Origin of the sequence: Microbacterium sp. STF-2 (genome assembly GCF_034650155.1) — a bacterium.
GTDB lineage: Bacteria > Actinomycetota > Actinomycetes > Actinomycetales > Microbacteriaceae > Microbacterium > Microbacterium maritypicum_A.
Genome location: NZ_JARKMW010000001.1, coordinates 1,653,000 through 1,873,405, shown reverse-complemented (window position 1 = coordinate 1,873,405; position 220,406 = coordinate 1,653,000). Strand labels below are relative to the sequence as shown.

The window sequence follows — 220,406 nt, the reverse complement described above, 5'->3', positions numbered from 1 at the left end:
TGGTCCGCTACGCGAACGCCGTGGTGGCGGCATCCGCCCGTCCGCTCACGTGGCTGCACCTGCCGGTGCCGATCGACCACGACGACGAGGCCTACTTCGCCCCGCTCACAGGCCTCGCCCCGGTCGGCGAGCTCTACCTGGGCCTCGTGCACCGCGAGGACGGGGTGGAGGGCGCCGCCCGTCGCGTCGCCGCCGCGACTCCGTTCGCCACCGAGTTCGGGGTCGCGACCGAGTGCGGCATCGGGCGCGCGCCCGCCGGATCGACCGAGGGCATCCTGCGCACGCACGCCGAGGTCGCCGCCGCCTGGTGACGTGCGCGGCGGCGTGCGGGTGTCGATTCGCGTGCGGGCCCCGCGTCGCGTAAGCTATTCCGCGGTGACGTGTCCGAGCGGCCGAAGGTGCAACTCTCGAAAAGTTGTGTAGGGTAACCCCCTACCGTGGGTTCAAATCCCACCGTCACCGCCATGGAAGCCCCCTCCGAGTGAGGGGGTTTTTCCGTATCATCACGGGGCTCTCCGAGAGCGAGCGCTCTTGCCTGGAAGTTCGATGGCGCCGCACGCTCACATGTGTCTGACCTCAGGCCGCGACGTACTCCTGGCGGACTCGTCCCTCAGTCGCCATCTCTATGTACCCGAAATCCTGGTCCGAGTTCAGGATCACTGCGTCGTTGGCGACCGCGTATGCGGCGATGAGGCAGTCGAAGGCTGCGGCTGCTCTCATGAGCCCTGTGTCCCACAGCGCCTGCTGAAGGTCGAGGGCGTCACGCTCGTCGGGGTGTTCCCACGCGGGGAGCAGCCCCTCCATGTCCGCACGCAACTCTGCGTACTCCTTCGCATTGCGCGCGGAGTGGCAGTACTCGAGGACCTGCGGCGGGCACGTGATGATCAGGTGATTCGGCGACAGGGCCCGGAGCCTGTCGCCGATCGCCGTGCTCCTGCCTGCCTTCTGCCAGATGCTGTTGTCGACGAGGTAAGTGGTCACCGAACGGTGCTCTTCTCCCGGCGAGCGCCCGTGTCGGGATCCGGACCCGTGTCCGGAGCGATCGTCGGCGCGTCGATCTGGTCAGTGTCGAAGTGGCGGGCGATGATGCGCTCCACGGCGGCGGGCTGGCGGCGCACCGCGATGAGCGTGCGCAGCGCGAGATCCACCGTCTCGCGGTTGGAGGTCGTGCCGGCAAGCTTCTTGGCCTGCTGAAGCTCGTCGGGGTCGATGTCAATCGATGTGACGGCCATGGCTCCTCCTTCGCGGAAGTTCTGTATAAGCCATTGTATAAGGATCTTTGGCGGGGTGCACGATCTTTCGGTGCCCTGTGGAGGCGGAGCTCCTCTCCCCCCGGAGGCGTACCCCTCACCCGAGCAACTCCACCCCGAACTCGGAGACCACCGTGCGCAGTTCGGCGAGGTAGCGCTGTGCCTGCTCGGTGAGGGGGATCGCCGCATGCCCGATCCAGCCGATCTCGATGTTCTCATCGACGTCGAGCGGGATGGCGACGATCTCGGGGTCGAGGTCGTCGCTGATGATGCCCGTCGAGATGGTGTAGCCGTCGAGGCCGATCATCAGGTTGAAGATGGTCGCGCGGTCGGAGACGCGGATGTCCTGGGGGCTGGAGAGGGTGGAGAGGATCTCCTCGGCGAAGTAGAAGGAGTTGTTCGCACCCTGGTCGAAGGTGAGCCTCGGCACGTCGGCGAGATCGTCGAGGGTCACGCGATCTCGGGTGGCAAGGGGGTTCTTGCGGGAGATGAAGATGTGCGGCTGTGCGACGAAGAGCGGGTGGAAGGCGAGCCCGGAGTCGCGGAGCAGCTTGTCGATCACGTTGCGGTTGAAGTCGTTCCGGTAGAGGATCCCCAGCTCGCTGCGGAGCGTGCGGACGTCTTCGATAATGTCCCACGTCCGCGTCTCCCGCAGAGAGAACTCGTACTCGGCAGCCGAGGTCGCCTTCACCATCCGCACTAACGCGTCGACAGCGAACGAGTAGTGCTGGGTCGACACTCCGAGCAGGCGTCGCGACGGCGGACGACCGAGGTAGCGCTGTTCGAGGAGCGCGACCTGCTCGACGACCTGCCGGGCGTATCCGAGGAACTCCACACCGTCGGTCGTGAGCGTCACGCCGCGGGCGGAGCGGAGGAGGAGCACGCGCCCCACTCTGCTCTCCAGATCCTTCATCGCCGCCGACATGGTGGGCTGGGCGACGTAGAGCAGGTCGGCGGCGGCGCTGATCGATCCCTCCGCAGCGACCTCGATGTAGTAGGTGAGCTGTTGCAGGGTGATGCCGCTCGAACGCTTGGCCATAGATTCAGCCTATGTCACGGCATAGTTCGCGCGCATTACCCGATGGGCGCCCGCACTCGTCATCATGGAGAAACCCCCGATCGAGGCCGAGCCCGGCCGATCATCCCACCGATTGGCCGCTCATGGCATCCGAATTCACGTTCCGCATCACGACGACCCGTTTCGACGAGGACTACTCGCCCTCCGACGACTCCCGCATCACCACGAACTTCGCCAATCTGGCGCGCGGCGAGCACCGTCAGCAGAACCTCCGCAATGCCCTGACGATGATCGACCGGCGGTTCAACGATCTGGCGCACTGGGACAACCCGAGCCGTGACCGCTACACCCTCGAACTCGAGATCGTCTCGGTCGCGATCCAGTTCGCCACGGAGGGGGAGGATCGGGAGTTCCCTCTTCTCGAGGTGCTGGAGGTGACCATCGTCGACCGGTCGACGGGCACGCGCACCCAGGGGATCGTGGGCAACAACTTCTCGTCGTACATCCGCGACTTCGACTTCAGTGTGCGGTTGCCGGCGGCCAGCGAGGCCGCGGGGGGTTTCACCGTCCCCGACGACTTCGGCGATCTGCACGGCAAGCTCTTCCAGCACTTCCTCGATTCCGAGGCCTACCGGGAGCGCTTCTCGCTGTCGCCCGTCATCTGCATCAGCGTCTCGACGAGCAAGACGTACCGCCGCACCGAGAACCACCACCCCATCCTCGGTGTCGAGTACGAGCAGAAGGACGGCTCGCTGACCGACGAGTACTTCGGCAAGATGGGCCTCTCGGTCCGGTACTTCATGCCGCGAGGCAGCGTGGCCCCGCTGGCCTTCTACTTCCGCGGGGACCTGCTGAGCGACTACACCAACCTCCAGCTCATCGGCACGATCAGCACGATGGAGACGTTCCAGAAGATCTACCGTCCGGAGATCTACAATGCGAACTCCGAGGCCGCGAGCATCTACCGGCCGACTCTGGAACAGCAGGACTACTCGGTGACCAAGATCGCCTACGACCGCGAGGAGCGCAGCAGGCTCGCGGCCGAGCAGGGGCAGTACGCCGATGCGCACCTCATGACCCCGCACGGTGAGCTGCTCGAGCAGTGGGCGGCCGGCACCTCCGCCGCATCCCTGGTGGCCGTCGGATGACGAACCAGAGATCGCCGATCGTGCGCGAGCTGCTCCCCACCTCGATCGTCGGCAGTCTGCCGAAGCCCTCCTGGCTGGCCGAGCCGGAGACGCTCTGGTCTCCGTGGAAACTGCAGGGCGACGCCTTGATCGAGGGTACGCAGGATGCTCTGCGCATCGCCGTCCAAGAGCAGCGCGAGGCCGGCATCGACATCATCAGCGACGGGGAGCAGACCCGACAGCACTTCGTCACCACGTTCATCGAGCACCTCTCCGGCGTCGACTTCGACCAGCGCGAGACCGTGCGGATCCGCGACCGGTATGACGCCAGCGTGCCGACGGTGGTCGGGGCCGTGAGCCGCGAGAAGTCCGTGTTCGTGGAGGATGCGAAGTTCCTGCGTCAGCAGACCGATCAGCCGATCAAGTGGGCGCTGCCCGGCCCGATGACGATGATCGACACTCTCTACGATCGTCACTACAAGAGCCGCGAGAAGCTGGCGTGGGAGTTCGCGACCATCCTCAACCAGGAGGCGAAGGAGCTCGAAGCAGCCGGGGTCGACATCATCCAGTTCGACGAGCCGGCATTCAACGTCTTCTTCGACGATGTGCAGGACTGGGGCGTGGCGGTGCTCGAGCGAGCGGCGGAAGGACTGCGCGCGGAGACCGTGGTGCACATCTGCTACGGATACGGGATCAAGGCGAACACCGACTGGAAGGCGACCCTCGGCGCGGAATGGCGGCAGTACGAGAAGTCCTTCCCGCTTCTGCAGCGCTCGATCATCGACACCGTCTCACTGGAGAGCCACCACTCGCACGTTCCTCTGGACCTCATCGAGCTCATTCGAGGAAAGAACGTCATGCTCGGGGCCATCGACGTGGCCAGCCCGACCATCGAGACCCCGGACGAGGTCGCCGACACCCTCCGCAACGCCCTCCGATTCGTCGACGCCGACAAGCTCATCCCGAGCACGAACTGCGGCATGGCTCCGGTGTCGCGTGACGTCGCGCGTGGCAAGCTCCGAGCACTCAGCGCGGGAGCCGACATCCTTCGCGACGAGCTCGTGCCCGCAAGGGTCTGAGGCTCCGGCGAGGAGGCGGCTCCGGCCCGATCGGTCACCCCCCGGACGGGTTCTCGAGCGGCTTCCCGTTCTCGTCGGTCGTCTCCGCCTCGAGCACCTCTTCGGTGTCGGGCCCGTCGTCGGGAGCGCCGCCCGATGCGGTGTCAGCTTCTTCGTCGGGGCCCGGTGTGCCCTGCGTGTTCTTCGGGTCGCTCATATCCGTCTCCTTCGTTCGGTCTCGCGAAGCTACTCCTGACGGAGGGGGAACGTCAGGGGGTTGACCGCGGCGATGAATCGCTCTCGGATCGGTGAATCGTGATGGCGGACTCACCGTGTGAGGAGAGGCGGCGACGTCAGCTGGCGGTGGCGTCGCTGCCTCTGTCGACGAGCTCGTGCTCGGACAGCTCGTGCTCAGAGAGGCCGAGTATCCGGCTGACCGTTTCAGGTGTGTAACTGCCGGGGGCGATGCGTTGCATTCCGGCCAACGCGATGGCGAGAAGCGTCGAGCGGCGAGCCTCGTCGGGGTGCATGTCGGGTGCAGCCGCGAGGAGGGCTTCGACGACGATGTCCAGGCTCTGTGTGAAGGCGACGGCGAAAGCAGGTGTGCGCAGCGCGTGCGCCCAGGCATCAGCCCACAGCCCGAGCTCCGATGCGTGCTCGGCATCCACGTGGTTCGCGAAGAAGTCGTGGAGCGGGTCCGCACCGTGCGCGACGGCGTCGGCGAAGGTGGCCGCCTGCCCCGCCACGTACGACTCCCATGCTGCCGCCTGCAGGTCGGGCATGCTGGCGAAGTGCTGGTGGATGAGCCCCGGCGAGCCGGCGAGTTCGGAGGCGACGGTGCGTGCGGTGACGGCGGAGAGGCCTGACCGGCGCGCGACGCGCACTGCGGCGTCGATGATCGCCACGCGTCGTTGTTCTCGGGGCAGGTAGGCCATGGTGATCCATCCTATGACGAGAGATGCTAATCTGTACACGCGTACAAATTGGGTGACGGGCAGGAGACGCAGTATGCAGCCGAGGAGCGGCAGGGAGCTTCGCGCCGCCCTGCTGAACGTGAGCGAGAGTGTTCGTCGAACGGTGCGGGTGCCCAAGCGGCTCCCGCTCGGTTGGGGCGAGGCCGACTATCTCGGGTGGCGGGATCCGAGTGCCCCTCAGCGCGGGTACATCATCATCGAAGAGTCCGGCCGGCTGAAGGGGATCATGCTTACCCATGCCCGGCTGTCGGCGAGGCCGTCGCGCGCGGTGATGTGCGCACTCTGCCGCATTCCGCGACGCTTCGAGCAGGTCGTGCTCTTCACAGGAACGTCAGAAGGCGCGGATCGGAGCTTGTCCTCCCGTGGCAGCTACCTCTGCGCCGACCTGGACTGCAACGTCAGGGTGAACGCGTTGCGCCCGTCCAGTCCGCTGGAGCCGAGCCCCGAAGAACTCGTCGCGCAGCGCCGGGCGGAACTCCGCGAGCGCTCGCATGCGTTCGTGGCGGAGGTGTTGGCTCGCGCACCGATCACCGCGCGCAGATGATCGCCCGCCGAGAGCCGGTGATCGTGCGTGTCGTCCGGCGTGGATAGATTGAAACCCATTCATGGAAAGGACGTCGATGGCACCCCTGGTCACGGCACTCGATCACCTGCAGCTCCCGGTCAGGAGCTTGGACGAAGCGATCTCCTGGTACTCGGGCATCCTCGGTTTCCGCGTGCTCACGAACTACGGTACCTACGCCATGCTGCGGCTCGAGTCCGCACTCGACCTCATGCTCTGGGAGGCGGAGGAGTGCCATCCGATGCACGTGTCCGTGGATGGCGAGACCAAGCCGACCTTCTTCCTCAAGACCGATCGCTTCGACGACCTCGCCGCCCTTCTCGAGCGGGAGCGGGCACGGATCGCCAGTCTCGAGGATCTCGGCTTCGCCCGGTTCCTGAAGTTCTATGATCCGAGCGACAACCTCCTCGGCGCGATCGAGTTCCGGGATGAGGCGCGGTCGAACGCGTAGGGACGTCCACGAGCCCGTGACACCGACGAGCGGGCGGTAAGCGTCGCCCCGTCAGAAGCTCGACGCGACCGCTTCTTCGCGGATGATGTCGACGCCGCGACGGTAGCTCGTGACCTCGAACTCCGGGAATCGCCCGACGAACTTCGATGAGTCGAACCTGTTGTCGTGCTCGTACCGCGGCAGGAGCTCTCTGATCTCACGCGCCTGGCGAGACGCGAGACCGGCCGTGCTCAGCGCCCACTTCGGGACGACGGTGTACCCGGACCCGGCTGGTCGACCGAAAGCGGACTCTGCCATGGCGACGAACTGCCGATAGGTCGGACGGTCGGAGTCTGTGGGGAGGTGCCACGTCTGGTGAAAGGTATCGGCGGCGTTGCCCAGCGTCGCGAGGGCACGACTCGCGTCCGGCGTCCAGATCAGAGTGCGCTGCCGGTCGTCGCGCACCGGTACGAGCGGACGTTTGCCGCTCTTGATCCTGTCGATGACGAGCGCGTTCGTGAAGCTCTGCGTCCGCCCGGGGCCGTAGAACTCCGGCGCGCGGGCGATCAGCACGGGGATGTCGCCGCGCGCCATCTCGTCGAGCACCATCGACGCCATCGCTGCACGCACCCTGCCCTTCGGGCCGACCGGTTCGAAGGGCGTGTCCTCGGTCTGCAGCCGGTCATCCTGCGGGTACATGTAGGTGTTGTCGAAGTAGGCGAAACTCGCGCCGGCGGCGCGGGCCGCGTCGAGGGCGTTCCTCACCATCGTCGGGAACTGCCGTTCCCACAGCTCGGTGTCCGCGGGCAGGCCGGCGGTGAAGTAGACGACGTCGCTGCCGTCGACCGCGGCGGCGGTCTGTACGGCGTCGAGAAGATCGGCTCGTACGAGGGTGTCGGTGGCGTTGACCTTGCGGGGGTTGCGGCTGACGAGTCTGAGGTCGGACGTGTGGTTCCGGTTCAGCTCGCGTGCGAGTTCCACGGCGATCTGTCCGTTCGCGCCCAGTATGGTCTGCATTCCTCGACTCGACTTTCGATTGCGGCGTTTCGATTGCGATATCCGACACGGTATGTTTACACTGCTTACATGATCGTACGAGGGGATGTTATCGGTGTCAACTTCTGAGAAGACCTACCATCACGGCGATCTCCGTGCAGCTCTTCTGGATGCGGCGATACAGGCTCTCGAGGCCGGGGAGCCGTTTTCGCTTCGCGCCGTCGCGCGTCGGGCGGGGGTCTCGCCGGCCGCCCCGTATCGGCACTTCGCCGACCGGGAGGCCTTGGACTCCGCCGTCGCGGTCGAAGGTTTCAAGGACCTGCAGGCCGACCTCGCCGCCGCTCTGGACCGAGTCCCCGCCGCCTCGCCGGCGCCCGCCGTCATCACGCAGCTCGGAATCGCCTATGTGACCTTCGCCTTGCGTCGTCCCGCGGTCTTCCGGCTGATGTTCGGCAACGAATGCGACGAATCCGACAGCGACCGTGTGCGGGCGTCCCATGGGTTGCACGCCGTGTTGAACGACGCGATCGAAGAGCTGTTCCCCGGGGCTGACGTGCCGAGCCTGTCCACGGCGCTGTGGAGCATGGCCCACGGCCTCGCCTTCCTGCACCTCGACGGCAAGTTCCGTCCCGAACCCGCCGAAGCGGTGGCTGAGCGGGTGCGGTCGTCCGTTGCGGCGATCTTCGCGATCTCCACCCATGCGGCACCGCCATCGGCGGCCGATTCGATCCCCGGGAGACTCGCATGACCAGACGCATCCTGCACGTCGTCACCAACGTCGGACACTACGACGACCCCGACCACCCCACCGGGCTCTGGTTGTCGGAACTCACCCATGCATGGGAGGTTTTCGAGGAGCGAGGTTTCGAGCAGCGGATCGTCAGTCCGGCTGGCGGGCCCTCGCCGCTGGAGCCCCGGTCGCTGAAGTTCCCCAACTACGACAAGACAGCGAAGGCATGGCGCGCCGACCCCGCACGCATGGCGTTGCTGGAGACCACTCTGCGGCCCGACCACGTCGATTCCGCCGACTACGACGCGATCTTCTTCACCGGTGGTCACGCGGTGATGTACGACTTCCCGGAGAGTGAAGGCCTGCAGCGGATCACGCGAGAGATCTGGGAGCGGGGAGGGATCGTGTCCTCGGTCTGCCATGGCTACTGCGGTCTGCTCAACACGCGACTCTCGGACGGCTCTCTCCTGGTCGACGGTCGCAAGGTCACCGGCTTCGCCTGGCAGGAGGAGGTGCTGGCCCGTGTGGACAAGCTCGTGCCGTACAACGCGGAGGAGGAGATGAAGAAGCGCGGCGCCCTGTACGAGAAGGCGCTGCTGCCGTTCGTCTCCTATGCCGTCGTCGATGGGAATCTCGTCACGGGCCAGAACCCCGGCTCCGCGAAGGAGACGGCAGAGAAGGTCGCCGCACTGCTCTGAACGCGTCGGCGAGCGAGAGGGCGGCGAGAGGGAAGACCGTACCGACGTCTCGCTAGTGTGACGGCATGACCGACGAAAACGGCCCCGAAGTGATCGCCGATCTCTGCCGCCTCCCGAATCCCGAAGCGATCGATCGCACGACCTTCGTCGAGCTCGGCGGCGTCGAGCAGTTCGTCTCGATTCGAGGGCGCGATACCCGCAACCCTGTGCTCATCGTCTGCCATGGCGGCCCGGCCCTCCCTTCGCTGCCGTCATCGTGGATTTGGCAACGCGCGGTCGAGGACTACTTCACCGTCGTGAACTACGACCAGCGCGCCAGTGGGAGGTCTGCGGCGGGGGCGCACGACGGGATGGATCTGAGCGTCGAGCGGTACGTCGAAGACCTCGAGGAACTGATCGCCTGGCTCCGGCATGAACTCGGGGTGAGCACGGTCGGCGTGCTCGGGCACAGCTGGGGAACGATCATCGGCCTCACCCTGGCGGAGCGGCGGCCGGACCTGCTCTGGGCCTACATCGGGGTCGGGCAGGTGATCTCCGGTCCGGAGAACGAGACCGGGAGCTTCGGTTTCGCGATGCGCAGCGCACTCACGGACGGGAATGAGCAGGCCATCGCCGAACTGCAGTCGCTCGGCGAATATCCCGGCACGCAGCCTCTCACGATCGAGCGCATCGTGACGTGCCGGAGATGGGCGCAGCACTACGGCGGACTCTCCGCCTACCGCTCAGACTTCGCCTACTTCACGGACGCGGCCGGGCTGTCGCCGTATTACACGGCTGATGAGCGGGCATTGGTCGGCGTCGGACAACAGGTGACCATGCCCCACGTGCTTCCGGCGCTGCTGTCCTTCGACGCTCGTGCGAAGACCTCGTTCGCGGTGCCGATGCTGCAGTTCCTCGGACGCCATGACTGGACCACGCCGACGGCTCCGGTGGAGCGCTGGATCGACGAGGTGTCGGCGCCGTCGGTGGACGTCGTCTGGTTCGAGAACTCCGCACACCTGTGCATGTTCGAGGAGCCGGGGAAGTTCGTCGTGAGCCTCGTGGATCTGGCACTGCCCCATGCGCCTTCCGCCTGAACGGGCGGCGGGGTTCACGCGTGACGTCGACTCACAGGTCGGGCGTCTGCACCTCGGGGCTGTCGATGCCGTCGAACGTCGGAAGCAGGTAGCGCTCCGCGTCCTCCCGGCTCATCGGGTGCAGCGACGGGATCAGAGCGGCGATGTCCTCCGCGGTCGCAGCGTTCGATCCGCCGACACGTTCGGCGTCGTACCCGCCGAACGCCATGATCCACATCGTGGTGCCGGTGCCCGCGTCGTAGCTGTAGACGGCAGTACCGTCTGACCGCGACCACTGGTCGCCTGTGCGCACGCACCACGACGGCAGCTGGTCGGGACCCCGATCCCACTCCCGTCCGGGTCCGCCGATGAAGTTGCACGGCGCGAGGGGGTCGGGTTCGACCGCGTTCCACTGGATGATGATGCGTGCGACGGAGCCGGTGTCACTGCGCACCCAGGTGGCGGCATCCGTCCCGGTCGCTCTGACTTCGACGTTCGACCAATCGTCGAGGTCGGTCACGAGCGGGAACTTCCCCGACCTCATCCAGCTCGCCTTCACCTCGGCCGAACGGTCGGCCTCGGCATTCGCGCGATCGACGGCCGCGGTCTCGGTCGGTGTCGGGACGAGGGCCAGCACGGCCACCAGCGCCGCGGCGGACACCGCGCCTGCGACCCGCAGCGGCATCGGCCCGAGGAAGATTCCCAACGTGAGAGCCGCGAGAGCATACACCGCGACATGCAGCAGGGCATCGGTCTGAAGAGCCAGGGGACCGAGGATGCCGTGCACGAGGCCGAACGCCCCCGCGCACGTGAGCACCCCGGCAGCGACCACTCCACCGAGGATCGCCGGCCGTCCCGTGAACGCCGTGCTCAGGAGCGCGATACCGCCTGCGAGCACGGCGAACGCGATGAGGATCGCCGCTATCAGGACGAACGGCAGACCGCCGAAGAGCGCGACGACCGTTGCGTAGGACACCGCGTAGTCGATCAGAAGCATGAGCGGGATCGTCAGTCCGATCACCGCCAGCGAACGTCCGGCCGTGGTCCGCGGAGCAGGCCGGGCTTCGACGACCGCGCTATCGCTGGGGCTCACCATGCGTCGAGGCTACGACATCCGACATGGGCCCGCGGGGGATGGCTGATAATCTGCGGCGCATGCAGTTTTCCGACGACGGGCGCACCCACGACGAGGAGGTGGGGGTGGACACCGCGTCGATCAAGGAGCGGGTCTATGCCACGTTCACGGGGCTCGCCATCGTGCTCGTCCAGAACTCGAACGTCGCCCACACCGACGCCGGTCGCGCGACCATCACGCTCCTCGTCGGAATCGTCGCGATCGCCATCGCTGGATTCGTCGCGGAGCTGCTGGCGCACCTGGCCGTGCATGCGACCTTCCCTGACCGCCGCGAGTTCGGCCGACTCCTTCGTCTGACCGGGACGGCGATGGCGTCAGCGGCGGTGCCTCTCCTCGTCCTTCTCCTCGCTGTACTGGGGTGGATCGATCTGGGAACCGCTCTCACGATCGCATCGATCACCTACGTCGCGATCCTCGGACTGATCGGCTACGTGGCCGTACGCCGGACCGACGCTCCATGGTGGAAACAGGCCATCGCGCTCGGAATCCTCGTTGCGCTCGGCAGCGTTGTCGTTCTGATCCAACAGCTTGCGCACGGACACTGAGAGGCGGCTGCCTGGTGGTGGCCGTCCGGCCTCGATCACGCGTCGACATCGGGCTCGGAGACGCGCAGAGGCGCGTATTCTCGGAGCATGGGAACTCTCGAGTACAACAGTTCACGCCCTCCGATCGTGATCGACGATGCGACGTTGGCGCACCTGAAGATCGTGATCGGCACGAAGCTCCGTCGACACGAGAGCTTCATGATGACGTGGCTGCCGGAGGAGAAGAACCCTGCCGGTCGGCTCACCATCTGGATGCACCCCGCGATTCCGCTGGCGCTCGCTTTCGACGGCTCCAAGATGCCCGAGATCGACACCAAGCGCATCGAGCGGATGATGGAGAACCTCAACGCCCGCGGAGAACTCGTCCTCGATCAGCTCGGCTAAAAGTGATCGGCGAACAGTCGGAGATCGTTCCCGTCCCCGCCGTCCGCCATTCACTTCTCCGAGCCCGGCACCCATTTCCCCGAGCCCGAAGCCCGCGTCACCGTCCCTGGAGCGGGAGCATGCAACGGCGCTCCACTCCGGTCAGTCGCGTCGAGCATCCTCGGCGTGAACACCCTCGGAGCCACCGCCCGTGGGCGGCACCGTGGGAGGGGTGCCCTTGCCCTTCTCCGCACCGAGGTTGTCGTTCTCGTCCTCGTTCTCGTCGTCGTCCTCGTCTGTCTCGGGGCCGTCGTCGGTCGAGGGCATGTCGGGATCGATGCCTTGGGCTTCGACTGCGGGTGGGTCGTCCGTGTGGTCCTGCGGGTCTGACATCATGTTCTCCGTTCACCGAGGTGGATTGATCGCCCAGTCTTGCCCCTGTGAGGCGTGCACGTCTGCCCGTTGACAGGCGTGCGCGAGCGAGCGGAGAATCCCGCCTGCGTGAGCGTGATCGCCCGGTCAGGCGGTCGCGAGGGGCGGATGATGCGGGATCGGGATCGGTCGGCCGGCGCGGCGCGGCGCATGGAAACGCTGGACGTCTTCCCACACGTCGGCGGCAGTCATGTACGAACTCGCGAGCGGGAGGTCTCGCAGCCAGACGACCTCCACCTCCGCGGCATCGACCTCATAGATGCACGCGACCGTGCGTCGCGAGTCATTCTGGGCATAGCGGTGATCGAGGATCAGCCACTCGGTATCGGTGATCTTCCTCAGCTCGAATCGGGGATCGGGCATTGTGAACAACTCAACACTCCCATCGGTGGACCGGTATCGGCTGCCGAGGAGCGCACCACCCCGCGCGGCGCGGTGCATGCGTCCGCGCGGTCAACGGGCGCTCTTCAGCCCGCCAGAATTCACTGGAATTGTAATCCGAACCGATATATTGCTCAACCCGCGGTGCTCGCGGTGCACCGAGTGCACGGCTTGCGCGCGAGTGCACGGTCTGTCGACGCGAACACCCCGTGCACTCGGCGAGATCCCGTGCACTCGACGAGCAGGTAACACCGTGGGCGCCGATCAGCGGCGGACGCGGGCCCGCGTCTTCGCCACGCTCGCGAGCGTGGCACGCACCGGGGTGCCGAGATAGAGGCCGAGCGAGGCGCCGGAGGCCAGGCCGATGCCGATGACCGCCGCATCGATGAGCGATCCCCCGGCGAGCAGCATGCCCGTGGAGGTGCCGGCCGCGTGGACCATCTCGAGCAGCCCCTGGAACACCGCGACTCCGGGGACGAGCGGCACGATCGCGGCGGTGGTCACCGCGACCGAGGGCACGTGCAGGTTGCGTGCGATCAGCATCCCGAGGAAGCTCGCCAGCAGGGCACCGACCGCGCTCGCCGCCGCGGGGTGCAGGTTCAGCGCCACCGATGTCGAGTAGCCGGCGAGGGTGACAGCGCTGAGCAGCGCGCTGACGAGGATGATCCGGATGCCGGCACCGTTGAACACGGCTACGGCGACCGCGATGATGATTGCTCCGGCGAACTGGTTCACGAGCGGTCCGAACGGCGCGGGGTCGTCGGGGAGGTCCATGGTGAAGCCCAGGACGCCGCCGAGTTCCAGGCCGACGAGGATGCCGATCACCACGCCGAGGGTCTGCATGGTGAGATCGAGGATGCGTCCGCCGGCCGTGAGGGCGAAGCCGTCGATCGCGTCCTGCGCAGCGCCGACCACGGTCAGGCCGGCGAGCATCAGCACGATGCCGGAGGCGACGATGATCGACGGGCGGATGCCGACGAACGGTTCGATCCCGGCGGTACCGAGCGCGGAGACCACGACAGCCACGACCGTGGTCACGAATCCTCCGGCGATCTGGCTGAAGAACAGCGGCACCCGGAGTCGCGCGAGCCCCGCCTGTGTCAGTGCCGCGCACAGCGCCGCGACGAACGTGAGACCGACGATGATCGGGGCGGCGCCGAGCATGATGCTGACGCCGACGGCGAGCAGGGCGCGCGCGACGATCACGACCGGCTGCTGGTAGCGGAACGGCACCCGCCGGATGGCGCGGAACGTGGTGCGCGCGGATTCGAGGTCGAGGCCGCCGTCGATGTCGGCGACCAGGGCCTGCACGCGCTGCAGCTTCGCGTGATCGGGAGCGGTGACACGCACGACGCGCACGAGGGTCTCGGGCCAGACCTCGCCGCTCAGATGGAACGACACCGTGATCGAGTTGTAGGTGACGTCGACCTGCACGCCCCGCATCCCGTAGGCATCGCACACGCGGGTGATCGCGAGCGTGACCTCGTGTGCTGAGGCGCCGACGGCGAACATCGATTCACCGATGCGGGTCGCGAGATCGAGCACCCGGGGGACGGTGCGCTCGTCGATGACGGGCATCGCCTCGGTGTGCGCGACGGCCGAGGGATCGGTGTGCAGCAGACGGCGCACGGAGGAGAGCAGCGGCCGGCGGGATCTCGCGGACATATGCTCCATTCTCCCGCCCGGGCGCGTGATCGGGGGCAGGCTGTCCGGTCGTGGGTGCACTCGCTCGCGGTTAGCGCGTCGGACGTGGTCCGCACAACCCCCTTGGGGCCTGCCCCGCGTGATGGCACCGTCGAAGACATGAAACTCGTATCGTACGCAGGCCAACAGGTGGTCACGACGGACGACGTCGCCGAGGCGCTCGTCGCTCTCGCCGCCGCCCTCGCGAGTGAAGGGGAGTCGGCGGCTCTGCGGCTTCCCATCGTGGTGGACGGGAAGAAGGATTCCGCTGACCTGATCGTCGGCGTCGGCAACGATCTGCTCGTCGGTCCGCAGACCTCCGACGGCGATGACCCCGACTTCTCCGAAGACGCCGCCCAGATCCGCATGCACCCCCTGTTCCCGCAGCGGACCCCCGGCGACGACGAGGACGACGGCGGATTCGGGATTCCCGCGGTCGACATCGACATCGAGCACGGTACCCGCGCTTAGCGCACCCGCTGGGCCGCTGTAAAGGGGAGCGCGGTGAGCGCGCCGCACGCATATTCTGCTGGGGTGCCGCACTCTGCCCCACCTGATCATGACGTCCTCTGGGCGTGCGTCGAGGAGGGCTTCCACGTCGGCAGCCGCCGCGGCGACTTCCTCGGATATGTCGACAGGCAGGCGGGCGGCGCGTATCGCGCGTTCGACGCCCGGTCCCGTATGCTCGGCGACTTCGCGACGCTGGCAGCAGCCACGAACGCGGTGGAGCAGCTGACGGGGGAGCCCTCGCCGACGGTCCACGACGGTGAGCAGGGGGTGGCGCTGTGAACGGCGGCACGGCACCCGGGTTGATCTCCTTGGTGTACACGAGCACCGCGTCTCAGCCGCTTCGCGCGACGGCTCTCGAGCATCTGCTGACCGTGTGTCGACGTCTCAATCTTCGACGGGGCATCACCGGGATGCTCCTTCATCGGGAGGGGCGGTTCATTCAGGTGCTGGAAGGGAATCCGGACACCGTGGCGCGCGTGCTCGAGAGCATCCGAGGGGATTCCCGACACCATGATCTGCGGGTGCTCCTGGAGGAACCGATCCGCGAGCGTCGGTTCGCGGACTGGACCATGGGGTATCGGCCACTGCAGCGCCGCGCGAGTGCTCCCACCGGGTACCGGGACTCCTTCGCAGATCTGGATGCGGGATCGGATGTCGGCACAGCGGTGAGAGCGTTGACCGAGCTCACGCTCTGGTTCCGTGTGCGCGCGGATGATCGGTCCTCATCGCCGGTGGAGTCGGACCCGGATGAGGTCCTGGATGAGGACGGGGTGCCGCGGCACGACGACGCGATCGTCTGAGCGGTCTCGCGTCCGGGCCGGCCGGGCCGGGAACGGTACGGAACGGTCCCCTCGGCCCTGCTCCAGAGCCCCGCACTGCACGCAGATCTCGGTGTCGCAGATCTCGGTGTCGCAGATCTCGGTGTCGCAGCTCTCGGTGTCGCAGCTCTCGGTGTGGGACGCAGGGTTCAGTCCTGCGCGAAGACCTCGGGGTGCGCGGCGATGAGCTCGGCCTGCTCGGTCCACGAGAGGCCCACGATGCTCAGCACCACGCGGACGACGGTCGAATCCGCGTCGGTCGTGGTGAGCCGCAGTTCGCGCAGCGTTGCTCTGGCGGTCTCCTCGATGAGGAAGGCGAGCAGATCGGCCGGCATGTCTCCCCGGAACGCCCCCGAGTCCACTCCGACGCTGGTCAGATCGCGGATGCGGCGACGCAGCGGCGCCAGGGCGAGCACGGTATCGGCCAGATGCGCATCGTCGAGGGCGATGTTGGCCGAGGCGCGCACGGCGGAGGCCTCCCGCCACAGCCGCGTCGCCATCCGTGCCAGGGTCACCCGGGGGTCGGACTCGTCGGTCGTCTCGGCTATCGCGTTGAACCGCTGCGCACCGACCGCGATCACCTCGCGGAGCAGGCTGTCGCGGTCGGCGAAGTGTCCGTAGACGGCGCGGCGGGTGAGGCCTGCCGCCTGCGCGATGACATCGAGCGACGCCGTGGGGTTGGTCGCGAGCACCGACTGCGCCGCGCGCAGCAGGGCCTCCCGGTTGGCCAGGGCGTCGCGTCGACGCGGCGGGTTCGGTGCGGTCACTTCGGGTCCTTCGGGGGCGCGGGGATCAGGACATCAGCTTGGTCGACGCGAGCGCCTCGACCAGTTTGCGGTTGTAGGTCATCAACGGCCGCCGCAGCACGAGTCCGAGGAGCAGCGCCGGAACGATGAACAGCGCGAGTGCGCCGAGCGCCCACCAGAAGTCGGCCTGGTAGACGCCGGCGATCGCCGATCTCACCATGTTCACGGCATAGGTCGCGGGGAGGAAGGGACTGACGCTCTGGAACCAGTCCGGAAGCAGCTGCAGGGGGTACGCACCGCCCGACCCCGAGATCTGGATCACGAGCAGCAGCACGGCGAGCGCCTTGCCCGCGTTGCCGAACGCGACCACCGCCGTGTACACGATGAGCGTGAACACGGTCGAGATCGCCCACCCGGCCAGGATCAGCAGAAGCGGATGCGCGGGTTCGATCTGGACGAAGAGGATCAGGCCGAGCGTCAGCAACGTGCTCTGCGCGAGACCGACCAGACCGAAGATGCCGTAGCGGCCGAGGTACTTCTGCGTCGGCGTGAGTTCGGGGCGGTCGGGGAGCGTCTCGGCGTTCACATCGACGCGGATCGTCACCGTCATCAGAAGGGCACCGACCCACAGGGCGAGGATCATGTACAGCGGGGCCATGGCTGCACCGAACCCGGCCACGGGGAAGACCGCGGTGCGATCGAGGCGCACGGGCTCGGCGAGCGACGTGGCCAGCACACCCGGATCGGCGCCGATCAGCGCGCTGAGATCGCCGGTGTCCGCGGCCTTCGCGATCGACTGCTGCACGGTGTCGAACCTGTCGGCCAGGGCGTTCAACGATGCGGACAGCTGCGTCGTGGCCTCCTGCGCTCGCGACAGCGTCGACAGCACGGAGTCGGATGCTCCGGACAGCCCGGAGGTGATGCCGGACAGGTCGGAGCGGATCGCCGACACATCGGACCCGATCTGCGTGAGCGTGGACGACAGGGCGTTCAGCTGCGCCTTCAGCCCGTCGTCGTAGGTGCTCCGGGCGTCGGCGATCGCCTTCTTGGCCTCGGCGATCGCCGCCGTGATCTCCTGGTGCGAGCTCTGTGCCGAGTCGTTGCCGGCCGCGATCTCGGTCGCCGCAGTCTGCAGGCGCTGCTGCAGCGCCTGCTGCCGCGCGATCGCCTCGTCGAGTCGGCTGATCACGGCGTCGAAGTCGGGCTGGGCGGATTCGGGAAGGTTCGGTCCGACCTGCGTCACCAGCGTGTTCTTCACCGCGGCATACTGATCGATCTGCTGCTGCACGCGCTCCGCGAGCGTGGTGATCGCCTGCACCTGGCTGCCGCTGAGCGAGGCGGCACCTGCGTAGAGCTCGTCGATGCGCTGGCCCACCGCGTCGTAGCTGTTCGATGTGGCCGCGAGGGCGTCCGCCAGCGACTGCGCCGCCGTCTGCAGGGTCGATTTCAGCGTGCTCGCCGCATCCACTCCGCTGCCGAGAGCGCCCGAGGTGTCCGAGAACGCGTCGCCGGCCTCGTCGACCAGGGCCGACGCGCTGTCCAGCAGCGGTCGGCTCGTCTCGAGCAGGGCCGTGAACGTGTCGGCCGTGCGCGCGCCCGAGCGCAGCTGAGCGCCCACGCTTCCCAGTCGAGTCTCGATGCGCGTGAGCGTCGCCTGCGTGTCTTCATCGGTGAGGTAGTCCGACATCGACGAGACGAGGCCGAGCGCCACGTCGCCGAGTGTCTCGGCGAACGTGTCGCTGATCGCGGACGACACTCCCTCCGCGCCCTGGCCGGTGATCTTCGGCGCCAGGGCGTTCTTCTTCTCGTTCGTGTAGAGCGCGATGTGCGTGCGGTCGCCGCCGTCGGCGTAGAACGTCAGCATGTCGGCGCTGAACGTCTCGGGCAGCACGATGGCGGCGTAGTACTCGCCCGCCTTGGTCCCATCGATCGCGTCGTGCTCATCGGTGATCACCCAGTCGAGCTGGTCGTTCCCGCGGAGCTGGGAGAGGACCTGCTCGCCGACGTTCACCCGGATCGGGACCAGGTCGCTCTCGTACCCGGCGTCGGTGCTGGCGACGGCGATCTTCAGGTCTTTCGTGTTCGCGAACGGGTCCCAGCTGGCGATGACGTTGAACCAGGTGAACAGGGAGGGGATGACGACCAGGCCGAACAGAACGATGCACGCCATCACGTTCTGGGTCGCGTGACGCATGTCGCGGGCCGTCAGGTGCAGGATGTCCTTCACGCGCGGTCCTCCCCTTCTGTGGGCTCGTCGTCGGCGGGCTCGTCGTCTGCGGTGGGTGCTTCTTCCTCCGGGGGGAGCGGGTCGTCTGCCGCCTCGGTGGCGGTCGCTTCCTCCGTCGGCTCGGAAGCCGCGGGGTCGGCCTCCGGTTCCGCTTCCGTGTCGCCGGTGGTCTCCGACTGTGCTTCCGGATCGAACCACTCCGTGAGCAGTGCGTCGGCCGAGGCGCCGGCGAGCGGCGCCTCGGAGGTGTCCCGGTCATCCGCCTCAGCGGGTGCGACCGGGGCGACCGGTACGTGCGGGACGGTGGCGAACGACTCATCAGCCGTGGGTGGCAGAACCGCTGCAGGGCCGGCGGGGCCGGCGAGAGCGAGCTGGCGCAGTTCGGCATCGTCGAGAGCAGCGACCTCTGCGCCGTGCTCGAAGCTGTGCTTGATGTACTCGATGGCCACGAGGAACCCGATCACGAGCAGTATCCAGAGGGTCCACAGTCCCAGCAGCAGCGCTTTCGATCCGGGGAGCGCCCAGGTGAGGACGCCGAGAACGACGAGCCCCGCGACGCCCGTGAGCACTGTCGCCTTCAGCAGCGTCGGGTAGCGGCGTGTGAACGGCTCGGCCCGCCGAGCGAGGTCGTCGCGGTACTCGGCGCGGTTCGACAGCGCCCGGATGACGTCGGTGAGCCGGTATCCGCTGCCGACGACCTGCACCTTCTCGCCGATGAGGAGGTCGGTCGAGAGCACCTGCCGGTTGAAGAGCAGGGTGAAGTTCGCGAGGCGGCGACGCAGGACGAGTCCGAGGAGGAAGGCGAGGGCGACGAACACGGCGAGGGCGCCGAGGAAGCGCCAGTAGTGGCCGTCGTAGAAGCCCCCGATCGTCTCCCGCATGGCGTCGATGCCGTAGGAGAAGGGGAGGAGGGGATAGATCGCACGGAAGAATCCGGGCATCAGCTCGATCGGGTACAGGCCGGACGCACCGGGGATCTGCATGATCACCAGCAGGATGCACAGACCGCGGCCGACGTGCCCGAACGCGACGCAGAGGGCGTAGATGATGCTCACGTACGCGAGGGCGATGAGCACACCGGTGCCGACGAACGCGGCGGCGCTCACGGTCTGCACGCCGATGATGAGGTTTCCGATGCACACGATCAGCGCCTGGCCCACGGCGAGCGTCGCGAAGAGGAAGAAGCGGCCGAAGTAGGCCTCGCGCACCGTGACGCCCTCGACGCCTTCCGTGTCGACCTCGACGCGGAAGATCACCATCAGCACGAAGGAGCCGATCCACAGCGAGAGGTTCGTGAAGAGCGCGGCCATCGCCGACCCGTAGGTGTCGACCGGGAACACCAGGTGCTCGTCGACCTCGACCGGAGAGGAGATGAACTGGGCGATCTGCTCGGGTTCCAGATCGGTCAGGGTACCGAGCAGGCCCCATTCGGATGCAGCGTTGAGCGCGACGACGTCGGTGCGCGACGTCTGCAGACCCTGCTCGATGCCCGCGAGGTCGTTGTCGAAGCTCTCCAGTGCCGACGAGGTGGCGACGAGTTGCGAGTCCAACCCTGCCAGCAGTTGATCGGCCTGTGCGAGGACGCCCTTCTGCGCGTCCAGCGCCCCTGAGAACGATCCGACGCTCGCCGACAGCTGCGACATGGCGCTGTTCAGTGAGGGGACGGTGCGGGTGAGGATGTCGCGCATCGCCGATGAGGCGTCGCGGGTGTCCTGCATCGCCTGGTCGACCGCGTCGGCTGTCGCCTGAACGGAGCGCACCGTGTCGGACGCGGCGGTCTTGAGGTCCTTGAGGTCGGCGAGCAGCTGCTGGTCGGTGGCGTTGCGCTGCTGCAGCGAGGCGATGACCTCGGTCAGGCGCTGCTTCGTGTCCTCGCTGAGGTCGGTGTCGTCCAGGAGCGCCTGCAGCCGGGCGACCGCCGCCTCGTTCGCCTTCAGCACGTTCGAGACGTCGTCGATCCCGGCGTCGATGCGCACCCCCGCCTGCTCGAGGCTCTGGGTGAGACGGGTGATCGAGACGTTCGCCTTCGATGAGACGTCGGCGAGCAGCGTCGTGCCCCGCAGGAACGCGGTGGTGGCACTGTCGCTGAACGCGATCACCTCCTTCTGCGTCTCCGCGATGATCGACTGCGTCTGGGCGAGCGACTTCTGCACATCGCCGAGCGTCTTGTCGACGTCGCCGAGCGTGTTCCGTGCGGACGAGAGCGTGCCGCGCGAGGAGGCGAGCCCGTCCTGGGTCTCGGCGAGGTTCTCGCGGGCCGAGGCGAGTGTCTGCGTCGCCTGGTCGAACGCATCGAGGGTGTTGTCCCTGGCGTTCAGTAGCCGCAGCTCGGTGGAGTCGCCGACGTCCTTCAGCGCGTTCGTCGCCGCGAGTGCCACCTGCTCCTTGAACGCGCTCGTGACCTGCTTGTCGAGTTCGGAGGCGCCGACGTCGGTGATCTTCGGCGCGATCGCCCCGGCCTTCTCGTTGACGTAGTACTGCAGCGACGGTTGCGTGAAGTCGCCGCTGGTGATGCTGAGCAGGTCTTCGCTGAATGCGGTGGGGATGACGATGGCCGCGTAGACGTCGCCCTTCTTCACGGCCTCCTGGGCCTCGTCTTCGCCCATGAAGGTCCAGCCGAGCTGGTCGTCGTCCTCGAGCTGCTCCGTCACCTGCTCGCCGATGTCGATGTGGCCGGTGAGGTCGGAGGTGGCGCCCTCGTCGAGGTCGACGACCGCCACGCGGATGTTCGCGGTGTGGGCGTAGGGGTCCCAGAACGCGTTGATGTTGAACCACGCGTACAGGGCAGGGGTGATGAGCACCCCGATGATGATGATCCACGCTTTGGGGACGCGGGAGAGTCTCTTGACGTCGCGCTTGTAGACCCGCCAGCTCTGTTTCACAGGACGAGTTTACACATTACGTGCACATCAACGTGCAAGTTAGCTGGAAGCGGATGCATGCGTCAGTCCAGGGTCGTGACCGTCAGGGGATTCCGGACGGCGGGTCGTAGAGTCGCCTGATGAACGACATCGCACTGATCACCGGCACCTCGTCCGGAATGGGACTCCACGCCGCCGTCGAACTGGCACGACGAGGCCTGCACGTCGTCGCGACCATGCGCGACACCGGGAAGGCCGGGGCGTTGCGGGACGCTGCGGCCGAGGCGGGCGTCGAGGTCGACGTGCGCGCCCTCGATGTCGTGGATCATGCGGCCGCGGCCCGGCTGGTGGCCGAGATCGAGGCGGAGCTCGGCGGCATCCGCGTCCTGGTGAACAACGCCGGACAGGGGAACGTCGCCACCGCCGAGCAGTTGACGATGGAGCAGATCCAGGCGCAGCTCGACATCAACTACCTGGCGCCGGTCAACCTCGCCAAGCTCGTGCTGCCGGGGATGCGCGAGCGTGGCAACGGCCGCATCCTCACGGTGGCGAGTGTCGGCGGGGCGGTCGGCCAGCCGTTCGCCGACGCCTACTGCGGGGCGAAGTTCGCCGTGGAGGGCTTCATGCAGTCGCTCGCGGTGGTCGCCGAGCGCTTCGGTGTCCGGATCAGCGTGATCGAGCCAGCCGCGGTCGCCAGCGCCTTCGTCGAGAACGCGATCCGGCCGGAGAGCGGTGGTCCCTACGGTTCGCTCCTGGATGCGTACATCGCGCGCAGCACCGGGGCCTTCGCGAACGCGCAGTCCGCCGAATCCGCGGGGGCGGCGATCGCGGCGGCAGTCCTCTCCGACGAATACCGCTTCCGCTGGCAGAGCTCGGAGGCTGCGACGCGGTTCGTCGGCGTCTCCCTCGCCGACACCGACGGCAGCGGCGTGCTCGGCTTCACGCGATCGTGGATCGCGGCGGGCTGAGCACTCCGTCCGCACGCGCTCGTCGATCGCGCGCGGTCGCCGGTCGGGCCTCGTCTTGACCGCAGCCCGGCGCCGGCACCTCCGACCCGGCCCCGCCGGCCCTTCCGAAGGACCCGCGTCGGAGCAGCGGCGATCAGCGGTCGCTCTCCAGGGCGAACGTGTTGCCATCGGGGTCCGCGAACCACACGATCCGACCTCCGCCGGCCCTCGCCGTGATGCCCCGAGCGTCGTGGCTGAGTCCGTCGTAGCGCAGGAAATCGAGGTCGTTCGCCGCGAGCTCGTCGACGACCTGATCCAGGTCGTCGACGTGCCAGGTCGCGACGGTCGCCTGCGAGGTGCCTGCGGTCGTCGACTGATAGACGTGCAATGCCTCGTCGCCGCCCGAGCGATAGACGCGACTGCCACCCGAGATCCGCGCGCTCGGACCCGACCGTGCCAGGGGGAGCCGCAGAGTGCCCTCATAGAAGGTGACGGCGCGGTCGATGTCCGACACGGCGACGGACGCGTGCAATGGGAAGTCGCTCAGGTGCCTCGGAACCGCGGTTCTCTCGGGGCGATCCGCGATGTCAGCGGCTTCGGGAGCGGCGGGCCGCTCGTCGGTGCTCAAGACCGACATGAGGATCGAGTCGACCCACTCGCCGTCCCAGAACAGCGTGTCGCGTTGGCGGCCCTCGTACCGGAACCCTGCCTTCTCGTAGGAGCGCTGCGCGCGGGGGTTGAACGAGAAGACGTCGAGACTCACGCGGTGAAGCCCGATGCGGTCGAACGCGTGATCGAGAACGGCGCGGGTCGCCTCGGTGCCGAAGCCGCGCCCGAGCCGGCCGGGATTCAGCGCGATGCGGAAGTTCATCGACGCATCGTCCGGCTCCAGTTCGTTGAGGACGATCTCGCCGACGTACTCCTCGGAGCCGAGCTCGATGATCGCCCAGTCGGCGCGATCGTCGCGGTCGGCGAGGGAATCGAGGTGTCGCACCACCGCCTCGCGGGTGAACAACTGACGCGTGCCCGTGAGCCGCATGCTCTCGTCGTCGAGCAACCCTTCCCACACGCCGTCGAGGTGGGCGACGCCCAGGGGTTCGAGGCGAAGTCGCGGGGTCGACAGCGTGGCGACGTCCGTGAGCGCCGAGACGTCGACGGCGGGCGGGTTCATGCCTACACCCCCTCGAAGACCGGACTGAGGAAGCGGCGCTCATAGCGGCGGATGCACCGCGTCCTGCGCGCGAAGTCGAACGCCTCGACGCACTCCGGGTCGGTCTTCGAGGCCGTCCGGTAGACCTCGTACTCCGCGAGGGAAGGGAAGGTGAACAGGGCGAAGGCCTCGTCGCTGTCGCCTTCGCTCGGCAGGAAGTAGCCGTGGTGGGTGCCGCCGTGCTTCTCCACGAGCCGGATCCAGGTGCGCCCGTACTCGGTGAAGTCGTCCAGCTTGTCGGGGTCGATCTCGTAGCGCAGATGAACGGTGATCATGCGGATGATCTTTCCAGATCGGTCCGGATGTCGCAGAGCCCGGACACTACGCTGAGCACGTGACGAACGCGCGCGATATGGTCCACATCCCGGGCGGCACCTTCCTGATGGGGTCAGACGACTTCTATCCCGACGAGCGCCCGGCGCACCGGCGTGAGGTCGCTTCGTTCTTCATCGACCGCTACCAGGTGACGAACGCACAGTACGCCGAGTTCGTCGACGCCACCGGGTACGTCACCGTCGCCGAGCGCGAGCTCGATCCTGCCGCGTTCCCCGGCGCCGATCCCGCCGATCTCGTGCCGGGCGCGATGGTGTTCACACCGACCTCCGGGCCGACGAACCTGGGCGATTGGCGCAATTGGTGGCGCTGGCAGCCCGGCGCGTACTGGCGTCGTCCGTTCGGACCCGACTCGACGATCGACGATCGCCTGCAGCATCCGGTCGTGCATGTCGCGTTCGAAGACGCGGTCGCCTACGCCGACTGGGTGGGGATGCGGCTGCCCACCGAAGCCGAGCACGAGTACGCGGCACGCGGGGGAGTGGACGGCGCCCCCTTCGCCTGGGGCGACGAGGCCTACCCGGGCGGCATCGCCCAGGCGAACTCGTGGCTCGGACGTTTCCCCTACGACAACCAGGGCGTGGGAGGTACGGCGCCGGTCGGCTCGTACCCCCCGAACGGCTACGGCCTCTACGACATGATCGCGAACGTCTGGGAGTGGACGACCGACTTCTACACCCCTCGGCACATCCGCCTCTCCGACACCCCCGTCGACGCCGGCAAGCGCACCAACCTGCTCGCCGTCGCCAGCGCGCAGGAGGGTTTCCCCGACATCCCGCGCCGCGTGCTCAAGGGTGGGTCGCACCTCTGCTCACCGGACTACTGCCTGCGCTTCCGCCCGGCTGCGCGCTCGCCGCAGGCCGAGGACACCGGTATGTCGCACATCGGATTCCGTCTCACCCGCTCCGAGTGAGGCGCCCTGCGCGCAGCTGCGAGAAGGTGCTTGGCTTCGAGCGAGGGCGATCGCCCCGTCTCACGCGTCGAAGCAAGGAGTCGTCATGGCTGACAAGCCCAACATCCTCATCATCTGGGGCGATGACATCGGCATCAGCAACCTGAGCACGTACTCCGACGGCCTCATGGGCTATCGGACGCCGAACATCGACCGTATCGCCGACGAGGGTGTGAAATTCACCGACTACTACGGCGAGCAGAGCTGCACCGCGGGGCGCGCGGCCTTCATCACCGGCCAGAACCCGTATCGCACCGGACTCACCAAGGTCGGGATGCCGGGGGCGAAGCTGGGTCTGCAACCCGAAGACCCCACGATCGCCGACGCGCTCAAGCACCACGGCTACGCCACCGGGCAGTTCGGCAAGAACCACCTCGGTGACCGTGACGAGCATCTGCCGACCGCGCACGGCTTCGACGAGTTCTTCGGCAACCTGTACCACCTCAATGCCGAGGAGGAGCCGGAGCACCCCGACTATCCGACCGACGAGGAATTCCCGGGCTTCAGTGAGAAGTTCCGCCCGCGGGGTGTGCTCCACTCGTGGGCGAACGAGGACGGCACCCAGCGGATCGAGGACACCGGTCCGTTGACGAAGAAGCGCATGGAGACCGTCGACGAGGAGTTCCGCGATGCGGCCGCCGACTTCATCCGCGCCCAGGCCGAGGATGATACGCCCTTCTTCGTCTGGTTCAACTCGACGCACATGCACTTCCGCACCCACACCAAGGAGGAGAGCAAGGGGCGGGCCGGGCGTTGGCAGTCCAACTATCACGACACGATGCTCGACCATGATGACGTCGTGGGGAGTCTGCTCGACCTGCTCGACGAGCTCGGGCTCGCCGAGAACACGATCGTCATGTACTCCACCGACAACGGCCCGCACATGAACAGCTGGCCGGATGCGGGTATGACCCCGTTCCGCAATGAGAAGAACTCCAACTGGGAGGGCGCGTACCGCGTGCCCGCGATGGTCCGCTGGCCCGGACACATTCCCGCCGGTACGACGCTCAACGGCATCGTGAGCCACAACGACTGGTTCGTCACGCTGTTGGCCGCCGTCGGAGACACCGATATCGCCGAGCGGCTGAAGGCGGGAACCGAGCTGCACGGCACGGACTTCACGGTGCACCTGGACGGGAACAACCAGCTGGACTACATCACGGGTGCCGTCGAGCACAGCCCACGTCGACACTTCTTCTACGTCTCGGACGACGGCGACCTCACGGCGCTGCGCTTCGAGAACTGGAAGCTCGTGTTCCTCGAGCAGCGTGCCGTGGGGACGCTGCAGGTGTGGCAGGAGCCCTACATCGAGCTGCGCTTCCCGAAGCTGTTCAACCTCCGCACCGATCCATACGAGCGCGCCGACATCACATCGAACACCTATTGGGATTGGGTGCTCGACCACGTCTTCCTGTTCGTCCCGGCACAGGCGTACGTCGCGCGGATGCTGCAGACGCTCGTCGAGTTCCCGGCACGGCAGGAATCGGCGTCGTTCACGATCAACCAGGTGATGGCGAAGCTGGAGTCGACGGCCGGCAACTCCTGACGAATCTGGGCCGGTCGGCCCGAGCCGGTCGCGTGGGCCCGTCACTCTGAGGGTGGCGGGCTCCGTGCGGTGACGAGCTGTCCGGCGCGCGAGCGCACCCGCTCAGCCGCGGGGCGGGCCCGACGACTGACGGATGATGAGCTCGTGCGCGGTCTCGATCGTCCGCGCCTCGTCGCTCGCGGGGCGGAGGATGAGGGAGACGGCGTGCTGGCCCATCTCGAACATCGGGATCCGCGCGGTGGTGAGGGCGGGGGCCACGTCCGCGGCGACGGCGATGTCGTCGAAGCCCACGACCGACATCTCGTCGGGTACCCGGATGCCGTGCTGCCGCAGCTCGCTGAGGATGCCGATCGCCATCGCGTCGTTGAGCCCGACGATGGCGGTGACGTCGCGGTCGAGGAGCTCGCGGGCGCCTTCGATGCCGCCCTCGCGGGTGAATGCCTTGGACACCACCGTCAGCTCGACGCCGGTGCCGTCCGTGCCCTCACGCAGGCCCGCGATACGGTCGGCGACCGTGTTGAGGTCGAGTGGACCGGCGACGACGCCGATCCGGCGGTGTCCCCGTTCCGCGAGGTGTCGTCCGACGGAGACTCCGGCGCGCTGGTTGTCGGGCAGTACGGCATCGACCGGCAGATGGTGGCGGCCGATGACCGCGGCACGGCCGCCGGCCAGGGTGAAGTCCAGCAGCGCCTCGGACATCCCCTGCTCGCGATCCGGATCGGCGTATCCCGATCCGGCGATGATGATCGACCCCACGCGTTGGCGCAGCAGCGACTTCACCTGCGCGAGCTCGCTGTCGGGCGTGCGGTCGGCCTGGGCGATCTGCACCGAACGGTTCTCGAGGGCCGCGCTGCGGATCACACCGCTCGCGATGTCGGAGAAGTAGGGGTCGCCGATCTCGTGCACCACGAGGCCGATCGTCGGTACGAGCCCCCCGGCGAGGCCCCGTGCGTGCATGTTGGGCTCGTATCCCAGCTGCGTCGCGATCCCGCGTACATGCGCGGCCACCTCCGGAGAGATTCCGGAGCCGCCGGTCATGGCTCGTGACGCGCTCGCGAGCGAGACCCCGGCGGCTTCGGCCACATCGATGAGTCGTGGCGCCCCTTCACGCTTCACGAAACCTCCCCCATGGAGCAAGATCAACGCTGATTGCGCGGAAGGTTGCTCTTCGTTCTTCGGTCCCACTATAGTGGCGGAAGCGCTTACGAAAGCGCTTTCGCTACGATGACGTAGGAGACTCGGATGACTGCACCCAGATACGGTCGACGGATCGCTGCAGCGATCGGAACGCTGTCGATCGCCGCGCTCACGGTTTCGGCCTGCTCGGCGACCGGCGATCAAACCGAGGGGGGTGGCTCCGACGATCCGATCGTCATCGGCATCTCGCTGCCGCTCACGGGAGACTTCTCGGAGCCGGGGAAAGGCGTCGAGCGTGGTTACGAAGCCTGGCGCGACATCGTCAATGAGAACGGCGGCCTCCTGGGCCGACAGGTCGAACTGAAGATCCTCGACGACCAGTCCAACGCCGACCGGGTCGTCTCCGACTACGAATCGCTGATCGCGCAGGACGGGGTCGACCTCGTCTTCGGCCCGTTCTCCACACGTCTCGTCGTTCCCTCCGCCCGCGTCGCGCAGGAGTACGGGATGCTCTTCGTCGAGCCGGCCGGTGCCGCGGAGGAAGTCTTCGATCAGGGCTTCGACAACCTCTTCTACGCCGCTCCCGCCATCGCGAACGACCACTACAACAACCTCGCCGACTACCTGCTCGCGCTCCCGGAGGGCGAACGCCCGGAGACGGCAGCCGTCGCCTCGATGGACGACCCGTTCGCGCAGGGCACGGCCTACGGCCTCAGGGACAAGCTCGAGGATGCCGGCGTCGAGATCCTCGTGAACGAGGTGTACCCGCCGAACACCACCGACTTCTCCACCATCGCGGCGAAGATCGCGCAGTCGAACGCCGACATCGTGATCGGCGGTACGCAGTATCAGGACGCCGTCAACCTGATCATCGCGCTGCAGCAGCTCAACTATCAGCCGGAGCTCGCCGCATTCTCCACCGCTCCGACCAACCCCGAGTTCGCCGCCGCCATCGGCGGTGCGACCGAGGGCATCCTCGCCCCCACCGGGTACTCGCCGAAGTCGCAGTTCCCCAGCAACATCGAGTTCGTCGAGAAGTACACCGAGATGCACGGCAACCCGCCGTCGGAGGACGAGGCCAACGCCTACACGACCGGTCAGGTCGTCGCCGCTGCGGTGGAAGCCGTCGGCTGTGCCGAGCAGGGCGAGTGCCAGCAGGAGCTCATCGACTGGCTGCGCGACAACGAGGTCGAGACCGTCGTCGGTCCGCTCAGCTGGGATGAGACCGGCAAGCCCACCGGCGCCCACCTCATCCAGCAGTGGATCGACGGCGAGATCCTGATCGTCCTCCCCGAGGACGTCAAGGAAGCCGACTTCCTCTTCCCGAAGCCGACGTGGTGATCCACCCGTGAGTGGAGCACTGCTGCTGCAAAGCCTGATCCTCGGCGTCCTGCTGGGAGGGCTCTACGCCCTCCTGGCGGCCGGGCTCACGCTGTACTTCGGGATCATGCGCGTCGTCATGATCGCGCACTCGGCCTTCCTCATCCTGGCCGCCTACCTCGCGTGGTGGTTCAACCGGGAGACGGGCATCGATCCGCTCGTCTCGCTCATCGTCACCGTGCCCCTGTTCTTCGTGACCGGTGTCGTGATGCAGCGGCTGCTCGTCTCGCGACTCAAGCCGTTGACCCTGACCATGATGTCGGTGCTGCTCACCTTCGCCGTCGCGCTGATCATCGAGGGAGCTCTCGGGTTCTTCTTCACGGGGACCCAGCGCCGCATCCCGCTGCCGTACGCCAGCGCGAGCCTCGACTTCTTCGGCGCACAGGTGCCGGTGGTCAAGCTCATCGCGTTCGGCCTCGCGGCCGTGGCCCTCGCGCTCCTGTTCGTGCTGCTCAAATACACGAAGTTCGGTCAGGCGCTGCGGGCGACGATCCAGCATCCCGAGGCTGCGCGGCTCGTCGGCATCAACACCGATCGAGTCGCCGGGTACGGATTCGGACTCGGGCTCGCCACCGCGGCGATCGGCGGCACCGCGCTCTCGCTCGACGCCACGATCTACCCCTCCCTGCACTGGCACTGGATCGGACCGCTCATGGCGATCATCGTCGTGGGCGGACTCGGCAGCATCCCCGGTGCCGCCATCGCGGCTCTCATCCTCGGAGTCGCGCAGAGCCTGCTCCAGCTTCCGCTGGGGCCGACGTGGGCGCAGACGGTGTTCTACGTCGCGCTCTTCGCCACGCTCATGTTCCGTCCGCAAGGTTTCTTCGGAGGTCGTCTTGCCCAGCGTTTCTAGCAGAGAGCCGATCGCCACCGAGACGGTCGTGATCGCTCCACCCGCCCCTGTGCGTCGCCCTTCCACGAAGTGGGTGGGCATCGTCCTCCTGATCGTCGGGGCCGCGCTCGTGCTCTCCTTCCCGACCATCGCCCCGAACCCGTACATCCTCTCGGCGGGCGTCGTGATCCTCAACTACGCCGTGCTGTCGACGGGGTGGAACTTCATGGGCGGATTCACGGGCTACATCTCCCTCGGGCATGCCGCGTACTTCGGGCTCGGCGCCTACGGCACCGGACTGCTGATCAAGTTCCTCGACCTTCCCGGGTTCGTGGCCTGGATCCTCGCCGCCGTGCTCGTCGTGATCATCGCGATCCCGATCGGCATCGCCGCCCTCCGGGTGCGTGGCGCCTCGTTCGTGATCGTCTCCATCGCCTTCGTGCTGATCATGCTGCTGGTGTTCCAGAGCTGGCGTGACGTGACCGGCGGATCCGAGGGACTGAACGTGCCACGTCCGTTCGACGTGCTGCGGCCGGAGCACCACCGCATCTTCTACTATCTGTTCGCCGGGCTGCTGGCCGCAGCTCTCGTGGTGTGGTGGATCATCGACCGGTCCAAGTTCGGAACGGCGCTCAAGTCGATCCGCGAGGACGAGGACAAGGCCCAGGCGCTCGGGGTGCCGACCACGCGGTACAAGCTCATCGCCTACGTGCTCTCGGCGCTGTTCGTCGCGCTCGGCGGCGGACTCTACGCGCTGTGGTTCGGCGATCTCGACCCGATCTTCCAGTTCTCGATCCTGATCGGCTCGTACATGGTGCTGATGGCGTTGCTCGGCGGGGTGCGGAATCTCTTCGGCCCGCTGCTCGGGGCCGTCGTCGTCGGCATCGCGCTCGAGTACTTCAAGCTCGAGTTCGGCGACACCCAGTTCCACCTCATCGCCACCGGCATCCTGCTCGGCATCGTCGTGCTCTTCATGCCCGACGGCATCATCCCGGCCGTGAAGGGGCTCTTCACCCGGAAGTCCCACGCGGCGTCGATCCGTGAGGTGACGGTCGGCGAACTGCTCGAACAGAACAAGACCCGAACAGCGGATGTCCCGACGAAGGAGACCTCGTCATGAACGCCCCCACCGCACAGTCCACGACGCTCGAGAGCCTGAACACCGTCTCGATGACCAAGTCCTTCGGCGGCGTCACAGCGGTCGACGGTGCCACGGTCACGTTCCAGGAGGGCAAGGTCAACGGCCTGATCGGGCCGAACGGCTCGGGCAAGACCACCTTCTTCAACTGCGTGACCGGCATGATCAAGCCGGACTCGGGAGAGGTGCGCTACCGGGGGCAGGCGATCACCCGCAAGTCGCCTGACCGCATCGCCCGCGCCGGGATCGGACGCAGCTTCCAGTTGTGCCGGGTGTTCCCGCGCATGACGGTGATGGAGAACCTGCTCGTCGCGGTACGCAGTCCGAGCGTCTGGCATCAGCTCCGATCGGCAGCCGACCCGGACGAGGTGGAACGGGCGCGGGGATGGCTGCGACGCGTCGGCATCGACCACCTCGAGCACGCCGAGGCGCGCAACCTCAGCTACGGCCAGCAGAAGCTGCTGGAGCTCGCGGGGGTGCTCATGGCCGAACCCGACACGATCATGCTCGACGAGCCGGCGGGAGGCGTGAACCCCGCGCTCATCGGACGCATCGCCACCCTGGTGCGCGAGCTCAACGACGAGGGCAAGACGTTCATCATCGTCGAGCACAACATGGAGATGGTCATGAGCCTGTGCGACCACGTCGTGGTGTTCGACCGCGGGCGTCAGATCGCCGAGGGGACCCCGGCGATCATCCAGCAAGACCCCCGAGTCCTGGAGGCCTACCTTGGAGTCTGAAGCGAAGAATCTGCTCGAGCTGCGCGACATCGAGGCGGGCTACGGCCGTGCGGCGCTCGTGCTGCGCGGTCTCACCGTCGAAGTGCCGCCCGGGTCGGTGGTCTGCCTCGTGGGCCCCAACGGGGCCGGCAAGTCGACCGTGCTCAAGGTGGCCAGCGGCATGCTCAAGCCCCGGTCGGGGACGATCGAGGTCGACGGCCGAGACATCACGGGGGAGGGGCCGCAGTCGATGCTGCGTCACGGGCTCGCGCACGTGCTGCAGGGACACAGCGTGTTCCGCGAGATGACGGTCGGTGAGAACGTGATGCTCGGCGCCTTCACGCTCAAGGATCAGAAGGTCATCCAGGAGCGCGTCGAGTTCGTGCAGAACCTCTTCCCCATCGTGGGGGAGCGGTGGAAGCAGCTCGCCGGCCTGCTCTCGGGCGGCCAGCAGAAGCAGGTCGAGTTCGCACGGTCGCTCATGGTCAGCCCCAAGGTCGTGCTCCTCGACGAGCCGTCGATGGGTCTCGACCCCAAGACCACCGAGAAGGTGTTCGAGCAGATCGTGCGCATGCGCGATGCGGGCACCGCCGTGCTGCTCGTCGAGCAGAACGCCCGGCGCGCGCTCGAGACCGCCGACATCGGGTGCGTCCTCGACCTCGGCCGGGTGCACATCTCGGGTCCGGCATCCGAGCTCCTGGCCGATCCGACCCTCGCCGCGCTGTATCTCGGCGGCAAGCCCGCCGTCCCCGACGCGGGATGAAACCGGGCGGGAGGAGGCAGCGACGGCCTCCTTCCGCCTTTCCCGTCCATCCGGCGAAAGCGCTTCCGAAGGCGCTGATGCCCCGAACTGCAGTACCGCTCGAGCCTTCTCCGCTGCAGTGCCGGCCCGGAGAGGGGCACGACCATCGGCACGACACCACACGACGACGACGTTGAGAGGTTTCTGATGCACGAACGAATCATGCGAACCGCGAGCTCGAGTTCCCGATCGGTCGCACCTCCTCCTCGATCCTTCGGCATACGACGAACGGGTGCGGTCGTCGCCGCGGCCGCCGTGGTCGGAGCACTGCTGACCACGAGCCCTGCTGCCGCGGCGGAGCCGTTCACCGAACTCGTCGACTTCGAGGCCTACGAGCGCGTCGCACTGAACGGGCAGGACGGATGGACGTCGTCCGCGGCTCCCCGTGTGATCGCCGATCCGCTCAACGGGAACAACCAGGTCGTCGAGTCCGTCGGCGGCGGTCAGCAGTCGTATCGCGCGATCCCGGCCATCGCCGAGGGCACCACCGGCACGCTGTTCTTCCGCTTCCTGCGCACCGGCAGCGTCGACACCTCCTTCGGGGTGACCGATGTGGATGCGCCGAACGACTACGCGCACAGCCGCGCCTACGTGAACAACCAGAACGACGACGTGCTGCGCGTGCGCGACGGCGGGTCGTTCGCGCCGGCGGGCGTGTGGTCGAAGGACGCCTGGCAGTGCGTGTGGATCGTCGCCGACAACGCGGCCGACAAGGTCACCGTGTACAGCCAGGGCGGCGCATACGAGCAGCAGACCCGCCTCCCCGAGGGCGCCGAGCAGCAGTTCGGTTTCCGCCAGGCGGTGAACGGCGCGCTCGACCGATTCTTCTGGAAGAACGGCGCCACGAGCACGGGTCGCCTCCTGCTCGACGACGTGGCCGTCGACAACACGGGCGAGAACCTCGCGATCGCGACGGGCAACCCGGGCGACTGCGCACCGGGCGGCACGGCGAACGAGCCACTGCTGAACCCGCTGCCCGACCCGGGAATGGCCGACCTCGGCATCGAGGTGACCGAGCTCGCGCAGCTGCCCGCGTCGCAGACGACGCCGGCCACGCAGGACCCGCGCCTCGTGCGCCACAACCGCATCACGCACCTCGACGAGGTGCCGGACGACTCCGGCCGGCTGATGGTGCCCGACAACAACGACATCCTCTACCTGGTCGACAGGGAATCGGGCGAATACGTCCCATACCTCAACGTCCGGAACGAGTTCATCGACAACTTCCACAACAGTGCAGGGCTCGGGACGGGCCTCGGCTCCGCGGAGTTCCACCCCGACTTCGCCGAGAACGGGCTGTTCTACACCGTCCACACCGAGGGCGGCACGGCGCTGACCGAAGACACCCCGGACTTCCCGGCCTTCGGCACCACCGCGTTCCACAGCGTGATCACCGAGTGGAAGGCCGACGACCCGTCGGCGGAGATCTTCGCCGGAACGCACCGCGAAGTCATGCGCATCCCGTTCGCGGGTCGGGTGCACACCGTGCAGCAGATCGCGTTCAACCCGACGGTGTCGGAGGGCGATGCCGATTACGGCAACCTCTACATCCTGGTCGGAGACGGCGGCAACGGTGTCGGCAACGGCAACCCGCAGGATCTGGCCACACCGCAGGGCAAGATCCTGCGCGTGAACCCCACGGGCGACGACAGCGAGAACGGCGAGTACGGCGTCCCGTCCGACAACCCGTTCGTGGACGAGGCGGATGCCCTGCCGGAGATCTACGCGGTGGGCATGCGCGACCCGCACCGCATCAGCTGGGACACCGAGGGCGACCACACCATGTATCTCGCGCACATCGGCGAGTGGCAGGTCGAGTCGATCTACGCCGTCGAACCAGGAGACAACTTCGGCTGGTCGGTGCGGGAGGGTTCCTTCCTCGCCGAGAACCGGCAGATCTTCCCGCTGCCGACGGACGATGCCGAGAACGGCTTCACCTACCCGGTGGCCGCCTACGATCACAACCGCGACCCCGGCCAGACCGGTGATGCGGGAGTGGCCGTGAACGGCGGATTCGTCTATCGCGGTGAGATCCCCGAACTCCAGGGGCGCTACCTCTTCACCGATCTGGTGCGCGGTTGGGTGCTGTCCACGGATGCCGAGGAGATGGTGCGCAACGACGGCGACATCGACGACCTCGCCACGATCGAGGAACTGCGGGTCTTCGCCGACGGTGAGGAGACCACGTTCCAGAAGCTGGTCGGCGACACACGCGTCGACCTGCGGTTCGGCTCCGACGCCGACGGCGAGCTCTACCTCGTCTCCAAGGCGAACGGCAAGATCTGGAAGGTCACAGGGGCGCGGACGGTCGATGGGCCGACCAACCCGTTCGTCCTTCCGGCGCTCGCCCCGAACGTGGTCACGCACCATGACTTCGACCACCCGGACGCGGCGACGCCGACGATCGAGGTCGATCAGGGGCGCTCCGGCACCGATATCTCGCTGATCAACGGCGGGGTCGAGATGCGGGTCGCGGACCGCGCCTATCCCGGTGCGGGAGAGGCCCTGCAGACACAGCAGATGAGTCCGCGGACCGCGTCGAACGACGACTGGAAGGCGGGCATCTACGACGCGGACGGCGTCGATTCGCTCGGCGCGTTCGCCGACACCGACAAGGCCGCCGTCATGGGGTGGTTCAAGCCGACCGGCGATCACCCGGCCCCGAACTCGGGCACGGCGAACCCCGACGACGTGTACAACGCGATCGGTCTCGCGGGCGTGCTCACCGGTACCTCCGACGGTCACGCGGTGCGGGCGCTGCTCGAGGTCATCACGGTCGACGGCGAGCTCAAGCTCGTGGCGCTCGGGCGTCGAGTCGACGGCGCAGGTTCGTGGACGTTCGCGGCCGACCTGCCGTGGAACGAGATCCTCAAGAAGGGGCAGTGGGTTCACCTCGCGGCGACCTTCGACTTCGCGGCGGGCGAGATGAAGCTGTTCATGAACGGCGAGGAGCTCGCGGGGAAGTACACCGCGGCGAACCCGTGGGGTGGAGGAGCCACGTCCGACACCGCACCGGCCGGCATCAAGATCGGCGGCAGCTTCCCGCAGAACACGAAGGAGGCCAATCCGTTCAACGGGCGGATGGACGACATCATGCTGCTCGACACGGTGCCGACGGCCGAGCAGGTCGCGGCGCAGTATGCGCTGTACGCCGTGCCGCCGGTCGAACCGCCGACGCCGCCGACCTGCACACCGAACGGCGAGGTCATCACCGACGTGATGGAGGAGGGCGACTGGGCGCCGCGGACACCGGCCAAGTGGGACTTCCCCGGTGACCAGATCGTGCTCACCGAGGCGGGGACCAACCCGAACGACGGGATCCGCCGGCCGTTCGAGTACGCCGTGCTCACCGAGGGGCCGGAGCTCGGCTCGTTCGATCTCACCGGCGAGGTGCGCCTCGACGAGAAGGCCTCCGTGAACAACCGCGACGTGATCATCGTGTTCGGCTGGAAGTCGGACACGGAGTACTACTACGCACACCTCTCGCAGGACAACTCGATCTACCCGCACAACGGCATCTTCAAGGTGAACAAGGCGGATCGGGAGCGGATCGACGATCAGTGGGACGGCGCGGTCGGTGCTCCACCGGCGGTCACGGACGAGGAGTGGCACGACGTGCGTGTGGTCCGCTGTGCCGACAGCGGCGACATCGCCGTCTACGTGGACGGCCTCGACACCCCGTTGATGACCGCGAACGACACGACGTTCCCCGAGGGCCGGGTGGGCTTCGGCTCCTTCGACAACTTCGGGCGCCTGCGCGACCTCTCGATCACCGCGGCGGCCGTGGACACCACGGCGCCCGCGGTGACGGTCAAGAGCGGTGCGGAGTTCACGGTCGGACGGGACGGCGCCTACAGCAGGGCATCGTTCCAGCTCCAGGATGTCGGGATGATCGATCGGCTGACGCTGAACGGGGTGCCGAAGGACCTCACGGACGCGGTCTGGTCGGACCTCAACGGTGTCGTCCCCGGCGCGTTCGGGGCGGTCGAGGGGGAGAACACCCTGGTCGTGTACGACGTGGCCGGCAACGCCACCACCGTGCGATTCACCCTCGACGTCACCGGTCCCGCGGTCACCGTCAAAGACGGTGGAGCGTTCACCGTCGGTGCGGACGGCTCGTACGGCCTGGTGTCGTACAAGCTCAACGACGCGGGCAGGGTGGATCGGCTGGTCCTGAACGGGGTGGGGAAAGACCTGACGGACAACGTCTGGTCAGACCTCAACTTCGTGAAGCCGGGAGCGTTCGGAGCCGTCGCCGGGGCGAACACTCTGATCGTGTACGACGTGGCGGGCAATGCCACGACCGTCCCGTTCACCCTGACGGGTGGTTCGCCGTGACGAGCGCCGCAGGATAGTCCGCCCTCGCGGGGCGCGGGGCGAGGTCTCGCGCCCCGCGAGGGCGGTGCCGGGCGGTGCGTGGAGGAGGAGGCTGCCGGGGGCAGCGCTTCCACGGGGGAATCCCCGGGAGCTTCCCTCGATACGATTGCCGTTCCCCCTTTTCGCACGGCAGACGAGGACGGTTCCGCGTGGCGGCTCGGCAATCAGGAACCGCGGACCCATCGGGCAGCCCCGTTTCCGCCTCGCGCTACATCCTCCGCTCGAGGCTGTTGCGCGGCGTGTTCGTCAGCCTCGTCATCTCCGGAATCGGGATCTCGGTCACGATCCCGCAGATCACCCTGTTCCTCGTGGGGGAACTCCATCTCTCGACGGCGCAGGCCGGCCTCTACTTCCTGACCAACCTCACCGCTCCGATCGCCGGGTATCTCGTGGGCTCGCTGTCGGACCGCGCCGGCTCGCGACTGCTGGTCTTCCGCCTGTCCGCGCTCGCCGGATTCGTCGGCTGGGTCCTGATGGCGGTCGCGATGCAGGCATGGATGCCGTTCGCCATCAACATGCTCCTGCTGAGCACGGCCGGTGCCGGTGCTGCCCAGCTTCAGGCCGCGGTGAGAGATGAACTGAATCGGAGCCCCACACCGGCGGACAACGAAGTCGTCGCGGTGATGCGGATGGCCATGGCGTTCGGGTGGATCGTCGGCCCGGTCATCGGCGCCGTGCTCGGAGCGGTCATCGGACTGCGTCCTCTCCTTCTCGTCACCGGGCTCTGCGTGCTGCTCTCACTGGTCCCGCTGATCGGCGTGAAGACCGATACGGCGGCGGCGCGCAGGGCGCTGTCGACGCCGATCCGCGAGCCCGGTGCCGCCGCGCCGGCCTCGGCAGCGCCGTCGGCACCGCACCCGCGCTCCATGATGCCGCTGCTCGTCTTCACGGCGATCTACGTGCTCATCATGTGCGGCGAAACGGTCAAGCTCGCCTATCTGCCTCTGTACATGGACGGCGAGCTCGCGGTCGACGCCGGAGTTCGCGGCGCGATCATCGGCTTCCAACCTCTCGTCGAACTCCTTCTGATGCCGTTCGCCGCACGGCTGGCGACGCGATTCGGTCTCGCGCGCGTCCTGTTCGCGGGCGCCCTGATGGCGGTCGCCGCGCACGTCTCCTACGCTTCGGCCGGTCAGATCTTCCCCCACCTCGTCCCTCTCATCGTGGGACAGGTGCTCATGGCGGGTGTGATCGCAACATTCGGCGTGCTGGGCATCACGGTGGCGCAGCGACTGGTTCCGGCTCGCGTGGGGATGGCGACCAGCGTCTTCATGAGCTCCTATGCGATCAACGCCGCCGTCGGCGGTTTCGTGGGAAGCCTCGGTTCCCTGTGGCTGGGACTGCCGCAGCTCTTCTGGATTCCCGCCGTGATCTCGGCTGTCGGTGGCGTCGCCCTGATCGTCCTCAACAGGTGCGTGCCGCTGGATCCTCCTGACCGCAGTCCCTGACAGTGCGCGGAGCTACCCGGAGTACGGACGCACGCAGGTGTCCTGCGCCGCGCTCTGCCCGTCGACGTTCGCCGGCAGGCTCTCGGGCTGCGTCTCGGTGCCGGGCTGCGCCTCGGTTCCGGGCGTCGTCGTCGGTCCTTCGGACGGCGAGGCGACCGGCGGGGTGGCCAGCTCGCTGCCGCGGCCGGTGTGGTCGGCGCTGATGTTCACCGTCTCGCCCGAGGTCACCCGTTCCATCAGCGCGGCCGCGGCCTGCTCATCGGGGACGACACGATCGCCCGCCGGAAGGTGCGGATAGGAGACGAACGCGATGTTCTCGAGGGGGAGGTCGCTGAAGACCTTCGCCATCGACGCGAGGGTGCCGAGGTCGGCGAGCGGCGTGGACAGCGTCATGTTCCTGGTCGCCGCATCGGCGATCCCGTAGAGCTTCACCGGATCCGTCAAGGTGGACTGATCGCGGAGCGTGCGCACCAGAGAGGAGAGGAACACCTGCTGGGTCGAGATGCGGGCGAGATCGCTCCCGTCGCCGATGCCGTAGCGGGAGCGCAGGAGCGCCAGAGCCTGTTCTCCGCTGAGGTCGTAGGTCCCGGCTTCGGGGATCTCCAAGCCGGAGTGCCGATCGTGTACCGGACCTGCGAAGCAGATGGGCACGCCGCCGACCGCGTCGGAAGCGTCGATCACCCCGGTGAAGCTGATCTCCGCCGCGTAGGCGAGATCGATCCCGGTGAGTGCCGTGACCGTGGAGGCGACGCACCCCAGTCCGCCGCGGGCGAGGGACTCGTTGAACTGCACCCGGTGACCGGCATCCCAGGTCTTCCCGGAGTCGGGGTCGGTGCATGCGGGCATGTCGACGAGCAGATCGCGCGGGAAGGAGATCACGGTGGCCGCGTCGTGCGACTCGTTCACGTGCAGCAGCAGCGTCACGTCGTTCCTGCTGCCTTCGACGTCGCCGCCCTCACCGTACTGTGCCCCCTGCCCTGCGCGACCGTCGGAACCGACGAGCAGCACGTCGAACTCGCCGTCGAAATCCGCGACGACGGGTGGCTCGTCCGTGCGTGCGGGGTGCAGGTCGACCGTGGTGACGTTCTGCGACAACCGGATCGCCGCGACCGCGACCGTTCCTCCGCCGATGACCAGGACGGCGATTGCGGTCAGGGTGAGGAAGCGCTGCAGGCGTCTCCGGCGCTGTCCGCTCGGAGACGCCTGTCTGCGCGGAGAAGGGGACGGGGGAAGACTCATGGGCACGACCTCTCGACATCGGCGAACGGCCAGTGTCGAGGAGGAATGTCACACGAGTGTCACACGCGGGGCATGGTCACACGGAACGTCGCCCCGGGAGACCGGACCAGGAGTGCGAGGTCTCCGCCGAGGAGCCGTGCGTTGTCGCGGGCGATCGCGAGACCGAGCCCCGTTCCCACCCCGTCGGAGCGCGAACGGTCGGTGGTGACGAAGCGGTCGAACACCCGCTCCGCGTCGGCCTCGGCGATGCCGGGGCCCTGGTCGCCGACGTCGATGTGCACCGCGTCCCCGTCTTCGTGCACCCGGACGGTGAGGGGTGGTCGCCCGTGCCTGGAGGCGTTCGTGAGCAGGTTCGCCACCACGGTGTGCAGCCGGGCGGGGTCGGTGTGGATGCGGAGATCGGGGGAGATCGACACCTCGACGTGATCGACCCCTGTCGCGTCGATCACGTCGTCCAGCAGATCGGGGAGAGAGACGGTCGTGCGGTGCACGCGCGCGACCCCGCCGTCGAGGCGGGAGAGTTCGAGCAGGTGCTCGATCAGCGAGTGCAGGCGGCGGGTTCCGGTGCGTACCACCGCGGCGGCGACCGCCTGCTCCTCCGCCGTCGTCTGCTCGTCGTCGTCGAGGAGTTCGTCGACCGCCATCATCGACGTGAGGGGCGTGCGCAGCTCATGGGCGACGTCGCTGACGAGCCGTCGGGACTCCGCTTCCCGGCGCTGCAGCTGCGCGATGGTGGCCCCCAACTGTTCGGAGGAGAGACGAAGAGCGTCGGCCACCCGGTCGACGTCGTCGAACGACGGTTTCCACGCCGGTGGCCCCTCGCCGGACCCGACCGCCTGCGCGGTGTCGACCAGACGGCGGAGCGGGCGTGTCAACGCTCCGCCGAGCAGGCGTTCGAGCAGCACGACGAGCACCACCACGCCGCCGCTCAGGAGCGCCCCGGAGATGACGAGCTCCCGCACCTGCTCCCGCTGCGGCTCCATCGAGTACGCCGTGACCACGGCGAGTCGGGCGCTCGGGTCCTGGGGGAGATCGTCCCGCACCACGGAGACGAAGAAGACATCGCGCCCTTCGAGCGTGGTCATCAGCGACGTCAGGTCTCCGGAGCGCCGGGTGTCGTCGATGGCGAGCGGATCCGGCACCTGGTCCGGCCGGAGCTCGCCCGCGCTCCGGCCGCTGTCGAGGTCGATGATGACCGTCTCGCCGGGAAGGATCTCGGCGTAGTACTTCCAGGTGTCCTCGGGGGACCCGGTGGAGATGGACGTGAACAGGGCGTCCGCGGTGGTCGAGAACTCGTCGAGCAGCCCCTGTTGCCGGGATTCGTAGACGATCCGTCCCGCGGTGAGCACCACGACCCCGGTGACGAGGACCGACACCGCGATCGTGCTGCCCACGAGGGCGAGCGCGATCGCCGCACGGAGGGTGGGGCGACGACGACGTGCGGTCATCGCAGCCGGTACCCGATCCCGCGGATGGTCTCCAGCTGCGGCGTCGAGACGTTCGCTGCGGTCAGTTTGGCACGCAGCCGCTGGATGGCGGTGTCCACGACCCGCGGGGTGTCGGGCGGCGACTGCGCCCAGACCGCATCGATCAGTCGGGAGCGGCTCAGAGCGTGTCCGTCGTTCAGGGCCAGCTCATGGAGGAGCCGGAACTCGGTGGCGCTCAGCGGGAGGGGCTCGCCGTCGGCCAGCGCCTCGGCGGAGTCCTCGTGCAGTTCGAGCGACCCGACACGCAGGGGCTCCACGGTGAGGCGGGAGCTGCGACGCAGAACCGTCCGCAGGCGTGCTTCGAGCACGGCCACGCTGACGGGCTTGGCGATGTAGTCGTCGGCTCCGGCGTCGAGGCCGACGACGACGTCTGCATCCTCGTCTCGCGCGGTGAGCATCACGGTCGGGAAGCCCCATCGGGTGCGGATCTCTCGGCACAGCGAGAACCCGTCGCCGTCCGGGAGCATGACGTCGATGATCGCGACATCCGGGACGATGAGTTCGGCGAGCCGGCGGGCCGAGGCGACATCCTCGGCTGTATCGACGGTGTGGCCCCGGCGTCGCAGGGCGGTCGTGAAACCGAGGCGGATCTCCGCATCATCGTCCACGAGCATGACCTTCATCAGGCGCCCACCTCCTCGGCCATCGTGCGCTTGCGATGATAGACGGGGGCGCCCGTGCACATGCTCCATGCCCGCGGTCGCACGCGCCGCAGGAGATCGCACGCGGCGCAGGAGGCCGTCAGGCGGACCGGCTACCCTCGTGGCATGCGCCGAATCGTGGTCCTCCCCGTCGTTCTCGCTGCCGGACTCGCCGCCGGGCTCCTCGCCGGGTGCTCGCAGGTGACGCAGATGGCCGGCGACGCCGTGGGCATCGACGTGGAGGCGACCTGCACGACGATCGACGACGCCTACGGGCAGTACCAGTCGCTGCTCGACCAGGGTGAGGTCTCGGCGGAGCAGGCCGATGCCGCCCGCGATGAGCTCGTCTCATCGCTCGAGGGGCTCGCGGCGAATGTCGACGGCCAGCTGGGAGACCTCATCCGCTCGGGTGCCACGCAGATCGGCGGCATGACAGACCTGCAGGCTCCCGAGACGGTCGAGGCGATCGAGCAGCTCAAGGACTCGGCCTCGGCGTTCTGCGGCTGATCCTCCGGCCTGTGAGACGATGCCGGAGATGAGCACTGCGGCTGAAGACGAGCTCCGCGTCCTGCGGGCCCGCGCCTATGGTCCGACGGCGGACATCGAGAACGACCCGGCCGCGCTCCGGCGCCTCCAGCAGCTGGAAGCGATGCGGCAGCCGAAGCCCGCGGTGACCGATGCCGTCATGCCCGTTCCCGACGTCGAGCAGCTCGGGCGGGCCGCCCGAAACCGATCGGCCGACTCCGCTCGGCACGAGACATGGCCGGGAGAAGGCACGCCGGAGCCGGAGGGGGATGCGCTCGACGTGTTCGCCGACGCCCCCGCCGATGTTCCCGCCGATCCGTCGGATCCGGTCGCACCGAAGGAGGAACCGGCGGAGCGCATGGCGGCCTGGTTCTCGGAGCGCACGACCACGGTCCTCTGGTGGGTCGCGATCGTGGCTGCTGCCGCGATCTCGGCGGCCGTCACCTTCGCTCTCGTGAAGATCGCTCCCGTCGCCGTCTCCTCCGGAGCGCCGCAGATCGCCACCCTCGAACCCACGTCGGCCCTGCAGATCCCGGCAGGGTGGATGGGGGCCGGCCCGAGTTCCGCCGTGTTCGACTTCTATGGCCTGGCTCTGATGGAGACCACGGGAGGGTATGGCGGCGGGGGCATCGGAAGCGAGTGCTTCACCGTCGCCCGCGCCGACCAGGTTCCGAAAGCGGAGGAGTTCGACGCCTCCTCGAGCTGGAGCTATGACGGACCCATCTACACCGGCTGCGCCGTCGGCACGTTCCCCGCGACCGTCGAGGTCCCGTTCGACAGCAGCGCGCCGAAGGAACTCAGCGAACGGTTCCCCTCGGGAACGGCGCTGCAGTTCGTGTACGACGGCGAGCGCGTCGGGGTCTTCCTCGACAGCGAGGGAGCAGACCGCTAGCCGACGACCGGATCCCGGTCGTCGGACGTGCCGGCTGTCACCGAGGCGCGCTGCCGTTCGGCGTACTGCGTGCCCCACCGTGTCAGTTCGACGAGCAGCGGCGTCGCGGTCGTGCCGAGTTCGCTGAGGCGATACTCGACCTTCGGCGGCACCTGCCGGTACACCGTGCGGGTGATGAGTCCGTCCTCCTCCAGCTCGCGCAACTGGCGGGTGAGCACGCGCGCGGTGGGGTTCTCCAAGAGGCGCCCGAGTTCTCCGAACCGCAGCACCTCGTGCTCGCCGAGAAGCGTGAGGATGCTCGGCTTCCAGGCCCCGCCGAGGACCGCTATCGACACCTCGGCGTCGCATGACTCCGACCAGTCGCGCACGATCCGCTCGGTCTTCTCCCTCATCGCACCCTCCTCGTGCCGGTCGCCCATAGTATCCGTGGTGTCAGTACGTGACAGGATTCACAGTACTTGCAGCTTCTGTCCGTACTTTACAGACTGAATACGTGACTTCCACCCCCACCGTGACCGCTGCGCGTTCGACCCTTCGTCTCTGGTTCGCGATGGTGCCTCTGCTGCTCGGGATCCTGATCGGCGCGCTCGCCATCAGCAGCGTCTCCACGGCGCTTCCGGCCATCCGCGGCGAGCTCGCCCTCAGCGACACCGAGGGTCTCTGGCTCGCCGACGTCTACGCGCTCTCGCTCGCAGCGACGCTCATCCTCGCGGCGCGGATCGGCGACGCCTTCGGGCGGAAGCGGATCGTGCTGATCGGCCTCGCCGGATTCGCGGTGCTCAACGCGGTCGGCGGATTCGCGCAGAGCGGACTGCTGCTCATCGCGGTCCGGGCGCTCCTCGGCGTCGCCGAGGCGTTCGTCGTCGCCGGCGTGGTCGCCACGATCGGTGCGAAGTACCACGCCAGGGAACGGGTGCTGGCGTACGGGCTGTGGACGGCGACGTTCGGAGTGGGCAGTGCGCTGGGACCGGTTCTGGGTGGGCTCCTCGCGGAGGGGCCGGGATGGCGCTGGCTGCTGCTGGGGAGTGTGCCCCTGGCAGTGCTCGCCGGCGTGCTCGCCCTCTGGCTGGTGCCCGATTCCCGCAGCTCCCGGGCGCCGTCATGGGATCTTCCGAGCATCGCCACGTCGATCGTGGCTCTCGGCGCGCTCGCCTTCGCCCTGCACGAGGCGCTCGTCGCCCCCGTGCCGGCGGGGATCGCCGCAGTGGTCGCCGTCGGCAGTCTCGTGTTCTTCGTCCTTCGCCAGCGGAGGCTGTCCGAACCGCTCATCGACATGCGCCTGTTCGGGATCCCGGGATTCAGTCCCGCCATCACCCGCATCCTCGTCGCGAGCGGCGTCTCCTCGGCATCCGTGCTCCTGGTGAGCCTGCACCTGCAGGACACGAGAGGATGGAGCGCCGCCGAGGCCGGTCTCGCGATCCTCCCGCAGGCGGCAGCCATCGCGATCGGCGGAGTGATCGCCCCGATCGCGCTCCGCTGGGTGCGGGCCGAAGCGCTCACCGTCGGGGCGCTGCTGCTGCAGGCCGGCGGAATGGCGTGGCTCTTCACCGATCCCGAGGTCGTCGCCGCGCCGCTGGCTCTGGTCGGCTTCGGCTTCGGCATCGGGGCGACGCTCGCGGCCACCGCGCTCTTCGATGTCACCACCGAAGACGACGCCGGTCAGGTCGGCGCGATCCAGGAGGTCGGCTTCGCGCTGGGCGGCGGTCTCGGGATCGCGGTTCTGGGAACGATCGCCGCGGTGGTCGTCGGCGGCTTCACCACGGCGGTGCTCGTCGCCGCGATCGTCGTGGTCGCCGCTGCCGTGATGCCGCTCGTCCGTCGCCGGACCGTGGCTCCGCAGCAGTCGATCGGCTGACGGGGTCGGTCAGCGCCGGTCCTGCTCCAGAGCGGTGCGCGCCAGCTCTCGCGCCACCTGGAACGGCTCGGCGAAGGTCTCCATCCCGACCGTGACGATCGCACCTTCGTAGAGCAGCATCATGGCCTTCGACATCAGTGCGGGTTTCGAGAGGCGCGCTTCGCGGCACAGCTCGAAGAACAGCTCCAGCAGCCAGGCCTTCTGCCGCGACACCTCGGGAAAGACCGGGTGGCCGTCGTGGCCGTCGCCGATCTCCGCTCGGGCGTTGATGGCACTGCACCCTTTCGGGCTGTATTCGTCGGACCAGGTGATCGCCGCGTCGAACACGGCGAGGACCCGATCGATGCCGGGCTCGGGAGTGCGGTCGAGGTGCCGGGCGACGTGCGCGCGCCAGAGTGCGTCGCGGTGCTGGAGGTAGGAGACGACCAGGGCTTCCTTCGAGCCGAACCGATCGTAGAGCGTCTTCTTCGTGACCCCGGCCGCGTCGGCGATGGTGTCGACGCCGACCGCATGGATGCCGCGTTCATAGAAGAGTCGTGACGCCGCGTCGAGCACGCGGGTGGCGCCGGGGGTGAGCGGGGCGAGTTCGGGAACCGGGACGGCCATGTCTTCACTATACCGCTCTGACTACACCGACCTGTATAGTCATCGAGATGAGTAAACAGATCGGTGTACTTCGTCTCGTGGTGACGGTGCTGGCCTCCGCGGCGTTCGTCGTGACGTGGAGCTCCGGCTTCCTCGTTCCCGCGATCGCCGTCGAGGCCGTGGCGCCCCTGACCCTGCTCGTGTGGCGGTTCGTGCCGCTCGCGGTGATCCTGGTCGTCATCGTGGTGCTCACCGGGGCCTCCGAGGGCATCACTCGCGTCGATGTCGGGCGGCAGGCGCTCATCGGCCTCTTCGCGCAGTTCGGCTACTGCGCATCGGTCTATGCGGCGATCGCGGCGGGCGTCGCGACAGGGACGACCGCGCTGATCGACGCAGTGCAGCCGCTCATCGTTGCGGTCCTGGTCGGTCCGCTGCTGGGCCTGCACGTCCGCGGAGTGCAGTGGGCCGGACTCCTCGCCGGGGCGGCGGGTGTGCTCCTGGTCGTGCGGTCGCAGCTCGACGATTCGGAGGCGCACCCGTCCAGCTATGTGTGGCCGGCGCTGGCGATGGCCTGCCTGATCGTCGGCACGTTCCTCCAGCGCCGCTCGGCGCCGCGGACCGGCACCCTCGTCACGCTGGCCATCCACGTGACCGTGACGGCCGTGGCACTCGTGCCCATCGCCGCGGTCTTCGGAGCGCTCGCGCCCCCGGCATCCGTCTCGTTCTGGCTCGCCGCAGGATTCGCCGCCGCCTTCCCGACTCTCGCCGCCTACGGGCTGTACTGGTGGCTGCTGCGCCGGGTGGGCATCACAGCATTGAACGCGCTGCTCTTCCTGGTCGCTCCGACGACCGCAGCCGCGGGAGCGCTGCTGCTCGGGGAGCCGCTCACCGTCATCACGCTCCTCGGATTCGTCCTGTGTGCTGCCGGCGTCGCGGCCGTGCTCGTGAGCGAAGCACGTGCCGGGGGAGAGGGTGAGCGCGATGTTACGATGGCGACGGCAGCTGCGAGGGAGTGACGACCCTCGGCCTTCGGGCAGGCGGCTCCCGCGCGTCCGGCGTATCGACGAGAGGCCGATGAGCGATCGGCGAAGGTGTGGTGGCACCGCGATCTAGCCCCCGCCCGCACCTCCAGGGCTTTCGCCACCTGGAGGAATCATGTCGTCATCCGACCCCGCTCGCACTCTCGCCGCCCGGCTTCCGTTCACGCCCCCTGGCGCGCGCATCACCCTCATGGGACACGTGCATCGGCGCAGGGAACTCGCCACCGTGTCGTTCCTTATCCTGCGCGACCGCACCGGACTCGCGCAGATCGTGTTCCGGCCCGAACAGCTGCCGGAGGGCGGCCTGCCGGGTGAGGAGACGGTCGTGCGCATCGAAGGTACGGCCACGGCGAACGCGCATGCCCCCGGCGGCATCGAGGTGACCGCTCCCGACATCACCCTGCTCTCGGAGCCCGCGCGCACCCCGGTCGTCGAGCTGTGGCGTCCCACACTCGACGCCGCGCTTCCGACCGTGCTCGACCATGCGGCCGTGACCTGGCGGCATCCTGCCCAGCGTGCCAAGTGGGAGCTGGCGGCGGCGAGCATGCGCGCATTCCGTCACACGCTCGACGCCGAGGGATTCACCGAGATCCAGACGCCCAAGCTCGTCGACTCCGTCACGGAGTCGGGGGCCAACGTGTTCCCCGTCGACTACTTCGGCACCACCGCCTACCTCGCGCAGAGTCCGCAGTTCTTCAAGCAGCAGCTGGTCGGCGTCTTCGAGCGCGTCTACGAGACGGGGCCTGTGTTCCGAGCCGAGCCGCACGACACGGTGAGGCACCTCGCCGAATACGTGTCGCTCGACGCCGAGCTGGGCTTCATCCGCGACCATCGCGATGTGCTCGCGCTGCTGCATCGGGTCCTGCTCGGCATGATCGACGGCATCCGCACCGAGAGCGCGGAGGCCGTCGAGCGCCTCGGTCTCGCTCTTCCGACGATCCCCGACGAGATCCCGGTGATCCACTTCCAGGACGCGCTGCGGCGGGTCGGCGCCCCGGACGACGAGCCCGACCTGGCTCCCGCGCACGAGCGCGCTCTCGGCGAATGGGCGAAGGAGCGGTACGGCAGCGACGTGCTCGCCGTGGAGGGGTATCCGATGCGCAAGCGGCCCTTCTACACGCACCCCCAGCCGGACGACCCGCGGTGGAGCAACAGCTTCGACCTGATCTTCCGTGGCCTCGAGCTCGTGACCGGCGGGCAACGCCTGCACCGTCACTCCGAGTACGTCGCGGCCATCGAGGCGCGGGGTGAATCGCCCGACGCCTACTCCGCGTACCTCTCGGCCTTCGCCCACGGGATGCCGCCGCATGGCGGTTTCGCGATCGGGCTGGAGCGCTGGGTGTCGCGGCTCATCGAGGCGTCGAACATCCGTGAGGTGACGCTCTTCCCACGCGATCTGCACCGGCTCACCCCGTGAGCGGTCGGCGTCGGCATCCGTCGTGACTCCTTGGGTCGCGGTGCGCGATAGCATCTGTTCCATGAACTTCAACCTCTCCGCATGGTGGTGGCTGCGATAGCAGCCGGTTGAAGCATGATCACGGGCTGCGCGGCAGTTCGTGACAGCACCCGAGAACTCCGTGCGGCTCCCGACGCAGGGAGAGACAGATGGATTCGTTCACCGCGACCGCGCAGCGATCGACGGAGGTCGCCGACGCCGTGGCCCGGCACCCGGAAAGGTTCCGCGTGCTCACGGGGGAGCGCCCGACTGGGGCGCTCCACCTCGGACATTTCTTCGGCACCATCCGGGAGCGCGTGCGGCTGCAGGATGCCGGGGTCGAGACGTTCCTCGTGCTCGCCGACTACCAGGTCATCACCGATCGCGACACGACGGCGCACGTGCGCGACAACGTGTACGGTGCGGTCCTCGACTACCTCGCCGCGGGGATCGACCCGCAGCGGACGACGATCTTCACCCACTCGTCGGTTCCGGCGCTGAACCAGCTGCTGCTGCCGTTCCTCAGCCTCGTCACCGAGGCGGAGCTGCACCGGAACCCGACGGTCAAATCGGAGCTCGAGGCGTCGGGGCGGGCGCTCAGCGGGCTGCTGCTGACCTACCCGGTGCATCAGGCCGCCGACATCCTCTTCTGCAAGGGCAACCTCGTGCCGGTGGGGAAGGACAACCTGCCGCATGTGGAGATGACGCGGGTGATCGCTCGGCGGTTCAACGACCGGTACGGCGCGATCTTCCCGGTTCCGGAGGCGCTGATCACCGCGACCCCGGAGGTGCCGGGGCTCGACGGCCGGAAGATGTCGAAGAGCTACGGCAACGCGATCGCGCTGTCGATGACACCGGACGAGACCGTCGCGGCGATCCGTCGCACACGGACCGATCAGGATCGGCGGATCACCTTCGACCCGCAGCATCGCCCCGGCATCTCGGCGCTTCTGACGACGGCCGCTCTGTGCCTGGACGTCTCTCCCGAGGAGCTGGCGGATCGCATCGGCGACGGCGGCAGCAGCGCGTTGAAGTCGCTCGCCGCCACCGCTGTGAACGAGTTCCTCGCTCCCCTGCGGGAGCGCCGCCGAGCTTTCGCCGCTGATCCCGACCTCGTACGCTCCGTGCTCCGCCGGGGGAACGAGCGTGCCCGTGGCATCGCCGACGCGACCCTCGACGAGGTGCGGGAGGCGATGGGGACCGTGTACTGAGTGCGCATGCCTGCCGCGGCGGTGGCGCTCGCTAGGGGCGGCGCGCTTCGATGAGGTGACGGGTCGAGTGCGCGATGAACGGACCGTCCTGCTGGATCAGGTCGTGGAGGTCGCGCAGTCGGTCGCGGCTGTTCTCCACGGTGAATCCCGGCACCCACCAGATCACCTTGCGCAGGAGATAGACAGCGGCGGCGACGTCGTGGATCTCGATGCGCAGGCGCGCGGTGCGCAGGTCCACGATCTCGAGCCCGGCAGCCTCCGCGGCGGCGACCTCATCATCCTGGTGGCGTCCGCGGCGTGCCTCGGGCTGCGGGCCCAGGAAGAACTCGATCAGCTCGAACGCGCTCGCCGGCCCCACGTGCTGCGCGAAATAGGTGCCGTCGTGCGTCAGCACCCGTGCGATCTCCGACCACCAGATCGTCGCGGGGTGCCTGCTGGTCACCAGGTCGAAGGCCTCGTCGGCGAAGGGCAGTGGAGGCTCGTCGGGGTCGGCGACGACCACCACGCCGCGGGGGTGCAGCAGCTGCGTCGCGCGACGCACGTTCGGGGGCCACGACTCGGTCGCCACGGCCGCTGGCGGGAAAGACGCCGCTTCGGCGAGCACCTCGCCGCCCCCGGTCTGGATGTCGAGCGACGCCGAAGCGGTGCCGAGACGGTCGGACAGCAGGCGGGCGTAGCCCCACGGCGGCCTCTCCTCGGTCGCTCGGCCATCCAGCCAGGCGAAGTCCCACCCGGTGACGTCAGCGGTGTCGCCGGCCTCGATCAGCGCCTCGAAGGAATCCGTCATGGGTCGATTCTCCCAGCCCGGTCTACTACGGGTGAGATGCCCCGGCCCGCCTTCCGTTCCTCGCGCTCCTGCGGTCTACTGGACGCGAATCGACCGATGGGCGGGAAGGAAGATCGACATGTATCGGAGCAACGGAAACTACGAGGCCTTCGCGCGGCCCCGCAAACCCGAAGGGGCGGACGACAAGACCGTGTGGCTGGTCGGGGGCGGCCTCGCCGCGATGGCGGCGGCGATCTTCATGATCCGCGATGGCCAGATCGCCGGCGAGCGGATCACGATCCTCGAGGAGCTGGGTCTTCCCGGTGGAGCGCTCGACGGCATCAAGTATCCGGAGAAGGGATTCGTGATCCGCGGCGGGCGCGAGCTCGAGGACCACATGGAGTGTCTGTGGGATCTGTTCCGCTCGGTGCCATCGCTCGAGATCGACGGCGCCAGCGTGCTCGACGAGTTCTACTGGCTGAACAAGGACGACCCGAACTCGTCCCTGTGCCGGGTGACGGAGAAGCAGGGGCAGGACGCCCACACCAACAAGCTGTTCACGCTCTCCGACAAGGCGCAGAAGGACATCATCGATGTGATCCTCGCCACGCGGGAGCAGATGGAGGGCAAGCGCATCGATGAGGTGTTCGGCGAGGAGTTCCTCGCGAGCAACTTCTGGCTCTATTGGCGCACGATGTTCGCCTTCGAGGAGTGGCACTCCGCCCTGGAGATGAAGCTGTACCTCCACCGTTTCATGCACCACATCGGCGGTCTCCCCGACTTGTCGGCGCTCAAGTTCACGAAGTACAACCAGTACGAATCGCTCGTGCTGCCGATGCGGAAGTACCTCGACGACCACGGGGTGCGGTTCCGCTTCCATCACACCGTCACCGACGTGCACTTCGACCTCACGGACGGGCGCAAGCAGGCGACGCGCATCGACTGGATCGTGGATGGCGAGCCCGGTGGCGTGGACCTCGGACCGGACGATCTGTGCCTCATGACGATCGGGTCGCTGACGGAGAACTCCGACAACGGCGATCAGAACACGGCGCCCCGGCTCCTCGACGGTTCCGCCCCCGCGTGGGACTTCTGGAAGAAGGTCGCCGCGAAGTCGCCCGACTTCGGGCGCCCCGAGGTGTTCTGCAACGACATCGACAAGACGAAGTGGGAGTCGGCGACGGTCACCACGATCGACGAGCGCATCCCCGCGTACATCGAGAAGATCGCGCAGCGCGACCCCTTCTCGGGGAAGGTCGTCACCGGTGGCATCGTCACGGCGAAGGACTCGTCGTGGCTGATGAGCTGGACCGTGAACCGGCAGCCGCATTTCAAGGCGCAGAAGCCCAACGAGATCGTGGTGTGGGTGTACGGGCTGTTCGTCGAGACGCCGGGCGACTTCATCAAGAAGCCGATGCAGGACTGCACGGGCGAGGAGATCGCGCAGGAGTGGCTGTATCACCTCGGGGTTCCCGTCGCGGACATTCCCGAGCTCGCCGCATCCGCCGCGAAGACGGTGCCGGTGATGATGCCGTACGTCACGTCGTTCTTCCTGCCGCGCAAGGCCGGCGACCGCCCGCAGGTGGTGCCGGAGGGCAGCGTGAACTTCGCCTTCCTCGGTCAGTTCGCCGAGACCACCCGCGACACCATCTTCACGACCGAGTATTCGGTGCGCACCGCGATGGAGGCGACCTATCAGCTGCTCGACATCGAGCGCGGTGTGCCGGAGGTGTTCAACTCCACCTACGACATCCGCTACCTGCTGAAGGCGACCGCGCGGTTGCGCGACGGCGAGGCCGTGCACATCCCCGGGCCGAACTTCGTGAAGGGCAAGCTTCTCGACAAGCTCGACAACACCCAGATGGGCGAGCTCCTCACCGACTTCGGTCTGATCCCGGCGCACGGAAGCACGACCAGGCGCGAGCGAGCGGACGACGCCATCGAGTGACCGGCTGCGGGGGAGTGGGACGCGACCTCACTTCCCCGCCGCGGAGTAGCTTCTGCACGACGCAGTTTCGGGTGAGGGCGGGGCACACGGCCGAAACGGTCGGCTACGCGCACAATGGGGGGACGATGACGACCGCCTTCTCTCGTTCCGTCTCCGTGGTGATCCCGGTACGGAACGACGCCCGCCTGCTGGAGGTGTGTCTGCGGGCGCTCGAGCATCAGACCCGGATCGCCGATGAGATCGTCATCGTCGACAACGGCAGCAGCGACGACACGGTCGCCGTCGCCGAGGGGTTCGGGGCACGGGTCGTCACCGAGCCGGTCCCGGGCATCCCGCGCGCATCGGCGGCCGGTTACGACGCGGCGACGAGCGACATCATCGCCCGGCTCGACGCCGATTCCCGCCCGGGGCCGGATTGGGTGGAGCGGATCGAGCGCACCTTCCGCGACCGCCCCGACGTCGACTTCGTCACCGGCGAACCGCGCTTCTACGGTTCGACGCCTCTGGTGCGTTGGATGGGGACGCATCTGTACATCGGCGGCATGTACGCCTCGATGACTCCGGTCCTCGGGCACGCACCCCTCTATGGATCGAACATGGCGATGCGTGCCTCCGTCTGGCGGGTGCTGAGCGGAGAGGTGCATCGGGAGGCGACGAACATCCACGACGACTTCGACCTGTCGTTCCATGTGCGTCCGGAGATGACGGTGCTGCGCGATCGGGGCCTCGTGGTCGAGGTGTCGGCGCGACCGTTCCAGGACTGGGCGTCTCTGCGACGGCGGTTGAGCTACGTGCTGCCCACGGTGCGGTTGCATCTGTCGCCGGAGCCTCTGCATCAGCGGCGCCGGGCTCGGCGCGAGGCCGATAGGTCCGCAGCCGGTCGGTGACGCCGGAGGCGGGTCAGTCGCGAGCCCGCGTGTAGAGATCGAGCAGGTCGGCGGTCAGCTGGTGCGGTGTGGTCTCGCTCGGGCTGTGTCCCGTCGGGTACGCCCGGAACTCCGCGCCGATCTCGCGTGCATACCGTTCGTGGGCGGCGAGCGGCCACAGGTCGTGCGATCCCGCGACGACGAGCTTGGGCATCGGCAATCCCCGCACGCGGCTGCGCAGATCGGGAGCGGCCATCATCAGGCCGACGATCTCATCGACGCTGCGTCTGCTCGTGAGCGCGAACCGCGAGCGGACGAACTCGAGGCGCCGTGGGGGCACCCGGTTCTTGTTCGTCACGATCCCCCAGATCATGAGGCCGGCGCCGCGACGAGGACTCGCGATCGGGGCGAGGGGTCCCAGCCACTTCATGCTCGCGAACACGTTGCCGGAACCGGGAGGAGTGGTCAGGAGCGTGAGGGAGAGCACGAGGTCGGGGCGACGGACGGCGACCAGCTGTGCGACGGTGCCGGCGAACGAGTACCCGAGCAGATGCGCCGGCGCGCCCGCGTCGAGGAATGCGACCAGGTCGGCGATGAACAGCTCGTACGTGTAGGCGGAGTCTGCGCCGGCCGCGTGCGACTCGTACTGCCCGGCGAGGTCGAACGACTGCACGAAGTACCCCGCATCGGCCAGCAGCGGCAGCATCAGGGCGAAGTCCTCCTTGGAACCGGTGGCCCCGGGCACCAGGACCACGCGCGGACGCTCGGGTGCGCCCAGCGAGATCACGGACAACTCGCCGCTGGGGGCACGGAACCACGATCTCGTCGATCCGGCGGGAGGCACGGTCCAGTCGACGTCCCCGATGGCCGCGTCGAGAGAGGCCGGGGCGCCGGGCGCCCGTCCGCTCCTGGAATCAGTCGACACGCTGACACGGTACCGCTCGGTTCCGCCGAGCAGAAGCACGACGCGAGCACATACGCCTTTAGTTGCGCTTTGGCAACTAAAGGCGTATGGTTGACCTCGATCAACTTTCTACGCAGGAGCGTTACCCCGTGACACACACCCCATCCGCACCCCCCGAGACGACCCGGTCGGCTCGCGAGGTCTTCACCGCGATCTCCGGGCTCGTCGTCGGCATGTTCGTCGCCGTGCTCTCGGGCACCGTGGTGTCGACCTCGATGCCGGTCATCATCGCCGACCTCGGCGGCACGCAGTCCCAGTACACCTGGGTCATCACCGCGAGCCTTCTGGCCACCGCCGTCTCGACCCCGATCTGGGGCAAGCTCGCCGACCTCGTCGACCGCAAGGTGCTCGTCCAGATCTCCCTCATCCTCTTCACGGTCGGCACCGTGATCGCCGGCTTCTCGACCGACACGAACATGCTCATCGCGGTCCGCGTCATCCAGGGCATCGGCGTCGGCGGCCTGATGTCGCTCGTCATGATCGCCGTGGCCCTCATCATCTCCCCGCGTGAGCGCGGCAAGTACATGGGCGTCGTCGGCGGCATCATGGCCCTCGGCACCATCGGCGGCCCGCTGCTCGGCGGACTTCTCACCGACGTGTGGGGCTGGCGCTCCAACTTCTTCGTCGGCGTGCCGTTCGCGATCCTCGCCCTGGTGCTCCTGCAGTTCACCCTGCACCTGCCGAAGCCCCAGCGCGACACCAAGGTCTCGATCGACTACTTCGGCATCGTGCTCCTCGCGGTCGGCGTCTCGACCCTCCTGATCTGGGTCTCGATGGGCGGCAACCAGTTCGACTGGGACTCCTCGACGAGCATCATGCTGATCGTCACCGCCGCGGTCGCGATCGCCGCGTTCATCACGGTCGAGTTCTTCGTCAAGGAACCGATCGTCCCGATGTCGCTGTTCCGCAACCGCACCTTCACCCTGTCGGTCATCGCCTCGATCGCGATCGGCGTCTCGATGTTCGCGACGTCGGTGTTCCTCGCGCAGTACTTCCAGCTCGCCCGTGGCGCCACGCCCACCGAGTCCGGCCTCATGACCATCCCGATGATCATCGGCCAGATGGGGGCGTCGATCATCATCGGCCAGCTCGTGAGCCGCTTCGGCAAGTGGAAGGGCTGGATGCTGACCGGGTCGGTCCTCGCGACCGTCGGCGTCAGCCTGATGGCCACGCTCCGCTACGACACCCCGTTCCCGCTCGTCGCCGTCTACATGTTCGTGCTCGGCGCCGGCCTCGGCATGGTCATGCAGAACCTCACGCTGATCGTGCAGAACGACACTGCTCCGCAGCAGCTGGGCGCCGCCTCGTCGAACGTGAACTTCTTCCGCACGATCGCCGGCACCATCGGCGTCACCGTGATGGGCTCGCTGCTGTCCACCAGCGTCGCGAACTACATCACCGATGCGCTCGACGGCTTCGTCCCGTCGACACCCGCCGAGATCGACGCGCTCAAGCACCTCGCCTCGGGTGACGTCCCCAAGGTCGGTCAGCTGCCCGACACGATCCGCACGATCGTCGAAGGAGCTTACGGTCACGGCATCGCCGATTCCTTCATCATCGCCATCCCGCTCGCGGTGATCGCGATCATCGCGATCGCGTTCATCAAGAACAAGCCGCTGTCGACCAAGAACGCCGCCGAGCAGATGCTCGAGCAGGCTGAGGAATCGGTGATCGAGGTCTCCGAGGCCGAGGTCGGAGCCTCGCTCTCCACTGGAACCATCCGGATCGAGGGTGCCGGCAGCGCCCCCGCGACCGGTGCGGTCCGCGTTCTCGAGCGCGACGATCGTGCCCGTGATGACGTTGCCCGCGAAGACCGGGACGGGGAGCGCTGAGGTCATGGCCTCGGCAGCGGTCGCGGCGTCGGATGTCGACAGTGCGCTCGGTGACCTCCAGGCGCATCTGAACCTCATCTTCGCGAGGACCCGGTCGCTGTGGAAGGAATCCGCAGCCCGGGTCCACCCGGAGCTGCAGGTGGCCGGCTACAAACTGCTGACCTTCATCGACAGGGCGGGAACGGCCAACGCGCACGAGATCGCCGAGCGGTTCGAGATGGACAAGTCGGTCATCAGCCGTCAGGTGCGGATGCTGGAAGAGCTCGGTCTCCTCGAGTCCCGCCCCGACGAGCGCGACGGTCGGCTGCGGGTGCTGAGCGTGACCGCCACGGCCTGTGATGCGCTCGCCGCGGTCCGCCGCGACTACGGCACCCGTCTCCAGGCCGTGATCGATGAGCTGACTCCCGAAGAGATCCGGGCGGCGTCCAAGGCCTTCCGGCTGCTGGCCGAGGTCTGACCCGAAGCCCCGCCGTCACGATCGACGGCGGGGCTTCGCCGTACACTGGCGAGCATGAGCGCCTCCTCCGACGCCCCTGCCGATGATGCCGCCGATGATGCCGCCGATGATGCCGCCGATGATGCCGCGGGGGCCCCTGGCGAGACCCGTGCATCCGCTGCCGCGACCGACCTGCTGGGCGACGCCGACCTCGACCAGGCCGTCACCAGGGTCGAGCAGGAACTGGGTCGACTCTTCGCGCGGATCCGCATCGGCTGGCGTGAGGCCGCAGCGACCGTGCATCCCGATCTGCAGCCCCTCGGCTATCAGGTGCTGACCTCCATAGCGACGGGAAAGGCGACCTCGGCCGGAGCGATCATCGAACGGCTGCAGACCGACAAGTCGGCGGTGAGCCGCCAGGTGCGACAGCTCGAACAGCTCGGACTCGTGGAGAGTGTGCCGGACCCGGAAGACCGCAGGGCCCGTGTGCTCGTGGCGACCGACCTGGCGCAGGAGCGGGTGGCGCTCGCCCGTTCGCGCTATGAGGGGCGCATCGGCGAGCGGCTGCGCAACTGGACCGCGGCCGATCTCGACCACTTCGCCGATCTGCTCGCCGGCCTCGGCGGCTGAGGGAGACGACCGACCTCGTCCGGCGGAGCGAAACGCCGACCGGGAATATGCTGATCCCCTCGCGCCTTACCTCCCACTGTGAATCTCTACGAGCCCGCCGTCTTCGGCGCCCTGCAGCTGTCCAACCGCGTCGTCATGGCGCCTCTCACCCGCACCCGTGCGGATGACGACGGTGTCCCGACCGCGACGATGGAGGAGTACTACCGGCAGCGTGCGGGGCAGGGGCTCATCATCTCCGAGGGCACGTGGCCGGTCGCCGAAGGCAAGTCGTACCCCGGGCAGCCGGGCATCGTGACGCCCGGGCAGATCGAGGGGTGGAAGCCGATCACCGCAGCCGTCCATGACGCGGGGGGAACGATCGTCATGCAGCTCATGCACGGTGGCCGTGTGGGGCACCCCGCCATCTCGGGCGAGGCGCGAGTCGTCGGTCCGAGTGCGCTCGCGGCACCCGGACAGACGCGCACGCCCGAGGGCAAGGCCGATCTGCCGGTGGCTCATGCGCTCACCCTCGACGAGATCCCCGAGGTCGTCGAGCAGTTCGCGCAGGCCGCCCGCAACGCGATCGCCGCCGGCTTCGACGGTGTCGAGGTGCACGGCGCGAACGGGTACCTCGTGCACGAGTTCCTCTCGCCGGTGTCGAACATCCGCGAGGACTCGTACGGCGGATCGCCCGAGAACCGCGCGCGCTTCGCGATCGAGGTCACCGCGGCCGTCGCCGGTGCTGTCGGAGCCGACCGCACCGGCATCCGCCTGTCGCCGCAGCACAACATCCAGGGTGTGCTGGAGGAGGACGATGCGGATGTCCGCGCGACCTACACGGCCCTCGCCGAGGGTCTCGCGCCGCTCGGCCTCGCGTTCATCGACGTGCTCAACGCCGACCCCGCCGGAGAGCTCGTGCAGCACATCCGTCGCACGGCGGGTGCGCCCCTGATCGTCAACACCGGCTTCGCGGCGGAGACGACCAAGGATGAGGCCGAGTCGCTCGTCGCCGACGGACGGGCGGACGCCGTCGCCGCCGGTCGTCCCGTGATCGCGAATCCCGACCTGGTCGAGCGCTGGATCCAGGGAGCCGAGCTCAACGACCCGCGTCCCGAACTGTTCTACGGCCGGACCGCCGAGGGATACAGCGACTACCCGTCGCTGGAGTCGGTGCGCGCCGGAGTCTGAGGCGGCGTCGACAAGCGCGTGAGGGCGAGGTCGATGAGGGCGAGCGCGTCCCGCGGGATCACCGCGGTGCACACGACGTGCTCGTCGACCCGGAAGCCGATGCTGTAGACGAACGGGTCGGTGTCGACGCACAGCGCGGGACGCTCCTCGCCGTCGACCTCGACCGAGGCGTCCGATGCCGAGGCGGCGGGGGGCTTCCCGGTCCCGTCGGCGTCGGCACGGGGTCGGTCGAGAGGCCGAGCTCGCCGCGGAAGCGGTTGCGCAGGATGTGGTCGGTGTGCGCGGCGAGCTGCTCGGCGAGAGAGGCCCCCTCCCGGCCGGGCGATGCATGCCAGGTCGTCCGCACCGCCTCCCACAGCATCGGGTACCGGAAGGCCTGCACCTGCGCGATCAGCCAGGCCGGACGACCCCAGGGCGGCTCTTCCGTGAGGGAGCGCCGTGTGGGTTCGTCCAGCTCGATCTCGTTGCGGGGATCGGCATGGTCGTCGGGGTGCCGCCACAGCGTGTAGCTGAACGATGCCGAAACCTCGTCGCGGCCCGCTGCGCCGGAGATCTCCATGAAGCCGGCCACGGGGAGTCGCGTGAGAGCGCGCTGCGGCTTCAGCTCGAATACCGGGAAGGGGAGGCTCTGCAATCGGGCATCGGACTCGATGCTCGGGTCGGGGGCATCGGTCGGGACCACTCCGCTGTACTCCATCGGTCCAGTGTGGCGCGATCGCTCCCGGATCACAGCACGATGTCGCCCGCGGTGTCGAGCGTCCGCCATCCGGACTCCCGCGCTCCCTGTCGCGGGAGCGTGTCCGCCTCGACCAGTGCTCCGAGGTCGATGCCGGTGAGTGCGACGATGTCGGCGATCGGCACCTGGAACGTGCGGAAGGCGCCGAGCGGGGGGACGGCGAGCGTCTCATCCCGCATGTCGACGAGGTCGGACTGATCGAGCACGAAGCCCGCGGCGGCGAGGCCATCCGGTCCCTGCCACGCGGCGACCTTCCAGAAGCGGAGGGGCACGCGGATGCCTCGGTAGGGAGGATCGCTCTCGGCCAGTACCGGGGCGGTGAACACCGACAGGCGCTGATCGGTGCTCTCGGCATAAGCGAGCACGTGGTCTTCGAGGCCGAGCCACAGCTCCTTCGACTGGTTGAATCCCGCAGCCTGCGGCGCAGCGTTGGGATAGAAGAAGGTCGCCTCGCTGGCGGCGCGCGCGGTCTGCGTCGGTCCCCATCCCGGGTCTCGTCGCCGCACGAGGTGCCCGCGGTCGAGGTCGTTCCGCGTGTACACCTCGGGTCCCGTCTGCTCGTCGGCCGGGAGGCGGTCGTCGAGTCGCCAGTCGCCGGTGCGCGGCAGGTCCTGCAGCGTGGCGCCGTCGATGTTCACCGCCGTGACCGCCGCGAGACGCCGCTCGGGGTCGAGCAGCACCGTGAATCGCGGATACGGGAGCGAACGCATCTCGCGTTCGGGACAGGGGAGGGGGAGCCGTTTCCCGAGGAAGTCCGATTCGTAGCCGTCGGTCATGCCCCCATCGTGCCCGGTGCCTCCGACGTGCGCACCCCGAAGTCGAAGCAGACCGTGCGGATCTTTTGACATAGGTCAAAAGATCGCCTACGGTCGAACCATGGCCCAGGCACCCGATCGCGAAGACGTCGAAGATGGCATCGTCGGGTCGACCGCGGCGGAGATCTCCGAGAGCGTGCGCGACCTCGTCGAGCGGGGTGCATACGCTCCGGGAGACCAGCTGCCGTCGGTCAGATCACTCGCCGCTCGCCTCGGCGTGAACAGGAACACGGTGCTGGCGGCCTATCGTTCGCTGGTCACCGCGCGCATCGCCGCCACGGGTGGCCGCACCGGAACCACGGTGCTCGGGCCGGCGCAGAACCCCGACGAGGGATTCACCCCCGGCTCGGTGCTGCGTGATCTCGGCAGCGGCAATCCCGATCCCGCCCACCTTCCCGACCTCGCAGCCGCCTTCGCCGCTGTCACGCCCGGCCACGTGCTCTACGGTGAGTCCGTCATCGACGCCGACCTCGCCGAATGGGCGACCGAGTGGATCGCGGCCGACCATCCGCGTCCGTTCCGCCTGTCGATCACCTCCGGGGCGGTCGATGCCGTCGAGCGCCTCTTGGCCCAGACCCTGGTGCAGGGCGACCGCGTCGGGCTCGAAGACCCGTGCTTCCTCTCCAGCATCCACACCGCGCGTCTCGCCGGATACGTGCCGGTCGCCATCCCCGTCGATCGCGAAGGGATGACCGTCGCCGGCCTGCGTGCGGCCCTCGAGAGCGGCGCGCGCGCGATCGTCTGCACGCCGCGTGCCCACAACCCGACCGGTGTCGGCACCAGTCCTGCACGCGCACGAGAGCTCCGCGAGGTCCTCGCCGATCATCCGCACGTGCTCGTCATCGAAGACGACCATTTCTCGATGCTCGCACCCACGCCCTACGAGAGCATCATCGCCCCCACGCAGCAGCGGTGGGCGCTGGTCCGCTCGGTGTCGAAGTTCCTCGGGCCCGACATGCGCCTCGCGGTGACGGCATCCGATCGGGTGACCGCTCAGCGTCTGGCGCTGCGCCTGAGCCCCGGAACCATGTGGGTGAGCCATGTGATGCAGCGGCTCGCCGCCACGATGCTGCGCGATGACGAGACCCGGGAGCTCATCATCGAGGCGGGCGCGCACTATGCGGGGCGCAACCGCCTCTTCGTGTCGATGCTCGTCGAACAGGGGATGCATGCGCAGGCGGACAGCGGGCTCAACGTGTGGGTCGACGTCCGCGACGATGCGACGGAGATCAGCCGTCGCCTCGCTTCGCGCGGGTGGCTCGTGCGCCCCGGCTCCGAGTTCGCGCTCGATCCCGGCAGCTCGCAGGGCTCCACCCAGCTTCGCCTGACCGTGCACACGCTCGACGACGCGGAGATGCAGCGCCTCGTCGACGACCTCGTCGGGGTCGCCGGGGGCTCGAGCGCGGCGGGGGTGGAGGCGTGACCCCGTCCCGGCCGGAGAGGGCCGATCATCGGATCGGACGCTCCTCGCGGTTGGAAGGCGTCCTGTACGACCTGCGCGGACCGGTTGCCGAGCGCGCGGCCGAATTGGAGAAGCGCGGAGAGTCCATCCTCCGTCTCAACATCGGCAACCCCGCCCCGTTCGGCTTCGACGCCCCGCCGGCCATCGTCGAGGCTCTCCGCTCGGCGTTGCCTCAGGCGCACGGCTACTCCGAGTCGGCCGGTCTTCCCGAGACCCGCGAAGCGATCGGAGCGCATTACGCGCTGCGCCCCGGATTTCCCGCACTGGGGATCGACGACATCACCGTGGGGAACGGCGTCTCGGAGCTCGTGGGGCTGACGCTGCAGGCGCTGCTCGAGCCGGGCGACGAAGTGCTCATCCCGAGCCCTGACTACCCCTTATGGACGGCGTCGACCGTGCTGGCCGGAGGGCGAGCGGTGCACTATCCGTGCCTCGAGGCCGAAGGATGGACGCCCGACCTCGCCGCGATGGAGGCGTCGATCGGTCCGCGAACCGCGGCCATCGTGGTGATCAACCCGAACAATCCGACCGGTGCGGTCTACACGCGTACGGTCCTCGAGCGGATCGCCGAGCTCGCGCGGCGCCACGGCCTCCTGCTGCTCTCGGACGAGATCTACGACCGGGTCGTCTTTCCGGGATACGCGCATGTGTCCATGGCGCAGATCGCCCCCGACGTTCCGTGCGTCACGTTCGCCGGGCTGTCCAAGACCCACCGTGTCGCGGGCTACCGTGCGGCATGGATGACGACGACGGGGTTCCACCGCGACGATCCCTTCCTCTCCGGGGTGCGTCTGCTCGCCTCGATGCGCATGTGCGCGTCGGTGCCGGCCCAGCACGCGATCACCGCGGCCCTGACCCACGACGACTCGCTCGACGCTCTGGTGGCGCCCGGCGGCCGGCTGACGCGGCAACGGGATGCGGCCCTCGAAGCGCTCGAGGCGATTCCCGGGGTCGATACGCAGCCGGCGGGTGGGGGGCTCTACCTCTTCCCGCGACTGGATCCCGAGGTGCACGGCATCGAAGACGACGAGCAGCTGGTGCTCGACTTCCTCGACGCCGAGCGGATCCTCCTCGTACACGGCAGGGCCTTCAACCTGCAGACGCCCGACCACCTCCGGATCGCTTTCCTTCCGGAGGCCGAAGTGCTCACCGACGCGCTCCGTCGGCTCGGAACGTTCCTGAACGGGTACTCGCCGCCGGGACGCTGAGCACATCCGACCCGGTGGAGTGACCGAGTGGCCAGGTCGCGGTCCGCAAGACCGTGCACGCAGGTTCGATTCCTGCCTCCACCTCAACCGGGCTCATGCGAGCCGCCGCCGACGAAGGGCTTCCACGATGGACAGCGCATTCATTCCCGCCGCCAAGCCGATCATCGGCGATGACGAGGTCGCCGCCGTCGAACGCGTGCTCCGCAGCGGCATGCTCGCCCAGGGGGCGGAAGTCGCAGCCTTCGAAGCCGAGTTCTCCGCGCAGTTCCTCGACGGACGGACGGCGGTCGCCGTCAACTCCGGCACGAGCGGTCAGCTGCTCGGGCTCATCGCCGCAGGCGTGGGTCCGGGGGATGAGGTGATCGTCCCCTCCTTCACCTTCGCGGCCGTCGCCAACTCCGTCGTCCTCGCTGGGGCGACTCCGGTCTTCGCCGACATCGAGCCGGCGCACTTCACCCTCGACCCCGAACGGGTGCGGGCGGCGATCACCCCGAGGACGAAGGGGATCATGCCCGTGCACCTGTACGGGCACCCCTTCCTCGTCGATGGCATCGAAGCGCTGGCGGGAGAGCACGGACTCGCCATCTACGAGGATGCCGCGCAGGCGCACGGAGCCGCCTGGCGCGGACGTCCGGCGGGAACCATCGGTGCGTTCGGGATGTTCAGCCTGTACCCCACCAAGAACATGACCGCCATCGAGGGCGGCATCGTCTCGTGTGCCCGGGACGATCTCGCCAGGACCGTCCGCCTGCTGCGCAATCAGGGGATGGAGACGCAGTACGCGAACGAGATCGTCGGGTACAACAACCGCATGAGCGAGGTACATGCGGCAGTGGGGCGTGTGCAGTTGCGCAAGGTGGGAGAGTGGACGCGGCAGCGACAGCGGAACGCCGCCCTGCTGGATGCCGAGCTCGCCGGCCTCCCCGGTCTCACCGTGCCTCCGGTCGCTCCCGAAGCCGAGCACGTCTACCACCAGTACACCGTCCGCATCGCCGACGGCGAGCGGGATCGTGTGCGTGATGCCCTGCGGGACGAGCATGGGGTCGGCGCAGGCGTCTACTACCCGATCCCGAACCATCGGCTGCCGTCCCTGCAGAGGTTCGCCCCGGAAGCGGAGTTGCCGGAGACCGAGCGGGCGGCGCAGGAAGTGCTCTCCATCCCGGTTCATCCCTCACTCTCGTCCGCCGATCTCGAACGGGTGATCGATGGGCTCCGAGCGGTGCTCGCGGCCGGTCGCTGATCGGTTCCGTCACGCGGACCTGTCACGGTCGATCATCACACGGCGAGCGTCAGCCACGCTCGAGGCGAGTGCCCGATGCGCTGAGCGAACACCCGCGAGAACGCCGATGAGCTGGCGTAGCCCAGTTCCGCCGCCACGGTGCTCACGGACACGCCCGCGCGCAGTTGCTCCTGGGCGATCGTGAGCCGCCACTCCGTGAGATAGTCGCCGGGGGAGCGCCCGAGCACCTCTTTGAAGCGGGCGGCGAATGCGCTTCGCGACATCGCGGCGGTGCGGGCGAGGGCCTCCAGGCTCCAGGACTCTCCTGGGGCCTCGTGCATCGCGACCAGTGCGGGGGCGAGCCGCTCGTCGGCGAGGCCGGGTATCAAGCCTGGCGGGAGGTCGAGTCGTTCGGCGTGATCGAGCATCCACCGCAACAACTGGATGAGCACGACCTCGAACATGCGATCCGCCACCAGGGGGCGACCGCACCGCACGTTGTCGACCTCGGAGAACATCAGGTCGAGTGCGGGGCTGAGCGTCTCGACCTCGTCGAGCGGCAGGACGATCGACGACGGCAGAGTGCGCACCAGCGGGTGCGTGGCGCCGCCGTCGAAGTCGAGCGTCGCGCAGGCGAAGTCGGATTCATCGGTCGGTGCGTTGAGGAAGGAGTGGTCGATCGGGCGGGGGAAGAACAGCAGGCTCGGTCGGGTGATGACCTCGCGCTCTGAGCTGCCGTCCGCACGGCGGTGCGTCACCTCCATCTCGCCGCGGCGCAGGACGTGCAGGAAGCCGTGGCCGCCGCTCGCCGGAAAGACCGTCGTTCCGCAGAGGGGGCCGTTGTGGAACAGCCGGGTCCGCACGCGGAAGCGTTCGAGCAGGGGAGAGAGGCGGTCGACGGCGGGCATACCTTCAGTATCGTGGACGATATGTCATGAAAGCAAGACTCTTTGGTGCGTATCGTCCGATATGTTTCGAAAGACTGAAGTGAGCCCGGATCCGGGCCCATCCCGTCATCGAAGGAGCATCCCGTGCCCAACGTCCCTCTCATCGACCGCGACAACGCCACCGGAAACGTCAAGGAGCAGCTCGACCAGATCGCCGGCGCCTTCGGAGCCGTGCCGGCCATGTTCCGCGCCGTCGCCAATTCTCCTGCTGCTCTCACGAGCATGTGGAGCGCATTCGGTGCCTTCGGCGGAGGATCCCTCGGTGCGGCGCTCGGCGAGCAGATCGCCGTCGCCGTCGCCGACCGGAACTCGTGCCAGTACTGCCTCGCAGCGCACACCGCCCTCGGCAAGAAGGCCGGTCTCAGCCGCGAGACGCTCACTGCCGCGCAGAGCGGCGAGTCCGACGACCCGCGCACGGCGGCACTGCTCGCCTTCGCGCTGAAGCTCGTCGAGGAACGCGGCCAGGTGTCCTCGGCGGACGTCGACGCCGTGCGCGCGCAGGGCTGGACCGACGAGCAGATCGTCGAGACGATCGCACAGGTCGCGCTGAATCTGTTCACGAACTACGTGAACATCGCTCTGGATGTCCCGATCGACTTCCCGAGCGTGGCGCTGCGTCGCGCGAGCTGAACGCCGCCACGCAGAAGGGGCCGGGTCCGTGTGGACCCGGCCCCTTCTGCGTGCACGGTCGGCTTCTGCGTGTGCTGCGCGCCTCGTAGGCGGCGGCGTCAGGCGGGGGAAGTCGGCTTCTCGACCGCATCCAACCAGGCGGCGATGGTGGAACGAGCCGCCTTTTCGAGCTTCGGTCCGTAGGCTCTGGCATCCTCGCGGATGATGCGCGGATCGATGCCGTTGTGGTGCAGCTCGTGCGCGTGGCCGATCAGCCAGCGTCCGATCGTGCGGTGGTCGGCCTCGAGGTGGAACTGCAGGGCGAGCACGGCGTCCGTGCTGAAAGCCTGGTTCGGGAACTCGGGCGTAGAGGCGAGATGGCGGGCGTTCGGGGGAATCGTGAAGGCGTCGCCGTGCCAGTGCAGCACCGGCATGCCGTCGAGCGGACGCAACGGCGAATCGAGGCCCTCCGTGGTGAGGTCGAGCGGTGCATAGCCGATCTCGACCGCACCTGTCGGGCGCACCTCGGCCCCCAGCGCCTCGGCGATCAGCTGCGCGCCGAGACAGATCCCCAGCAGAGGCCGCCCGGAGCGGAGTCGATGGGAGACGGCCTCCTTCGACGCATGCAGCATCGGATAGCCGTCGGCGTCGTGCACGCCGATCGGACCCCCCAAGACGACCAGGAGATCGGCGTCATCCACCCGCTCGATGTCGATGGCCTCGATCCCGAGGTCGACGTACTGCACGCGATACCCGCGTTCGCGCAGGAGCGGTTCGATGTTTCCCAGGTCTTCGAAGTGCACGTGCCGGAAGGCGAGCGCGGTGCGCTCCCACGGGGTGGCGTTCGTCATGCGGGCAGCCTTTCTGCGACGTATTCGGCGAGCTCGGTGAGACGGTGCGAGTACCCCCACTCGTCGTCGTACCAGGCGGAGATCTTCACCTGCGACCCGATCACCCGGATCAGCCCGGCATCGAGGATCGACGAATGCGGATCGATGACGGTGTCGGCGATGGCGATCTCGTCGTCGGCGCAGCGCAGGATGCCCTTCAGCGGGCCGTCGGCGGCGGTCTCATAAGCGGCTCTGACCTCGTCGACCGTGACCGGACGGGAAGCGGTGACCGTGAGATGCGTGATGGAACCGCTGATCGCCGGGACGCGCAGGGCGAAGCCGTCGAGACGGCCCTCGAGTTCGGGGATCACGCGTCCGATGGCCAGCGCCGCCCCGGTGTCGCCGGCGGAGATCTTCGTGCCCTTCCCTCCGGCGGATCGTGGATCGGAGTGCGGGATGTCCTGCAGGAGAAGGTCTGTCGAGTCGGCGTGGATCGTCGTCATGAGGCCGGCGTCGATGCCGAAAGCCTCATGGAAGACCTTCGCCACGGGGGCGAGGCAGTTCGTCGTGCAGGAGGCGCTGGAGATGACGTGGTGCCGGGTCGGGTCGTAGGTGTGCTCGTTGACCCCGCGCATGAACGTGCCGTCGTCGCCCGCGGTGGGAACGGTCATGATCACCTTTCTAGCCCCTGCGGCCAGATGCTTCCTCGCGTCTTCGGACCGGGTCTCGGCTCCCGTGGACTCGATCACGATGTCGATCCCCAGTGCCGCCCACGGAAGCCGCAGCGGATCGCGTTCCGTGAACATGCGGATCGCGTGGCCGTTGAGGAAGAGGTGCTTGTCGTCGAACCGCACGCCGCGGGTCGACGGACCGCTGTGACCGTCTCGCTGCAGCAGCTCGGCGAGAGCACGGGGCCCGCGCGGATCGTTCACCGCGACGAGCTCGAGCTCCGAGCGGCGGGCGAGCAGCAGGCGGAGCTGGTTGCGGCCGATCCGGCCGAGCCCGTTGACGGCGATCCTCGTTGGCATGGTGGTCCCCTCCGTGGCGCGGTCCCCCCGTGCCGATGATAGTTTTGGCCTATGCCAAAATTATCACATGTGCGAAGCGAAGATTCCTGGGAGTTCGAACGCGCCGGCGTGCTGTTCGACTGCGATGGCGTCCTGGTGGACTCGGTCGCGTCGGCGGCTCCCGCCTGGGAGGCCTGGGCGCGTCGGCACGCCCCGTCGTTCGACTTCCTCCGGGATGCGCCGCATGGCATGAGGCCGAGTGAAGTCGTCGCGGGTCTGGTGGGCCCGGATGCCGCGGCCGCCGCGACTGCAGAACTGGTCGCCCTCGAGATCGAGGCGGCCGTGCATACGAGAGCGATCCCCGGTGCCGCACGCCTCGTGGGGTCGTTGCCGCGTGATGTCTGGGCGGTCGTGACGAGCAGCAATCGCGCCGTGGCGCTGGCCCGGTTGCAGAGCTCCCACGTGCCACGGCCTCCGACCCTGGTTGCGGCGGAGGACGTGCCTCGCGGCAAGCCGGAACCCGACCCGTACCTCCTCGGCGCCTACCGGCTGGCGCGTGCTGCCGAGGACTGCATCGTGTTCGAGGACTCGGTCCCGGGGATCCGCTCGGCTCGCGCGGCGGGTGCCGGATTCGTCGTCGGCGTCGGAGCAGGATCGGCCGACGGCGATCCCGACGTGGTGGTCGCAGACCTCCGCGCGGTTCGGTGGCGGGACGGCGTCCTCGTGGTCGACACCGCCGGCGGGGTCGACTGACGTGCCGGTAGAGCGTCAGCCGAGCGTCGTCAGGGCGCGGTCGATCACGTCCATGGCGATGTCGATCTGATCGTCGGTGGTCGTGAGCGTCGGCAGGAATCGGATGACGTTCGAGTCGCTGCCCGCGGTCAGCAGCAGGATGCCGTGCTGGGCCGCGTAGGCCGCGATCGCCGACGCGGCCCCGGCTGCCGGCAGCGACGTGTCGGGGTCGCTCAGCTCGAACGCGTACATCGCGCCGATCCCGCGGACGTCTCCGATCAACGGGTGGCGGGAGGCCAGGGCGGCGAGATGGTCCTGGAGGCGTGCGCCGATGCGCAGAGCCTCCGCGAAGAAGTCGCCGCGGTCGAGCTCGTCGAAGACCGAGAGGGCGGCGGCGATGGAGACCGGGTTGCCGCCGAAGGTGCCCCCGAGCCCACCCGGGTCGGGCGCATCCATGATCTCGGCGCGACCGGTGACGCCGGCGAGCGGGAGTCCGGCCGCGATGCCCTTCGCTGTGAGCACGAGATCGGGGATCACGCCGAAGTGCTCGCTCGCGAACCAGGTGCCCGTGCGGCCGAGCCCCGTCTGGATCTCATCGGCGATGAACACCACGCCGTTGCGCGTGCACCATTCCTGCAAGGCGGGGAGATATCCGTCTGCAGGAACCACGAATCCGCCCTCGCCCTGGATGGGTTCGGCGATCAGAGCGGCGAGGTCGGCGGTGCCGATGCGCTGTTCGAGGTGGGCGATCGTCCGCTGCGCCGCCTGCGCGCCGGTGAGTCCATCGCGGTAGGGGTACGAGTTGGGCACGCGGTGGATGTCGGGGGCGAAGGGCCCGAACCCGGTGCCGTACGCGGCTTTGTGGTTCATCGCGAGTGTGAGGTTGGTGCGCCCGTGGAAGGCGTGGTCGAGGGCGGCGACCGCGCGGCGACCGGTGTATCGACGAGCGATCTTGACCGCGTTCTCGACGGCCTCCGCGCCGGAGTTCACGAACACCGAGCGCTTCTCATGGTCGCCCGGCGTCTTCTCGGCGAGGCGCTCCGCCAGTCGCACGTAGCCCTCATAGGGGGTCACCGTGAAGAGGGTGTGCGTCACCTGCTCGAGCTGTGCGGCGGCGGCGGCGATCGCGGCCGGATTGCCGTGCCCGATGGTGGTGACGCCGATGCCACTGCCCAGGTCGAGGAAGCGGTTGCCGTCGACATCGGTCACCCAGGGACCCTCGGCGTGCGCGATGTACACCGGCAGAATGCTCCCGACACCGCGCGCGACCGTTCTCGTGCGACGTTCGTGGATCGACCGGCTGCGCGGGCCGGGCACCTCGGTCAGGAGGGAAGGCGCGGCGGACGCGTCGGGGAGGACGAGAGACGAGGGCATGGCGGCTCCTTGGGTGAGCGGTGCCGAGCGAAGGGCCTCGCCCGGTCGAATCGGCCTAAGACTATGTTACAGTTTGACCTATGTCAAAAATGGAAGCACCGGTCGGCTCCGACGACCGCTATCCCACGGCGTTCACCGTCGAGGACTTCCGGCGCAACCTCGCGGGCGTGGAAGCACGCATCGCCGCGGCGGCGCACCGAGCGGGCCGTGACCCGGACGAGGTGACGCTGCTGCCGGTGAGCAAGACCGTTCCGACCGATCGCGTCCGGGTCGCGATCCAGTCGGGTATGCGCCTGCTGGGCGAGAACAAGGTGCAGGAGGCGGTGCGCAAGAACGGCGAGACCGCCGACCTCGATGTGTCGTGGTCGATCATCGGACACCTGCAGACCAACAAGGCGAGAGACGTCGCCGCATTCGCTGCGGAGTTCCAGGCTCTCGACCGGCTGCGCGTCGCCGAGGCGCTCGATCGGCGTCTCCAGGCCGCGGGTCGCAGCCTCGACGTCTTCGTGCAGGTGAACACCTCGGCCGAGGACTCGAAGTTCGGGATGCCCCCCGAAGAGCTCCCGGCATTCCTGGAGGCGCTTCCCTCCTACGGGACGCTGCGGGTGCGGGGCCTGATGACGCTCGCCATCCTCACCCCCGACGACACCCGCGTACGTGAGTGCTTCTCCCTGCTGCGCACGCTGCGAGATCAGGCCAGAGAAGACGCCCCCGACCTGATCGGTGCGGGCGAGCTGTCGATGGGCATGTCGGGCGACTACGAGATCGCCGTCGAAGAGGGGGCGACCTGCGTGCGCGTGGGGCAGGCGATCTTCGGAGCCCGCGCGCTCCCGGACAGCTACTACTGGCCCGAGGGCTGAACGCGCGTGCTGCAGACCCTGCGCGCGTACGTCGAACTCACCAAGCCCCGCATCCTCGAGCTCCTCCTCGTCACCACGATCCCGGTCATGGTGTTCGCTGCCGATGGCCTGCCCGATCTGGGTCTGATGGCGGCGGTGCTCATCGGCGGGGCGCTGAGTGCCGGGTCCGCCGGCGCGTTCAACATGTACATCGAGCGGGAGAGCGACGCGCTGATGGAACGGACGGCTCAGCGCCCGCTGGTCACCGGCATCGTCTCACCGCGGGCTGGGCTGACCTTCGCGTGGGTGCTCGCCGCAGGCTCCGTCGTGTGGATGCTGACCCTGGTCGGTCCGTTGCCCGCTGCGCTCTCGACAGCGGGACTCGTGCTCTACGTGGCGTTCTACACGGTACTGCTGAAGCGTCGCACCGAGCACAACGTGGTCTGGGGCGGTGTCGCGGGGTGCGTTCCCGTGCTCGTCGGCTGGAGCGCGGTGCGAGGCGGCATCGAATGGCCGGCCGTCGTGCTGTTCCTCGTGGTCTTCTTCTGGACTCCGGCGCACTACTGGCCGCTCTCGATCCGGTACCGGGACGACTACCGGCGTGCGGGAGTGCCGATGCTCGGTGCGACGCGCGCCCCGGCCTATGTCGCCGTCAGGGTGATCGGGTTCGCCGTGGCGACGGTCGTGTGCTCGCTGGCCCTCCCGTTCGTCGCCGAGGTCAGTGGACTGTACGTGATGACGGCACTCGCCGCGGGGGCGGGTTTCCTCTTCTCTGCGTACCGCATGCGCGTGCGCGACCGGCGCGGTGCGGAGCTGCGCCCCATGCTCGTCTTCCGCGCGTCGATCGTCTATCTCGCGGTGCTGTTCCTGGCGGTGGGTATCGATCCGCTCTTGACGCGATGACGCGATGACGCGCTGGCGCCGAGCCGCGGAGGCAGCCTCAGTCGTCGGTGCGGAAGCCCGCCGCCTTGTGGGTGCCGTCGCAGAAGGGCTTGAGCGCCGAGAGGCCGCAGCGGCACAGTGCGACCGTGCGGCGGTGCGGTGCGATCCGCTCGCCGTCGGCCGTGCGCAGATCGATCTCACCCCGCACGAGCAGCGGGCCGTCGGGGTAAGGCGTGATCGTCGCGCGCTCCTCGCCGCTCACGACGGTGTCCGTTCGCGGAGGGATGAGACACCCGCGGACCAGGACTCCAGGATGTGCGCCCCGCCCCACCCGTCCATCGTGAGGCCGGCGGCGGCACCGAACATGATGTCGGGCAGGAGCTCCGGGCGGTCCTCGGCGAGGCTGCCGGCGAGGTCTCGGGCGGCGATCTGCTCGTGCACCGCGTCGGCCTCGACGTGCTCGTCGAAGTACTCGGTGACATCGGGGGCGAACCCCAGCCGGCGCAGACCGTCGGCGTACAGGCGGCAGGGAATCGACGAGGTCATCTCGTAGGCGGCCAGGTGTCCGACGATCGAACCGACCAGGCGGCGATTGAGCCCGAACATCGACATCATGTTGAGTGACGCGAGCGTGACGGCGGGCAGATCGTCGATGTATGCGCCGTAGGTGTCATCGAGACCGGCCGCACGCATCGCTCGCGCGAAGAGGGTGGCATGCACGCGATGCGGGCGTCCGCCGCCGTACTCGTCGGACTGGATCTCGACGAGCGCCGCCTTGGCGCGTCCGTCCAATCGAGGAATCGCCCAGGAGTGCGGGTCCGCCTCGCGCAGTGTGTAGGCCGAACGCTGGATGAGCATCTCCTGCGCCTGCGCCTCGGTGGCCTTCTTCGCGAAGTACCGCGAGAGACTCGGTCCGGAATCGGCGCCCGCGAGCGCGAAGAGCGCTCGACCGACGGCATCCACCGTCGGCTCCGGGAGGTCAGGCATCGGCACCTTCCCGCGCAGCTCGCCCTCGAAGGCCGCTTCGAGCAGGCGCCGGGTCGCGAGGAGCGCGGGATCCCACTCCCGATCGGGATCGAGCTGCGGGAGCGATCCGTAGGCGGAGGCGTAGAGCACGAACAGGGCGAGCTGGACGTCGTCGTCGCGGACGACGTCGGCGCTCGCCGCGACGACCTCCTCGGCGAGGGTGGTGTGGTCGCCGGCGTCTTCCGCGCCGGTGAGATGCGCGATCACGGCGCGGCTCACCGGCCCTCTGTCGGAGAATGCCAGGGCTGGTGCGGATGCCGGGGCGGTTGCCGGGGCGGATGAGGTCATGTGTCGAGCTCCCAATCGATGCGGACACTCCGTATCCTGCGCGGAACGGTGGGATCCGGCCAGGGACTTGACGTGGGCTCTTCCGTGAGCCACGCGCGGGAGCTGCCGGAGCGATGCGCGGGGTGGACTGCGGGCGCGGCAGTAGGCTGACGTCGATGACGCCGACGGCCTCCTGGTCCCACTACGCCTCACCGCGCCATGCGATGCGACGATTCCTGATCTCGTGCCATGGAGCCGGGGAACAGGCGGGCCTGCAGCCGCCTTTCCGTCAGCGGGCACTCCCGACCCGCGGCCTCGTCTACATCTCCGAAGGGCGCGGCACCTACGAGGAGTACGAGCCGCGCGGCCTGCAGGTGCCGGTGGAGGGCCCGGCGGTGATCTGGCTCACGCCCGGAGTCCGTCACGGATACGGCTCCGACGCCCGGGGGTGGTCGGAGCACTGGGTGCTGTTCGAGGGCGAGCCCTTCGCGGCATTCGAGACGACCGGACTGGGAGGGCGCCACCGGCCGGTGCAGAAACTCCTCCGGCCGGTCGAAGACGCGGATGCGATCTTCCGTGAGCTCTGCGTGGCTGTCGCCGCGGTGGGGGCGCGGGCGGAGATCGCCGCATCGGTCGCGACGCAACGGCTCTTGCTCGCCATCCTCGATGCCGCGGATCCGGCGGAAGGGGCGGCGGCCGGTGCCACCATCGTCGACCTCGTCACTCGTGGTGCGACCCGGACCCTCTCGGTCGCCGAGCGGGCAGCCGCCGTCGGGCTCACCGCGCGCGAGCTGGGGGATGCCGTGCGTTCCGCGACCGGGCTCACAGTGAACGATCTGGTCATCGAGGTGCGCATCGCGCAGGCCCAGTCGCTCCTGGCGGAGACCAGGCTCGATGTGGGCCAGATCGCCGCGCAGGTCGGGTACGAGGACGCGGCCTATTTCTCCCGACTCTTCCGGCGGCGCACGGGGGCCGCGCCATCGGCGTTCCGCCGGCAGCAGGCCCGATCGCACTTCGACTGAATACTCCAAGTCGCGGTCGGTTCATCGCGGATAGTCCAATGATCCGGCGGAAAAGTCCATGGACGGAAGTCCAAGTGTCGCCGACGCTGGAGTCATGCTCACCTCCAACGGATACACCCTCGACGATTCTCCGTCCCGCCTGGGCAGGATGGAGCCCGTGCCGGACGCCATCCGCAGCGACAAGGATGCGCTGTGGGATCGGTTGCGTCGCGACGGCTACCTCTATCTGCCGCAGCAGCTCGATCCGCAGCTGGTCGCCTCGTTCCGCGAGTACTACTTCACGGCGATGGCGGACACCGGGATCACGGAGCACGGTTCCGATCCCGCCGTCGGCATCGGCGCGCAGGGAGAGATCGACAGGGCGAAGATCCGCGCCGCCCTGTTCGACGAGATCGTTCCGGGGGAGCGATACGCGGCGCTGACCGGACACCCCGACATCCGCGGGTGGTTCGAATGGTTCCTCGGCGATGACGTGCACCTGCACCGGCGCAAGATCATCCGCCACATCCGTCCGGGCGAATCGGGCATCGGCACCGCCACACAGGCACACTACGACCTCGTCTATCTGCGCGAGGGAAGCGAGCGCGTGCTCTCGATGTGGATCCCCCTGGGAGACTGTCCCGTCGAGCAGGGCGGTCTCACCTATCTCGAAGGCAGCCACCACTGGGCCCTCGCCGCCGAGCGGGAGCGCGGTGACAGGCCCCCGGCTGCGTCGATCACGGCCGACCTCCCTTCTCTCGCCGAGGCGCACGATGCGCGGTGGCTGCTCGCCGACTACCGGGCCGGCGACGTGATGGTCCACTCGTCGTACGTGGTGCACGCCAGCACCGACAACGTCGACCCGCAGGGGCGTATCCGTCTCTCCACCGACATCCGCTATCAGCGGGCATCCGAGCCGATCGACTGGCGCTGGCAGGAGCACTGGCACGAGGACGACGGTCTCTGAGCGGCCGGATCGCTCAGCCGCAGGTCTCGAACACGTAGGCGCCGTCGTCCGGTGTGACGAGATCGCGGTCGCGGAGCACCATCGCGGCGGGAGAGGCGTCGTCGTCGCACATCTCGGCGAAGGACCGCGGGAGCTCGTCGGCGTACTCGATGTCGATGACGTGGTCGCCGTAGACCGACGTGTAGGCCTCGCACTCCTCGTACGCGGCGCATTCCTCGGTGACGGCGAAGTCGAAATCGGCCCGCGCGCGGAGCGGAGCCGCGTTCTCGGCGGCGTTCTTCTGCCCGGCGGCGAGCCCAGCGGTGTGGGCGGCATCGACGAGGAGCGAGGCCAGTGCCCGGTTGTCGTCGAACGAGAGGGAACCATCGGACCGTGAGTACGAGTCGAGGTTGTCGAATTCCACCGCGTCGAAGCCGGCATCCGCGCATTCGTCGATCCAGGGCTTCACCGTCTCGGAGATCCTGTCTCGATGCTCCGCGGTCGAGGTGTCGAGCAGTGCCTCGTCCGGCCAGTCCGGATCGAACACGACCTCGCCCCCGCGCTGGAGCAGCAGATCGCGCGGCCAGTCTGCGAGTTCGCCCGGCTGCGTCTGGAAGCCGTTCACGTAGCAGATCGAGTACACGCCGGGTACGGGCTCGGCGCTCCGGTCCCGCCCGACGATGCCGACCTCGGGGCCCGGTGCGTAAGCTCCGCCCAGCTGGTAGTCGGGCACCGCGCCGGAGGGCGGAAGGGTGACGCCCGACGAAGGCGAATGCGCGGGCGCGGGGGAGCAGGCCGTCAGCGCGAGCGCTCCGACGACGATCAGACCGGCCCATCGGCCTCGCGCGAGTGCGGCCACGGTCATCGCGGCACGGGGCCGGTCGCGGCGGCGTCGGCCGGTGTCGGTTCGGCCGGATTGCGGCGGATGCCGATCCACGACACCACGCCGCCGATCACGAGCAGCGTCGCCGTGACCCATGCCGCGCTGTGGAACCCGTCGAGGTCGAGCGCACCGCCGACGATCGTCGAAAGCATCGCCACCACGAGCAGCCCGGCGACACGCGAGACGGCGTTGTTGACGGCCGAGGCGATACCCGAGTGGTTCTCGTCGATCGCTCCGAGGATCGCGGCCGTGAGCGGAGCGACCGTGAGCGAGAGCCCGAGGCCCATCACGATCATCGCCGGCAGCACCTGCCACCAGTAGTCGAAGTCGGCCGAGACGAGGAGCAGCATGAGGGCGCCGACGGCCATGAGCAGCGGTCCGACCGTCATGAAGATGCGCGGTCCCCACCGGCCGGCCCACTGGCCCGCGCGCGAGCTGACGAGGATCATCAGGATGGTCATGGGCAGGCTGGCCAATCCCGCGGCGGTCGCGCTGAGGCCCGCCCCCTGCTGCAGGTAGACGCCGACCACGAAGCCGTTGAGCGACAGAGCCGCATACACGAAGAACGTGGCGAGGTTGCCCCAGCCGAAGTCGCGCACCCGGAACAACCACAGGGGCATGAGGGGCGACGCCGAGTGCTGCTGACGCCACAGGAACAGGGCGAACAGGGCGGCGCCGGCCACGGCCGGAATCCAGATCGCGGGCGACTGCCACCCCAGATTCGGCTGTTCGATGAGTGCGAAGACCACGGCGCCGAGTCCGACCGCGCACAGCGCCCCGCTCCACCAGTCGACCGTGATGCCACGGGGATGCTCGGGCAGACGAAGACGGGAGAGCAGGAGGATCGTGATGCCGATCGGGATCACGTTGATGAGGAAGACGAAGCGCCAGGACAGGTAGTCGACGAACAATCCGCCCAGCAGCGGCCCGACCAGCTGTGCTCCCGTGGTGAACGCCGTCCAGACGCCGATCGCCCTCGACTGCACGTCGGAGCGCATGGTCGCGGTGATCAGTGCGAGCGAGCTCGGCACCAGCAGCGCACCGGCGGCCCCCTGCGCGGCCCTGGCGATGATCATGACGAGTGGATCGAATGCCGCGGCCACGGCGATGGATGCCACGCCGAAGGCGATCAGCCCGATACGCATCACCAGCACCCGGCCGTAGGCGTCCGACACCGATCCGGCCAGCAGGATCAGGGCACTCAGAGTGATCAGATAGGCGTCGACGACCCACTGCTGGGTGGTGATGCCGCCTCCGAGTTCGCGACTGATCGCGGGCAGCGCCACGTTGACGACCGTGCCGTCGAGGAACGTCACGAAAGACGCGAGCACCGCGATCGAGATCACGAGGCGCTGGAGCGGGGCGAAGGAGGCCACAGGCCGACCATACCGCCGTCATCGGACGCCGGGGCCGGTGAAGATCGGGGCCGGCGAAGATCAGGCAGGCTGCTCTGCGGGGGCGGGAAGCGGTGCGGCTGTCCCTGCGCGGAGAAGATCGCCGAGGGCACGCGTCCCGCCCTCGGCGACGGCGCGTCGCTGGCGCTGCGCACCGGACCCGTCGGTGCGCAGCCGATCCATGCCGTCGCGGACCCGATCCTCGTCGCCGAGTTCGCGGAGCGTGGGAGCGATCGCGGACAGCATGCGGTCGGCGAGCTTCCAGGCGTCTTCGGCCTCGCCGGTCGTCGGATCGAGCAGGCGTGCGTCCATCCCTCGACGGGCCGCCGTCCACAGAGAGGCGTCGATGCCGTCGACACCGATGTCGGCGAGCGGCAGATCGGTGGTGAGCACGAGTGCGCGGGAGAGGAGCGCGGCGGACACCGAGTCCTCGGCCGTCAGTTGGGCGTCGAAGACCCGGACCTCGACGGTCGGGTACCGCTCCGATATCCGGGCCGACCATGAAAGCGACGCCGCATCGGTGAGCGCGCCGACGTCGATGAGACGCTGCACACCCGAGCGATAGTCGTCGTAGTCGCGGAAGCATGGCGGCGCCCATGACGACGGCAGCCGACGGATCAGGATGCTGCGCCAACTGGCGAAGTCGGAATCCCGTCCGTTCACGAACGGGCTGTTCCCGGTGAGCGCCAGCAGCACGGGGAGCCAGCCGCGCACCCGGTTCAGGGCGCGGACCCGCTCCTCGTCGTCGGTGACCTCGACGTGCACGTGCAGCCCGTTGACCTCGTGGTCGCGCGTGAGATGTCCGAGCTGCGATGCGACGTCGTCGTAGTGCGGCGAGGGCGATACGGCGGAGGACCGGGTGGAGGCGAACGGGGTGCCGGTGCCGGCGGCGATGGCATGCTGATCCTGGGCGTGCCATCCGATGAGGCCGCGCAGATGGGCCAGCTGCGCTTCGGCGTCCGTCGCGGTCGTGACCGGCTCGGTGAGGCACTCGATCTGCGAGGTCAGGTACTCTCTCGTCACCTCTCCGCCCGTCCGGAGGCGCGTGATGCGCTCGCGAGTGCCGGCGGTGAGCGTCACGGGCACCAGCGAGTGCGCATCGAGGAAGAGGAACTCCTCCTCGATGCCGAAGCGCGCCATCCCCGGCCTCAGTGATTCCTGAGCGCGGAGATCAACTCGGATTTCCGCTTGCCGCTGTAGCCGGTCAGACCGAGTTCCTTCGCACGCGCGCGCAGCTCCGGCACGGTCCAATCCTCGTAGTCTCCGTGTTCGCCGCCGCGGCGCCCCACGGCACTGCGCCCCTCTTTCGCCGCGGCGTTCGAGATGCGCGCGGCCTTCTCCTTCGAGGCGCCGTCTTTCCTCAGCTCTTCGTACAGCTCGGGATCCTTCAGCGAGTTGTCGCGTCTTCCTGGCATGTGCTCGTCTCCTTCGCGCACTCGGAGGGGGTAAGTCAACCCCCTCGGGCATAACGCTTCCCACGGCTAGCGTGGAGGCACCACAGTCGGGCGTTCGCGCCTGCCGAAAGAAGGGAAAGACCGATGAACATCCTCCTGATCATCGTCATCGTCGTCGCAGTGATCCTTGCGATCACCGGAGGACTGGTGCAGTCGCTCCAGTTCCTCCTGTGGGTCGGGCTCGTCCTCCTCGCGATCGCTGTGATCGCCTGGTTGATCCGAGCGATCAGCGGCAGCCGCAAGGTCTGACGACTCCACACGTCTGACCCATCGAGGTGAGGCCCGCCGTTCGGCGGGCCTCACCTCTTCGGTGTGTGGGGCGTCTTACTTCTCGAACGCGTCCCGGACGCTGTCGCCGGCCTTGCCCGCGGCGTCCTTCACGTTCTCGCCGGCCTGCTTGGCGGAGGCCTTGACCTGATCCGCCTTGCCCTCGGCTTCGAGCTTCTCGTTGTCGGTGAGCTTTCCGACGCCTTCCTTGACCTTTCCGGCGGCCTTCTCGGCGGCGTTCTTGATGTCGTCTGCGGCACTCATGTGCGGCTCCTCTCGTAGGCGGATCGATTGCTTCCGACACTCTCACTCCTGCGGAGAAGCGGCCACGGGATTGACAATCGGCTCGCACCATGACAACGTTCGGCGCCCATCGACTCATGCACCGGGAAGGACTAGCCTGGCGCCAGGCGGGTGGTCCTGCCCGCGGACCTCGACCAAGGAAGCGGTGTGCGATGGACTCGATGATGATGGGCGCCATGTCGAAGAACATGGAGTCGATGCCCGACATGCAGATGATGGACATGGCCGTCATGCAGGCGTGCATGGATGCGTGCGCTGCCTGCGAGCAGGCCTGCACGGTGTGCTCGACGCAGATGATGGACTGCTCACCGGCGTGCATGAACTGCGCCGACATGTGCAACACCATGATGCGGTCGATGATGCGGATGCAGGGCATGACCCCGGCGTCGATGATGGCGATGCTGAACGCCTGCATCGCGATGTGCAGGACGTGCATGGACGCGTGCGCGCGGCATGCCGACGAGAGCGACGTCTGCCGGATGTGCGCTCAGGCGTGCCAGGCCTGCATGGATGCCTGCACCGCCATGAAGGACATGCTGATGGCGAGCGCCTGAACCGGAGCGCCTGAACCGGGGGCGGGCTCAGGGCGCGATCAGACGGCTGCGACGTTGAACGGCGTGCCGCCGACGGCCAGCACGCCGTAGCGCGCGTGGAGTGCGACGGGGGTGCCCGGAGCGGCTTCGAGCGCAGCGCCGGAGCCGTTCCACAGATCGTGCGCTTCGCCGTCGAGCGTGCGCACCACGAGGTCTCCCGATACCGCGTCGGCAGACTCGACCAGGGCGTCGACCCACTCCGTGGGCGTCGCCGAGGCGATGCGTGCCTGGATGAGGTGCAGAGCATGGCCGGGGGCGAAGGAGGAGCACCGGCCGCCGTGGCTGCACATGCACGCCGCACGCTCACGCACCGGGAGAGGCGAAAGGCGGTTCAGCGGCGTGGACACGGTGGTCTCCTTCTGGTCGGACGTTCCGGAAAGACTAAGACGCCCGTCGCGCTGTGCCCAGGCGGGCCGACACGGAGTGAAACAAACGGGTGTAAGCTCGCCGGGTGCTGTCGTCGATGAGCGCCCACGGGGCGCAGAACGGAGCTGCAGGCGCCTTCCGCGCCGCAGACAGAGGCTGAGGACCCACCGGAGGCGGAACCCCCGTCCCCGGTGTCGTGACGTACCCGGCATCCGCGTCCGGGACCTTCCTCCCATCGACTCGCCCTCGCGGCGACCACCCCGAAAGCACTCATTCTCATGCGTCCCATCGACGAGCGCGGCATCCGCGCCTCCTTCCTCAACGCCTCCCGCAAGGAGGTCTCCGACCTGACCCTGCCGCACGGCTTCGCCGAGATCGACTTCGATCGCCTCGACTTCCTCGGCTGGGCTGACCCGAGGATGCCCCGCCGGGCCTACGTCGTCAGCTGGGTCGACGACGCCCCGGTCGGCGTCTTCCTGCAGCGCGCCGAACAGCGCGTGATCGCGCGGGCGCAATGCTCATGGTGCGAAGACGTCACGCTCCGCAACGACGTGCAGCTGTACGTGGCGCGCAAGGCCGGGCCGGCCGGACGCAAGGGCGACAGCGTGGGCGTGCTCACCTGCGCCGAGTTCGGCTGCAACCACAATGTCCGCATCCTGCCGCCCCTGGCCTACCAGGGGTTCGACCGCGAGTTCGCGCGCGACCTGCGCATCCTGCGACTGCAGGAGCACGTGGCCGGCTTCCTCGCCGAGGTCGCGGGGCAGGCGGGCTAGGCGATCCCGGCTTCGGATTGCTCCGGTCGCACTTCCTGTCGCCCGCGAGGCGCGCACGCGACAGAAGGTGCGACCGGAACGGCGGGGTGGATGACGGAACTAGGCGATCCGGGCGCGCACATGCGCCCAGGCGGGTGCGGCCAGTTCCGCCGACCGACGGGCGAACTCGTCGAAGCTGCGACGACCGGGCCAATCGGTCGGCAGCATCGAGGGAGGAAGCCCCGGGTCGGTGTACGGCAGCACCCGCCAACGGTCGATCAGCTGCACGTACGCGGCGAACGGCTCGGCGGGCAGCGTCGCGAGCGCGCCCTGGAAAGAGAGGTGCTCGCCGCGCAGAGCCTCCAGGTCCCACCACTGCGCCGCGGCCTCGATCAGCGTGCCGGCGGGGACGGGCACGGATGTCGGGAACAGCGTCGCCCAGCCGCGCACGTCGAGTTCCTGGAGGATCTGCTCCACCTCCGCCTGAAGGTGGCCGGGACAGATCCACAGCGCCGGCGATACGACACCCGCGCCGATCCACTGCAGCCGTCGACGCAACTGGTGGCGTACGCTCCGTGCGCTCTCGGGGATCGAGAACGACACCAGGCACCAGGTGTCGGCATCCGTCATCTCCCGCATCTCGAAGATGCGTCGATCCCCACGTTCCAGCATCCCGGTGGCTGCGGGATTGAGGCGATAGCCGATCTGCTCTTCGCGCGAGGCGAGCAGCAGGCCCTTCTGCTTGAGGCGGGCGACACCCGTGCGTGCCTGTGCCGCTTCGATGCCCAGGTCGCCGGCGAAGGCGACCAGGTCGGCCGTCGAGATCCATCCGCCGAGCGGGCGCAGGAAGACGCCGATGAACGTCCGCAGCAGCGAGGCGGTGCTGCCGGGGCGCGCATCGATGTCGTCGAGCACGGGTGCGACGGCGGGGTCAGAGATCACCGGACTCCAACGCGTCGCGCACCGTGAGAACCCCGGTCACCGTCTCGACGTGCGAAGTGCTGAGCGGGGAGAGGCCGAGGCGGATGCCATCCGGGAACCGGAAGTCGGGGATGATGCCGTCCGCCCACAGGCGCCGTGTGACCTCACGGAAGTCGGGGTGGCCGATCGTCACATGACCGCCGCGCACCCCGGCGTCGCGGGGGCTGAGCAGTCGCACGCCGAGAGGGGCGAGCAGCTCGTCGTAGGCCTGCACCGCAAGATCGGTCAGCGACTGCGACTTCGCCCGCACTCCCTCGACCGTGGACTGCTCGATGAGGTCGAGCATGCCCTGCATCGCGAGCATCGAGGTCACCGGCGGCGTGCCGCTGAGCAGTTGGCGGATGTCGCCCGATGGTACGTACTCCGGCCCCATCGCGAAGATGTCGGCCGCGCTCCACCAGCCCTGGATCGGCTGGCGCAGCACACCCTGCAGTCCGTGGCGGAGGTAGGCGAAGGCGGGGGAGCCCGGCCCGCCGTTCAAGTACTTATAGGTGCAGCCGACGGCCATGTCGACACCCCACTCGTCGAGCTGCATCGGGACCACGCCGGCGGAGTGGCACAGATCCCACATCATCAGTGCTCCGGCCTCATGCGCGGTAGCCGTGATGCCCGGCATGTCGGCCAGGGCGCCCGAGCGGTAGTCGACATGGCTCAGCGACACCAGCGCCGTGCGTGCGGAGACGACGGCCTCGACGTCGGCGACGGTCACCCCGTGCACCGGGTCGGGTTCGAGCCAGCGCAGAGTCATCCCGGTCTCGACGGCCACCCCCTCGGCGAGGAACCGGTCGGTGGGGAAGTTGCCGGCCTCGATCACGAGTTCGGTGCGGGTGGGATCGGCGCTCGCGGCGGCGCGCATGAGCTTGTAGATGAGCACGCTGGTCGAATCGGCGACGACCGTCTGCCCGGCAGCGGCACCGAGCGCCACCCGCCCGATGCGGTCACCGAGCTCCATCGGCAGCGCCATCCACTGCTCGTCCCAGGAGCGGATCAGCCGTGTTCCCCAGTCGTCGCGCACGAACGCGGCGAGCTTGTCGGGCATGTCGCGCAGCGGTCGGCCGAGGGAGTTGCCGTCGAGGTAGGCCGTGACGCCCGGGGCTTCGGCGAACGCGTCGAGGTGGGCGCGCAGCGGATCGGCGGCGTCGAGAGCGCGGGCATGCGCGAGGAGCGAGGGGTCGGATGTCGTGGTCATGTCACACCTTCAGATCTGCGGGGGTGAGGGGGCGGGCGTCGAGCGGATCGGCGGTCGAGGCTGGTCCTCCCGAGAGGAGGAGCACGGAGGTCGGGTCGAACGGATCCCCGGGTGCGAGTGCGCGCAGGAGGGCGGCGTCGTCGAGCCCGGCTTCGCGGAGGGCGGCGATCTCGCGCGGGTTCAGGTCGACCGGCATCGGCCCGTTGCCCAGATCGGTGCCGTAGAGCACGGTCCCGCCTGCGGCGTGGAAGCGGCGCACGTTGTCGATCGCGATCGCGCGCTCGGGGTCTTCGTGGATCGCGAGCGTCGAGATCCACGAGGCCGAGGCCGCCTGGCGCACGATCTCCGCGTCGTCGAGGCGCTCCGTGAACGGGGCATGGGCCAGGTGGGAGGCTCCGAGACGCACGACGCGCTGCGCTTCGCCCGCCCCTTCGGCATGCGCGACGACCGCGAGGCCGTGCTCGTCGGCCGCCCGCACGATCGCGCGGAAGAGGTCGTCGGAGAGCACCGGTCCTGCGGCGCTGTTGCTGGTGACCTTGAGGCGGGTGGCTCCGGCCGCCGCCATCCCGGCGACCGCGGCGGCGGCGGAATCCGCGTCGGTGATCTCGCGGACAGAGCCCTCCGGTGCCCAGTCGCGGTCGGAGGGGTAACCGCCCGGAGCGGTCAGGAAAGCGCCGGCATAGTCGATCGCGACCGCCTGCACGGCGAGCCGGCTCAGCACCTGGGGGTTGCCGCCGAGGTCGATCACGCGGCCGAGGCGCGACCCTGCCAGCAGGCCGTGCTCGACGAGCTGCAGGTGCACGTGGTGGTCGGTGAATCCGCCGGTGATGGCGCCGCGGATGCGGGGGAGGTCGGGGGTGGGGCGCTCATCGCGCAGCCGCACGCGCCCGTCGGCGAGCTCGACGACGCCCTCGCGCCATGCGGTCCCGTCGAAGAACGTCGCGGCCTTCATCAGCTGCCGATCTCGGTGCGCACGGTGTAGAGCTCGGGGAAGAACGTCAGGTCCAGCGCGCGCTGGAGGAATCCGACCCCGCTGGAGCCACCGGTGCCGACCTTCATTCCGATGGTCCGGGCGACGGTCTTGAGGTGCCGGAAGCGCCAGAACTGGAAGTTGTCCTCGAGGTCGACCAGGTCTTCGCACGCCTCGTACAGGTCCCAGTACCGGCTCGGGTCCTGGTAGATCTCGCGGATCGCCGGCACCAGCTCCGGGGTCTCCCGGTACGGCTCGCGCACGTCGCGCTGGAGGATCGAGCTCGGGATCGGCAGCCCACGGCGGGCGGCGAAACGCAGGAATTCGTCGTACAGGGTCGGCTTCTCCCACTCGGCGGTGAGCAGAGCGAGATTGGCGGGGTGGTCGGCGAAGACGCTCAGCATCTTCGCATTCTTGTTGCCGAGGGCGAACTCCACCGCCCGGTACTGCACGGACTGGAAGCCCGACGAGTTGCCCAGTGCCCCGCGGAACTGTGCGTACTCGGTGGGGGTGAGCGTGGCGAGCACCGACCACTGCTGTGTCATCACGTCTTGGATGCGCTTGACCCTGGCGATGCGCTTCAGGGCCTCGCGCAGGTAGTCGTGGGCGAGCAGCTCGCGAGCGGAGGACAGCTCATGCAGCAGCTGCTTGAGCCACAGCTCGGTGGTCTGGTGCTGGATGATGAACAGCATCTCGTCGTGGTGCTGCGGTGCGCTCACCGGGTGCTGCGCGGTGAGCAGCTGGTCGAGCGCCAGGTACGAGCCGTAGGTCATCCGCCCCGAGAGGTCGGTGACGATACCGGATTCGAGGGCGCGTTCGTTCTCGCTGTGCATGCGCCGAACATATCACTATCGTGGCGAGCGTCACAGGAGTGTTATGTCACGCTGGCGGCTCTTTCAGAGCGCGGGGGTGCGCGTCGGCGGCGTGCGACGCGTGCCAGGGCCGCCTGCCGCTTCGAATGCCGAGGCGAAACGCAGCAGTCGCGTGTCGTCGTACGCCCGTCCCGCGAATGTCAGCCCGATCGGCATGTCGATGTCGCTCATCAGTCCCATCGGCACGGTGACGGTCGGGATGCCGAGGTGACGTATCGCGAGGTTGCCGTTCGCGATCCACACGCCGTTGCGCCAGCCGAGGTCGGCGGATTCCGGGTTCACGTCCATGTCGGCCGGCCCCACGTCGGCGACCGCGGGGAAGACCACGGCGTCGAGCCGCAGCACATCCATCCACACCTCGAGGTCACGGCGGCGGGTCTCCTCCAGGCCGCGCAGCCCGTCTTCGAGCTCGGGCATGTCCCTGAACGAGACGTCGGGATGGCGGCGCACCCAGTCCGGATACTCGGCGATATCGTCGTCGAACCCGGTGTAACGGTCGGGAAGCGCGCCCTCCGGATGCGGGAAGATCCTGGCGCCGTCGACCTCGGCGAGCGAGCGCAGGCCCGGGTCGCCGTTCGCCTGCAGGAAGTCCTCCCACGCCCACGCCGAGAGGTCGACGATCTCGCGGTGCAGGTACTCGGGTGACACCAGGCCGCGAGTCGCGATGGTGTGCGCCCCCGGACGGTCTCTCTCGTAGTTCGACACCACGGGGAAGTCGACCTCGATCACTGTCGCTCCGGCAGCGGTGAGGACGCGGCGGGCGGCCTCCCAGCGCGCGATGATGCTCGCCCGTGTGTCGATGCGCCGGCCGGTGGGGCCGCCGATGCCCGGGCTCTCGGTGCTGCCGGCATCCGGGTCCGCATTGATGTACATGCGGGGGATACCGATGCGTGCACCGACGAGCGTGCGCGCCGTGTCCGCGGCGAGGGCGCGATACGACTCCGGGCGGACGGCGGATGCGGCGGGCAGCTCGACCCACGGCTGCGCCCGCCAGAAGTCGCCGCGGGTCTCGGCGTCGTCGGCGACGATCACGTCGAGCACCTCGAGCAGATCGGCCATCGAGCGGGTGTGCGGCACCACGACGTCCATGGTCGGCACGAGAGGCCAGTTCCCGCGGGTCGAGATCACGCCGCGTGAGGGGGTGTAGGCGCACAGCGCGTTGTTGGTCGCGGGGCCCCGGCCGCTCGACCAGGTCTCCTCGCCGAGGCCGAAAGCGGCGAAACTCGCCGCCGTCGCCGTGCCGGAGCCGTTCGACGAGCCGGAGGCGAAGGGCGCTGTGAGGAAGGCCGCGTTGTACGGACTCTCCGCGCGACCGTAGACGCCACGCTGCATGCCGCCGTTCGCCATCGGAGGCATGTTCGTGAGCCCGAGGCAGATGGCTCCGCCCGCACGCAGCCGCTCGATCGTGAAGGCATCGCGCTGGGCCACGAGCTCCGCGAAAGCGGGACTTCCCGCGGCGGCGGTGAGGCCGCGCACGAGGTAGCTGTCCTTCGCTGTGTAGGGGATGCCGTCGAGGGGCCCGAGGGCCTCGCCGCGGACGCGACGAGCATCCGATGCCGCCGCCTCGGCACGGGCCTCCGGGTTGGCGACGACGACGGCGTTCAGCGCCGTAGCCGTGCCGGGGGCGTCGAAGGCGGCGATGCGCGCGAGGTAGGCGTCGATGAGTTCGACCGCGGTCGTCTCGCCGGTCTCGAGGGCGCGCCGCAGCTCGGCGATGGATGCCTCCACCACGTCGAACATCAGTGGCTTCCGTCGAGGGCGGGCTGCTGCTGAGTGATGCAGTGGATCCCTCCGCCGCGGTCGAACAGCGGGCGCGCATCCACCGTGACGACCCGGCGTCCGGGGTAGGCGTCGGCGAGGATCTCGCGCGCCGCGGCATCCGCCTTCTCGTCGCCGAAGCCGCACGCCACCACGCCGTCGTTCGTGACCAGGTGGTTGACGTAGCTCCAGTCGACGGGCCCCTCCTGGTCCGTCAGCGTGGAGGGTGCGGGCAGGTCGATCACCTCGAAGCGGCGTCCGGCGGCATCGGTCTGCTCCGAGAGCAGGGCGCGCAGCTCACGGGTGACGGCGTGGTCGGGGTGCTCGGGGTTCTGCTGATCGTGCAGCAGCAGCCGCCCGGGCGAGACGATGGTGGCGACGATGTCGACGTGGCCGTTCGTGCCGAAGTCGTCGTAGTCGCGAGTGAGCCCACGGGGCAGCCACACGGCCTTGGTCGCGCCGATAGTGCGGGCCATCTCGGCCTCGATCCGCTGCTTGTCGGCGAAGGGGTTGCGCCGAGGGTCGAGCTGCACGGTCTCGGTGAGCAGCACGGTGCCCTCGCCGTCGACGTGGATGCCGCCGCCCTCGTTCACGAGTGTGGAGCTCACGAGCTCCGCCCCGACGGCGCCGGCGACGATGCGCGCGTGCTGCGCGGCCTTGCGCCACTCGGCCCATTCCGGCGCACCCCAGCCGTTGAAGATCCAGTCGACCGCACCGAGCACTCCCGGCCGGTCGTCGTCGACCACGAACGTCGGCCCGGAATCGCGCATCCAGAACTCGTCGACCGGCGCTTCGACGATCTCGATGCTGCTGCTGAGCATGCGCCGGGCCCTGTCGACCTCGCTCGGGTCGACCAGCATCGACACGGGCTCGAATTCTGCGACCGCATGGGCGACGGCGGTCCAGGTGGCGTAGCCCTCTTCGCGCGCCGTGTCGGTGTCGCCGAGGGTCTCGCCCTCTGCAGGGAACGCCATCCAGGTGCGCTCGTGACGTGCGGTCTCGGTGGGCATGCGCCAGCTCATCGTGATCTCCTCGCTGCTGCCGGTTCTTCTATTGAACATGCGATCAACAGGTGTTACGGTAACCCCTGATGAAGACCACGTCAACAGGTGCGGGCGCTCGCCGGATGTCGCCGGAGGAGCGCGATCACTCGATCCTCGACGGCGCGATCGGCCTTGCGCGCGAGAGTGGTCTCGAGAGCCTCACCGTGCGGGCGGTCGCCGCTCGCGTCGGGGTGACTCCGGCGCTCGTGGCGCACTACCGGCCGGGGATGGACGCGTTCGTCGCCGATGTGTTCGGGCTGATCGTGGCGGCTGAGCGCGACGAGGTGATCGCCGCGTTCGATGGCGCCGACGGCCCCGCCGCGCTGCGGGCCGGTCTGCTGCGCCTGATCGAGACACTCCTCGACGCCGACCGCGACGACGTCACCCTGATCTGGGTGCAGGCGTGGGCGCTCGGTGCTCGCAACGAGGCGCTCGCCGCCCGCGTGCGGCAGGAGATGGACGCGTGGCAGAGCGCGCTGGAGCAGATCTTCGCCCGGGCCGCGGCGACCGGTGCGATCGCGGCCGCCCGCGCCGACATGGCCGCGTGGCTGCTGCTCGCGATGGTCGACGGAATGAACGCGCACTCCCTCGTGAAGTGGGCGCCCCGCGACCGCGCCGACCTGGCCAGGCGTGCACTGTCGGCCGTGCTCGACACCGCACCGCTCGACACCGCACCGCCCGACACCCGATCTGCCGACACCCGATCTGCCGACTCCCGATCTGATGACAAGTAAAGGAACGCCCATGGATGCTGTGCGCATGCACGCGGCCTCGCCCGAATCGACGGCGATCGTCGACGCCGTGCTCGACTACTCGCGTCGTCGCATGCTCGCCGCCGACGTGCCGCTCGACAAGCCCCAGTCCGAGGCCGAGCTGAACCGCCTCGTCGGGCCCACGATCACCGATGCGGGACTCGGGGCCGCGCGTGCCCTCAGCGTGTTCGAGCACGTCCTCGCCCCGGCGTGCCTGACCACGAGTCACCCGTTGTATCTGTCGTTCATCCCGACAGCGCCGACCATGGCGGCGATCGCGTTCGACCTCGTCGTGTCGGCATCCGGACTCTACGGCGGCAGCTGGCTCGAGGGCGCGGGGGCCGTGCACGCCGAGAACGAGGTGCTGTCGTGGCTCGCGAGCGAGTTCGGGCTGCCCGAGACCGCGGGCGGAGTGTTCGTGCAGGGCGGCACGATCGGCAACCTCTCGGCACTGGTCGCCGCGCGCGAGGCGGCGAAGGCGCGGCTGATCGCGGCCGGCAAGGAGCTGCCGACCCGATGGAAGATCCTGTGCAGCGTCGAGGCGCACTCCTCGAACAAGTCGGCCGCGAAGGTGATGGATGCCGACGTGCTGCTGGTTCCTGCGGGCGACGATGGCGTGCTGCGTGCGGAGGGCGTGCGCGAAGCCCTCCTCGCGCACGGTGACGAGATCTGTGCGGTCGTCGCGACCGGCGGCTCGACCAGCTTCGGCATCGTCGACGACATCGAGGGGATCGCGGCGCTCAAGGACGAGTTCGATTTCTGGCTGCATATCGACGGTGCCTACGGTCTCACCGCGATGCTGGCGCCGGAAGCGCGGCACATCTTCGCCGGCGTCGAGCGCGCCGACTCGGTCATCGTCGATCCGCACAAATGGCTGTTCGCACCGTTCGACTGCTGCGCGCTGATCTACCGCGACCCCGACAGCGGGCGCCGGGCGCACACGCAGCATGCCGAATACCTCGACATCCTCACCGACGTCGACGAGTTCAGCCCCTCGGACTACTCCATCCAGTTGACGCGTCGCCCGCGCGGCCTGCCCATGTGGTTCTCGGTCGCGACCTATGGGGTCACGGCCTACCGTGAGGCGGTGAGTGCCGGACTCGCGCTGACGCGACGGATCGCCGCGGAGATCGCCCGACGTCCGGAGCTGCGTCTGGTGCGAGACCCGCAGCTGTCGATCGTGGTGTTCGAGCGCGACGGCTGGGAGCGTGCCGACTACGACCGATGGTCGGCGGCCCTGCTCGACTCGCAGCGGGCGTTCGTGGTCCCCAGCTCCCATGCCGGGCGTCCGAACACACGCTTCGCCATCCTGAATCCCCTCACCACGTTCGAAGACCTCGTCGGCATCCTCGACACGATGAAGTAGCCCGGCGGCCCGCGGTGCGCGACTCCGGATGCGGATGCCGGTGCGCGACAGTGATCGAACCCGTGGCGGTTCAGCCGGCCATCCCGGCGATGAGTCGACGCAGGCCGTACTCGAAAGCGCGGTCGACGTCGCCGCCGAGTCGGAACGCTCCGGACAGCTCCATCTGCAGGAAGCCGGTCGCCCAGGCGGTGAACAGACGGGCGGCGTCGAGCGCGTCGTCGTCACCGACCAGGGAGGCGGCGGCGCGCATGAGGGGTGCCGCCGAACGTTCCAGCGCGTCATGCGGAGCCGCGATCGTGAACATGATCCGGAAGCCCTCCGGATGCGCGTGCGCGAAGTCGCGGTAGGCATGAGCGAGCGCACCGATGTCGTCGCCCGCGGCTTCGAGCCGCGCGGTGAGCGCCTCGATCGACGCGGTGGCGACGGCGGCGTGCAGAGCATCCCGGTCCCGCACCCGCTTGTAGAGCGAGGGGGCGCGGACGCCCACCCTGTTCGCGACCGCCTGCATCGTGAGGCCCGAAGGTCCCGCGACCTCGAGGATCTCCCGTCCGGCCGCGACGATCTCGTCGGTGGACGTGCGTTCCGGTGTCGGCATCGGGTCCTCCCTGGATGGCTATTGACAATAGCCATGATAGCTACGTAACGTAGCCATCGCAATCATCCCGAGAGGATCCGCCATGAAGCTCGCACCGCACCTGCACCGCCTCGGCAACGACATCGTCGCCTCGTACCTGATCGACCTGCCCGAGGGCATCACCCTGATCGACGCGGGGCTGCCAGGGCACTGGCACGATCTCCAGCGTGAACTCGCCGCGCTCGGTCGCCCGCTGTCCGACATCCGCGGACTCGTCCTCACCCACGGCGACGGCGATCACATCGGCTTCGCCGAGCGGCTGCGCACAGAGGCGGGAGTGCCGGTGTTCATCCATGCGGCCGACGGCCATCGTGTGCGCACCGGGGAGAAGCCGAAGACCGCGATGGGACCGGCGAAGATCGGGCCCACGCTCGGCTTCTTCGCCTACGGCCTGCGCAAGAACGCCCTGCGCACACATCACGTGTCGGTCGTCACGGAAGTCGGCGACGGCGACGTGCTGGATCTGCCCGGTGCTCCGGTCGTCATCGGGATGCCCGGCCACTCGCCGGGGAGCATCGCGGTGCACGTGCCGGCCGTCGACGCGGTGTTCGTCGGCGACGCGCTGACCACTCGGCACGTGCTCACGGGACGGACCGGGGCGCAGCGCGCGCCCTTCACGGACGAGCCCGACGAGGCGCTCGCCTCGCTCGACCGCCTGGCCGCGGTCTCGGCCTCCTGGGTGCTGCCGGGTCACGGCGCGCCCTGGCACGGCTCCCCGACCGACATCGCCGCCGCCGTGCGAGCCTCGGACTGAGGCCCACGCCCGCCGTCAGCGGTTGCCGAGCACGGTGGCGGTGTCGCTCACGGTGATCTGCGGGGGATACAGTCCCATGACGTGCAGCGCAGTCGCGTGGTTCTCCGCAGTCGAGCCGGCGCAGGCATCGGCGGCGATCGTGACGTGCGCACCCGCGTCGGCCGCGGCCAGAGCCGTCGAGATCACGCAGCAGTCCGTCGAGACCCCGGCGAGCACCAGGCGCCCTCCGCGACCGACCACGGCTTCGAGCTCGGGGCCCCACTTGCCGAACGTCGGCAGGTCGAGGCTCGGATGCGGGGAGAGGTCGATCGCTTCGGGCACCAGGGCGAACAGCGGGTCGCCCGGCGGCTGGTCGGCGAACGGCCAGGCTGCGAAGTAGTCGCCCCAGGAGGTGGACCGATCGGCGGTCGGCACCCAGCGCGTCACGAGCACGCGGTCGCCGAACGCCTCCGCCAGGGCGCGGATGCTCGGCATCGCCTCGGCGAAGAAAGGTGAACCCCACGCAGACTCCGGCGAGGCGAAGATCGCCTGCGGATCGCTCACCACGAGCCAGGTGTCCCCGGCCGCCGGAGCTTTCACACGGCCTCCTGGCGCCGGATCTTCGCGGCCCTGGCGACGTAGGTCACGAGGAACGACAGCACCAGCGCGAAGAACACCCCGAGGTTCGCGTATGCCCACTCGCCGTCCCTGCCGCCGATGAGGAACAGCAGGTAGCCCTGCCAGTTGTTCCACGCGGCATCCTCGGCGAAGTTGTTCACGACCAGGCCCCAACCGATCACGCTCGTGACGACCAGGGTAGCGATCGATGTCCAGTCCCACGCGCCGTAACGACCGTTCTGATCGAACAGGGCCTCTTCGTCATAGTCCTTCCGGCGGCGCAGGATGTCGGCGATCAGGATGCCGGCCCACGAGGCGAGCGGCACACCGAGCGTGATCAGGAAGCTCTGGAACGGCCCCAGGAAGTCGGTCGCGAAGAACACCACGAAGATCGTGCCGAGCGTCAGGATCACGCCGTCGATCGCGGCCGCCGACGGGCGCGGGATGCGGATGCCGAGGCTGAGCAGGGTGAGCCCGGAGGAGTAGATGCCCAGCACCGCGCCCGAGACGAGCGCGAGCACGGCCGTCAGCAGGAACGGCACGAGTACCCAGGGAGGAAGGATCGAGGCGAGCGCGCCGATCGGGTCGGCGGCGATCGCGTTCATGAGGTCTTCGTCGGAGCCGCCGAGCAGCAGGCCGAACACCACGAGGATCACGGGTGCCACGGAGCCGCCGATCGTGTTCCAGGCGACGATCGCCCCGTCGGACGCCGTGCGCTTCTGGTACCTCGACCAGTCGGCGGCGATGTTGATCCAGCCGAGCCCGAATCCGGTCATCACCATCACGAGCGCGCCGATCACCTGACCGACACCGCCGTCGGGGCGGGCCAGCACGGCGGAGAAGTCGATCGCCGGCGCCGCGAGGACGATGTAGACCACGGTGACCACGCCGGTGATCCACGTGAGCACCGACTGCAGCTTCATGATCGTGTGATAGCCGAGCACGGAGGCGGTCACGATCAGCGCTGCGACGATGACGGTCGCGACGATGCGCAGCCAGATGCTGTCGCCGTCACCGCCGAGTTGCGTGATGACGGTCGCGGTGGCGAGTACCGCCATGATCGCGAGGAACGTCTCCCAGCCGATCGAGGTCAGCCACGAGACGATCCCCGGAACCTTCTGGCCCTGCACGCCGAACGCCGCGCGGGAGAGCACCATGGTGGGCGCCGAGCCGCGCTTGCCGGCGATCGCGATGAGCCCGCACAGCAGGAACGACACCACGATGCCGATGATCGAGACGAGCGTCGCCTGCCAGAACGAGATGCCGAAGCCCAGCACGAACGAGCCGTACGACATGCCGAACACCGAGACGTTCGCCGCGAACCACGGCCAGAACAGGTCACGAGGCTTCGCGGTGCGCTCGGATTCGGGGATGATCTCGATGCCCGCACGCTCGATGAGGGCCGGCTTGATGTCCGTCATGCTCACATCCTGGCACTGCGGGGGCGCGGCCGGGCGGACTTCGCGTGGGCCGGAACCGCCCGCGTGCTCAGCCGGCGAAGAATGACTGCGCGGTGCGGGCCAGATCGTGCAGGTCGGAGACCCCGGCGAGCTCTCGTGCGGAGTGCATCGAGAGGATGGGGATGCCCACGTCGACCGTGCGGATGCCGAGGCGGGTCGCCGTGATCGGGCCGATCGTCGAGCCGCACGGCACGCTGTTGTTCGACACGAACTCCTGCGTCGCGACGCCTGCGCGCTCGCACCAGCTCCGCCATGACGCCGTGCCGATCGCATCCGTCGCATAGCGCTGGTTGGCGTTGATCTTCAGGATCGGTCCCGAGCCGAGCACCGGCTGCACCACGGGGTCGTGCTTGGCGGCGTAGTTCGGGTGCACCGAGTGTCCGACGTCGCTCGACAGGCACCACGACGAGGCATACGCCTGACGGCGCGCGGATCCATCGGCGCCCAGCCTCGAGTACACGCGCTCGAGCACGTCTTCGAGGAAGGGGCCGGCGGCCCCGGAACGGGACTCCGAGCCGAGCTCCTCGTGGTCGAACGCGGCGAGCACCGCGATCGGTGCGCCCGCGGACGGTTCGTGCGTCGCGAGTGCGACCACGCCGGCGTGCACCGAGGCGAGGTCGTCGAGACGGCCGGAGGCGAAGAACGCGTCGTCCTTGCCGAACACCGCGCCGCGTGCGGAGTCGGCGACGACCACGTCGTATCCGCGGATCTCGGACGCTGCCACGTCGGCCGCTGCGGCGAGTTCGGCGAGGATGTCGGCCTCGGTCGGGTCGCCCAGCCCCCACACGGGCTGCGTCTCGGTCTGCTTGTCGAGGGCCAACCCGTTGTTGACGCCGCGATCGAGGTGGATCGCGAGCTGCGGCAGGCGCAGCAGGGCGCCGGTGTCCGCCAGCACGACACGGCCGTCGGCCAGCGCCAGTCGCCCGGCGAGGCGCAGCTCGCGGTCGAGCCAGGAGTTCAACAGCGGTCCGCCGTACACCTCGACTGCAGCCTGCAGCCAGCCCCGCGAACCGGTGGTCGGCTGCGGCTTGAGCTTGAACCCGGGGGAGTCGGTGTGCGCGCCGAAGATCTGCACCGGCGTGGTGGTCGCGGCGCCCGACGGCACGACCCAGGCGATCGCCGCGCCGTCGCGCACGACCACGAAGCGCCCACCGGGCTGAAGAGGCCATTCATCTTCCTCCTGCAGCCGCGTGAACCCCGATTCCTCCAGTCGTCGAGCGACCTCGGCCGCCGCGTGGTAGCTCGAGGGCGAGGCGGCGACGAAGTCGGCGAGGTCCTCGGCGTGGGCGAGGGCTGCGGGGGTGACGGGCATGTCGTGACCTTCCTGGAGAACGCGGTGCTTCGAGCGTAGTCGGGGACTTCGTCCGAAGGCGGGTCTACCACTTTCGGCTACACCCGGGTTAGCCTTCCAGCGGGGGAGATGCCGGTTCGGGCTCTTCCGTGAACCGGGGAGAACTTCACATGCGTGCACACCCACGTCTGTCCATTCGTCGCGCCATCGCGGGGGCGACTTCGGTACTGCTGCTGGCTGCTGGCCTCACCGTCGTCACCGAAGCGGTCGCTCCGACATCGGCATCGGCGGCGCAGACCCCGACCAGCTGTCAGGGAACGGTCGCCCTCGTCAACGGCGGGTTCGAGGCGCCGGTGATCCCGAACGCCTCGGTGTCGCTCCCCGACGAGAATCAGGTCCCCGGGTGGTTCACGAACGACAGCCTGAACCAGATCGAGCTGTGGAGCAGCGGATTCAACGGCGTCACCGCCGCCGCGGGGCGGCAGTTCGCCGAGCTCAACGCGAACAGCCCCAGCCGGCTCTATCAGGACGTGGCGACGACGCCGGGCCAGACGCTGTCGTGGTCGCTCAAGCACCGCGGGCGCACCGGGACCGACGTCATGCGCGTCGTGATCGGCACCCCGACCGGAGCCCTCGTGCAGAGCGGCCCCAACCTCTCCGACGGGAACACGGCCTGGGGCGCGCACACCGGCACGTACACCGTTCCCGCGGGTCAGACGGTGACGCGCTTCGGCTTCGAGGCGGTCAGCTCGGCTGGTGGCAGCGCTTCCGTCGGCAACTTCCTCGACGACATCACCTTCGGAACCGGCCCCTGTCTCATCACGAACAAGTCGGTGACCAATCTGACGCGCGGAGGCACGACCGCTGAGGTGGGCGACACGCTGCGCTACACGGTCACCACGAACAACGGCGGCGGGAACCCGGCGCTGCAGTCGGTGTCGTCCGACGTGCTCGCCGCAGGGATCGACTTCGTCCCGGGCTCGCTCAAGATCATCAGCGGAGCGGGCACGGGTGCCCTCACCGACGCCGCCGGCGATGACCGCGGCTCGTACACCTCGGGGAGCCGCACGGTGCAGGTGCGCCTCGGTGACGGGGGTACGGCCACTGCAGGCGGGTCCATCGGCGTGGGAGCGAGCACGAGCTACACCTTCGACGCCAAGGTCAATGTCTCGGCCGCGGCGACCACGATCGTCAATGAGGCACGGGTCGCCTTCCGCGACAACGTCGTCGGCCAGGACCGCACCTCGGTCAGCCAGGAGACCCAGACCCCTGTGAACGCCGCCGCCGACCTGGCGATCACCAAGAGCATCGACACGGATCCGCTGGTCGCCGGCCAGCCGGTGACGTTCACGATCGGTGTGACGAACAACGGCCCGCAGACTGCGACAGGGGTGACGGTCACCGACCCCATCCCTGCAGGCATCACGAACGTCACGGTCGACTCGGGTGACGTGACGTGCACCGTCACCGCGACGGTGAGCTGCGCCGTACCGGACATGGCGGTCGGGCAGAGCACCGAGATCAAGATCACCGGAACGCTCTCCCCGTCGGGCGACCCCGGGGCCTCGTTATCGAACACCGCCACGGTCTCGGGCACCCGCACCGATCCGAATCTCGCGAACAACACCGCGAGCGTCGTCAGCACGATGTCCGCCCAGACCGACGTGTCGATCGTCAAGACGTTCTCCCCGTCCACGCCGGTCGCCGGCGAGCAGGTGACCTACACCCTCTCGGTCTTCAACGCCGGGCCGTCCGAGGCGCGCAACGTCGTGGTCACCGACCCGCTGGACCCGGACACGACCTTCATCAGCGCCGATCCCGGCCAGGGCACGTGCGCGGCTCAGGGGTCGATGCTCACCTGCCAGGTGGGTACGCTCGCCCCCGGCGCGAGCTCCGTCGAAACCTTCGTCGTGGTGGAGATCAACCCCGGCGCCACCGCTGTGCTGCAGAACACCGCGACGGTGACGACCAGCACGACCGACACGAACCCGGCGAACAACGTCTCGTCGACCAGCTTCCAGCCCGATGTGATCGCCGACATGGCCGTCGTGAAGACGGCCTCCGCCGCGCAGGTCTCGGCCGGCGACACGATCGACTTCACTCTCGCTGTACGCAACCTCGGTGCGTCGGACGCCGTGAACGTGGCGCTCGTCGACACCGTGCCCGAAGGGTTCTCGGTGACGGGTGTCGACGCCCCGCCCGGCGCGACGTGCACATCCACCGCGAGTTCGATCATGTGCACCTGGGCGTCGTTCCTCGTCGGGGGACCGTCGAACGTGGTCGTGCACGCTCTGGTCGACGCCGATGCACCCGTCGGCACCGTGACGAACACCGCGTCCGTCGCGGCCCCCGCGGCCGACCGGGACACCACGAACAACTCCAGCTCGGTCGACGTCGAGGTCGTCCAGAGCGCTGACCTGAGCATCGTCAAGACGGCGCCGACGACGGGCGAGCCGGGGAGCTCTTTCACGTACACGCTCCGGGTTGCGAACGCGGGGCCCTCCGTCGCCCGCGGCGCCTCGGTCTCGGACACGCTCCCGGCGGGATTCCTCGACGTCGTCGTGAACGGACCGGGCTGCTCGATCGTCGGAGGGACGGTCGGGTGCGAGCTCGGCGACATCGCTCCCGGTGGATCGGTGGCGATCGAGGTCACGGGCACGTGGAGCACGACCGCGACGGGCGTGGTGTCGAACACCGCGACGACCACCTCCGGGACTCCGGATCCGAACACCGACAACAACACCTCGACGGTCGACGTCACGCTCGCGCCGAACGCCGACGTGAGCGTCGTCAAGACGACCTCGACCCCGACGGTTCCGCTCGGCGGGACCGCGACGTTCGAGGTCACGGTCACCAACGAAGGTCCGTCGGCGGCCGCCGGCGTGGTGCTCGACGAGCTGCTCCCCGTCGGGTTCATGCTCACCGGAGCCACGCCGTCGACAGGCACGTGGTCGATGGAGGACGCGCGCTGGACGGTGGGCACCCTGCTGCCGGGCGACTCCGAGACGATCACCGTCACCGCGACCGTCAACACGGAAGGACAGCTGACCAACACCGCGACGGCGAGTTCGCGTACGCCGGATCCTGACACGTCGAACAACACCGGCACCGCGTCGGTGACCGTCACGCCCTCCGCCGACCTCGCGATCGTCAAGACGATCTCGGCGAACCCGGCTCCTCTCAACGGCGCCGTGACCTACACGCTCGTCGTGACCAACAACGGGCCGAGCATCGCCTCCGCCGTCGCGGTCTCCGATGCCCTTCCCGCCGGCCTGCTGAATCCGTCGACCGCCACCCCCGGGTGCACGGTCACCGGATCGCAGCTCGCGTGCACGCAGCCGACCCTCGCGGTCGGCGCCACCTTCACCGCGACGGTGAGCGGCACGGTCGACCCGTCGATCGCGGGTGCGACGCTGTCGAACACGGCGACGGTGACATCGAACACTCCTGACCCCGACCCGAGCGACAACACCTCGACGGTGACCGTTCCGGTCTCGGGAACGCCGCAGGTCGAACTCGTCAAGAGCGTCAGCGCTCCGACCGACACCGACGGCGACGGACGCATCGGTGCGGGTGACACGGTCGCCTATACCTTCACGGTCCGCAACACCGGCGACGTCACGCTCACCAGTGCCGCGATCACCGACCCGCTGCTCGGCGGTGCGGTGGCGTGCGCGGCCTTCGCCGCACCCTTGGCACCGGGCGGCACGGTGACCTGCGCGCCGGTCTCGTACACGCTCACGCAGGCGGACGTGGATGCCGGGACGGTGCGCAACACCGCCGCGGTGACGGCCCAGTCGGCCCAGGGCCCCGCGACCGACGATGCCGAGGCGAACGTCACGATCGCGGCGACCAACGGCATCAGTCTCGCCAAGAACCCGTCGACCGTGGTCGACGTGGACGGCGACTCCGCCGTCGGAGCCGGTGACACGATCGACTACACGTTCACCGTCACGAACAACGGCACGACGACGCTGCGCGACGCGGTGATCACCGACCCGATGCTCGGCGGAACCGTGACGTGCCCCGAGCTCGATGGAATCGCGCTCGCACCGGGGCAGTCGGTCTCCTGCACACCGATCACCTACACGCTCACCCAGGCCGACATCGACGGCGGGCTCGTGCACAACGAGGCCGCGGTCACGGCGAACGCACCGATCGGCACGGTGACCGACACCGCGCAGGCGGACGTGGACATCACCGGTACCGCGGCGATCGAACTGCTCAAGAACGTCGGGCGCGTGCTCGACGCCGACGGCGACGGCTTCATCGGTGCCGGTGACACGGTCGACTACACCTTCTCGGTGCGCAACCTCGGCACCACCACCCTCACGGGTGTGGTGATCACCGACCCGATGCTCGGTGCGGGAACCCTCTGCGCAGTCGGTGCTCTCGCGCCGGGCGGCACCTCGGACTGCGGCTCGTTCACGTACACGCTGACCCAGGCCGACATCGAGGCCGAGATCGTCCGCAACACCGCCACGACGACCGGCACCAGCCCGCTCGGTCCGGTCAGCGACGACGCATCGGCCGACGTCGTGATCACGGGCACGAGCGCGATCGAGCTGACCAAGACCCCGGGAGCGATCGCGCTCGGCGAAGACGGTCGGGCAGGAGCCGGTGACACGGTCGGCTACACGTTCACGATCCGCAACAGCGGCACGACGGTGCTGCGCGACATCATCCTCGACGATCCACTGCTGGGTGGCAGGGTCGACTGCGCCGCTCTTGACGGTCTCGAGCTGAGTCCGGGTGACGAGGTCACCTGCGGGCCGGTCGACTATGTGCTCACGCAGCAGAACGTCGACGACGGGACCGTGCACAACGTGGCCACCGTCGAGGGGCAGTCGCGCAACGGCAGCGCCGACGCCCAGGACGAGGCCGACGTGCGCGTCGCGGGCACCGACGACATCACGCTGCTGAAGTCCGCGGCAGCCGTGGTCGATGCCAACGGCAACGGACGCACGGATGCCGGTGACACCATCGCGTACACGTTCACCGTGACGAACGCGGGCACGACGACCCTCACAGGCATCACGGTCAGCGACCCGCGCCTCGGGGCGGCGGTCACGTGCGATGCGACCGAGCTCGCCCCGGGTGAGTCGACCGTCTGCGCGGCCGGCGCCCCTGCCGTGCTCACGCAGGCCGAGATCGATGCGGGCGAGATCGAGAACACGGCCACCGCCACGGGAACCGGCACCTCGGAGATCCCGCCGGTCGCGACCGACACCGTGGTGACCCCGCTCGTGGCACAGCCGGCCATCGCCCTGACGAAGACCGGCGGCGACTACGTCGATGCCGACCGCAACGGGAAGATGAACGCGGGCGACACCATCGCCTTCCGGTTCACCGTCACCAACACGGGAGCGGTGACGCTGACGAACGTGAAGATCGACGACCCGAAGCTGGGTGGCGTCGTCGACTGCGCGATCCCCGCCCTCGCTCCCGGCGCCACGGCGAGCTGCGGTCCGGTGACCTACGCCCTCACCACGGCGGACATCGCGGCGAGCACGGTCGTCAACGTGGCCACGGCGAGTGGCGTCGGCGGGGCCGTGACGGTCACGGCTGCCGCCACCGCGACGGTCGACCTGAACGGGCTCGCCGCCACGGGTGGCGTGATCACCGGAATCGGCTGGGCGCTCGCGTTGCTCGCGGTCGGCGCCCTGGTGCTGCTGATCGCCCGCGTGCGTCGCCGCGACGTCGAGGTCTGACGCCGCTCCATCCGCACGACGCGCCCCGCCCGATGATCGAGCGGGGCGCGTCGTCGTTTCCCCGCCGTTCATCCGATCGCGTTAGGCTCGTCCCGATAGCGCCTAGGGTTCCGGGGTTCGCGCCCGTCTGGTCCGAGCGGCGCCACGGCCCTCCTCCACAGGAGAGCCGTCATCTGACAGGACAAAAGCCCGGAGGACCCTGTTCGTCGCGCCGCGCGTCGGACGGAAGGGTCTCGTCGTGTCTCCACTCGCCTTCGTCCTGGTCTTCGGCGCCGCCATAGCCCACGCGGCGTGGAACATCATCGCGCACGGCATCAGCCGGGCCGGAGCGCCGTTCCTGTGGTGGGGATCGGTCGGCAGCACCGTCGTGTGGATCGGCGCGGTGCCGTTCACCGGCGGTCTCGGGGCCGACGACCTGGGGTCGTTCGCCCTCGGTGTCGCCGTCTCGTCGGTGCTGCACGTCGGTTACATGGCGGTGCTCCAGCGCGGGTACCGGGAGGGCAAACTCTCCACCGTCTACGCGACGGCGCGGGGCACGGGCCCCTTCCTCTCGGTGATCGTGGCCGTGCTGCTGCTCGGTGAGCGTCCTTCGGCGCTCGCGCTCGTGGGCGTCGCCGCCGTGATCGTCGGCGTCGTCGCCATCGGACTCGTCGACCGGGGGAGAGGGGCGGGTTCTCGGCGGCTCGATCCCGGCATCGTCTTCGGGCTCCTCACCGGTGTCGCGATAGCCGTCTACACGATCTGGGACGCGCACGCGGTACGCACCTGGGGCCTCTCGCCGGTCGCGTTCATGGTCGGAACCACGCTGCTGCAGGTGCCGTTCTACTCGATCGCGGTGCGTCGGCGCTGGGGTGCGGTGTGGGCGCTCGGGCGCACGCAATGGCGCCGCATCCTGGCCTTCGGCATCCTGTCGCCGCTGTCGTACATCCTGGTGCTGACCGCGATCCAGATCGCACCGGTCGCGCTGGTGGCCCCCCTGCGCGAGGTCAGCGTGGTGCTGGTGAGCCTGTTCGGGGTGTTCGTGCTGCGGGAGTCGCGTCCCGCCTGGCGGATCGCGGCGTCGCTCGTCGTCGTCGCGGGGATCGTCCTGCTCGCGTGGTGATCAGCGGAAGCTGACGAGACCAGCGTGCGCGGCCGTCACGAGGATCTGCACGCGGTCGCGCAGGTGCCACTTGGACATCATGCGGCCGAGATGCGCCTTCACCGTACCCTCGGAGACGATCAGCGCCTTGGCGATCTCGGCGTTCGACATGCCTTGGGCGAGGCAGTGGAGCACCTCGACCTCGCGCTCGGTGAGCGGCTCGAGGGCGTCGGCGTCGGCCGCCACGGGCGTAGATTCGCGGACGTGCTTGATCAGCATCGAGGCGATCCGGGGAGAGAGGGAGCTGGCGCCGCTGTGCACTTCGCGGACGCCCGTGACGATGTCGTCGGCGCTGGAGTCCTTGAGCAGGTAGCCGGAGGCGCCGGCGCTGAGCATCGGAAGCACCGTGTCGCTGCCGTCGAGCGTCGTCACCGCGAGGACGCGGACGTGCGGCCAGCGCTCGGCGATCACGCCGGTGGCCTCGATGCCGTCCATCTCGGGCATCTGCACGTCCATCATCACCACATCGGGCTGCTCGCGTTCCACCGTGGCGATCGCCTCGAGGCCGTCCTCCGCCTGCGCGATCACGGTGATCTCCGGGTCACGCGACACGAAGTGCGACAGCGCCGAACGGACCAATGGATCATCGTCGACGATCACGACACGGATTTCCTGCATAGGGGGAAGCCTAACGGCGGGAGCGCTTCGATGACGTCATGTAGACCTTTGGCCAAAAACCTCTAGACGTGAGACAGATGTGCGCCGCGTTGTTCGCCGAGAAGATGAATACAGACATCGACGAACGACTACATAATGGAGGTGAACGTAATGACTTTCTGGCAGCAGGTTGGCAAGTTTTTTGGTCTCGTCCGCTAGCGTACCTGGCGAATAGGAGATAGTGAACCATGGCCTTCGACCAGTCCACCCGACGATCTGCGGATTCGTTCCGGTTGAGTCGGGGCGAGAAGCTCAGCGCGATCGAGCGGATCGTCGTCCTGGTCATCGTCTCCATCACCATCGCCACGGACGTCATAGGTTTTTTCACCACGCCGGGTGTGAACCCGGTCGCACTTTTGGTGAGCGTCGCATGTACCGCAGCGTTCGCCCTCTATCTCTGGAATCCACTCATCGCGACATGCGCCCTCGGCGTCGTGTTCGCGACATCATTCCTCGTGGGAACCGAGTCCCAGGTTCTGACCGCAGCCGCTGTCGCGGCCGGGCTGGTCATGAGGCTGGGATGGACCTCCCTGATCCTGTCGTACACCGGTGCGTTCCTCATCGCTGCAGCACTCGTCGCCAACGGCGATGCCGACACCGATGTGAACGTCGGTCTGTTCCTCATCTTCGCCACGGTGGCCGGAGCTGTCGGGTTCGCCCTGCGGCTCGCCTTTGCTCGGGGCAGTCGCCTCGAGCGCGAACTCGAGGAGCGCGCGGAACAAGAACGTCAAGCAGTGCTCGCCGAGCGACGATGGATCGCCGGTGAGCTGCACGACAGCATCGCGCACCACCTCACGGTGGTGGCGCTGCACGTGCAGATGCTCGAAGACCCCGAGACCAGCACCGATTCGCAGGAAGCGATCCGTGTCGCCGCGCGCAAGGCGATGACCGATCTTCGCTTCGTGATCGAATTGGCGGACGACGGTCCGCAGTCGTCCAGTGTGCAGACGGGCGACCTCGCAGCGGCGATCGACGAGGCGCAGAGCGAGTTCGAATCCGCGGGTCACTCCGTGGCCCGCGACGGAGACCCCCGCGACGAGCGCATCCCGCGTGCCGTCGAGATCGTCCTCGCGCGCATCGTGCGCGAGTCCGCCACGAACATCCTCAAATACGCAGGACCCGGTGAGGTGCAGATCGACCTCGCCGTGGACGACGACGTCGCCCACCTCACGCTGCGCAGCCCGCTCCCGACGACGCCGCGCCGCGAGCTCTCCTCCAGTCGCACCGGCTTGGGAAGGATGGCGGAGCGCGTCATGGGCGCGAGCGGCGAGTTCAGCGCCGGCGAAGTCGAGGGATTCTGGGTCGTGTCGGCCCGACTTCCGGTCGTCTGATGCTCTAGAGTGTGTGAGCACCCCTTCCACGATCCGCGAGAACCTAGACGAAAGTCTAGAGAAGTCTCGACGTTCGACCCTGTGGAACGCGTTGCAGCCTCCCGTAATCTGAAGGCTCCCCAGATAAAGCGTCCCCAGCGCTGCGATCGCGGGCGCGGTCTTTCTGGCTTCTGAAACACCTTGCGCGCTCGCGATCGCCTTCTGCGTTAACGGCCGATTCTCCGGCCTCCCGACCGGTGCTCATGCACGTCCTGCTAGGCGCCGACAGCACGCATGAAATGGCCGTCGGTGGAGATCCCCGACGCGGCGACCGTGAAGCGCACGACCTCGCTCAGGTAGCGGTCCTCCGAGGCCTCGAAGATCCGCCCCTCCGCATCGCGCGACGTGCGTGTGAGGCGCAGGATAGGCGTGCCACGGGGCACGCGCAGCAGTGCGGCATCCTGGTCGTCGGCGGCCACCGCATCGATGACGTGCTGCAGCGTGACGATCGGGTGTCCGACCGAGCCCAGGTACTCCGTGATCGAGACCTCGTCGAGGTTCACCTCGAACAGTCGTCGTCCCGCGACCTCCGTGTAGTGGAGGCGCTCCAGCATGGTCGGGCGGCCGTCGAGCAGGCGCAGCCTGACCACGCTCACGATGGTGTCGCTCGCGTCGACGCCGAGTGCTGCTCCCAGATCGCCGGCGCGCCGCAGGCTCAGCTCCTGCGTCTGCGCCCCCGGGGTGACGCCCAGCTCCCGAGCCCAGCGCGTGAACGGCACCGACACGTCGACGGCCTGATTGGCCTTGCGGGCGACCACGCGCGCCGGCCGCCCGCGGCTCGTCTCGATCAGACCTTCGCCGCGCAGGGCGGCCAGGGCATTGCGGATCGGACCGCGAGATGTGCGCCACTTCTCGGCGAGGTCCGCCTCGGTCGGGACGTCGTCGCCCGGGCGCAGGGTGCCCGCCGCGATCTGCGCGCGAAGGTCGTCGGCGATCTGGGTGTACACAGCTTCGGCCACATAGGTACATTACTTCGCCATCTCGGTGGGCGCGATCACGTTCGAGGAGTGTTCATCCAGGCGAATGCTCGGTAAACGAGCCCTGAACTCTTCCGAGTTAGGTACATATCTCGGCGTGGCACCTGAGAGAGTCTTCCGTGGATCACCCCTCACACCCTGAAAGGTCCTCATGAAGCTTCGCGCTCTTCCCGCCCTCGCCGGCGTCGCGCTCCTCGCCCTCGGCCTCGCCGCCTGTTCCGGCTCGGCCGACGCAGCCGGCACATCCGGTGCCGACGAGTCGTCCTCCGCCAGCGGATTCGCGGTCGACGAGAACACGCTCGTCTTCGGCGTCGTGCCCGACTCGGTCGACACCGAGACGAATTACCAGCCGCTCATGGACTACATCGCCGAGATCACCGGCAAGACGGTCGAGTACCACGAGTCGACCGACTACGCCGCACTCATCGAGGCCGCGGTCGCCGGCAAGGTCGACGTCGCGTCCTTCTCCGGATTCACCTACGTCACCGCCACCAACAACGGTGCCAAGCTCACCCCGATCTCCTCGATCGTGACCGAGGAGGGCCAGGAGCCGGGCTACTTCTCGCAGGCGATCGTCCCGGTCGGCAGCGACATCACGAGCATCGACGACTTCAAGGGCAAGAAGGTCTGCTTCGTGGACCCGTCGTCGACCTCGGGCTACCTGTTCCCGTCGTACAACCTGCTCAAGGCCGGCATCGACCCCAAGACCGACATCACCCCGGTGTTCGCAGGCAAGCACGATGTCAGCGTCACGAAGGTCGGCGAGGGTGTGGAGTGCGAGGCGGGCTTCGCCGAGGACTCCGAGGTCGAGAAGTCGGACAAGGTGAAGGTCGTCGACGAGACGATGGTGCCCGGTGCGCCGCTGGTCTACTCCTCCACGCTCCCGGACGACGTCTCGAAGAAGCTCATCGACGGCCTCGCCGAGATCACGATCGACGACATCATCGCCGCGGGCATCGACGGTGCCGACACCGACGCCTTCCGCAGCGTGTTCTACGCCACGAAGCCGGTCGACGACGCGTACTACGACCTGATCCGCGACATCTGCAAGGAGACCGAAGCAGAGCAGTGCAAGGCCTGAGCCCGGCCTGACCGCTTCCCCTCACCCGGCGCCCTCCGTCCCTTCCGTCGCGCACGGACAGGACGGAGGGCACCACCGCACGACTCACGACACCACAGGAGCTACGACATGACCGCCTCGGCATCCGACGCCCTCATCCGCCTCGACGGCGTGACGAAGACCTTCGGGACGACCACTGCACTGAAGGATGCCTCGCTCGAGGTGTCCCGCGGCGAGATCGTCGTGCTCCTCGGCCTCTCCGGCTCGGGGAAGTCGACCCTGCTGCGCCACCTCGACGGTCTCGAGACCCCCACCGCGGGCTCGGTCGAGGTGCTGGGCTCCCAGGTCCCGGCGCTGAAGGGCAGGGCGCTGCGCGACCTCCGCAGCCGCGTGGGCTTCATCTTCCAGCAGTTCGAGCTGGTGCCCTCGCTCACCGTGCTCGAGAACGTGCTCACCGGCTCGCTGTCCGGCGTGCGCGGACCGCGCCTCGGCCTCTGGGGATACTCGCGTGCCGCCAAGCTCACCGCACTCGAGCACCTCGATCGCGTCGGTCTGCTCGACCGCGCCTACCAGCGCAGCGACACCCTCTCGGGTGGGCAGCAGCAGCGCGTGGCCATCGCCAGGGCCCTGATGCAGAAGCCCGACATCCTGCTCGCCGACGAGCCGGTCGCCTCGCTCGACCCGGAGTCGAGCGAGCAGGTCATGGCGCTGATCCGGGAGATCGCCGCCGACGAGGGACTCACCGTCGTCTGCAGCCTGCACCAGGTCGACCTCGCGATCTCGTGGGCCGACCGCATCGTCGGTCTGCGTCACGGCGAAGTGGTGCTGGACACCCCGACCGACGATCTCACCAAGGCCGAGGTCATGGAGATCTACGGCCGCGTCGCCACCACGACCGCCGAGATCCGTGCCGTGGCCGAGGAGCTGGTCGAGGCGGCTGCGCAGGTGGCCGCATCATGACGGCCCTCGATTCCGCGACGGATGCCGCCACACGCGGCGGAGGCCCCGTGGCTCAGGGCGGCGGGCGCAGCGTCGCCGAGCGTGCCCCGAGGCGTCCGATCTCGCCGGAGCGGATCGCGGCATCCCTCACCCTGGTCGCCCTCGTGGTGCTCGGCATCCTCGCCGTCCGCGATGTCGACATCTCCCTCCCGGCGATGGTGCAGAGCTGGGGCAATGCCGAGAACTTCATGGCACGCGTCGGCGGTCTCACCTTCCCCGCCCCTGGCGACCTCGCCTGGCTGATCGCCCTCACCGTGGGACTCGTGCTCGTGGGCACTCTGCTCGCCGCCGTGCTGTCGGTGCCGATCGCCTACCTCGCCGCCGCCAACACCACGCCGGGGAACGGATGGCGCGCAGCCGCGCGGTTCATCGGCGTGCTCACCCGTGCGCTTCCCGACGTGGTGCTCGCGATGGCGTTCGTGCTGATGTTCTCGCTCGGCACCCTTCCCGGGATCCTCGCCATCGGCATCCACTCGATCGGAATGATCTCGAAGATGTTCGCCGATGCGATCGAGCAGATCGATGAAGGCCCCCGCCTCGCCATCCGTGCGGCGGGCGGCTCGAAGATGCAGGAGTTCACGTCGGGCATCCTGCCGCAGGTGCTGCCCAGCTGGGTGGCCACCGTGCTGCACCGCAACGACATCAACCTGCGCGGCAGCGTGGTTCTCGGCTACGTGGGCGTCGCCGGTCTGGGCCTGGAGATGTCGTATGCGTTCAAGTCGCTCAACTACGGCAAGGGCCTCGGCATCGCCCTCGTGATCTTCATCCTGTGCGTCGCGATGGAGATCGTCTCGAGCATGGTCCGCGGCGCGATGCTCGGCGAGCAGAAGCACACCCGATCGTGGATCGACAGGATCCTGCATCCGCGTCTCGGCGCGAACGCCGCATCGGTACCCGACGCCCGCCCCGCCTGGGCGGCCAGCCCGGAGACCGCGGTGCGGCGGCCCTGGACCGCGCAGCGCGTGCGCCACACGATCGCCGGCGTCATCGCGATGCTCGTGGTGATCGGCAGCGTCGTGGTCAGCCAGATCAACTGGATGGACCTCATCACGTTCTGGGCCAAGCTGCCAGAGGTGGCGGAGAAGTTCTGGCCGCCGTCGTTCGGCAACTACGACGCGAGCGCGATGTTCCAGGCGATGCGCGAGACCGTCGCGATCGCCCTCGCGGCCACCGTGCTCACCCTGCTCCCGTCGTTGCTGCTGGGTTCGCTCGCGGCACGCAACGTCGCCCCGAGCTCCGGTGCCCGTGGCACGGCACGTCTGCTGCTCGTCGGCATCCGGGGCATCCCGGAGCTGATCCTCGCGATCGTGCTCGTGGTCATCACCGGACTCGGCGCGCAGGCCGGCGTCATCGCTCTCGCCATCGGCGGCATCGGACTGCTCGGCAAGCTCATCGCCGACTCCTTCGAAGAAGTGGACCGCGGACCGGAACGCGCACTTCGCGCGGTGGGCGCGACGCGTCTGCAGACCTATACCTCGGCGACAGTGCCGCAGGGCATGCAGGCGCTCATCGGCCACAGCTTCTACATGCTCGACACGAACATCCGCGCGGCGACGATCCTCGGCATCGTCGGCGGCGGCGGCGTCGGCTATTACCTGCTCAACGCCAGCCAGGGCTCTCGCTACGAGACCGTGACGGCGATCGTGCTGATGATCCTCGCCACCGTGCTGGTGGTCGAAGGGCTCGCGATGTGGATGCGGAAGGTGTTCCGATGAATCGTCCTCTCGACACGGCCGACGTGGTCGTCGTCGGCTCCGGGATCGTCGGTCTGGGTGCGGCGTACGCGGCGGTCCGGCGCGGTCTGCGCGTGATCGTGGTCGACCGCACCGACGCACCGGTCGGCGCCACGATCCGCAACTTCGGGCACCTCTGCATCGGGGCTCAGGGCGGGGAGGCCCGGCGGTACGCCGACATCTCGCGCGACCTGTGGCTGCGCCTCTCCCAGGATGCGGGCTTCTGGCTGCGCGAGTCGGGCACGCTGGTCGCCGCCCGGCACGACGATGAGCTCGCCGTGCTGGAGGCCGCGTCCCGCGAAGGCGGGATCCGGATGCTGGATTCCGCGGAGCTCCTGCGTCTCGCCCCGCTCCGTGCCGAGGGACTCATCGGCGGCGCGCATATCGAGACCGACCTGCAGACGGATCCGCGCACCGCGGCGGATGCCATCGTGCGTCACCTGGCTCGTCTGGGCGTCGAGTTCCGCTTCCGTACCGCCGTCACCGCGGTCGGAGACGGACGTGTCGAGACCACCCGCGGTCCGATCGCCTGCGGGAGCGTCGTCGTCGCCGTGAACCACGACATCGATCAGCTGCTCCCCGAAGTCGCCGAACGGCACGGGGTGGTCCGCTGCGCCCTGGACATGATGCGGGCGGCCGTGTCGTTCCGGCATCCGCTGGCGGCGCCGCTGCTCACCGGCTGGTCGCTCGTCCGCTACGGTCGGTTCTCCGACGGACCCGAGGCCGCCGTGCTGCGCGAGCGCCTGCACACCGAGCGGCCCGACCTCGCCGCGATCGACCTCAACCAGATGTACACGCAGCTCGCCGACGGCACGCTCATCATCGGCGACTCGCACTCCACCGCCGTGGCCCCTGTGCCGTTTCAGCCCGAAGCCGCGTTCACCGCGTTCCTCGCCGAGGCGGAGGCGCTGTTCGACGCACCGGCTCCCCGCGTGATCGAGCGGTGGCAGGGCGTATACGCGAAGGGGCGGCAGGAGTTCCTGATCGACCGGACCGACGACGGTGTGCTGGTGCTCGCCGCCACGACCGGCATCGGGATGACCACAGGGCTGGGGCTCGCCGAAGAGAATCTCACCGCCGCCTTCGGGTGGGCGGCAGCAATGGAAGGAACATCATGACCACTCCTCTCGAACTCGTCGTCCTCGACATGGCGGGAACCACGGTGCTCGACGACGGCGTCGTGGAACAGGCGTTCCAGCGCGCCGCCGAGCGCACGGGCGTCGCGGACCGGATGCCGTGGGACGAGGCGCTCGACTACGTGCGCGTGACGATGGGGCAGTCGAAGATCGATGTCTTCGCGCACCTCTCCGGTGGCGACGCCGAGTCGGCCGCACGGGCGACCGCCGCGTTCGAGGGCGCGTACGCCGAGATCGTCTCCGAGCAGGGAGTCTCCGAGGTGCCTGGCGCCGCCGACGCGATCCAGGGGCTGAAGGATGCCGGGTTGACGGTCGTGCTCACCACCGGCTTCGCCCCGGTGACCCGCGACGCCCTGATCGACGGTCTGGGGTGGGGCGATCTCGTCGACCTCGTCCTGTCGCCGATCGACGCCGGACGCGGGCGTCCCGCCCCGGACCTGGTGCTCACCGCGCTGCTGCGCACGCAGACCGCCTCTGTCCAGGCCGTCGCTGTCGCCGGCGACACCGTCAGCGACGTCGAGTCGGGCCGCCGAGCCGGTGCCGGATTCGTCGCGGGCGTGCTGACCGGTGCACACGATCGTCCGGCGCTGAGCGCCGCAGGGGCGGATGCCGTGCTGAGTGATGTGACCGCCTTGCGCGGTGTGCTCGTCCAGCGCGAACTGCTCCCGCTCGTCGCCACCTCCTGAGAGGCCCGACATGGGAACGCTGCTGATCCGTCCTCCCGGACACCGGAGAGACGTCGCTCTGCGCCCGGCGGCGACCGCGATGGTCTGGATCGGCGAGGGCCATCCGCACGAGACGATCGCCGTGCCCGGGGTCGCGCTCGCCGACGGCGATGTGCTCGTGGCGGTCGAGATGTCGACGATCTGCGGCTCGGATGTGCACACCGTGCAGGGCCGTCGATCCGCGCCGACGCCGCTCGTGCTCGGACACGAGAGCGTCGGGCGGGTGATCGCGACCGGCGACGCCGGAGCGCTCACCGTCGACGGCACTCCGCTGCGGATCGGCGACCGGGTGGTCTGGTCGGTCACGGTGTCGTGTGCGCGCTGCGACCGCTGCCTGCAGGGCATGCCGCAGAAATGCCGCGACCTGGGCAAGTACGGGCACGACCGCGTCGGCGCGCACGGCGATCTCACCGGAGCCTTCGCGAGTCATGTGCAGCTGCGGGAGGGGACGGCCATCGTGCGCGTGCCGGAGGCGCTCCCCGCCTCGGTGCTCGCCCCCGCTTCGTGCGCCACGGCGACCGCCTGGGCGGCGGTGGCGAGGGCTGCCAAGGACCGCGACCTCGACGGGGCCGCCGTGCGGATTCACGGGGCCGGACTTGTCGGGCTGTCGGCTGCGGCCATCGCGGCCGAGCAGGGCGCAACCGTCGAGGTGCTCGACCCCAATCCGGATCGACGTGCGCTCGCCGCACGCTTCGGCGCGACGGGTCTCGCCCGTGAACCCGACGTGGTGATCGAGGCCTCGGGGCATGCCGTGGCCGAGGCACTCGCGGGTGTCGCGGTTGGGGGAACGGTCGTGCTCGTCGGGAGCGTGTTCCCCGCCGACTCGGTGCCGTTTGATGCCGAGAGCATCGTGCGACGGCTGGTCACGGTCGCCGGTGTCCACAACTACACCGGTGCCGAGCTGGCCGATGCCGTGGCCTTCCTCGCCGGACGGGGGCGGGCCTACCCGTTCGCGGATGCGGTCGGCGCGGTGCGCGGGCTGTTCGAGATCGACGCGGCTCTGGCGGCAGCCGCCGGCCCGGGCGCGCCCCTGCGGATCGGGCTCATCCCGGGGCAGTGACGCCCGGATCGCCGACGCTACTCGTCGGCGTCCTGACCGCGCAGGGGCCCGAGCGGGCGGAGCCCCTCGGAATGGAAGGCGAGCAGGCGGACGGCGGCGGTGACGGTCGCGGCCAGTACCTCTTCCGGGTCGCCGACCAGAGCGAGCCTCCGATGACCCGTATCGTCAGCGGTGGCCCAGCCCAGGTAGACCGTCCCCGCGGGGTGACCCCCCTGCGGCTCGGGGCCTCCGACGCCCGTGGTCGACACGGCGATGTCGGCGTCGAAGAGGCGCCGTGCCCCCGCGGCGAGCTGTTCTGCGCACGAGGCGGAGCAGGGATCGGTCCCCGGTGTCAGCCCGAGCACCCGCTCCTTGACGTCGGTCCGGTAGGCGACGACGCCGCCGGCGAACCAGTCCGAGGCCGCGTCGCCGGAGCCGATGGTGTGCGCGAGCAGGCCGGCGGTGAGCGACTCCGCCACCCCGACCCGCAGCGGTCGCTCGGCGGCCAGCTCACTCAGTCGCGCGATGTGGCTGCGCATGCCGGGGCCGCCGCTCGCGCCGTCTGTCTCGGTGTCGTTCGCGTCGTCCGTCTCGGTGTCCGGATCGGCTGTGGGGTCGTCGTGCAGGGTCACCGTGAGATGCTCTCCACCGTCTTGCCGGTCGTCGCCGCGGAGAGCGAACGGGCGATGTCCGCCTGACTGACGATCCCGACCAGTCGCCGATCGGCGATCACCGGCAGGCGTCGCACCTGGTTCTCCTGCATCCGATCGAGGGCCACACGGATGTCGTCGTCGGCGTCGACCGTGACGGGCCTGCCCTTCGCGAGTGCGGACGCCGGCGTCGTCTCCGGGTCCATCCCGAGGGCGATCGCTCCGACGACGATGTCGCGGTCGGTGAGCATGCCCTTCAGCTTGCTGTCCTCGCCGCAGATCGGCAGGGCGCCGACATCCAGATCCGCCATGACGGACGCGGCGATGCGCAGCGAATCGTTCACCCCGATGCACCGCGGACTCGGCGTCATCAGATCGCGGGTGGTGGTCATCGCTCTTCGCTCTCGTCATAGTCGGGGCGAGGAGGCTGGAGCGGCTGGTCGGAGTACTCGCCGCCCGCGCGGCCTCCGTACGGGCGACCGTGATCGGCGAACTCATCCCGCGCGAACACGAGAGTCCACGGACCGGCCGTGAAGTGCGCTCCCGTGCGCAGCGTCTCGGAGTCCTCATCGACATGGGTCGCGTCCACACCCAGGCTCGCGTTCGTCTCGCCCTCGCCGTGCATCGTCAACACATACTCGTCGCGGTCGTCGTGCGTGATCGTGGCATGCACGGGGTCGGTGTCGGCGAGGCGCAGCTCGTTGCCGTCGGCCGAGCCGATGCGCACCACGTCGTCTTCCAGGGCGAATTCGGTGCGTTCGTCGTCCCGCGTGATGCGCAGCCGCGGGTTTCCCGCGCCCCACTGGGCGTGGGTGGTCGTCGGCGTGTAGCCCTCGTCGGGACGGTCGTCGATGTGTCGGTCGTTCATGGCATTGCCCTTCTCGAGTTCGAGTGACCCCGAGGCTAGGCCCCGGTCGATGTCTCGCCGAGGGGGTTGACTTCGGTGTATCGAGTCGGCATCGGGCACACCTGCCCGTGAGGGCGGCATCCGGCGGAGGAGTGCGCGACAATGGATCGAAGCCGTCGTCTCGGCCAGGCAGCGACCAAGGAGCACCACCAATGGGAAAGTTCGTCTACGAAGGCGGCGTGAAGACCGAGATCGAGGACCGCGCCCTCACCCACCTGCAACTCGTCATCACCGCGAAGCTGCGGCGCGGCGAGCCGTTCCCGTTCAGCTGGCGCGAAGATGCGAGCGTGGGCGGCGGGCGCACGACCGTCTGGATCCAGCCCGGGAGCTCGCTCGTCTTCAAGTACTTCGGCAGCCGTCAGCCTTCGATCAACCGCGCGTGGATCGAGGCGCTGGCGTTCACGGCGAACGCTCCGAGCGGTCTGTACCTGGTTCCCGAACCGGCCGAGGCCGGCGACGAGCCCGGTGCCGGAGAGGTTCCGGTCACGCCCCCGCTCTGACCTCCGGGGCTCTCCTCGAGCCCACGCACCTCATCGAGACCCACCGGCGCGCAGCATCCGCCGGTGGGTCTCGGCGTTGCGCCCGGACATCGAAGGCCCCTGGGGCACGGCGAGATCTGTCAACCCCCTGACGAAGGACGGGACGATCGGGGAGGGTTGCTCCGACGACGACACGTCCGACGAGACGAGGAGGATCGGCCATGACCGACGACACCACCGACCCACGGCACGCGCACCGCGAGGAGGGTTTCCCCGCACAGCACCAGGACCAGCCGGGTCTGACCGAGGAGACCAGGCCCGAACCGGACCACGGCGAGCGGACCTACGTCGGCCACGGTCGTCTGGACGGACGCCGCGCCCTCATCACCGGCGGAGACTCGGGCATCGGGCGGGCCGTGGCGATCGCCTTCGCACGCGAGGGTGCGGACATCGCGATCGCGCACATGCCCGAGGAGCAGGACGACGCGGAGGACACCCTCGCCCTGGTCCGCGAGGCGGGACGCACCGGAGTGGGCTTCGCCGGTGACCTGCGGGACGAGGCGTTCGCGACCGAGATCGTGGCGGGGACGCGGAGTGCGCTCGGCGGACTCGACGTGCTCGTGCTCAACGCCGGTTACCAGCACGACATCGACGGCTTCGAGAACCTGGAGACGGAGCGGATGCGCCGGGTGTTCGACACCAACCTCGCGGGAATGCTGTTCTCGGCACGGGCGGCCTACCCCCGGCTCGAGCCTGGAGCGAGCATCATCGTGACCGCGTCCGTGCAGGCGTACAACCCTTCGCCGGGACTGATCGACTACGCCATGACGAAGGCGGCGCAGGTGGCGTTCGTGAAGGCGCTCGCGGAGGAGGCAGGGCCCAGGGGCATCCGGGTCAACGCCGTCGCGCCCGGGCCGATCTGGACGCCGCTGATCCCGGCGACCGGGTGGGACGCCGAGCGGCTGGCGACCTTCGGAGACGACACCCCGTTGGGCCGGGCGGGACAGCCGGCAGAACTGGCCGGGGCGTACGTGTACCTGGCATCGTCCGAGTCGTCGTACACCTCCGGATCGGTCATCGCGGTCACGGGCGGCAAGGCTCTCTGATCTGCGTCGAGGCGGCGGTCCGGCCGGGGGCCGCCGCCTAAGCTTGTCTGGTGCAGAAGCCCGCCGCGTCCAGTCCCCTCGTGGGGGTCGCGCTCGTCATCGGCTCCTGCCTCTCGCTCCCTTTCGGGGCCGCGGTCGCGGCCCAGCTCTTCCCCGTGCTCGGGCCGTGGGGCGTGACCTCGCTGCGCGTCGCGATCGCCGCGATCCTGCTCGTCGTCATCGTGCGCCCGCGACCGCGGAAGTGGACCCGCCCGCAGTGGCTCGCCGCGGTGCTCTTCGGTGTGTCGCTCGCCGCGATGAACGGCTTCTTCTACGCCGCGATCGATCGCATCCCGCTGGGCCCCGCCGTCGCGATCGAGTTCCTCGGTCCGCTCGTGCTCGCCGCCGTGCTCACCCGCAAGCTCGCGGACTTCGCCTGGGTCGGGGTCGCCCTGCTCGGCATGGTCGTCCTGGGCATCGACGGCATGATCGGCGCCGAGCCGCTCGATCCGCTCGGGGTCGTGTTCATCCTCATCGCCGCCGGCTTCTGGGTGATGTACATCCGGATGAGCGCCCGTGTCGGCGCGCTGATCCCCGGGAGCAGCGGACTGGCGATGGGCCTCGTGGTCGCGGCCGTGCTCCTCATCCCGGTCGGTATCCCCGCCGCATCGACGGTCGCGATGGACCCGCAGCTCCTGCTGCTCGCGGCGATCACCGCGGTGCTGTCGTCGGTGATCCCCTACAGCTTCGAACTCGCGGCGTTGCGCCGTCTGCCGCAGCGGGTGTTCGGGGTGCTGCTGAGCCTCGAACCCGCGTTCGCGACCCTCGCCGGGTGGCTCATCCTCGGGCAGGACGCGACACCGCTACGGATGCTCGCCGTCGGGCTCGTGATCGCCGCGAGCGTCGGCACCACGCTCGGCGTACGGAGGGACCGTCGCGACGGCGGCCCCTCCGGCCCCTTCACCGCGCCGATACCGCTGCCTGACTGAGAGCGGGCGTCGGCAGCGGGAACCGCCGCCGCAGGATGACACGCTGCACGAGCGTCCACACCACGGTGACCGTGAGATACAGCGCGGCAGCGAGCGGGACGAACGCGGCGAAGACGGCGGTGAGGTAGTGCATCGCCGAGACGACGCGCAGCATGGCGGGGGAGTTCAGCGGAGAGTCGTCGCCCTCCACCGGTGCCGGACGGAAGACGCGACGGGTGATCTCGGCGGTGATGATCATCACCGCCAGCAGCGCGCCGAAGACGAGGAACGTGGCAGGGGTCGCGGTGCCGCCGAAGAGCGCCGACACCAGGCTCGTGCCGAGCGGCGCGCCGAACAGGTCGTGTGCGAGCAGCTCGTTCGGGTGCCCCGCGATCTCCGGTCGGAGGAACAGCGTGTAGAGGATGCCGACGACCGGGGCCTGTGCCAGCACGGGAAGCATCCCGGCGAACGGCGACGTGTTCTCGGCCTTGTACAGCGCCAGCGTCTCCTTCTGCAGGCGCTCGGGGTTCTTCTTGTGGCGGCGCTGCAGCTCACGCAGCTTCGGGGCGAGGCGCGCCCTGGTCTGCTCGGCCTTGGCCTGGGAGATGCCGACGGGAATGAGCAGCGCCCGCACCAGCAGAGTGACGAGGACCACCGCGAGGGCGGCCGCCGAGGCACCGGCGAGGGGGGTGAGGAGGTCGGAGAGCCCGGTCAGGGCGCCGTAGGCGGCGTCGAGGAGGGCGGCGAGAGGGGGGAAGGCGAAGATGTCCATGCGGGTGTCCGTTCGTGGCGTCGGGAAGGGTCGGCGAAAGCCGCGTGGTCCCGTCGTGTGAACGGACTACGCGGCGGTCGCGACTCCCGGCGCCCGAGGGCGCGGATGCCCCGCGGCATCGGGATCGCTCTGCGTGAGGAGGGTGCCGACGTCGATGGCCCGCAGCGGATGCGGGGCGTCGGCTGTGGCCCCGGGGCGCACGCTCAGCACGATGGCGAGCGTGAGGGCGGTCACGGCGAGCAGCGCGATCGCGAGGCCGAGGGCCGCCGCGTCGGGCATCGAGACGAGACCGAGCGCGGTCGCGACGAAGCTCAGCATCTGCCCGAACCACTCGCTCATGTGCGCGCTCCTCCCTGCGACGAGGGTATCACCGGGGTCTGCGCTTCGCCCCGGCTTCGAATCGCGCGAAGCGTCGCATCGGCGGCTCGAATGCAACCGTTCGCGCGATCCGAACGGGGACGATACCTGCACCGCGGGCGTAACGTCGAAGCATGAGTGACCTGCGCGCCCTGCTCGGCATCTATCATCCGATCATCCTCGGCCCCTTCGGCGGGCTCTCCTCGACGGCGCTCACCGCGGCCGTGAGCGATGCGGGCGGACTGGGATCGTTCGGCTTGTACGGCTACGACGGCGATCGCATCCGCGCGACCGGGGCCGAGCTGCGTTCCCTGACCGATCGACCGTTCGCGGTGAACATCTGGCTGCCCAGAGGCGATGAGGTCGAACCGAACCCGCAGCACACGGTGTTCGCGCAGGCACTTGAGCCCTTCTACGAAGCCGTGGGGGTCGAGGTTCCCGGAAGACCCGAGCGCTATACGCCCTCCCTCGATGAGCAGCTCGACGCCATCTGGGAGATCGACCCCGCGGTGCTGAGCGTGGTGTTCGGGGTGCCCTCCGACGCGCTGGTGGAGGAGGCCCGACGTCGCGGCGTCCGGATCGTCGGCACGGCGACAACGGTGGCGGAGGCGGTCGCGCTCGCCGCAGCAGGAGTGGATGCCGTGGTCGCCACCGGCGCGGAGGCCGCCGGTCATCGGGTGTCGTTCCTGCGCCCTGCCGAGGAGTCGCTCGTCGGGACGTTCGCCCTGATCCCGCAGGTCGTCGATGCGGTCGACGTGCCCGTGATCGCGGCGGGAGGCATCGCCGACCGGCGCGGCGCGGCCGCGGCGTTCGCTCTGGGCGCCGCCGGTGTGCAGGTCGGTACGGCCTTCCTCGCGACGGCGGAGTCGGCGGCGAACCAGGCGCACCGTGACGCGATCCGCTCGACCGCCGCCGACGAGACCGTGCTCACGCGCGCGATGAGCGGACGCCTCGCCCGGGGTGCGCGCAACCGCGTGGTGCGGGCGATCGAGGCGAGCGGCACGATCGCGCCGTTCCCGATGCAGAACTGGCTCACCGGACGTTTTCGCACAGCGGCCGGCGAGCAGAACCTGGGCGCGTTGCAGTCGCTGTGGATGGGGCAGGCCGCGCCGCTGGTGCGCCATGAAACCGCCGCGGACGTGTTCGCCGAACTGCTCGCGGGGGTTCCGGGGGCTCCTTGACGCTCGCTGACGCTCGCTCTGCGGCGTTCCGGTCGCAGTTCCTGCCGCGCTGACGGCCTCGGAGCGACAGGGAGTGCGACCGGAACCCTCGCGAGCCAGACGCTGCTCCACGAGCCAGACGCTGCTCTAGAGGATGACGGTGGACTTTCCGTGCACGATCACGCGGTCCTCGGCGTGCCACTGCACGGCGCGGGCGAGCACCAGGCGCTCGACGTCGGCACCGCGGCTCTGCAGCTCGGCCGCCGACTCGGAGTGGGTCACGCGCGTGACATCCTGCTCGATGATCGGTCCCTCGTCGAGGTCGGCGGTCGCGTAGTGCGCGGTCGCGCCGATGAGCTTGACGCCGCGATCCTTGGCGCGCGCATACGGGTTCGCCCCGATGAACGCGGGCAGGAACGAGTGATGGATGTTGATCACCGGGGCTTCGAGACGGGTGATGAAGTCGTCGGTGAGGATCTGCATGTAGCGGGCGAGCACGACCAGGTCGACGTTGCCACGCAGCAGTTCGAGCTGTCGCTCCTCCATCGCGGACTTGTCGCCGGAGGGGATGTGCACGAACGGCACCCCGAACGAGCGGACGGCCTCCGCCAGGTCGGGGTGGTTGGAGACGACCATCGTGATGTCGATGTCGAGCTGTCCCCGCTGGGTGCGCCAGAGCAGCTCCATCAGGCAGTGATCGTACTTCGAGACGAAGATCGCGACGCGCTTGCGACGGGCGACATCATGCAGCGACCACTCCATGCGGAAGCGCTCGGCGACGACCGCGATGTCGGCCTCCAGTGCGGGACGTGCGGCCGAGAGCCCGTCGAGGTGGATGACGGTGCGCTGGAAGAACCGGCCCCCCTCGGAGTCGGTCGAGTGCTGATCGAGCGAGATGATGTTCGCCCCGTGCTGCGCGAGCACGCCGGCCACGGCGGCGACGATGCCGGGCTGGTCGTCGCAGGCGATGAGCAGGCGGGCGGTATCGGGCTGAGACATGGGGGCTCCTCGAGGGTGTGCATCGATTCTGCCGTGGATGCGCCGAGCGGGCGAATCGCGAAAGATCACCCGCAGCGCGTCACCCGCGAGACCGAGGGCTCACCTACCCTGAGAGCATGGAAGCGAGCGACCTCGGCCTGGTGCTGATCCCCCTGCTGGCGGTCGCCGCGCCGTTGCTCGCGCGCGGTGTGCGACCCGTGGTGCGGGTGCCCATCGTCGTGTTCGAGCTCGTACTCGGCATCCTCGTCGGCCCGGCGGTGCTCGGCTGGGTCGAGCCGGGGCCGCTGCTCGAGAAGCTCAGCGACTTCGGCCTGGCGCTGCTGTTCTTCGTCGCCGGAACCGAGATCGACTTCAAGATGGTCGCGGGCAAGCCGCTGGCGCGCGCATCGCTCGGGTGGCTGCTCAGCGTCCTGCTGGGCATCGGGCTGGGGTTCTTCTTCGCGCCGGGGGAGGGCATGGTGGTGATCGGCATCGCGCTGAGCTCGACCGCGTTGGGCACGCTGATGCCCATCCTGCGCGATGCCCGCGAGCTCGACACCCCCTTCGGCCGTGCGATCAGCGCGATCGGCGCGGTCGGCGAGTTCCTGCCGCTCATCGCGATCTCGATCTTCCTGAGCACGCGGACGACGCCGATCGCCACCGTGATCCTCTTGACCTTCGTCGTGCTCGCCGGTCTCGCCGTGCTTCTCGCCAATCGTGTGCCGCATGGACGGCTGCACCGTATCGTGCGCGCCACGCTGCACACCTCCGACCAGTTCGGCGTACGCTTCGTGATCCTCCTCATCGCCGCGCTCGTCGGCCTCAGCGTCATGCTCGACCTCGACATGCTGCTCGGCGCCTTCGTGGCAGGTGCGATCTGGCGCATCATCATGGCGCGCGCCCCGAAGAAGGACGCGGAAGAGGTCGAGAGCAAGATCGAGGCGATCGCCTTCGGTTTCCTCGTGCCGATCTTCTTCCTCTACACCGGCGTCACCTTCGACCTGCAGGCGCTGCTCACCTCGTCGTCCGCGCTCGCAATGGTGCCGATCTTCCTGGTCGCCCTGCTGGTGATCCGTGGATCGGCGGCGCAGCTCTCTGTTCCGCACGGTGCGAGCGTGCGCGATCGGGCGGCCCTCGGGCTCCTCGCCGCGACCGGCCTGCCGATCATCGTCGCGGTGACGGCCATCGGTGTCGACCAGAAGATGCTCGACACCGGCACGGCCGCGGCTCTGGTCGGGGCCGGCATGCTGTCGGTGCTGCTGTATCCGCTCATCGGCATGACGCTCCGCGGCGATCGCGCCGAGGTCGTCGGGCCGACGCACGCCGCCGAATCCACGCAGGGAGAACTGTGACCACCGCATCCGCCCTCCTGACCCAGGCCGTGAAGGACCTGAAGGACGCTCCGAAGGAGGGCCTCGGCGAGCAGCGCGACTCCCGGTGGCGCGGGCGTCGCATCGTGCGGGTCGGCGCGGCCTGGCACCTGGGCGTGCTGCTGCTGACCGATACGCATGCGCTGGCCACGAATGAAGTGTTGCGCGCCGCCGACCCCGGTCGCCGCGGCTACACGGCCGAGTCGGCGAGGGAGCGCGCCGAGCGCCGTGCCGAGGCCCTGCGCGGCGGCTTCGACGAGGGCGACGTGGTGCACGTGGGGTGGAGCGTGATCGACGTCGATGCGGTGGATGCCGGCGGTTCCTCGGGTCCGCTCGCCCTCATCGATGCGGTCCCCTCCGTGCGGTGGAGCACCGCCGGTGGATTCATGCCGCTGGAGGCATACCTGCGCGAGCGCGTGGCGCTGCTGCGCGACTCCGCGTCGAGCTGACGCCGGCGAAGAGACGCCGACGAAGCGACTCAGGCGAAGGTCTCGGCGAAGCGGCGCAGGAGTGCTGCGCCCTCGGTGACGGATGCGGCGAGCACCTGCTGCTGCACCGCGTCGAACTCGTCGGGGTCGAAGTAGCCGGTGGTGCGGTAGAAGGTCATCCGGTCGGCGAAGTCGCGAGGGGTGGGCTCGGGGTGGAACTGCGCCGCATACAGGTGCGTGCCCACGCGGTAGGCCTGCACAGGGCAGACCTCGTTCGTCGCCAGCAGCACCGCACCGGGAGGCACGTTCGCTGCGCTCTCCTTATGCGCGGTGAACACGGTGAGGGCGGAGCCGCTGGGACCGAAAACCGGGTCGAGCGCGCCCTCGGGGGTCGTCTCGATCACGGTGGCGCTCGCGGGCTCGGGGGTGTCGGTCACGACGTCTCCACCGAGCATGCGGGTGACGACTCCGATGCTGAAACAGGTGAAGAACACCGCGATCTCCGCCGCCGTCGCCGCATCGGCGAGAGTCCGCAGATCGGCTTCGACGCGCATCTGCTCCGGAGTCTTCACGGCGTCGGAGACGTTGAAGGGCGAGCCGCCGACCACGACGCCGCGGTAGCCGCGCAGGCGCTCGATGTGCAACGGCGTCTGCAGCAGGTCGAGCCGGTCGACCACGTCCACGCCCAGCGCCCGCCGGAACGAAGCGTGCTCGGCATCCGCCGCCCCGATCTCGGGACGCACGCAGATGTAGAGAAGCGAGGCCATCAGGAGATTGTAACGAGCGTGCGGCGGTCGGCCGTCGCGGTCGTCAGCGCGAGGAGTTCGCCGTGCGGCCGCGGACGATGCCCACGAACGTCTCGACATCGGGTGTGGTGCGCTCGCGGGGCCAGGCCAGGGCCACGGTCGAGGTCGGTCCGTCCGTGAGGATGCGGTGGTCGGCGTCCTTGCGGTGGTGCTTGCGGGCGAGCGACATCGGGACGATCACGATGCCGACTCCGGATGCTGCGGTCGCGATCGCGTCATCGGTGGGGAGCGCCGCGAACGTCGCCGGGAGTGCGCCCGGGAGATCGAGGGGACCGAGCACATCGTCGGTCAGCGCGATCACGATCTCGCCCTCCAGGTCTGCCGCCGTGAGGTCATCGGCCGCCATCAGATGCGAGTCCGCCGCGGCGACCACGACGGGGAGCTCGTCGTAGAGCGGGATGATGTGCAACGACTCGTCCAAGAGGGGCAGACGCACCAGGGCGGCATCGAGATCGTCCAGCGCTGCCCGCGAGGACGCCGCCTCGATCTCCACGAGTTCGAGCGGAACGTGCGGCATCCGCTGCTTCCACGCATCGACCCACTTGCCCGGCGTCGCGCCGGGCACCGCTCCCAGACGGAAGGTGCGCGGTGCCTCGGGTTCGGGCGGCGGAGAGTCGAAGACCACCTTGGTGGTCTTCTTCTTCGGCTTCTGCGGGGGGAAGCGCTCGGCAGGAGCGGCCTTGTTCCGGCGAACCGGTGTGCCGCGGCTTGCGCCCTTCGCGGGCCGTCTTCCCTGATTCGCCATGGGGACCAGGCTACTCGGCGAGCGGCCCCGGCACCTCCGGTGACGCAGCGGGGGTCGCGGCCGCGAGCTTGCGCTGCGCCCGGCGGATGAGTCCCGTGGCGCCGCCGACGAGCAGCAGCACGCCCGCGGTCAGCAGAAGGATCGTGATGATCGTGGGTGGAGTCAGAGCCAGGAGCGCGTCCGCGACCGCTTCGCGTCGGGCTTCATCGGCGAGCGCCCAGAGGGCACCTCCCGCGATGGCGGCGAACAGGAGTCCCCAGATGATGGCGGCCCAGCGGGTGCGGGGCGGGGTGGTCGTCTCGGTGATCGTCGGCGTGCTCATCACTGGTCTTCCTTCACGGGCTCGATGACGATGACGGCGATCTCGCCGCTCGACTGATGGACGGTGACCGGCTGGACCGTGGTCGTCGAGGCGTTCTCCGCGGCGATCTTCTCCGACACGGACGAGCGTCCGTCGCGTTCCTCGACGGGCCAGACGCCGCTGTCGACGATCCCGCCTCTCTCCTCATCCTGCCGCGTCCAGGAGACGGTGGCCGTATCGACGGTGGCCCGCAGATCGAGCTCCACTCCCGGCTGCACGTAGATGAAGGTGTTCCCGGAACCCTTGTCCACGACGATCGCCCGGGGGCCGTCGTCGTGCGGGTTCAGCGTGACGTACACATCTCCGAAGGGCTGGCGCACATGAGCGGGCGCGTTGTTGCCGATCGAGGCATACCCGAGTGTGACGCCGGGGAAGGCCGAGAATGCACCGGCCACCAGTCCGCCCACCAGCGTGAGCACTGTCGCGAAGGCCAGGAAGCCGCTCCGCCGACGGAACGCCCCGGCGACGATCATCCCGAGGGCGAGGATGAGGGCGGCGGCGAGCAGGCCCAGTGCCCCGCCGAGGGCTTCCCCACCGGCGACGAGACCGACGGCGGCGCCCGTGATGATGGCGAGGCCGATCATGGTCGCGGCGAAGGCGAAGCCCGCTCGCGGGTTCGATGCGCGGCGGATGCGGCGGCGCTCGGCCGCCTCCGCGGCGAACACGGCGGCCTCAGCCTGGCGCTCCCGGCGCAGCTGGTCGCGGGCGGCCCGTTCGACATCCTGCTGCTGGCGCCGCCACGCTTGATCCTGTTCCTTCCAGGCGGCATGCTGGGCGCGCCACGCCTCGAGGGCGAGAGGGTCCTGGGATCCGGGCGGCAGCGGGGCCGGCGGCGCCGGCGGGGTCAGCCCGAGCCCGGCATCCGGCGCGGCGGGCTCCGTCACGGTGTCGGCAGCGGGGAGCGCCTGCGTGGAGAGAGTGGCGTCCGCCCCCTCGGCGGTACCCGAACCGTCGAGGGGAGCGGACGCGGCCGGGGCCGTCTGATCTGCGGAAGCCATCGGCAGATCGGACGCGGAAGCACCCGGGGTGCGGCTGGCCGCGCGCACGATCAGGAAGAGCAGGCCGGCGACGAGCACCAGCCCGAGGATCCAGCTGAGGAGGGACAGAGCGGACCAGCCGTCGTATCCGAGCCCGACCAGGCGGCCGGCGAGGGGCGCGGTCGGAAACAGGCCGATGACGGCCATCGCCAGGATGCCCCACTGCACGGGCTGGTAATCGCGGCGCAGGAGGTCGCGCACGTGCACACGTCCGTCGATGTCGGGCAGCAGTGCCCAGGCGGCGGCGTAGAGGAAGATCGTCGGCAGTCCGAACAGGGCCGCGACCACGAGCACACCCCGCACGATCAGCGGGTCGATGCGGAGGCGGGCGGCGATGCCGGCGGCGACACCGCCGAGCCAGCCCTCGGAACGGGCGACGCCGAGACCGGCGACCCAGAGCAGGAAGCGATCGGCACCGCGCGGGATGTCGGTGCCCGGAGCGCCGACGGCCGGAGCGGCGGGGTCGGCGGGGGGTGGGGGCGCAGTCGGAATCGTCATGCTTCGATCCTGGCGGCGACAGCAGGATTGCTGCCATGGGGGGAACCCCTGAACGGACCCTGATTCCGGGCAGGGGAGCCCCCGGAGTACGCGTGCGGGTGATTGGATTGCCACATGTCCTCTTCGGCGCACGTTCCGGCGCGACCCCCGCGTGCCGCGGCACCGCCGCGCCCGCCGTTGACCCGCGATCGCGACTGCCTGGTCGCCGGCGTCAGCACCGGGCTCGCGCGTCATCTCGGCGTGCGGGTGTGGACCGTGCGGGCACTGTTCATCGCCCTCACCCTGTGCGGCGGCGCAGGAGTGCTCCTCTACGCCTGGTGCTGGATGTTCACGCCGTGGGAGGAGGGGGAGGGCGCGCCGACGAGGCGGATGCCGGTGGCCTGGCTGCTGCTCGCTCCCGCGGCCGTGGGAATGCTCGTCGTGCTGGTCTGGCGCGGGGGCAGCGACTGGTTGAGCGGATCGATCCCGCCGGACCTCGCCGCGTTGGTCGTGGGCGGTACGGCGGCGCTCGCGACGGGTGCCGGGCTCTGGGCCACGCTGATCGACCGCACGGACACGGCGCGAGGACCCCGGCACACCATGAGCATCCGGATCCTCTCGATCCTGCTGCTGGCTCTGCTGTTCACGATCCTGCTGTCCTGGCCCGTCGCCAGATCCGGCGTGGCACTCGTGCTCCTTCCTCTGGCCGGACTCGCGGCCGTGGTGTCGTCGACGTTGATCCCCCGATGGCGCGAGCTCTCGGGTGAACGCGTGCGCCGCATCCGCGAGGAGCAGCGCAGCCAGATGGCCGCGCACCTGCACGACTCGGTGCTGCAGACGCTGGCGCTGATCCAGAACAGGGCGGGGGCCTCCAGCGAGGCCGCACGCCTCGCCAGGGCGCAGGAGCGCGAGCTGCGTGCGTGGCTCTACGACGGGGACGCCCCGGCCGACAGCGACCTTCCGACAGACCTGCGCGACTATGCGGGAGCGCTCGAGCTCGACTACCCGGTGCGCATCGACGTGGTCTCGGCCGGACTGTCGACCGAACGTGCGAGCGGGGAGCTCGCGGCGGCCGCCAGGGAGGCGATCCTGAACGCAGCCCGTCATGCGGGTGGCGAGATCTCGGTGTACATCGAGGGGAGCGCTTCGGGCGTCGACGTGTTCATCCGTGACCGAGGTGCAGGGTTCCGCCTCGACGACGTGCCCAGCGATCGGCTGGGCGTGCGGGAGTCGATCATCGGGCGCATGCGGCGTGCGGGTGGCAGCGGAGCGGTCCGCAGCGACGAGAACGGCACCGAGGTGCACCTGCGGATCATGACGGGCCCGCTCCAGGATCGCCCGGCCGCGCGGCCGGCACCCGCTCGGGAGGAACAACGTGGCTGACAGCATCCGGGTCGTGATCGTCGACGACCACTCGATCTTCCGCTCCGGCCTGCGTGCCGATCTCGACGCGGGCGTCGACGTGGTCGGCGAAGCGGCCGACGTGCCCTCCGCCATCACCGTGATCGGCGCGACACAGCCGGATGTCGTGCTTCTCGACGTGCATCTCCCGGGCGGAAGCGGCGACGATGCGGCCGGCGGTGAAGCCGTGATCCGCGGTTCGGCACCCACCGGCGCACGGTTCCTCGCGCTGAGCGTCTCGGATGCGGCGGCCGACGTGGTGCGGGTGATCCGTGCGGGGGCCAGGGGCTACATCACCAAGGGCTCGTCCGGCATCGAGGTCAGCAGCGCGGTGCGGGCGGTGGCCGAGGGAGACGCCGTGTTCTCGCCGCGACTCGCCGGCTTCGTGCTGGACGCGTTCGGGGCGGTCTCCGGAGAGACCGCCACCGCGACCGACGAGCTCGACCGGCTCTCGGCGCGTGAGCAGGAGGTCATGCGCCTCATCGCCCGCGGGTACGCCTACAAGGAGGTGGCGTCGGAGCTGTTCATCTCGATCAAGACGGTCGAGACGCACGTGTCATCGGTGCTGCGGAAGCTGCAGCTGTCGTCGCGGCACGAACTCACCGCATGGGCGTCGGAGCGGCGCCTGCTGTGAGCCGGCTCAGGGCTCGGCCGGTCAGGCCGCGAGCCACAGGCCCTTCTGGTCCGTCGCGATGGTGAGTCCCGCGGCGACCGTCTCGTCGTCGCCGATCCTGGCGCCGCGGACGATGCGCGCTCCGGCGCCGATGTCGGTGCGGACACCCACGTAGGCGTGATCGCCGATCGCCGCACCGTGGCCGACGTGCGCGTGCGCGTCGACGAACGCGCCTTCGCCGATCACGGCATCCTCGTCGATCCAGGCGCCGCGGGCGATGGTGGCCCCGGCGCCGACGCGCGCCCCCGGTTCGATATACGCACCGGCCTCGATGTGCGCTTTCGGGTGCACCTTCGCGCCGTGCGCGACGAGACCCCGGCCGTTCGCGTGCTTGCGATACCGCAGCGTCGCGCCCTGGTCGTTCTCGATGTCGACGTAGTTCTTGCCCACGATTCCTCCCGTGCTCCGGAGTTCTCCGGATATATCAACAACCACGGCAGCGGCGGATTCATTCCCGCGGATGGATGTGGTCAGCGCTGGCAGGAGGGGCACCAGAAGGTGACGCGCTCGCGGGTCGGATCGGCGCCCTGCTCGCCGCGTCGGATGAGGGTTCCGCAGCGTCGGCACGGGCGTCCGGCGCGACCGTACACCCAGGTGCCCTGACCCGGGCGATCGATGCCGGTGAAGGTGCGGTGGCGGCGGTCGCGATTGGCGCGGATGGTGCGGACGCCGAGATCGATGAGGGTGGACACATCGACGTCCGGCGTCGGCGTGGTCGGCAGGATTCCGCGCAGGAACAGGAGTTCCGCGGCGTACTCATTGCCGAACCCCGCGACGTTGCGCTGATCGAGGAGCGCGACATGGATGCTGCGCGTATCGGCCCCGAGACGCCTGACCGCTTCGGCCGCGTCCCAGCTGTCGGCGAGGGGATCCGGCCCCAGGTACCCCACGAGCTGGTCCTCGTCGCGCGTGGCGACGACCTCGATCTCGGCGATGTCGACGCCCACGGCTTCACTCCGCGGTGTGCCGACGACGGCGCGCACCTTGAACGCCGGGTGCCGCCACTTCTCTCCCGGGCGGTACGTGAACCAGGCGCCGTCCATGCGCAGATGCGAATGCAGTGTGCTGTCGCCGATGCGCATGAGCAGATGCTTGCCGCGGGGAACCACGCCGTGCACGGGCTGCCCGGTCAGATCGAGCGTGGCGAACCGGGGGACGCGGAGGTCGAAGCGGGTGACCTCCGCACCGGCCAGCGCTTCGTCGAGGCGTCGGGCCGTGCGGAAGACCGTGTCGCCCTCGGGCATCAGGAAGCCCCGAGGGGCGCGGGCGGGGGCGGCGTCGGGGTCGTCGTCGTGGGCAGCGCAGCGGTTCCGGCGCGGGTGAGCATGTCCCGCGCGAGCATGGTGCTCCCGGCGACGGCGGCGGGCATGATCGCGACGGCGCCGCCGGGGATGAGGAAGCAGAGCTGGGTCGCGACACCGAAGCCGAGCACCCGTGCGCGGCTGCCGGAGAACAGCACGGCTCGGTCGGCGGGGCTGAGGTCGCGGGCGTCGAAGGCGCGGCCCGTCAGTTCGCGTGCGAGCAGTCGACCGGTGAGCACGACACCGGCGATGGTGCCGAGGAATCCGCCGACGGCCGGGATGAGGCCGATCAGCAGCACGAGGATCGCGATCAGGATGCCGAGCAGGACCAGTCGGAGCCCTTCGCCGAGGGCGCTCCAGAAGCCGCCGCCGTCGGCAGGGGGAGCGTCACCGAGATCGACCTCGACCGCGTGCCAGATGCGCTGATAGAACGGGTCGCCGATCGTCAGGGTCAGAGCGCTGAACACGACGCTGGCCAGGGCGAGCGCCGCCGCGACGATCACGAAGCTCACTGCGGACCGCAGCAGTCCGCGCCACGGTTCGAGCCACCCCTCGGCGAACGGCGTCAGCCAGGTGGAGACCGACGGCAGCGAGATGATCAGCGGAACGAGTGCGGCGGCGAGCAGGATCAGCGCGATGATCGCGGGGATCAGTCCGAGCACCATGAGGCCCGGCCGCGTGCGCCACAGGCCGAATCCCCGCAGCAGCGTACGGATGCCGGCGGCGAACTCTCGGATCATGGCTTCCAGCGTAGAGGCATCGCTCAGACGACCTTGCGGAGGGTGTATCCGCGCGGCGTCGCCACGAAGCCGGCCTCCTGCAGGGCGAGCGCGAGTGCGGTGCCGTAGACCCCCTCGCCGTTGATCTTCTCGACGGTGAGGGTATCGAGGCGTCGGCTGCGCGCGGTGGCAGCGAGGTCGGCGGTGGCGGCACGCAGCACGTCGACGTCATCGCTGAACGACAGCACCGTGCGGCCACCGCGTTCCAGGGAGAGCACCAGGGTGCCGTCGACCAGGACGACCAGACCTCCCGCCTTGCGCCCGGGGCGGTGCGACACCCCGTCGAGCTTGGGCCAGCCGAGCGCCGCACCGTAGGGGTTCGCGGGGTCGGTCGCGGCGAGGGTGACGGCCGTGCGGGGTGGTGGATCGGCGAGGCCCGCGTAGGTGCGCAGTCGGTCGACGGTGCCTGAGGCGGCGAATTGCGCGGCGCCGAGCTTCTCGATCACGTAGCCGCGGCGACAGTGCCCCGCCTCTTCGAAACCGGCGAGCACTCGATAGGCCTGCGCGAAGCCGCCGGGCACGCCTTCGGCCTGCACGGCGCCGCGGGTCACGACGCCGTAGCGGTCGAGCAGGAGGCCGGCGGTGACGGTCGCCCGACGGGAGGGATCGGTCTCGAGTGCGGGCAGCAGCGACCAGCGTCCGCCGATCGACGCGGGCCGCGGTGCGGCGGATCCGGTGAAGGACACGCCGCGGTAGGTGCGGGCACGGGGGGCGCGGCGCTTCACCTTGTGTGCCTGCGAGCCGCCGGCGAGAAGAGAGCGGATCGGGGCGAAGGTGTCGTTGGTGACGTAGCCCGACCACGTCAGCGACCACAGCGCCTCGAGCACGGACTGCTCGTTCTCGGCCGCGGCCATCTCTTTCAGCTGGCCGGCGAAGTAGGCGCCGCCGACGTCGAGGGCGATGAGGATACGTGATTCCAGGGAGTCGGAGGCGATCTCGGCGTCGCGTTCCGGGAGGGTGAAGGGCGCGATGTCGGCAGGATGCAGCGACACCCAGCCGTCGCGCCCCGGAAGCGTGCCGTGCCCCGACCAGATGACCTCGCCGGCGGCCGTCAGCTCATCCAGCATCCCGGGGGAGTAGTCGCGCACGCGGGAGGGGAGGACCAACGATTCCCAGGCGCTCGCGGGAATCGGAACACCGGCGAACTGCTCGATCACGCTGAGCACGCCGTCGACGCCGTCGAGGGGGCGACCGATGTGCTGCCAGTCGGGCAGGAATCGGGCGTACGCCTCGGGGGAGACCGGTTCGACCGATCCACGGATCGCGGCGAGCGAGCGCATCCGCAGGCGGCGCAGCACCTCGGTGTCGCACCATTCGATCGCATCGCCGCTGCCCGCCGCCTCCGGCAGGAAGTAGCCGCTCGTGATCCGCCCCGCGGTCTCGAGGCGCTGCAGGGTGTGCCGGGCCACCGCGGCGCCGAGTCCGAACCGGGCGGCGATGGCATCCGTCGTGAACGGGCCGTGCGTGCGGGCATGGCGGGCGATGAGGTCGCCGAGCGGGTCGGCGACGGGTTCGAGGAAGGCGACAGGGACACCGGTCGGGAGCGCAGCGCCCAGGGCATCGCGCAGGCGTCCTGCATCTTCGATCGCCGCGACCCGGCTCGTGCCGGCGATGGTCACGGGGATCGCCCGGCGCGCGGTGATCAGCTCGTCGAGCAGGGCGGCTGCCGAGGTGTCGACGATCGAGTCGGGGTCGAGGCGGGCCGTCGCCTCGTCGGCGTCGAGGGGGCCGAGCATCCGCAGCAGGTCGGCGACGCCCTCGAGTCCGCGCGCTCGGCGATCGGGGTCGAGACGCTGCGCCTCGCGCTCGAACTGGGCGATCACGTCGGGGTCGAGCAGTTCGCGCAGCTCGACCGTGCCCAGCAGCTCGCCGAGCAGTGCGGGGTCGACCGAGAGAGCGGCCGCTCTGCGCTCGGCGAGAGGGGAGTCGCCCTCGTACATGAAGGCGCCCACGTAGCCGAACAGCAGGTCACGGGCATACGGCGAGGGCTGGCCGGGCTCGGTCTCGACGAGGCGGATGCGGCGGTCGGCGATCGACGTCGCGAGGGTGCGCAACGAGGGGAGGTCGTAGACGTCCTGCAGCACTTCGCGCAGGGTCTCGAGGATCACCGGGAAGGTCGGATGGCGCCTGGCCACCTCGAGCAGCTGAGCCGACCGCTGTCGCTGCTGCCACAGCGGGGTGCGCTTGTTGGGATTCATGCGGGGCATGAGCAGTGCCCGCGCCGCGCACTCGCGGAAGCGGGACGCGAACAGGGCGGAGCCGCCCACCTCTTCGGTGACCAGGTGTTCCAGCTCGTCGGGCTCGAACACGAACAGCTCTGCGCCGGGCGGCTCGGCCTCGGCATCGGGGATGCGCACGATGATGCCGTCATCGCTCGCGACCGCCGACCCCTCGACGCCGAGGCGCTCACGCACCCGGGCATTGATCGCCAGCGCCCAGGGTGCGTGCACCTTCATGCCGTAGGGGGAATGCAGGATGACACGCCAGTCGCCGACCTCGTCGCGACCGCGTTCGACGGTGAGCGTGCGGTCGGTCGGGAGCGTGCCCGTCGCTTCGCGCTGCTCGGTCAGGTGCGCCATGAGGTTCGCGCGCGCCTGCTCGTCGAGTCCGGCGTCGATCAGTCTCTGCGCCGCCTTCTCGGGCGTGGCCGCCGACACCTCGCGGGAGAACGCGCCCAGAGCCTCGCCGAGCTCGAACGGCCGGCCGATCCCGTCGCCGTGCCAGAACGGCACCTTGCCCGGCTGCCCGTAGGCAGGGATCACGTTGACGCGGTCGTGGGTGATCTCCGCGATCCGCCAGCTCGTCGTACCGAGCGTGAACACGTCGCCCACCCGCGACTCGTAGACCATCTCCTCGTCGAGCTCGCCGACCCGCGCGCCCGTCGATTCGCCGGCCACGAAGACGCCGAACAGGCCGCGGTCCGGGATCGTGCCGCCACTGGTCACCGCGATCCGTTGTGCTCCCGGTCGCCCGGTCAGCGTGCCGGCATCGCGATCCCACACCAGTCGGGGGCGCAGCTCGGCGAACTCGTCGGACGGGAATCGACCGGCCAGCAGATCGAGCGTCGCCTCGTAGGCCGAACGCGGAAGAGCCTGGAAGGGCGCCGACCGGCGAACCGTCTCGAACCACTCCTCGACCCCGATGGCTCCGAGGGCGCTCGCGGCGACGGTCTGCTGCGCGAGGATGTCGAGCGGGTTGCGCGGCACCTGGATCGCCTCGATCTTGCCCGCGAGCATCCGCTCGGTCACGATCGCGGTGTGCAGCACGTCGCCGCGGTGCTTCGGGAAGAGCGCGGCGCGACTGATCTCGCCCACCTGGTGACCGGCGCGGCCCACCCGCTGCAGACCGGAGGCCGCCGAGGGCGGTGCCTCGACCTGGATCACGAGGTCGACCGCTCCCATGTCGATGCCGAGCTCGAGGCTGCTCGTCGCGACGACGCAGCGCAGCGCGCCGGACTTGAGCTCTTCCTCGACCTGCGCGCGCTGCTCCTTCGAGACCGAACCGTGGTGCGCTTTCGCGAGCACGGGATCGGCACCTGCGGTCGCTCCGGCCTGCGCCATCATGGCGGCGGGTACGGTCGCCGCCGGAAGTTCGACGCCGATCCGCTCGGAGTAGATCTCGTTCAGACGCCCGGTGAGGCGCTCGGCGAGGCGACGGGAGTTGGCGAACACGATCGTCGAGTTGTTCTGCAGGATGCGGTCGACGATCGCCTCCTCGACGTGCGGCCAGACCGAGCCGGTGACCTCGGAGTACTCGGCATCGGCGGCATCCCCCGGCACACCGGGAGGGGGCGGCGGGTTGGTCATGTCATCCATCGGCACGACCACGCCGAGCTCGAAGGTCTTGGATGCGGGGGGCGCGACGATCTCGACCGGAGCCGAGCCGCCGAGGAACCGGGCGACCTCGTCGATCGGGCGGACGGTGGCCGAGAGTCCGATGCGCTGCGCGGGAGTCTCGATGCCGTTCGCGCGGCGCAGCGCGTCGAGGCGCTCCAGGCTCACGGCGAGGTGCGCGCCGCGCTTGGTGGCGGCGACCGCGTGCACCTCGTCGATGATCACGGTGTGCACGCCGCGCAGCGTCTCACCTGCGCGGCTCGTCAGCATGAGGTACAGAGACTCGGGGGTCGTGATGAGGATGTCGGGCGGGTCGGACACGAGCTTGCGTCGGTCGCTCGAGGTCGTGTCGCCCGAGCGCACGCCGACCGTCACCGCCGGCGCCGGGACTCCGAGCCGTCTGGCCGACTGTCCGATGCCGATCAGGGGCGAGCGGAGGTTGCGCTCGACGTCGACGCCGAGCGCCTTCAACGGAGAGATGTAGAGGATGCGCGTGCGTGGCTCGCCCTTCGCCGGAGGGGCGGTCTCCGCCATGCGCTCCCGGAACACGCTGTCGATCGCCCACAGGAACGCCGACAGCGTCTTGCCCGACCCGGTCGGTGCCACCACGAGCGCGTGCTTGCCCGCGGAGATCGCATTCCAGGCGCCCGCCTGCGCCGGCGTGGGCGCGGGGAAGGCCCCCCGGAACCAGTCCTGCGTCGCGGAGGTGAAACGGTCGAGCACGTCGCTCATCCCTCCATCTTCGTCGAGGCCGGGGACATCGGGGTCGTGAACGATGTCGGCGGAAGGCGGGAGGTTCGCATGCGCACACCTCCCGCGACCGCGAAGCGACGGCTTTCGGCGGAGGTCGTTCCCCTCACATCGCGACGGCGAAGGGGCGTCGTACCTCGGTACGACGCCCCTCGACAGTGGGCACTCCGGGCCGACGCGACCGGGTTCCCTCCGCTCATACCGTCTCCCTATGCCCACCGAGAACACCACCCCTCCGTCCGCCGGAAACGCTCTCCGCATCGTCGCCTCGATCGTCGGAAGCCTGCTCGTCGCCGTCGCGCTGACCATCATCTGGGTCGCCCGTCTGAGCATCGACCGCGTCCTGTATGTGAGCGGACTCGGAGCCGACGGCGAGCCGACCGCGGGATGGTTCGAGCTCGCACTGCTGCTCCTCGTCACCGGTGGCTTCGCTGTGGCCTGGGCCTCGCGCGGGCTGCGTTCGACGGTGCCGTGGTTGAGCATCTGGTCGCCGTCGTTCTCGGTGGCGATGGCATCATCGCTGTTCCTGGTGGCCTCGCAGGTCACGTGCACGACCGGGTGCCCGCTGCCGGTGGGGCCCGCGTTCACCTGGCAGGACCTGGTGCACACCACGGTCGCCGTGCTCGCCTTCGCCCTGGCCGCGTTCGCAATGCTGCAGGTCTCCTTCGTCGAAGGTCGGCGCACGCTCCGGGTGCTGTCGCTCGGCGCAGGCATCTCGACGGCCGTGATCGCCGCGGCGGGAGGCATCCTCTCCCTGCTGCAGTTCCGCACGGACATCGGCAGCATCTTCGAGCTCGTCGCGACCACCATCGGCATGGGGTGGCTCGCGATCCTCGGAATGGACACGGCGGTCGCGCAGCGGCGTCGACGGGTACGGCGCGAGACGTGGAAACCGGTGGCGCCGACCCTCGACCCGCATCAGAGCACCGCGCGTCGCACCACGACGGGTGCGCTCGTCGCCGTCTCCCGCTGAGGAACCCGACGTGCGGTGCGTAGAGTCGTCACATGCGAGAGTCAGCATCCGTCGGCGAGAGCGGGGTCCGGTCGGTGGACCTGCCGCGGCCGCCGGGGGTCGTCCGGCGGTTCTGGGGAAACCACCCCTGGCTCTTCGACGGTCTGCTCACCTTCGCCTACCTCATCGTGAGCGTGTTCTGGGCGGTCGTCGCTCCCCTCTCCTCGGGCGACTGGACTCCGCTCGCTCCGATCGTCGTCCCGATAGTGCTGGGCGTTCTCGCGGCGGGAGGACTCCTCTTCCGCAGGCATCGGCCGTGGCTCACGTTCGCGGTCTTCGCGGTCGTCGCGGTCGTCGCGCTCATCGCCGACACGCCTGCCGAGCCGATCGGCGTCGGCTTCGCCCTCTACGCGCTCTTCGTCTACCGCTCGAACCGCAGCGGATGGGTCGCCTTCGGGGTGACGGTGCTGGCCGGGGTCGTGGTGCTCCCCGCTCTCGACTGGCTGCGCCGCGGTGCCCCCGATGGCGGCTTCACGTATGTGCCGGGCAGCCTGCTGTTCCTCGTCGTGATGCTGATCGCCGCGCTCCTCGGAGTCACCGTGGGTGACCGGCGGCGCTACATCGGGGCGATCCTCGACCGCGCCAACCAGCTCGCACGCGAACGTGACCAGCAGGCGCGGATCGCGACGCTGGCCGAGCGCGCGAGGATCACCCGCGAGATCCACGACGTCGTCGCGCACAGCGTGTCGGTCATGGTGTCGCTCGCCGACGGCGCCGGCGCGCTCGCGGAGAAGGATCCGCAGCGTTCGCGCAGCGCCATCCAGGAGATCGGCGAGGTCGGACGGCAATCGCTCGTCGAGATGCGCCAGCTGCTGGGCGCGCTCGGCGACGACGCGGACGACGGCGAGGAGCAGAGCCCGCTGCGCCCCAACCCCGGACTGGCGGAACTCACGGCCCTGGTCGAGACCTTCCGCTCCGCGGGCCTGCCGGTGACGGTGCATATGCAAGGGGCGGCGCCCGGGTCACCGGCGCTGCAGAACACGATCCACCGCATCGTGCAGGAGGCGCTCACGAACGCGCTGCGCTATGCCAAGGACCCGCGTGAGGTGCTCGTGAGTCTCGATCTCCGTGGCGAGGTCCTCGTGATCGAGGTCACCGATGACGGCCGGCAGGGCCCGCCGGCGGCCTCGGTCGGATCGGGCCGCGGCCTCGTGGGCGTACGGGAACGTGCGCGGCTGGCCGGCGGGACGGTCGACGCCGGTCCGCTCCCCGAGGGCGGATGGCGCGTACGGGTGGAACTTCCCGAACAGGAGGAACAGGGATGACCGAGGAGAAGATCCGGCTGCTCATCGTGGACGACCACGAGTTGATCCGTCGCGGTATGCGGATGGTGCTCGATGCCGAAGATGACATGCAGGTGGTCGGGGAGGCCGTCTCAGGAGCGGAGGCCGTGCACCTCGCGGCCGATCTGCGACCCGACGTGATCCTGATGGACATCCGGATGCCGGAGATGGACGGGATCGAGGCGACCAGGCGCATCGTGCGGAGCACGCCGTCGAGCCGGGTGCTGGTGCTCACGACCTTCGACCTCGACGAGTACGCGTTCGGCAGCCTCCGCGCAGGAGCGAGCGGGTTCCTGTTGAAGAACACCCCGCCCGCGCAGCTGACCGCCGCGATCCGCGCGATCGCCGCCGGTGACGCCCTTGTCTCGCCGCGCGTCACACGGTCGATGCTCGACCTGTTCGCCACCCGTCTTCCCCGACAGGCCGAGGCGGTCGATTCGCGGCTGGACGTGTTGACCGAACGCGAGCGGGATGTCTTCCTCGCGATCGCCAAGGGATACAACAACACCGAGATCGGCGAGAGCCTGTTCGTGTCGGAGTCGACGGTGAAGACCCACGTCGGCCGCATCCTGCTCAAGCTCGATCTGCGCGACCGCGTGCAAGCCGTCATCCTCGCCTACGAGGTCGGCCTCGTCTGACGGTTCCGGTGCGACGACGGCGCGCGCCGAGGAAACGGAGTCCCGGCGCGCGTCGTCGTCTTCCGCGCGTCGTCGTCTTCCGCGCGTTGTCGTCCTCCCGCGCGTCACTGCTCCAGCGAGACCTCCTGGAGCGCGCCGTCGGCGTCGATCTGGAGTGTCAGATCGAGGTCGAGCCGCCGCAGGAACGCATCGTCGTGACTCACGATGAGCACGGCCCCGCGGTAGGCGCGGAGGGCGTCGACGACTTGGTCGACCGTGTCGAGGTCGAGGTTGTTCGTCGGCTCGTCCAGCACCACGAGGTGGGGTGCCGGGTCGGCGAGCAGCAGCTTCGCCAGCGCGACGCGGAAGCGTTCGCCACCGGAGAGGGCGGCGACCGGTCGCTCGGCGGTGGCCCCTCGGATGAGGAACCGCGCGAGGCGGTTGCGCAGCTCCTTCTCCGGGACGTGCGGCGCCGCGGCCGCGATGTTCTCGAACACCGACCGCTCCTCGTCGAGGCCGTCGACCCGCTGCGGCAGGTAGCCGATCAGGTCGGTATGGGCTTCGGCATGCAGGGCTGGCCGTACGGAACTCAGGACCTCCGTCTCGGATCCGCTTCCTTCCCGCCCCTGCGGCCCGACGGGAGTCATTGCTCCTGAGCTGTGAACGCCGGTGGCGACCAACCGCCCCAGCAGTGTGGTCTTCCCCGCGCCGTTGCGTCCGATCAGCGCGACCCGCTCCGGCCCCTGGATCACCCACGCGCGTTCGTGATCGCCGACCGTCGCGATGCGGCGGCTGCGCGACACCTGAGGGTCGGGCAGCTCGATCTTCATCGACGAATCGGAGCGTACCCGTCGCCCGGCTTCGTCGAGCACCGAGCGCGCGGCATCCTCCTTCGCTCCGACCTCGGTGCGGAGCCTGCCGGCCGATACCTCGGCGGCCATCTTCCGGCCGTGCGCGACGATCTTGGGGACCCGCTTCTCGATCTCGGCCTTCTTCGCGGTGCGGGTGCGGTGAGCGAGCTTCACCTCGGCTTCGATCCGCTGGCGTTTCTCCTTGCGGAGCACCTGGGCGGCGGTGACCTCGGCCTGCTTCGCGGCATCCTGCTCGGCGTCCAGCCACGCACGCCACTCCGAGTAGGGTCCGCCGAACACGCTCAAGGTCTGGGCGTACAGCTCGGCGGTGTCGTCCATCAGCTCGAGCAGAGACAGGTCGTGGCTGACGACGATGAGTGTGCCCTTCCAGGCGCGCACCATCGCCGCGAGCTTCGCCCTGGCGTCACGGTCGAGGTTGTTGGTCGGCTCGTCGAGGAGCGTGATCGGTGCGCGGCGCAGACGGATGCCGGCGATCGCGACGAGCACGGCCTCCCCGCCCGACAGCTCGCCGACCCTGCGGTCGAGGAAGTCCGAGGCGAGTCCGGCCTCCGCCAGGGACGCCTCGGCGCGCGCCTCGATGTCCCAGTCGTCGCCGACCGCGTCGAAGTGGGCGGGATCCACGTCGCCGGCGCTGATCGCCCGCACGGCATCGAGCGCCTCGGACACCCCGAGGAGGTCGGCGACGCGGCGGTCGACGTCGAGCGTCAGCTGCTGTGGCAGGTACGCGACCTCGCCGGATGCCGAGACGACGCCCGACGTCGGTTCGAGTTCGCCGGCCATCAGCCGCAGCAGCGTGGACTTGCCTGCGCCGTTGCGTCCGACGAGGCCGGTGCGGCCCGAGCCGAACGACCCGGAGACGCCGTCGAGCGCGACCGATCCGTCGGGCCAGGTGAAGGTGAGCCGGTCGAGGATGACCGACGCGTGAACAGTGGTGGGAGTTGACATGAGTGTCTCCTGTCGGGTGCGAGGGTGCACTGACACCGAGCCCCTGCCGGGCCGTGACACGCGTCACAGGATGCGAGAGGAGAGGGTCTGCCGTGGAGTCGGCGATCGTCGGGTCAGCGCGCGGAAAGAAGAGCGCGGAGGCGACGGATCAGATCAAAGGACTTCCAGACACGGCGGACAGGACTCCCCGACGATACCCGGGGTTGTCAGGATCGCGCAACCCCCGGGCGTGTCGGATCTCCGTCGCGTGGGGGATGCCGTCGAGCCGACGGGTCCGTACCGTGGAGTCATGGCAGATCAGGATCCGAGTCCGCAGGAGTCGCGTTCGCGCATGGGGCTGGGCGTCGGGCTCGCGCTCGGGGTGGCGATCGGAGCGTCGATGGGCGCCGCCCTGCAGAACTGGGCGCTCGGCATCGGGATCGGTCTGGCGATCGGCGTCGCGCTCTCCGTCGCCATCACGTCGGGCGGGGGTTCCCGCCCGGGAAGACAGCCTGAGGGCGACCCTGACGACGCCCCTGACAGCGACGGCCCTGACGGCGACGACACCGACGACGGCCCTGACGGCGATCCCGGCGCTTCCGCGGAGAAGCCAGAGGAGAAGCCCGACGAGAAGCCCGAGCTCTGATCAGCCGTTGGTGATCCCCTCCAGCCACTTCGTGAAGAACCGGTGCACGTCGGTCAGCTCCTCTTCGGAGATGCTGTGGGTGAGTCCGGTGTACACCCGTCCGGAAAGCTCGGAGTGCGCAGGCAGCCACTGCGCGGTGTGATCGATCAACGCGGGCGGGATGACGTCGTCGTGCGTGCCCCGACCCCAGAACACGTGCGGGCGCAGTTCTGCCAGCGACTCGTCGTTCGGCAGCTCGCCCGGTGCCGCGTAGCCGCTCAGGACCGCGACGGCCCCGAAGCGCTCCGGTGCCAGGCGCAGAGCCTGCAGCGACACCGCCGCGCCCTGAGAGAAGCCGAGCAGGGCGACCGAGGGGGCATCGGCTGCTGCGGTGTCGAGCCAGCGCAGGAATGCCTCCGCCGCGACGGTCACGGCCTCGGAGCTGCGCCCGTCGAGCCCCTCGATCGGATACCAGGAGCGCCCCGGCATCGGCCACGGGGGTGCGAGGGGCGCAGCGACGGATGCGACGGCGATGCCCTCGGGGAGGAAGGGGACGAGTCCGAACAGGTCGTGCTCGTCGGCGCCGTAGCCGTGCAGCAGGACCAGCAGTGGCATCCCCGCGCGGTCGGGGGACGACCATCGGGTCGCGGTGTCGTCGATCGTCAGGTTCTCGCTCACACCGTCATCCTGCCAGGGGCGACCGACGTGCGAGCGGTGTCGGTTCGCAGAAGCGGCTGGTAGAAAGGACACATGGCCGTCCGCACACCTGATCCCGATCCGGAGCCCGATGACGACGGTCTCGGTGACTTCCCGGATTCGAACCGGCCCGCGCCCGACGCGAATCCCGGCTGGCTGAGCGAGTTCGAGCTCGAAGAGGCTCGGCGCCGTCTGCCGATGCTCTACGTCGAGGCGATCCCGGTGCGCACCGACGGCTCCGGCCAGGTGATCGAGATCGGCATCCTGCTGCGCTCCACTCCGATGGGCGAGATGACGCGCACGATCGTGTCCGGTCGCGTCCGCTTCGGTGAGACGATCCGCGACGCCCTCTTCCGCCACGTCGAGAACGACCTGGGCCCGATGGCCTTCCCGCTGCTGCCGCCGCAGCCGCTGCCGTTCACGGTGGCCGAGTACTTCCCGATCCCCGGGGTGAGTGCGTTCCACGACGATCGGCAGCACGCCGTGTCGCTGGCGTTCGTGGTGCCGGTGACGGGAACGTGCGAGCCGCGTCAGGACGCTCTCGAGGTCACCTGGTTCTCGCCGGAGGCCGCCGGCTCCGACGCGGTCGCCGCCGAGATGGAGAACGGCCGCGGCACGCTCATCCGACAGGCTCTCGCGAGCCTCGGTCTGCTGCGCTGACGTCTTCTGCGCCGACGCTCGTGGAGGGTCAGGCCGTGGTGAGCCGGGCGAGTTCGGCGACGAAGGCGTCGACGTCGGCTTGCTCGGTGTCGAAGCCGCACATCCACCGCACCTCCTTGCGCGCCGCATCCCAGTCGTAGAAGCGGAATGAGTCGCGGAGCTGGTCGGCGACGCCGTCGGGGAGCGTGGCGAACACGCCGTTGGACTGGGTCGGCTGGGTGAATCCGACGCCCCGGATGGAGCCGTCGGCGATGCCGGCCTCGATCTCGGAACGCAGACGGGCCGCCATGGCGTTGGCGTGCTGGGCGTTGCGCAACCAGAGGTCGCTCTCGAGCAGGGCGATCAGCTGCGCCGACACGAACCGCATCTTCGACGACAGCTGCATGTTGAACTTGCGCGAGTACTTCAGTCCGTGGGAGGCCTCGGGGTTCAGCACGACGATCGCCTCGCCGAGCATGGCACCGTTCTTCGTCCCGCCGAAGGTGAGCACGTCGACACCCGCGTCACGGGTGAACGCGCGCAGCGGCAGGTCGAGGGCGGCAGCGGCGTTCGAGAGGCGTGCGCCGTCGAGGTGCAGCTTCATGCCGCGCTCATGCACGTGGTCGGCGATCGTGCGGATCTCTTCGGCCGTGTACAGCGTGCCGAGCTCGGTGGTCTGGGTGATCGAGACGACCAGCGGTTGCGCGCGGTGCTCGTCGCCCCAGCCCCAGGCCTCGCGGTCGATCAGCTCGGGGGTGAGCTTGCCGTCGTCGGTGGCGACCGTGAGCAGCTTGAAGCCGCCGATCTTCTCGGGCGCCGCAGCCTCGTCGACGTTGATGTGCGCGGTGGAGGCGGCGATCACCGCGCCCCAACGCGGCAGCATCGACTGCAGGCCGGTCACGTTCGCGCCGGTGCCGTTGAACACCGGGAACGCCTCCACGCCCTCGCCGAAGTGCTCCTGGAAGACCTCCTGCAGGCGCGCGGTGTACGCGTCCTCGCCGTAGGCGCTCTGGTGGCCGCCGTTCGCCGCGACGATCGCCGCAAGGATCTCGGGGTGGATACCGGAGTAGTTGTCACTGGCGAAGCCCCGGATCGCGGGGTCATGCTGGATGCTCACCTCCCCAGCCTAATTGTCCGGCCGGTGCTCGCGGTGCGACGACGATGCTCTGTCCGGAGAGGGGCTTCCGGATGTCGGAGGCCGGTCCTACCCTCTTAGGCATGCAGCGCACCGCAGCGAAGAGGGCCTTCGCCAACGTCCTCGTCAACACGCTCATCGCGAACGTGACGACGAGCTTCCTGTGGTTCGCGCTCACGTTCTGGGTCTACATCGAGACGCAGTCGGTGCTGGCCACGGGCATCATCGGCGGTGCCTACATGCTGTTCGTCGCGTTCTTCGCGATGGCGTTCGGCACGATCGTCGATCGAAACCGCAAGCACACCGTCATGGTGATCTCGAGCGTCATCTCGGCTGTCGCTTTCCTGGTGGCCGGGGTGCTCTACCTCTGGCAGCCCGAGGCGGCCCTGCTCGACCTGGGAGGACCGTGGTTCTGGCTGTTCTCTGGCATCATCCTGTTCGGCGGAGTCATCGAGCAGCTGCGCAACATCGCGCTGTCCACGACGGTCACCCTGCTCATCCCCGAAGAGAGACGTGCGAACGCCAACGGCCTGGTCGGCACGGTGCAGGGCATCGCCTTCCTCGTCACGAGCGTGTTCTCGGGACTCTCGATCGGCTTCCTCGGCATGGGGTGGACGCTCGCGATCGCGATCGCCGCCATGGCGCTCACGTTCGTGCATCTGCTGTTCGTACGCATCCCCGAGGGCAATCCGGAGCCCGACCCGAACGCGTCGAGCGCGCTCGACTTCCGGGGGAGCGTGCGGGCCATCCGGCTGGCTCCCGGCCTCTTCGCACTGATCATCTTCTCCACGTTCAACAACCTCATCGGCGGCGTCTACATGGCGCTCATGGATCCTTACGGGCTGACGCTCTTCGACGCCCAGACCTGGGGATTCGCCCTGGCGTTCGCGTCGACCGGATTCCTGGTCGGCGGGGGACTCGTGGCCAAGTTCGGTCTCGGTCCGAAGCCGATGCGCACGATGCTGCTCGTGGTCATCGCGATGGGGCTGCTGGGCTCCGTGTTCATGCTGCGGGAGTGGTGGCCGCTGTATGTGGTCGGCATGTGGGTGTACATGGCGCTGGTGCCTCCGGTGGAGGCGGCCGAGCAGACCGTGATCCAGAAGGTCGTGCCGTTCGAGCGGCAGGGGCGCGTGTTCGGAGTGGCCGCCGCGATGGAGGCGGCAGCGGCCCCGATCACCGCATTCCTGATCGCACCGATCGCCGAGTTCCTGATCATCCCGTACATGGACACGGCGCAGGGGCAGCGGCAGTGGGGGTGGCTGCTCGGCGAGGGAGAGGCTCGAGGCATCGCGCTCATCTGCCTGTTCGCCGGACTGATCATGGTCGTCGCCGCCACCCTGGCCTTCTTCACCCGCTCGTATCGCAAGCTCACAGAGCTGTACGCAGAGGCTCCGGAGCAGGAGGTCGCGGGGGCGGAGGAGGAGATCTCGGACCGGACACCGGACGATGACGAGACCGAGCCCGTCGTGACCCGGCGTGCGGACGCACCGCCCGTCGTGCCGGGGATGCCCCCCGAATCCGGGGGACCGCGTCGGTGATCCCGGGCGGAATCAGGCCACGTCGAACACCCGGTCATTGAGCTCGGCGGCGTCCGCATCCCACAGCGCGACGATCCGTGCAGCGAGCACCTCGGCATCGAGCGCCTGGGCGCGGAACACGACGGATGCGGCCCGCAGTGGCTCCCCGGCCTCGCGCGACGCCTTGGCATACCCCTGAGCGACCGCTCGGGCCCAGGCTTCGCTCGCGGCCTTGACGGCGGCGTAGTTCGCCCCGCCGGCGAGGGGACGTGCGACGGCGGTCGAGGAGACGATCGCGAAGCGTCCGGCCGCGGAGGCGCGCAGGGCAGTGTCGAACGCCCGGCTCGTGGCGCGCACCGCTTCGAGTGCCGGCAGCAGGGCGGCGAAGTCAGCGTCGGACTGCCCGGCCAGCCCTCCACCACCGCGCCAGCCGCCGACCAGCGGGACCACCGCATCCACGGGGCCGATCCGCGAGGCCACGGCGGTCATCGCGTCGAGGGAGGTCGCATCGGCGACCTCGACCTGAGCCCCGGCATCTGCGAGTTCCCGCAGGCGCTCCGCGGAGCGGCCGGTGGCGATGACACGGGCATGCGCGGCGACCAGTGCGCGTGTGGCGGCGAGGCCGGCGGCGCTGGTCGCTCCGGCGAGGACGACGGTGCGTCCGGCGGCGTTCGAATCGGTGCGTTCAGCCATGTGTCCACTCTTCCGCGTCGTCGGGGCTTCTGCGGCCGGAACCCGCGGAGAGATCCGCAGAACAGGTTCCGGCCGCAGCGCGGTGCGCCCCAGCGTCACACTCGGAACGCGCGCGGTGCGCGCGTGGTCTTCATCCTCAGTCGTCGGTACCGCGGATGCCGACAGTCGACTCGATGACCGGCTTCATCTTCTTGTCGAGGGTCTCGAAGAACATCGACAGCGGGAACTCGTCGTCCATCACGGCGTCCGTGTAGCCCTTCGGCGCCCCGGCGAGGATCTCGTCCGAGAGCCCGCGAGCCCACTGCGATGCCGGGTGCGGGGTGAGCGTGCCGCGCACCAGTTCGTATGCGGCGAGCCAGTGCGCGACCTTCGGGCGGTCGATCGAGTGCCAGTACAGGTCGTCGATCGCATCGCCCAGAGCCACCACGGCATCGGGCACGTTGTCCCAGTCGAACGCCAGAGCGGTGTCGGTCCAGTGCAGCACGCCGCGCTGGTGCAGCCATGCGAACAGCAGCTGCCCGCCGACCGCGTCGTAGTTGCGGGTGCGGGTGCCCGTGATCGAGAAGCGGAAGATGCGGTCGAAGATCACCGCGTACTGCACGAGGTGCGCGTAGTCGTGCATCTCCTGCTCGGTCGCGGTGAGCTCCTCGCCGGCGTCGATGCGTGCCGCGAGGGCGCGCTCGATCTTCACGGACTCGCGGAACGCCGTCATGTCGCAGCGCATCTCCTCGAGCGAATAGAGGAAGAACGGCATCCGCTGCTTGATCATGAACGGGTCGAACGGCAGGTCTCCACGCATGTGGGTGCGGTCGTGGATGATGTCCCACATCACGAACGTCTTCTCTGCCACCTGCTGATCGTCCAGCATCGCGGCCGCGCGCTCCGGCAGGTCGAGGTTGGTGATCTCGGCAGCGGCACGGGTGACGCGACGGTAGCGGGCCGCCTCGCGGTCCTGGAAGATCGCGCCCCATGTGAAGGACGGGATCTCGCGCATCGCGACGGTCTCGGGGAACAGCACGGCCGAGTTGGTGTCGTATCCAGGCGTGAAGTCGACCAGACGCAGCGAGACGAACAGCTTGTTGCCGTAGTCGCCCGCTTCGAGCGCCGCGATGAACTCCGGCCAGATCGTCTCGACGATCAGCGCTTCGACCAGGCGGTCGCTCGATCCGTTCTGCGTGTACATCGGGAACACGACGAGGTGACGGATGCCGTCGACGCGGTGCTGCTGCGGCTGGAAGGCCATGAGCGAGTCGAGGAAGTCCGGCACGCCGAAGTCCGAGGCGGACCAGCGGTCGAAGTCGACCACGGAGGCGGCGAGATACTCGGCGTCGTGCGGGAAGGCCGGGGCGAGCGCGTGGATCGCGGCGGTGATGGCGCCGACCAGCTCGCGGGCCGCGGCATGATGAGCGGCGTCCGGGATCGAGCCGTCCTTGATCTGCATCTCGCGGATCGCGATCGCCGCGTCCTTGAGCTGTGCCCAGGCGGTCGACTGCTCGGCGATCGATGCGTCCTCGACGACCTCGGGTTCGCCGACGATGGCCTGAACAGCGGAACTGTTGGCGGAAAGAAGGGACATCGGGACCTCCGATCGGAGTTTTTGACGGAAAGATTCCTGCACAAACGGAATCCTGACGATAATCTTACAGCCATGGATGACTCTGTCGACCGCGCGATCCTGACCGCGATCTCCCGTGACGGCCGTGCCACGCTCTCCCAGCTCTCGGATGCGGTGGGGCTGTCGGTCTCGGCGGTGCAGTCGCGCCTGCGTCGGTTGGAGACGCGGGGAGTCATCTCCGGATACCAGGCGATCCTCGACCCCGAGCAGGTGGGCACGCCGCTCTCGGCGTTCATCGAGATCACCCCGCTCGACCCGGCGCAGCCCGACAACGCGCCCGAGCTGCTCGAGCACCTGGACGCGATCGAGGCATGTCACTCCATCGCCGGCGATGCCAGTTACATGCTCTTCGTGCGGGTTCCGTCACCGCGTGCGCTCGAAGAACTGGTGCGCGACGTGCGGCTCGCGGCGAACGTCAGCACCCGCACGACCGTGGTCCTGCAGACGTACTACGAGCACCGGCCGATCATCCCGGTGGGCTCCACCGAGTAGTCGGACGAGCGGGCGTCAGAGCATCGCGCCGACCATCGCCTCGCCCAGCGGCGTGCGCAGATGCAGCATCCTGGCGCCGTCGCGTTCGCTGGCGATGAGACCGCCGCCCCGCAGCACCGAGAGGTGGTGCGATGCCGTCGATATCGCGATGTCGGCATCGCGTGCCACCTGCGAGGTCGTGCGGGCCGTGCCGGCGCCGAGCAGGATGGCCGCTCGGGCCGGCCCCAACAGGGCGCCGAGGGCGTCGGCGATCTCGGTGGCGTCGCGGGCCCATCCGGCCGTGACTCCCCGGGCGGGATAGAACAGGGTGGGCTGTGCCGGCGGCTCGGTGAGCACCATGCATCCCCATGACGACATGACGGACGGGACCAGGACCATGCCGCTTCCCCGGCAGTCGACCTGTTCGCTGTGGCGGCGCAGCGAGACGCGGACGGCACCGGACCCCCAGGTCACCTGTCGGTGCAGATCGCCGGCCATGCCGGCGATGCCCGCGCTCGCCATCGTGCGTGTGCGGACGGCGATGTCGGCGCGCAGCAGCCGGTCGAGCTGCGGCCACACCGGGGCGAGTGCGGCGTCCCACACGGCGCCCCACGCGTCGGCGATCAGGCTGCGGGCGCGGGCGGGGTGATCCCGCATCTCGCGGAGAGCCTCTCGCCGGGTTCCGCTCGACCGCGCCACCATCTTCCCGAAGTCGACGCGCATCGGGCCGAGGGATGCGGCACGCAGTTCGTCGAGCTCGATCTCGGGCGTGAGGTCCCAGCGGGGCGTGGTCGTCAGGAAGTCGGGCAGGTAGCCGTCGTCGCCGATCACAGTGGCGAGCAGCGCGACGTCGTCGCGGGGGAGGCGGTCGCGCACGGAACGCAGCCACCCCCATTGCAGGGGGTGGGCGGTCGGTCGCCGTAGTACCCGTACCGCGTGCGCGAGCTCGTGTCCGGGCGAGATGCCGAACCGCACCGCCTCGACGTCACCCGGGCTCAGGTGGAACTCGACGCGGTGATCGGGGTGCTCGACGCCCTCGATCGGGCCGGAGTTTCGATCCACGTCGAAACTCTAGGGACTCTTCGCGAGTCTGTCGAGACTGGTGCCATGAAAAGCACATCACCATCGAACGGGGTCGTCTCCGGGGCGGACATCCGCATCGGTACGGGCGGCAGCCGCAGGTTCGTGGGAGCCGAGCACGGCGCCGAGGTGTCGTACTTCTTCGTCGAGAACCAGCCGGGGGAAGGGCCGGGGCTGCACTGGCATCCCTATCCTGAGACCTGGGTCGTGATCGAGGGCATTGCCTCGATCGCGGTGGGCGAGGAGACTTTCGTGGCCGGGGCGGGAGACACGGCCACCGGGCCCGCCTTCATCCCGCACCGCTTCACCAACGTGGGGGACGGGGTGCTCCGCATCATCGGCATCCACGCCTCCGCCACCATCATCCAGACGTTCCTCGATGAGGACTGACCACAGGAGCACCGATGTCCTTCCAGGCATACCTCGACAACATCGAGACCAAGACCGGCCTCACCCCGCGGCAGTTCATCGCGCTCGCGACCGAGAAGGGGTTCGACCGCACCACCAAGGCGACGCCGATCGTCGCGTGGCTCAAAGAGGACTACCAACTCGGTCAGGGGCACGCCATGGCGCTCGTGCACGTGATCACCAAGGGCCCGCAGATCAGCGACAAGCACGTGGGCACGGGCGGTGCCCACGCAGACGCGTCCGACACCCTGTGGCTCGACGGCAAGGACAGCAACCCGAACTCCTGATGGGCCCTCACGCTGAGGTCGGGCATCGCCCCGGCCAGTAGGATTCCCTGCGTGGCAGCATCCTCCCAGCGCAAGAAGAAGACCCCGACCGCGAAGCGCACCCCGGTCCGCACGAGCGGCAACCCGGCGAAGCGTCCGGCGGTCGAAGCGGGCCCCGTGACGGCCTCCGACTGGATCGGGGCCGCGCGTCTTCGCACCCTTCCTCTCGCGATCGCGCCGGTCGTGATCGGCACGGGAGCCGCGCGCAGCACCGGGCCCGAGTTCCACTGGGTCATCGCGCTCGCCTGTCTCGCCGTCGCGGTGCTGCTGCAGATCGGCGTGAACTTCACGAACGACTACAGCGACGGCGTGCGCGGCACCGATGCCCACCGGGTAGGGCCCGCGCGCCTGACCGCATCCGGGCGGGTCGCGCCGCGCACCGTCCTCATCATCGGGCTGGTGTTCTTCGCGCTCGCCGCGCTCGTCGGGCTGGCGATCGTCGTGCGTACCGGACAGTGGTGGATGCTCGCGGTGGGCGCCGCCTGCATCGTGGCCGCCTGGTTCTACACCGGCGGCAAGCGGCCCTACGGCTACTACGGCCTCGGCGAGGTCTTCGTGTTCGTGTTCTTCGGGCTCGTCGCCACCCTCGGCACGACCTGGGTACAGATCTTCGCGCTGCCGCAGCAGGCGTGGCTCGGTGCGATCGCGACCGGCCTTTTCGCCTGCGCCGTGCTCCTCGCGAACAACCTGCGGGACATCGATCAGGACCGCGAAGTGGGAAAGCGCACGCTGACGGTGCTGATCGGACGCCGGGCCACCCAGGTGCTGTTCACTCTCTTCGTGATCGCGCCGTTCGGGATCGCGGCCTTCCTGGCGTTGGCGTTCCCGATCGCATGGATCTCGCTGCTGGCGCTGCTCGCAGGGCTCCCGGCGATCGCCATCGTGTGGTCCTACCGTCAGCCCAAGGAACTCGTGACCGCTTTGGCGCTCACGTCGCTGACGTCGCTGCTCTACGCGGGCGCCCTCTTCTGGGCGTTCGTCGGCTGAGCGCAGCCGGGGCGCTCAGGCCCTGGCGTCGCCGTCGATCGAGTCGTTCGACTCGTCGATGACCTGGTCCTCGGCGTCCGCATCGGCCTGTCCGGCGGATGAGCGGCTCTCGCGGCGTTCCTGCAACCGGGCGGAGGCGTCGGTGAGGGGCGTACGCAGGAACAGCATCGAGATGCTCATGCCGATCAGCGCGGCGAAGATCGCGGCGAGCCACCAGAACTCTCGGAAGATCGGGAAGAACACCCAGAGGATGGCGAGCGGGACGAGGAACGCCAGCAGCCGCAGCACGGTGTAGACGAGGAAAGGCGCGGGCTTCTTCACCCCTCCAGTCTACGTTCGCTGCGGACGGCCTCCGTCGCGGGTGCCGTCGGCGGTCCCGTCGTCGGTGCTGCGGGGGATGCCGAGTCGGGGGAAGGGGATGCCGCGCACCACGCGCCGCCACGGGTGCTCGCCGAGCGACCACAGCAGTCCCGCCTCGAGGTCGAGGGCGAGGTCTTCGCATCCGACCGGCAGCGGCACCGGAGTCGGAGCGAGCGCCTCGCGCCGGCCGCTCCAGAGCGTACCGGGGTGCATACGGTCGGATTGCGACACGAAGTGCCGATCGCCCCAGCGGACGGCCCCCTGCATCCGCGGGATGCCCGGGGTGAAGCGATCGACCTCGGCGAAGTCGTCCTCGGCGCTCGCGGGGACGATGAACTCGCCGATCCGGCCGCTGTCATCCGTGCGGTGCTCACCGATGAGCACTCGCGGCAACGACGCGCCAGCGTCGTCGAACACGCGGCCCAGGTACGAACAGCGCAGCGCGATCGGATGCACGCGGGTGCGTACCGCGATGAGCGCCGTCGTGCGTCCACCGCGACGGCGTGCCCCGGCCAGTCGCTGAGCGAGTGCGCCGTGCACCTGACGGATGTCGGACATGTCGAATTCCCAGACACCGCGTCCTGTGGCCGCGGCGAACAGGCGATCCCCGAACCAGGCGAGGCCACCGGCGTGGATCCGCGCCGGCTGCAGCTCACCCTCGTCGTCGGTGACCGCGAGCAGGATGTCGATGTGGCGCGAGCGCTCCAGATCGACGAGCGTGACGCGGGAGGCGAGGTGCTCCCCGGAGAGCTCCTGACGGAACCAGCTCACGGCCAGGGTGCGTCGCCCGCGCCACTCGCCGACGTCGACGCCCTGCGGGTACCAGCGCCTGGTCCACGTCCTCGCGCTGAGCCATCGCAGATCGACGGTGTCGCGACGACGCTGTCGCACGGGACGCCAGGTCGATCCGAAGGGCCAGAGCATGCTCCCATCGTCGTCGATGCGTCGCGCGGGTGCGAACCGAACCTCGAAGAGCGCGGCATCGCGGCGCGCAGGTTCCATCATGCTGGCATGTATTATGTTACCGGAGGTCGCTTTCGTCTCTGGGAACGAATGCGACGACGAAGAACGTCTCGGGGGAGTCTGATGGGGGTCAGACGACCCCGTGGCCCGCGGGGTCGTATCTGCGATCCTGCATCCCGAACGTGTCACGTTCGGCAGTGCGATGCACTGGGAGGTGTGGTTCCGTTCGGGTGCGGGACCACACCTCAGTGCTCGTCTCCGTGGACACCCATCGTTCACCTCCGCGTCGCCATCCGGCAACGACCGCCTGGCACCATTCCCGGACACCGTCCGTCTCCGGGAGTCCTGTGCGCACACCCTTCGTCACCGTCATCCTGCCCGCGAAAGACGCCGGCGAGTACATCGGGACGACGCTCGAAACCCTCACCCGCCAGTTCGACGATGCCGGAGCGGTCAAGCTCGTGGCCATCGACGACGGGTCCCGCGACGACACCGGCGAGCTCATGCAGAAGTACGCGCAGTGCTTCGATCACGCCGAGGTGCTCCGGAATCCGACGGCGCGCGGGCTCGCGACGGCCCGCAATCAAGGCCTCGCGCATGTCGAGGGCGACGCCTTCTGCTTCCTGGACGGCGACGACTGGATGCAGCCGCGGCGGCTCGAGGTACTGCTGTCGCGTATGCGGGAGCTCGGCTGCGACTTCGTGCGCACCGACCACGTCACGGTGACCGATGGACAGCGGGCGCTCGTCCGCGCACCGCACCCGTGGCGGGAGCGGGTGACACCGCCGCGAGAGGCGATCCTGCCCGAGAACGAGTCGACGATGGTCGACTATCCCTACGCCTGGGCAGGGCTCTTCCACCGCCGGATCATCGACAGCGGTCTCGCGGCGTTCCCGGAGGGCCTGTTCACAGCGGAGGACCGTCCTTGGATCTGGCGACTGCACCTGCAGGCCCGATCGTTCGCTGTGGTCGATGCGCCTGCCCTGCTCTACCGCCGGGGCGTCGCCACATCGCTGACGCAGGTGCACGATCGGCGGCAACTCGACTTCGCCAGGGCCATGAATGAGGTCGTCTCAGTGGTCGAGCAGGACGCGGAGGCGGAGCGCTTCCTGCCCAAGGTCGTCTGGACCGCACTCGCCCTCAGCTCCCACCACCTCGTGCGCGCACGGCGGATGAGCCCACAGCTGCGCACGGAGATGCGATCCGGGATCCGCGACATGCTCCGCCGGCTCCCCACTGATGAGGTGACTGCGGTGCTGGGGCGCCTCGGCGGGCCGCGCCGCCGCGTGCTCGCGCGCATCCTCCGACAGGCAGGGCGTGCGGCATGACGCAGATCTTCGCGCTCCACAGCGCCTATGGCCTGGCGACGGCCGTCGCCGGGATCGATTCCGGACTCCTCGACGCGTCCGTCGGCGAGCGCCTCCTGGTTCCCTTCACCTCGTCTCGAGTGCCCGAGACGGTGGTCGGGATCGCGCACGACCCGGCGCTCGGATCTCTGCGTGCGCGGTTCGACCGTATCGAGCCGTGGGAAGACCTGCTCGGGCCCATGCATCCGAGTTCGTGGGAGCCGGCCGATTCCGACCTGCCGATGCTGGAGCGGCTGTTCGCACGCGCGTGGGATCTGGATCCTCACGATCTCGAACTGTTCGTGCAGAGTCCGCAGGTCGCGCCGGCCCGCACACTGATGGCGTTGTTCCCGCAGGCGCGCATCACGATCATCGGCGATGGTCTGATGACGTACTCGCCGATGCGGGTGCGGATCCCCTACTCCGTCGCCGCACGCATCGAACAGGTCGTCTACGCCGATGTCGTACCGGGGGTCCGACCGCTCGTCGGGTCACCTGGTGCACAGGTCGTGCCGGTGCCGCCGCGGGTGTTCGCCGCCGCCCTGGGCGAGACGGATGCCGGCTCGACCGAGCCTCCGGACGAGTCCGGCTCGACGGTGCTCGTGCTCGGACAGTACCTGTCGGCGCTCGGACTGATGACGGCGGCCGCCGAGATCGATCTGCAGACGCGCCTGGTCGACCGCGCGGCGCAGTGGCGACCGCGGCGCATCGTGTTCAAACCACATCCGGCCGCTCCGCCGCTGGTGACCGCCGCCGTCGAAGAGGCAGCGGCCCGTCGCGGCATCGACTTCGAGGAGTATCGCGGCCCCCTCCCCGCGGAACTGCTCGCCGAGCGACTGGACGCGGTGGCGGTGGTCGCCGGGTTCTCCACCGCGCTGCCGACCGTGCATGCGCTCTTCGGCCGGGCGATCGGTTCGGCGGGAAACGACACCGTGCTGGCCGCCCTGACGCCTTTCGAGAACAGCAACCGGATTCCCGTCACCCTGGTCGACGCCCTCACGCGTGAGGACTCGCCCTATACCGATCCTGCCCGACTGCAGCTGCTCATCGACGCGGTCGGCTATGCGATGCAGCCGGAGATCGCCGGCCACCTGCGGGGTCGGGCCGAGGAACTGCTGCGTGGCCTCGACGCCGACGAGCGTGCTCGGTACTTCACGCCCCGACGGCTCGCCGAGCTGCGGCTGCCCGGTGCGCCGGCGGAGAACGCCCTGCGTCGTGCGCTGCGTCCTGCCGGGGGAATGGGCAGGATCGAGGAGTGGCGCCTTCACGCCCTCGGGGCCAGGAGACGGGCAGGGCGTGCGTGGCGGGCGCTACGCGGACGATGACGATGGCGACGACGAGGATGTGGACGATGGACGAGCGGAAGCCCCTCACGGTGGCGATCATCCCGGCGCGCGGGGGATCGAAGCAGGTGCCACGCAAGAACCTGCAGCGCGTCGGCGGTGTGCCCCTGGTCGAGCGTGCGGTCCGCGCCGCGGCCGCCGCACCCGGCATCGATCTGGTCGTCGTCTCGACAGACGATGACGAGATCGCTGCGGTGGCGACGTCGGCCGGCGCGCGGGTGGTCCGTCGCCCCGCGGCGCTCTCCGGTGACACCGCGACCTCGGAGAGCGCGATCCTGCATGCATTGGACGACCTCGAGGCGAACGGAGACGCCGTCGGCATCGTGGCGTTCCTGCAGGCGACCTCGCCGTTCATCCCGAGCGATGCGCTCGCTGACGCCGTGGAGGAGATCCGTGCCGACCGCGCCGACAGCGTCTTCTCGGCTCACGAGACCTACGGGTTCCTGTGGCGGGAAGGGGAGGGGAGCGAGGCGGTGGCGATCAACCACGAAGCCGCGCACCGCCCGCGCCGACAGGACCGGGAGCCGCACCACCTCGAGACCGGCGCGTTCTATGTGTTCCGGGCCGCGGGCTTCCGCGAGAACAAGCATCGCTTCTTCGGCAGGATCCGCATCGCGGCAGTGCCGGAGTGGACGGCGATCGAGATCGACGATGCGGATCAACTCCGCGTCGCCCGTGCGCTCGCCCGCCTGCACGAGGCCCCCACGCCCATCCCGGTCCGCGCGGTCGTCACCGACTTCGACGGCGTGCACACCGACGACACCGCGATCATCGACGCCGACGGCGGTGAACGGGTGCGGGTCAGCCGGGAGGACGGCATGGGCGTCGCCCTGCTGCGCCGAGCCGGCGTGCCGCTGCTGATCCTGTCGACCGAGGTGAATCCGGTGGTCCGCGCTCGCGCCGACAAGCTCAGGGTCCCCGTGCTGCACGGCATCGACGACAAGGAGACGGCGCTGCGCGACTGGGCGCGCGACAACGAGGTGCCTCTCGGCGACATCGCCTACCTCGGCAACGACGTCAACGACCTGCCGGCGATGCGGATCGTGGGGTGGCCGGTCGCGGTCGCGAACGCGCATCCGCTGGTGATCGAAGAGGCCCGTGTCGTGCTGCGTCGCAGAGGTGGAGAGGGTGCGGTGCGGGAGCTGATCGAGCGGGTGTTGTCGAGCTGACCGATGCCGGTAACCCGGCGGTCGCCCGGTGTTCATCCTCGGCCCGTATCCAGGAAGGAGGGGTAGCACCAACGCTCGAACACCGGAGGAATCATGACTGTCAGCATCGGCTCACGAGTGATCGGCGGCGGGCGTCCTGCCTACGTCATCGCAGAGATCGGCCTGAACCACAACGGCGACGTCGACATCGCGAAGAAGCTCATCGACGTCGCGGCCCGAGCCGGTGCCGATGCCGTGAAGTTCCAGAAACGGACACCGGAGATCTCGACGCCGGAGCACATGCGCGACGTTCCGCGCGAGACGCCCTGGGGTGTGATGAGCTACCTCGACTACCGCCGTCGTGTCGAGTTCGGGCGCGACGAGTACGTCGAGATCGGCGACCACGCCACGATGCTCGGCCTGGACTGGTTCGCCTCGCCGTGGGACGTTCCCAGCGTCGCGTTCCTCGAAGACCTGAACGTGGTGGCCCACAAGGTCGCCTCGGCCAGCCTCACCGACACCGAACTGCTGATCGCGCTGCGAGAGACCGGCAAGCCCGTGATCCTCTCCACCGGCATGTCGACCATCGAGCAGATCGACCGGGCGCTCGACACGCTCGGCACCGATCGGGTGGTCCTCATGCATGCGACGTCGACCTACCCGCTGGAGCCGGAAGAGGCGAACCTGCGGGTGATCGCGACGCTGCGCGACCGCTATCCCGGAGTGCCCGTCGGCTACTCGGGTCATGAGCGCGGACTGCAGATCTCTCTCGCCGCCGTGGCCATCGGAGCCGTCGCCGTCGAGCGCCACATCACCCTGGACCGCACGATGTGGGGATCCGACCATGCGGCCTCGCTCGAGCCGACGGGCCTCGAGCACCTCGTACGCGACATCCGTGTGATCGAGCGTGCGACCGGCGACGGCGTCAAGCGGGTGTTCGACAGCGAGCGTGCGCCGATGGCGAAGCTGCGCCGCGTTCCGGCATGACGGCGGCCACCGGCATCCGCGTCGTCGCCGTCGCGGATGCCGACTCGTTCGTGAAGTGGGCCGCCTCCCTTCTCGGTTCCGTGCCGGGCGTGCGCCCGCACCTGCTGCTCGTGCGCACACCGCTCACGGCCAGCGCGGAGCAGCAGCGCACGGCTCTCGCCGGCACGACGCTCAGACCGGATGACGTCACCCGCATCGGGTTCGCGCAGACGGAGGCCTGGCTGGCCGGACAGCGCCCCGACGTGGTCCTGCTCGCGGGGCGCGGACCGTTCGTGCGGCTGATGGGACGCGTGATCGACGCGTTGGAGCATCGACCGGTCACGGTCTCGGGACTGCCCGGCATGGCGATCCCCGCCCAGCGCGGGGCGCTGGACTACCGCCGCCACACCGATCTGCTGGTCGTGCATTCCCACAGGGAGGCGCGGGCCTTCGAAGAACTCGGCCGCCGCATCGGGGTGCAGACGCCGGTGGCGCTCGCCACCCTCCCGTTCGCCCGGCGGCGGCAGCGCATGCTGCGTCCGGAGCGCGTCGGCATCGATGCGGTGGTGGGTCGGCGAGCCGGTCTTGCCGCGCGGGGCGGTGGCGTCGCGGTCGCCGAGCGCCCTCCGCGGCCTGCCCCGGTCAAGCCACCGGCGACCGACGTCGTCTTCGCCGCGCAGGCCCTCGTTCCGCTCGCGAAAGACCAGCGGGCCGAGATCGCGGCCATGCTCGTGCGGGCGGCCGAGGCCGAGCCGGGTCGCCGTGTGGTGGTGAAGCTGCGTTCGCGGCCGGGGGAGTCGGAGACCCACCTCGAGCGCGAACCGTATGCGGGGCTGCTGCCGTCGCGCCTGCCGCCGAATCTCGTCTTCTCCTACGACTCGATGAGCACCGCGCTCGAGACGGCCGCGGGCCTCGTCACCGTGAGCTCCACCGCCGCGATCGAGGCCACGGCTCTCGGTGTGCCCGTGATCGCCCTCGACGCGTTCGGGGTGAGCAAGGACCTGCTGAACACGGTGTTCGTGGGAAGCGGGCTGCTCGGCGGTCGCAGCGAGGTCGTGGCGGGGCGCTTCCGACATGCGCACCCCGACTGGCTGCGCGACAACTACTTCCACCCCGATGGCGAGTCGACGTGGTGGGAGCGGGTCGAGCAGCTCGTGGCGCTGCGGCGTTCCGGGGCACTGCCGGCGCGGCGGGTGCCGTCGGCCCGCGGTGGATCACTGCACGAGGCCTGGCATCGGGCGAGTGTGCTCGGCGCAGAGGATCGCACGGTGCGGGGTGCGGTGGCGCTGGCCATGGGCGCGCCGGCGACCCGAGCGCTGGCCGCGGTGCGCGGACGCCGACTGCCCGCCGACGGGGGAACCTGGGCGGACGCGTCGACCGACTACACGTTGGAGCCGAACCCGTTCGACGATTCCCTGCGCCGTTGAGCCGCGGTCCTCAGGCGCTGCCGAAACCCAGACGCTTCGTTCCACCGTCGGGGTGTCGCGCCACGACGCGCCGATGATGCGCCACTGCGTCTGGGTTTCGGCATGCCCGCAGCGGCGCACCACCGGGCGCGGTCAGTTGCTGCGACGGATCGCGCGCACTCCGACGATCAGTCCGACGACCGCGACGGCGAGCGCCGAGACCCAGCCCCACAACACGGTGACATCGCCGATGTCTCCCGCGAACAGGGCACGCTCGGCCTGGACGACCCAGTTGACCGGGTTGACCGAGGCGACGGCTCGCATCCAGTCGGGCGCCGCGTCGAGGGGCAGCAGCATCCCCGACAGGATCAGCAGCGGGAAGATCAGCGACTGCTGCACACCCCAGAACAGCCACTCCCGATCCTTCGTCGCAAGAGCCAGCGAGTACGACAGCGAGCCGAGACCCACCCCGAAAACGGCCAGCAGTGCCAGGCCGATGAGTAGACCGAGGATGTCGGCCGCGAATCCGAACGGCCAGGCGATCAGCACGATCACCAGAGCCTGCACGACGATCGGTGCGATCTCCTTGAGAGCACGCCCGACCAGCAGCGAGGACCGGGCGAGCGGGGCGACCAGAGTGCGCTCGTGCGAGCCGGTCATCATCTCGTACTGCAGGTTCGACCCGGTCGACCCGGTGCCGAACAGCACGATCATCACCAGCACGCCCGGCACGAACCACGCCAGCGTCTCACCGGCCGGCTGTCCGGAGTCGCCGATCAGCAGGGGCGTGAACAGCCCGAGGAAGATGAGCGGCTGCAGCAGGCTGAAGATCAGCGTGAACGGGTCGCGGAGCACGGGCTTGAGTTCGCGCGTCAGCACGTTCCGGGTGTCGCGCGCGAGGTTCGGGCGCACGAGGGTGTCGTTGGTGATCATGAGAGGACTCCTGTCGTGCGGTTCTCGGAGGCGGGGCTGTTCTCGGGCGTGCCGGGAGCGGATGCTTCGCCCGTGGCATCCGCTCCTTCTCCGGCATCGCGGAGGGTGCGGCCGGTGAGGGCGAGGAAGACGTCATCGAGCGTCGGCGGTACTCCTGTGGCCCGACGGGCCAGGATCCCGGCGGCGTCGAGTTCGCGCACGATCACCGGGAGCAGCCGGTCGCCGTCCTGCACGGCGAGGGAGATCGATTGCCCGTCCGCGGTCACCGGCGCCGGGCTGAGACGGGCGACCACGGCGCGGGCGCTCGCCGCCTCGGCGGCATCCGCGAATCCGAAGGTGAGCACGTCGCCGGCAAGGGTCGCCTTGAGGGAGGCGGCGTCGTCGTCGGCGATGATCCGCCCCTTGTCCATCACCATCACCCGCTCGGCGTAGCGGTCGGCCTCTTCCAGATAGTGCGTGGTGAGGAACACCGTGGTGCCGTGCTGCGTGCGCAGGTCGAGGATGTGCTCCCAGAGGTTCGCCCGGCTCTGCGGGTCGAGTCCGGTGGAGGGCTCGTCGAGGAAGATGAGGGGAGGTGCGTGCATGAGTCCGAGCGCGATGTCGAGTCGGCGCTTCTGTCCGCCGCTGAGCTGCTGCACACTGCGGGTCGCGAAGGACGTGAGATCGAGGGAGTCGATGAGCTCGTCCGCTCGCCGGGCGCTGTCCCGACGCGACATGCCGTAGAAGGCGCCCTGGCTGAGCAGTTCGTCGCGTACGCGCTGCGAGAAGCTGCCGCTCGTGAGCTGACCGACATACCCGATGCGTGCGCGTACCCCGGCCGCGTCGGAGCGGATGTCGTGCCCGACGACCCGCGCATGGCCGGAGGTGGGCGGGATCAGGGTGGTCAGCATCCGCAGAGTCGTCGATTTGCCGGCGCCGTTGGGACCGAGGAAGGCGACGAGCTCTCCGGGCACGGCGGTGAAGGAGACGTCGGTCACGGCGTGGACCGGCGTCTTCTTGACGGTAAAGACCTTGGTCAGGCCTTCGGTCTCGATGAGGGATTCGTTCATGGGAGCGAGCGTAAGAACCAATGCGGACAGATCCTGTCCGCGTATTCTGACAATCTGAGACGCATGACCGACACCACCTCCCGTGCTCTCGCTCTGCTCAACCTGCTGCAGACGCACCGGCACTGGCCGGGGACGGAACTCGCCACCCGGCTGGGGGTGACCGAGCGCACCGTGCGCCGCGACGTCGATCGGCTGCGCGAACTCGGCTATCGGGTCGAGTCGACGCCCGGTGCGGCAGGCGGATACCGGTTGGAGGCGGGGAGCGCCGTGCCTCCGCTGCTGCTCAACGACGACGAGGCGGTGACCATGGCGATCGGACTCCGCGTCGCCGCCACGCAGCAGCTGGTCGGCGGGCCCGACGTGACGCTCACGGCGCTCGCCAAGCTGGAACAGGTGCTCCCGTCGGCGCTGCGGCAACGGGTGAACGCGCTCGCCGCATCGGTGCAGGCGCCGCGCATCGGAGAAGGGCCGGTGGTCTCACCCGAGGTGCTGGGGGAGATCGCGCTCGCCACCCGCGACACCGAGCGGCTGCGCCTGCGGTACGTCGACGGGGAAGGGCGCGAGAGCGTGCGCCGCGTCGAGCCGCATGCCCTGGCCCCGGCCGGTCGCAAGTGGTTCCTGTTGTGCTGGGACCTCGATCGGGACGACTGGCGCACGTTCCGCGTCGACCGCATCGCCGCGGTGGAACACACGCGTGTGCTGTTCACACGGCGCGAGATCACCGAGGACGAGATCGAGGAGCGCGTGCTCGTCGCCTCGTCGTGGTCGCCGCAGAAGGTCGAGGCGGCCGCCGTGATGGAGCTGCCGCTCGCCGAGATGCAGAAGCACTTCGGGCCGTGGTGGCAGGGCGCGACCGCTGTGGGGGAAGAGCACACCCGCTGGCCGGTCGGTGGCTCCGATTGGCGCGAGGCGATGTACGGACTGCTCTGGATCCCGGAGGGCATCGAGTACACGGTCGCCCTGTCGGATCCGCACCGCAGCGAGCTGCGGGAGGCGGTCGCACGGCTGATGCGTGCCCTCGATGCCCCGGAGCCCGATGACGCCGGGTGACGAAGAGGCGTCATCCGCAGACTCATAGGGTTATCCCAGGCAACCATCCTGGCGGGGAAGATCACGGCCGGGTAACGTCAGTCCCATCGCGGCGATCCGGGCGGTCCCGGGCCTCAGTTCATACCTGAAGGCGTTGCGGGTTCGACTCCCGCCGTCGCGTCCACTTCGGAAGCCCCGTAAGCCTTGAGAAATCAGGGGTTACGGGGCTTCTTCGTTACTCCGAGCGCGTCCCGTGACAACAGATTGGCAACACTCGCGGCCGTGCGTGCCTGATCGAGGCATCCGAAACCGCGGTCAGATCGTCGTCGAAGAGATCGGCGTAGACGTCGAGCGTCATCGCCGCGGACTTGTGGCCGAGCATCCGCTGCACGGCTTTCACGTTCGCGCCGGCCGAGATCGCGAGCGATGCTGCGGTGTGGCGGAGGTCGTGGATCGTCATGCGGGGGAGTCCGGCATTCTCGAGCGCTGTGACGAACCAGGAGCGGGAGCCTTCGCTCGTGCGCGGCCGCGGCAGGTGTACGAGTCCTTCGCCGAATAGCAGGGCGTCGCGTGGCTTGCCCTCGCACTCTCTGTTCTTCCGCGCCTAGCGCGCATGGGGGGACGGTCCATGTAGCATGCAGTCATGTCCAAGCAGGGGGTGAAGACGTGGCGTTTCCGCTGCTGATGACCAGCAAGCTCACCGGCGCCACCACCTCTCAGCTGCAGCGTTGGGCGCGCGAGGAGCTCCTGGTCCCCGGCGTCAATCCGAAGCGGCCGCCCTTGTGGTCCTATCAGGATCTCATCGCGCTCCGCTCGATGGTCTTTCTGCGTGCTCGCACTTCGTCGCAGCGGCTGCGGAAGGCATGGAGCAATCTTCCTGTCGTGGATCTCACCGATCACCCCTCGAGGTATCGGTTCGGCACCGACGGCAAAGCGATTTTTGTCGAGGGCCCTGATGGGTACATGGATCTCACAAATGTGCCGGGACATGCGCTCGTCCAGTACACCTTCGAGGAGCTCTTCGAGGAGTTTGAGGACTTCCGCGGACGACCGATTGTGAACTTCCGGCACCCGTCGCAGCACCTCACCGTGCATCCCAAGCGCCTGGGCGGGTGGCCCACAGTCGACGGGACCCGTGTCGGGTTCGACTCCGTCGCCAAGCTGGTGGACTTCGAGACCGTATTCCCTGAGGATGTCGCTGAGTTCTACCCGGCCGTCTCGGCGTCGGCAGCAGAAGATGCAGTGCGGTTCAATGAGGAAGTTCAGGTCGCGTGAGCATCGCACGGCCGCGCGTCTACATCGACGAGAACCTGCCTCACCAGATTTCCGGCTCGCTCGCCAAAGCCTTCCGCAACCCGATCTTCAGTTCCCACAAGGACGAAGGACTAACCGGAGTCCTCGACCTGCCGCTGTTTGAGAAACTGAAGGATCGCAAATTCGACGCGATCATCACCAGGGACATCGCGCAATCGATCACGACAAGCGAGCGCGACGGCTTGCGTGCGGCCGGCCTTCACTGGGTTGGCATCCGGGAGCCGAGGACAGTGGTCGGCCTCGAGTTCCACAGTGCGATCCTCTCGTCGGTGGCCGCTACGATCCCGACATTGATACGAGGCTTCGCTTCCGCGCCCCAGGCGTACTTTGTCGAGTGTGAGCACTTGCGCTGGAAGCAGCCGATCCACGTCGAAGTGCTCTGACCATCGAGGATCAATCGTGACCCCTTCTGACGCCCTGGCCGGCCTTGGAGTGGCTGTTGCCGTGCTCACAGTGATCATCACCGTAATCGTGGCTCGCCACGGCTGGGAGCAGGATCGGGATCACCGGGACGCCTCACTCGAAGCGGAATGCGTGAAGGCGATGTGCAAGCTCATCGATGCGCGATATGCGCCGCTCGATGGGACACCCTGGAACCAATTTGAAGGCGTGGCAGCGAACGAACACCACACCACGGCGATCGCGGCAATGAACGCAGTGTCCGCTCAACGACGCGACCACGACTTCCTGCGATTCATCGCCATCCAGGCCATCGCGATCCAAGAAGAAGCGATTCGCTACCGGAAGTCCGCAGATCACGAGAACGACATCGAGTCTGGTGCAGTGGGGGATCGTCGGGGCGCAATCTTCGGAGCAGCAATCATGCTCCAAGAGGATCTGCTCCTGTGGCAACGGCACGGCTCAAAGCAACATGTCAGGTCGTTCTGGTCCCACTACGCCGACGAGCTACTGAACCGATCCCGCATCGGACCCACCCCCGCATAAAATTCAGCCCCCACCCCCTGAGTGCGGACCACCACCGGGACGTGATCCTCTCCCCCCGCACCGGTTTTCTATTCCTACCGGGGGTCGCGCGCGCGAGGGAGGCCCCGGAAGCCGTCATTTCGCACCTGTAGTCGAGATTCCGACTCCCCCTGCGTCACGCGGTAGGGCGTGCGAGGCGGGGCGACATCGGGTCGAGATTTGTGCGAGGTGCCGAACTTTCGCCAGCTCCGATCGTTCGGCCTAATCATTCCCGGTGCTGTTGTACTCGGCACGGCGCATGAGTGGCTCGCTTACCCCGTTGAGGCTGTACCAGATCGACACCTCGAGGATTCCGACCTGCTCGTCTACCTTCATGGTCACCTCCGGCGCCGTCTCAAGATGGATCATCTCGCCTTTGTGTATCCTCGCTGGCAACTCCACCGGTGGCGAGTTCAAGTCACCCGTGTCAGGGACGAGGCCAATGTCATCGGCGAACAACGAGTAGTCGGCGCCGTCTGGATGCACCTTGTCGATGCGATAGGCCATGTCGAGGTGAACACGATGGACGAAGACGGTCGCTCCGGTGCAGTGAACGGACACGCCCAGCCCGGTTCCGTCAGTTTCGCTGAACCCGTGAGTGTTCGGGAACACCTCGAAGCTGACGTCCAGCGCGGCGATGCTCGCCGCGAGAGCTTCGGCGGTCAGCGCGGCGGTGCGTTCGGCGCTGGCGGCGGACTCGCGCGCGGACTTGGCGAGCTTGTTAGTGAGGAACGCGTACCAAGCGGTGATGCCCACGAGAACTACCGAGCTCAGGGCCGAGATCCATGATTCCATGCCCTGAGTATTGTCTAAGCGACCTCGGCGAGGCTCCTCCGCCTCCGCCTCCGCCTCCGCCTCCGGATCTCGGCCGGCGTCATCCCAGCCCACACCGTGCCGACGCTCGACTTCGTCCGCTTCGCAGCCTCGGCGTAGTTCAACCAGGTCTTGTTGCTATCCATCCCCATGCAGGGAGAGTCGCACTACGGCGACCATGTGCGACGGTGATAACACCGTGACAACAAAACTCGTGATTCAGGCCGATTCAGCCTGATCCCGGTGAGCGAGAAACCCCGGGATTCCGGGCGAGAAGCGCAGCCTGCGCGCCCTCACGCGGGTGTACGTAGGTTTCGACTCCCGCCGTCTCGTCCACTTCGAAGCCTCAGGCGCCCTCCGGTCGCACTTCCCGTCGACAAAACGCCCCGCGGGCGGCAGCAAGTGCGACCGGAACACGGCGGGGGTCCGGCCGGGGTGGGTTCCGCCTCACAACCCCAACTGGTCCAGCCGCTCCTCGAAGCGCACCTGCACGTCTTCCGGCTCATCGCCGTCGGACTCGGCCCAGATCGCATCCAGCTCCTTCTGCACCGACTCGGGCAGGGCGGCGAACTTCTCGTCCCACGCGACGACCGGCGTCCAGTAGCCGACGACCTTGAAGCGGGTCGCGGGCAGGGCGAGCTCCTTGCGCAGGTACTTGCGCACGTCGCGCAGCGCCACGGTCTCACCGGCCACCCAGACATAGCCTTCGTCGAGCGGAAGCCGGTCGTCGACGATGCCGCGCACGAGCGGACCGAGCGCGCTGGGACCGTGGCCGTTGCCGCCGACCACCCAGGTGACCTCGACGTCGGCGCCCACCTCGAGAGCGACGCGGTCCGCCTCGCTCGGCACTTCGAGCACGACCCGCGTGCGCACGCCCTCCGGGGCCTCGGCGATGATGCGCGCCACGGCCGGAAGCCCGGTGAGGTCGGCGACGAGCACTTGCCACGTGATGCCCTCCGGCGGCGAGTACAGGCCCGTCGGGGAGTTGAACCCGAGCACGTGCCCCGGCTCCGCCCGCGCGGCCCAGGGGCCCGCGACACCTGCCTCGTGGATCACGAAGTCGATGTCGAGTTCGCCGGCGTCCGGGCGCACGCCGCTGATCGTATAGGTGCGCATCGGGGCCTCGGGCGCACCCTCGGGCGTCTCCCACCAGTCGCCCGCCGGCACCGGCAGCGACACCTCCTTCGGGTCGTCGCCGTGCGGGAAGAACACCCGCACGTATTCGTCGCCGATACCGGTGCTGAGGAAGCCGGCGACGCCCTCGCCGCCGAGCGTGACGCGGACCAGGGTCGGGGTGAGGGTGGTCGTGTTGCTGACGATGCCGCGGTGGATGCTCACGGAGTCTCCGTCTCTGTAGGGCGAATCTCTTGGGTGGGGGATGGGTCGGTGGGGGATGGCTTGGTGCGGGTAGATGTGCTGCGGGTCTGGGCGAGCCAGGAGTCGCGGTAGAGCCCTTCGGTCGCGAGGAGCTCTTCATGCGTGCCGCGCTGCGTCATCCGTCCGTCGGCGAAGACGACGATCTGCTCGGCGGTCACTGCCTGCTGCAGTCGGTGCGCGATGAGCAGAGCGGTCCGTCCCTTGCGCAGTGCGGCGATCGCCTCTTCCACGGCGTCCCGGTGCTGGAGCCCGACATCGGCGGTGGCCTCGTCGAGGATCACCACATCCGGGTCGGCGAGGAAGGCACGGGCGACCGCGAGCTGCTGGATGCGCCCCTCGTCGAGCGGTACGACGGAATCGGCGGACGAACTCTCGCCCTCTGCGGACTCCTCACGACGCATCGCCTCGACCGCCCACTGCGCCCCGACCGCCCGCAGCGCCGCCGCCATCTCCTCGCCGCTCGCTTCGGGGGCGACGAGGCGCAGGTTGTCGGCGATCGTGCCTCGGAAGTGGTGCAGCTCCTGCGACAGGTAGTACGGGGCGTCTGTGCGGGACGCCAGGTGCACGCTTCCCGACGTCGGCGGGTGATGCCCGGCGATGACGCGCGCCAGCGTGCTCTTGCCCGACCCCGAGGTGCCCACCAGCGCCGCCGTGGTGCCGGGGTCAACCCGCAGGTTCACGCCGCTGATCCCCCGGCCGGTGGTGGGGTAGTGGAACGTCACGTCCCGCACCTCGATGCCCGCGGATGCCGGTGGTGCAGCTTCCGTCTCCGGGGTCTGGGCGGCCGGCGCGGGCGCGAGATCGATGACCCCGACAAGTCGCGCGAGACCGATGGCTGCCCGCTGGATGTCGTCGAGTCCGAAGATCAGCTGTCCGACCGGGCCGAACAGGCGATGGAACAGCAGCGCAGCAGTGGTGACCGCGCCTACCGTGACAGCGCCGGCGGACTGCAGCAGGAATCCGGCGCCGAGGATCGCGGCCAGCCCGACGAGCTCACCGCCGTTGATCCAGCGGAACAGGCGATTCGTCACCCGCACGCCCTCGATCTGCATGTGGATCGACGCCACCGCGCGCTCGCGCACCCGCTCGAGAGCGGGCTCCTGCTCGTTGAACGCGGTGAGGGTCTCGATGCCCTCCACCGCGTCGAGCACGGCCTGGCTGCGCGCGGCCTCGCGCACCCGTACCTCGCGGAACACCACGCGGGACTTCCGCAGAAAAGCGCGCGTACCGAGGATGTAGAACGGCGCGGAGGCGAGGCCCGCGAGCGCCAGCCAGGGATCCAGAGCGGTCAGCGCGACCACCGAGACGCCGATCGCGAACCCCGCGGACAGCAGGGTCGGAGCGACGTTCCCTCCGGCTTCGGCAACGGCATCGACGTCGCCGGTCACGCGGGAGAGCAGATCGGCGCTCTCTCCGTCGTCGACCGCGCTGACGGGCAGTCGCATCGCCGAGGCGAACACGTCTTCACGCAGGCTCGCGAGCATGTCCTGCACCAAGCCGGTGAGCACGCGCACGGCCCACAGCATCACCACAGCGGCACCGATGGCGCCCAGACCCGCCCCGGCGACCCAGCCGGCGATGGTCGCGAAGCCCGCGTCGGACGACACGGCATCGACGATGCGCCCCAGGCACGCGGGCATCACGATCCCGAGAGCGGATGCCGCGAGGAACAGCGTGGCGACAGCGGCGGTACGACCGGGATGCTGTCGCAGCAACCCACCCACGACGGCCCGCACACGGGAGCCGGAGGCGATCGGGAGCAGCGCGGCGGTCGAGGTCGAGTCACTCATGGCGTGTATCCGATCGTTCGGAGGGAAGCTCGACGACCCGGTCGCACGCCCCGAGCAGCACCGGAGAGGTGGTGATCACGATCACGGTCTCGGTGTGCTCTGCAAGGGCGCGGGCGATGTGCGCCTCGGTGATGGCGTCGACGGCCGAGGTGGGCTCGTCGAGCACGAGCACGTCGGCCTCCGCGTGCAGGGCTCGGGCGATGCCGATGCGCTGGCGCTGTCCGCCCGAGAGGCGTCGCCCGGCCTCTCCTACCTCTGACTCCCACCCTCCGACCTGCACCACGGTGTCGTGCAGCGCCGCCATCTCGATGAAGGGCGCGTGCGGCTGGTCCTCCACGCCGTGGCCGCGCACGGCCTCGCACAGGGAGCCGCTTACGATCGTCTGCCTGTGCGGAGGGGCGACGACCCGACGCCGATACTCGACCGGGTCGAGGTCGGTCAGATCGTGCAATTCACCGTCGATCGCGAGCGCGACCCGGCCGCGGTCGGGTCGGGTGCGCAGACCGAGCAGGCGGGAGAGGGCACGGGCCGTGTCGCTGTCGGCGGGACGGATGCCGAGCAGTTCGCGCTCGCGCACCTCGACGGGCGCGGAGGCGGATCCCGCGCGGAAGGTCAGGACGACGTCCTCCGCCGGTCGTGCCGGGGCGGCCGCCGCGACGGGCGCATCGAGCAGGTCGTCGGCGTCGATCACCTCGGCGAGTCGCTTGGCCGAGGCGAGCTTGTGGATCCAGTTCGAGGGGAAGGAGCCCGCATACGCGAGGTAGCCGCTGATGAACTGGGCGAGCCCGAGCACCGTGACCAGCTCGCCGATGCTGATGCGGCCCTCGGAGGCGAACCAGGCCGACATACCCGCCAGCGCGGTGGTCGCGATCGCGGCCAGCGTTGCGCTCACCGCCTCGTATGACGCGAGGGATCGGCCGGCCGCCGTGGCGGCGCGTCGAGAGGTGTCGCTCGCGGCGATGTAGCGGCGCACGGCCTCCTCGCGTGCGCCGATTCCCACGAGCACCCGGAATCCGCTCATGAAGTCGGCGGCGACCGCCCCGGCCTCGGTGGCCGCCTGCTGCTCGACGAGGCCACGGCGTTCCAGCGGGCGCGACACGGCCTGCATCACGAGCATCATCGCGATGGTCGAGCCGAATACGACGAGCGTCGCGACGGGCGAGATCACCAGCATCGCGAGACCGGCTCCGAGGATCGCGGCGATCGTGGAGCACTGCTGCGCGACCGACCAGGCGACCCCGGCGACCCGGTAGGTGTCGGACGTGACGAACGTGAGGGCCTCACCGGGGGCCACTGTGCGGCGGGAGAGCCGCGGTCGCAGCATCCGGGAGAGCGTGAGGTGGCGCAGCGCCTGCTCGCCGTAGCCGTAGATCGACACCATGAGGCGGGACGCCGACTGGTAGCTCAGGGTCAGGACGAGGAACGTGCCGACCAGCACGCCGAGCCAGAGCGCGAGAGCTGCGGGGTCGGCGGGGAGCACGGCGCGGTCGATCGTCGCGCCGATGATCACGGGGATCGTCGCCTCGGCGAGCGCATGCACGATGAGCAGCGCGGTCGCTCCGGCGAGGGCGATGCCACGCCCCTCCGACTTCAGCGCGATCCCGAAGAGCCTCCGCGGCGTGGGCGTCACGGTGTCCGCCGACCGAGCGGGAGCACCAGCGGCGTCCCGGAGACGGGGTCGGTGATCACACGACACGGAAGGTCGTACACGGCGTGCACGAGCTCGGCCGTGATGATCGCGCGCGGATCGCCCTGCGCCACGATGGCCCCGTCGCGCATCGCCACGAGGTGCGTCGCGTAACGGGCCGCATGGTTGAGGTCGTGCAGCACGGCGACGAGCGTGGTGCCGCTGCGGTGCAGGTCGGCGAACAGCTCCATCAGGTCGATCTGGTGCGCGATGTCGAGGAAGGTCGTCGGTTCGTCGAGCAGCAGGTGCGTGGTCTGCTGGGCGAGGGCCATGGCCACCCAGACACGCTGCCGTTGACCGCCGGAGAGCTCGTCGACCAGGCGCCGCGACAGGTCGGTCACCCCGGTCGCGGCCATGGCCTCGGACACGGCGCGTTCGTCGGCGCTGCTCCACGTGCGCAGGGCGCTCTGGTGCGGGAACCGCCCGCGACCGACGAGATCGGCGACCGTGATGCCGTCGGGGGCGAGGGACGACTGCGGGAGCAGACCCAGCTTGCGGGCGACCTCCTTCGGCTTGAGCGAACGCAGTTCGTCGCCGTCGAGCAGCACGGCGCCGGTGGTCGGGCGCAGCAGCCGGGCGAATCCGCGCAGCAGGGTCGACTTGCCGCACGCGTTGGGTCCGATGATGATCGTGAACGAGTTGTCGGGAACCTCGAGAGTGAGGTCGGAGATGATCGGGGTGTCCCCGTAGCCCAGCGTGATGTCGCGGGCCCGCAGCGAAGCGGTCATGGGTGTTCCTTTCAGGTGCGGCGCGCGTACTGGGCAGCGAGCAGCCAGGCGAGATAGAGGCCGCCGACCGACACTGTCACGACGCCGACCGGCACAGCGACGAGCTGGGCGACGGCATCCGACACCACGACGAGGGCGGCGCCGGTCAGCATCACGGGCACCGTGCCCATCGGGGTGTTCGAGCGGGTGAGGCGTTGCGAGATCTGCGGGGCCGCGAGGGCGATGAAGGAGATGGGGCCGGCCGCGGCGGTCACCAGCGCGACCAGGGCGACGCCGAACACCATCGCAGCGAGGCGGGTGCGACCGGGACTGATACCGAGAGCTGTCGCCGCGTCGTCGCCCATCTCGAGCACGGGAAGCGTGCGGGCGAGGGGGAGGGAGAGCAGGGTCACGATCGCGAACACGATCGCCGCCGGGATCAGCTGGTCGAAGCCGAGCGAGGCGATCGAGCCCGCGCCCCAGGTCGCCGCCATCATGGCCTTCTCGACGCTGACCGAGATCAGGATCCACGAGGTGAGGGATCCGAGTCCCGCCGAGACGCCGATGCCGACGATGATGAGCCGGAACGACGACATCGTGTTCTTGCTGGCGAGCACGTAGACGAGCAGCGCGGTGAACAGGCCTCCGACGAGCGCACCCGCCGCCTTGAACATGTAGGTGTTCAGCTCGAAGACGATCATGACCAGCGTCACACCGAACTGTGCGCCGATGCCGAAGCCGATGATGTCGGGGGAGCCGAGCGGATTGCGGGTGAGGGACTGGAAGATGCCGCCGGCGAGCGCGAGGGCTGCTCCGCACAGCACCGCGAACAGCACGCGCGGCAGGCGCCACTCGAAGACCACCTGGCGGATGTCGGGGTCGGATGCGGGGTCGAAGATCGCTCGGATGACGGCCGCGAAGTCGACCTCGTAGGCGCCGAGAGTCATGGAGAACAGGCCCGTGCCGATGATCACGACGACCAGCAGGATGCTGACGACGACGGAGCGCACCGGGATGAGCGCGGCGATCCGCGCGGTCTCGATCCGGAACAGGCGGCGTCCGTGATCGACCGGCACGAACGCGGCAGGCGCGGCGTCTGCGCGGGGTGCAGCGACGGGCTTCTGGTCGATGCTCACAGGCCGCTCACCCGCTTGCGACGCACGAGCATGATCAGGATCGGGGCTCCGAGGAGGGCCGTGACGATGCCGACGCGCATCTCCCCGTTCGGGAGCACGATGCGGCCGAGGATGTCGGCGAACAGCAGGAAGGCGGGGCCGATGATCATCGAGTACCCGAGCACCCAGCGCTGGTCGGGGCCGGTGAACCAGCGGACGACGTGCGGGATCATGAGCCCGACGAAGGCGATGGGTCCGGCGGCGGCGACGCTGGTTCCGGCCAGCAGGGTGACGGCGATGATGACGAGGATGCGAGTCACGCGCACACGTGCACCGAGGGCCTGCGCCAGGTCGTCGCCGAGGGCCAGGGCGTTCAGGGAGCGCGCGCACAGGAGTCCGATCAGGAGACCGGCGACGATCAGAGGCACGGCCCAGGTGAGCTGGTCGAGGGTGCGTCCACCGATCGAGCCGACGCCCCAGAACCGCATCACCTGCAGGGTGCTGTGGTCGCGCAGCACGATCGCGGTGGTGAAGCCGGTGAAGGCCGCGCCGAGGGCGACGCCGGCGAGGGTGAGCTTCATGGGGGTCGCCCCCGAGGCTCCGAACGAGCCCAGTATGTAGACGAGCATGGTGAGGACGAAGGCTCCGCCGAGGGCGAAGGGCACGTAGGCGCCGGGGGCGGTGAGGCCGAGCACACCGACGGCGAACGTGACGGCGAAGGATGCACCGGCGTTCACACCGAGGATGCCGGGGTCGGCCAGCGGGTTGCGGGTGAAGGCCTGGATCAGGCCGCCGCACACCGCGAGAGCGGCACCCACGACGATGCCGAGCAGGGTGCGCGGCACACGCAGCTCCATGACCATGAGGTGCAGCGGGTTCTCGTCGTCGTAGGAGAAGAGGGACTGCAGCACGGTGATGGGGTCGATCGCGCGGGCACCGACGGCGAGCGAGGCGATGGCGGCGATGGCCAGCACCACGACCGAGATGACCAGTCCCGCCACGAGCGTCCCGTTACGGTGCGGGGAGTCGACTGCACGACTCCCCGCACCCGTGTTCGAGACGTCCGTGCCGTCATCCGTCGCCAGGGACATCTCTCGGATCACTTGCCGGTGATGGTGGGCTCGCCCTGGAGTGCCCCGGCGAGGTCGTCGACGTACGTCGGCAGGATGTACTTCAGCGAGAGCACGGTGGGCGCGCTGATGGCCGAGGCCTCGGCGTCGTCGGCGTAGATCACGTACGAGCCGTTGGCGATCGGGTTCCAGCGCGACACGACCTTGTTCTCGACCGTGTACGTGCCCTCGTCGGCGCTGCCGCCCCAGGCCGCGAACAGATCGGCCTCCACGTCGTAGAGGTTCTCGAGGCTGACGCCGGTGTACCAGTTGTCGCCCTCCGCGGTCTTGAGGAAGCTGTCCATCGCCGGAGTCGAGGTGAATCCGAGGGCCTCGGTGATGCGCACGCGGGGGTCGTACTCGAGGTAGACGCCGAGGTCGGTGCCGCCCTCGTTCAGGGTCAGACCCCAGACGAAGGTCTTGTCCTCGAACTCGGGGTGCTCGCCGGCCAGGGTGGTGATCTGCTTCTCGGTCTCGGCGATCAGCTCATCGGCCTTGTCCTCCTCGGACAGTGCCTTGCCGACCGTGCGGGTCATGTCCTCCCAGGTCCCCGGGTTCCAGGGGCCTTCGATGTAGGGGACGGTCGGGGCGATCTCGGTCAGGCGCTCGTACTCGATGTCGGAGACGCCGGAGTAGAGGCTCAGGATCAGGTCGGGCTTGAGCTCCTTGATGGCCTCGTAGTTGGGGCCGTCCTCGAGGAAGGGGATGATCTCGGGGGTCTCGCCGTACTCCGCGGTGACATAGTCCTCGAACCAGGGCTGGTAGCCGCTCTCGCCTGCGCCCCAGACCTCCTCCATGCCGACGGGATTGGTGCCGAGGGCGGCGACGATGTCGGCCGTCATCCAGCCGAGGGTGACGATGCGCTGCGGCTTCTCGGGGATCACGGTCTTGCCGTGGCCGTGCTCGATGACCACGCCGTCTGTTGCGGTGGAGGCGGAACTCGATTCTTCGGGGGTGGACGAGCACCCGGCGAGGGTGAGGGCGGCGGCGACGGCTGCGGCGACGAGGGCCGAGCCTCGGCGGATCTTCGGGCGCGCAGAAGCGTGCGACATGGTTCTCCTTCGGGAAGGGGGGAGGGTGTTGCCGCGTCGACGCGGCGAGAAGTTAGGTAAGCATGCCCTAACAGAACGATGCTAGAACGCGGAGGCAGTGCTCAGTGTTGCGGGAGCGACGACTTGTATCGCGGAACCGACAAAGGGGGTCGGATCTGCCGTTGCGCGTTCAGCGCCGGTGCGAGGTCACCGCCAGTACAGCTGGTGCGCCGCGTCGGCCTGCACGCGCGCCACGTGCTGCCGGGGAGTGAGCCCGAAGCGCTCCTTGAACGCGGCGGAGAAGGCGCTCGTCGTGGCGTAGCCGCAGCGGTGCGCGGCCGCACCGATCGGAGTGCCGTCGACGATCAGGCGCGCCCCGAGGGTCATCCGCACGCCGGTGCGCCACCGCCCGAAGCTCATGCCGACGTCGTTCTGGAAGATGCGCAGGACCGTACGCTCGTGGAGCCCGTGCGCGAGGAACAGCTCGATCGCACTGCGGGGGTCGCCGGGGTCGGCGAGAACGGCCTGCACGAGCGGGGCGACCCGCTCATCCGCCGGCATCGGCACCTCGCCCCATTCGCTCGCGGCCTCGGGAAGCGGCTGCTGCAGCATCTCGATGAGCACCGACTGGATGCGCACGCGCAGGTCGGTGGGCATGTCGTTGATGCCGAGGTGGAGCAGCATCTCCTGCACCGCGCGCGGCACCAGCACCCGTGTGATGTCGTCGATCGGGGCGATCAGCGATGAGTCGGGGATGTACGTGTAGCAGCCGGTCGAGTCGGGTTCGTGATGGGCCGTGTGCGGGGTGCGTGCGGGGATCCACACGCCCTGACCGGGAGCGAGGCGCCACCTCGTGTCCTGCAGGTGCACCCACACCGTGCCGCGATAGCACCAGGCCAGCATCGGGTCGGCGTGGCTGTGCGGAGGGGAGAGCGGGCGGGTGCCGGTGTCCTCGGCGGTGACCACGCCGGTGCCCATCAGATACGGCTCGTTCACGGTCGACGGATACGACGGGCTCGCTGCCCAGTCGTCCTGCCGGTATGAGTTCATTCGTGCTCCGCATGAGGCGGCGCTGACTGCTCGGGAAAACAGGTCCTGCCGCCCTCGCCATGCTATCCGGGTGAGGCGCGATGGCCCCGCGAGGCCCGATGATGGACACATGCCTTCCGCCCATCGCCCCGGTCTGCGGGTCTCGTCGGGTCTCACGATCCCCGAGGCTGAGTTGTCGTGGCGCTTCTCGCGGTCATCCGGGCCGGGGGGACAGGGCGTCAACACCGCGGATTCCCGCGCTGAACTGGTCTGGGATGCGGCGAACTCCGCGGTGCTCTCACCGCATCAGCGCGAGAGGCTGCTCGACCGACTGAGCGGTCGCCTGGTCGATGGAGTGCTGACGATCGCCGCGTCCGAGCACCGTGCCCAGTTGCGCAACAGGGATGCGGCGCGGGAGCGGCTCGTCGCCGTCATCGCAGAGGCTCTGCGCCCGCCGGCACCACCGCGACGGCCGACGAAGCCGAGTCGGGGGTCGAAGGAGCGCCGACTGAAGGCCAAGCAACGGCGCACCGACGTCAAGAGTCTGCGACGACGACCTCGCGACGACTGACCCGGCGCCGGAGAATCACCTGGCGAGACGCTCTTCGACAGGGTCCCAGCCACTCGCGAGCACCCGGAATCCCGCGTCCACCGTCTCGAGTGGATCTTCGCTGTCGTTGATCAGCAGTTGCATCTGCAGGACGAATCGGGCGTAGACGCGGATCTCGGCGACCGGCTCGGCGAGCCCGAGCTCGTCGGCGATGGCCGCGGCGAGGGCATCCTCGTGTCGGAGCCACATCTTCGCGGCATAATCGCGCAGGGCGGGTGTCTCGTTCAGGAAGCGCATGAACACGCGGGTGACGTCATCACCGTGCTCGTCGAAGTTCGCCCTGATCTCGGCGGCGAAGAAGTCGTGGATCGCGCGGTTGATCGTGCGTCCTGCGGGCCGGTCGCGCACGGCCGAGACCAGACGGTCGCGCTGTTCGTCGTCCTCGTCGAAGACGAGAGCCTCCTTCTGCGGGAAATGCGCGAACACGGTCGTAGGGGAGACGTCCGCCGCATCGGCGACCTCGCGGATGCTGACGTTGTCGAAGCCGCGCTCGAGGAACATCATCGTCGCGACGTCGGAGATCGCCTTGCGGGTCGCGGCCTTCTTGCGCTCGCGGCGTCCGAGGGGCTCTGAGTTCGTCATAACCGCAGTCTATCGTGGACCGAATACAAACCTGGCTTGACACCAAAACTGGTATCGATACACTTTCGGTATGACTTCACCCAACGTCCTCACGCGACGGGATCAGAACCGCGCGTGGATCATGCTCATCGTGCTCACGATGCTCACCGTCATCGGTATGACGGTCGTCCTTCCCGTCCTGCCCTTCGTCGTGCTGCAATACGTCTCGCACGAGAGCGACCTCGCCATCTGGGTGGGCGTGCTCGAGGCCGTCAACGGCCTCTGCGCCTTCCTGGTCGCCCCCTTCCTCGGCCGGCTCTCCGACCGCTTCGGTCGTCGACCCGTCATCATCGTCGCCGCGTTCGGCGCCGCATTCTCGATGGCGCTGTTCGGCATCGGCGGTGCGATCTGGGTCCTCGTGCTCGCGCGCGTGATCCAAGGCCTGACCGCGGGAGATCTCCCCGCCCTCTTCGCCTACCTCGCCGACATCACCCCGCCGGAACAGCGGGCGAAGCGCTTCGGTCTCCTCGGCGCTCTCACGGGAATCGGCACCATGGTCGGCCCGGGGATCGGCGGTCTGCTCGCCGCGGTGAGCATTCAGCTTCCCGTCTTCCTCACCTCCGCGGTCGCCCTCACGATCGCGATCCTCAGCATCTTCCTGCTTCCGGAGAGCCTCAAGCCCGGCAATCGCATCAGCGCCATCCGGCTGCGTGACGTGCAGCCGTTCGCGGTCTTCAAAGAGGCGTTCGGCCGCAAGGAGCTGCGCGGACTGATGATCGGCTTCGGTCTGCTCGCCCTGCCGTTCGGCTTCTTCGTGAACAACTTCAGCGTCCTCGCGCTGGACTCCATCCAGTGGGGGCCGACGCAGATCGGACTCCTGACGGCGGCCGTCGGCATCATCGACATCCTCATCCAGGGTGTGCTGCTCGGCATCCTGCTCCCGCGCATCGGTGAGCGCGGCGTGATCATCAGCGGCATCGTCGCGCAGATGGTCGGTCTCGCGGCGCTCGCCATCGTCGCGTCGATCTTCGCCCAGCCGTGGGTGTTCATCGTCGGTGCGCTCATGCTCGCTGCCGGCCAGGGAGCATCCCAGGCGGCGATGGACGGTGCCATGTCGAACGCGGTGGGCGACGACGAGCAGGGCTGGCTCGGCGGAGCGACGCAGTCACTGAACGCGGCCATGGGCACGGCCGCCCCGCTCATCGCGGGGGCGCTCTACGCGCTGGTCAGCCACGCCGCCCCGTACTGGCTCGGTGTCGCACTGATGATCGTCGCCGTGATCGTGGTCAGCCGTGCACACATCGCGAACACCGCGAAGCGCCCGGTCACCGATGGTGTGGGAGCGACTCCGGTCGAAGCCGTCGAGACCGTCGGCTGAGCATCAGGTTGCGGGAGCTGCCGGACGCGGCAGCTCCCGCAACCGCGTGATCGAGGCGAGCAACTCCTCCGGCGTCGTGCCGAGATTCCCGAGTGCCAGTGCCGCCGACGCGCTGAATCCCGCCGAGTCGATCGGGAGGCGTGCCACGTTCGGCACCAGCCCCTTCTCGTTCGTCACCCAGTTCCCGGCGGCGGCGTGCCAAGCGTGCGCGGTCAGCATGGCCGTCGTGGTTCCGCAGAGGGAGACGTATGCGACGTCTCCCGCCTTCGCGCCCTTCACGGCCGCGTTCAGCAGGAAGTCGACCTGCCAGAGGCTCGTGAGGAACGCCTCGCGCAGCGCCGCGGGATAGGGGGTGACGCTCCGTGCCAGACCGACCAGGAGTCCCTCCGGATCGCGAAGCGGCACGCTGGTGGCCACCTCGCCCGCATAGGCGACATCGAGGAAGCCGAGGGGGTGACCCGGTTGGGTGTGGAAGGCGAACTCGCCGCGGACGGCGCGAGCGCATTGCTCTCCGACGCGGGTGACGTCGCGGAGGATGAGGTCGACCGGCACGCCGTCGACGATCAGCCAGGCGCCGCCGTCGACCCAGGGTCCCCATCCGCCGCGCTCGGCGACCTCGACGGGTTCGCCCGTCCACCCGCTCGCCACGCGCGCGATACCGGCGCGGTCGACATCCGAGTCCACGTAGAGCCCCAGATCGATGTCGGAATCGGGTCGGTGCGTCCCGCGGGCGCGACTGCCGCCCAATGCGACGGCACGCACGCCGGGAACCCGGCTCAGTTCGTCGGCCATCGAGCGGAGGCGGTCTTCATCGAGCACGACACCGATCGTACTCACGTGGTCTCACGCCGTCGGAGAACAGACGCCATCCGGAGATCGACCCACCCGACGCGTTCTCGGACGGCGTGGGCTCCGTCAGTCCTTCCCGCCCCGTACGAGTTCGAGCCCGGCACCCGCGAACTGGCGCAGCGTCGCATCCGGCAGGAACGCCCGCGTGAGTGCTCCACCGATGCGGGTGAGGTCGCTCTCGTCGCGGAAGAGGAGATACATGGTCTCGTACCGGGGGTGGAACTTCTGCTTGAACCGATGCAGCGACCCGAAGCCGTACACCGGTTCCAGCGCATCGGCCAGCCGGTCGCTGAGAGCGGCGATCATCCCGGCGTCCGGCGGGTAGTCGTGGGCGAGGGGCGCGCCGGAGAGCGACATGATCTGCGCGCCCTCCTCGGCGAACTGCTTGGCCGAGGAGCCGATCAGATACTCCATGACGGGCCCGAAACCGCCTTCGCGGCGACGCATGAGGTCGAGGGTCCAGCCCCGCACCGCACCGTCGTCGCCGTACACCGGCAGCCAGGAGAGGAAACCGTCGACATCGCCGTTGGGAGCGAGCGCCAGGGCGAGCCTCACCTCCGGATCCTCGGCCTCGTCGAGGGTGCCGAGGGTGAAGCGCATCTCGGGCAGGTCCTTGTCTCCGACCCAGGCCTCCGAGATCGCTCTGAGCTGCTGCTGCACACCCCACGGCTCCGCTTTGAGGTGCGTCATGCGGAAGGTCATCTCCTCGCGACCGGCCTTGTTCAGTGAGGTGCGCACCGAGTTCCAGCGCTTGCCCGTGAACTCCAGCCCCGGCAGGTCGACGATCGTGTCGTCGGCCACGACGATGCTGCGCCAGGTCGAGGGGACGGCCGCCCGCGTGGCCTCATCCGCACTGAAGAAGCAGGGAACGAGGCCGGCGAGCTCCACGGCGTGGATGAAATCGTTCACGGCTTCTGCGCGTGTCTCCGCAGGGCCGATCGGGTCGGCCAGGGCCAGGGCGACGCCGTTGCGACGCTGGTACGCGACGATGCCGCCGGCCACCCGGGCATAGCTGTTGCCCTCCCAGGTGGTCATCCACGAGAGCGTCCCGCCGCCATGAGTGCGCAGCTCGCGCTTCATGTCATCGACGTTCGGAGCGGGCTGGATGCCCAGCTTGGCGCGGCGCTTGGCTCGGAACGCGCGTCGCACCCACACCAGGTACACGAGCATGATGAGCCACAGGAAGCCGTTGGCCATCGCGAGCTCGGTCTCACCGTCCCAGCGCAGATCGAGCTCCGCCTGGCTCGTGATGATGATGAGGGTGAGCACCAGCGCGGCGCCCGAGACGTTGAACAGGCCGAGCAGGATCGCGAGCACCCACGCGAAGCGCCGCCCGCGACGGAGCCCGTTCACGAGCACGAGGATCACGACGAGGTCGATCGCGAGGTCGATGAATCCTCCCGACGCGGGATCGGTCGGTCCGAAGGGTCCGTCCGTGGGCAGGAAGGTCGTGATGATCTCGACGGCGCCCAGGACGAGGATCGCCACCACGGCGATCAGCCGCTGCTCGCGGACCGTCGTGTGCCGCACCCGCAGCGATCGGTCGACGACGAGGATCAGCAGCACCGCGAGCAGGTGCTCGAGGTCGGCGACCTTGCCCCAGAAGAGCATCGCGATGAACACGAAGCCGAGCAGGATGAGCCAGCCGCGCACCCGCCACGGCGGACGGAACAGGCCGACCGCGGCGGCGATGCACGCCATGGTGCCGCCCGATGCTCCCACGTCGAGCGCCTGGGCCTGCTCTGCCGCCCACGCCCACGGGAACTGCGAGAGCACGTACAGCAGCAGGGCGGTGGCGAAGATCGCGAACAGCTGACCGAGCCAGTAGTAGGCGAGCGCCACGCGCGATCCGCGACGGAACTCCAGGTAACCCATACCCCAGAAGCCTGCGATCGTGAACAGGTACACCCAGGGCTGGTTCACGAAGAACGTGCCGGTCAGGGGCGTCCACCACTTGCCGTCGGCGAGGTTCGGGAGCCCGTAGGCGACTGTCTGGAAGAGTGCGGTGTCCTCGAACGGCGCCCAGAGGCCGCTCCAGACGACCCCCACCGCGATGATCAGCAGCACCATCGTCAGCGTCGCCGGAATGCGCCGGACGACGGCCATCACCGGATGGGGAGAGGGGGAGTGCTCCTCGGTCATGCGCTCAGCGTAGCGAGGGCTGCGTCCGCACGGGCGCGGGCACTCCTACTCCCCGCGAAGCACTCGACGAAGGTCGGCGATCTCGTCGTCGGTCAGACCGCCGCTTCGCAGATAGCCCGCGACGTCGCCGTGGTTGTCGTCGATCCAGTCCATCGCAGCCTCGATGGCGGATGCCGGAGCCTCGGTCGCGAGCGTCTTCAGGGCCGGCGTGAGGGGGACGCCGAGCGAGGTGATCAGTGCGGTGAGGGCTTCGGCGAAACCCCGCGCCAGATTCTTCTCCGTCTGCGTGTAGTCCTCGACGATCGCCTCGCGAGGTGCTTCGGCGACGAGCAGCAGGATCGCGGCGGCGAGCCCCGTGCGGTCCTTGCCCGCAGTGCAGTGGAACAGCACGCCGGGTCGTTCGGTGCGCGAGGCTTCGAGCACCGTCCGCGCGATGGTCGCGAACGGGGTGGCGCTGGCCGCCAGGATCGAGACGTACAGCTCCTCCAACGTCGGCACCTGCTTCAGCACCTCGGCGACCTGGGTCACCGAGAGTCCCGCTCCGCCGGTTGCAGGGAGCAGCTGCTTCACCATCTCGTCCATCGCGCCGCCCTGCATGGGCAGAGTCAGGAGCGTCACGCTGCCGTCGTCGGGCAGGCGATCCGCGGCGCGCGCGCGTTCGCCCTCGGTGCGCAGATCGATCACGGTGCCGATGCGGAGGTCGGCCAGCGCCTGCATCCCCTCGTCGGTCAGCGCGGCGAGCGCGTCCGATCGGAAGAGCAGACCGGAGGCGAGCGTGCCGCCGCCCGAGGTCGGGATCCCGGCGAGTTCGCGGGCGTTGTGGGTCGTCTGCAAGGCGGTCGTGATGTCGATGGTCATTCTGGCCCTCTCCTGGGTATGCGGCCAGAATATCGGTGCGGCGGGACCGCGCGGCTTCGACACGGAAGCCGCGCCATCCGCCTTTCCATGTCAGCCGTTCACGGCCTTCTCGATGGCCTGTTCGAGGTCATCCCACTCCTGCAACACGATCTTCTCGCCGTCGATGAAGAACGTCGGCGTGCTGTTCACCCCGAGCTTCTCGCCGTCGGCCTTGTCGGACTGCACGCGCTCCGCGGTGGCCGGGTCGGCGATCGCGGCATCGTACGCGCCCATGTCGAGCCCGAGATCCTGGGCGAACCCGCGGAACACCTCGGGGGTCTCCTCGGGCTGCTCGCCCCACTGCGCCTGCGTCTCGAACAGACGGCGGTACATGTCCTCGAAGCGGTCCTGCTGCCCGGCGGCCTCGGCGGCCAGCGCGGCCTGGGTGGAGTTGATGTGCCCGGGCAGGGGGAAGTAGCGGACGACATACGTGATCTCGCCGTCGTACTTCTCCCTGAGGTCTTCGACGACGGGGTAGAACGCCCCGCACGCCTCGCACTCGAAGTCGAGGAACTCGACCACGGTCACGGCGCCCTCGCCCCCGTCGTCGAGCACATGGGAATCGGTGCGGACGGTCTGCTGCGGCTCTCCGCCCTCCGCGGGCGCGGCGGGTTGCTGTTGGCTGATCGCGAAGACGATTCCGGCGATCAGCAGGACGATGGCGACGGCGATGGCGATCAGGGTCGCTTTGACAGAGTTCTTCATGGGGTCTCCAGACACACGGGTACGACGAGGGAAGGGTGCCGCTTTCGGGCGGCTCGATGCGCGCGTCGGCGGGTCAGGTGCGGGAGATGGAGAGCTGCGTGAGAGTCAGGGCGGGGACGAAGGCGCGCGGACCCGCGCGACTCGGCGACACCGTGCGCGGGGCGCGGGTGCCGAGCGGCCGGGTGCCCCCGGCGAGCCGGCGGAACAGCAGGACCAGCGCGACGCCGCCGAGCACCGCGAGCAGGCAGATCCCGACACCGGAGCTGAGCACGTCGATCGTGGGCGCTGCCGCCGGGTCACCTGCCGTCGGGGCGGCAGCCGTCGACTCCGAGACGCCGGAGGCGAGACACAGCGTCGCATGCACATCGGCCGAACCCCGCGAGGTCGACCAGGCGCCGACCACGAGTAGGAGCGCGAGGCCGACGGCGGTGATCACCCGGGCGATCAGCATCCGCTCGGCCCGCGCTCGCGGCATCGGATCCGGCGATGAGGGCAGCATTTCCCGCGCAGTCTAGCAACGGCGCCTCTGTCCTCCCCGGGGCCGGGGAAGCCGTGGCGCGCCTACACTGGAGGGGTGGCGAGACTACTGATCGTCGGCGGCTTCCTCGCCGCCGTGTTCTGGGTGTTCAGCATCGTCGACTGCGCAGTGCAGCCGGCGACGCGGCACCGCGGTGTGTCCAAGCCCGTCTGGATCCTGATCGTGGTGCTCCTTCCCGTGATCGGAGGCATCCTCTGGTTCGTGATCGGCCGTCGACGTGCGAACGATCCCGGGGTCCGTCCGGTCGTCGCGCCCGACGACGACCCGGCCTTCCTGCGCAGCATCAGCAAGACCGAGCAGGATGCGCGCATCCGCCGCCTCGAAGAGGAGCTCGCCCGTCTGGACGAGGAGACCGACGAGCCTCCCGCCACGGACCAGCGCCCGTGACCCCGTCGCCGGCCATGGATGCTGCGGCATCCCTGATCGCCGACCTCGTCGCCCAGGGCGTGCGCCACATCGTGGTGTCTCCGGGCTCACGCTCGCAGGCCCTCGCGCTCGCCGCGGTACGGGCCGCCGATGACGGACACGTCCGGGTGCACGTCCGGATCGACGAGCGGGTCGCCGGCTTCACGGCTCTCGGAATCGCCCGTGAGACGGGCGTGCCCGCCGCGGTGGTGTGCACCTCGGGAACGGCCGTCGCGAACCTGCTGCCCGCGGTGATGGAGGCCTTCCACTCCGGGGTGCCGCTGCTGCTGCTCACCGCCGACCGGCCGCCCGAGCTGCGCGGGGTCGGTGCCAACCAGGCGACGCTCCAGGACGGCCTCTTCCATCCGTGGGTGCGTGACCAGCTGGACGCTCCGGTGCCCGGGGATGGCGACTGGTCGGGACTCGCTGCGCAGGCCGTGGCCGCGGCGATGGGTGCTCGCGAGGTCGAGAGCGGCCTTCGCGGGATCTCCGGACCCGTGCATCTGAACCTCCCGTCCCGGGAACCGCTCTCGGGCGATCTGCCCTCGATCGCCATCACCCCGGGCGAGGCGCCGGAGGCTCTGAGAAGCACACCGTTCGAACTCGACCGCGGGCCGCGCACCGTCGTGGTCGCCGGGGCCGACGCCGGCCCCGATGCCGAGGAGATCGCGCACGTCGGAGGCTGGCCGCTGATCGCCGAGATCGTGAGCGGCGCGCGATTCGGACGCCAGATCGTACACGGCTACCGTCGACTGCTCGCGCGTGAGGATCTCGGCGGACGCGTCGAGCGGGTCGTCGTCCTCGGGCATCCGACACTCAGTCGTGAGGTCGCCGCACTCCTCTCGCGTCAGGATATCGAGGTCGTGGCCGTGCACCGCGGCGGCGAGGAGCTGAACCTCAATCACCGTACGAGGGGGGTCGACGCCGTCGTCGTCGCTCCGGGCGTCGCGGATCGCAGCTGGCTCGGGGAGTGGATGCGAGCATCCGCGGCCGAGACCGTAGACCTGAGCGAGCGCGCCCCCGATCCGGAAGCGCTGGCGTCCTCCGATTTCGCGGCGCGCAGGCAAGCCGTGAGGGCCGAGCTCGACGCCGTCCGCCGTCCGCTCGATCGCGAGCTGCTCGTCGATGCCGTGTGGCGCGCCACCTGGCCGCACGACCGCCTGGTGTTCGGCTCCTCCCGGCTCGTCCGCGTCGCCGATCAGGTGCTCGGCGGCAAGAAGGTCCCCGTCCATGCCAACCGCGGTCTCGCCGGCATCGACGGCACGATCGCCACCGCGACCGGAGTCGCGATCGCGAGTCAGGCGGCCGGCGTCCCCGGCGTGACGCGGGTGCTGCTGGGCGACCTCGCCTTCCTGCACGACGTCGGCGCCCTGCTGCTGCCGCCTGACGAGACCGAGCCCCGGTTGCAGGTCGTCGTCGGCAACGACGGCGGGGGCACGATCTTCGACTCTCTCGAGGTCGCATCGTCAGCACGCCCCGGCGACCTCGATCGCGCCTTCTACACGCCGCACACGATCCGCCTCGAGCACCTCGCCCTCGCGTACGGCTGGGAGTACCAGCGGGTCACCACCCGCACGGCACTGGATCAGGCCCTGACCTCGCCTCGTGGTGGACGTCAGATCATCGAGGTGCCACTGGCGCGTTGACTGGCAGGATGTGCGTATGAACGCGCACACCTGGACGCAGACGCTGCGAGTCGACGAGGGATTCCGTCTCGCCGACATCGACCCCGACGCCAAGCCCGGATACGACCACGGCAAGTCCCGCGGGGTCTCCGACCTCGCAGCCGGGCTCACCGACCTCAATGTGCTGCAGGAGCGGCTCTTCGCCGAGAGTCGGGCAGGGGTGGCGAAGGATGCGGTGCTGCTGGTGCTGCAGGCGATGGACTCGGCCGGCAAGGGCGGCATCGTGCGGCACGTTGTCGGCGGCGTCGACCCGCAGGGCATCGCGCTCGCCGCGTTCAAGGCGCCGACGGCAGAGGAACGCGCGCACGACTTCCTCTGGCGCATCGAGAAGCGTCTGCCTGAACCGGGGTTCATCGGGGTGTTCGACCGCTCCCACTACGAGGATGTGCTGATCGGGCGTGTGCGCGAACTCGCCCCGCCGGACGAGATCGAGCGCCGCTACGACGCCATCAACGAGTTCGAGTCCCGGGTCGCGGCATCCGGCACCCGCATCGTCAAGGTCATGCTGCACATCTCACCGGAAGAGCAGAAGTCGCGGCTGATGGAGCGACTCGAGCGTCCGGACAAGCACTGGAAGTACAACCCCGGCGACGTGGACGAGCGGATGCTGTGGCCGCAGTACATGGAGGCGTACCAGGCCGTGTTCGATCGCACCTCGACCGAGGTGGCCCCGTGGCACGTGATCCCCGCGAACGCCAAGTGGTACGCCCGGCTGGCCGTGCAGGAACTGCTGCTCGCGGCCCTGGAAGACATCGACCCGCAGTGGCCACGTGCCGACTTCGATGTCGAGGCCGAGAAGAAGCGTCTCGCCGCCAGCTGAGCTCCCGGGGTGTGCTCAGGCGAGCGCGTCGACCAGAGGGCGGAACTTCACGCGCGTCTCGAGCAGTTCGCTCTCCGGGTCGGAGCCGGCGACGATTCCGGCGCCCGCGTAGGCCGTGACGCCGATCTCTCCCTGGCGCTCGGCGAACTGCGCGCAGCGCAGCGCGATCGCCCATTCGCCGTTGCCGGCGGCATCCACCCAGCCCACGGGGCCGGCATAGCGCCCGCGGTCGAAGGGTTCGAGCTCGCGGATCGCGTCGATCGCCGCCGGTGTCGGAGTGCCGGCGACGGCGGCGGTCGGATGCAGTGCCCGCACCAGGTCGAGCGCGCTCTCCCCATCGGCCAGCTCGCCCTCGACGTCGGTGGCCAGATGGAACAGATTCGGCAGCTTCAACAGGAAGGGCTGTTCGCTCGCCGCCAGCGCCCGGGTGTGGGATCGGAGCGAGGCGAGCACGCTCTGCACGGCGTACTGGTGTTCGTCGAGGTCTTTGACGCTCGACGCGAGGTGAGCGGATGCGGCGGTGTCGGCGTCGGCGTCCGCGCCACGGCCGATCGTCCCCGCCAGCACCCGTGCGGTGACGGTTCCGTCGTGCACGGTGACGAGCGTCTCCGGGCTCGCACCGATCAGCCCGTCGACGGCGAACGCCCACGTGTCGGGGTAGCCGGTCGAAAGGGCGCGCACGAGCCGACGCAGGTCGGAGCCTGCCGGGATGCTCCCGGTGAGGTCGCGGGCCAGCACGACCTTGCTCAGGTCTCCGTCGGCGATGCGGGCGAGGGCGCGGCGCACCGAATCCTGGTATCCCTGCGGGCTCTGCGCTCCGGGGCCGACGGTGCCGGCCCAGTGCGGGCCGTAGGGCTGGGTGACGAGCTCGTCACGGTCGTCCGGAGCGCCGGCGAGGCGGAGCGTGGTGCGCCAGAACCGGTCGCCGTGTCGCCCCACCACCTGCGTGGGCACCACGAGCACGCTGTCCGCGGCCGAGTCCTCGTCGAACGCGAATGCCCCGAAGGCCACGAGCCCCGTGCCCGGGAGGCCCATCGGGTCGGAGATCTCGGACTGCGCCGCCATGGTGCGCCAGGCAGCCGCGAGGGTCTCGACGCGTGACGTTCCCGCTTCGACCGCGGGACGGATCTCCGTGAGCGGTCGGCCGACGGCGACGATCCCGTCTCCGCGGCGCAGCCAGGCAAGAGGGCGGGCGGGGTCCGCGTAGGCCAGGAGGTCTTCGACCGGGTCGATCTCGCGGGTCTCCACGACCAGGTGGGTGGTGTGCACGTCTCCAGCCTATGCCGCTCAAGGCGCATGGATCCGCGTGGTCGTAGGGTGAGCGGATGAGCGACGCACGTCCTGCACCCGGCACCGAGATGGTCTTCCAATGGCGCAAATGGGATGGCTCGCCGCACTGGCGGCACGAGTGCGTCTATCTCGGCGCCGACGAGTGGGGCGACTGGATCGGGCAGCCCGTCGGATGGCACAGTGTGCGCCCCGGCGCCGAGTTCCACGCGGGCGGTCCGAACGTCACCCTGGTCCCGGCGAGCGGTGACCATGCGCTCACCGTCAATCGCCGTCACCGCAAGGGCATGCGCATCTACATCGATCTGGGGTGGGACATCCGCTGGTCCGATGATCCGCTGCTGGCGACCGGGATCGACATGGACCTCGACGTGGTGCGCGTGGAAGGGGAACGGGGAACGTGGGTCGACGACCGCGACGAATGGGCCGACCACAGTGCCCGTTACGGCTACCCGACCGATGTCATGTCGCATCTGGAATCCCTCGCGCTCGACCTCGAGGAGCGGGTGCGGGCCCGGGTCGCGCCGTTCGACGATGCGACCGCCGATCCCTGGCTCGACCGCCTCGAAGCGCTGGGCCTCGCGCCTAGACTGAACTCGTGACCTCGAACGAGAAGAACCGCGCCGATCTCGGCAAGGACCCCGCCCGCGTCAGCGGCATGTTCGACCAGGTCGCCGCAGGGTACGACCGGACGAACACCGCGATGACCTTCGGCAACGACGTGCTGTGGCGTGCGGCGACCACCCGAGCGGTCGCTCCGAAGCCGGGGGAGCGGATCCTCGACCTGGGGGCGGGCACGGCCTCGTCGTCGGCGTCCCTTGCGCGGAGCGGCGCCGAGGTGGTCGCGGCCGATTTCTCACCCGGCATGCTCGCCGAGGGCGAGCGCCGGCACGGCGCCATGCGCAACCTGTCGTTCGTGCAGGCCGATGCCACGGATCTGCCGTTCCCGGATGCGACGTTCGACGCGGTCACGATGTCGTACGCGCTGCGCAACGTGAACGATCCGAAGAAGGCGCTGAGCGAGCTCTACCGCGTGACCAAGCCCGGAGGACGGCTCGTGATCAACGAGTTCTCGACCCCGCCGGGAAAGCTCTTCCGCAGCGCCTACCGCTTCTACAACGCCCAGGTGCTCCCGCGGGTGGCCCGCGTCGCCGGTACGAACGGCGACGCCTACGACTATCTGAACGAGTCGATCCGCGAGTGGCCGGACCAGAAGCGGCTCTCCGCCTGGATCCGCGAGGCGGGCTGGAGCGACGTCGCCTACCGCAATCTCTCGTTCGGCATCGTGGCCCTGCACAGAGCGCGCAAACCGGAGTGAGTCTCTCGGGCGAAACCTCGACATCCGACGAAGGTAGGCTGAGAACGTGACTTCGAGCCCCATCGCCCCGGGTTCGCGACTGGCGAGCCGTCTCGGCTTCAGCGATCGCGTCTTCATCGGCCCTGCCGCCCGACGTGTCGCGCGCGCCATCGAAGACGGGCTGGAGCTCGTCGAGACCGGCCTGGCCGACGACGTCCGCGTCGCCGACCCGCTGGCCGACGCCGCCAGCCGTTACCTGTACGAGGCGGGCGGGAAGCGCATCCGCCCCGTGCTCACGCTCCTCGCCGCGCAACTCGGCGACGGCAACACCACCGAGGTCATCGACGTCGCGAAGGCCCTCGAGATCACGCATCTCGGCTCGCTGTACCACGACGACGTGATGGACGGTGCCGACCGCCGCCGAGGGGTTCCCGCCGCGCATGCCGTGTGGGGCAACAACATCGCGATCCTCACGGGCGACATCCTGTTCTCCCGTGCCAGCCAGCTGATGTCGCGGCTGGGGGAGCGTGCCATCCGTCTCCAGGCCGACACGTTCGAGCGTCTGGTGCTCGGCCAGATGCACGAGACCCTGGGACCGCAGGACGGCGACGACCCGATCGAGTTCTACATCCAGGTGCTCGCCGACAAGACGGGCTCCCTGATCGCCGCGGCGACGCAGGGCGGGGTGATCTTCTCCAACGCTCCCTCGGAGTACGAGGAGCCGCTGCGCGTGTACGGCGAGAAGATCGGAGTCGCGTTCCAGCTGCTCGACGACGTGATCGACCTCTCCGCGAAGCCCGAGGAGACCGGCAAGGTGCCGGGCACCGACCTGCGCGCCGGCGTTCCGACGATGCCGTATCTGCTGCTCAAGGCGGAGGGGGACGAGGCGTCGATCGACCTCGCGGCGCGCATCGATGACGGCGTCGCCCTCATCGCCGACGGAGCGGACCCGGCCATCCTCGACGGCCCGTTGGACGAGTTGCGCGACCACGTCGTGACGCAGAAGACCCTCGAGCTCGCCCACGCGTGGACGCGCGACGCCGTCGACGCTCTCCGGCCTCTCCCGCGCGGAACCGTGCGCGAGGCGCTGACCCGATTCGCTGAGACCCTCGCCGAACGCTCCAGCTGACTCCGCGCGGCGGCCCTTCGGGCCGCGGGCACCGGCTGCGACGGCATACGAAAGGACCTCCCATGACCAAGCTCAGACTGGCCATCGTCGGTGCGGGCCCCGCCGGCATCTACGCGGCGGACATCCTGCTGAAGGCGGAGCGCAAGTTCGACGTCTCGATCGACCTGTTCGAACAACTCCCCGCGCCGTACGGACTGGTGCGCTACGGCGTCGCCCCTGACCACCCCCGCATCAAGGGCATCATCACCGCCCTTCGCGACGTGCTGGACCGCGGTGACATCCGCCTGTTCGGCAACGTCCGCTTCGGCGAGGACATCACCCTCGAAGACCTCAAGAAGCACTACAACGCGGTGATCTTCGCGACCGGTGCGATCCGTGACACCTCGCTCGACATCCCCGGCATCGATGCCGTCGCCTCGTACGGAGCGGCGGACTACGTCAGCTGGTTCGACGGCCACCCCGACGTGCCGCGTGAATGGCCGCTCGACGCCGCTTCCGTCGGCGTGCTCGGCAACGGCAACGTCGCGCTCGACGTGGCCCGCATGCTGGCCAAGCACGCGGAGGACCTGCTCGTCACCGAGGTGCCGGCCAACGTCTACGAGGGTCTCAAGGCCAGCGAGATCACGGATGTGCACGTGTTCGGGCGGCGGGGGCCGGCGCAGGTCAAGTTCACCCCGCTCGAACTGCGCGAGCTCGGCGAGCTGCGCGACGTCGACATGGTCGTCTACGACGAGGACTTCGACTACGACGACGCCGCCAAAGACGCGGTCGCCAGCAACAAGCAGGTCATGGTCATCGATCGCATCCTGCAGTCGTGGCGCAAACGGGAGTCGGTCAACAACGCCGGAGGCACGGCATCGCGCCGTCTGCATCTGCACTTCTGGGCGAAGCCGGTCGAGGTCCGCAAGGACGAGAACGGTCGCGTCGCGGCTCTCGTGTACGAGCGCACCCGGCCCGACGGCCAGGGTGGCGCGGTCGGCACCGGCGAGTTGCGCGAGGTGCCCCTGCAGGCCCTCTACCGTGCCATCGGCTACTTCGGATCCCCGCTTCCCGGCGTTCCGTTCGACAAGAAGCACGGGGTGATCCCGAACCGCGAGGGCCAGGTCCTCGCGAAGGATTCGAACGACCGCGTGCCCGGCATCTACGCGACCGGATGGATCAAGCGCGGCCCGGTCGGGCTAATCGGGCACACGAAGTCCGATGCGATGGAGACCGTGCGCCACATCATCAACGATCAGGGTTCCTGGTGGCACCCGGAGGACCCCTCGGAGGAGGCGATCGTCGAACTCCTGCAGGAGCGCGGTGTGCGCTGGACCGACCTCGATGGCTGGCACCGCCTCGACGAGCACGAGATCGCTCTCGGCGCCCCGGAGGAGCGCGCCCGCGTGAAGGTGGTCCCGCGCGACGAGATGGTCCGCGTCTCGCGCGGCGAATAGCGCGGTCGCGGTCGGCCTTCCCCCGACCGGTCGCGCTCTCGGCTAGCCTGGCGACGACGGGGGAGGAACGCATGGCCGAGTGGATCCCTGATGTCCTGGGCGACGAGTTCGAGCAGCTGACGCTCGATCTCGGCACGGACGATCAGGGCCCCGTGGTGGCGACTCTGGTGCGTGCGCTGCCGAAGAGGCCCGGTCTGTGGGCGCGGGCGAGCGGCAATCGTCCGCCTCTCGACGGAGTCGATGTGCTGTACGTGCACGGTTGGTCCGACTACTTCTTCCAGAAGCGGCTCGCTCGATTCTGGACGTCTCGGGGGGCCCGCTTCTTCGCCCTCGACCTGCGCAAGTACGGTCGCAGCCTCCGCGACGGGCAGACCCCGGGCTACATCGCCGAACTCGCCATCTACGACGAGGACATCGGGGCAGCGCTGGATGCGATGGGTCGAGGTGAGGGCGGCCTCGAATCCGATCGACGACTCGTTCTTCTCGGGCATTCCACGGGCGGCCTGACGTTGAGCCTGTGGGCTTCCCGGCACCCGGGCGCGGCCGACGCGGTGATCCTCAACAGCCCCTGGCTGGAATTCCAGTTCGCGCCGGCGAGGGCCGCGATCGCGCCGATGGTCGAGCTGCAGGCGCGTATCCGGCCGATGGAGGCCGCACCGCAGATCGACCTCGGCTTCTACACCCGCGCGCAGCAGGAGGTCGCCGATCCGGACGACCCGATGGAGGTCAACCCGGTGTGGCGTCCCGCGCAGACCATGGCGGTGTACGCGGGGTGGCTGCACGCCGTGCTCTCCGGGCACAAGACGGTGGCCGCGGGGCTGTCGATCACCGCACCGGTATGTGTATTGCTCTCGGCACGATTCGTGCCGCCGACGCGCTGGTCGAACGATCTCACCTCCGCCGACTCGGTGCTGGTGGTCGACGACATCGCGCGTGCGGCACTCCGCCTCGGTCCCAGTGTGACCGTCGAGCGCATCGACGGCGCGCTCCACGACGTCTTCCTCTCCCGACACGACGCGCGGGAGGACGCCTACCGGCGCTTGGACAGATGGGTCACGGGTTGGCGCGCGGCGCTGTGACGGGGCTCACAGGTAGTACATCGCCCTGACCAGGCGTTCGGCTCCATCGCCGTCGGCATCGCGCACGGCGTCGCGGAAATCGTCGTAGACCTGCCCCATCCGCGCCCGATCGGACGCGGGAACCACCCAGTCCCGAAGGTTGCGGAAAAGCACCATGCTCGCATCGTCGATCAGTGTGCGATGCTGCTCGTTGCCGCTGTGCGAGCCCAGGTACGAGAACACGGCCCAACGGGCGCCGGAGGTCGTCGCCAGGTCGTCCAATGACGCATTCATCGCGGCGACGAGCGTGATGACATGCTCGCGCTGAGCCGCCGTGAGCCTCGGCACCGCCAGTCGCGCCGCGATTCCGGCCTGATACCCCGCGAACTCGAGCGACTGCGCCATCGTCTCGGGCGTCACCGCCGTGACCTCGGTGTACCGGCTCGGGTACATCGTGACCATTCCCAGTCGCTCCAGGCGCTGAAGCGCCTCTCGAACAGGTGTGCGCGACACATGCAGCTCTTCGGCGACGTCGACATCGCGGATGCGCTCACCCTCTGCCAACGTGCCGTCGATGATCTGCCTTCCGATGTGGTGGAAGACCTCCTCGGCCAAGAGCTGCTTGCTCTCTCCGATGTTCGTCGATCCGATACTCGCCATGGACCTGCCCCCAGTTGTCCTTCTGATCCCGAGCGCCCCATGATTCGCCCGGGAGGGCAACTACATCATGAAGTCGCATCGGATGCCAACAGCCCCACCCGAGTCCGCGAACCGCGTGGGGGCGCGCAGCGTGACTCAGGTGGGCTCTTCTTACTCGCGGTCTTCTTGCTCGCGGTTCCGTGGCCGGCGGATGCAGGGCATCCGCCGGCCACCGAAGACGCGAGCGCATGGAACTGCCGCGGCCTCGTCCCCACGAGGGCAAGCTCGCAATCCCGAGATCGCGTAGCCCTACGACGGCAGTGCGTCATGCGGCGTTCGCGTCATCGGTCGCATTGAGTCGACCACTCCCCAGTCTTGGGCACCGCAACCCATATATCGGTATGCAATCCAACAATGACGAGAGAGGGGGCCGAGTGCGCTGCACCCGACCCCCTCCCCGCGACGTGTCGCGGCGGCTTACCGGTAGTTGATGAACTGCAAGTCGAGATCGAGGTCGGCACCCTTGAGTAGTGCGATGACCGACTGCAGGTCGTCCCGGCTCTTGGATTGCACGCGCAGCTCGTCGCCCTGGATCTGGCTCTTGACTCCCTTGGGGCCTTCGTCGCGGATGATCTTGTTGATCTTCTTCGCGTTCTCCGAGGAGATGCCGTCCTTGAGTGTCGAGACGATGCGGAACTCCTTGCCGCTGGCGAACGGGTCGCCCGACTCGAGGCTCTTCAGGGAGATGCCCCGCTTGATGAGCTTGGACTGGAACACGTCGAGCACGGCCTTGGCCCGCTCCTCGGTGTTCGCGATGATGAGGATGCTCTCGCCGCTCCAGGCGATCGACGCACCGGTGCCCTTGAAGTCGTAGCGCTGCTCGATCTCCTTGCGGGCCTGGTTCAGGGCGTTCTCCGCCTCCTGGTGGTCGACCTTCGAGACGATGTCAAATGAACTGTCAGCCATGGTTTCATCCTACTCAGGGGCTCAGCGCGTACACATTGTCGGAGATCCGGGTGGCTCCGTCCGGGGTGGGGTAGTCGTCCGGAACGGTCACGAAATGGCCGGCGGGGCCGCTCATCTCGACGGGGCCGCCTTCGCTGCCGCACCCCATGATCCCTGCGGTCTCGTCCCGATAGGCGAGTATGCAGACAGAGCCCTGATCCACCCCGCGCAACAGCCAGAGCGAGCTGCCGGAATGCTCGCCGACGTACCGCGCCGACGAAAGGTCGGCGATGTCTGCGGGGTCCTGCTCGATGAACGCGTCCGGAAGGGCGTCTGCGCCTTCGGCTTCACGGTCCAGAACGGCGTAGCCGGTGGCGAACGCGGTGCACCCGCTGAGGACAGCAGCGGAGAACGCCAGGACGATCCCTGCCGTCATCCGCGCGATGCGAAGCGAACCATCAGCCATGTCGGCAGTCTACGGGGCGACCTCTTCTCTGCAGGTGGAAGCGTTTTCACACCTGACGGGCACCCTTCTCTCGGTCACGGGTTGATATCGACGCCCACTCTCATTGCAAACAGCGTCGATTTCGATGCATACTGTAAGCGCTTGCAGTCCTTGCAGGTGATCAGCACTGAGAGAGGCACACACCAATGAAGGTGAACAAGAGGGGCATCGTCGCCGCGGGCGCGATCGCCATCGTTTCGACTCTGACGCTTGCCGGCTGCTCCACGGGGACCAGCAGCGACGACACCTCGGGCTCCGACGACAGCGGGAAGCTGGTCGTCTGGGTCGATGCCGAGCGCGTCGATGCACTGCAGGGCGCGGCAGACGCCTACCAGGAGAAGACCGGCGTCAAGGTCGAGCTCACGGGCAAGTCGGTCGACGACATGAAGGACGACTTCATCCAGCAGGTCCCGACCGGCAAGGGCCCCGACATCGTCATGGGCGCGCACGACTGGCTGGGCGAGCTCTCCACGAACGGAGTGGTCGCGCCGATCGAGCTGGGTGACAGCTCCGAGGACTACCTCCCCGTCGCCCTGCAGGCCGCCACCTACGATGGCACCGTCTACATGCTTCCGTACGCCGTCGAGAACATCGCGGTGCTCCGCAACGCCGATCTCGTCCCCGCCGCGGCGACCAGCTTCGACGACATGGTCTCGAAGGGCACGTTCGTCGTGGAGCAGGGGACCGAGGGCAACCCGTACCACCTGTATCCGTTCCAGACCGCTTTCGGGGCCCCGGTGTTCGGCACCGATGACACCGGCAGCTACGACTCCACCGACCTCCAGCTGGGCAGTGCGGGCGGCTTCGCCTTCGCCGACTGGCTGGGCGCACAGGGCGCAGCGGGCGTGCTGAACACCGACGTCGACGGCGAGATCGCCAAGCAGCAGTTCCTCGACGGCACCGCGGCCTTCTGGCTGACCGGTCCGTGGAACGTGGGCGCGGCCACCGACGCGGGCATCAACGTCGCGATCGACCCGATCCCGAGCCCGACCGGTGAGACCGCCTCGCCGTTCGCCGGCGTCAAGGGCTTCTTCGTGAGCTCCGAGTCGAAGAACAAGGTCGCGGCCAACGACTTCCTCGTCAACTACATCGGCACCGAAGACGTGCAGCTCGAGCTGTTCAAGGCCGGCAACATCCTGCCCGCCCTGACCGCCGCAGCCGACACCGCCGCCGCCGATCCGATCATCGCCGGATTCCAGGCCGTCGGCGCCGACGCCGTCCCGATGCCCGCCATCCCGGCCATGGGCGCGGTCTGGCAGTACTGGGGCGTGGCCGAGGCCGCGATCATCAACGGCGAGGACCCGACGACGACGTGGCAGAAGCTCGTCGACGACGTGACCGCCGCGATCAAGTAACAGCCAGAACACTGACTCTGCCGGGGTGGGCGTCTTCGTCCGCCCCGGCAGGATCATGACGAGGACGACATGACAGACACCGACGAGCGCACAGCTCCTCCGACCAGACGCCAGCGCCAGGCCGCGAAGATCGCGGAGGCCGCATCCGGACCCATCGGCTGGATGCTGCTGAAGATCCTCCTGCTGGCGGTGGTCGACGCGATCGCGCTGTATGCGGCCTTCGTGCTCTTCGCCCACCAGGAGTGGTTGATCCTCGGCATTGTCGTCGTGGTCGCCGTCCTCGTCAACTACATCTACTTCTCCCGCAAGCGCATCGCGGCGAAGTACCTCACGCCCGGCATCATCTTCCTGGTCGTGTTCCAGGTCTTCACCCTGCTCTACACCGGGTACATCGGGTTCACGAACTACGGCACGGGTCACAACGGGACCAAGGACCAGGCGATCTCCTCGCTCCTCGCCTCGGCCCAGGAGCGGGTCGAGGATTCGCCGACCTACCCCGTCACGGTGGTCGAGCAGTTCGGAACCTACGGGCTGCTCGCGACCGATCCGGAGTCCGGCGACGCGCTGCTCGGCACCGCGGAGCAGCCCCTGGAAGAGGTCGACGCCCGGTTCGAGGGCGGCAAGGCCGTCGCGGTCGACGGCTGGACCACGCTCCCGCTCGCGACCGTCTTCACACTCTCCGAAGAGCTGGAGAAGCTCTCGGTCCCCTTCAGCGATGATCCGAACGACGGCAGCCTGCGGGCTCCCGACGGGCAGAAGGGCTACCTGTACGTCTCGACGCTCGAATACGACGAGGCCGCGGACACCATCACCGACACCACCACCGGCACCGTGTACGCGGACACCGGTGACGGAGCCTTCACGGCCGAAGGCGGAGAGCAGCTCCTCCCCGGATGGCAGACGACGGTCGGGTTCGACAACTTCGTGCGCGCGGTGACCGACTCGTCGATCCGCGGGCCGCTCATCTCGGTCACGCTGTGGACCTTCGCGTTCGCGCTGATCTCTGTCGCGACGACGTTCTTCCTCGGACTCCTGCTCGCGCTCGTCTTCAACAACACCCGCATGCGATTCCGCAACGGATACCGGATCATCCTCATCCTCCCGTACGCGTTCCCCGCGTTCCTCTCCGCGCTGGTCTGGGCCGGAATGATGAACGAGAGCTTCGGCTTCATCAACCAGGTGATCTTCGGCGGGGCCGCGATCCCGTGGCTCACCGACCCGGTGCTCGCGAAGGTGTCTGTGCTGCTGGTGAACCTGTGGCTCGGCTTCCCGTACATGTTCCTCGTCTGCATGGGCGCCCTGCAGGGCATCCCCGAGGATGTGAACGAAGCCGCGGTGATGGACGGCGCGAACCCGTGGCAGGTCTTCCGGCGGATCAAGCTGCCGCTGCTGCTGGTCACCGTCGCGCCGCTGTTGATCTCGTCGTTCGCGTTCAACTTCAACAACTTCAACCTGATCTACATGCTCACCAAGGGCGGTCCGCGCTTCAGCGACGTGTCGATCCCCGTCGGACACACCGACATCCTGATCTCGATGGTCTACAAGGTCGCCTTCACGGGGCAGACGCGCGACTACGGTCTGGCGTCGGCCTTCACGATCCTGATCTTCATCGTGGTGGCCACGATCTCGATCATCAGCTTCCGCAAGACCAAGGCCCTCGAGGAGCTGAACTGACATGAGCACCCACAGCCCCACCACCGGGCGATCCGCCGACACTCGCTCCACCGACGACCTGCAGAGCCTCGCTCCGCGGCGCCGCAGCTTCGGCGCGTGGTTCGCCGACACCGGATGGCGACACCTCGTCGCGATCGTCGTGAGCGCCTTCGCCCTGTTCCCGCTGCTCTACGTCGTCTCCGCTTCGCTGAACCCGAAGGGGACGCTGACGGGCTCGAACCAGCTCTTCTCCGCGATCGGTATCGACAGCTACGTGCGCATCCTGAGCGACCCGCAGAACCCGTACGGCACCTGGTTCCTCAACACGCTGCTGATCGCCGTCGTCACCGGCGCGGTCACCGTCTTCATCGGCGCCTGCGCCGCATATGCCTTCTCGCGCATGCGGTTCGCCGGACGACGGGTCGGTCTCGTCACGATCGTCGTCGTGCAGATGTTCCCGCAGCTGCTCGCCGTGGTCGCGATCTTCCTGCTCATGTCGACGCTGGGGGACTGGTTCCCCGCCATCGGGCTCAACACGCACACCGGGCTGATCCTGGTGTACCTCGGTGGAGCGCTCGGCGTGAACACCTACCTGATGTACGGCTTCTTCAACACCATTCCGAAGGAGATCGACGAGGCGGCCCGGATCGACGGCGCCGGTCATGCGCGCATCTTCTTCACGATCATCCTGCGTCTGGTCGCCCCCATCCTCGCAGTGGTCGGTCTGCTGTCGTTCATCGGCACCGTGAACGAGTACGTGATCGCGAGTGTCATGCTCGTCGACGTGGATCAGCAGACGCTGGTCGTCGGACTCACCAAGCTCGTCGCCAACCCGCGGTATGCAGACTGGTCCGCGTTCTCGGCCGGCGCCGTGATGGCCGCGATCCCGGTGATGATCCTGTTCCTCTTCCTGCAGAAGTACATCGTGGGCGGGCTGACGGCAGGCGCGACGAAGGGCTGACGGCACGGGCGGTCGTCCCTTCGGTGGCGACCGCCGTCCCTCCCCGGGTCCTCCTCTCCCCGGCGCTTCCCGCTCACTTGTCTCGCATGCTACCTTGTCATGCATGACAGCGGACGTCGGCGCCCAGATGCGCAAGGGCGTGGTCGAGTACTGCGTGCTCGGTCTGCTCGCGCGTGAGCCGATGTACGGCTGGCAGCTGGCCGACGCACTCACCGGCGCGGGATTGATCGCCAGTATCGGGACGCTGTACCCGCTGCTCGGGCGGCTGAAGGACAACGGCTGGGTCACCACCTTCGACCAGCCCTCCGGAAGCGGTCCGGTGCGCAAGTACTACCGGCTCACCGCCAGCGGGACCGATCAGCTCGAGCGGTTCCGTGCGCAGTGGACACCATTCGCCCGTGTCGTCACGGGCATCGTCGGAGAGGGACGACCATGACAGAGCTCACCGCAGACGACCTCCGTGCGGATTACCTCGCGCGGCTCGACGAGGCCATGCGCAACCTGCCGCACGGTGTCGCGAGCGACATCCGTGCCGGCATCCTCGAAGAGCTGCAGGGACTCGACGCCGAAGCGACGGCGGCGCGCATCGCGCATCTCGGCGATCCGGTCGTGATCGCGGATGAAGCCCAGGCGGAGGTGCCCTCGGCGACGATCGTCGGTGCTCCCATGATCGCCGCAGCGCCCACACCCCGTCCGCCCGCGACATCTACGAGAGGGTTCGCGATCGCTGCGGCGCTCACGTTGAGCTTCGGAGGGATCGTGGTGCCCGTGGTCGGCTGGTTCGTCGGCGCCGCGCTCGTGAGCGCGAGTGCACTCTGGAGGGCCTGGGAGAAGGCGATCGCTATCGTCGTGCCGTTCGTCGTCACCGGCATCTCGTTCCTCACGGTCTCGACGCTGACGGCCCTCGCCTCGTCGGAGACGGGAAGCAGCTCCTCGGGGACCGGGACGCCCCCGGAGGTTGCCGCCGTCAACCCCCTCGTCCCCGGCGTGGGGAAGTGGCACGTCCTCATCCTCCTCGGGTTCCTCCTCGTCCCCCTCTCGGGGCTGTGGCTGCTGTGGCGACTTCGCGGGCGCACCGCAGGATGACAGGCGCTGCCGTTGCCGGATATCGGCGTTGCTCCGCAGCCTGTCGGGGCTTCGGCCGTAGCGTGGAGCCATGGCACGGGTGGGGGGACGCAACCTCGGGATGAGCTGGTTCGCCGGGATCGTGTGCGTCGGCATCATCGGGGCTCTCGTGTGGCTGTCCCTGCCGATGGTCCCCGTGCTCGCGCAGTTCGCGGGCGATGCGCTGCGCGGCGCGCTCCCCTGAACCCGCGTCACGACGACCGGTCCTCGCGGATGACGACGCGTCTCCGCGTATGACGACACGTCGGCACGCCTCCGCAAGCGGTCGTTCGCGCGGAGGTACCCTCGCAGTGCACGTATCCGATGAGAGGCGCACCCCATGAGTGACCCCAACGTTCCCCAGCCCGAGAAGCCGGCTGACGTTGACGACGTCGTCGGCAGTGCGAACGAAGGCCTGGACGCCGCTGCGGCTGCGGGTGCTGACGTTCCCGGCAACAACGACGGCGTGAACGACGGCATCGATCAGAAGCCCGTCGCAGCGCCGGTCGACCCCGACCTCGCCGCTTTCGAGGAGGCCGAGCGTGATCACCCCGGTACGTTCGCCTCCCCGCCGCCGGCCGTGACGCCTGCTCCGGTCGCTCCGTCGCGCGACTACGCCGACGAGGTCAGGGCTCAGGCCGACGCCGAGACCACCTCGTTCTACCCCGAGCCCGTCGTGGGCGAGCCCGTCCCGTTCGGCCACGAGCAGTCGGGGATGGCCGGTGCGGCGTACGCCCAGTACGGCGATGAGGTCGAGACGCGCGTCGTCCCGTCGGAGCCGCTTGTCGCCGCTGCCGCCGCACAGCCGCAGCCCATCTTCGTCCAGGCGCCCGAACCGCCCCGTGACCGCGGCAACCGCGGCACCGCGGGAGCCATCGGACTCCTGGCGACACTCGTCTTCGCGGTGCTCTACCTGGGGGCTGCGCTCGGACTCGGTGCCATCGCCGGAGATGTGACCGGCGAGAACATCGGCCAGACCGCGATCGCACCCCTGATGACATGGGGGTTCTGGACGCCCGTCGTCGTGTTCTTCCTCGGATTCTGGCTGCTGGGTGCGGTCATCAACCGTGGACGCTGGGGCCTCTGGGTCGTCTTCGGCCTCATCGTCGGCGTCATCGCGTATGGGGGCCACATCCTCGGGCAGCTCTTCGAAGCTCCGTTCTGGAAGCTCAGCGCCAGCCAGGGACTCGACCTCGTCGGGCAGCAGATGCTCGCCCCGCTCGCGATCGCGGCCTTCGTGTTCGCCCGCGAGCTGACCATCTGGTTCGGTGCCTGGGTCGCCCGAAGCGGTGCTCGCAAGACCGAGCTGAATGCCGAGGCGCAGCGCGAGTACGAGCGCACGCTCGAGGCCGGCCCGACGCTGTCGAGGTAATCACGAACTCCACCACGCCGAACCCCCGGGGACCCGAGTCCGCGGGGGTTTCGGCCATCCTGGCGGTGGTGCTCGCCACCATCAGCTTCTTCGCGCTCGCGGTGTTCGGGCTCGGCGCCGTGAGCATCGCCACCGACACGGACATCATCGCGGTCCCCGATCTCGGCCAGACCCCTGGCGTGGTCGGCATGATCGCGGCGGTCGTCTCGTTCGCGCTCGTGCTGTGGTCCACTCTGCGTCGACCGCATCCGTCGTATGTCGCCACGATCGCGATCGCGCTGGTCGCCGGCCTCGTCCATCTGGTCGCGGTATGGGTCGCCGTCCTCATCGGCGCCGGGAGCATCGTGCTCGCGACAGCGGTCGCCGGCGGTCTCGTGCGAGGCGGCGCGAGCGCCGTCCTCGTGCTGGCGGGCCTGATCGCCGGATGGGGTGGGATCGCGCTGCGTCGCACGCGCGCCGAGCATCCGCGTTGGCCGTGGGAGCGCGACGAAGAGGAATGACGTCCGAGCGATCCTCCCTCCGCGCCCCGCCGGGACCGGGAAATCGCGACGGTGACGGGCGACGCGCCGTACTCTGGTGGGGTGGAGCGCTCGTTGGAGACGCAGGTGGACCAGGCCGTGGAGGCATGGTTGCGCTGGGTGCCGCGCTGGGAGCCGGCAACCCATCGTGGTCGCGTCGCGCCATGCCGCCGGTGCCTCGGATCGCCGATCCTCTCCGCAGCCGGTATCGGTGCCAACGTGCCGCACGGCGTGCAGCACGGCCTCTCGACGCGTATCAAGACCATCGTCGATCACGCCGTCGCGGAGTACACGGCGCGGAATCTGCCGATGCTGCAGCGCGAGCTGGATCAGCAGGCCGCGCGGAACCGCGCCCGCAGCTACCGCCCGGCCGAGGACCTCGATCCCGAGTTCGACGGGCTGCCCCTCGATCCGGATCCGGTGCCCGGAGCACCGTTCCTGTTCACGATCGCGGGGCTCGCAGACGAATCCGCCGCCGCGCTGCCCGCACTGCCCCCGCTCACGGAGGAGGCGAAGATCGCCCTCCGTCAGGAGGTCGCCCTCGCCGACGAGTACGCCAACATGGTCGGCCGCGAGATCTGCGGGATCCTGTTGCGTCATCGCATACACATCCAGGCCGCGATCTCTCAGCACGTCGAACCGCAGATCGAGGCACTGCTGGCTGAGCTGACCGAATCGCTGGACTCGCCGTTCGATCCCGATCTGCCCTGATCCTGCACTCGGGCCGCGCGGCCGGAGTTGCGCTCATTTGACCGCTACGTTACGCGGCATTACACTTGATCAGGTGTGTGCACGCCTCCGCGTGTGCGCTGGGCGCCGGCACCATGCCGGTCCGCCCCCACGGCATACCCATCACACCAAAAGCTCGTCGGTTCCGGCGTGCCGGTGGGTCATGATGTGAAACCCATCACGCTGTCACCGTGCAGCACTATGAGGAGAGAACGTGCCAACCATTCAGCAGTTGGTTCGCAAGGGTCGCTCGCCCAAGGTCACCAAGACCAAGGCGCCGGCGCTCAAGTCGAACCCGCAGCAGGCCGGGGTCTGCACCCGCGTCTACACCACCACCCCGAAGAAGCCGAACTCGGCGATGCGCAAGGTCGCTCGTGTGAAGCTCCGCAACGGCACCGAGGTCACCGCGTACATCCCCGGTGAGGGTCACAACCTGCAGGAGCACTCGCTCGTGCTCGTGCGTGGCGGTCGTGTCAAGGACCTCCCCGGTGTGCGTTACAAGATCGTCCGTGGCGCCCTGGACACCCAGGCAGTCAAGAACCGTAAGCAGGCTCGTTCCCGCTACGGCGCGAAGAAGGGTTGAGTTAGATGCCTCGTAAGGGACCCGCCCCGAAGCGCCCCGTCGTCAACGACCCGGTATACGGCGCACCCATCGTCACCTCGCTGGTGAACAAGATCCTCGTCGACGGCAAGAAGTCGCTGGCCGAGTCGATCGTCTACGGCGCCCTCCGCGGCGTCGAGGCGAAGAACGGTCAGGACGCCGTCGCCACGCTGAAGAAGGCGCTCGACAACGTGCGCCCGACCCTCGAGGTCCGCAGCCGCCGCGTCGGTGGCTCGACCTACCAGGTGCCGGTCGAGGTCAAGCCTCACCGCGCCAACACGCTCGCTCTGCGCTGGCTCGTGAGCTACGCGAAGGGCCGTCGTGAGAAGACGATGACCGAGCGTCTGCAGAACGAGATCCTCGACGCATCCAACGGCCTGGGTGCCGCGGTCAAGCGCCGCGAGGACACGCACAAGATGGCCGAGTCGAACCGCGCGTTCGCTCACTACCGCTGGTAAACAGCTTCGCCCGCCCCTCGGCCACTCGCCGCGGGGCGGGCACCCCCTCTTCGCAGTACGACTGCTCGAAAAGATAAGGACACTCCTGTGGCACAAGACGTGCTCACGGACCTGAGCAAGGTCCGCAACATCGGCATCATGGCGCACATCGATGCCGGCAAGACCACGACGACCGAGCGCATCCTGTTCTACACGGGCGTCAACCACAAGCTCGGTGAGACGCACGATGGCGCTTCGACCACCGACTGGATGGAGCAGGAGAAGGAGCGCGGCATCACGATCACGTCTGCCGCCGTGACCTGCTACTGGAACAAGAACCAGATCAACATCATCGACACCCCCGGCCACGTGGACTTCACGGTCGAGGTGGAGCGCTCGCTCCGCGTGCTCGACGGTGCGGTGGCCGTGTTCGACGGCAAGGAGGGCGTCGAGCCCCAGTCCGAGACCGTCTGGCGTCAGGCCGACAAGTACAACGTCCCGCGCATCTGCTTCGTCAACAAGATGGACAAGCTCGGCGCCGACTTCTACTTCACTGTCGACACCATCATCAACCGCCTCGGCGCCAAGCCGCTCGTGATCCAGCTGCCCATCGGCGCGGAGAGCGACTTCATCGGCGTCGTCGACCTGATCGAGATGCGTGCACTGGTCTGGGCCGGAGACGCCAAGGGTGATGTCACCATGGGCGCCTCCTACGAGATCCAGGAGATCCCGGAGGACCTCAAGGAGAAGGCAGCGGAGTACCGCCAGCAGCTCCTCGAGACCGTCGCCGAGACCGACGACGCGCTGCTCGAGAAGTTCTTCGGTGGCGAGGAGCTCACGGTCGCCGAGATCAAGGGCGCGATCCGCAAGCTGACCGTCGCCAGCGAGATCTACCCGGTGCTCTGCGGTTCCGCGTTCAAGAACCGCGGCGTCCAGCCGATGCTCGATGCGGTCGTCGACTACCTCCCGAACCCGCTCGACGTGGGCTCGATCGAGGCGCACGACCCGAAGGACTACGACACGATCATCGAGCGTCACCCCGACGCCAATGACCCGTTCGCCGCCCTCGCGTTCAAGGTCGCCGTGCACCCGTTCTTCGGTCGCCTCACCTACGTGCGCGTCTACTCGGGTCACCTGGACTCCGGTTCTGCGGTCGTCAACTCGACCAAGAACAAGAAGGAGCGCATCGGGAAGATCTTCCAGATGCACGCCAACAAGGAGATCCCGGTTCCCTCGGTCACCGCCGGAAACATCTACGCGGTCATCGGCCTCAAGGACACCACCACGGGTGACACCCTCACCGACCCGACGGCTCCGGTCGTCCTCGAGTCGATGACGTTCCCCGAGCCCGTCATCGAGGTCGCGATCGAGCCGAAGACCAAGGCCGACCAGGAGAAGCTGGGTGTCGCCATCCAGAAGCTCGCTGAAGAGGACCCGACCTTCCGCACGGAGCTCAACCCCGAGACCGGTCAGACGACCATCAAGGGCATGGGCGAGCTGCACCTCGACATCCTCGTGGACCGCATGAAGCGCGAGTTCAACGTCGAGGCCAACGTCGGCAAGCCGCAGGTGGCGTACCGCGAGACGATCCGCAAGACCGTCGAGAAGCACGACTACACGCACAAGAAGCAGACCGGTGGTTCTGGACAGTTCGCAAAGATCCAGTTCACCATCGAGCCGCTCGACCTCGACTCCGAGAAGACCTACGAGTTCGTGAACGCCGTCACCGGTGGTCGCATCCCTCGTGAGTACATCGGCTCGATCGACGCCGGTTTCCAGGACGCGATGAACGTCGGCGTGCTCGCGGGCTACCCGATGGTCGGCGTCAAGGCGACCATCGTCGATGGTGCAGCGCACGACGTCGACTCCTCGGAGATGGCGTTCAAGATCGCGGGCTCCATGGGCTTCAAGGAGGCCGCTCGTCGTGCCAACCCCGTGCTGCTCGAGCCGCTGATGGCCGTCGAGGTCCGTACTCCCGAGGAGTACATGGGCGACGTCATCGGCGACCTGAACTCGCGTCGTGGCCAGATCCAGTCGATGGAAGACGCCGCAGGCGTCAAGGTCGTCCGCGCTCAGGTCCCGCTGTCCGAGATGTTCGGCTACATCGGCGACCTGCGCTCGAAGACCTCGGGCCGCGCCGTCTACTCGATGGAGTTCCACAGCTACGCTGAGGTTCCCCGCGCAGTGGCCGACGAGATCGTCCAGAAGACCAAGGGCGAGTAATCGTCCTTCTGGGAGCCGGGCCCCGGTCCGGCTCCCAGGACACCTACAACTTCACATTCCCTCTCTACTAAACTGAGAACCTAACCCGTAGAGAACCGGTCGCAAACCAGTGCCCGGTCACCTCTACAACGACGTCCTGAGGAGGACCCAGTGGCTAAGGCCAAGTTCGAGCGGACCAAGCCGCACGTCAACATCGGAACGATCGGTCACGTCGACCACGGCAAGACCACGCTCTCCGCAGCGATCTCGAAGGTGCTTGCTGACAAGTACCCGTCCGACACCAACGTGCAGCGTGACTTCGCTTCCATCGACTCGGCGCCGGAAGAGCGCCAGCGTGGTATCACCATCAACATCTCGCACATCGAGTACGAGACCCCGAAGCGCCACTACGCGCACGTTGACGCTCCCGGCCACGCCGACTACGTCAAGAACATGATCACCGGTGCGGCTCAGATGGACGGCGCGATCCTCGTGGTCGCCGCCACCGACGGCCCCATGGCTCAGACGCGTGAGCACGTGCTGCTCGCCAAGCAGGTCGGCGTTCCGTACCTGCTGGTCGCGCTGAACAAGTCCGACATGGTCGACGACGAGGAGATCCTGGAGCTCGTCGAGCTCGAGGTCCGCGAGCTGCTCGCCGGCCAGGGCTTCGACGAGGACGCTCCTGTCGTCCGCGTCTCCGCTCTCAAGGCCCTCGAGGGCGACGAGAAGTGGACCCAGGCGATCCTGGACCTGATGCAGGCTGTCGACGACAGCGTTCCGGACCCGGAGCGTGACCGTGACAAGCCGTTCCTGATGCCCGTCGAGGACGTCTTCACGATCACCGGTCGTGGAACCGTCGTCACGGGTCGCGCCGAGCGTGGCACGCTGGCCATCAACTCCGAGGTCGAGATCGTCGGACTCCGTCCGACCGTCAAGACCACGGTCACGGGTATCGAGATGTTCCACAAGCAGCTCGACGAGGCCTGGGCCGGCGAGAACTGTGGTCTGCTGCTCCGCGGCACCAAGCGTGAGGACGTCGAGCGCGGTCAGGTCATCGTCAAGCCGGGTTCGGTCACGCCGCACACCGACTTCGAGGGCACTGCGTACATCCTGTCCAAGGACGAGGGTGGCCGTCACAACCCGTTCTACACGAACTACCGCCCGCAGTTCTACTTCCGCACCACCGACGTCACCGGCGTCATCTCGCTGCCCGAGGGCACCGAGATGGTCATGCCCGGCGACACCACCGACATGACGGTCGAGCTGATCCAGCCGATCGCCATGGAGGAGGGCCTCGGCTTCGCCATCCGTGAGGGTGGACGCACCGTCGGCGCCGGTACGGTCACGAAGATCATCAAGTAAGCATCTGCTTCCTCGCAAAGGGGTCGGACCTTCGGGTCCGGCCCCTTTGTCGTCGATGCCGCCCTGTGGGGCGCGGTGCTGTCGTCGACCCGGGACGCGAGGGTTCCGTTTGCCGGGGTGGACATGCACAATGAGTGTGGTCGGCTCGATCGGTCGGCGGCACACCTTCAGAAGGGGAATCACATGGGCATCGAAGACGCCGTGAACAAGGGCAAGGATCTGTACGAGCAGAACAAGGACAAGATCGCCGAGGCCGTCAAGAGCGAGCAGGCCGAGGACATCAGCGACAAGGTGCTCGACGGCGTCGCGGACTTCGCCAAGAAGATCGCCCCCGGTGCCGCGGACAAGATCGATGAGATCCGCGACGGCGCTGACAAGGCCGTCGGCAACGAGTAAGAAAGACCGCAAGCCCCGAGCGGCGATCCACCACCTGTGGGTCGCCGCTCGTGCGTGCTGGAGGGGCAGCGTCCGTGCCGGAATGTCGTCGGATGTGGCGCATTCACGGTTGTATCCAGTAGGATCGTCTCGACCGCCTGGGGATCTTGCGGTCGGGGGAGCCGAAGGGGTTCGGTTTCCCGAAGCACGCGGAGTTCCGCGTACAAACTGGGGATATGCGATCTTGGGGATCATCGTGCGACGCGCGCACTCATTGCGCCTGAGCGTCACCCCGCCTGCGCGGCGGGTCTTCCGCCGCGCCCTCGGTCGAGGAGTTCGGCGTCCCTTCACGCCGGGCTACTCGCGTTCGGTGTGCCCCCTCGCACTGAACGCCCTCCCCAAGCGGGGCGAGGCATGGGGATGCCTCGCCCCGCTATCTCCCGCACTCTGACCTGTTCACGCACCGTCTGGAGTCGCGTTCGACGGACCGCGACACGCCCGGGTTTGCACAAGTGAAATCAGCCGTGGCAGAATAGACAGGTTCGATATTCCGTCGCCGCTGTGCGTGCGTCGGATCACTGCCAGGGCAGTGCATAGACGGCGCCTCCTCCCGGGACGGTGCAGGGTTCTAGGCCGCGGGTAGCAGAACACACCCCCGACACCCTTCTTCACGAAGGCTTCCGCCGTGCGCGGCGGAAGGTCGGCATCCGGTCGCCTCACGGCTTCCGGCTGACAGAAGAACAGTGGTGCAGCAGATCGACTCGCGAGGGTCGTTCTCGTGCCGAGGCGCGAACAGCGCCGACGTGCGTCCAATGCCCCAGGGCCACCCGGTCCCGGTCGGTAAGACGCTTAAAGAGAGAGAGCAGACAATGGCGGGACAGAAGATCCGCATTCGCCTGAAGTCGTATGACCACGAGGTCATCGACACGTCCGCACGCAAGATCGTCGACACCGTGACCCGTGCGGGCGCAACCGTCGTCGGCCCCGTGCCCCTTCCGACCGAGAAGAACGTCGTGTGCGTCATCCGGTCGCCGCACAAGTACAAGGACAGCCGCGAGCACTTCGAGATGCGCACCCACAAGCGTCTGATCGACATCGTCGACCCGACGCCCAAGGCCGTCGACTCGCTGATGCGTCTCGACCTGCCGGCCGATGTCAACATCGAGATCAAGCTCTGAGGTTCGACATGGCTGACATCAACTCCAAGGTTTCCAAGGGCATGTTGGGCACGAAGCTCGGCATGACCCAGGTGTGGAACGAGAGCGGCAAGCTCGTTCCCGTCACCGTCATCGAGCTGGCACCCAACGTGGTCACCCAGGTCCGCACGCCCGAGAAGGACGGCTACAACGCCGTGCAGATCGCGTACGGCCAGATCGACCCCCGCAAGGTCAACAAGCCGCTCTCCGCTCACTTCGAGGCAGCCGGCGTCACGCCGCGTCGTCACGTCACCGAGATCCGCACCGCGGACGCCGGCGACTACAACCTGGGCCAGGAGCTCACGGTCGACGGCACCTTCGAAGCGGGCCAGCTCGTCGACGTCGTCGGCACGAGCAAGGGCAAGGGCTTCGCCGGTGTCATGAAGCGTCACAACTTCAAGGGCGTCTCGGCTTCGCACGGTTCGCACCGCAACCACCGCAAGCCCGGCTCGATCGGCGCATCGTCGACCCCGAGCCGCGTCTTCAAGGGCATGCGCATGGCCGGCCGTATGGGTGGCGAGCGCGTGACCGTCCTCAACCTCACGGTGCACTCCATCGACATCGAGAAGGGACTCATGCTCGTCAAGGGCGCAGTCCCCGGTGCTCGTGGCCGCATCGTCTATGTCCGCAACGCAGTGAAGGGTGCCTGATCATGGCTGACTCCACTCTCGCGCTCGACGTCCTCAAGGCAGACGGCAAGAAGGCAGGCTCGATCGAGCTTCCCGCCGCGCTGTTCGACGCCAAGACGAACATCCCGCTCATCCACCAGGTCGTCGTCGCGCAGCTCGCGGCGGCTCGCCAGGGCACGCACTCGACCAAGCGTCGTGGCGAGGTCTCGGGTGCCGGTCGCAAGCCCTTCAAGCAGAAGGGCACGGGTAACGCCCGTCAGGGTTCGATCCGCGCGCCGCACATGACCGGTGGTGGCATCGTGCACGGCCCCAAGCCGCGCGACTACTCGCAGCGCACCCCCAAGAAGATGATCGCCGCCGCCCTGCTGGGCGCGCTCAGCGACCGCTTCCGCGGTGACCGCATCCACGCCATCGAGTCCTTCGGGATCGACGGAACGCCTTCGACCAAGACCGCGGTGAACTTCCTCACCAACGTCGTCTCGTCGAAGAACGTGCTCGTCGTGATCGAGCGCAACGACGACGTGACGCTGAAGAGCATCCGCAACCTGTCGAACCTGCACGTGCTGACGTTCGACCAGCTCAACGCATACGACGTGCTCGTCTCCGACGACATCGTCTTCACCCAGGCCGCGCTCGAGGGCTTCATCGCCTCCAAGTCCGGCGCCAACCAGGAGGTCTCCGCATGAGCGAGCAGGCATCTGTTCTCCAGACGGCCCTGAACAAGGACCCGCGCGACATCATCCTGAAGCCGGTCGTGTCCGAGAAGAGCTACGGTCTCATCGATGAAGGCAAGTACACCTTCCTCGTCGACCCGCGCGCTTCGAAGACCGAGATCAAGCTCGCCATCGAGAAGATCTTCGGCGTCAAGGTCGCAGGGGTCAACACCCTCAACCGCGTCGGCAAGGCACGCCGCACCCGCTTCGGCACCGGCAAGCGCAAGGACACCAAGCGCGCCATCGTCACCCTGAAGTCGGGCACCATCGACATCTTCACGGCAATCGGCTGATCCGGGGGATAAGGACAATAATGGCTATTCGCAAGTACAAGCCCACGACCCCGGGCCGTCGCGGCTCGTCGGTGGCTGACTTCGCCGAGATCACTCGATCGACGCCGGAGAAGTCGCTGCTGCGCCCGCTCTCGAAGACCGGTGGTCGCAACAACCAGGGCCGCATCACGACCCGTCACATCGGTGGTGGCCACAAGCGCCAGTACCGTGTCATCGACTTCCGTCGTAACGACAAGGACGGCGTCAACGCCAAGGTCGCTCACATCGAGTACGACCCCAACCGCACCGCGCGCATCGCGCTGCTGCACTACTTCGACGGTGAGAAGCGCTACATCCTCGCTCCGGCGAAGCTGAAGCAGGGCGACATCGTCGAGTCGGGTGCCGGGGCTGACATCAAGCCCGGCAACAACCTCCCGCTGAAGAACATCCCCACGGGTACCGTCATCCACGCGATCGAGCTCCGCCCCGGCGGCGGCGCGAAGATGGCACGTTCGGCCGGTGCATCCGTCCGTCTCGTCGCCAAGGACGGCCCCTACGCCCAGCTGCGTCTGCCCTCGGGCGAGATCCGCAACGTCGATGCGCGCTGCCGCGCGACCATCGGCGAGGTCGGCAACGCCGAGCAGTCGAACATCAACTGGGGTAAGGCCGGCCGCATGCGCTGGAAGGGCGTCCGCCCGACCGTGCGTGGTGTCGCGATGAACCCGGTCGACCACCCGCACGGTGGTGGTGAGGGTAAGACCTCCGGTGGTCGTCACCCCGTCTCCCCGTGGGGCCAGGCTGAGGGTCGTACCCGTCACGCCAACAAGGAAAGCGACAAGTACATCGTGCGTCGTCGTAACGCCGGCAAGAAGCGTAAGTAGGAGTAAGAGAAGATGCCTCGCAGTCTTAAGAAGGGCCCCTTCGTCGACGATCACCTGCTTCGCAAGGTGGTCGTGCAGAACGAAGCCGGCACCAAGAACGTCATCAAGACCTGGTCCCGTAGGTCCATGATCATCCCGGCCATGCTGGGTCACACGATCGCGGTCCACGACGGACGCAAGCACATCCCTGTGTTCGTGTCCGAGACCATGGTCGGTCACAAGTTGGGCGAGTTCGCGCCCACCCGCACCTTCCGCGGCCACGAGAAGGACGACAAGAAGGGGCGGCGCCGCTAATGGTCGAATCGATCGCACGCGTGCGACACATCCGCGTGACCCCTCAGAAGGCTCGTCGTGTCGTCGCGCTCATCAAGGGCAAGCAGGCACAGGAAGCTCTCGCGATCCTCAAGTTCGCACAGCAGAGCGCCAGCGAACCGATCTACAAGCTTGTCGCGTCGGCCATGGCCAACGCGCAGGTGAAGGCGGATCGCGACGGCGAGTTCCTCGACGAGCAGGACCTGTACGTGGCCAACGCGTACGTCGACGAGGGCACCACGCTCAAGCGTTTCCAGCCCCGTGCTCAGGGTCGCGCTTTCCAGATCAAGAAGCGCACGAGCCACATCACGGTCGTGCTCTCGACGCCTGAGGCAGCTCCGGCCGCCACGGGCGACAGCAACAAGAAGGCGAGCAAGTAATGGGACAGAAGGTAAACCCGTACGGCTTCCGTCTCGGCATCACGACGGACCACGTCTCGCGTTGGTTCTCTGACTCGACGAAGCCGGGTCAGCGCTACGCCGACTACGTCGCCGAAGACATCAAGATCCGTAACCTGCTCAAGACGCAGCTCGACCGCGCCGGTGTCTCGAACATCGAGATCGAGCGCACCCGTGACCGCGTCCGCGTCGACATCCACACCGCCCGTCCGGGCATCGTGATCGGTCGTCGTGGGGCCGAGGCCGAGCGCATTCGCGGCGACCTCGAGAAGCTCTCGGGCAAGCAGATCCAGCTGAACATCCTCGAGGTCAAGAACCCCGAGGCCGACGCTCAGCTGGTCGCACAGGGCATCGCCGAGCAGCTCTCTGCTCGTGTGGCGTTCCGTCGTGCGATGCGCAAGGGTCTGCAGGGCGCGCAGCGCGCCGGCGCCAAGGGCATCCGCATCCAGGTCTCCGGCCGCCTCGGCGGCGCCGAGATGAGCCGTTCGGAGTTCTACCGCGAGGGTCGTGTGCCGCTGCACACGCTGCGCGCGAACATCGACTACGGCTTCTACGAGGCGAAGACCACCTTCGGCCGCATCGGCGTGAAGGTCTGGATCTACAAGGGCGACCTGACCGCGAAGGAGCTCGCTCGCGAGCAGGCCAACGCACCCAAGGCTCGTCGTGACGACCGTGGTGGCGACCGCCGCCGTGCCCCGCGCAACGAGGCACCTGTCGCAGAAGGAGCGTCGGCATAATGCTCATCCCCCGTAAGGTCAAGTTCCGCAAGCAGCACCACCCGGGTCGCTCGGGTCAGGCCACCGGCGGCACGAAGGTCTCCTTCGGCGAGTACGGTATCCAGGCCCTCACGCCCGCTTACGTGACGAACCGTCAGATCGAGTCCGCTCGTATCGCGATGACCCGTCACATCAAGCGTGGTGGAAAGGTGTGGATCAACATCTACCCCGACCGTCCGCTCACGAAGAAGCCTGCCGAAACCCGCATGGGTTCCGGTAAGGGTTCCCCCGAGTGGTGGGTCGCCAACGTCAAGCCGGGCCGTGTCCTCTTCGAGGTCGCGGGTGTCGACGAGGAGCTCGCACGCGAAGCTCTGACCCGTGCAATTCACAAGCTGCCGCTCAAGGCACGCATCATCAAGCGCGAGGAGGGCGACGCGTAATGGCGATCGGCACCAAGGAGCTCGCCCCGGCAGAGCTCGACACATTCGAAGACCAGCGCCTCGTCGAGGAGCTGCGCAAGGCCAAGGAGGAGCTGTTCAACCTCCGTTTCCAGTCGGCCACCGGCCAGCTGGAGAGCCACGGCCGCATCCGCGCCGTCAAGCGCGACATCGCGCGCCTCTACACCGTGATCCGCGAACGCGAGCTGGGCATCCGTGCGACGCCTGCTCCGGTCGAGGCTCCGGCCAAGAAGGCGACCAAGTCGAAGGCGAAGAAGGCGGACTCCGCCGACGACGCCGTGAAGGAAGAGGCTGAGTGATGGCCACCAAGAAGGAAGCGACTGTGGAGACGCAGGCCGCAGGACACGAGTCGTCCGAGCACGACGTCCGCGACTCCGCTGCCCGCGGTTACCGCAAGGCACGTCGCGGCTACGTCGTCAGCGACAAGATGGACAAGACCATCGTGGTCGAGGTCGAGGACCGCGTGAAGCACCCGCTTTACGGCAAGGTCATCCGCCGCACCTCGAAGGTCAAGGCGCACGATGAGGCGAACTCCGCCGGCATCGGCGACCTGGTCCTGATCAACGAGACCCGCCCGCTGAGCGCCACGAAGCGCTGGCGCCTGGTGGAGATTCTGGAGAAGGCCAAGTGATCCAGCAGGAATCCCGACTCAAGGTCGCCGACAACACCGGCGCCAAGGAGCTGCTCACCATCCGCGTTCTCGGTGGCTCGAAGCGCCGTTACGCGGGACTCGGCGACACCATCGTCGCGACCGTCAAGGACGCGATCCCCGGTGGCAACGTCAAGAAGGGCGATGTCGTCAAGGCGGTCATCGTCCGCACCAAGAAGGAGGTCCGTCGTCCGGACGGCTCCTACATCAAGTTCGACGAGAACGCCGCAGTGATCCTGAAGAACGACGGGGAGCCCCGCGGCACCCGTATCTTCGGGCCGGTCGGTCGTGAGCTTCGCGACAAGAAGTTCATGAAGATCGTCTCGCTGGCGCCGGAGGTCATCTAATCATGGCGAAGATCAAGAAGGGTGACCTGGTTCAGGTCATCACCGGTGCCACGCAGGAGCGTGGCGGCGACCGCGGCAAGCAGGGCAAGGTCCTCGACGTCCTTTCCGACAAGAACCGCGTCATCGTCGAAGGCGTGAACTACGTCACCAAGCACACCCGCGTCGGCCAGACGCAGCGTGGCACCAAGACCGGAGGCATCGAGACCGTCGAAGCCTCCATCCACATCTCGAACGTCGCACTCGTCGACCCCTCGACCAAGAAGCCGACCAAGGTCGGCCACCGGGTCGAGGAGCAGACCAAGGACGGCGTCAAGCGCACCGTCCGCGTGCGCTACGCGAAGAAGAGCGGTAAGGACCTCTGATGAGCACCGACACTGCCGCGCCGGCTGGCAAGATCCAGCCGCGCCTGAAGCAGAAGTACAACACCGAGATCAAGAAGGCGATGCAGGACGAGTTCGGTTACGCGAACGTCATGCAGATCCCCGGACTGGTCAAGGTCGTCGTGAACACCGGTGTCGGCGAGGCAGCTCGCGACAGCAAGGTGATCGATGGCGCGGTCGACGATCTCACCAAGATCACCGGCCAGAAGCCGATCGTCACGAAGGCTCGCAAGTCCATCGCGCAGTTCAAGCTGCGCGAGGGTCAGGCCATCGGCGCGCACGTCACCCTCCGTGGTGACCGCGCGTGGGAGTTCGTGGATCGCCTCGTCTCGCTCGCACTGCCCCGTATCCGCGACTTCCGCGGTCTCTCGGGCAAGCAGTTCGACGGCAACGGCAACTACACCTTCGGTCTCCAGGAGCAGAGCGTGTTCCACGAGATCGATCAGGACAAGATCGACCGGGTTCGCGGTTTCGACATCACCGTCGTCACCACCGCGAAGACGGATGAAGAGGGCCGTGCACTGCTCCGTCACCTCGGATTCCCGTTCCGCTCGGAAGACGCACAGGCGTAACACCCTCGACGGGCTCAGTGGTCTCGTGTCACTGAGCCCGTCGATGTGCACGTACAATTGAAAATTGCGTGTCATCGCAGGCCGTCTGTCGTGTAACGGCAGCCGGAACCTCATGAACAAAGGAAATCAACAATGACAATGACAGACCCGGTCGCAGATCTGCTGACCCGTCTGCGCAACGCGAACTCGGCGCACCACGATTCCGTGACCCTGCCGTCGAGCAAGCTCAAGACGCACATCGCTCAGATCCTCCAGCAGGAGGGCTACATCGCCGGCTGGGAGACCTCTGACGCCCGCGTCGGACAGAACCTCACGCTGACGCTGAAGTACGGTCCCAACCGTGAGCGCTCCATCGCTGGCATCAAGCGCGTCTCGAAGCCCGGTCTCCGCGTCTACGCGAAGTCGACCGAGCTTCCCACGGTCCTCGGCGGCCTTGGCGTGGCGATCCTGTCCACCTCCTCCGGTCTTCTCACCGACCGTCAGGCAGAGCAGAAGGGCGTGGGCGGAGAAGTTCTCGCCTACGTGTGGTAATTCGAAATGTCGCGTATTGGACGACTTCCCATCGACGTTCCCGCGGGCGTGACCGTTTCGGTCGACGGCCGCGAGGTCGCGGTGAAGGGCCCCAAGGGTGAACTCACCCTCACGGTGGCCAGCCCCATCGAGGTCGCGGTCGAGGAGAACCAGGTTCTGGTCTCCCGTCCCGACGACGAGCGCGAGTCGCGGTCGCTTCACGGCCTGACCCGCACGCTCATCAACAACAACATCATCGGCGTGACCCAGGGCTACACCAAGGGTCTCGAGGTCGTCGGCACCGGTTACCGCGTGCAGCAGAAGGGCAGCTCGGTCGAGTTCGCCCTCGGCTTCTCGCACCCGGTCCTGATCGACCCGCCCGCCGGCATCACGCTCACGGTCGAGGGCACCACCAAGCTCACCGTCAGCGGGATCGACAAGCAGGCTGTCGGCGAGGCAGCTGCCAACATCCGCAAGATCCGCAAGCCCGAGCCGTACAAGGGCAAGGGTGTGCGCTACGCCGGCGAGAACGTGCGTCGCAAGGCCGGAAAGAGTGGTAAGTAACCATGGCTCTCAAGTCAAAGTCTGACGCCCGCGCGCGTCGTCACGCCCGCCTTCGCAAGAAGGTCGTCGGCACCGAGGCGCGTCCGCGTCTCGTCGTCAACCGCTCGGCCCGCCACGTCTTCGTGCAGCTGGTCGACGACAGCAAGGGTCACACCGTGGCGTCGGCTTCGACGCTCGAGACCGACCTGCGCTCGCTCGAGGGTGACAAGACCGCCAAGGCCCGCAAGGTCGGCGAGCTCCTCGCCGAGCGTGCGAAGGCTGCCGGCGTTTCCGAGGCAGTGTTCGACCGTGGCGGCAACCGCTACGCCGGTCGTGTCGCCGCCATCGCCGACGGCGCCCGCGAGGGGGGTCTGGCACTGTGAGTGACAACAAGGAGAACGAAGTGACCGAAGCGGCTGCTGCCACTTCCGAGACGGCTGCCGGCACCACGCAGGCTGAGCCGGCTCGCGATTCGCGTGATGGCCGCCGCGGCGGTCGTGACCGCAACCAGGGTGGCGGCCGTGACCGCAACTCTCGTGACCGTGGCGACAACCAGTTCCTGGAGCGCGTCGTCACCATCAACCGCGTCTCCAAGGTCGTGAAGGGTGGTCGTCGCTTCAGCTTCACCGCCCTCGTGGTCGTCGGTGACGGCAACGGTCTGGTCGGCGTCGGCTACGGCAAGGCCCGCGAGGTCCCTCTGGCGATCTCGAAGGGTGTCGAAGAGGCCAAGCGCAACTTCTTCCGCGTTCCGCGCGTCGGCAGCACCATCCCGCACCCCGTGCAGGGTGAGGCGGCCGCTGGTGTGGTCCTGCTCCGTCCGGCCGCTGCCGGTACCGGTGTCATCGCCGGTGGTCCGGTCCGCGCCGTGCTCGAGTGCGCCGGTATCCACGACGTGCTGTCGAAGTCGCTCGGCTCGTCGAACACGATCAACATCGTGCACGCGACGGTCACCGCCCTGAAGCAGCTCGAGGAGCCTCGTGCGGTCGCCGCGCGTCGTGGCCTCGAGTTCGACCAGGTCGCCCCTGCGCGCCTCGTGCGCGCCGAGGCCGAGGCCATCGCCGCACAGAAGGTAGGTGCCTGATGGCCGCGCGACTGAAGGTCACGCAGATCAAGTCCAAGGTGAGCGAGAAGCAGAACCAGCGTGACACGCTGCGCAGCCTCGGTCTGAAGCGGATCGGTGACACCACCGTCCGCCCCGACGACGCGCAGACGCGCGGTTACGTCAAGACCGTCGCCCACCTCGTCAAGGTTGAGGAGATCGACTAATGGCTGAGAAGAACGAGGCCGTCGAGGCTGAGAAGGCCACGAAGAAGGCTGCAGCTCCCAAGGCTGCCGCCGAGAAGAAGCCGGCCGCGAAGAAGGCTCCGGCCAAGACCGCTGCCGCCGACGCCAAGGCTGAGGGCGCTGCCAAGAAGCCGGCCGCCAAGAAGGCTGCGCCGAAGAAGGATGCTCCGGCGTCCCGCCCCGGCGTGCTGAAGGTGCACCACCTGCGTCCCGTGCCCGGATCCAACACCGCCAAGACTCGCGTCGGCCGTGGTGAGGGCTCCAAGGGTAAGACCGCTGGTCGTGGAACCAAGGGCACCAAGGCGCGCAACACCGTTCGCGTCGGCTTCGAGGGTGGGCAGATGCCGCTGCACATGCGCACCCCGAAGCTGCGCGGGTTCAAGAACCCGTTCCGCGTGGAGTACCAGGTCGTGAACCTGGAGAAGCTCGCGGAGCTGTACCCGAAGGGTGGCGATGTCACCATCGGCGACCTGGTCGCCAAGGGTGCCGTTCGCAAGAACGAGAAGGTCAAGGTTCTCGGAAACGGCGACATCGCCGTGAAGCTCACCGTTTCGGTCGACAAGGTCTCGGGTTCTGCCGAGCAGAAGATCGTCGCGGCTGGCGGATCCGTCAAGTAACCGCTTAGCAAGAGGGGTCGGAGATTCTCCGGCCCCTCTTGTGGTTTCACACTCCGAGACCTCGCTCTGGGGCCGCATCCGGCGGGCCTGGTATCGGTGGCGAATTCCGGGAAGCCCGGTTTGCGTTACCCTGGTCTTTCAGCCGTCCTTCGGGAATCGGCAACCTTTTCAGGAGGAACGTCCTTGTTTAGCGCCATCGCGCGGATCTTCCGCACCCCCGACCTGCGTCGGAAGATCGGTTTCACACTCGCCATCGTCGCGATCTACCGGCTCGGCTCCAACGTCCCGGCGCCGTTCGTGAACTTCCCGAACGTCGAAGAGTGTCTTGCCGCCAACGCGGGCACCGATGGGCTGCTCGGACTGGTCAACCTCTTCTCCGGCGGCGCGCTGCTGCAGCTGTCGATCTTCGCGCTCGGCGTCATGCCGTACATCACCGCGACGATCATCACGCAGCTCCTGCGCGTGGTCATCCCGCACTTCGAGGCGCTGCACAAGGAAGGACAGGCCGGCCAGGCCCGTCTGACCCAGTACACGCGTTACCTCACGATCGCCCTCGCGCTGCTCCAGTCGACGACTCTCGTCACGGTGGCCCGTAGCGGCCAGCTCTTCGGCACGACCGATCTCGCGGCCTGCCAGCAGCTTCTGACGAACGATGTGTGGTGGGCGCAGCTGCTCATCATCATGGCGATGACGGCCGGTACCGGCCTGATCATGTGGTTCGCCGAGCTCGTCACCGAGCGCGGCATCGGCAACGGCATGTCGCTGCTCATCTTCACCTCGATCGCCGCCACGTTCCCCGGCGCCATGAGCCTCATCTGGCAGACCAAGGGCTTCGAGGTCTTCCTGCTGGTGCTGCTGGTCGGAATCATCGTGATGGGGCTCGTCGTGTTCGTCGAGCAATCCCAGCGACGCATCCCGGTGCAGTACGCCAAGCGCATGGTGGGTCGACGCACCTACGGCGGCACGAACACCTACATCCCGATCAAGGTGAACATGGCGGGTGTGATCCCCGTGATCTTCGCCTCGTCGCTGCTGTACATCCCGGCACTCATCGCGCAGTTCAACACCCCGCAGGACGGATCGACTCCGGCCGCCTGGGTGACCTGGATCACGACGAACTTCACGTCGGGCAACAGCCCGGTGTACATGGCCGCGTACTTCCTGCTGATCATCGGGTTCACGTACTTCTACGTGGCGATCACGTTCAACCCGGTCGAGGTCGCGGACAACATGAAGAAGTACGGCGGTTTCATCCCCGGCATCCGCGCGGGCCGCCCGACGGCCGAGTACCTCGACTACGTGCTCACCCGCATCACGCTCCCCGGCTCCCTGTACCTCGGTCTGATCGCGCTCATCCCGCTCATCGCTCTGGCCACCGTCGGCGCCAACCAGAACTTCCCGTTCGGCGGCGCCTCGATCCTCATCATCGTCGGTGTGGGTCTCGAGACGGTCAAGCAGATCGACGCGCAGCTGCAGCAGCGACACTATGAAGGGCTCCTCCGATGACAGCATCCGCACGTCTTCTCATCGTCGGCCCGCAGGGCTCCGGCAAGGGCACGCAGGGCGTGCGCATCGCCGAGTCCTACGGCATCCCGGTCGTCTCGACCGGCGACATCTTCCGGGCGAACATCAAGGAGGGGACGCCCCTCGGGCAGCAGGTCACGGCGATCCTCGACAAGGGCGACCTCGTTCCGGACGAGCTGACGAGCGAGATCGTGCGCGACCGCCTGTCACAGGAGGATGCCGCTCACGGCTTCCTGCTCGACGGCTACCCGCGCAACACCGCGCAGGTCGCCCACCTCGAGTCGTTCCTCGCCGAACGGGGACAGGCGCTCGACGCCGTCATCCTCCTCGACGTGCCGCGCGAGGAGAGTCTGGAGCGTCTGACACTCCGTGCGACCGAGCAGGGACGCTCCGACGACACCCCGGAGGCCATCGGCCACCGCCTCGACATCTACGAGCGCGAGACCGCTCCGATCCTCGAGGTCTACGGGGCCAAGGGCATCGTCGACCGTATCGACGGCGTCGGCTCCCTCGACGAGATCACCGAGCGTATCGCCGAGGCCCTGGCCGCGCGCGGTCTGCGTCTCGCGGCCTCCGCCTCCTGAGATGTTCCGCCGGTCGATCTACAAGACCCCGGCTCAGCTGCGGGCGATGGTGGAGCCCGGGCTGATCACGGCAGCGGCACTGGACGCCGTCCGCCCCCTGATCAAGGCCGGCGTCACCACCCTCGAACTCGACACCGTGGCGAACCGCACGATCCTCGCCCGCGGCGCCGAGTCGAATTTCCAGCTGGTGCGCGGCTACCACCACACGACCTGCATCTCGGTGAACGAGCAGGTCGTCCACGGGATCCCGGGGGAGCGGGTGCTCCAGCCGGGTGACATCGTGTCGGTCGACTGCGGTGCGCAGTTCCAGGGGTGGAACGGCGACAGCGCGATCACGGTCGTCGTGCCCGACCCGGAGCGCCCGGAGCTCGTCGCCCAGCGCGAAGAGCTCTCCCGCGTGACCGAGGGGTCGATGTGGGCGGGAATCGCCGCCATGGCGTCCGTGTCGTCGATCGACGAGATCGGTGCGGCCATCCAGGACTACATCGAGGCGCAGGGACCGTCCGCCGTTACCGGTGAGCCCTACGGCATCCTGCGCGAGTACGTCGGACACGGCATCGGTCGCAAGATGCACGAAGCCCCCAGCGTCTTCAACTACCGCACACCCGACCGCGGTGAAGACGTGAAGCCCGGCCTCGTGCTCGCGATCGAGCCGATGGTCACCGCCGGCGGGGAGGCGACCTTCATCGAGGAGGACGACTGGACCGTCACCACGGTGGACGGTACGGACGGCTCCCATTGGGAACATAGCGTCGCCCTGCATGATGGGGGTATCTGGGTGCTGACTGCGCCCGATGGTGGAAGAGCCGGACTCGCCCCGTTCGGGGTCGAGCCTCGAGAGATCGGAAAGTAATGGCAGCGGCGAAGAGCAACACCAACTGGTTCGCGATCGGCGTCTCCATCGCCGTCGTCGTGGTGCTGGTGGCGATCGGTGGACTCGTGGTGTTCCTCAACAACCAGGCGACCTCGCCCGGCGCGGCGCCGAAGGCCAACGACACCTTCAACTCCGAGACCGGTGCAGTCTCGTTCGGCGACGGTGAAGACACCATCGCGGTGTTCGTCGACTTCCAGTGCCCGGTCTGCAAGACCTTCGAGGACCAGTTCGGTGCTCAGCTCGAAGCCGCGGCTGCCGACGGCCGCATCACGCTCGAGTACCACCCGATCGCGATCCTCGACCGCTTCTCGCAGGGCACCGAGTACTCCTCACGGTCGGCAGGTGCCGCGTTCTGCGTCGCCGAGTCGAACCCTGACCTGTACCTCGACTTCGCCAAGACGCTCTTCGAGAACCAGCCCGAGGAGAACTCGACAGGTCTGACGAACGACCAGCTGGCCGGCTTCGCGACACAGGTCGGTGCGGATGACGCGGTCTCGTGCATCACCGACGAGACGTACCGCAAGTTCGGTGCGGCGCAGGCGAAGTCCCACGAGATCGCCGGCACGCCGACGGTGGACATCAACGGCACGCGCCTCAACCTGCAGGACCAGGCCGACCTGAAGAAGTTCACCGACCTGATCAGCTGAACCGGCGGCTTCCCGGCCCTGACCGTCAAGTTGCCGGATGGCTCCGGAGCGTCTAACATAGATTTTTGGTGCTTTGTGCCTTGATTCGGCGTGTCCGGCGGCGCAGCACCACAAACCAATCACCCACCGCAGATCGACCGATCTGCAGAAGCGTCAGCGAGGCTATGGCTAAGAAAGACGGTGTCATCGAGATCGAGGGCGTGATCTCCGAGGCTCTGCCCAACGCGATGTTCCGCGTTGAGCTCAGCAACGGACACAAGGTCCTTGCAACGATCTCCGGCAAGATGCGGCAGAACTACATCCGTATCATCCCCGAGGACCGTGTGGTCGTGGAGCTCAGCCCCTACGACCTGACCCGCGGCCGTATCGTCTACCGCTACCGCTGATCGGTCGAGAAGTAACGGCCTGCCCCTGCCCGGGGCGGTACGAAGACAGCGAACAGGAAACATCATGAAGGTCAACCCCAGCGTCAAGCCCATCTGCGATCACTGCAAGGTGATCCGCCGTCACGGCCGCGTCATGGTGATCTGCAAGAGCAACCCGCGTCACAAGCAGCGCCAGGGCTGAGTCCCTGGCGGGCCCGCCGGTCTGATCGACGGGCCCGCGCTGCGCGGCATCGCTCACGCACATCTCACAACTGAAAACACAACGGCAGGATCAGAACTCGCGGAAGCGGGGGACACCTCGGGGCGGAGGCCCGGGCACCGATCCTGTTCCATACCTCCACAACACCCAGGAGAACCGCATGGCACGTCTTGCCGGCGTTGACATCCCGCGCGACAAGCGCGTGGTGATCGCCCTTACCTACATCTACGGCGTCGGCCGTACCCGCTCGGTCGAGATCCTCAAGGCGACGGACATCGACGAGAGCATCCGCGTGAAGGACCTCAGCGACGACCAGCTGATCGCCCTCCGCGACCACATCGAAGGCAACTACAAGGTGGAGGGTGACCTGCGCCGCGAGGTTGCAGCAGACATCCGCCGCAAGGTCGAGATCGGCTCCTACGAGGGCATCCGCCACCGTCGTGGTCTCCCGGTCCGTGGTCAGCGCACCAAGACCAACGCCCGTACCCGCAAGGGCCCGAAGCGCACCGTCGCAGGCAAGAAGAAGGCCCGCTAAGCGCGGCCCCAGGGACTAGGAGAACACTTTCATGGCTGCACCCAAGGCCGCCGCGCGCAAGCCGCGCCGCAAGGAAAAGAAGAACATCGCGCTGGGCCAGGCCCACATCAAGTCGACGTTCAACAACACGATCGTCTCGATCACCGACCCGTCCGGCGCCGTCATCGCCTGGGCATCGTCGGGTGGCGTGGGCTTCAAGGGCTCCCGCAAGTCGACCCCGTACGCCGCAGGCATGGCCGCCGAGTCGGCTGCCCGCCAGGCTGCGGAGCACGGCGTCAAGAAGGTCGACGTCCTCGTGAAGGGTCCGGGCTCCGGCCGCGAGACCGCGATCCGCTCGCTGCAGGCCGCCGGCCTCGAGGTGGGTTCGATCCAGGACGTCACCCCGCAGGCGCACAACGGCTGCCGTCCGCCGAAGCGTCGCCGCGTCTGATTCGCGTGTCGAGCCGCTCGGTCCCTTCGTGGTCTGAGCGGCTCGACGCCCGCGTGCGGGCATCGACTTCCACAACTCAAAACCTCACCCCACCACATGTCATATAGCGGGCATGTGATCGAAAGGAACACAGAGTGCTTATTGCACAGCGTCCCACACTGACCGAGGAAAAGATCGTCGAGAACCGTAGCCGGTTCATCATCGAGCCTCTGGAGCCCGGCTTCGGTTACACGATCGGCAACGCGCTGCGTCGCAGCCTGCTGTCGTCGATCCCCGGTGCTGCTGTCACCAGCGTTCGCATCGACGGCGTGCTGCACGAGTTCAGCACCATCCCCGGCGTGAAGGAGGATGTCACCGAGATCATCCTCAACATCAAGCAGCTCGTCGTCTCGTCGGAGCGCGATGAGCCCATCACCGCGTACCTGCGCAAGACCGGTGCGGGCGAAGTCACCGCCGCTGACATCTCGGCTCCGGCCGGTGTCGAGGTGCAGAACCCCGAGCTCGTCATCGCGACGCTGAACGACACCGCGAAGTTCGAGCTCGAGCTCACCATCGAGCGTGGCCGTGGCTACGTCTCGGCGACGCAGAACCGCAACGAGTACGCCGAGGCCGGTCAGATCCCGATCGACTCGATCTACTCGCCGGTCCTCAAGGTCAGCTACCGCGTCGACGCGACCCGTGCCGGGGAGCGCACCGACTTCGACAAGCTCGTCCTCGACGTCGAGACCAAGTCGGCCATCAGCCCCCGCGACGCCGTCGCTTCGGCTGCGAAGACGCTCACCGAGCTGTTCGGTCTCGCCCGCGAGCTGAACGTCGAGGCCGAGGGCATCGAGATCGGCCCGGCGCCGGTGGAGGCAGTGAACTCCAGCGAGCTGTCGATGCCGATCGAGGACCTCGACCTGTCGGTCCGCTCGTACAACTGCCTGAAGCGTGAGGGCATCAACACCGTTTCTGAGCTCGTCGCCCTGTCGGAGACGCAGCTCATGAACATCCGCAATTTCGGCCAGAAGTCGGTCGACGAGGTGCGCGACAAGCTCATCTCGCTCGGTCTGTCGCTCAAGGATTCGGTGCCCGGTTTCGACGGCGCCCACTTCTACGGCGGCAGCGAAGACGAGTCCTTCTGATACCCGACCTTTCTGACCAGGAGTTAGACGATTATGCCCAAGCCCACTAAGGGTCCCCGCCTCGGAGGCGGCCCCGCACACGAGCGCCTGATGCTTGCCAACCTCGCGGCGGCGCTCTACACCCACAAGTCGATCAAGACGACCGAGACCAAGGCCAAGCGCCTTCGTCCGCTCGCCGAGCGTCTGATCACCTTCGCCAAGCGTGGCGACCTGCACGCGCGTCGTCGCGTGCTGTCGGTCATCGGTGACAAGGAAGTCGTGCACGTCCTGTTCTCCGAGATCGCGCCGCTCGTCGCTGACCGTGAGGGCGGCTACACCCGCATCACGAAGGTCGGCAACCGCAAGGGCGACAACGCGCCGATGGCCGTGATCGAGCTCGTCCTCGAGCCCGTCACCCCGAAGGCGAAGTCGACCAAGAAGGCTGCTGCTCCGAAGGCCGAGAAGGCCGAGAAGCCGGCTGAGGTCGTCGAGGAGGCTCCCGCTGAGGAGACTCCCGCCGACGAGACCGTCGAGGCCGGCGCCGAGTCGCAGGCCGAGGGCGAAGCAGCCGAGGCTGCCGCCGAGGACGCTGTCGAGAAGAAGTCCGAGTAAGTACTTCGCTCACGAAGAAGCCCGCCACCCCGAAAGGGATGGCGGGCTTCTTCGTTTATCCGGTGACGTCGTCAGCGGGTACGCAGATCCTTGCGCAGGATCTTCCCCGAGCTCGACTTGGGGATCACATCGATGAACTCCACCTGGCGTACCTTCTCGTGCGGCGCGACATGCGAGGCGACGTGGGCCATGACCGCCTCGGCATCGAGTTCGGCTTCCGGCTGGCGTACGACGAAGGCCTTGGGCACCTCCTGGCCGTCCTCATCGAGTGCGCCGATCACGGCGGCATCCGCGATGGAGGGATGCTCGAGCAGCACGGCTTCCAGCACGGCCGGAGCCACCTGGTAGCCCTTGTACTTGATGAGCTCCTTGAGCCGGTCGACGATACGGTAGATGCCCTCATCGGTGACGGTGGCGACATCACCGGTGTGCAGCCAGCCGTCGGCATCGAGCATCTCTGCCGTGGCGTCCGGGCGGTTGAGGTAGCCGACCATGACCTGCGGTCCCCGCACCCACAGTTCGCCGGGCTCGCTCGCGCCCTCTGCCGGCACTGTGACGTCTTCGCCCGAATCGGGATCGACGAGCCGTGCTTCGGTGTTCGGCACGAGGGGCCCGATGGTCGAGCGGTCGATGTCGGTGCGTGCCTCGGAGATGAGGTTGACCGCGGGGCTGGTCTCGGTCATGCCGTACCCCTGGGTCACGATGCACCCCAAGCGGTTGGCCACCGCCGAGGCCAGGGCGCCGTCGAGAGGAGCGGCGCCGGAGAAGATCACCTTCACGGCGGAGAGGTCGTACTGGTCGACGATCGGATGCTTCGCGAGCGCGACCGCGATCGGGGGAGCGACGAACACCCAGGTGGTGCGGTGCTCGGCGATGATGCGCAGGAACTCGGGGAGGTCGAACTTCGGCATCGTGACGAGCCCGGCCCGTTGACGCAGCGCGAAGTTCAGCAGTACCGTCATGCCGTAGATGTGGAAGAAGGGCAGGACGGCGAGCACCCGGTCACTGGCATCGACGCCGAGGACCGGACGGCACTGCGACACGTTGGCCACCAGGTTGCGGTGCGTGAGCATGACGCCCTTCGGGCGGCCGGTCGTTCCCGAGGAGTAGGGGAGGACGGCGAGATGGGTCGCCGGGTCGAATGTCACGTCCGGTGCGGGGTGCCTTTCGCCGAGGAGCGCGGGGAGGGACGGGTGGCCCTCGGCGCCGTCGAGAACGATCACGTGGTCGGCGTCGAACCCGAGCCTGTCCGCGGCGGCCTGTGCGCCGGGAAGCAGAGGGGAGACCGTCACGAGCCAGGTCGCTCCGGCGTCGGTGAGCTGGTTCGCGATCTCGTCGGCGGTGTAGAGGGAGTTGATGGTGGTGGCCGTCGCCCCCGCGCGGAGGATGCCGTGGAAAACGGTGGCGAAGGCCGGGATGTTCGGACAGAGGACGCCGACAGTGGTGCCCACCCCGACTCCGCGTGCCGCGAGGGCGCCGGCGAAAAGGTCGATCTGTCCGACGAGCTGCCGGTAGGTGGTGGTCGCCCCGCTCATCCCGTCGACGAGGGCGATGGTGTCGAGTTCGGCTTCGGAGAGATCGCCGAACAGGAACTCGTGGATGGAGACCTCGGGGATCTCCACATCGGGATAGGTACTGCGAACCATGAGATCTCCTTCGATCCGGGCAGGCTGACGACGACGTCGAATGCGATCCAGTGTCGCACACAATGGCACTGCG

At 68.6% G+C, this 220,406-nt stretch carries 233 protein-coding genes, 3 tRNA genes and 1 pseudogene (1 of these 237 only partly in view); 143 read left to right on the top strand and 94 right to left on the bottom strand.

Features of this window, described 5'->3' with window-relative positions; genetic code table 11:
- On the top strand, positions 1-311 hold the 3' portion of the coding sequence (locus MicroSTF_RS09055; RefSeq protein WP_322955073.1) for a hypothetical protein. The gene continues 736 nt to the left of window position 1, outside the view; the window shows 311 of its 1,047 coding nt (coding positions 737-1,047); the start codon falls outside the window, past its left edge; the stop codon is at positions 309-311.
- Between the two features lie 63 nt (positions 312-374).
- Positions 375-465 (top strand) — tRNA-Ser (locus tag MicroSTF_RS09050).
- 111 nt (positions 466-576) lie between these two features.
- Here the strand turns inward: MicroSTF_RS09050 and MicroSTF_RS09045 are convergent.
- From MicroSTF_RS09045 to MicroSTF_RS09035, 3 genes are all read right to left on the bottom strand, one after another.
- Positions 577-981, bottom strand: a complete 405-nt coding sequence (locus MicroSTF_RS09045; RefSeq protein WP_021201302.1) for a PIN domain-containing protein — start codon at positions 979-981, stop codon at positions 577-579.
- Positions 978-1,232, bottom strand: coding sequence for a type II toxin-antitoxin system VapB family antitoxin (locus MicroSTF_RS09040; protein WP_315071793.1), 255 nt, complete (start codon positions 1,230-1,232; stop codon positions 978-980). Before MicroSTF_RS09040 ends, MicroSTF_RS09045 begins: the two co-directional genes overlap by 4 nt.
- Positions 1,233-1,347: 115 nt before the next feature.
- Entirely contained in the window at positions 1,348-2,289 is a 942-nt protein-coding gene (locus MicroSTF_RS09035; protein ID WP_021201300.1) for a LysR family transcriptional regulator, read from the bottom strand.
- Between the two features lie 122 nt (positions 2,290-2,411).
- Between MicroSTF_RS09035 and MicroSTF_RS09030 the strand changes: the two genes are divergently transcribed.
- Both MicroSTF_RS09030 and MicroSTF_RS09025 read left to right on the top strand, forming a co-directional pair.
- Positions 2,412-3,416: a DUF1852 domain-containing protein gene (locus tag MicroSTF_RS09030; RefSeq protein WP_021201299.1), complete on the top strand. Its 1,005-nt coding sequence runs from the start codon at positions 2,412-2,414 to the stop codon at positions 3,414-3,416.
- 20 nt (positions 3,417-3,436) lie between these two features.
- Complete coding sequence (locus tag MicroSTF_RS09025; protein ID WP_197024856.1) at positions 3,437-4,474, top strand: methionine synthase; 1,038 nt, start codon at positions 3,437-3,439, stop codon at positions 4,472-4,474.
- Positions 4,475-4,508: 34 nt separating this feature from the next.
- Here the strand turns inward: MicroSTF_RS09025 and MicroSTF_RS09020 are convergent, their stop codons facing one another.
- Both MicroSTF_RS09020 and MicroSTF_RS09015 read right to left on the bottom strand, forming a co-directional pair.
- The gene (locus MicroSTF_RS09020; RefSeq protein WP_167255440.1) at positions 4,509-4,670 is read right to left on the bottom strand and encodes a hypothetical protein; all 162 of its coding nucleotides are present in this window, start codon (positions 4,668-4,670) and stop codon (positions 4,509-4,511) included.
- A gap of 136 nt (positions 4,671-4,806) precedes the next feature.
- Positions 4,807-5,388 carry a TetR family transcriptional regulator gene (locus tag MicroSTF_RS09015; protein ID WP_315071790.1) on the bottom strand — a complete coding sequence of 194 codons (582 nt, stop codon included), beginning with the start codon at positions 5,386-5,388 and terminating at the stop codon, positions 4,807-4,809.
- Between the two features lie 73 nt (positions 5,389-5,461).
- On the opposite strand from MicroSTF_RS09015, the gene MicroSTF_RS09010 reads away from it, so the two are divergent.
- Positions 5,462-5,971 carry an FBP domain-containing protein gene (locus MicroSTF_RS09010; protein ID WP_322955065.1) on the top strand — a complete coding sequence of 170 codons (510 nt, stop codon included), beginning with the start codon at positions 5,462-5,464 and terminating at the stop codon, positions 5,969-5,971.
- Between the two features lie 76 nt (positions 5,972-6,047).
- Complete coding sequence (locus MicroSTF_RS09005) at positions 6,048-6,440, top strand: VOC family protein (protein WP_315071787.1); 393 nt, start codon at positions 6,048-6,050, stop codon at positions 6,438-6,440.
- 51 nt (positions 6,441-6,491) lie between these two features.
- On the opposite strand, the gene MicroSTF_RS09000 is transcribed toward MicroSTF_RS09005, so the two are convergent.
- Positions 6,492-7,436, bottom strand: a complete 945-nt coding sequence (locus MicroSTF_RS09000; protein ID WP_292767455.1) for an NAD-dependent epimerase/dehydratase family protein — start codon at positions 7,434-7,436, stop codon at positions 6,492-6,494.
- Positions 7,437-7,530: 94 nt separating this feature from the next.
- Between MicroSTF_RS09000 and MicroSTF_RS08995 the strand changes: the two genes are divergently transcribed.
- From MicroSTF_RS08995 to MicroSTF_RS08985, 3 genes are all read left to right on the top strand, one after another.
- The gene (locus tag MicroSTF_RS08995; RefSeq protein WP_297555572.1) at positions 7,531-8,163 is read left to right on the top strand and encodes a TetR/AcrR family transcriptional regulator; all 633 of its coding nucleotides are present in this window, start codon (positions 7,531-7,533) and stop codon (positions 8,161-8,163) included.
- Positions 8,160-8,843 (top strand): type 1 glutamine amidotransferase domain-containing protein, encoded by a 684-nt coding sequence (locus MicroSTF_RS08990; RefSeq protein WP_297555574.1) that lies wholly within the window; start codon positions 8,160-8,162, stop codon positions 8,841-8,843. Before MicroSTF_RS08995 ends, MicroSTF_RS08990 begins: the two co-directional genes overlap by 4 nt.
- 65 nt (positions 8,844-8,908) lie before the next feature.
- Positions 8,909-9,919: an alpha/beta fold hydrolase gene (locus MicroSTF_RS08985; protein WP_297555576.1), complete on the top strand. Its 1,011-nt coding sequence runs from the start codon at positions 8,909-8,911 to the stop codon at positions 9,917-9,919.
- A gap of 31 nt (positions 9,920-9,950) precedes the next feature.
- On the opposite strand, the gene MicroSTF_RS08980 is transcribed toward MicroSTF_RS08985, so the two are convergent.
- Entirely contained in the window at positions 9,951-10,994 is a 1,044-nt protein-coding gene (locus MicroSTF_RS08980) for a hypothetical protein (protein ID WP_322955061.1), read from the bottom strand.
- Positions 10,995-11,053: 59 nt separating this feature from the next.
- On the opposite strand from MicroSTF_RS08980, the gene MicroSTF_RS08975 reads away from it, so the two are divergent.
- Together MicroSTF_RS08975 and MicroSTF_RS08970 are read left to right on the top strand one after the other, a co-directional pair.
- Complete coding sequence (locus MicroSTF_RS08975; protein WP_021201291.1) at positions 11,054-11,578, top strand: hypothetical protein; 525 nt, start codon at positions 11,054-11,056, stop codon at positions 11,576-11,578.
- Positions 11,579-11,665: 87 nt separating this feature from the next.
- Entirely contained in the window at positions 11,666-11,962 is a 297-nt protein-coding gene (locus MicroSTF_RS08970; RefSeq protein ID WP_021201290.1) for a hypothetical protein, read from the top strand.
- A gap of 141 nt (positions 11,963-12,103) precedes the next feature.
- Here MicroSTF_RS08970 and MicroSTF_RS08965 read toward each other — a convergent pair whose 3' ends face one another.
- The 3 genes from MicroSTF_RS08965 to MicroSTF_RS08955 all read right to left on the bottom strand — a co-directional run bounded on the left by MicroSTF_RS08965 (position 12,104) and on the right by MicroSTF_RS08955 (position 14,419).
- Positions 12,104-12,334: a hypothetical protein gene (locus MicroSTF_RS08965; protein WP_297555580.1), complete on the bottom strand. Its 231-nt coding sequence runs from the start codon at positions 12,332-12,334 to the stop codon at positions 12,104-12,106.
- A gap of 126 nt (positions 12,335-12,460) precedes the next feature.
- Positions 12,461-12,736 carry a hypothetical protein gene (locus MicroSTF_RS08960; protein ID WP_240750580.1) on the bottom strand — a complete coding sequence of 92 codons (276 nt, stop codon included), beginning with the start codon at positions 12,734-12,736 and terminating at the stop codon, positions 12,461-12,463.
- 282 nt (positions 12,737-13,018) lie between these two features.
- On the bottom strand, positions 13,019-14,419 hold the full coding sequence (locus tag MicroSTF_RS08955; protein WP_029259899.1) for a threonine/serine ThrE exporter family protein: 1,401 nt from the start codon (positions 14,417-14,419) through the stop codon (positions 13,019-13,021).
- Positions 14,420-14,557: 138 nt separating this feature from the next.
- Between MicroSTF_RS08955 and MicroSTF_RS08950 the strand changes: the two genes are divergently transcribed.
- The 3 genes from MicroSTF_RS08950 to MicroSTF_RS08940 all read left to right on the top strand — a co-directional run bounded on the left by MicroSTF_RS08950 (position 14,558) and on the right by MicroSTF_RS08940 (position 15,747).
- Positions 14,558-14,908 (top strand): hypothetical protein, encoded by a 351-nt coding sequence (locus MicroSTF_RS08950; protein WP_021201286.1) that lies wholly within the window; start codon positions 14,558-14,560, stop codon positions 14,906-14,908.
- A gap of 63 nt (positions 14,909-14,971) precedes the next feature.
- A complete protein-coding gene (locus tag MicroSTF_RS08945) occupies positions 14,972-15,226 on the top strand; it encodes a hypothetical protein (RefSeq protein ID WP_021201285.1) in 255 nt (84 codons plus the stop codon).
- A gap of 32 nt (positions 15,227-15,258) precedes the next feature.
- Positions 15,259-15,747, top strand: a complete 489-nt coding sequence (locus MicroSTF_RS08940; RefSeq protein WP_231494482.1) for a BLUF domain-containing protein — start codon at positions 15,259-15,261, stop codon at positions 15,745-15,747.
- Positions 15,748-15,914: 167 nt separating this feature from the next.
- On the opposite strand, the gene MicroSTF_RS08935 is transcribed toward MicroSTF_RS08940, so the two are convergent.
- The 3 genes from MicroSTF_RS08935 to MicroSTF_RS08925 are packed head-to-tail and all read right to left on the bottom strand — an operon-like array spanning position 15,915 to position 21,620.
- Positions 15,915-16,532, bottom strand: a complete 618-nt coding sequence (locus tag MicroSTF_RS08935) for a TetR/AcrR family transcriptional regulator (RefSeq protein ID WP_021201283.1) — start codon at positions 16,530-16,532, stop codon at positions 15,915-15,917.
- 25 nt (positions 16,533-16,557) lie between these two features.
- On the bottom strand, positions 16,558-18,738 hold the full coding sequence (locus tag MicroSTF_RS08930; RefSeq protein ID WP_136024503.1) for a YhgE/Pip domain-containing protein: 2,181 nt from the start codon (positions 18,736-18,738) through the stop codon (positions 16,558-16,560).
- Positions 18,735-21,620, bottom strand: coding sequence for a YhgE/Pip family protein (locus MicroSTF_RS08925; RefSeq protein WP_322955052.1), 2,886 nt, complete (start codon positions 21,618-21,620; stop codon positions 18,735-18,737). The genes MicroSTF_RS08930 and MicroSTF_RS08925 overlap by 4 nt, the downstream gene beginning before the upstream one ends.
- Before the next feature lie 119 nt (positions 21,621-21,739).
- Here MicroSTF_RS08925 and MicroSTF_RS08920 point away from each other — a divergent pair, with 119 nt between their 5' ends.
- Positions 21,740-22,567, top strand: coding sequence for an SDR family NAD(P)-dependent oxidoreductase (locus tag MicroSTF_RS08920; protein WP_322955050.1), 828 nt, complete (start codon positions 21,740-21,742; stop codon positions 22,565-22,567).
- Between the two features lie 133 nt (positions 22,568-22,700).
- Here the strand turns inward: MicroSTF_RS08920 and MicroSTF_RS08915 are convergent, their stop codons facing one another.
- Together MicroSTF_RS08915 and MicroSTF_RS08910 are read right to left on the bottom strand one after the other, a co-directional pair.
- Complete coding sequence (locus MicroSTF_RS08915; protein WP_315071768.1) at positions 22,701-23,717, bottom strand: GNAT family N-acetyltransferase; 1,017 nt, start codon at positions 23,715-23,717, stop codon at positions 22,701-22,703.
- A 2-nt stretch (positions 23,718-23,719) separates the two neighbouring features.
- A complete protein-coding gene (locus tag MicroSTF_RS08910; RefSeq protein WP_021201278.1) occupies positions 23,720-24,031 on the bottom strand; it encodes an NIPSNAP family protein in 312 nt (103 codons plus the stop codon).
- 77 nt (positions 24,032-24,108) lie between these two features.
- Between MicroSTF_RS08910 and MicroSTF_RS08905 the strand changes: the two genes are divergently transcribed.
- Together MicroSTF_RS08905 and MicroSTF_RS08900 are read left to right on the top strand one after the other, a co-directional pair.
- Positions 24,109-25,002: a formylglycine-generating enzyme family protein gene (locus MicroSTF_RS08905; RefSeq protein ID WP_021201277.1), complete on the top strand. Its 894-nt coding sequence runs from the start codon at positions 24,109-24,111 to the stop codon at positions 25,000-25,002.
- Positions 25,003-25,087: 85 nt separating this feature from the next.
- Positions 25,088-26,587 carry an arylsulfatase gene (locus MicroSTF_RS08900; protein ID WP_021201276.1) on the top strand — a complete coding sequence of 500 codons (1,500 nt, stop codon included), beginning with the start codon at positions 25,088-25,090 and terminating at the stop codon, positions 26,585-26,587.
- 102 nt (positions 26,588-26,689) lie between these two features.
- On the opposite strand, the gene MicroSTF_RS08895 is transcribed toward MicroSTF_RS08900, so the two are convergent.
- A complete protein-coding gene (locus tag MicroSTF_RS08895; RefSeq protein ID WP_029267606.1) occupies positions 26,690-27,703 on the bottom strand; it encodes a LacI family DNA-binding transcriptional regulator in 1,014 nt (337 codons plus the stop codon).
- 126 nt (positions 27,704-27,829) lie between these two features.
- Here MicroSTF_RS08895 and MicroSTF_RS08890 point away from each other — a divergent pair, with 126 nt between their 5' ends.
- From MicroSTF_RS08890 to MicroSTF_RS08860, 7 genes are all read left to right on the top strand, one after another.
- On the top strand, positions 27,830-29,065 hold the full coding sequence (locus MicroSTF_RS08890) for an amino acid ABC transporter substrate-binding protein (protein ID WP_292767506.1): 1,236 nt from the start codon (positions 27,830-27,832) through the stop codon (positions 29,063-29,065).
- A 7-nt stretch (positions 29,066-29,072) separates the two neighbouring features.
- Positions 29,073-29,957 (top strand): branched-chain amino acid ABC transporter permease, encoded by an 885-nt coding sequence (locus MicroSTF_RS08885; RefSeq protein ID WP_292767509.1) that lies wholly within the window; start codon positions 29,073-29,075, stop codon positions 29,955-29,957.
- Positions 29,941-31,056: a branched-chain amino acid ABC transporter permease gene (locus MicroSTF_RS08880; RefSeq protein ID WP_322955045.1), complete on the top strand. Its 1,116-nt coding sequence runs from the start codon at positions 29,941-29,943 to the stop codon at positions 31,054-31,056. Before MicroSTF_RS08885 ends, MicroSTF_RS08880 begins: the two co-directional genes overlap by 17 nt.
- Complete coding sequence (locus tag MicroSTF_RS08875; protein ID WP_029259911.1) at positions 31,053-31,814, top strand: ABC transporter ATP-binding protein; 762 nt, start codon at positions 31,053-31,055, stop codon at positions 31,812-31,814. Before MicroSTF_RS08880 ends, MicroSTF_RS08875 begins: the two co-directional genes overlap by 4 nt.
- Entirely contained in the window at positions 31,804-32,556 is a 753-nt protein-coding gene (locus MicroSTF_RS08870; protein ID WP_029259912.1) for an ABC transporter ATP-binding protein, read from the top strand. The genes MicroSTF_RS08875 and MicroSTF_RS08870 overlap by 11 nt, the downstream gene beginning before the upstream one ends.
- Positions 32,557-32,757: 201 nt before the next feature.
- Complete coding sequence (locus MicroSTF_RS08865) at positions 32,758-36,933, top strand: PQQ-dependent sugar dehydrogenase (protein ID WP_322955042.1); 4,176 nt, start codon at positions 32,758-32,760, stop codon at positions 36,931-36,933.
- 278 nt (positions 36,934-37,211) lie between these two features.
- Positions 37,212-38,420 (top strand): MFS transporter, encoded by a 1,209-nt coding sequence (locus MicroSTF_RS08860; RefSeq protein WP_322955040.1) that lies wholly within the window; start codon positions 37,212-37,214, stop codon positions 38,418-38,420.
- A 12-nt stretch (positions 38,421-38,432) separates the two neighbouring features.
- On the opposite strand, the gene MicroSTF_RS08855 is transcribed toward MicroSTF_RS08860, so the two are convergent.
- Genes MicroSTF_RS08855 through MicroSTF_RS08845 form a run of 3 tightly spaced genes read right to left on the bottom strand, consistent with a single transcriptional unit; the run spans position 38,433 to position 41,769 of the window.
- On the bottom strand, positions 38,433-39,659 hold the full coding sequence (locus tag MicroSTF_RS08855; protein ID WP_322955038.1) for an LCP family protein: 1,227 nt from the start codon (positions 39,657-39,659) through the stop codon (positions 38,433-38,435).
- A 59-nt stretch (positions 39,660-39,718) separates the two neighbouring features.
- Entirely contained in the window at positions 39,719-41,107 is a 1,389-nt protein-coding gene (locus tag MicroSTF_RS08850; protein WP_322955036.1) for a HAMP domain-containing sensor histidine kinase, read from the bottom strand.
- Positions 41,104-41,769: a response regulator transcription factor gene (locus MicroSTF_RS08845; RefSeq protein ID WP_051671159.1), complete on the bottom strand. Its 666-nt coding sequence runs from the start codon at positions 41,767-41,769 to the stop codon at positions 41,104-41,106. Before MicroSTF_RS08845 ends, MicroSTF_RS08850 begins: the two co-directional genes overlap by 4 nt.
- A 144-nt stretch (positions 41,770-41,913) precedes the next feature.
- Here MicroSTF_RS08845 and MicroSTF_RS08840 point away from each other — a divergent pair, with 144 nt between their 5' ends.
- Positions 41,914-42,294 carry a hypothetical protein gene (locus tag MicroSTF_RS08840; RefSeq protein ID WP_029259920.1) on the top strand — a complete coding sequence of 127 codons (381 nt, stop codon included), beginning with the start codon at positions 41,914-41,916 and terminating at the stop codon, positions 42,292-42,294.
- A 28-nt stretch (positions 42,295-42,322) separates the two neighbouring features.
- Positions 42,323-43,204, top strand: coding sequence for a hypothetical protein (locus tag MicroSTF_RS08835; protein WP_322955033.1), 882 nt, complete (start codon positions 42,323-42,325; stop codon positions 43,202-43,204).
- On the opposite strand, the gene MicroSTF_RS08830 is transcribed toward MicroSTF_RS08835, so the two are convergent.
- A complete protein-coding gene (locus MicroSTF_RS08830; RefSeq protein WP_029259922.1) occupies positions 43,201-43,596 on the bottom strand; it encodes a winged helix-turn-helix transcriptional regulator in 396 nt (131 codons plus the stop codon). The two genes, MicroSTF_RS08835 and MicroSTF_RS08830, sit on opposite strands and share 4 nt — an antisense overlap.
- A 101-nt stretch (positions 43,597-43,697) precedes the next feature.
- Here MicroSTF_RS08830 and MicroSTF_RS08825 point away from each other — a divergent pair, with 101 nt between their 5' ends.
- Complete coding sequence (locus tag MicroSTF_RS08825; RefSeq protein ID WP_322955030.1) at positions 43,698-45,059, top strand: MFS transporter; 1,362 nt, start codon at positions 43,698-43,700, stop codon at positions 45,057-45,059.
- A gap of 9 nt (positions 45,060-45,068) precedes the next feature.
- Here MicroSTF_RS08825 and MicroSTF_RS08820 read toward each other — a convergent pair whose 3' ends face one another.
- The gene (locus MicroSTF_RS08820) at positions 45,069-45,665 is read right to left on the bottom strand and encodes a TetR/AcrR family transcriptional regulator (protein ID WP_029267575.1); all 597 of its coding nucleotides are present in this window, start codon (positions 45,663-45,665) and stop codon (positions 45,069-45,071) included.
- 47 nt (positions 45,666-45,712) lie between these two features.
- Here MicroSTF_RS08820 and MicroSTF_RS08815 point away from each other — a divergent pair, with 47 nt between their 5' ends.
- From MicroSTF_RS08815 to trpS, 3 genes are all read left to right on the top strand, one after another.
- Positions 45,713-46,660, top strand: coding sequence for a DMT family transporter (locus MicroSTF_RS08815; protein WP_322955027.1), 948 nt, complete (start codon positions 45,713-45,715; stop codon positions 46,658-46,660).
- A 139-nt stretch (positions 46,661-46,799) separates the two neighbouring features.
- Positions 46,800-48,101: an aspartate--tRNA(Asn) ligase gene (gene aspS, locus MicroSTF_RS08810; RefSeq protein ID WP_029259926.1), complete on the top strand. Its 1,302-nt coding sequence runs from the start codon at positions 46,800-46,802 to the stop codon at positions 48,099-48,101.
- 188 nt (positions 48,102-48,289) lie between these two features.
- Entirely contained in the window at positions 48,290-49,330 is a 1,041-nt protein-coding gene (trpS, locus tag MicroSTF_RS08805) for a tryptophan--tRNA ligase (RefSeq protein WP_029259927.1), read from the top strand.
- A 31-nt stretch (positions 49,331-49,361) separates the two neighbouring features.
- On the opposite strand, the gene MicroSTF_RS08800 is transcribed toward trpS, so the two are convergent.
- The gene (locus MicroSTF_RS08800; protein ID WP_029259928.1) at positions 49,362-50,117 is read right to left on the bottom strand and encodes a class I SAM-dependent methyltransferase; all 756 of its coding nucleotides are present in this window, start codon (positions 50,115-50,117) and stop codon (positions 49,362-49,364) included.
- A 118-nt stretch (positions 50,118-50,235) separates the two neighbouring features.
- On the opposite strand from MicroSTF_RS08800, the gene MicroSTF_RS08795 reads away from it, so the two are divergent.
- Positions 50,236-52,044 (top strand): oleate hydratase, encoded by a 1,809-nt coding sequence (locus MicroSTF_RS08795; RefSeq protein ID WP_036271713.1) that lies wholly within the window; start codon positions 50,236-50,238, stop codon positions 52,042-52,044.
- Between the two features lie 125 nt (positions 52,045-52,169).
- A complete protein-coding gene (locus tag MicroSTF_RS08790; protein ID WP_029259930.1) occupies positions 52,170-52,931 on the top strand; it encodes a glycosyltransferase family 2 protein in 762 nt (253 codons plus the stop codon).
- A 13-nt stretch (positions 52,932-52,944) separates the two neighbouring features.
- On the opposite strand, the gene MicroSTF_RS08785 is transcribed toward MicroSTF_RS08790, so the two are convergent.
- Positions 52,945-53,835: an alpha/beta hydrolase gene (locus MicroSTF_RS08785; protein WP_322955020.1), complete on the bottom strand. Its 891-nt coding sequence runs from the start codon at positions 53,833-53,835 to the stop codon at positions 52,945-52,947.
- Positions 53,836-53,963: 128 nt separating this feature from the next.
- Here MicroSTF_RS08785 and MicroSTF_RS08780 point away from each other — a divergent pair, with 128 nt between their 5' ends.
- The 4 genes from MicroSTF_RS08780 (at position 53,964) to MicroSTF_RS08765 (ending at position 57,939) form a co-directional block, all read left to right on the top strand.
- The gene (locus tag MicroSTF_RS08780; protein ID WP_021201258.1) at positions 53,964-55,706 is read left to right on the top strand and encodes an MDR family MFS transporter; all 1,743 of its coding nucleotides are present in this window, start codon (positions 53,964-53,966) and stop codon (positions 55,704-55,706) included.
- Positions 55,669-56,163, top strand: coding sequence for a MarR family winged helix-turn-helix transcriptional regulator (locus tag MicroSTF_RS08775; protein ID WP_231479914.1), 495 nt, complete (start codon positions 55,669-55,671; stop codon positions 56,161-56,163). The genes MicroSTF_RS08780 and MicroSTF_RS08775 overlap by 38 nt, the downstream gene beginning before the upstream one ends.
- A gap of 54 nt (positions 56,164-56,217) precedes the next feature.
- A complete protein-coding gene (locus MicroSTF_RS08770) occupies positions 56,218-56,772 on the top strand; it encodes a MarR family winged helix-turn-helix transcriptional regulator (protein ID WP_322955017.1) in 555 nt (184 codons plus the stop codon).
- 78 nt (positions 56,773-56,850) lie between these two features.
- Entirely contained in the window at positions 56,851-57,939 is a 1,089-nt protein-coding gene (locus MicroSTF_RS08765) for an alkene reductase (protein WP_029267556.1), read from the top strand.
- A gap of 58 nt (positions 57,940-57,997) precedes the next feature.
- Here MicroSTF_RS08765 and MicroSTF_RS08760 read toward each other — a convergent pair whose 3' ends face one another.
- The gene (locus MicroSTF_RS08760; RefSeq protein ID WP_322955015.1) at positions 57,998-58,636 is read right to left on the bottom strand and encodes a hypothetical protein; all 639 of its coding nucleotides are present in this window, start codon (positions 58,634-58,636) and stop codon (positions 57,998-58,000) included.
- Positions 58,637-58,665: 29 nt separating this feature from the next.
- Positions 58,666-59,451, bottom strand: coding sequence for a DNA/RNA non-specific endonuclease (locus MicroSTF_RS08755; RefSeq protein ID WP_322955014.1), 786 nt, complete (start codon positions 59,449-59,451; stop codon positions 58,666-58,668).
- A gap of 100 nt (positions 59,452-59,551) precedes the next feature.
- Between MicroSTF_RS08755 and MicroSTF_RS08750 the strand changes: the two genes are divergently transcribed.
- The 4 genes from MicroSTF_RS08750 to MicroSTF_RS08735 all read left to right on the top strand — a co-directional run bounded on the left by MicroSTF_RS08750 (position 59,552) and on the right by MicroSTF_RS08735 (position 63,400).
- The gene (locus MicroSTF_RS08750) at positions 59,552-60,913 is read left to right on the top strand and encodes an aminotransferase class I/II-fold pyridoxal phosphate-dependent enzyme (protein WP_322955012.1); all 1,362 of its coding nucleotides are present in this window, start codon (positions 59,552-59,554) and stop codon (positions 60,911-60,913) included.
- Positions 60,910-62,160, top strand: coding sequence for a pyridoxal phosphate-dependent aminotransferase (locus tag MicroSTF_RS08745; protein ID WP_297555622.1), 1,251 nt, complete (start codon positions 60,910-60,912; stop codon positions 62,158-62,160). Before MicroSTF_RS08750 ends, MicroSTF_RS08745 begins: the two co-directional genes overlap by 4 nt.
- Positions 62,161-62,173: 13 nt before the next feature.
- Positions 62,174-62,244 (top strand) — tRNA-Cys (locus MicroSTF_RS08740).
- A 43-nt stretch (positions 62,245-62,287) separates the two neighbouring features.
- Complete coding sequence (locus MicroSTF_RS08735) at positions 62,288-63,400, top strand: DegT/DnrJ/EryC1/StrS family aminotransferase (protein ID WP_021201250.1); 1,113 nt, start codon at positions 62,288-62,290, stop codon at positions 63,398-63,400.
- A gap of 35 nt (positions 63,401-63,435) precedes the next feature.
- Here MicroSTF_RS08735 and MicroSTF_RS08730 read toward each other — a convergent pair whose 3' ends face one another.
- Positions 63,436-64,287: an AraC family transcriptional regulator gene (locus tag MicroSTF_RS08730; protein ID WP_322955010.1), complete on the bottom strand. Its 852-nt coding sequence runs from the start codon at positions 64,285-64,287 to the stop codon at positions 63,436-63,438.
- Positions 64,288-64,410: 123 nt separating this feature from the next.
- Here MicroSTF_RS08730 and MicroSTF_RS08725 point away from each other — a divergent pair, with 123 nt between their 5' ends.
- Positions 64,411-64,956, top strand: a complete 546-nt coding sequence (locus MicroSTF_RS08725; RefSeq protein ID WP_021201248.1) for a carboxymuconolactone decarboxylase family protein — start codon at positions 64,411-64,413, stop codon at positions 64,954-64,956.
- A 98-nt stretch (positions 64,957-65,054) separates the two neighbouring features.
- Here MicroSTF_RS08725 and MicroSTF_RS08720 read toward each other — a convergent pair whose 3' ends face one another.
- Positions 65,055-65,786 (bottom strand): glutamine amidotransferase, encoded by a 732-nt coding sequence (locus MicroSTF_RS08720; RefSeq protein ID WP_021201247.1) that lies wholly within the window; start codon positions 65,784-65,786, stop codon positions 65,055-65,057.
- A complete protein-coding gene (locus MicroSTF_RS08715; protein ID WP_322955006.1) occupies positions 65,783-66,793 on the bottom strand; it encodes a type I glyceraldehyde-3-phosphate dehydrogenase in 1,011 nt (336 codons plus the stop codon). The genes MicroSTF_RS08720 and MicroSTF_RS08715 overlap by 4 nt, the downstream gene beginning before the upstream one ends.
- Positions 66,794-66,862: 69 nt before the next feature.
- Between MicroSTF_RS08715 and MicroSTF_RS08710 the strand changes: the two genes are divergently transcribed.
- The gene (locus MicroSTF_RS08710; RefSeq protein ID WP_322955004.1) at positions 66,863-67,525 is read left to right on the top strand and encodes an HAD-IA family hydrolase; all 663 of its coding nucleotides are present in this window, start codon (positions 66,863-66,865) and stop codon (positions 67,523-67,525) included.
- Between the two features lie 15 nt (positions 67,526-67,540).
- On the opposite strand, the gene gabT is transcribed toward MicroSTF_RS08710, so the two are convergent.
- A complete protein-coding gene (gabT, locus tag MicroSTF_RS08705; RefSeq protein ID WP_021201244.1) occupies positions 67,541-68,878 on the bottom strand; it encodes a 4-aminobutyrate--2-oxoglutarate transaminase in 1,338 nt (445 codons plus the stop codon).
- A gap of 80 nt (positions 68,879-68,958) precedes the next feature.
- Between gabT and MicroSTF_RS08700 the strand changes: the two genes are divergently transcribed.
- Both MicroSTF_RS08700 and MicroSTF_RS08695 read left to right on the top strand, forming a co-directional pair.
- A complete protein-coding gene (locus tag MicroSTF_RS08700) occupies positions 68,959-69,738 on the top strand; it encodes a YggS family pyridoxal phosphate-dependent enzyme (RefSeq protein WP_051668098.1) in 780 nt (259 codons plus the stop codon).
- A 6-nt stretch (positions 69,739-69,744) separates the two neighbouring features.
- Entirely contained in the window at positions 69,745-70,620 is an 876-nt protein-coding gene (locus MicroSTF_RS08695; RefSeq protein ID WP_322955000.1) for a heme o synthase, read from the top strand.
- A gap of 37 nt (positions 70,621-70,657) precedes the next feature.
- On the opposite strand, the gene MicroSTF_RS08690 is transcribed toward MicroSTF_RS08695, so the two are convergent.
- Both MicroSTF_RS08690 and MicroSTF_RS08685 read right to left on the bottom strand, forming a co-directional pair.
- Positions 70,658-70,861, bottom strand: a complete 204-nt coding sequence (locus MicroSTF_RS08690) for a CDGSH iron-sulfur domain-containing protein (protein ID WP_297555630.1) — start codon at positions 70,859-70,861, stop codon at positions 70,658-70,660.
- The gene (locus MicroSTF_RS08685) at positions 70,858-71,913 is read right to left on the bottom strand and encodes an iron-containing redox enzyme family protein (RefSeq protein ID WP_297555632.1); all 1,056 of its coding nucleotides are present in this window, start codon (positions 71,911-71,913) and stop codon (positions 70,858-70,860) included. Before MicroSTF_RS08685 ends, MicroSTF_RS08690 begins: the two co-directional genes overlap by 4 nt.
- Before the next feature lie 155 nt (positions 71,914-72,068).
- Here MicroSTF_RS08685 and MicroSTF_RS08680 point away from each other — a divergent pair, with 155 nt between their 5' ends.
- Positions 72,069-72,914 (top strand): AraC family transcriptional regulator, encoded by an 846-nt coding sequence (locus tag MicroSTF_RS08680; protein WP_322954998.1) that lies wholly within the window; start codon positions 72,069-72,071, stop codon positions 72,912-72,914.
- A gap of 94 nt (positions 72,915-73,008) precedes the next feature.
- Positions 73,009-73,860: a phytanoyl-CoA dioxygenase family protein gene (locus tag MicroSTF_RS08675; RefSeq protein ID WP_322954997.1), complete on the top strand. Its 852-nt coding sequence runs from the start codon at positions 73,009-73,011 to the stop codon at positions 73,858-73,860.
- Between the two features lie 13 nt (positions 73,861-73,873).
- Here MicroSTF_RS08675 and MicroSTF_RS08670 read toward each other — a convergent pair whose 3' ends face one another.
- From MicroSTF_RS08670 to MicroSTF_RS08655, 4 genes are read right to left on the bottom strand one after another with little or no spacing between them, the layout of a single operon-like run.
- Positions 73,874-74,704 (bottom strand): endo alpha-1,4 polygalactosaminidase, encoded by an 831-nt coding sequence (locus MicroSTF_RS08670; protein WP_322954994.1) that lies wholly within the window; start codon positions 74,702-74,704, stop codon positions 73,874-73,876.
- Entirely contained in the window at positions 74,701-76,098 is a 1,398-nt protein-coding gene (locus MicroSTF_RS08665; protein ID WP_322954993.1) for an MFS transporter, read from the bottom strand. The genes MicroSTF_RS08670 and MicroSTF_RS08665 overlap by 4 nt, the downstream gene beginning before the upstream one ends.
- 60 nt (positions 76,099-76,158) lie before the next feature.
- Positions 76,159-77,256: a carboxylate-amine ligase gene (locus MicroSTF_RS08660; RefSeq protein WP_322954992.1), complete on the bottom strand. Its 1,098-nt coding sequence runs from the start codon at positions 77,254-77,256 to the stop codon at positions 76,159-76,161.
- 8 nt (positions 77,257-77,264) lie between these two features.
- Positions 77,265-77,531, bottom strand: a complete 267-nt coding sequence (locus tag MicroSTF_RS08655) for a Rho termination factor N-terminal domain-containing protein (protein ID WP_021201234.1) — start codon at positions 77,529-77,531, stop codon at positions 77,265-77,267.
- A gap of 123 nt (positions 77,532-77,654) precedes the next feature.
- Between MicroSTF_RS08655 and MicroSTF_RS08650 the strand changes: the two genes are divergently transcribed.
- Positions 77,655-77,819, top strand: a complete 165-nt coding sequence (locus MicroSTF_RS08650) for a hypothetical protein (RefSeq protein WP_017201713.1) — start codon at positions 77,655-77,657, stop codon at positions 77,817-77,819.
- Between the two features lie 75 nt (positions 77,820-77,894).
- Here MicroSTF_RS08650 and MicroSTF_RS08645 read toward each other — a convergent pair whose 3' ends face one another.
- On the bottom strand, positions 77,895-78,101 hold the full coding sequence (locus MicroSTF_RS08645; RefSeq protein WP_017829324.1) for a CsbD family protein: 207 nt from the start codon (positions 78,099-78,101) through the stop codon (positions 77,895-77,897).
- Between the two features lie 191 nt (positions 78,102-78,292).
- Between MicroSTF_RS08645 and MicroSTF_RS08640 the strand changes: the two genes are divergently transcribed.
- On the top strand, positions 78,293-78,694 hold the full coding sequence (locus MicroSTF_RS08640; RefSeq protein WP_029259953.1) for a hypothetical protein: 402 nt from the start codon (positions 78,293-78,295) through the stop codon (positions 78,692-78,694).
- 38 nt (positions 78,695-78,732) lie between these two features.
- Here MicroSTF_RS08640 and MicroSTF_RS08635 read toward each other — a convergent pair whose 3' ends face one another.
- Entirely contained in the window at positions 78,733-79,080 is a 348-nt protein-coding gene (locus tag MicroSTF_RS08635) for a hypothetical protein (RefSeq protein WP_136024471.1), read from the bottom strand.
- 297 nt (positions 79,081-79,377) lie between these two features.
- Between MicroSTF_RS08635 and MicroSTF_RS08630 the strand changes: the two genes are divergently transcribed.
- The gene (locus MicroSTF_RS08630; RefSeq protein WP_167255505.1) at positions 79,378-79,872 is read left to right on the top strand and encodes an FBP domain-containing protein; all 495 of its coding nucleotides are present in this window, start codon (positions 79,378-79,380) and stop codon (positions 79,870-79,872) included.
- A 99-nt stretch (positions 79,873-79,971) separates the two neighbouring features.
- Here MicroSTF_RS08630 and MicroSTF_RS08625 read toward each other — a convergent pair whose 3' ends face one another.
- The 6 genes from MicroSTF_RS08625 to MicroSTF_RS08600 form a co-directional block, all read right to left on the bottom strand.
- A complete protein-coding gene (locus MicroSTF_RS08625) occupies positions 79,972-80,793 on the bottom strand; it encodes a PaaX family transcriptional regulator C-terminal domain-containing protein (RefSeq protein WP_322954979.1) in 822 nt (273 codons plus the stop codon).
- Entirely contained in the window at positions 80,783-82,021 is a 1,239-nt protein-coding gene (locus MicroSTF_RS08620; protein ID WP_322954977.1) for a kynureninase, read from the bottom strand. The genes MicroSTF_RS08625 and MicroSTF_RS08620 overlap by 11 nt, the downstream gene beginning before the upstream one ends.
- Position 82,022: 1 nt before the next feature.
- On the bottom strand, positions 82,023-82,973 hold the full coding sequence (locus tag MicroSTF_RS08615) for a hydrolase (RefSeq protein ID WP_322954975.1): 951 nt from the start codon (positions 82,971-82,973) through the stop codon (positions 82,023-82,025).
- Positions 82,973-83,824: a tryptophan 2,3-dioxygenase gene (locus MicroSTF_RS08610; protein ID WP_322954973.1), complete on the bottom strand. Its 852-nt coding sequence runs from the start codon at positions 83,822-83,824 to the stop codon at positions 82,973-82,975. Before MicroSTF_RS08610 ends, MicroSTF_RS08615 begins: the two co-directional genes overlap by 1 nt.
- Before the next feature lie 63 nt (positions 83,825-83,887).
- On the bottom strand, positions 83,888-85,603 hold the full coding sequence (locus MicroSTF_RS08605; RefSeq protein WP_322954971.1) for an amidase: 1,716 nt from the start codon (positions 85,601-85,603) through the stop codon (positions 83,888-83,890).
- Positions 85,603-86,643: an agmatine deiminase family protein gene (locus tag MicroSTF_RS08600; protein WP_021201225.1), complete on the bottom strand. Its 1,041-nt coding sequence runs from the start codon at positions 86,641-86,643 to the stop codon at positions 85,603-85,605. The genes MicroSTF_RS08605 and MicroSTF_RS08600 overlap by 1 nt, the downstream gene beginning before the upstream one ends.
- A gap of 68 nt (positions 86,644-86,711) precedes the next feature.
- Between MicroSTF_RS08600 and MicroSTF_RS08595 the strand changes: the two genes are divergently transcribed.
- Positions 86,712-87,398 carry a TetR/AcrR family transcriptional regulator gene (locus MicroSTF_RS08595; protein WP_297555651.1) on the top strand — a complete coding sequence of 229 codons (687 nt, stop codon included), beginning with the start codon at positions 86,712-86,714 and terminating at the stop codon, positions 87,396-87,398.
- Positions 87,399-87,408: 10 nt separating this feature from the next.
- Positions 87,409-88,782, top strand: coding sequence for a pyridoxal phosphate-dependent decarboxylase family protein (locus MicroSTF_RS08590; protein WP_322954967.1), 1,374 nt, complete (start codon positions 87,409-87,411; stop codon positions 88,780-88,782).
- Between the two features lie 70 nt (positions 88,783-88,852).
- Here MicroSTF_RS08590 and MicroSTF_RS08585 read toward each other — a convergent pair whose 3' ends face one another.
- Entirely contained in the window at positions 88,853-89,377 is a 525-nt protein-coding gene (locus MicroSTF_RS08585; protein ID WP_297555653.1) for a TetR/AcrR family transcriptional regulator, read from the bottom strand.
- Positions 89,378-89,459: 82 nt separating this feature from the next.
- On the opposite strand from MicroSTF_RS08585, the gene MicroSTF_RS08580 reads away from it, so the two are divergent.
- Complete coding sequence (locus MicroSTF_RS08580; RefSeq protein ID WP_029267514.1) at positions 89,460-90,170, top strand: MBL fold metallo-hydrolase; 711 nt, start codon at positions 89,460-89,462, stop codon at positions 90,168-90,170.
- A gap of 15 nt (positions 90,171-90,185) precedes the next feature.
- On the opposite strand, the gene MicroSTF_RS08575 is transcribed toward MicroSTF_RS08580, so the two are convergent.
- The 3 genes from MicroSTF_RS08575 to MicroSTF_RS08565 all read right to left on the bottom strand — a co-directional run bounded on the left by MicroSTF_RS08575 (position 90,186) and on the right by MicroSTF_RS08565 (position 93,539).
- The gene (locus MicroSTF_RS08575; RefSeq protein WP_322954963.1) at positions 90,186-90,749 is read right to left on the bottom strand and encodes an isochorismatase family protein; all 564 of its coding nucleotides are present in this window, start codon (positions 90,747-90,749) and stop codon (positions 90,186-90,188) included.
- On the bottom strand, positions 90,746-92,188 hold the full coding sequence (locus MicroSTF_RS08570) for a purine-cytosine permease family protein (protein ID WP_322954960.1): 1,443 nt from the start codon (positions 92,186-92,188) through the stop codon (positions 90,746-90,748). Before MicroSTF_RS08570 ends, MicroSTF_RS08575 begins: the two co-directional genes overlap by 4 nt.
- A gap of 67 nt (positions 92,189-92,255) precedes the next feature.
- Positions 92,256-93,539: a M18 family aminopeptidase gene (locus MicroSTF_RS08565; RefSeq protein WP_297555659.1), complete on the bottom strand. Its 1,284-nt coding sequence runs from the start codon at positions 93,537-93,539 to the stop codon at positions 92,256-92,258.
- Positions 93,540-93,688: 149 nt separating this feature from the next.
- On the opposite strand from MicroSTF_RS08565, the gene MicroSTF_RS08560 reads away from it, so the two are divergent.
- Both MicroSTF_RS08560 and MicroSTF_RS08555 read left to right on the top strand, forming a co-directional pair.
- Positions 93,689-99,229, top strand: a complete 5,541-nt coding sequence (locus tag MicroSTF_RS08560; protein ID WP_322954955.1) for a DUF11 domain-containing protein — start codon at positions 93,689-93,691, stop codon at positions 99,227-99,229.
- Between the two features lie 238 nt (positions 99,230-99,467).
- Positions 99,468-100,331 (top strand): EamA family transporter, encoded by an 864-nt coding sequence (locus tag MicroSTF_RS08555; RefSeq protein ID WP_322954954.1) that lies wholly within the window; start codon positions 99,468-99,470, stop codon positions 100,329-100,331.
- Here MicroSTF_RS08555 and MicroSTF_RS08550 read toward each other — a convergent pair whose 3' ends face one another.
- On the bottom strand, positions 100,332-100,988 hold the full coding sequence (locus tag MicroSTF_RS08550) for a response regulator (protein ID WP_021201215.1): 657 nt from the start codon (positions 100,986-100,988) through the stop codon (positions 100,332-100,334).
- Between the two features lie 227 nt (positions 100,989-101,215).
- Here MicroSTF_RS08550 and MicroSTF_RS08545 point away from each other — a divergent pair, with 227 nt between their 5' ends.
- On the top strand, positions 101,216-102,358 hold the full coding sequence (locus MicroSTF_RS08545; protein WP_322954951.1) for a sensor histidine kinase: 1,143 nt from the start codon (positions 101,216-101,218) through the stop codon (positions 102,356-102,358).
- Positions 102,359-102,612: 254 nt separating this feature from the next.
- Here MicroSTF_RS08545 and MicroSTF_RS08540 read toward each other — a convergent pair whose 3' ends face one another.
- Positions 102,613-103,356 carry a GntR family transcriptional regulator gene (locus MicroSTF_RS08540; RefSeq protein WP_029259976.1) on the bottom strand — a complete coding sequence of 248 codons (744 nt, stop codon included), beginning with the start codon at positions 103,354-103,356 and terminating at the stop codon, positions 102,613-102,615.
- A 169-nt stretch (positions 103,357-103,525) separates the two neighbouring features.
- Here MicroSTF_RS08540 and MicroSTF_RS08535 point away from each other — a divergent pair, with 169 nt between their 5' ends.
- The 6 genes from MicroSTF_RS08535 to MicroSTF_RS08510 all read left to right on the top strand — a co-directional run bounded on the left by MicroSTF_RS08535 (position 103,526) and on the right by MicroSTF_RS08510 (position 110,087).
- Positions 103,526-104,455 carry a phosphate/phosphite/phosphonate ABC transporter substrate-binding protein gene (locus MicroSTF_RS08535; protein ID WP_136024461.1) on the top strand — a complete coding sequence of 310 codons (930 nt, stop codon included), beginning with the start codon at positions 103,526-103,528 and terminating at the stop codon, positions 104,453-104,455.
- Positions 104,456-104,563: 108 nt separating this feature from the next.
- Positions 104,564-105,394 (top strand): phosphonate ABC transporter ATP-binding protein, encoded by an 831-nt coding sequence (phnC, locus tag MicroSTF_RS08530; RefSeq protein WP_029267504.1) that lies wholly within the window; start codon positions 104,564-104,566, stop codon positions 105,392-105,394.
- Entirely contained in the window at positions 105,391-107,148 is a 1,758-nt protein-coding gene (phnE, locus tag MicroSTF_RS08525) for a phosphonate ABC transporter, permease protein PhnE (protein WP_322954948.1), read from the top strand. The genes phnC and phnE overlap by 4 nt, the downstream gene beginning before the upstream one ends.
- Complete coding sequence (locus MicroSTF_RS08520) at positions 107,145-108,284, top strand: TIGR03364 family FAD-dependent oxidoreductase (protein ID WP_322954947.1); 1,140 nt, start codon at positions 107,145-107,147, stop codon at positions 108,282-108,284. The genes phnE and MicroSTF_RS08520 overlap by 4 nt, the downstream gene beginning before the upstream one ends.
- Positions 108,281-108,988 carry a phosphonatase-like hydrolase gene (locus MicroSTF_RS08515; RefSeq protein ID WP_322954945.1) on the top strand — a complete coding sequence of 236 codons (708 nt, stop codon included), beginning with the start codon at positions 108,281-108,283 and terminating at the stop codon, positions 108,986-108,988. The genes MicroSTF_RS08520 and MicroSTF_RS08515 overlap by 4 nt, the downstream gene beginning before the upstream one ends.
- A 10-nt stretch (positions 108,989-108,998) precedes the next feature.
- Positions 108,999-110,087, top strand: coding sequence for an alcohol dehydrogenase catalytic domain-containing protein (locus MicroSTF_RS08510; protein WP_322954943.1), 1,089 nt, complete (start codon positions 108,999-109,001; stop codon positions 110,085-110,087).
- A 17-nt stretch (positions 110,088-110,104) separates the two neighbouring features.
- Here MicroSTF_RS08510 and MicroSTF_RS08505 read toward each other — a convergent pair whose 3' ends face one another.
- Genes MicroSTF_RS08505 through MicroSTF_RS08495 form a run of 3 tightly spaced genes read right to left on the bottom strand, consistent with a single transcriptional unit; the run spans position 110,105 to position 111,584 of the window.
- The gene (locus MicroSTF_RS08505) at positions 110,105-110,698 is read right to left on the bottom strand and encodes a CinA family protein (protein ID WP_231494480.1); all 594 of its coding nucleotides are present in this window, start codon (positions 110,696-110,698) and stop codon (positions 110,105-110,107) included.
- A complete protein-coding gene (locus tag MicroSTF_RS08500; protein WP_021201205.1) occupies positions 110,695-111,108 on the bottom strand; it encodes a CBS domain-containing protein in 414 nt (137 codons plus the stop codon). Before MicroSTF_RS08500 ends, MicroSTF_RS08505 begins: the two co-directional genes overlap by 4 nt.
- Positions 111,105-111,584, bottom strand: coding sequence for a hypothetical protein (locus tag MicroSTF_RS08495; RefSeq protein WP_021201204.1), 480 nt, complete (start codon positions 111,582-111,584; stop codon positions 111,105-111,107). The genes MicroSTF_RS08500 and MicroSTF_RS08495 overlap by 4 nt, the downstream gene beginning before the upstream one ends.
- 191 nt (positions 111,585-111,775) lie before the next feature.
- Between MicroSTF_RS08495 and MicroSTF_RS08490 the strand changes: the two genes are divergently transcribed.
- The 3 genes from MicroSTF_RS08490 (at position 111,776) to MicroSTF_RS08480 (ending at position 114,176) form a co-directional block, all read left to right on the top strand.
- Positions 111,776-112,123: a hypothetical protein gene (locus MicroSTF_RS08490; RefSeq protein ID WP_021201203.1), complete on the top strand. Its 348-nt coding sequence runs from the start codon at positions 111,776-111,778 to the stop codon at positions 112,121-112,123.
- Between the two features lie 200 nt (positions 112,124-112,323).
- Positions 112,324-113,208: an SDR family oxidoreductase gene (locus MicroSTF_RS08485; protein ID WP_029267494.1), complete on the top strand. Its 885-nt coding sequence runs from the start codon at positions 112,324-112,326 to the stop codon at positions 113,206-113,208.
- A gap of 50 nt (positions 113,209-113,258) precedes the next feature.
- Positions 113,259-114,176: an EamA family transporter gene (locus MicroSTF_RS08480; RefSeq protein ID WP_029259985.1), complete on the top strand. Its 918-nt coding sequence runs from the start codon at positions 113,259-113,261 to the stop codon at positions 114,174-114,176.
- Here the strand turns inward: MicroSTF_RS08480 and MicroSTF_RS08475 are convergent.
- Together MicroSTF_RS08475 and MicroSTF_RS08470 are read right to left on the bottom strand one after the other, a co-directional pair.
- Positions 114,148-114,927, bottom strand: coding sequence for a YidC/Oxa1 family membrane protein insertase (locus tag MicroSTF_RS08475; protein WP_322954937.1), 780 nt, complete (start codon positions 114,925-114,927; stop codon positions 114,148-114,150). The genes MicroSTF_RS08480 and MicroSTF_RS08475 overlap by 29 nt on opposite strands.
- A 66-nt stretch (positions 114,928-114,993) precedes the next feature.
- A complete protein-coding gene (locus MicroSTF_RS08470) occupies positions 114,994-115,266 on the bottom strand; it encodes a DUF6412 domain-containing protein (RefSeq protein WP_029259987.1) in 273 nt (90 codons plus the stop codon).
- Positions 115,267-115,418: 152 nt separating this feature from the next.
- On the opposite strand from MicroSTF_RS08470, the gene MicroSTF_RS08465 reads away from it, so the two are divergent.
- Positions 115,419-116,465, top strand: coding sequence for an NAD(P)H-dependent flavin oxidoreductase (locus tag MicroSTF_RS08465; protein WP_322954935.1), 1,047 nt, complete (start codon positions 115,419-115,421; stop codon positions 116,463-116,465).
- Between the two features lie 126 nt (positions 116,466-116,591).
- Here the strand turns inward: MicroSTF_RS08465 and purU are convergent, their stop codons facing one another.
- On the bottom strand, positions 116,592-117,443 hold the full coding sequence (gene purU, locus MicroSTF_RS08460) for a formyltetrahydrofolate deformylase (protein ID WP_315069716.1): 852 nt from the start codon (positions 117,441-117,443) through the stop codon (positions 116,592-116,594).
- Positions 117,444-117,559: 116 nt separating this feature from the next.
- On the opposite strand from purU, the gene MicroSTF_RS08455 reads away from it, so the two are divergent.
- Positions 117,560-118,774: a cation:proton antiporter gene (locus tag MicroSTF_RS08455; RefSeq protein ID WP_029259989.1), complete on the top strand. Its 1,215-nt coding sequence runs from the start codon at positions 117,560-117,562 to the stop codon at positions 118,772-118,774.
- Complete coding sequence (locus MicroSTF_RS08450) at positions 118,771-119,241, top strand: glutaminase (protein ID WP_322954932.1); 471 nt, start codon at positions 118,771-118,773, stop codon at positions 119,239-119,241. Before MicroSTF_RS08455 ends, MicroSTF_RS08450 begins: the two co-directional genes overlap by 4 nt.
- Positions 119,242-119,270: 29 nt before the next feature.
- Here the strand turns inward: MicroSTF_RS08450 and MicroSTF_RS08445 are convergent, their stop codons facing one another.
- The 4 genes from MicroSTF_RS08445 to MicroSTF_RS08430 are packed head-to-tail and all read right to left on the bottom strand — an operon-like array spanning position 119,271 to position 122,667.
- Positions 119,271-119,987, bottom strand: coding sequence for a glutamine amidotransferase-related protein (locus tag MicroSTF_RS08445; RefSeq protein WP_322954930.1), 717 nt, complete (start codon positions 119,985-119,987; stop codon positions 119,271-119,273).
- A 43-nt stretch (positions 119,988-120,030) separates the two neighbouring features.
- A complete protein-coding gene (locus MicroSTF_RS08440; RefSeq protein WP_322954928.1) occupies positions 120,031-120,771 on the bottom strand; it encodes a LysR family transcriptional regulator substrate-binding protein in 741 nt (246 codons plus the stop codon).
- Positions 120,772-120,781: 10 nt separating this feature from the next.
- Positions 120,782-121,093: a hypothetical protein gene (locus tag MicroSTF_RS08435; protein ID WP_292768984.1), complete on the bottom strand. Its 312-nt coding sequence runs from the start codon at positions 121,091-121,093 to the stop codon at positions 120,782-120,784.
- A complete protein-coding gene (locus MicroSTF_RS08430) occupies positions 121,093-122,667 on the bottom strand; it encodes a PspC domain-containing protein (protein WP_322954925.1) in 1,575 nt (524 codons plus the stop codon). Before MicroSTF_RS08430 ends, MicroSTF_RS08435 begins: the two co-directional genes overlap by 1 nt.
- 114 nt (positions 122,668-122,781) lie before the next feature.
- Between MicroSTF_RS08430 and MicroSTF_RS08425 the strand changes: the two genes are divergently transcribed.
- Both MicroSTF_RS08425 and MicroSTF_RS08420 read left to right on the top strand, forming a co-directional pair.
- Positions 122,782-124,029: a PspC domain-containing protein gene (locus MicroSTF_RS08425; RefSeq protein WP_322954924.1), complete on the top strand. Its 1,248-nt coding sequence runs from the start codon at positions 122,782-122,784 to the stop codon at positions 124,027-124,029.
- Positions 124,022-124,681, top strand: a complete 660-nt coding sequence (locus MicroSTF_RS08420) for a LuxR C-terminal-related transcriptional regulator (protein WP_021201190.1) — start codon at positions 124,022-124,024, stop codon at positions 124,679-124,681. The genes MicroSTF_RS08425 and MicroSTF_RS08420 overlap by 8 nt, the downstream gene beginning before the upstream one ends.
- 21 nt (positions 124,682-124,702) lie before the next feature.
- Here MicroSTF_RS08420 and MicroSTF_RS08415 read toward each other — a convergent pair whose 3' ends face one another.
- The 4 genes from MicroSTF_RS08415 to MicroSTF_RS08400 all read right to left on the bottom strand — a co-directional run bounded on the left by MicroSTF_RS08415 (position 124,703) and on the right by MicroSTF_RS08400 (position 131,365).
- Complete coding sequence (locus tag MicroSTF_RS08415) at positions 124,703-125,110, bottom strand: DapH/DapD/GlmU-related protein (RefSeq protein ID WP_017829277.1); 408 nt, start codon at positions 125,108-125,110, stop codon at positions 124,703-124,705.
- Positions 125,111-125,190: 80 nt separating this feature from the next.
- Positions 125,191-125,964 (bottom strand): DNA-formamidopyrimidine glycosylase family protein, encoded by a 774-nt coding sequence (locus tag MicroSTF_RS08410; protein ID WP_029259998.1) that lies wholly within the window; start codon positions 125,962-125,964, stop codon positions 125,191-125,193.
- Positions 125,964-126,761 (bottom strand): EI24 domain-containing protein, encoded by a 798-nt coding sequence (locus MicroSTF_RS08405; RefSeq protein WP_322954919.1) that lies wholly within the window; start codon positions 126,759-126,761, stop codon positions 125,964-125,966. Before MicroSTF_RS08405 ends, MicroSTF_RS08410 begins: the two co-directional genes overlap by 1 nt.
- A 23-nt stretch (positions 126,762-126,784) precedes the next feature.
- A complete protein-coding gene (locus MicroSTF_RS08400) occupies positions 126,785-131,365 on the bottom strand; it encodes an ATP-dependent helicase (RefSeq protein ID WP_322954917.1) in 4,581 nt (1,526 codons plus the stop codon).
- 229 nt (positions 131,366-131,594) lie between these two features.
- Between MicroSTF_RS08400 and MicroSTF_RS08395 the strand changes: the two genes are divergently transcribed.
- From MicroSTF_RS08395 to MicroSTF_RS08385, 3 genes are read left to right on the top strand one after another with little or no spacing between them, the layout of a single operon-like run.
- The gene (locus MicroSTF_RS08395) at positions 131,595-132,356 is read left to right on the top strand and encodes a DUF998 domain-containing protein (RefSeq protein ID WP_322954915.1); all 762 of its coding nucleotides are present in this window, start codon (positions 131,595-131,597) and stop codon (positions 132,354-132,356) included.
- 32 nt (positions 132,357-132,388) lie between these two features.
- Complete coding sequence (locus MicroSTF_RS08390) at positions 132,389-133,660, top strand: sensor histidine kinase (RefSeq protein ID WP_297555700.1); 1,272 nt, start codon at positions 132,389-132,391, stop codon at positions 133,658-133,660.
- Positions 133,657-134,316: a response regulator gene (locus MicroSTF_RS08385; RefSeq protein ID WP_029260003.1), complete on the top strand. Its 660-nt coding sequence runs from the start codon at positions 133,657-133,659 to the stop codon at positions 134,314-134,316. The genes MicroSTF_RS08390 and MicroSTF_RS08385 overlap by 4 nt, the downstream gene beginning before the upstream one ends.
- 104 nt (positions 134,317-134,420) lie before the next feature.
- Here the strand turns inward: MicroSTF_RS08385 and MicroSTF_RS08380 are convergent, their stop codons facing one another.
- Entirely contained in the window at positions 134,421-136,112 is a 1,692-nt protein-coding gene (locus tag MicroSTF_RS08380; protein WP_322954912.1) for an ABC-F family ATP-binding cassette domain-containing protein, read from the bottom strand.
- A 289-nt stretch (positions 136,113-136,401) separates the two neighbouring features.
- Here MicroSTF_RS08380 and MicroSTF_RS08375 point away from each other — a divergent pair, with 289 nt between their 5' ends.
- Entirely contained in the window at positions 136,402-136,737 is a 336-nt protein-coding gene (locus MicroSTF_RS08375; protein WP_297555704.1) for a hypothetical protein, read from the top strand.
- Here the strand turns inward: MicroSTF_RS08375 and MicroSTF_RS08370 are convergent, their stop codons facing one another.
- Positions 136,738-137,394 (bottom strand): alpha/beta hydrolase, encoded by a 657-nt coding sequence (locus MicroSTF_RS08370; protein ID WP_322954909.1) that lies wholly within the window; start codon positions 137,392-137,394, stop codon positions 136,738-136,740.
- A gap of 72 nt (positions 137,395-137,466) precedes the next feature.
- Between MicroSTF_RS08370 and MicroSTF_RS08365 the strand changes: the two genes are divergently transcribed.
- The gene (locus tag MicroSTF_RS08365; protein WP_021201180.1) at positions 137,467-138,072 is read left to right on the top strand and encodes an NUDIX hydrolase family protein; all 606 of its coding nucleotides are present in this window, start codon (positions 137,467-137,469) and stop codon (positions 138,070-138,072) included.
- A gap of 28 nt (positions 138,073-138,100) precedes the next feature.
- On the opposite strand, the gene MicroSTF_RS08360 is transcribed toward MicroSTF_RS08365, so the two are convergent.
- Positions 138,101-139,168, bottom strand: a complete 1,068-nt coding sequence (locus MicroSTF_RS08360) for a threonine aldolase family protein (protein WP_167255555.1) — start codon at positions 139,166-139,168, stop codon at positions 138,101-138,103.
- 101 nt (positions 139,169-139,269) lie between these two features.
- Here MicroSTF_RS08360 and MicroSTF_RS08355 point away from each other — a divergent pair, with 101 nt between their 5' ends.
- On the top strand, positions 139,270-140,724 hold the full coding sequence (locus tag MicroSTF_RS08355) for an MFS transporter (protein WP_322954904.1): 1,455 nt from the start codon (positions 139,270-139,272) through the stop codon (positions 140,722-140,724).
- Between the two features lie 12 nt (positions 140,725-140,736).
- On the opposite strand, the gene MicroSTF_RS08350 is transcribed toward MicroSTF_RS08355, so the two are convergent.
- Together MicroSTF_RS08350 and MicroSTF_RS08345 are read right to left on the bottom strand one after the other, a co-directional pair.
- On the bottom strand, positions 140,737-141,396 hold the full coding sequence (locus tag MicroSTF_RS08350) for an SDR family NAD(P)-dependent oxidoreductase (protein ID WP_021201177.1): 660 nt from the start codon (positions 141,394-141,396) through the stop codon (positions 140,737-140,739).
- A gap of 136 nt (positions 141,397-141,532) precedes the next feature.
- Positions 141,533-142,972: a DUF6421 family protein gene (locus MicroSTF_RS08345; RefSeq protein ID WP_029260009.1), complete on the bottom strand. Its 1,440-nt coding sequence runs from the start codon at positions 142,970-142,972 to the stop codon at positions 141,533-141,535.
- A 72-nt stretch (positions 142,973-143,044) separates the two neighbouring features.
- Between MicroSTF_RS08345 and MicroSTF_RS08340 the strand changes: the two genes are divergently transcribed.
- The gene (locus MicroSTF_RS08340) at positions 143,045-143,503 is read left to right on the top strand and encodes an Lrp/AsnC family transcriptional regulator (protein WP_017829260.1); all 459 of its coding nucleotides are present in this window, start codon (positions 143,045-143,047) and stop codon (positions 143,501-143,503) included.
- Between the two features lie 15 nt (positions 143,504-143,518).
- Here the strand turns inward: MicroSTF_RS08340 and MicroSTF_RS08335 are convergent, their stop codons facing one another.
- On the bottom strand, positions 143,519-144,544 hold the full coding sequence (locus tag MicroSTF_RS08335) for an ArsR/SmtB family transcription factor (RefSeq protein WP_081859773.1): 1,026 nt from the start codon (positions 144,542-144,544) through the stop codon (positions 143,519-143,521).
- 45 nt (positions 144,545-144,589) lie between these two features.
- Here MicroSTF_RS08335 and MicroSTF_RS08330 point away from each other — a divergent pair, with 45 nt between their 5' ends.
- From MicroSTF_RS08330 to MicroSTF_RS08320, 3 genes are read left to right on the top strand one after another with little or no spacing between them, the layout of a single operon-like run.
- On the top strand, positions 144,590-144,952 hold the full coding sequence (locus tag MicroSTF_RS08330) for a cupin domain-containing protein (protein WP_322954901.1): 363 nt from the start codon (positions 144,590-144,592) through the stop codon (positions 144,950-144,952).
- Between the two features lie 14 nt (positions 144,953-144,966).
- The gene (locus MicroSTF_RS08325; RefSeq protein WP_021201172.1) at positions 144,967-145,257 is read left to right on the top strand and encodes a DUF4287 domain-containing protein; all 291 of its coding nucleotides are present in this window, start codon (positions 144,967-144,969) and stop codon (positions 145,255-145,257) included.
- A gap of 51 nt (positions 145,258-145,308) precedes the next feature.
- Positions 145,309-146,283 (top strand): 1,4-dihydroxy-2-naphthoate polyprenyltransferase, encoded by a 975-nt coding sequence (locus tag MicroSTF_RS08320; protein WP_322954898.1) that lies wholly within the window; start codon positions 145,309-145,311, stop codon positions 146,281-146,283.
- Between the two features lie 15 nt (positions 146,284-146,298).
- On the opposite strand, the gene MicroSTF_RS08315 is transcribed toward MicroSTF_RS08320, so the two are convergent.
- Entirely contained in the window at positions 146,299-146,604 is a 306-nt protein-coding gene (locus tag MicroSTF_RS08315) for a DUF4229 domain-containing protein (protein WP_029260013.1), read from the bottom strand.
- Between the two features lie 9 nt (positions 146,605-146,613).
- Positions 146,614-147,648, bottom strand: coding sequence for a hypothetical protein (locus MicroSTF_RS08310; RefSeq protein WP_322954895.1), 1,035 nt, complete (start codon positions 147,646-147,648; stop codon positions 146,614-146,616).
- A 305-nt stretch (positions 147,649-147,953) separates the two neighbouring features.
- On the opposite strand from MicroSTF_RS08310, the gene MicroSTF_RS08305 reads away from it, so the two are divergent.
- The 5 genes from MicroSTF_RS08305 to MicroSTF_RS08285 all read left to right on the top strand — a co-directional run bounded on the left by MicroSTF_RS08305 (position 147,954) and on the right by MicroSTF_RS08285 (position 153,836).
- A complete protein-coding gene (locus MicroSTF_RS08305) occupies positions 147,954-148,934 on the top strand; it encodes a glycosyltransferase family 2 protein (RefSeq protein ID WP_029267447.1) in 981 nt (326 codons plus the stop codon).
- Positions 148,931-150,277 (top strand): polysialyltransferase family glycosyltransferase, encoded by a 1,347-nt coding sequence (locus MicroSTF_RS08300; protein ID WP_322954892.1) that lies wholly within the window; start codon positions 148,931-148,933, stop codon positions 150,275-150,277. The genes MicroSTF_RS08305 and MicroSTF_RS08300 overlap by 4 nt, the downstream gene beginning before the upstream one ends.
- A 26-nt stretch (positions 150,278-150,303) precedes the next feature.
- Positions 150,304-151,464 carry an acylneuraminate cytidylyltransferase gene (locus MicroSTF_RS08295; protein WP_322954891.1) on the top strand — a complete coding sequence of 387 codons (1,161 nt, stop codon included), beginning with the start codon at positions 150,304-150,306 and terminating at the stop codon, positions 151,462-151,464.
- A 93-nt stretch (positions 151,465-151,557) separates the two neighbouring features.
- Positions 151,558-152,430, top strand: a complete 873-nt coding sequence (locus MicroSTF_RS08290; protein ID WP_029260018.1) for an N-acetylneuraminate synthase family protein — start codon at positions 151,558-151,560, stop codon at positions 152,428-152,430.
- Positions 152,427-153,836 carry a DUF6716 putative glycosyltransferase gene (locus MicroSTF_RS08285; protein WP_322954888.1) on the top strand — a complete coding sequence of 470 codons (1,410 nt, stop codon included), beginning with the start codon at positions 152,427-152,429 and terminating at the stop codon, positions 153,834-153,836. The genes MicroSTF_RS08290 and MicroSTF_RS08285 overlap by 4 nt, the downstream gene beginning before the upstream one ends.
- A gap of 132 nt (positions 153,837-153,968) precedes the next feature.
- Here the strand turns inward: MicroSTF_RS08285 and MicroSTF_RS08280 are convergent, their stop codons facing one another.
- Together MicroSTF_RS08280 and MicroSTF_RS08275 are read right to left on the bottom strand one after the other, a co-directional pair.
- The gene (locus MicroSTF_RS08280) at positions 153,969-154,748 is read right to left on the bottom strand and encodes an ABC transporter permease (protein ID WP_322954886.1); all 780 of its coding nucleotides are present in this window, start codon (positions 154,746-154,748) and stop codon (positions 153,969-153,971) included.
- On the bottom strand, positions 154,745-155,797 hold the full coding sequence (locus MicroSTF_RS08275; protein WP_322954885.1) for an ABC transporter ATP-binding protein: 1,053 nt from the start codon (positions 155,795-155,797) through the stop codon (positions 154,745-154,747). Before MicroSTF_RS08275 ends, MicroSTF_RS08280 begins: the two co-directional genes overlap by 4 nt.
- Before the next feature lie 63 nt (positions 155,798-155,860).
- Here MicroSTF_RS08275 and MicroSTF_RS08270 point away from each other — a divergent pair, with 63 nt between their 5' ends.
- On the top strand, positions 155,861-156,847 hold the full coding sequence (locus MicroSTF_RS08270; RefSeq protein WP_322954883.1) for a helix-turn-helix transcriptional regulator: 987 nt from the start codon (positions 155,861-155,863) through the stop codon (positions 156,845-156,847).
- An 87-nt stretch (positions 156,848-156,934) separates the two neighbouring features.
- A tRNA-Met gene (locus MicroSTF_RS08265) sits at positions 156,935-157,010 on the top strand.
- A 51-nt stretch (positions 157,011-157,061) separates the two neighbouring features.
- On the opposite strand, the pseudogene MicroSTF_RS08260 reads toward MicroSTF_RS08265, so the two are convergent.
- Positions 157,062-157,412, bottom strand: a pseudogene (locus MicroSTF_RS08260) (tyrosine-type recombinase/integrase); the annotation flags it as partial.
- An 80-nt stretch (positions 157,413-157,492) separates the two neighbouring features.
- Here MicroSTF_RS08260 and MicroSTF_RS08255 point away from each other — a divergent pair.
- From MicroSTF_RS08255 to MicroSTF_RS08245, 3 genes are read left to right on the top strand one after another with little or no spacing between them, the layout of a single operon-like run.
- The gene (locus MicroSTF_RS08255; RefSeq protein ID WP_297555721.1) at positions 157,493-158,101 is read left to right on the top strand and encodes a DUF433 domain-containing protein; all 609 of its coding nucleotides are present in this window, start codon (positions 157,493-157,495) and stop codon (positions 158,099-158,101) included.
- On the top strand, positions 158,098-158,523 hold the full coding sequence (locus MicroSTF_RS08250) for a hypothetical protein (RefSeq protein ID WP_297555723.1): 426 nt from the start codon (positions 158,098-158,100) through the stop codon (positions 158,521-158,523). Before MicroSTF_RS08255 ends, MicroSTF_RS08250 begins: the two co-directional genes overlap by 4 nt.
- Before the next feature lie 16 nt (positions 158,524-158,539).
- Entirely contained in the window at positions 158,540-159,085 is a 546-nt protein-coding gene (locus MicroSTF_RS08245; RefSeq protein ID WP_297555725.1) for a hypothetical protein, read from the top strand.
- Positions 159,086-159,325: 240 nt separating this feature from the next.
- Here the strand turns inward: MicroSTF_RS08245 and MicroSTF_RS08240 are convergent, their stop codons facing one another.
- The 9 genes from MicroSTF_RS08240 to MicroSTF_RS08200 form a co-directional block, all read right to left on the bottom strand.
- The gene (locus MicroSTF_RS08240; RefSeq protein WP_297555727.1) at positions 159,326-159,898 is read right to left on the bottom strand and encodes a hypothetical protein; all 573 of its coding nucleotides are present in this window, start codon (positions 159,896-159,898) and stop codon (positions 159,326-159,328) included.
- Positions 159,899-160,363: 465 nt separating this feature from the next.
- Positions 160,364-161,254, bottom strand: coding sequence for a siderophore-interacting protein (locus MicroSTF_RS08235; protein WP_297555729.1), 891 nt, complete (start codon positions 161,252-161,254; stop codon positions 160,364-160,366).
- Positions 161,251-163,083, bottom strand: a complete 1,833-nt coding sequence (locus tag MicroSTF_RS08230; protein ID WP_322954877.1) for an ABC transporter ATP-binding protein — start codon at positions 163,081-163,083, stop codon at positions 161,251-161,253. The genes MicroSTF_RS08235 and MicroSTF_RS08230 overlap by 4 nt, the downstream gene beginning before the upstream one ends.
- Positions 163,076-164,713, bottom strand: coding sequence for an ABC transporter ATP-binding protein (locus tag MicroSTF_RS08225; RefSeq protein WP_322954875.1), 1,638 nt, complete (start codon positions 164,711-164,713; stop codon positions 163,076-163,078). Before MicroSTF_RS08225 ends, MicroSTF_RS08230 begins: the two co-directional genes overlap by 8 nt.
- A complete protein-coding gene (locus tag MicroSTF_RS08220) occupies positions 164,710-165,498 on the bottom strand; it encodes an ABC transporter ATP-binding protein (RefSeq protein WP_297555735.1) in 789 nt (262 codons plus the stop codon). Before MicroSTF_RS08220 ends, MicroSTF_RS08225 begins: the two co-directional genes overlap by 4 nt.
- An 11-nt stretch (positions 165,499-165,509) precedes the next feature.
- Positions 165,510-166,613, bottom strand: coding sequence for a FecCD family ABC transporter permease (locus MicroSTF_RS08215; protein ID WP_136024425.1), 1,104 nt, complete (start codon positions 166,611-166,613; stop codon positions 165,510-165,512).
- On the bottom strand, positions 166,610-167,683 hold the full coding sequence (locus MicroSTF_RS08210) for a FecCD family ABC transporter permease (protein ID WP_322954872.1): 1,074 nt from the start codon (positions 167,681-167,683) through the stop codon (positions 166,610-166,612). The genes MicroSTF_RS08215 and MicroSTF_RS08210 overlap by 4 nt, the downstream gene beginning before the upstream one ends.
- A gap of 8 nt (positions 167,684-167,691) precedes the next feature.
- Positions 167,692-168,753 (bottom strand): iron-siderophore ABC transporter substrate-binding protein, encoded by a 1,062-nt coding sequence (locus MicroSTF_RS08205; RefSeq protein WP_297555741.1) that lies wholly within the window; start codon positions 168,751-168,753, stop codon positions 167,692-167,694.
- A 186-nt stretch (positions 168,754-168,939) separates the two neighbouring features.
- Positions 168,940-169,782 carry a helix-turn-helix transcriptional regulator gene (locus tag MicroSTF_RS08200; RefSeq protein ID WP_029267430.1) on the bottom strand — a complete coding sequence of 281 codons (843 nt, stop codon included), beginning with the start codon at positions 169,780-169,782 and terminating at the stop codon, positions 168,940-168,942.
- A 109-nt stretch (positions 169,783-169,891) separates the two neighbouring features.
- Here MicroSTF_RS08200 and arfB point away from each other — a divergent pair, with 109 nt between their 5' ends.
- Positions 169,892-170,332: an alternative ribosome rescue aminoacyl-tRNA hydrolase ArfB gene (gene arfB / locus MicroSTF_RS08195; protein WP_322954869.1), complete on the top strand. Its 441-nt coding sequence runs from the start codon at positions 169,892-169,894 to the stop codon at positions 170,330-170,332.
- A 15-nt stretch (positions 170,333-170,347) separates the two neighbouring features.
- Here arfB and MicroSTF_RS08190 read toward each other — a convergent pair whose 3' ends face one another.
- Positions 170,348-170,953 (bottom strand): TetR/AcrR family transcriptional regulator, encoded by a 606-nt coding sequence (locus tag MicroSTF_RS08190; protein ID WP_029267425.1) that lies wholly within the window; start codon positions 170,951-170,953, stop codon positions 170,348-170,350.
- Positions 170,954-171,023: 70 nt separating this feature from the next.
- Between MicroSTF_RS08190 and tet(42) the strand changes: the two genes are divergently transcribed.
- Positions 171,024-172,310: a tetracycline efflux MFS transporter Tet(42) gene (gene tet(42), locus MicroSTF_RS08185; RefSeq protein WP_297555744.1), complete on the top strand. Its 1,287-nt coding sequence runs from the start codon at positions 171,024-171,026 to the stop codon at positions 172,308-172,310.
- A gap of 3 nt (positions 172,311-172,313) precedes the next feature.
- On the opposite strand, the gene MicroSTF_RS08180 is transcribed toward tet(42), so the two are convergent.
- From MicroSTF_RS08180 to MicroSTF_RS08160, 5 genes are all read right to left on the bottom strand, one after another.
- Complete coding sequence (locus MicroSTF_RS08180) at positions 172,314-173,129, bottom strand: nucleotidyltransferase domain-containing protein (protein WP_031207988.1); 816 nt, start codon at positions 173,127-173,129, stop codon at positions 172,314-172,316.
- Between the two features lie 96 nt (positions 173,130-173,225).
- Entirely contained in the window at positions 173,226-175,301 is a 2,076-nt protein-coding gene (locus tag MicroSTF_RS08175) for a bifunctional lysylphosphatidylglycerol flippase/synthetase MprF (RefSeq protein WP_029260034.1), read from the bottom strand.
- Positions 175,302-175,346: 45 nt separating this feature from the next.
- A complete protein-coding gene (locus MicroSTF_RS08170) occupies positions 175,347-176,159 on the bottom strand; it encodes a tyrosine-protein phosphatase (protein ID WP_021201148.1) in 813 nt (270 codons plus the stop codon).
- A gap of 90 nt (positions 176,160-176,249) precedes the next feature.
- The gene (locus tag MicroSTF_RS08165) at positions 176,250-176,903 is read right to left on the bottom strand and encodes a DsbA family protein (protein ID WP_029260036.1); all 654 of its coding nucleotides are present in this window, start codon (positions 176,901-176,903) and stop codon (positions 176,250-176,252) included.
- 73 nt (positions 176,904-176,976) lie between these two features.
- On the bottom strand, positions 176,977-177,402 hold the full coding sequence (locus MicroSTF_RS08160; RefSeq protein ID WP_021201146.1) for a hypothetical protein: 426 nt from the start codon (positions 177,400-177,402) through the stop codon (positions 176,977-176,979).
- A gap of 75 nt (positions 177,403-177,477) precedes the next feature.
- On the opposite strand from MicroSTF_RS08160, the gene MicroSTF_RS08155 reads away from it, so the two are divergent.
- Genes MicroSTF_RS08155 through MicroSTF_RS08145 form a run of 3 tightly spaced genes read left to right on the top strand, consistent with a single transcriptional unit; the run spans position 177,478 to position 180,351 of the window.
- Positions 177,478-177,828: a PLD nuclease N-terminal domain-containing protein gene (locus MicroSTF_RS08155; protein ID WP_021201145.1), complete on the top strand. Its 351-nt coding sequence runs from the start codon at positions 177,478-177,480 to the stop codon at positions 177,826-177,828.
- A gap of 14 nt (positions 177,829-177,842) precedes the next feature.
- Positions 177,843-179,492 (top strand): 2-succinyl-5-enolpyruvyl-6-hydroxy-3-cyclohexene-1-carboxylic-acid synthase, encoded by a 1,650-nt coding sequence (gene menD, locus MicroSTF_RS08150; RefSeq protein WP_322956363.1) that lies wholly within the window; start codon positions 177,843-177,845, stop codon positions 179,490-179,492.
- A gap of 16 nt (positions 179,493-179,508) precedes the next feature.
- Positions 179,509-180,351 carry a polyphosphate kinase 2 family protein gene (locus MicroSTF_RS08145; protein ID WP_322954862.1) on the top strand — a complete coding sequence of 281 codons (843 nt, stop codon included), beginning with the start codon at positions 179,509-179,511 and terminating at the stop codon, positions 180,349-180,351.
- Positions 180,352-180,366: 15 nt separating this feature from the next.
- Here the strand turns inward: MicroSTF_RS08145 and MicroSTF_RS08140 are convergent, their stop codons facing one another.
- Positions 180,367-181,620, bottom strand: coding sequence for an isochorismate synthase (locus tag MicroSTF_RS08140; protein ID WP_029267411.1), 1,254 nt, complete (start codon positions 181,618-181,620; stop codon positions 180,367-180,369).
- Between the two features lie 56 nt (positions 181,621-181,676).
- Here MicroSTF_RS08140 and MicroSTF_RS08135 point away from each other — a divergent pair, with 56 nt between their 5' ends.
- The 5 genes from MicroSTF_RS08135 (at position 181,677) to MicroSTF_RS08115 (ending at position 186,579) form a co-directional block, all read left to right on the top strand.
- A complete protein-coding gene (locus MicroSTF_RS08135; RefSeq protein ID WP_297555749.1) occupies positions 181,677-182,240 on the top strand; it encodes a hypothetical protein in 564 nt (187 codons plus the stop codon).
- Complete coding sequence (locus MicroSTF_RS08130; protein WP_029258220.1) at positions 182,237-182,956, top strand: class I SAM-dependent methyltransferase; 720 nt, start codon at positions 182,237-182,239, stop codon at positions 182,954-182,956. The genes MicroSTF_RS08135 and MicroSTF_RS08130 overlap by 4 nt, the downstream gene beginning before the upstream one ends.
- Positions 182,957-183,002: 46 nt before the next feature.
- Positions 183,003-184,064 (top strand): polyprenyl synthetase family protein, encoded by a 1,062-nt coding sequence (locus MicroSTF_RS08125; protein WP_021201139.1) that lies wholly within the window; start codon positions 183,003-183,005, stop codon positions 184,062-184,064.
- 62 nt (positions 184,065-184,126) lie between these two features.
- Complete coding sequence (locus MicroSTF_RS08120; protein ID WP_297555750.1) at positions 184,127-185,500, top strand: FAD-dependent oxidoreductase; 1,374 nt, start codon at positions 184,127-184,129, stop codon at positions 185,498-185,500.
- Between the two features lie 71 nt (positions 185,501-185,571).
- Positions 185,572-186,579: an alpha/beta hydrolase gene (locus MicroSTF_RS08115; protein WP_322954857.1), complete on the top strand. Its 1,008-nt coding sequence runs from the start codon at positions 185,572-185,574 to the stop codon at positions 186,577-186,579.
- 6 nt (positions 186,580-186,585) lie between these two features.
- Here the strand turns inward: MicroSTF_RS08115 and MicroSTF_RS08110 are convergent, their stop codons facing one another.
- The 3 genes from MicroSTF_RS08110 to MicroSTF_RS08100 form a co-directional block, all read right to left on the bottom strand.
- Positions 186,586-187,218 carry a GntR family transcriptional regulator gene (locus MicroSTF_RS08110; protein ID WP_021201136.1) on the bottom strand — a complete coding sequence of 211 codons (633 nt, stop codon included), beginning with the start codon at positions 187,216-187,218 and terminating at the stop codon, positions 186,586-186,588.
- 456 nt (positions 187,219-187,674) lie between these two features.
- Positions 187,675-188,163, bottom strand: coding sequence for a YajQ family cyclic di-GMP-binding protein (locus tag MicroSTF_RS08105; RefSeq protein ID WP_017829222.1), 489 nt, complete (start codon positions 188,161-188,163; stop codon positions 187,675-187,677).
- 13 nt (positions 188,164-188,176) lie between these two features.
- A complete protein-coding gene (locus tag MicroSTF_RS08100) occupies positions 188,177-188,608 on the bottom strand; it encodes a hypothetical protein (RefSeq protein WP_322954854.1) in 432 nt (143 codons plus the stop codon).
- Positions 188,609-188,793: 185 nt separating this feature from the next.
- On the opposite strand from MicroSTF_RS08100, the gene MicroSTF_RS08095 reads away from it, so the two are divergent.
- From MicroSTF_RS08095 to rplQ, 44 genes are all read left to right on the top strand, one after another.
- Positions 188,794-190,002: a sugar ABC transporter substrate-binding protein gene (locus MicroSTF_RS08095; protein WP_029267389.1), complete on the top strand. Its 1,209-nt coding sequence runs from the start codon at positions 188,794-188,796 to the stop codon at positions 190,000-190,002.
- A gap of 69 nt (positions 190,003-190,071) precedes the next feature.
- Positions 190,072-191,676 (top strand): ABC transporter permease subunit, encoded by a 1,605-nt coding sequence (locus tag MicroSTF_RS08090; RefSeq protein ID WP_029258215.1) that lies wholly within the window; start codon positions 190,072-190,074, stop codon positions 191,674-191,676.
- Between the two features lies 1 nt (position 191,677).
- Entirely contained in the window at positions 191,678-192,616 is a 939-nt protein-coding gene (locus MicroSTF_RS08085; RefSeq protein ID WP_029258214.1) for a sugar ABC transporter permease, read from the top strand.
- A gap of 103 nt (positions 192,617-192,719) precedes the next feature.
- The gene (locus MicroSTF_RS08080; RefSeq protein ID WP_036271430.1) at positions 192,720-193,052 is read left to right on the top strand and encodes a PadR family transcriptional regulator; all 333 of its coding nucleotides are present in this window, start codon (positions 192,720-192,722) and stop codon (positions 193,050-193,052) included.
- Positions 193,049-193,702 carry an HAAS signaling domain-containing protein gene (locus MicroSTF_RS08075; RefSeq protein ID WP_322954849.1) on the top strand — a complete coding sequence of 218 codons (654 nt, stop codon included), beginning with the start codon at positions 193,049-193,051 and terminating at the stop codon, positions 193,700-193,702. The genes MicroSTF_RS08080 and MicroSTF_RS08075 overlap by 4 nt, the downstream gene beginning before the upstream one ends.
- Positions 193,703-193,772: 70 nt before the next feature.
- Positions 193,773-193,925, top strand: coding sequence for a hypothetical protein (locus MicroSTF_RS08070; RefSeq protein ID WP_315069599.1), 153 nt, complete (start codon positions 193,773-193,775; stop codon positions 193,923-193,925).
- Positions 193,926-194,060: 135 nt separating this feature from the next.
- Positions 194,061-195,092, top strand: a complete 1,032-nt coding sequence (locus MicroSTF_RS08065; RefSeq protein ID WP_322954847.1) for an ABC transporter — start codon at positions 194,061-194,063, stop codon at positions 195,090-195,092.
- A 68-nt stretch (positions 195,093-195,160) separates the two neighbouring features.
- Positions 195,161-195,592 (top strand): hypothetical protein, encoded by a 432-nt coding sequence (locus tag MicroSTF_RS08060; RefSeq protein ID WP_297555756.1) that lies wholly within the window; start codon positions 195,161-195,163, stop codon positions 195,590-195,592.
- 81 nt (positions 195,593-195,673) lie between these two features.
- Positions 195,674-196,321, top strand: coding sequence for a hypothetical protein (locus tag MicroSTF_RS08055; RefSeq protein ID WP_029258210.1), 648 nt, complete (start codon positions 195,674-195,676; stop codon positions 196,319-196,321).
- A 232-nt stretch (positions 196,322-196,553) separates the two neighbouring features.
- Positions 196,554-196,922, top strand: a complete 369-nt coding sequence (rpsL, locus tag MicroSTF_RS08050; protein ID WP_017201609.1) for a 30S ribosomal protein S12 — start codon at positions 196,554-196,556, stop codon at positions 196,920-196,922.
- A gap of 5 nt (positions 196,923-196,927) precedes the next feature.
- Complete coding sequence (gene rpsG / locus MicroSTF_RS08045; protein WP_017201608.1) at positions 196,928-197,398, top strand: 30S ribosomal protein S7; 471 nt, start codon at positions 196,928-196,930, stop codon at positions 197,396-197,398.
- Positions 197,399-197,485: 87 nt separating this feature from the next.
- The gene (gene fusA, locus MicroSTF_RS08040) at positions 197,486-199,600 is read left to right on the top strand and encodes an elongation factor G (protein ID WP_021201125.1); all 2,115 of its coding nucleotides are present in this window, start codon (positions 197,486-197,488) and stop codon (positions 199,598-199,600) included.
- Positions 199,601-199,750: 150 nt separating this feature from the next.
- Positions 199,751-200,941 (top strand): elongation factor Tu, encoded by a 1,191-nt coding sequence (tuf, locus tag MicroSTF_RS08035; RefSeq protein ID WP_017829210.1) that lies wholly within the window; start codon positions 199,751-199,753, stop codon positions 200,939-200,941.
- Between the two features lie 183 nt (positions 200,942-201,124).
- Positions 201,125-201,337, top strand: coding sequence for a hypothetical protein (locus tag MicroSTF_RS08030; protein ID WP_021201124.1), 213 nt, complete (start codon positions 201,125-201,127; stop codon positions 201,335-201,337).
- Positions 201,338-202,185: 848 nt separating this feature from the next.
- The gene (gene rpsJ / locus MicroSTF_RS08025) at positions 202,186-202,494 is read left to right on the top strand and encodes a 30S ribosomal protein S10 (protein ID WP_017201594.1); all 309 of its coding nucleotides are present in this window, start codon (positions 202,186-202,188) and stop codon (positions 202,492-202,494) included.
- A gap of 8 nt (positions 202,495-202,502) precedes the next feature.
- Complete coding sequence (rplC, locus tag MicroSTF_RS08020; RefSeq protein WP_021201123.1) at positions 202,503-203,162, top strand: 50S ribosomal protein L3; 660 nt, start codon at positions 202,503-202,505, stop codon at positions 203,160-203,162.
- 2 nt (positions 203,163-203,164) lie between these two features.
- Positions 203,165-203,827: a 50S ribosomal protein L4 gene (gene rplD, locus MicroSTF_RS08015; RefSeq protein ID WP_021201122.1), complete on the top strand. Its 663-nt coding sequence runs from the start codon at positions 203,165-203,167 to the stop codon at positions 203,825-203,827.
- Positions 203,824-204,147 (top strand): 50S ribosomal protein L23, encoded by a 324-nt coding sequence (rplW, locus tag MicroSTF_RS08010; RefSeq protein ID WP_017829206.1) that lies wholly within the window; start codon positions 203,824-203,826, stop codon positions 204,145-204,147. Before rplD ends, rplW begins: the two co-directional genes overlap by 4 nt.
- A 20-nt stretch (positions 204,148-204,167) precedes the next feature.
- Entirely contained in the window at positions 204,168-205,007 is an 840-nt protein-coding gene (gene rplB / locus MicroSTF_RS08005; protein WP_017201590.1) for a 50S ribosomal protein L2, read from the top strand.
- A gap of 12 nt (positions 205,008-205,019) precedes the next feature.
- On the top strand, positions 205,020-205,301 hold the full coding sequence (gene rpsS / locus MicroSTF_RS08000; protein ID WP_017829205.1) for a 30S ribosomal protein S19: 282 nt from the start codon (positions 205,020-205,022) through the stop codon (positions 205,299-205,301).
- Complete coding sequence (rplV, locus tag MicroSTF_RS07995) at positions 205,301-205,699, top strand: 50S ribosomal protein L22 (protein WP_021201121.1); 399 nt, start codon at positions 205,301-205,303, stop codon at positions 205,697-205,699. Before rpsS ends, rplV begins: the two co-directional genes overlap by 1 nt.
- On the top strand, positions 205,699-206,454 hold the full coding sequence (gene rpsC, locus MicroSTF_RS07990; protein WP_017201587.1) for a 30S ribosomal protein S3: 756 nt from the start codon (positions 205,699-205,701) through the stop codon (positions 206,452-206,454). Before rplV ends, rpsC begins: the two co-directional genes overlap by 1 nt.
- Positions 206,454-206,873: a 50S ribosomal protein L16 gene (gene rplP, locus MicroSTF_RS07985; protein ID WP_017829203.1), complete on the top strand. Its 420-nt coding sequence runs from the start codon at positions 206,454-206,456 to the stop codon at positions 206,871-206,873. Before rpsC ends, rplP begins: the two co-directional genes overlap by 1 nt.
- On the top strand, positions 206,873-207,190 hold the full coding sequence (gene rpmC, locus MicroSTF_RS07980; protein ID WP_017829202.1) for a 50S ribosomal protein L29: 318 nt from the start codon (positions 206,873-206,875) through the stop codon (positions 207,188-207,190). Before rplP ends, rpmC begins: the two co-directional genes overlap by 1 nt.
- Positions 207,190-207,522, top strand: a complete 333-nt coding sequence (rpsQ, locus tag MicroSTF_RS07975; RefSeq protein ID WP_021201120.1) for a 30S ribosomal protein S17 — start codon at positions 207,190-207,192, stop codon at positions 207,520-207,522. The genes rpmC and rpsQ overlap by 1 nt, the downstream gene beginning before the upstream one ends.
- Positions 207,519-207,887, top strand: coding sequence for a 50S ribosomal protein L14 (gene rplN / locus MicroSTF_RS07970; RefSeq protein WP_017201583.1), 369 nt, complete (start codon positions 207,519-207,521; stop codon positions 207,885-207,887). The genes rpsQ and rplN overlap by 4 nt, the downstream gene beginning before the upstream one ends.
- 2 nt (positions 207,888-207,889) lie before the next feature.
- Positions 207,890-208,249 carry a 50S ribosomal protein L24 gene (gene rplX, locus MicroSTF_RS07965; RefSeq protein ID WP_021201119.1) on the top strand — a complete coding sequence of 120 codons (360 nt, stop codon included), beginning with the start codon at positions 207,890-207,892 and terminating at the stop codon, positions 208,247-208,249.
- Positions 208,249-208,839, top strand: a complete 591-nt coding sequence (gene rplE, locus MicroSTF_RS07960; RefSeq protein WP_021201118.1) for a 50S ribosomal protein L5 — start codon at positions 208,249-208,251, stop codon at positions 208,837-208,839. The genes rplX and rplE overlap by 1 nt, the downstream gene beginning before the upstream one ends.
- A gap of 132 nt (positions 208,840-208,971) precedes the next feature.
- Positions 208,972-209,370 carry a 30S ribosomal protein S8 gene (rpsH, locus tag MicroSTF_RS07955; protein ID WP_021201117.1) on the top strand — a complete coding sequence of 133 codons (399 nt, stop codon included), beginning with the start codon at positions 208,972-208,974 and terminating at the stop codon, positions 209,368-209,370.
- A 6-nt stretch (positions 209,371-209,376) separates the two neighbouring features.
- Complete coding sequence (gene rplF / locus MicroSTF_RS07950) at positions 209,377-209,913, top strand: 50S ribosomal protein L6 (RefSeq protein ID WP_017829197.1); 537 nt, start codon at positions 209,377-209,379, stop codon at positions 209,911-209,913.
- Between the two features lie 2 nt (positions 209,914-209,915).
- A complete protein-coding gene (rplR, locus tag MicroSTF_RS07945; RefSeq protein WP_017201578.1) occupies positions 209,916-210,275 on the top strand; it encodes a 50S ribosomal protein L18 in 360 nt (119 codons plus the stop codon).
- 20 nt (positions 210,276-210,295) lie between these two features.
- Entirely contained in the window at positions 210,296-210,973 is a 678-nt protein-coding gene (rpsE, locus tag MicroSTF_RS07940; RefSeq protein ID WP_017829196.1) for a 30S ribosomal protein S5, read from the top strand.
- Entirely contained in the window at positions 210,973-211,158 is a 186-nt protein-coding gene (rpmD, locus tag MicroSTF_RS07935; RefSeq protein ID WP_017201575.1) for a 50S ribosomal protein L30, read from the top strand. The genes rpsE and rpmD overlap by 1 nt, the downstream gene beginning before the upstream one ends.
- Positions 211,158-211,793: a 50S ribosomal protein L15 gene (rplO, locus tag MicroSTF_RS07930; RefSeq protein ID WP_021201116.1), complete on the top strand. Its 636-nt coding sequence runs from the start codon at positions 211,158-211,160 to the stop codon at positions 211,791-211,793. Before rpmD ends, rplO begins: the two co-directional genes overlap by 1 nt.
- Positions 211,794-211,976: 183 nt before the next feature.
- Positions 211,977-213,299, top strand: a complete 1,323-nt coding sequence (gene secY, locus MicroSTF_RS07925; RefSeq protein ID WP_021201115.1) for a preprotein translocase subunit SecY — start codon at positions 211,977-211,979, stop codon at positions 213,297-213,299.
- Positions 213,296-213,901, top strand: a complete 606-nt coding sequence (locus tag MicroSTF_RS07920) for an adenylate kinase (RefSeq protein ID WP_021201114.1) — start codon at positions 213,296-213,298, stop codon at positions 213,899-213,901. Before secY ends, MicroSTF_RS07920 begins: the two co-directional genes overlap by 4 nt.
- Before the next feature lies 1 nt (position 213,902).
- Positions 213,903-214,754, top strand: a complete 852-nt coding sequence (gene map / locus MicroSTF_RS07915) for a type I methionyl aminopeptidase (protein ID WP_029258207.1) — start codon at positions 213,903-213,905, stop codon at positions 214,752-214,754.
- Positions 214,754-215,422: a DsbA family protein gene (locus MicroSTF_RS07910; RefSeq protein ID WP_021201112.1), complete on the top strand. Its 669-nt coding sequence runs from the start codon at positions 214,754-214,756 to the stop codon at positions 215,420-215,422. The genes map and MicroSTF_RS07910 overlap by 1 nt, the downstream gene beginning before the upstream one ends.
- Before the next feature lie 164 nt (positions 215,423-215,586).
- Positions 215,587-215,808, top strand: coding sequence for a translation initiation factor IF-1 (gene infA, locus MicroSTF_RS07905; protein WP_017201569.1), 222 nt, complete (start codon positions 215,587-215,589; stop codon positions 215,806-215,808).
- Positions 215,809-215,872: 64 nt separating this feature from the next.
- On the top strand, positions 215,873-215,989 hold the full coding sequence (gene rpmJ, locus MicroSTF_RS07900) for a 50S ribosomal protein L36 (protein ID WP_005050492.1): 117 nt from the start codon (positions 215,873-215,875) through the stop codon (positions 215,987-215,989).
- Between the two features lie 178 nt (positions 215,990-216,167).
- A complete protein-coding gene (rpsM, locus tag MicroSTF_RS07895) occupies positions 216,168-216,542 on the top strand; it encodes a 30S ribosomal protein S13 (RefSeq protein ID WP_017201568.1) in 375 nt (124 codons plus the stop codon).
- A gap of 31 nt (positions 216,543-216,573) precedes the next feature.
- Positions 216,574-216,972: a 30S ribosomal protein S11 gene (gene rpsK / locus MicroSTF_RS07890; protein WP_017829189.1), complete on the top strand. Its 399-nt coding sequence runs from the start codon at positions 216,574-216,576 to the stop codon at positions 216,970-216,972.
- 134 nt (positions 216,973-217,106) lie between these two features.
- Complete coding sequence (locus MicroSTF_RS07885; RefSeq protein ID WP_021201111.1) at positions 217,107-218,096, top strand: DNA-directed RNA polymerase subunit alpha; 990 nt, start codon at positions 217,107-217,109, stop codon at positions 218,094-218,096.
- 33 nt (positions 218,097-218,129) lie between these two features.
- Positions 218,130-218,687: a 50S ribosomal protein L17 gene (gene rplQ, locus MicroSTF_RS07880; protein WP_322954676.1), complete on the top strand. Its 558-nt coding sequence runs from the start codon at positions 218,130-218,132 to the stop codon at positions 218,685-218,687.
- A 71-nt stretch (positions 218,688-218,758) separates the two neighbouring features.
- Here the strand turns inward: rplQ and MicroSTF_RS07875 are convergent, their stop codons facing one another.
- Complete coding sequence (locus MicroSTF_RS07875; RefSeq protein ID WP_322954673.1) at positions 218,759-220,333, bottom strand: AMP-binding protein; 1,575 nt, start codon at positions 220,331-220,333, stop codon at positions 218,759-218,761.
- Between the last annotated feature and the right edge of the window lie 73 nt (positions 220,334-220,406).

Excerpts from the sequence above, each read along its gene's own strand:
- rpsH (WP_021201117.1), top strand. The coding sequence starts at position 208,972 with ATGACAATGACAGACCCGGTCGCAGATCTGCTGACCCGTCTGCGCAAC.
- MicroSTF_RS08325 (WP_021201172.1), top strand. The coding sequence starts at position 144,967 with ATGTCCTTCCAGGCATACCTCGACAACATCGAGACCAAGACCGGCCTC.
- rplQ (WP_322954676.1), top strand. The coding sequence starts at position 218,130 with ATGCCCAAGCCCACTAAGGGTCCCCGCCTCGGAGGCGGCCCCGCACAC.
- rplC (WP_021201123.1), top strand. The coding sequence starts at position 202,503 with ATGGCTGACATCAACTCCAAGGTTTCCAAGGGCATGTTGGGCACGAAG.
- MicroSTF_RS08970 (WP_021201290.1), top strand. The coding sequence starts at position 11,666 with ATGGGAACTCTCGAGTACAACAGTTCACGCCCTCCGATCGTGATCGAC.
- MicroSTF_RS08855 (WP_322955038.1), bottom strand. The coding sequence starts at position 39,659 with ATGAGTCTTCCCCCGTCCCCTTCTCCGCGCAGACAGGCGTCTCCGAGC.
- rpsJ (WP_017201594.1), top strand. The coding sequence starts at position 202,186 with ATGGCGGGACAGAAGATCCGCATTCGCCTGAAGTCGTATGACCACGAG.
- MicroSTF_RS08605 (WP_322954971.1), bottom strand. The coding sequence starts at position 85,603 with ATGTTCGACGTGGTGGAGGCATCCATCGCCGAGCTGCGGCGCGCCCTC.
- MicroSTF_RS08680 (WP_322954998.1), top strand. The coding sequence starts at position 72,069 with ATGACGCCGACGGCCTCCTGGTCCCACTACGCCTCACCGCGCCATGCG.
- MicroSTF_RS08700 (WP_051668098.1), top strand. The coding sequence starts at position 68,959 with ATGTCAAAAATGGAAGCACCGGTCGGCTCCGACGACCGCTATCCCACG.
- MicroSTF_RS08230 (WP_322954877.1), bottom strand. The coding sequence starts at position 163,083 with ATGAGTGACTCGACCTCGACCGCCGCGCTGCTCCCGATCGCCTCCGGC.
- MicroSTF_RS08080 (WP_036271430.1), top strand. The coding sequence starts at position 192,720 with ATGACAGCGGACGTCGGCGCCCAGATGCGCAAGGGCGTGGTCGAGTAC.
- MicroSTF_RS07920 (WP_021201114.1), top strand. The coding sequence starts at position 213,296 with ATGACAGCATCCGCACGTCTTCTCATCGTCGGCCCGCAGGGCTCCGGC.
- rplP (WP_017829203.1), top strand. The coding sequence starts at position 206,454 with ATGCTCATCCCCCGTAAGGTCAAGTTCCGCAAGCAGCACCACCCGGGT.
- rplE (WP_021201118.1), top strand. The coding sequence starts at position 208,249 with ATGAGCACCGACACTGCCGCGCCGGCTGGCAAGATCCAGCCGCGCCTG.
- MicroSTF_RS08295 (WP_322954891.1), top strand. The coding sequence starts at position 150,304 with ATGGACGAGCGGAAGCCCCTCACGGTGGCGATCATCCCGGCGCGCGGG.
- MicroSTF_RS08620 (WP_322954977.1), bottom strand. The coding sequence starts at position 82,021 with ATGACCACGACATCCGACCCCTCGCTCCTCGCGCATGCCCGCGCTCTC.
- MicroSTF_RS08610 (WP_322954973.1), bottom strand. The coding sequence starts at position 83,824 with ATGCACAGCGAGAACGAACGCGCCCTCGAATCCGGTATCGTCACCGAC.
- MicroSTF_RS08475 (WP_322954937.1), bottom strand. The coding sequence starts at position 114,927 with ATGGACATCTTCGCCTTCCCCCCTCTCGCCGCCCTCCTCGACGCCGCC.
- MicroSTF_RS08955 (WP_029259899.1), bottom strand. The coding sequence starts at position 14,419 with ATGTCCGCGAGATCCCGCCGGCCGCTGCTCTCCTCCGTGCGCCGTCTG.
- MicroSTF_RS08830 (WP_029259922.1), bottom strand. The coding sequence starts at position 43,596 with ATGAGGGAGAAGACCGAGCGGATCGTGCGCGACTGGTCGGAGTCATGC.
- MicroSTF_RS08170 (WP_021201148.1), bottom strand. The coding sequence starts at position 176,159 with ATGACCATCGACATCACGACCGCCTTGCAGACGACCCACAACGCCCGC.
- MicroSTF_RS08630 (WP_167255505.1), top strand. The coding sequence starts at position 79,378 with ATGCGTCCCATCGACGAGCGCGGCATCCGCGCCTCCTTCCTCAACGCC.
- MicroSTF_RS08685 (WP_297555632.1), bottom strand. The coding sequence starts at position 71,913 with ATGACCTCATCCGCCCCGGCAACCGCCCCGGCATCCGCACCAGCCCTG.
- rplW (WP_017829206.1), top strand. The coding sequence starts at position 203,824 with ATGAGCGAGCAGGCATCTGTTCTCCAGACGGCCCTGAACAAGGACCCG.
- MicroSTF_RS08070 (WP_315069599.1), top strand. The coding sequence starts at position 193,773 with ATGGCACGGGTGGGGGGACGCAACCTCGGGATGAGCTGGTTCGCCGGG.
- MicroSTF_RS08910 (WP_021201278.1), bottom strand. The coding sequence starts at position 24,031 with ATGATCACCGTTCATCTGCGCTACGAGATCGACCCCGACAAGCTGGAC.
- MicroSTF_RS08980 (WP_322955061.1), bottom strand. The coding sequence starts at position 10,994 with ATGGTGAGCCCCAGCGATAGCGCGGTCGTCGAAGCCCGGCCTGCTCCG.
- MicroSTF_RS08455 (WP_029259989.1), top strand. The coding sequence starts at position 117,560 with ATGGAAGCGAGCGACCTCGGCCTGGTGCTGATCCCCCTGCTGGCGGTC.
- MicroSTF_RS08720 (WP_021201247.1), bottom strand. The coding sequence starts at position 65,786 with ATGACGAACGCCACCCCGTGGGAGCGCACCGCGCTCGCCTTCCGGCAC.
- purU (WP_315069716.1), bottom strand. The coding sequence starts at position 117,443 with ATGTCTCAGCCCGATACCGCCCGCCTGCTCATCGCCTGCGACGACCAG.
- MicroSTF_RS08985 (WP_297555576.1), top strand. The coding sequence starts at position 8,909 with ATGACCGACGAAAACGGCCCCGAAGTGATCGCCGATCTCTGCCGCCTC.
- MicroSTF_RS08790 (WP_029259930.1), top strand. The coding sequence starts at position 52,170 with ATGACGACCGCCTTCTCTCGTTCCGTCTCCGTGGTGATCCCGGTACGG.
- MicroSTF_RS08405 (WP_322954919.1), bottom strand. The coding sequence starts at position 126,761 with ATGATCCGAGAGTTCGCCGCCGGCATCCGTACGCTGCTGCGGGGATTC.
- MicroSTF_RS08590 (WP_322954967.1), top strand. The coding sequence starts at position 87,409 with ATGGATGCTGTGCGCATGCACGCGGCCTCGCCCGAATCGACGGCGATC.
- MicroSTF_RS07910 (WP_021201112.1), top strand. The coding sequence starts at position 214,754 with ATGGCAGCGGCGAAGAGCAACACCAACTGGTTCGCGATCGGCGTCTCC.
- MicroSTF_RS08850 (WP_322955036.1), bottom strand. The coding sequence starts at position 41,107 with ATGACCGCACGTCGTCGTCGCCCCACCCTCCGTGCGGCGATCGCGCTC.
- MicroSTF_RS08210 (WP_322954872.1), bottom strand. The coding sequence starts at position 167,683 with ATGTCCCTGGCGACGGATGACGGCACGGACGTCTCGAACACGGGTGCG.
- MicroSTF_RS09030 (WP_021201299.1), top strand. The coding sequence starts at position 2,412 with ATGGCATCCGAATTCACGTTCCGCATCACGACGACCCGTTTCGACGAG.
- MicroSTF_RS08735 (WP_021201250.1), top strand. The coding sequence starts at position 62,288 with ATGGACAGCGCATTCATTCCCGCCGCCAAGCCGATCATCGGCGATGAC.
- MicroSTF_RS08485 (WP_029267494.1), top strand. The coding sequence starts at position 112,324 with ATGACCGACGACACCACCGACCCACGGCACGCGCACCGCGAGGAGGGT.
- rpsC (WP_017201587.1), top strand. The coding sequence starts at position 205,699 with ATGGGACAGAAGGTAAACCCGTACGGCTTCCGTCTCGGCATCACGACG.
- MicroSTF_RS08865 (WP_322955042.1), top strand. The coding sequence starts at position 32,758 with ATGCGAACCGCGAGCTCGAGTTCCCGATCGGTCGCACCTCCTCCTCGA.
- MicroSTF_RS08495 (WP_021201204.1), bottom strand. The coding sequence starts at position 111,584 with ATGAACGACCGACACATCGACGACCGTCCCGACGAGGGCTACACGCCG.
- MicroSTF_RS08900 (WP_021201276.1), top strand. The coding sequence starts at position 25,088 with ATGGCTGACAAGCCCAACATCCTCATCATCTGGGGCGATGACATCGGC.
- MicroSTF_RS08760 (WP_322955015.1), bottom strand. The coding sequence starts at position 58,636 with ATGGAGTACAGCGGAGTGGTCCCGACCGATGCCCCCGACCCGAGCATC.
- MicroSTF_RS08820 (WP_029267575.1), bottom strand. The coding sequence starts at position 45,665 with ATGGCCGTCCCGGTTCCCGAACTCGCCCCGCTCACCCCCGGCGCCACC.
- arfB (WP_322954869.1), top strand. The coding sequence starts at position 169,892 with ATGCCTTCCGCCCATCGCCCCGGTCTGCGGGTCTCGTCGGGTCTCACG.
- MicroSTF_RS08095 (WP_029267389.1), top strand. The coding sequence starts at position 188,794 with ATGAAGGTGAACAAGAGGGGCATCGTCGCCGCGGGCGCGATCGCCATC.
- rplD (WP_021201122.1), top strand. The coding sequence starts at position 203,165 with ATGGCTGACTCCACTCTCGCGCTCGACGTCCTCAAGGCAGACGGCAAG.
- rplR (WP_017201578.1), top strand. The coding sequence starts at position 209,916 with ATGGCTCTCAAGTCAAAGTCTGACGCCCGCGCGCGTCGTCACGCCCGC.
- MicroSTF_RS08300 (WP_322954892.1), top strand. The coding sequence starts at position 148,931 with ATGACGCAGATCTTCGCGCTCCACAGCGCCTATGGCCTGGCGACGGCC.
- MicroSTF_RS08515 (WP_322954945.1), top strand. The coding sequence starts at position 108,281 with ATGACCACTCCTCTCGAACTCGTCGTCCTCGACATGGCGGGAACCACG.
- MicroSTF_RS08280 (WP_322954886.1), bottom strand. The coding sequence starts at position 154,748 with ATGATCACCAACGACACCCTCGTGCGCCCGAACCTCGCGCGCGACACC.
- MicroSTF_RS08380 (WP_322954912.1), bottom strand. The coding sequence starts at position 136,112 with ATGTCAACTCCCACCACTGTTCACGCGTCGGTCATCCTCGACCGGCTC.
- MicroSTF_RS08470 (WP_029259987.1), bottom strand. The coding sequence starts at position 115,266 with ATGAGCGAGTGGTTCGGGCAGATGCTGAGCTTCGTCGCGACCGCGCTC.
- MicroSTF_RS09035 (WP_021201300.1), bottom strand. The coding sequence starts at position 2,289 with ATGGCCAAGCGTTCGAGCGGCATCACCCTGCAACAGCTCACCTACTAC.
- rplX (WP_021201119.1), top strand. The coding sequence starts at position 207,890 with ATGGCGAAGATCAAGAAGGGTGACCTGGTTCAGGTCATCACCGGTGCC.
- MicroSTF_RS08595 (WP_297555651.1), top strand. The coding sequence starts at position 86,712 with ATGAAGACCACGTCAACAGGTGCGGGCGCTCGCCGGATGTCGCCGGAG.
- MicroSTF_RS08030 (WP_021201124.1), top strand. The coding sequence starts at position 201,125 with ATGGGCATCGAAGACGCCGTGAACAAGGGCAAGGATCTGTACGAGCAG.
- MicroSTF_RS08465 (WP_322954935.1), top strand. The coding sequence starts at position 115,419 with ATGAGTGACCTGCGCGCCCTGCTCGGCATCTATCATCCGATCATCCTC.
- MicroSTF_RS08445 (WP_322954930.1), bottom strand. The coding sequence starts at position 119,987 with ATGGCCTCGCTTCTCTACATCTGCGTGCGTCCCGAGATCGGGGCGGCG.
- MicroSTF_RS08845 (WP_051671159.1), bottom strand. The coding sequence starts at position 41,769 with ATGAAGGTCATGCTCGTGGACGATGATGCGGAGATCCGCCTCGGTTTC.
- MicroSTF_RS08960 (WP_240750580.1), bottom strand. The coding sequence starts at position 12,736 with ATGCCCGATCCCCGATTCGAGCTGAGGAAGATCACCGATACCGAGTGG.
- MicroSTF_RS08585 (WP_297555653.1), bottom strand. The coding sequence starts at position 89,377 with ATGCCGACACCGGAACGCACGTCCACCGACGAGATCGTCGCGGCCGGA.
- MicroSTF_RS08440 (WP_322954928.1), bottom strand. The coding sequence starts at position 120,771 with ATGGCGAATCAGGGAAGACGGCCCGCGAAGGGCGCAAGCCGCGGCACA.
- MicroSTF_RS07875 (WP_322954673.1), bottom strand. The coding sequence starts at position 220,333 with ATGGTTCGCAGTACCTATCCCGATGTGGAGATCCCCGAGGTCTCCATC.
- MicroSTF_RS08615 (WP_322954975.1), bottom strand. The coding sequence starts at position 82,973 with ATGAAGGCCGCGACGTTCTTCGACGGGACCGCATGGCGCGAGGGCGTC.
- MicroSTF_RS08520 (WP_322954947.1), top strand. The coding sequence starts at position 107,145 with ATGAATCGTCCTCTCGACACGGCCGACGTGGTCGTCGTCGGCTCCGGG.
- MicroSTF_RS08570 (WP_322954960.1), bottom strand. The coding sequence starts at position 92,188 with ATGACGGACATCAAGCCGGCCCTCATCGAGCGTGCGGGCATCGAGATC.
- MicroSTF_RS08580 (WP_029267514.1), top strand. The coding sequence starts at position 89,460 with ATGAAGCTCGCACCGCACCTGCACCGCCTCGGCAACGACATCGTCGCC.
- MicroSTF_RS08535 (WP_136024461.1), top strand. The coding sequence starts at position 103,526 with ATGAAGCTTCGCGCTCTTCCCGCCCTCGCCGGCGTCGCGCTCCTCGCC.
- rpmC (WP_017829202.1), top strand. The coding sequence starts at position 206,873 with ATGGCGATCGGCACCAAGGAGCTCGCCCCGGCAGAGCTCGACACATTC.
- MicroSTF_RS08795 (WP_036271713.1), top strand. The coding sequence starts at position 50,236 with ATGTATCGGAGCAACGGAAACTACGAGGCCTTCGCGCGGCCCCGCAAA.
- MicroSTF_RS08285 (WP_322954888.1), top strand. The coding sequence starts at position 152,427 with ATGACGGCGGCCACCGGCATCCGCGTCGTCGCCGTCGCGGATGCCGAC.
- MicroSTF_RS08730 (WP_322955010.1), bottom strand. The coding sequence starts at position 64,287 with ATGCCCGCCGTCGACCGCCTCTCTCCCCTGCTCGAACGCTTCCGCGTG.
- MicroSTF_RS08115 (WP_322954857.1), top strand. The coding sequence starts at position 185,572 with ATGGCCGAGTGGATCCCTGATGTCCTGGGCGACGAGTTCGAGCAGCTG.
- MicroSTF_RS08490 (WP_021201203.1), top strand. The coding sequence starts at position 111,776 with ATGGGAAAGTTCGTCTACGAAGGCGGCGTGAAGACCGAGATCGAGGAC.
- MicroSTF_RS08660 (WP_322954992.1), bottom strand. The coding sequence starts at position 77,256 with ATGGCGCGCTTCGGCATCGAGGAGGAGTTCCTCTTCCTCGATGCGCAC.
- MicroSTF_RS08105 (WP_017829222.1), bottom strand. The coding sequence starts at position 188,163 with ATGGCTGACAGTTCATTTGACATCGTCTCGAAGGTCGACCACCAGGAG.
- MicroSTF_RS08390 (WP_297555700.1), top strand. The coding sequence starts at position 132,389 with ATGCGAGAGTCAGCATCCGTCGGCGAGAGCGGGGTCCGGTCGGTGGAC.
- infA (WP_017201569.1), top strand. The coding sequence starts at position 215,587 with ATGGCTAAGAAAGACGGTGTCATCGAGATCGAGGGCGTGATCTCCGAG.
- MicroSTF_RS08750 (WP_322955012.1), top strand. The coding sequence starts at position 59,552 with ATGGCCCAGGCACCCGATCGCGAAGACGTCGAAGATGGCATCGTCGGG.
- MicroSTF_RS08205 (WP_297555741.1), bottom strand. The coding sequence starts at position 168,753 with ATGTCGCACGCTTCTGCGCGCCCGAAGATCCGCCGAGGCTCGGCCCTC.
- MicroSTF_RS08655 (WP_021201234.1), bottom strand. The coding sequence starts at position 77,531 with ATGCCAGGAAGACGCGACAACTCGCTGAAGGATCCCGAGCTGTACGAA.
- MicroSTF_RS08220 (WP_297555735.1), bottom strand. The coding sequence starts at position 165,498 with ATGACCGCTTCGCTGCGGGCCCGCGACATCACGCTGGGCTACGGGGAC.
- MicroSTF_RS08875 (WP_029259911.1), top strand. The coding sequence starts at position 31,053 with ATGAACGCCCCCACCGCACAGTCCACGACGCTCGAGAGCCTGAACACC.
- gabT (WP_021201244.1), bottom strand. The coding sequence starts at position 68,878 with ATGCCCTCGTCTCTCGTCCTCCCCGACGCGTCCGCCGCGCCTTCCCTC.
- MicroSTF_RS09015 (WP_315071790.1), bottom strand. The coding sequence starts at position 5,388 with ATGGCCTACCTGCCCCGAGAACAACGACGCGTGGCGATCATCGACGCC.
- MicroSTF_RS08755 (WP_322955014.1), bottom strand. The coding sequence starts at position 59,451 with ATGACCGACGGCTACGAATCGGACTTCCTCGGGAAACGGCTCCCCCTC.
- MicroSTF_RS08890 (WP_292767506.1), top strand. The coding sequence starts at position 27,830 with ATGACTGCACCCAGATACGGTCGACGGATCGCTGCAGCGATCGGAACG.
- MicroSTF_RS09005 (WP_315071787.1), top strand. The coding sequence starts at position 6,048 with ATGGCACCCCTGGTCACGGCACTCGATCACCTGCAGCTCCCGGTCAGG.
- MicroSTF_RS08365 (WP_021201180.1), top strand. The coding sequence starts at position 137,467 with ATGGCCGTCCGCACACCTGATCCCGATCCGGAGCCCGATGACGACGGT.
- rplO (WP_021201116.1), top strand. The coding sequence starts at position 211,158 with ATGGCTGAGAAGAACGAGGCCGTCGAGGCTGAGAAGGCCACGAAGAAG.
- MicroSTF_RS08145 (WP_322954862.1), top strand. The coding sequence starts at position 179,509 with ATGAACGCGCACACCTGGACGCAGACGCTGCGAGTCGACGAGGGATTC.
- rpsM (WP_017201568.1), top strand. The coding sequence starts at position 216,168 with ATGGCACGTCTTGCCGGCGTTGACATCCCGCGCGACAAGCGCGTGGTG.
- rpsG (WP_017201608.1), top strand. The coding sequence starts at position 196,928 with ATGCCTCGTAAGGGACCCGCCCCGAAGCGCCCCGTCGTCAACGACCCG.
- MicroSTF_RS08600 (WP_021201225.1), bottom strand. The coding sequence starts at position 86,643 with ATGAGCTGGCGCATGCCCACCGAGACCGCACGTCACGAGCGCACCTGG.
- MicroSTF_RS08975 (WP_021201291.1), top strand. The coding sequence starts at position 11,054 with ATGCAGTTTTCCGACGACGGGCGCACCCACGACGAGGAGGTGGGGGTG.
- MicroSTF_RS08175 (WP_029260034.1), bottom strand. The coding sequence starts at position 175,301 with ATGACCGAGGAGCACTCCCCCTCTCCCCATCCGGTGATGGCCGTCGTC.
- MicroSTF_RS08800 (WP_029259928.1), bottom strand. The coding sequence starts at position 50,117 with ATGACGGATTCCTTCGAGGCGCTGATCGAGGCCGGCGACACCGCTGAC.
- MicroSTF_RS08905 (WP_021201277.1), top strand. The coding sequence starts at position 24,109 with ATGGTCCACATCCCGGGCGGCACCTTCCTGATGGGGTCAGACGACTTC.
- MicroSTF_RS09020 (WP_167255440.1), bottom strand. The coding sequence starts at position 4,670 with ATGAGCGACCCGAAGAACACGCAGGGCACACCGGGCCCCGACGAAGAA.
- MicroSTF_RS08915 (WP_315071768.1), bottom strand. The coding sequence starts at position 23,717 with ATGAACCCGCCCGCCGTCGACGTCTCGGCGCTCACGGACGTCGCCACG.
- rpmJ (WP_005050492.1), top strand. The coding sequence starts at position 215,873 with ATGAAGGTCAACCCCAGCGTCAAGCCCATCTGCGATCACTGCAAGGTG.
- MicroSTF_RS08990 (WP_297555574.1), top strand. The coding sequence starts at position 8,160 with ATGACCAGACGCATCCTGCACGTCGTCACCAACGTCGGACACTACGAC.
- MicroSTF_RS08545 (WP_322954951.1), top strand. The coding sequence starts at position 101,216 with ATGGCCTTCGACCAGTCCACCCGACGATCTGCGGATTCGTTCCGGTTG.
- MicroSTF_RS08135 (WP_297555749.1), top strand. The coding sequence starts at position 181,677 with ATGAGCGACGCACGTCCTGCACCCGGCACCGAGATGGTCTTCCAATGG.
- MicroSTF_RS08290 (WP_029260018.1), top strand. The coding sequence starts at position 151,558 with ATGACTGTCAGCATCGGCTCACGAGTGATCGGCGGCGGGCGTCCTGCC.
- map (WP_029258207.1), top strand. The coding sequence starts at position 213,903 with ATGTTCCGCCGGTCGATCTACAAGACCCCGGCTCAGCTGCGGGCGATG.
- MicroSTF_RS08340 (WP_017829260.1), top strand. The coding sequence starts at position 143,045 with ATGGATGACTCTGTCGACCGCGCGATCCTGACCGCGATCTCCCGTGAC.
- MicroSTF_RS08190 (WP_029267425.1), bottom strand. The coding sequence starts at position 170,953 with ATGACGAACTCAGAGCCCCTCGGACGCCGCGAGCGCAAGAAGGCCGCG.
- MicroSTF_RS08775 (WP_231479914.1), top strand. The coding sequence starts at position 55,669 with ATGACGTTGCCCGCGAAGACCGGGACGGGGAGCGCTGAGGTCATGGCC.
- rpsQ (WP_021201120.1), top strand. The coding sequence starts at position 207,190 with ATGGCCACCAAGAAGGAAGCGACTGTGGAGACGCAGGCCGCAGGACAC.
- MicroSTF_RS08200 (WP_029267430.1), bottom strand. The coding sequence starts at position 169,782 with ATGAACTCATACCGGCAGGACGACTGGGCAGCGAGCCCGTCGTATCCG.
- aspS (WP_029259926.1), top strand. The coding sequence starts at position 46,800 with ATGTCGTCATCCGACCCCGCTCGCACTCTCGCCGCCCGGCTTCCGTTC.
- MicroSTF_RS08815 (WP_322955027.1), top strand. The coding sequence starts at position 45,713 with ATGAGTAAACAGATCGGTGTACTTCGTCTCGTGGTGACGGTGCTGGCC.
- rplB (WP_017201590.1), top strand. The coding sequence starts at position 204,168 with ATGGCTATTCGCAAGTACAAGCCCACGACCCCGGGCCGTCGCGGCTCG.
- MicroSTF_RS08110 (WP_021201136.1), bottom strand. The coding sequence starts at position 187,218 with ATGGCGAGTATCGGATCGACGAACATCGGAGAGAGCAAGCAGCTCTTG.
- MicroSTF_RS08100 (WP_322954854.1), bottom strand. The coding sequence starts at position 188,608 with ATGGCTGATGGTTCGCTTCGCATCGCGCGGATGACGGCAGGGATCGTC.
- MicroSTF_RS08120 (WP_297555750.1), top strand. The coding sequence starts at position 184,127 with ATGACCAAGCTCAGACTGGCCATCGTCGGTGCGGGCCCCGCCGGCATC.
- MicroSTF_RS08345 (WP_029260009.1), bottom strand. The coding sequence starts at position 142,972 with ATGTCCCTTCTTTCCGCCAACAGTTCCGCTGTTCAGGCCATCGTCGGC.
- MicroSTF_RS08560 (WP_322954955.1), top strand. The coding sequence starts at position 93,689 with ATGCGTGCACACCCACGTCTGTCCATTCGTCGCGCCATCGCGGGGGCG.
- MicroSTF_RS08165 (WP_029260036.1), bottom strand. The coding sequence starts at position 176,903 with ATGAAGAACTCTGTCAAAGCGACCCTGATCGCCATCGCCGTCGCCATC.
- MicroSTF_RS08550 (WP_021201215.1), bottom strand. The coding sequence starts at position 100,988 with ATGCAGGAAATCCGTGTCGTGATCGTCGACGATGATCCATTGGTCCGT.
- MicroSTF_RS08770 (WP_322955017.1), top strand. The coding sequence starts at position 56,218 with ATGAGCGCCTCCTCCGACGCCCCTGCCGATGATGCCGCCGATGATGCC.
- MicroSTF_RS08275 (WP_322954885.1), bottom strand. The coding sequence starts at position 155,797 with ATGAACGAATCCCTCATCGAGACCGAAGGCCTGACCAAGGTCTTTACC.
- MicroSTF_RS08565 (WP_297555659.1), bottom strand. The coding sequence starts at position 93,539 with ATGCCCGTCACCCCCGCAGCCCTCGCCCACGCCGAGGACCTCGCCGAC.
- MicroSTF_RS08645 (WP_017829324.1), bottom strand. The coding sequence starts at position 78,101 with ATGAGTGCCGCAGACGACATCAAGAACGCCGCCGAGAAGGCCGCCGGA.
- MicroSTF_RS09000 (WP_292767455.1), bottom strand. The coding sequence starts at position 7,436 with ATGCAGACCATACTGGGCGCGAACGGACAGATCGCCGTGGAACTCGCA.
- rpsS (WP_017829205.1), top strand. The coding sequence starts at position 205,020 with ATGCCTCGCAGTCTTAAGAAGGGCCCCTTCGTCGACGATCACCTGCTT.
- MicroSTF_RS09040 (WP_315071793.1), bottom strand. The coding sequence starts at position 1,232 with ATGGCCGTCACATCGATTGACATCGACCCCGACGAGCTTCAGCAGGCC.
- MicroSTF_RS08355 (WP_322954904.1), top strand. The coding sequence starts at position 139,270 with ATGCAGCGCACCGCAGCGAAGAGGGCCTTCGCCAACGTCCTCGTCAAC.
- MicroSTF_RS08090 (WP_029258215.1), top strand. The coding sequence starts at position 190,072 with ATGACAGACACCGACGAGCGCACAGCTCCTCCGACCAGACGCCAGCGC.
- menD (WP_322956363.1), top strand. The coding sequence starts at position 177,843 with ATGGATGCTGCGGCATCCCTGATCGCCGACCTCGTCGCCCAGGGCGTG.
- MicroSTF_RS08675 (WP_322954997.1), top strand. The coding sequence starts at position 73,009 with ATGCTCACCTCCAACGGATACACCCTCGACGATTCTCCGTCCCGCCTG.
- MicroSTF_RS08375 (WP_297555704.1), top strand. The coding sequence starts at position 136,402 with ATGGCAGATCAGGATCCGAGTCCGCAGGAGTCGCGTTCGCGCATGGGG.
- trpS (WP_029259927.1), top strand. The coding sequence starts at position 48,290 with ATGGATTCGTTCACCGCGACCGCGCAGCGATCGACGGAGGTCGCCGAC.
- MicroSTF_RS09010 (WP_322955065.1), top strand. The coding sequence starts at position 5,462 with ATGCAGCCGAGGAGCGGCAGGGAGCTTCGCGCCGCCCTGCTGAACGTG.
- MicroSTF_RS08425 (WP_322954924.1), top strand. The coding sequence starts at position 122,782 with ATGTCCTCTTCGGCGCACGTTCCGGCGCGACCCCCGCGTGCCGCGGCA.
- phnE (WP_322954948.1), top strand. The coding sequence starts at position 105,391 with ATGACGGCCCTCGATTCCGCGACGGATGCCGCCACACGCGGCGGAGGC.
- MicroSTF_RS08920 (WP_322955050.1), top strand. The coding sequence starts at position 21,740 with ATGAACGACATCGCACTGATCACCGGCACCTCGTCCGGAATGGGACTC.
- MicroSTF_RS08500 (WP_021201205.1), bottom strand. The coding sequence starts at position 111,108 with ATGACCACCACCCGCGATCTGATGACGCCGAGTCCGCGGTGCATCGGG.
- MicroSTF_RS08400 (WP_322954917.1), bottom strand. The coding sequence starts at position 131,365 with ATGAGCGACGTGCTCGACCGTTTCACCTCCGCGACGCAGGACTGGTTC.
- MicroSTF_RS08510 (WP_322954943.1), top strand. The coding sequence starts at position 108,999 with ATGGGAACGCTGCTGATCCGTCCTCCCGGACACCGGAGAGACGTCGCT.
- rplF (WP_017829197.1), top strand. The coding sequence starts at position 209,377 with ATGTCGCGTATTGGACGACTTCCCATCGACGTTCCCGCGGGCGTGACC.
- MicroSTF_RS08430 (WP_322954925.1), bottom strand. The coding sequence starts at position 122,667 with ATGACGATTCCGACTGCGCCCCCACCCCCCGCCGACCCCGCCGCTCCG.
- MicroSTF_RS08640 (WP_029259953.1), top strand. The coding sequence starts at position 78,293 with ATGGACTCGATGATGATGGGCGCCATGTCGAAGAACATGGAGTCGATG.
- MicroSTF_RS08270 (WP_322954883.1), top strand. The coding sequence starts at position 155,861 with ATGACCGACACCACCTCCCGTGCTCTCGCTCTGCTCAACCTGCTGCAG.
- MicroSTF_RS08410 (WP_029259998.1), bottom strand. The coding sequence starts at position 125,964 with ATGCCCGAGGGCGACACGGTCTTCCGCACGGCCCGACGCCTCGACGAA.
- MicroSTF_RS08350 (WP_021201177.1), bottom strand. The coding sequence starts at position 141,396 with ATGGCTGAACGCACCGATTCGAACGCCGCCGGACGCACCGTCGTCCTC.
- MicroSTF_RS08835 (WP_322955033.1), top strand. The coding sequence starts at position 42,323 with ATGAGCACTGCGGCTGAAGACGAGCTCCGCGTCCTGCGGGCCCGCGCC.
- MicroSTF_RS08385 (WP_029260003.1), top strand. The coding sequence starts at position 133,657 with ATGACCGAGGAGAAGATCCGGCTGCTCATCGTGGACGACCACGAGTTG.
- rpmD (WP_017201575.1), top strand. The coding sequence starts at position 210,973 with ATGGCCGCGCGACTGAAGGTCACGCAGATCAAGTCCAAGGTGAGCGAG.
- MicroSTF_RS08965 (WP_297555580.1), bottom strand. The coding sequence starts at position 12,334 with ATGTCAGACCCGCAGGACCACACGGACGACCCACCCGCAGTCGAAGCC.
- MicroSTF_RS08240 (WP_297555727.1), bottom strand. The coding sequence starts at position 159,898 with ATGGAATCATGGATCTCGGCCCTGAGCTCGGTAGTTCTCGTGGGCATC.
- MicroSTF_RS08395 (WP_322954915.1), top strand. The coding sequence starts at position 131,595 with ATGCCCACCGAGAACACCACCCCTCCGTCCGCCGGAAACGCTCTCCGC.
- MicroSTF_RS08065 (WP_322954847.1), top strand. The coding sequence starts at position 194,061 with ATGAGTGACCCCAACGTTCCCCAGCCCGAGAAGCCGGCTGACGTTGAC.
- rplV (WP_021201121.1), top strand. The coding sequence starts at position 205,301 with ATGGTCGAATCGATCGCACGCGTGCGACACATCCGCGTGACCCCTCAG.
- MicroSTF_RS08310 (WP_322954895.1), bottom strand. The coding sequence starts at position 147,648 with ATGATGGAACCTGCGCGCCGCGATGCCGCGCTCTTCGAGGTTCGGTTC.
- MicroSTF_RS08330 (WP_322954901.1), top strand. The coding sequence starts at position 144,590 with ATGAAAAGCACATCACCATCGAACGGGGTCGTCTCCGGGGCGGACATC.
- MicroSTF_RS08075 (WP_322954849.1), top strand. The coding sequence starts at position 193,049 with ATGACAGAGCTCACCGCAGACGACCTCCGTGCGGATTACCTCGCGCGG.
- MicroSTF_RS08840 (WP_029259920.1), top strand. The coding sequence starts at position 41,914 with ATGCGCCGAATCGTGGTCCTCCCCGTCGTTCTCGCTGCCGGACTCGCC.
- MicroSTF_RS08715 (WP_322955006.1), bottom strand. The coding sequence starts at position 66,793 with ATGCCAACGAGGATCGCCGTCAACGGGCTCGGCCGGATCGGCCGCAAC.
- rpsK (WP_017829189.1), top strand. The coding sequence starts at position 216,574 with ATGGCTGCACCCAAGGCCGCCGCGCGCAAGCCGCGCCGCAAGGAAAAG.
- phnC (WP_029267504.1), top strand. The coding sequence starts at position 104,564 with ATGACCGCCTCGGCATCCGACGCCCTCATCCGCCTCGACGGCGTGACG.
- MicroSTF_RS08950 (WP_021201286.1), top strand. The coding sequence starts at position 14,558 with ATGAAACTCGTATCGTACGCAGGCCAACAGGTGGTCACGACGGACGAC.
- MicroSTF_RS08160 (WP_021201146.1), bottom strand. The coding sequence starts at position 177,402 with ATGCTGCCCTCATCGCCGGATCCGATGCCGCGAGCGCGGGCCGAGCGG.
- MicroSTF_RS08085 (WP_029258214.1), top strand. The coding sequence starts at position 191,678 with ATGAGCACCCACAGCCCCACCACCGGGCGATCCGCCGACACTCGCTCC.
- MicroSTF_RS08435 (WP_292768984.1), bottom strand. The coding sequence starts at position 121,093 with ATGAGCACGCCGACGATCACCGAGACGACCACCCCGCCCCGCACCCGC.
- MicroSTF_RS08650 (WP_017201713.1), top strand. The coding sequence starts at position 77,655 with ATGAACATCCTCCTGATCATCGTCATCGTCGTCGCAGTGATCCTTGCG.
- MicroSTF_RS08670 (WP_322954994.1), bottom strand. The coding sequence starts at position 74,704 with ATGACCGTGGCCGCACTCGCGCGAGGCCGATGGGCCGGTCTGATCGTC.